Genomic DNA, 230,686 nt, shown 5'->3' on the forward strand with positions numbered 1-230,686 from the left:
TAAATATTGTAATCGGCAAATCTGCAGCAAGTCCCGTCGCAGTGAAGTCAAAAACGCCGCTCGCATTGGTTGTGACTGTCTGCTTGGCTCCACCATTTACGGAAAGGGAAATAGGAACCCCAGCTCCGAGATGTACACCTGATTGAATATTATTATCATAAGCAATACCAGAGATATGACTGCCAGCAGCTGCATAAGTTATACTTAGCTTTGGATCAAAGTCTGTGCCTGGTTCTTCTGACATATATATACTAACACCGCCACCGTGAGGCTCTCCGGGTATAGTCGATGGAGAGATGTCGGCAACATCGTAATTTGCGTTTCTTAGGCCCAGACGGACCATACCGTTCGCGTTTATTTCAGTCTGAACCCCAGAGAGACCTGCGGCGTTAAGAGCAAAATTGTTGTACGCAGTTGCAAAGCTAGCGTAAGCAATCGGATCGGAGTATGCAGTTGTTCCAAGAGTTGAATAGTCAGAAGCGACCAAGCCCGTATTGGAGGCTGGCGCAGAACTATACAAATTTATATCAGGATCGGCGGCATTGTAATTCGAATTGCTACCGTTTCCATAGGCAGAAAAGGTTGCACTCGTTACTGTGGCGCCCAAAATAGGTGAAGCGTCGAATGTGAAAATTGTCCTATCGGTGTTAAAATTAGCGTTATCATAGTTCATGATGAAATCAGCCCAAGCAGCAGTAGTGTAATCTTCGATGATTGTCGCATCAACAGCATCACGAGCAGCGGCCCAAGTACCTGCCCCACTAGCTGAAAGATAGCCGTCAACGGAGCTCGTTTCTGGATCCGGGTCCGGACGATATGTCACGTCGGTATCAATCTTGATATCAGATTGAGGGGCGGTCTCCTGCCAAGTAAAAGCTGAGGTTAAGTCACCGCTCATTTTTCGAGCATCAATCTTGACTTGTCTCTGACGGTCTTCTTTGCCGTCCACTATCTCGAAGGCCTCAGGTTTGTCCCGAAATACCAAATCAGACCCGCCGGAGCTTTTGATTCCTTCAACACGATCGATCTGCCATTTAAAATTTTGTGGTGCGTCGACGCCAGTGATTGTCTTCCAGAGACGAACACCATACTCACCAATCTCAAATTCAAATTTTAGATTGCCGTCGTCAAAAGACGCTTGCTCAGCCAGAACTTGTGGAGAAATCCACTTGGCGAGAGCGTTTCTAGTATCCTCCGCCTCTCTCTGTTCTGGGGTGTTAATGTCTGCCCAAGCGACTTTATTGTCACTGCCCCTAGACTTAGATAAAACTGGATTGCCATCAATATCTTTCAGAGAAATGGTATATTTGTCACCAGTTTTACGCGATTCAATTTCATAACCGATTTTGTCCTTGAAAACTTTAACGGTTGAAGGCATCTGATCAAATAGAACATATTCGGAGCTATCTACCAGATGATTTGAATTAATATCGAGCCAAGGAGAATCAGATTTAGAATAATCTTCCTTATAATGGATAACGCCCGGGTATGATTCTAAGGTCTCGGTGCCATCTTTGTTGTCGATAGTTTTGGATTTTTCCGTTCTTCTTCCGACAACCTCATTTTCATCCTGAGAGGGTTGAATACCGCTATTTGCTGTGACAACCAAATTTTTGTTTTCTCTGACGACATTTAAAGCGCAATCTTTGCTCCAGAGTGACCAAGCACCGACAGAATCTTGGTACCTGACACGAAAATAATAAGTTCCCTCGGCTAGATTTATAGGTAGCGTAAAGTTAAGCAGATTGCCATCAACCCTAGGGCCAGATTCAATTATGGGATTAGTGTAATCACCTGCTCTATTCGTAACTTCCCATTGAGAGGCCGCATGATTATCCCCATCCGGGTCAGAAAAAGCTCCGGCTTCTAAAATATGTCTAGAACCAAAGATCGATTTTCTGGTCACCACTGTCAACCCATCCGGAGTGGCTGGATACCGAGAATAATTGAGAGCGAACGATGATAATTCAGTTTCATTTTTTTCATCAGCATTAAACGTCAGACGAACATATAATGATTTGGAGTCAGATACATCTCCAATATTGGTGCTCCACAGAACATCATCGGTCGAAAATTCACTTTTGATCGATCCGGTCGCGATAGTTTCGCTAGAAAGCCAGTCCACTACCTCCGCCTCAAGCGGATTAAACGTAAGTGTCGCCGTGCCTTCAGACTTCTTGGAGTTCAGAATAAGCTTGTCGTCTTTGTCTTTCAGGCCCTTTGTCTTCCATTCTTTCCATGCCTCCCCTGTCGCCCAACTCCTTTGTGAAGCGGCCTTCGTTTCGGTCGGGTGTTGGAAAAATGTGTAACCAAAAACTGCGATACCGACTAGGTAAAGTCCGAGAGCCGACCAGTGGAGAGCATGAGCCCATGGGTTCAAATGCCACTTGTAGTACCACCTGAATTTCATCCGCAGATGGTTGTGCAGTGGACGAAAATGGCGCCACAAAGTACGGGTACTTCGCTGTATCCGGTGGATCTCCTTGTCGAGGCTAGCAATGTTCAATTCTTGCCTTAAATCCATTCCCCTCAATCTTATTTTGTAATGACCTAATTATACTTGGAATTTGATATCAATGGAAGAGTTTAGAAGAATCCTTTTAGGCTCAAAAAGACAAAATAAATAATTACGGTTGGGAGACATAAAAATATCGCCAAAAGGCAATATTTTTATGTTGAAATTTGCTGGCCTAGCCTTGGTGCAAAAAATCGATCGCCAATAGACAGGAGTCGTGGAAGCTACCACCAGTCGAATTCTCTGACAGCCCTTTCACAATTTTGCTCTGCTCTATTAGCGGAAGTCTGGCAAAGTCACCGACAAGCTTTTCTGGAGTTTTGTTCTCTGGATTATTCGCTCTAAGGCCTTCAGCAATTTTATAGGCGTCAATGCCTATCCTAATTAGATTCTTCTCACTGATTATACTAGACTTTAGCTGTGAGGAGATGACTTCGGGCAGGTAAGATTTTGCCGATTGTAAATCTATAACACTGTCAGTTGGAGTCTCCAAAAGATCTACGCTGACCTTGTGTTCTCCTTCGGGGAGAATATCTGTGTCTTCTCCAGTTAGGACTACTGGCAGATCGCTGCCATCGGTCGGACCCGGCCCGCCCATATCGCTCATCGTCATTTTGACTTCCTTTCCCTAAAACTAATAATTGTTTATAAGATAACACTCTGATCTGTCTTTCGCAAATTTTGAAGACCGCTCTAACAATAAAATAACCTGCCTCCAAAATTTGGAGACAGGTCGAGAATTACTCTATCGGTACGGTTTGGCCGCGGCCATATTTGCCGTGATCCCACCCCGCGCCGTTTATGTCCTTCGGCGAATGAATATGAATTTGAAGGAGCCACTTAGTAGGCGTCCCCTTAATTTCAGTCTTCAACGCCCACATTTTTTCGCCAGGCGGGACATCTGCGATAATTTCTGTAAACGAACAGTCGCTGAATTCTTGGTAACCAAGAATTTTTGAGTCGGTCTGTTCAGTATACAAAGAAAAATAATTTGGCTCGTGCATAAGCACACGGACCACGTTGTCGTACCGGAGTACGGTAGCCGGCCGAGCCGCTTCCACTTTTTCCCGCCAAGCGGAAAAGATAAAAGCGCCGAGAACTACAACCACAAGATAACCTATTAACGGTAGCCATTTCTTCATTGCACTACCCTCCATGCCGCATATTATAAACCAAAAAACTTATATAGTCAAGCATAAAAGAGGCCGGCGGCGTTGCCAGCCCCTGCAAGAGGCGGCCGATCAGAATATGTCAGACCTAGGGGTTTTTCTTCAGGAAATATATTGGGCAGATTTCGGCGTAGGCATAATCGTCGTTGTGAACAATTTTCTCTATCTCAAAGAATCTTTTGTACTCCTCATTTTGTTCCTCGACGCTGGGCATAGTCCAGATCTTCTCAAAGGGTGGGAAGGCTTTGAAATAGTTCTCTAATAGTTTTGCATATTGGGGGCCAGCGTCTTTGGTCAATTCGGCAATTTTTTGATTATCGATCGTCCTGGTCTCTTCGTTCCAAGTCAGGTTGAAGAGAAAATCGCACCACATGACCGTATAATTTGCCTCATCCTGGTCGTCATATTGATGAAGAATCTCTTCCAGCGTCATCTTCTTTTCTAGCGCTAGATAATTTCTCGAAATGAAATACCCACCAGGCTTTAGAACAGATTCGATGCCTTCCAGGAATCTATCACGGTTCCGATAATCTATATTATTGGTAACGCAATCACCGATCGCGAGATCAAAACTGTTCTTCTCCAGTTTTTGATCCAAGAGAAGCCAGTCTACCTCTACGAAAACCTCCGCTTTGTTGAGTGACTCCTTGAGCAACGTGTCCATAGCCATCTTCATCTCAGGCGTGATATCGACAAGAGTAACAGGGCAGTTATATTGCGAGAATAAATCACGAAACTCTGGCGTGACCCCAAGGATCATGACAGTTGGGCTTTTGCCGTTTTCATCGATAAATTTCTTGACCCAAACCTCGATGACTCTGATGTCTGACTCGGCTGGATGGGCTGGAGGGGTGTAGCTTCCCCAGGTTTTGGCGTACTCTTTCCAATTGAATTTAAACTTTTTCTTTTCGCCTTCTGACATGATGTATCCTTTCGGTTTCGTTATGACTTGTTATCAAAGGGATCTCTATTTTTGTTTCCAACTGTAACATTGTGCGTGCTCTCCGGATGATAAATCTCAATCAGTCTTATCAAGGTCTCTGGAGTAAGATTCTTTAGATCATGATAATCGGGACGATCCTGCGTCTTGTCTCTAACTCTTAGCCCACGGCCAATAAAATCGTGGTAACCTCCTGCCTGATCGGGCGTGACATATTCGTCTTTTGGCGAAGTAATCAGATTGACTTGGATATGCTCTGGCAAAGGATGGCTGTAAATCCGCTCGAGAACGGATTTCGCCAATTCAACATTGTGTCCAGCATCCCCCATATTCAAATACTGATTGCAATATTCATAATATTTTCTCAAGCCCTCGCTGTCAAAGCGACCCTCTCTGTCGAAAGTATCGGCTTCATGATCATATTCACCGATAAAACCAGATAAGGAGGTAAAACTCCTGATCTTGTCAGTGATCTCTCCTGGCAAATTAGTCATCGAATAAAGCTCTGCGGCCGCCCCGCTGGAGTGACCGACCAAGTAAATTTCATCAAAATCTGCCGATAACGCCTTGAGGGCAATCTCCGGCTCGCGATCGATGTCCTCTACCGTTGCAGGCTCATCTCCGCCGATATACTCCTGGCCTTGCACCTTGCCGGCTTCAATTCTTTCGGGACATTTAATTAGCTCTGGCGATCTTTCAGAATTAATTTGAGATCCAGAGTGTCTGGCGCAAAAGACAGCATAGCCTGCCTCAACTAATTTCGGCACGTGCTTGCCCTCCATCCAAGTATTGCTATCTCCCGGCATACCCGGCTCGAAAAAGACTAGTTTCTTGCTCCCGCCTGCTGGCTGGAACATCTTGCCCTCGACAACTCGGCCCTCAGCTTTTAGAGTGAGCCATTGCGCCTCGCCCGGTATCGGCTCGCCGTTCGCGTCCTTCTCGGCCATGAGAGGTATCGGTGAGTTCTTGCCTAATTCTTGCTCTTCAACAGCATTAGGATCTTTGATAGGAGAATAGAATTCATTCATTTTTGCCCATTGTTAATCTTGCAATCATAATAACCTAAAATTCCTAACCGTTCGAGCTATGGATTGCTTAACTACTTAATGTTTTTCGCGGAGATTTCTAAGTCGTGGATGTACCCCCCAATCATTTTCTTTGTTTCCAATCTTTCGGTCCAATCACTGCCACTTTTTGCTAGCTCGTCGGTCCATCGCATGATTTCTTGTAATCTTTCTAAATCATCAGAATCGAAACTAAAAGCTTTTAGATTCTCTACGTCTATCTTGATTAAGTGTCTTGCATCATAGTTTTTATAATCGGTATAAACTGCGTCAGCCATGTCTCTAATTTCCTGAAGAGTATCGATAATGTCTTGGTTGGGGCCCTCGGCGGTTTGTTCCGTAGTTTGACCAACAGGGTCTGGGACTACAACCGTTTCTTCCCCGACATTAGCTTTTATTTCTGAATTTGTTTTGTCTACCTCTTCTGAAATTTTTTTCTTTTGAATAGAGACAGAGATCCTATTTCCCTTTGTTCTTTCTAACAATACGATGTCTCTTATAGACTCATAGCATTTCTTTACTATCCACAGATTAAATTCATCTTCCATCGCATAGTTGCCATCGACATCGCCCTTGATTGCTTCATAAAGTATATCGACAGTATCTTCAATATTTGATTCTGAAATACCAACATTTATGTCTGGCCGTTCCGTAATGAGTTCTTGTATCTGCTTGGTTAGTCCGATTGCCTGATTCATCAATTCTTTTCTTGTTGTCTCGTCTTGGGTTTCCGAAAATTTAGAGACGATGCTCATCCCTTCATTGTAGAATCCTTCTAGCTTGCGAACTGTCTCCTGTGCTTTAATATTTTCAGCGCTCTCATCATGATTATCTTTATCAGTGATTACGTTAGAACCGTCTAACCCCAAACCCGTTGCTTTTTCTGGCATATTGATCCATTGTTAATCTTGCAATCATAATAACCGAAAATGCTGAACAGTTCGAGCCCACCGCTCTTACAAAAATGGGGTGCACGCCGCTACGATTGACTTTTAACTTAATTTCTGTTATTATCAAATAGAATAATTTTAGGGAAATAGTCGAGTCCCTCCGATAGATTCAATTCTAAAACAACATAAACAAGCATAAAAACTATGACAGGTACAATCAAAAAATTGACAGACAAGGGATTTGGCTTTATTACTTCTCCAGAGTTGGGAAAAGATTTATTTTTTCACAAAAACTCTTGCGTAGATAATTTTGACACTTTCGCCGAAGGAGACACCGTCTCTTTCGAGTCTGAAGATTCTCCAAAAGGTCTCAACGCAGTCAATGTTACATTAGTTAAATAACTTTTGTTCATTGCTCGCAAAAACTCCCAGCATAAAAACTGGGAGTTTTTTTGTACCGAAATATTGGCCAAAGAAAAAACACCATTTTCATGGTGCGTTTTCTTTGGCTCCCCGAACTGGACTCGAACCAGTAACTCCGCCGGTTGGCGGATTCGTTAACAGCGAAGCGCTCTGCCTCCGCCAGTTGGCGGAGAGCTACCGGGGTATAAAAAAATAAGTACTTATGGCTCCCCGAACTGGACTCGAACCAGTAACATCTTCGTTAACAGCGAAGCGCTCTGCCAATTGAGCTATCGGGGAGCATAAGTACTTATTGATACTTATCTTTTTATAAATTGTCTGATGAATTCCCTACCTCGGAAACTCTTTAACTGTTTTTCTCTTTTTAAAGCTTCACCTAGGGTCGCAATCTTTTCTGTGTAGATCAACAGCCATTCGCCGTTAAATCTAGACGTATAACTAGTTACAAATGTTTTACTCCGATGGGCCTCTAATCGTAATTCCAAATTATTAGTTTGGCCGATATAGATTTTATCGTGGTCATGATTGTAAATTGCATACACAATAAACATATGGCAACATAAGTTTAAGCGCTCTGCCTCCGCCAGCTGGCGGAGAGCTATCGGGGATCAAGTTGAACACAGAAATAATAGCAAAAAAGAGGCCTGGTGTAAAGAATTACCTGATAAGTATATAATTATTGTGAAATGAGAAATTGGATAAGGCAAACAGGGGTTTATCTAATCGGTGTCGTAATCATTGTTTTGTTGTTGGCTAACTTGCTAAATAATCGGCAGATCAAGGCCAACACTGCTAGCTCTGGTTCCAATTCGTCTCAAATCACCACTGACACGAATAAGGATGAAGCCTCTGAATCCGCAGAAGCAGACGATGGCACAGTCGCCTCGGCCCAAACTGGGGAGAGCGAAACTGACAAAGATCTTACTTTGTATGATGTTACGAGTATTATCGACGGCGACACGGTTAAAATAAATTTTGATGGGAAAACAGAGAGCGTCAGATTAATAGGAATCGATTCAGAGGAGCTAAGTAGCACCGACCAGAAACAAAAATGCTTTGCTAATCTGGCCAAATCCGAAGCGGATAAAATGCTAAAGGGGAAGAAGATTAAGCTCGAAAGCGATCCTGTTTCGGGCGAGAGAGACAAATATAACCGACTTCTTGGTTATATTTTTGTAGATGAGACTAATTTTAATCAGTATATGGTCGAAAACGGATTTGCCCACGAATACACTTACAGCAATCAAAATTATAAATATCGAGCTGAATTTAAATCGGCCGAATCTCGGGCAAAATCTACTAGCAAAGGCCTCTGGTCATCCAATATTTGCGTAGCGTCTGCCGTTGCTCCAGCCCAACAAACAGAGGCAGCGCCAAGCACGGTATCGCAGAATAATTCTGCCGCAACTCCGGCAGAACCGACAAAGCCAGAGAAGGTTGTAGAGCCGACTCCGCCGGCCGATCCTCCACCGGGCTGTCTGATCAAGGGAAATATTAGTTCAAGCGGCAAGATCTATCATGTCCCGGGCGGCTCTTTTTACGACAGAACTAAAATATCGGAGCCAGGCGAACACTGGTTTTGCAGCGAAGAAGAGGCCGTAGCGGCCGGCTGGCGCAAGAGTTCAAGATAAAAAATCTTAAGGCTTGAGGCCGTTAGCGCATGCCAGCGCCCATAATAAAGCTGGCAGCAGTACCAATAATAAACCAGACTACGATGATCGTGAGCAAGACTGACCACCAGGTAGCCTTGTGCGCTATTTTGTTTTCTCTCTCTACGTCCTGTCCCAGACCCCAGAACAAATCTAAGCTCTCCTGATCCTTGTAGATTCTCCTGATCCAAAGACCCAAAGCGATTGATAGGAAGCCAAAGATTATGACCAACAGTGGCCATTTGGCTGAATCGTGAAAGAAATCGCTAGCTAGCGTCAAGACAGAAATCAGAATCATAAACCCTCCGCTGAGCGGGAGAGATTTGATTTTGAGCCTAGCCGCGGCCAAGATAGCACCAATACCGAGGAAAAGAGAGATGAATAAATAGTAATGTCTCAAACTATCAGACGTTCCCAGAAAAACGATAGGTAAAACGACGAGCGGAACAGCCACTTCTTCGACAAGGCGTTTCAAATTATAGATTAATTCGTCTCCACCTAGCTTCTCGCTATAAGAATTGTAAATGTGCGCGACCATGAGATACAGAAGACCGACAGCGGCAACAAAGAAAAATGGGGATTCAAACGGCAGTGAGTCAGTATACTTATCGATTGTTTGATAAATCATGATGGGCAGGCCCACAAGGGATAAAACTGTGCCGGTAGCGAGATAAGTATCCTTTGATCGATCTTTGTTTTTCAGCAAAACGCCAACGACCAAAATTAGAAGAGAAAATCCAATAGTACACCAGCCCGATGCGAATTCGTTGTTTAGACTCCAGTTGAAAAGAATTGCCTCAAAAGTAACATAGAGCGACAGTATCGACAGGAGAGAAAGATAACTTCGCTTGGCATAGAATTCGAAAAACAGGAAATAGGCGGCCGCCAATCCGGTACAAATTGCGACGAAATGGGAATTTAGATCTTTGTAAACTCCAAATTCATAGAGCGTAGTCCCGACCGATACTGGTAGAAGCAAAGATGCAGTAACAAAAGTTAATCTCTCGTAAATTTTGGTCTCCTCGTTTCTGGCTAGGAAAAAAGACAGCACGTAAAATATGATCATCGGAACAGCAGTGTAGAGAACCTTGAGCCACGGCGTGGCGCCGGACCAATTTGCCGCAATTGCAGCGATTACTGCTGAGAGGATCAGAATAATCCCAAGCCAGACAAAAGCTTTGGCTGGATCGATTCGACGTTTCACATTGGAGCCGTTTGCGCCTTTGGCATCTTTCTCAACCGTTTGGGTCTGAAATGCTTTTTGGATTAGTTCGTTTATCGCCGCCTCGGGATAACCCTTGGCTTTCAACGCGTCAACTAAAGCAGGGACACTCTTGCCAGCGGCAAGGTCTGCTTTGAGACCGAGTAGTTCTTCTTCGTTTCCCACAATTCCTCCCTGATTATTTCTTTGATTATATCAAAAGAACAGACATTTTTAACCCTGCAAATATTCTTCGAGATCAGTGGATCTCTCAGCCTTCTTCAATTTCGAGAGAGCTTTGGCCTCGATCTGTCGGATACGTTCACGAGTGACGCCAAATTCCTGACCGACTTCTTCGAGAGTGTGAGTGCGACCATCTTCGAGTCCGAAACGCATTTTCAAGATTTTCTGCTCCCTTGGGGCCAAGAAACTCAAGAATTCTCCGATTTTGTCTTTGAGCAATTGTTGTGAGGTCTGCTCTTCCGGCGAAGCGTGCTTGGTATCTTCGATGAAGTCGCCGAGTCGTGAGTCTTCTTCTTCGCCAACTGGTGCCTCCAAAGAAACTGTTTCCTGGGAAATCTTGATAATGTGCTCAACTTTGTCGACATCCAATCCCAATTCCTGAGCGATCTCTTCTGGAGTAGGTTCGCGACCAAGATCTTGGACTAGCTGACGCTGAACACGAATAAGCTTGTTGATAGTTTCAATCATGTGGACAGGAATACGAATGGTGCGAGCTTGGTCAGCGATAGCACGCGTGATTGCCTGGCGGATCCACCAAGTAGCATATGTTGAGAATTTGAAACCTTTGCGATAATCGAATTTGTCCACTGCTCGCATCAGACCAGTGTTACCTTCTTGGATAAGGTCGAGCAATGATAGACCGCGACCAATATATTTCTTGGCGATTGAAACGACAAGTCTCAAATTGGATTCAGCCAATCTTTTCTTGGCCCAGATGTCGCCCTTCTCGCTTCGCTTGGCCAATTTGACCTCTTCTTCGTTGGTGAGAAGTGGAATCCGTCCAATTTCGCGAAGATACATACGAACTGAGTCATCGGCAATGTCGCCAAGGCCAAGCTCTTCAATCAGACTTTTTTCCTTTTTCGCTTGTAATATTGAGGCTAGGATGCCTTTTGGCTTTTCGACCTCTTCTTTGAACTCAATGCCTTTCCTGTACATATAGTCAAAAAGCAAATCCACTTCCTCGAGATTCTCTTCTGGTTCCGGCAAAACTTGAAGGAGCTCCTGCATGGAGATATAACCATGGGAGCGACCCTTCATCAAGAGTTCATTAACTTCGGGCGCGAATGCGAGGATTTCCTCTTTCTTGGGAACAAAAATCTTCTTTGCCATACTATTTGCAGCCGCAGGTTCCGCCTTATTGGTGATGCGGAATCCACAGTTGCCCCTGTTTAATTTGTATTATTAGAGCGAAAAATGTTGCTTGTCTTATAATAACAGTTTGAGCTCATTTTATCAAGGTCGAGAACTCTTGCAGTAACTTTTTCAATAGTTCCTTGTCCCCTTTTTGCTCAGCCTCACGAATTCGTCTGGCAAAGTCATCTTTGATCGTCTCTTTTTGATCGCTTCTCTGCCGCCCGAGCAAATATTTGATCTCTTCGGAGAGTGCGCCATCAGCCTCTGGATCAATATCCTTTAGGACCGTAATCGTGAGCTGGTCGAGCTCTGCTGCAAACTCTGGCCTTATCTTTTCCTTGTCTACTGATTTGGCCTTCACCATTGCCAAGAGGTCAACCAGATATTTCTCTGATGATTGAACATCCTCAAATTCGTTGCCGATTTCCTTGGCTAGGCTTGGATCGGCCCAAACAAGGCCTAGGATTCTCTCAACAAGCGAAAGCTTCTCGGCCTCTGGTAATTCTGACTTCACCTCTGGATGAGAAAACTCGCGGTCAGTTTTGGATTTATTCAGTGCCTCCGAAAGAGACTTCTCAGAAACTAACAATTTCTGAGACAGATAGCGAATATAATGTTCCTTTTCAATATCAGAAAAGATCGCTTTGACGACTGGTAAGATTTCCTTGGCGATCGTCTTCTTGGCCGTAACATCAAGTTTGCCCGCATTTTCGATCAATTGATCGATCCAATATTCAAGTGATGGCCTAGCCTCCGCAACAGCTTTTTTCCAAATGGAGGGATCCTTTTTGATCATATCGTCCGGATCTTTATACGGCTTTGTTATTGAAATTGTTTTGGTCGTCATATCGTTTTCGAGCGCGATTCGGACAGCTCGCTTCATCGCCGTCTGGCCAGCGTTGTCCGCGTCGAAACAGAAGACTATCTCGCCACCGTAACGGGTCAATATTTTCAATTGGTCAAGGGTCAAGGCCGTGCCAGAGCAAGCGACTGTGTTTCGAAATCCTGCCTGATGACAAGCAATTACATCCATATTGCCCTCGACGACAACTGCTTGGTTCGCTTCTTTGATCGGCAACTTAGCTTTGTCGAGACCATAGATAGTCTTGCCCTTAATATAGATCGGAGATTCAGATGAATTTACATATTTAGCGCTCTTGCCGTCATCCTCCAGAATTCTGGAAGTGAAGGCGACGGTATTGCCCAGGATATTGCTGATTGGGAAAATGATTCTGCCTCTGAATCGATCAAATATTTTGCCATTGTCGCTCTGGACGGCCACTCCAGCCTCGACCGCCTCTTTTTCTGTGTAGCCTTTGCTCCCAAGAAATTTGAGAAGGAAATCCCAAGCAGCTGGAGCATAGCCGATTTCAAAAGCTGAAATGGTCTCTACTGTTAGGCCTCTCCCTTTTAAATATTCTCTCGCTTTTTCGGCCTTCGGGTGATCAGTCAAGATTTTGTGATAAACCCTTTTCGTCCATTCGTTGATTTCGTAAATTCTGGTCTTGCGATCAGAAGTAAATTCCTTGTCACCAAATTTGACCTTCTCACTTTTGAGCTGGACCCCAGCTTTGTCAGCTAATAATTTGAGGGCGTTAAAGAAGTCTAGGCCTTCAATTTTTTCGATGAAGGTGATGACATCTCCGCCCTCAGAACAGCCAAAACATTTGAAGCTTTGTCTTTCTGGGCTGATCATCATCGAAGGAGTCTTTTCGTTATGAAAAGGACAATTGGCCTTGAAATTAGACCCCGCTTTTTTCAACGTCAAATAGGACGAGATTACCTCGACAATATCAACTCGATCTTTGACTTCCTGAACTTGATTATCCATAGCTTCCTGATTGTAAAGCGAAGCTCAATTTATTGCAACAAAAAAGACTGTGCTTGGTACAATCTCTCTCCGACTGGATTTATAGGTCTTGGAACTCCAGGCCGTTTGACCTAACAATATTATATTTTTTACCATCGTAATCAAGCTCGATCAGAGCACAATCGTCAAGTTTCTTCCTCTCGCGGCCAATTATCTCGCGCAAGAAACAGCTGATGACGCCGCCATGAGTTATGATACCAACCGGCTGAGCTTGGGAATCAGATAAATTGTCGAGAATCTTGATTATCCTATCCTTAAAAGACCCATAATCTTCGGCACCTGAAATAGTAGCCGTGGGATCTTTCAGGATTTCTATGAGTTCTGGGTGTTCTTCCTTTGCTTCTGACTTGATTTGACCAGTTAAAACGCCATAAGCATTTCGTTCCCGCAAGTCATCGATAGATTCTATTGGAATATTGGTAATGTTTTTGATTATAGAAGCTGTTTCCGCGACGCGGATACGAGGGCTATAGTAAATTTTTTCTATATTTAATCCAACTAATTCGCCTGCCAGCTTCTCGGCCTGTGATTTTCCCAATTCGGTCAAATGATCATCATAATCACCGCCAAAGCGGTCTTCGATATCCCCTGTCGTCTGACCATGTCGCATTAGATATATCTTCATACAATTATTACGCTAAACAGTCGTCTAATATTTTTCTAATTTGCTTTGCAGTCAGAGGGATCTCGCCAATTCCTTTTTCGACCAATCTCTCAACCATAATTGGAAAATGTTCGTCTGAGATATTCCACTCTTTCAAGCTCATTTTGACACCGAGAGAGGCAAAGAAGTTATGGGTAGCAGTAATTGATTCTTTGATAATTTCTTCGTCATTTCCCTCAAGATTCCAGATTCTTTTTCCGTATTGGACCAACTTTTGTGCTTTTTGATCTTTGACAACTTCCATCCATCTTGGAGTAATGATAGCTAGTCCGGCAGCGTGCGGTATATCATAGAAGGCACTGAGTTGATGCTCTATGCCGTGAGTCGCCCAATCTTCATCAACTCCCGATCTGAGTAAATCATTCAGCGCCATGCAAGCGCAGAAAGAAACATTCGCCCTGGCCTCATAATCAGTCGGGGCATCCAGAACTTTTTGTCCATTTTCTATAAGAGTCAGGAGAATGCCTTCGCCGATCCTATCCTGAAGCGGCACATTCTTAGTTGTATTCATATATTGTTCCATGACATGAGAAAATGCGTCGATAACACCATAGGCTGTCTGGTCTTTGGGTAAAGAAAAAGTATTTTGTGGATCAATTACTGAAAATTTTGGATAATTTTGCTTTTTTTTGAAGCCTTTCTTTTCGTGAGTGGTCCAATTTGTTATAACAGCCCCTTTGTTCATCTCGCTTCCGGTCGCCGAAAGGGTTAAGACCACACCGAATGGAATATATTTTGTCGGTTCGATATCTGATTTCGCCATGAAATCCCATGGGTCACCATCGTAATACATTGAAGCGGCCAAAAGTTTAGTACCATCAATAACACTGCCGCCACCGACAGCCAAGAGAAAGTCAGGATTAAAATCCTTAAATTTTTTGACAACCTCTCTAACAGTTTCTACTCTCGGATTTGGTTCGATGCCGCCGAATTCTTGAACATCAAAATCCTTAAGCTGGCTCATTACTTTCTGATGGACTCCATTATTTTTGATACTGCCACTGCCATAAGTGACGAGCACTTTTTTGCCAAAGGGCTGAATATTATCGCCAATCTTCTCCATGGCATCGGTACCAAAAATGATTTTAGTCGGATTGTGTAATTCAAAATTGTTCATAGAATTATTTCCTTCGTTGCTTATTCATTTTGGTAAAAGTGATTTCATCTGCTTCGCAATCAGTTTTGTGGCGGAGACAGGATTGAGCCGATAAAGAAAATCCATCATCTTTGAATCTCTTCCTGTAAATATTTGAGCTTTATTCTTCTCGATTCCATCAACGATGATTCTGGCCGCCTCTTTGGCTGACAACATTGGGAAGCTCTTTTGTTTTGAAGTATCTATCTCTGCCTTGGGCATCCCGGCCCCAGAATTTTCGGCGATATGCGTGTTGGTAGCACCGGGAAAAACTACTGAGACGTGTACATTTGTGTCCAAGAGTTCGGCGTACAATCCTTCGGTCATGAGCTTGACTGCCGCCTTTGACGCACCATAGACGCTCTGGCCAGGGACCGGCAAGAAGCCGCCCATACTGGAAACATTAACAATATGAGCTTCTGGTCTTTTGAGAAGTAATGGAAGAAAAGTTTTGGTTATATATAGTGTGCCAAAGAAGTTGACTTTCATAACCTTGTCGATCGCGTCATATTCAAGATCATTTATTCTGACAAACGGCTGGATGATCCCAGCATTGTTGACAATGGCGTCTATACTGCCCTGTTTGGCGATAATATCCTCGGGTAAATTTTCGACCGCTTTCCTGTCCGTGATATCTAGGACATGTGTCGTCAGACGTTCAGCCTTATCACCGGCCGATTCTTTTAATTTGTCTAATCCCTCATCGCGCAAATCAACAGCTGCAACTTTGGCTCCGCGCTCAAGCAAAGCAAGGCACAACTCGGTGCCGATTCCGCCGCCAGCGCCCGTAACTAGAAATATTTTATTTTTTACCTGCATATTATCCCCTCACAATTATATTTTTTATAATAAAATTTCTTCGACAGAAGCATCGGCAAATATTTTCATCGTATCGAATATCTTTAGGGTTGGATGTTTTGGTATCAACAGCTGGAGATCCGTGCAAGCTAACACAACACAATCAACATTTTTTGTTTTGAAATCGTCAATTATTTGAATCAACTCTTCTCGATCTTTGTTGTTCTGTTGACCGTTAACAAGATTTAGAACGATTCTTCCCATCTTGGCTTGCTGAAAATCATTCGGTGTTTGATAGTCTATGCCGTTCTCCCTAAAAGAATTTTCATACAGTTTATTTTCGATAGTTGCAGAGGTAGAAACTATCCCAACTCTATTAAATTTATTTTTCTTAAGAAATTTAACTGTTTCTTCCACAATGCTTAGAACAGGAATCGATACAGCGCTTCTGATCTCCTCGATAAATATGTGGAGGGAATTGCAGGGCATGACAATAAAGTCTACCCCCGACTTTTCTAGCCTTTTAGCTTCGTCCGTCAGGTATGGAATATATCGCTCCGAGCCCTGATTTTTTGTAATCAGATCCTCTTCTATATTGTAAGGCAAAGGAACACTAGCGATAACAACTGCCGGCCTGCTTGCAGGGTTTTTCTTCTGACAGGAAAAAATCAGATCAAGATAGAATTCTGATGTAGTCTCTGGGCCCAGACCACCGATGATTCCAATTGTTTTCATTTTTGTTCCTATTTTATGGCGGGACGTACGGGTCTAGAACCTTTCACGCATTAATTAATTGATTGATCTATCCAATCTAAGAATTCTTTATTTGCATCAAAATAAGAAAATATAATGCCTGGTGTTTCATCTTGGTGGTATTTTTTCGTTAATTCTATAATCGCATCTTTTTTATCTTGTACAGATAATGCTGTTAACGTATATCTTTTCTCTTTATCTATTTTTCCATTCCACCAATAGTTTGATTGAGTTTCAGAGATGTCACCGCCAGCAATCAATTGTTCTTTAAGAAGCCGATCACAAATTTGCTCAATTTCGGATTGAGTAGCACAACTGACAGTAATTTTAATATATTTTTTCATAAGTTTTTGGCGGAGAGGGAGGGAGTCGAACCCTCGATACCCTTGCGGGTATACCCGCTTTCCAAGCGAGCGCACTAGGCCACTATGCGACCTCTCCGTAATTCTTTACAATATCTAATTTTTCCTTATAACCTTTTGTGTGCTTTAAATGCCACTCTCTCTTACAGGCTTCCTGTCTGGAATCGAATTCCTCAGTATAAATCATTTTCCAAGGTTTGAACGGTCTAGTCGATCTGGTAGAACCAGAATTGTGTTCGTCCAACCTTCGCGCCGGATCAGTAGTTATGCCAATATAATGTCTTTTACTAGCATTTTCGAGCATGTAGACGAAATATTTCATAATAAATGAGATTACACTAGGCCAACCCAAAGGGTCCCCTTCGGGGCTATTCGACCTCTCCATGAATTGAACTTTAGCAGTTTTGAGCGTATTATTCAATTATAATTTCTAATTGGGGGTTATAATGAAAATAAATCATGAAGGTATTAGGACTTGGGTTGAAGTTAACACCGAAGCCCTGAGGACTAATTACAAAACTTTTCGCCAATTAATCGGGCCAGAGTGCAAACTGATGGCAGTGGCCAAGTCCAATGCCTACGGACACGGCTTGACCGATTATTCGACCGCAATGCAGGACTTGGGCGTTGACTGGATCGGCGTCGATTCGATCACCGAAGGGCTAAAACTTCGCAAAGAAGGAATATTTAAGCCAATTTTGATTTTGGGTTATACCCTGCCAGAAATGCTGATCGAGGCCGCCGCCAATAATATCTCAGTTTCCATCTCTAGCCCTGATCAGATAGCCTCGCTCCGAGCGTTGAAAACTGAAAACTCCAAGCTAAAGATTCATCTCAAAGTTGATACGGGCATGCACCGACAGGGATTTTTTGTCGAAGGAGTAGAAAAGGCTCTTGGCGAGATCAAGAAGATGAATAATGTCGAGCTTGAAGGCATTTTCACCCATTTTGCCGCCGCCAAAAACCCAGCTTTCCCAGCCGAAACTCGCGGACAAATCATGGAGTTCAAGGAAGCAGTTAAAATCGCGCATGAATTGGGTATGAAGCCGATCCGCCACGCCGCCGCAAGTTCAGGCACAATATTGTTTCCAGAATCTCATTTCGACATGGTCAGAATCGGTATCAGCCTGATGGGACTTTGGCCCTCAAAAGAGGTGGAGGCATTTGCTGGAGAAAAAATAAAATTGGTGCCAGCGCTTTCCTGGAAAACGATCGTGGCTGAGACCAAGAATCTCAAGCGGGGCGACCGAGTCAGCTATGACTTTACCGAGACCTTGCACCGTGAGAGCAAGATCGCCATACTACCGATCGGTTATTGGCACGGTTTTCGCCGCAATTTGTCCAGCATTGGCAGTGTAATTATTGACGGTCAATATGCCAAAGTCTTGGGACGAGTCACCATGGATATGGTTATGATCGACGTCACAGAAATCAAAAATGTGAAATCTGGCGACGTTGTCACCTTGATTGGCAAAGACGAAAGCGCCGAGATCACAGCCGAAGAGATGGCATATCTTTCTGATACTTCTTGGTACGAGACAGTGACTTGCATCAACCCATTAATTAAAAAATTTTATATTTAGGGATTTGAAATGGAAAAAATCAGAATCGGTGTACTATTCGGCGGGAGAAGCGCAGAACATGAGATCTCACTGATCTCCGGATACAACGTGATGAAGGCCCTCGATCATACAAAGTATGACATTTTTCCGATCGGAATTTCCAAAACCGGCGAGTTTTATCATTTTGCAAACGATGCAATTTTAAATATAGAAAGTCCGACGACTGTAACGCTAGCTACAGGCGGTGAAGAAATTTTCTTTAGCGTCGGAGGTTTCTACAATCCGAAAGCTCAAGCCAAGACAACGCTTGACGTCGTTTTCCCAGTACTCCATGGCACCTATGGCGAGGATGGCACGATACAGGGAATGCTTGAGATTATGGACCTCCCTTATGTCGGGACGGGCGTCCTGGGGTCGGCTGTTGGAATGGACAAAGACATCATGAAGAAGATTCTTCGAGATGCTGGCATTACGATTGGGAAATTCCTGACTGTAACCAGTGCATCAGAGATAACCTTCGAGAAGGCAACAGAAGCTCTTGGCCTACCGTTATTCGTCAAGCCAGCCAACGCTGGCTCCTCTGTCGGTATCAGTAAAGTCCACGATGAATCTGAGTATATGACAGCGCTGGAGGAAGCTTTCAAATTTGATAACAAAGTCTTGGTCGAAGAGACAATAGTGGGCCAAGAAATCGAAGTATCTGTGATGGGCAACGAAAAGCCAGAAGCCTCCCTTCCCGGCAAAGTCACTCCAACCCATGAATTTTATGATTATGATGCAAAATACCTGGACGAAAACGGCGCTACATTTGAGATTCCCGCCAAACTGTCAGACCAAGAGATTGCCAATGTTCAAGAAGTGGCGATTAAAGCTTACAAAGCCCTATCGGCCGAAGGTATGTCTCGAGTCGATGGATTCTTGACGCCCGAGGGGAAATTCATGATCATCGAGATCAACACGATTCCTGGCTTTACCAAGATCTCGATGTACCCAAAACTTTGGGAGGTGTCTGGTCTTCCCTACTCACAATTGCTGGACAAACTAGTGAAGTTGGCGATTGATAGAGCAGAAAAAAGAAATGAGATTCTAACTAATTATTCGCTCTGATGCCAAAAGCCAAGGGTCTTGATGGAACTGAGATTTGTTATGATATTGACCGCCAGAAAAGTGACTGCTTTCTATTCTTCGTTCACGGTGCCGGCGGTAGTCTAAATGTTTGGAAAAAAGAACGGGAGTATTTCAGGGACAAAGGCCTCTCGACCTTGGCGATAGATTTACGAGGCCACGGCCTCTCCGACCGTCCAACAAAAGCAAAGGACTATACTCTAAAAAAATTTGCTGAAGATATAAATACGGTCATCGGAATCGAAAGCATCACGGAGTTTATCCTTGTCGGACACTGCTTTGGTGGCATGATAAGCGTAGAATTCCATAAGCTTTTCCCGAATATGGCCAAGAGTTACGTCTTGGTCGGGACTGGCTCGAAGGCTCCACAAAAATTGAGAGTGGTTCGAACTTTTGGCTGGCCGATCCTTCTGGCCCTGAATATCTTATTGCGGCTCCGGAGCTGGTTGCCGTCAAGAGGCAAGGATCACAGAGAAAGTTTTGACAAATTCGTCGGGACAAGTGATTGGAATTTGATGCGAATTTATTCTGATATTTCCCACACTTCATTTCATTCTTGGCTCTACACGTACGAAAACCTGGCGAACTTCGACGGCACAAATATTTTGAAAGAGATTACCGTTCCAGTTTTGATAATTCAGGGGGAGAATGACCAGATTTTCACTCTAGATTGTGCAAGGAGAACAAATTCTCTGGTAAGCACCTCCGTCCTTGACGTTGTGCCTGGTGGCAACCATATCACGGTCATAAACGATCCAATCATCCTGGCGGAAAAGATTTACACATTTTGCAAAAAAATAATTTGAGATTTAGATGAAAATTAGTAAATATTATTGGTTTGTAATATCTGGCGCAACGCTATCTGGCCTAGTAGTTTTTGGCGGTCAAGTCCTGTCGAGCTTTGGCTTATCGCTCGCCGAGATATCCATCATCCCGTTTATCATTTCTCTCGTCGTCCTAATCCCAGTCATCGTGTCCAAACGAGGATGGAAAATTAACAAGCAGTTTCTGCCATTAATGATTTTTTATGGATTTGTAGAGGCGATAATCATATTATGCGAATTTGGTGCCTTGAAACTCGGGGCATCAGTGGCTACTACTGTATTTTTGCTCTATACTCAGCCACTTTGGACAATGATTTTTAGCTCTGTAATCCTGAAAGAGAAGATTTCTCGACAAGACATTTACGCTTGTCTGCTGGTGCTAGTAGGTATCTTGCTCCTGGCCAACCCGCTCAAGCTACAGGGAGCATTGCCTGGAATTATAGTAGCGCTGGTAGGTGGGCTCGGACTGTCGGGTTGGGTGGTACTCGGAAGCTACGCATCGAAGAAGAATATCCCGCCATTGAGCACATATTTTATAAGCCGTCTCTTCATGCTGATATTTCTCTCGGCTATATTTTTCATAATGCCAAGGTTTACGCAGGAACAGGAAATTATTGGCTGGGGACTCAACTTCAGCATTTACGTTTGGCTGGCAATAGCGCTATTTGGAATTGTGGCGGAACTATTCAATAATCTTTGTTATCTAAAAGGCGTCGAAAAAGTTCCAACCATGAAAGCTGGGATTATTATGCTCTTGGAGCCGATTGTCGGAGCTATTCTGGCCACGATCTTCTTGCATCAGCCAATGACGCTTGGAATAATAATTGGTGGCGCTCTGATACTATCTGCGAACTATCTAGTAATTAGGAAAGAAGACGCAAAATGAATTTGGAAGAATTACGAACCGAAATTGACAAGATCGACGGCGAAATAATTGGATTTCTGGCTAAACGTTTTGAAATTGTCGGAAAGATCGGCCAGATTAAAAATGAACAAGGCCTGCCAGCGTATCAGCCAGAGCGCGAAAAAATGGTCTTGGAAAGTTTGAAGGGGAAAGCTAGAAGATTAGAGATTGAAGATAAATTTATCGATGATTTATACGAAATAATTTTCGCAGAGTCTCGGAAAATTCAGTCGGGCAAAAATTAGAGCTAGATTGATCAAATACCATTTTTGGAGTAATTTTAGAGTAAATAGAAATTAACGGGAATATTATGGAAATACTAAACATAATTCTAGTGATCGGCGGACTCTGCCTTTTCGAGACGATCTCGAGCATCGATAACGCCATTATCAACGCTGAAGTTCTGACGACGATGGGCCAGCGGGCAAGAAAATGGTTTATGTCGTGGGGATTAATTTTCGCTGTATTTGGTGTACGCGGTCTCCTGCCCTGGATTATCGTCTGGGCAGTCAATCCATACCTTGGCCCAATCGGAGCGCTGACCGCTACCTTTAGCTCTGACCCACAAATTAAATTAGCGATCGAACTATCTTCTCCGATGCTGTTAGCGGGAGGCGGTATTTTCTTGGTCTTTCTATTCTTCCATTGGCTCTTTCTCGAGGAGAAAAACTTTGGCCTGCCAAGGGCAGAGCAGTTTTTCATGCAAAACGGCGTTTGGTTTTACGCTCTTATCTCCATAATCCTGACAGTCGTTGTGTCTATGACAGTCAAGGAAGATCCCATGCTAGCTCTTGGAGCGGTAGTTGGATCGACAGCCTTCTTCATCACTCACGGCTTCAAACAAAATGCTGAAAGAAGCGAAGCGAGTTTGATGTCCAGAAACAACGGCTTATCGGATATTTCCAAAATTCTATATCTTGAGATTATCGACGCCACTTTCTCGGTCGACGGAGTACTCGGCGCCTTCGCCTTCACGCTAGCTGTTCCTCTGATCTTACTTGGTAATGGTGTTGGCGCATTGGTGGTCCGACAGTTGACCTTGAACAATATCGACAAGATCAAGAAGTATATTTACCTCAAAAACGGAGCGATGTATTCTATCCTAATCCTCGGTGCAATCATGCTCTTTGACGGCCTTGGAGCTGAGATTCCACAATGGCTCTCTCCTGTCTCAACATTCGCAATTGTCGGGTACTTCTTCTATAGATCCAAAAAAGCAATTCCTGCCATGACGCCTCCTCCAGTCATGACTCAAGCCATATGAACTCTCCTATTTTGCTGGCTCTCCTGGCGCTAATATTACTCGGACTTTCGAGCGCTTTTGCCAAGAAACCGACCGACAAAATTGGAGCGACAAAAGTGATGATCTTCCGTGGTCTGTTTAACGTAGTTATATTGGGCGTAATTCTGATTTTCAATTTTCCGTCCTCATTTTCGTGGACAGATCTGCCAGTTGCGATACTAATTTCCGCCCTTGGGTATTTCCCCCTGCTCTTCTTCCTCAAGGCTCTCAAAGTCGGGAAAATGGGAATTGTCAGCCCAGTTTCCTCTTCGTACGGGCTGATTACGGCATTATTGGCGGTCGTCTTTTATCATGAAAAATTAAATGGGCTTCAGCTCTTTGGCATTCTGGCCGTTGTGATAGGAATCATTCTAGTTTCAATCAACTTCCGTGATTTCAAGAATTCGCATCTCTTTGACCGACAAAGCGGTATCGGCCTAGCGCTATTGGCCGCGCTACTTTGGGGAATATATTTCTTTCTGATCAAGATACCGACCCAACATTTCGGGACATATTTCACCTCGTTCTTGGTCGAGGCAGTAATATTGATTTCCGCCTTGGTCTCGCTAATATTTGCCAAAGAATTTGATCTCAAATTGCCTGATCGTATGACAGCTTCATACCTATTCCTAGTTTCGATCACCGTTTCAGTTGGGGTATTGTTCTTCTACCAAGCACTCAACACCGGCTCGGTCGCGATTGTATCGGCGATCGGCTCCTCGACTCCCTTGATCGTAACTCTATACGGTGCTATCTTCATGAAGGAACGACTCAAACTTCAACAATACTGTGGTATGGCAATAATATTAATTGGAATAATCGGATTGGCAGTTACAAAATGAAAAATAATATTGAGAAAATTTTTGACTTCCTCAGGACTTCTGAAAGATTGAAATATACCAAAAGATGGAAGAATACTCCGAGTATGGTGAACAAAGAAACAAGCGCGGATCATTCATGGCATTTGGCGCTGCTGCTTATCGTGTTGACCGAAGAAAATGATTTCAAATTGGACGTCCATAAGGCCCTGAAAATGGCTCTGACCCATGACCTCGTCGAAGCAATCGCCGACGATACAGACGCCTCCTTGATCCATTTCGGTATCACCACCAAAAAGAAAAAGTACGAGGCTGAATTAAAGGCTATAGAAGAAATAAAAAAGATGCTACCAAGCAAATCAGGCAAAGCCATGTACGATCTCTGGATGGAGTACGAAATTTCTGAGACGGAAGAATCAAAATTTGTGAAGGCTCTCGATAAGATCGAGGGCATCAACCATATGCTTTGCGAAACAGACAAATGCTTTGATACACCAGATTTAATAGCCCCTTATCCGAGAGAATCAGTCGAGAAATATCCTGCTCTAAAATATGTTTACCAAGAGCTTCTCAAGCGTCTTAAGCCTGAATACAAAAAGCATAAATGGGAGTGGAAAGATTCTTACAATATCGAATAGATGAAAAGAGAATTGAAGAAAATCTTAGATTTCTTGGTCGAGACGGAGAAGCTGAAACTCATCGAGCGGATTCCCGTCCTTTCCGACAAGATCCGTCGTGAGAATGATGCTGAACACTCTTGGCATCTGGCTTTGATGGTGATGGCCCTCAAGGATAAGTTGGGGCTCGATTTTGATCTCGAAAAAGCGCTCCAGATCGCCCTAGTCCACGATCTGCCAGAGATTTATACCGGTGATACCTGGCCGTCAGACGAAAAAGAGAAGAAGGAAAAATCAGAGAAAGAAAAATTATCAGCCAATAAAATCTTTGCTCTTTTGCCCGAAGAGGAGTGTGAAAAGTTCACACAACTTTGGCAAGAATACGAAGACGGAAAAACTATCGAAGCCAAAATCGTCAAAGCTCTCGACAAGATCTGCTATTCGATGCAATTTTCAATCTCCAACAATATTGTCTACTTCGACAAGGACTCAGGCCATACACGGCGCAAGGAATACGCCGAACCGCATCTGCAATTTAATGAAACTTTGACAGAAATTTTTGATTATTTCTCCGAGAAAATCAATCAAGAACCTCAGCCAGCAATTAAACCTGGCAAATATAGGCATTTCAAAGGGAATCATTATCGGGTCATCAGCACGGGCAAACACTCAGAAACTGGTGAAGAGATGGTAGTCTACACTCCTCTATATCAATCAGAGACCAAGATCTGGATTCGTCCCGCCTCTATGTTCTTTGAGGAAGTTGGATCGAACGGTCAAACCACCAAAAGATTTACTTTTTTGGGATAAATTTTCTCCAAATAAAAACGCCTCGATGCAATATCGAGACGTTCGGTTTTTAGGGTCCAGAGATCTGGAATTGGCCTTCGTGATACAGGCCCGATCTATCATTCCACCAAGCGACGATGACATTCGGAGCGTCACCAGGCCCCAGATAGACGACTTCCGGTTTATCCGGTCGATGGTCCGCCAAAGCAGGTCCGCTGAGCTGATCCACAAGATGCATGCTGGGCAACTCGCGAACCCTGTACGGTGGTTGTTGCGGTAACGCCATGGTAATTTCCTCCGTTAGTATTTTCATAACACAAAAACTGGCTCGAGTCAAAGCTCTGAGCCAGTTTTTTCGAGAGATTAGATTTTTCTAGCGATCTATGATGTTACCGAGTAATATTCTTTTTTCGACTGAAGCAATGACTTTGCGGGTCTGGAAGACGACATCAGGAGTGACAGAGACGGAGGTCGTACCAGCGCGTACCATCATCTCGGTAATTTCAGGATAGACGCTTGGCGCTTGACCGCAGATCGAGCAAGTAACAGAGTGCTTACGACAAGTCTTGATGATATATTCGAGCGAAAGCCTGACGGCTTCGTCGCGTTCATCGAAGATCTTGGCCAATGTCTGATTGTCACGATCAACCCCGAGAGTAAGCTGGGTCAAATCGTTGGATCCAATAGAGATGCCATCAATGCCGAGGGCAATGAATTTTTCGAGCAATATGACGTTGGAGGGGATTTCGCACATCATCCAGATTTTGAAATCTGGCCCCTGCTTCAACCCACCCTTTTCAATTAATTTCATGCACTCTGCCATCTCGGTAGTGGTGCGGACGAAAGGAATCATAATCCAGAGATTCTTCAGATCAAATTCCTCGCGAACCTTCTTGATTGCCTCAAGTTCAAGTGCGAACATTTCCGGCTCAGCGATATATCGAGAAGCTCCACGATAACCGATCATCGGATTGTCTTCGACAGGTTCGTATTTCTCGCCGCCCTTGAGCCCGCGATATTCATTGGTTTTGAAGTCGGTAGCACGATATACCACCGGACGTGGCGCAAAAGCGCCAGCGATCGTCTTCAAGCCGTCTACAAGGGCTTGGACATAATCTTTGCCTCTCCCATCGGCTACCATTGCTTTGGGATGCTCGCCAATGTTGGCAATCATAAATTCTGCGCGGAGCAATCCAACGCCGTCGACTGGTAAGGCAGCCACCTTTTCGGCCATTTCTGGCTCTCCCAAATTGACATAAACTTTGGTCCCAGTGATCGGGACTTCTTCGACGAGCGCTGAGCCCTTGGCGGATGCATCCGCTGGGCCAGGGACAGGGGCTGAAGCGACTTTGACGTTTCCCTTGTAAACCAATCCCTTGGCGCCATCAACTGTGATCATCTGACCAGTTTTCAAAGTAGAAGTAGCTGTGCCAGTGCCAACTACACAAGGAATGCCAAGTTCGCGTGAAACGATGGCGGCGTGACAAGTTCTGCCACCGGTATCGGTCACAATGCCCTTGGCTTTTTTCATAGCTGGGACAAAATCTGGGGTTGTCATTTCAGTCACCAGTATGTCGCCCTCCATCACTTTGTCTATTTCGGTTGGTTTGTGGATTATCTTGACTGGGCCAGAAGCTGATCCCATAGAGGCGGCCGCACCATGAAGAATGACCTCTAGTTTGTCGGCAGTTTGGGGTTGGGAGTCGGCAGTTTTTTCTCCTGACTCCTGACTTTTGACGCCTGACTTTCCTAGTGTCGTGATTGGACGAGATTGAACAAAATAGACCGTGTCATTCTCTATCGCCCATTCTGTATCCTGAGGCTTGCCGTAATGTTTCTCGATTGCCATGCCAATCTTGGCTAACTCTAGGATTTGGTCATCGGTAATCTTCTGTTTTGATTGAAAATCCTTGGCGACCGAAACATGTTTGTCCCCGCCATCCTTCTTGTGAACAATCTTCCAAGTCTGAGTATTGACCTCCTTGGCCGAAATCTTGAATTCCTTCTTGTCGACGATATAACGGTCAGGTGTGACCGAGCCAGAAACGATCGCCTCGCCAAGCCCATAACCCGCTTCGACGATCAAGTGGTCCATGTCTTCGTCAACTGGATCGACAGTGAAGAGAATACCTGATTTCTCTGACTGAATCATGTTTTGGACAACAGCACAAAGGCCGACCTTCATATGGTCGAATTTGTTAATCAGACGATAATAAATAGCACGAGCCTCGAAAAGAGAGGCGAAGCACTCGAGAACTGCTTTGGCGACTTGGTCTTTGCTCTGCATATTGAGAAAGGTAGCTTGCTGTCCAGCAAATGAAGCCTCTGGCAAATCTTCGGCCGTGGCGCTAGAGCGAACAGCGACCGCGAAGCCACCAAGTTTGGTGTATGAGTCTTTGATCTCTGTCTCAAGATCCTTGGGTAGTGGAGTCTTCAGCATCAACTTCTTGATCTCCTTGGACACAACATTTAGCTTCTTGTTGTCCTCGGGATTGAGACCCTTCAAATACCCGGTAATTTTATTTTTAATTCCTGTCTTTTCCAGGTAATAAAAATAGGCTTGGGCTGTGACGCAAAAGCCTTGTGGAACGGGAATCCCCGCTCGAGTCATCTCGCCAAGATTGGCGCCCTTGCCACCTACCTGTGGAATAAAGCTCTTGTCGATCTCTTTAAACCAAAGAATATTTGCCGATTTCTTGGCCATAACCCCTCCGTTTTCTATAATTTAAAATTTTGTTTTTTCTAATACACTTTTGATCGTGCCGTAGTCAAATCCTCGAGCCATCATAAAGCGGATTAATTTTTCTTTGGCGTTTTCTTTGGATCCGTTCTTCTTGATCCACCGTTCAACTAATTCGCCAGCTCTTTCGCTCTCGTCCTCCTCTGACACTTCAGCTAGACCTGCTTTGATCAAAGCATCATCTATCTTGAGGCACTGCAATCGAAATTTGATTCGAGTCGTTCCGCGCCCCATATTTTGCTGGCTTCTGATATAGCTGGAGACAAATCTCTCGTCATCAAGCAATTTCGTCTCTTTCAACTTTGCGATGACCGCTTCTGTCTCATCCGCAAAAAACCCCTTCAATTTCATCTTTTGTCTGACTTCACCCTCACTCCGGTCACGGATTTTTATCAAGTTCAGGGCGTAATTTAGCGGCGAATATTTCATATCCTCTAACTCCTCTCCTTTTCAAGGAGAGGTTGGGTGAGGTTAATGTTGAATTTTAATTTTGCTTGTCGGACTCGACTTTGTCGGCGGCTACTTTTTCTAGAATTTTGGCTTTGATTTCTTCAGTGATCTTGGGATTTTGTTTCAGAAATGCGCGACCGCCCTCTTTGCCCTGGCCTAGTTTCTCGCCATTGTATGAAAGCCATGATCCGGCTTTGTCGACAATGCCTTTGTTGACTCCCAAATCCAAAACTTCACCTTCATAATCAATTCCAGTGCCGAACATAATATCGAATTCGGCCATTTTGAAAGGCGGAGCAACTTTGTTTTTCACTACCTTGACTGTGACGTTGTTGCCGACGTTATCATCTCCCTGCTTCAAGGTCGCTTTGCGGCGGATGTCGAGACGGACTGAGGCATAAAACTTGAGCGCGTTACCACCGGTCGTCGTCTCAGGATTTCCGAACATGACACCGATCTTCATACGAATCTGGTTGATAAAGATAAGAATGGTTTTGGATTTGCTAACAGCGCCAGTCAACTTGCGAAGTGCTTGTGACATTAATCTGGCCTGGACACCCATCATAGAGTCGCCCATCTCACCTTCAATTTCAGCACGTGGGACAAGAGCTGCTACTGAGTCAACTACGATAACGTCAAGCGCGTTTGAGCGTACCAGAGTTTCGCAAATTTCCAAAGCCTGCTCGCCATTGTCTGGCTGGGAAATTAGAAGATCGTCGAGATTGACACCGATTCTCTTGGCATATTCAGGGTCAAAAGCGTGTTCAGCATCAATAAAAGCACAGTATCCGCCAGTTTTCTGAGACTGGGCGATGGTGTGGATCGCAAGTGTTGTCTTACCGGATGACTCTGGACCGTAGATTTCGACAACTCGTCCGCGTGGCAAACCGCCAACGCCAAGAGCCAGGTCAAGCGATAGGGAGCCAGTCGAAATGGCGTCAACCTTGTATGAACCAGTGTCAGACATGGTCATGATTGCACCCTTGCCGAACTGCTTCTCAATTGTCAGAAGTGCAGATTTGAGCGCTTCATTCTTTCCCAACTCCATATTTGATATTTGTTTTTCTTCTTTTGTTGCTTCCTTCTTGGCCATGGCAGTCCTTCCAGTCTTAATTTCTCTAAATATTATTGATTTGTGTTCAAATTGATAAGCGCCGTTTTGGGTTTGTATTCGATTGTCAAAACTTCGCTTGTTTGCTTCTTGGCCTTATTGACCGCCTCGACTTTGATCACATTGACACCTTTGTGGAGTTTAACATCGCTGATGAAGTGGCCGTCATTGGTAATCGGAATAACCTCCTGATTTATCCGAAGAACCGCGTCGATATCAGCGACGCCGGCGATTTCGATGCTGTCGTCTTCAAAAATCTGGTTGTTGCCAGGAGAAGTGATCTTCAAATCTGGTGTACCGGCAAAACCGCGAACCTGGTAGCTGATATAACCAAAAAATGCAGCAATCAAAACAACCGCAGCGACATAGCCTAGCAGTTTCGGGGTAATCAAAATCGGCACATCTTTGATTGTTCTTTTGTATGATAAATTATGAACTGACTCTTTTTTGTACAGTTTCTTCTCTCGGTCGAAAAGACCGAGTGCTTCGCTCACATTTAGACCAATAAATTTGGAGTAGGCCATCACAAAACCGCGGACATGGACAGACGAAGGAAGGTCACCCCAATCGTCCTTCTCCAGCGAAACGAGATATTTTGCCTTAACTTTTGAGCCGGTTTCGGCTTCCTCGATCGAGATATTCTTTGATTCGCGACCACACTTAAGCATCTCCCCCAGGGTCAAATCAGTCGCCACTTTTCTTTTTGAAAAACCTTTTACCATTGTGTTAAATCTTTTCGTCCTCTGGATAATCTTTGGAACTGTCATAAGTGCTACGGTATTCCGGTGTAAATCCGGTCGAAACCTGGCTCATCCCGCCTCCAGACATTTCGTCGACCAAAACATCACGAGGCTTGGCGCCGTCTGGCGGTCCGATCACTCCGTTCTCCTCTAGTATATCGAGTAATCGTGCTGCTCTGGCATAGCCTACCTTAAGCCGACGCTGGAGTAAAGATGCGCTTGCCTTGCCAGCCGCTACGACAGTGTCGACAGCATCATTGTATAGGTCATCCTCGCTTGCTCCATTGACTGAATTGCCGGATGATCCGTTGCGGCTAGCCCCAAAATTTGTGACTAGCTCATTGTACTGTGGCTCTGCTTGATCCTTTAGGAATTTTGTTACTTCCTCAATCTCTGGGTCAGAAACATAACAACCCTGGATACGTCGAGGCTTCTGGCCAGCGGCCATGTAGAGCATATCTCCGAATCCAAGTAATTTCTCAGAGCCAGAGACGTCCAAGATTGTGCGAGAGTCAACTTGGGAAGCGGTAGCAAAAGCAATTCTCGATGGGACATTGGCCTTGATCAAACCTGTCAAAACGTCAACTGAAGGGCGCTGGGTCGCGATAATCAAATGCATCCCAGTCGCTCGAGCCATTTGGGCCAAACGAACGATCGAGCCTTCAACTTCTTTGGCAGAGGTTGCCATCAGATCGGCCAACTCATCGATAATAATTACAATGTAAGGCAATTTGCCCTCTGGCCCCGGATCAGAGTTGTAGGCGATAATATTGCGTTTGCCCAATTCAGAAAACATCTTGTAGCGTCTTTCCATCTCCCAGACAGCCCATTTTAGCGCAGAAACCGTCTTGTCCACCTCAGTGACTACAGGAGTTAGAAGGTGCGGGATACTATTGTATCCAGTCAATTCAACACGCTTCGGGTCAACCAGAAGGATTTTTAGCTCCGCCGGAGAATTGTTGTAAAGCAGAGTCACGATGATAGTGTTGATACAAACTGATTTGCCCGAACCTGTCGCACCAGCGATCAGGATATGGGGCATTTTCTCGAGATCTATCGCTACCGGCTCCCCGGCTACGTCACGACCAAGAGCTAGAGCAAGTTTGCTCTTCACGGCCGAGAATTGAGGTGCGTTCAAGATTTCACGCAGTGTAACTTTGGCAGAAACCTTATTTGGGATTTCGATACCGACGGCGTTCTTGCCAGGGATTGGCGCTTCGATACGGATACTCTTGGCAGATAGCGCCAGAGCCAAATCATTCTGTCGAGCCACAATTTGATTTAATTTGACGCCCTCTTTTGGCTTGATCGTATATTGAGTCACAGTCGGGCCTACATTGGCATCGCCCAAAGTAATATCCATGCTGAAGGTCTTGAGACAATTTTGGATCGCCTCGGCGTTTTTGTAAATATTGCCCGGATTCGCAACCTCGTCTAATTCTTTCAAGATTTTAATATCTGGGTATTTCCAAGCTACGCCAGGTTTGGCTGGGGTCTTAGGCGTGCGGTCTTCGGCAATTTCGAGAACTTGAGCGCGATTGACTTCCTCAAATTTGGGTGGTTTGCGGAAACCAAATCTTCTTCTAACGGCCTCAAAGACAGAAACTTTGGCGCTTGGCTGAGCCGCCTGGGCGCCGCTGTTGTTGATGTTGAGCTTGGGCCCAGTCTTGGCCTCTTCGCCCTCCTCCGACCGCTTGACGCCAAAAAGCTCCAGGATGGAAAACCCGAAGATCATAATAAGCGAGATCGCAATGAAAGCGACTGTGAGTAAAAATGTCGGGAAAAGACCGATCGCTCCCCTGAGAGGTCCAGAAATCAAATTACCAATTTCTCCGCCATAACCGCCCCTGGCGGCTACTTCCTTGGAGATATCGACGGGGATGAATAGATGGAGGAAGGTCGGTAATGACAATAGAAGAAGGAAAATTCCGAAGAATTCAGCAACTCTGTAGCCGATTTTGCCCTTTTTGTCCTTCGGAGGGACCATCAAACGATATGCGACGAATATAAATGAGATATCGAAGACAACTCCGCCGAATTTTCCAAACAGCCTGTAAATCACATTGGACAAGCCTTCGCCGATCGAGCCGGCTCGGCCGAAGAATCCAAGGAGGATGGTGACGCCAAGAATTAGCATTAGGATCGAAAAGATAAGCCGCCAAATTTCTTTGGGCAAGCCGAGAGACCAATCGAAAACAAAATTGCCCCATTCGTCTTCCCTCTGATACCAGCGTCTGGTTGGTTTGTTTTTTGGATGAATTCTTTTTCTGCCCAATTTTCCCTCTTTGTGCACTCTATTATTTTTGAAAACTTTCCAGCATAACAACAAATTGGAATACCGAGTGCATTCTCCTTTAATTATAGATCAAAGCAAATCTCAGCGCAACAAAAAGGAACTGTATTCCTACAGTTCCTTTTTGTATTGTTACCAAGATTCTATTTAGACCTCGATAATGACTGGGATGATCATTGGCTTTCGCTCTGTCTCTTTGAAGAGATAATCGCCGAGTTCGTCACGAAGCTTTTGTTTGGCCACAGTATAGTCAGGTTTGCCCTTACCAGGCGCAGTATATTTGACGAAAATTCGCTTGACCTCTGCTCTGGCCTTGTGGACCAAGTCTTCGCTCTCACGCATGTAGATGAAGCCTCGAGAAATAATATCTGGTGAGGTCAGGATCTGACCTGTCTGGTGATTAACTGTGACGATGATGACGAAGATACCATCTTCTGCCATCGCTTTTCGATCACGAAGCACGATGTTTCCAACGTCGCCGACGCCCAAACCGTCAACCATGACGTAGGATGCAGGAACTCTCTTGTTGGTGACTTCGCCCTTGCCATTTGAGAATTCGATCACTTGACCGTCATCTCCGACTAGACAGTGAGCTTCGTCGACGATGCCCATCTCCCTAGCAATCTGGCAGTGAAGCATAAGTTTGTGACGCTCTCCGTGGAAAGGAATCAGATATTTTGGTTTGATCAAGGCGAGCATTAGTTTCAAATCCTCCTGATTGGCGTGGCCAGAGGTGTGAACATCCATCAATCTCTGATAAATGACCTGGGCACCAGTACGGAACAAACTGTCCATCAGGCTAGAAACTGCTCGCTCGTTGCCAGGAATTGGAGAAGAAGAAAGGATAACAAGGTCGCCCTTCTTCATTTTCACATTTCGATCTTCGCCATTGGCGATACGAGTCAGAGCGGCATTATCTTCACCCTGTGAGCCGGTGCAGACAACGACAACACGATCGTCGGCATATTTGCCAAGATCTTTGACATCAATCATGGTGTCTTTTGGCAAAAATAAAGCTTCAAGCGAAAGTGCGATCTCAACAGTTTTGACCATGCTTCGTCCGACAAAACAAACCTTGCGGTTCAATTTCTTCGAGACATTTAGGACTTGCTGGATACGACCGATCAGAGTTGAGAATGTTGAGACAATAATTCTATTATCACATCTCTCCATAATCGACATCAGAGAATCTTCGAGAACTTTCTCGGAGATGGAAACGCCTGGTTTCTCAATATTTGTTGATTCTGAAAGCATTACAAGTGGCTTTCGAGCGCCAATCATGGCGAGTCCCGAAAAATCAGCCGGTTTACCATCAGCTGGAGTATGATCAAATTTGAAGTCTCCAGTCACAACGATGACGCCCTCAGGACTGGTAATACAAAATCCCATTGCCTGAGGGATAGAGTGGTTGACCTTGAAAGTTTCAATTTTGAAACAGCCAAGCTGGAGAGTGTCTTCTCCGATTTTCATCGAGGACATTTTGACTTTGTTGTCTAGACCAAATTCCTCAAGTTTGCTCTTGATAATTCCGAGAGTCAAAGGAGCTGAATAAATGGTCGGTGAGCCAAGTTTCTCATAAACGTAAGGAATGGCGCCAATATGGTCCAGGTGGCCATGAGTGATCAGCAGTCCTCGGATCTTCGACTTGTTTTGCTCCAAATAAGAAACATCAGGGATGACATAGTCAACGCCTGGCATAGTCTCGTCTGGGAACATGAAACCCATGTCGATAATAATAATATCGTTTTTGTACTCGATCACGGTGGTATTTTTGCCACCGGTTTCTTCAACACCGCCGAGTGGGATGATCTTCAATTTTGGTTCGTAAAAAAACTTCGATTTGTAATTGTCATCGATCTGCTGAGCAGTGAAGCGGGGTTCGCCCTGAGCAGGCTCCTTGCGAGCAGTATCTTCCTTCTTCGGCTCAACCTTTTGAGCTGTGTATCTTGGCTCTGGGTTGTTGCCCTTTGGAGCCAAATTGATAGAGCGTCGAAATTCGTGTCTAGGCGAGTGCGCCTCCACGATATCGTGCTTTAGGGCCGCGTCCAACGGACTTGTTTTGATTGGTTTAGAGTTCATTGGATTCTGTGTTTTAATTTGTTCATTCATAATGTTAAATCTTTATTTCTTAATTCTTACTTCTTAATTTTTATTCAATTTTTAATTAATAATTAATAATTCATTAGAAACTAGTAATTAAAAATTAAATGAGGGTCTCTTGTTTCGATTGGTCCTTTTCTTCTTTTTTAAATTCTTCAATTTTGTTTAATATTGCGGGGATCTTTTGAAAATCTGAGATCAGAGTGCTGCGGAGTCCTCCGTTGTGCAGAGCGGCGGCAGGATGGTAGAGGGGCAGATAGACAATACCGTTGGGCCGCTTGAGCGCTTTGCCATGGATTTTGGAAATACCAGGCATTCCAGGCAAAAGCGTGGTAGCGGCGTGGCGGCCGAGCGCAACGATCAGTCTGGGCTTGATTAATTCAATCTGTTTTTCTAGATATGGGCGGCAAACTGATTTTTCATCATCTTCGGGGTCGCGGTTTTCAGGCGGACGGCATTTTACCGAGTTGGTGATAAATATTTTGTCGCGGTCGAGCTCAATGCTTGCAAGCATCTCGTCCAAGAATTTTCCGGCGGCGCCACAGAAAGGGATTCCCTCTTTGTCTTCATTGGCGCCAGGTGCCTCACCGATAAACATTACGCGTGAACTATAATCTCCCGAACCAGGAACCGCTTTGGTCCTCGTCTCAGAAAGTCGGCATTTAGTGCAAACCGAAACCTGGTCACAAATGGCGTCGAGTGCTTCTTTTCGTTCTGTTTCAATCATTAAGCAAAAAATATAGAAAAATATCAAATAAGTTCAAAAAACGAAATGGCTTGAGTGCGTTTGTTTATGTTGTTATAAGATTAACACAACTTTTTTATTTTGTCAACCGAGCCGCCCGTTTGTCATGCACGGCGCGAATGATTTCTGCACCGAGGAACGAAATAATGACAAGAGTTAAGAGGATAGTAATATCACGAGAGTTAAGAGCGACAATTCCGAAAACATGTCGGAGCGAAGGTAGGAATATCACAACTTGCAGAAGACCAACAACCAAAACTGAGAGCCATAAATATGGATTCCGGAAGAATGCGGCAGGGCTCTGCCAAATTCTTTTCTTCGATCGAATTGATACGACAAAAGCCAAATTCATAAAGACCAGATAGGTAAATAATACTGTGCGAGCGTGAATTGGAGAGAAATTTTCGATAGCGTAGAGATACAAGCCAAGGCCGATTGTGAAGGACAACACAGCCAATGAGAGGCCATAAGTCATAGAGATTTTGAGCGCGTTCTTCTTGGAGGAGCGCGGGGGCTGGCTCAGGACTTCTTTCTCTGGTTTTTCAAAACAAAGCGCCAGCGCTGGCAAAGAATCGGTAATCAGATTGATCCAAAGAATCTGGATCGTTGTAATGGGCAGCGGCAGATTGAAACCGAAACCGACGCCAACCAGAAAAAGCTCGACTAAATTGCCCGAGACGAGAAACACTACAATATTTTTGATATTGTCATAAATCGTCCGACCGTACTCTACCGCTGACAAAATTGTGGCATACTTGTCATCCAGAAGGACAATATCGGCCGAATCCTTGGCGATATCCGTCCCCTTTTGTCCCATGGCAATGCCAACGTCAGCTTTCTTGAGAGCTGGAGCGTCATTGATGCCATCCCCTGTCATCGCGACACAATATCCCTGACGCTGGAAAAGTTCTACAATTCTAATCTTGTCTGCCGGCGCGATCCGAGCAAATATTTTGACCTTTTTGATAATCTCTAGGAGTTCCCGATCGCTCTTTTTCTCCAGCATTTCGCCGATTATGATCTCATCGTCTTCAATCGAGATACCAACTTTTTCGGCGATAAACCGAGCTGTTTCTGGGTGATCTCCCGTCAAAATGACTGGACGTATTCCCGCCTTTATCGCAAGCGCGATTGCTTCCTTGACTCCCTCCGACGGTTCGTCGGCCAGAGCGAAGAAGCCCTTGAAGGTCATGCCAGCCAAAGCGCTACTTTTTAGAGAACTCAAATGCTTGTCGGCTAGCGCGATTACCTTGTACCCAAAGGCGGAAAGCTTGTGAGCCTCTTCTAATATCTTTTCTTTCTCACTTTGCTTGAGAACACAAAATTCAACAATTTTTTCGGTAGTGCCCTTGGCAATCAGCGACTTTTTACCCGCGGAGTTGACGATAACTCCCATGTATTTCTTTTCAGAATCAAATGGAATCTCGAAAATTCTTTCGTAATTTTTGGCAAAATATCGATCCAGGTGACTATGAGTTTTGGCCAGATTAGCTATCGCCACCTCGACAGAATCACCTAGAAAATCGGAATTCCCCTCCAAATTTAAGTTTGAACAAGCCAGCCCATGGACAATAAAATGACCGGCTTCGCTCTCTCTGATTCGATCAATGTTTTTCTTGGTGCTGATTTGTTCAAATTTTCCTCGATCATAAAGACAAATCTCGCCAACTTCGAGATCGTTGTTGGTTAGTGTACCAGTCTTGTCGGTCGCAATAATGCTTACACTTCCTAGTGTCTCTACGGCTGACATTTTCTTTACCAACGCCTTTTTCTTCGCCATTCTAGAAACACCAATCGCTAGAGCCAAAGTAATGGCGGTTGGCAAACTCTCCGGTACGACAGCCACCAGGAGGGCAATCGTAAAGGTGAGCAACTCTAGGACTTCGATCTGGCGAAATAATCCGAGCGCGAAGATGACCACACAAGCGGCTACTGCGAGCAGAGTCAGTTTCTTGGCCAGATAGATTATTTGCTTTTCCAGAGGAGTCTTTTCTTTCTCTTCGAGGGTCAGACTAGCGATTTTACCAAATTCTGTCTCCGCACCCGTAGCAACCACGATTCCCCGAGAGTGGCCAGAAACAATAATATCGCCGTTGAAAAGCATATTGATCTGGTCAGGCAGAGCCTTCTTTTTCGAAAGTGTCTTGGCGTTTTTGCTGACCGGCAGAGATTCGCCAGTCAGAGCCGACTCATTGACCTCTAGAGACTGCGCTTCAATAATTCGTAGGTCTGCAGGGACTTTCCCGCCTGCTTCGATCAGAACGATGTCACCACGTACAAGTAATGCGCTCTCGATCTCGATCACCTTTCCGCCGCGTAAAACTCTTGCCCGTGAGGTAAAATTACTCTTGAGATCCTGGAGCGTTCTCTCTGCCTTGTATTCCTGAAAAAAGCCAAAAATGACGTTAAGCAAAACTATCGCCAACAATATCAGTGATTGCGCCACTCCGTCGACAAAGTATGAAATCGTAGCCGCACCTAGGATAAGCAAGATGAATAAATTCTTAAATTGATTCAGAAGGATACGCCAAATCCCTCCCGTACTGGTCTCGACGAGAGAATTTGGGCCGTCTTGTTGGAGACGAAGACTGGCTTTGGCTTGTGAAAGGCCTGTTTCCGGATCCACCCCAAAATGCTCTAGGACTTTTGGGATATCCCATTCATAATAATTATTCTTTTGCGTAACCCCTCCTTATTTAGTCGGGAGCAGGGAGTTCGGAGTCGGGAGATAAAATTGTGGTCTCCTCCTAACTACTAACTCCTAACTATCAACTAGCTCTGTTTTGGGCAGCTCCCGCCCATATCCACTGCAGTTTCGTCACCGTCCTGGACTCCGTTTGAGCAATTTGCCGGGACAGCTGTGCCCGTGCCGACGAGCCAGCGCTCCTGCCAGGGTACGTAGACTGACTTGAAAGTCCTGGTTTGCAAATCAGTACCGTCGGCGGCTGTGACTTTATAATTAAAGCTGGCGGTCGCGCCCTGATGCGATTTCTCAATTCGTTTGGTCTCCCCTGCCGCCATGGTCGGAGTTTCGACATAGACCGGCGGATCTGGGTTGGTGTAGTCATAAACCGTCGGAGTCGAGACCTCGATTTTCCGACTGTCTTTCGTGCCATAGAAGTCGAAGATGATCTTGGTGCCCTCAATCCTTGATTGAATCAAAACCGAGTTAGCGTAATTGTTGACGAACTTGAAATCTGGAGCCGGGTCATAGATCGTGGCGTCCATCCCGACGGGAGGCTCATAATACGAAACTCGGTATTTGTGATTTTGGCGATCGGTAATCTTCATGCCCGAATTGAGAGCAGCTCGGAATAAAGTCGAGGACACTTGGCAAAGCCCGCCACCAAATTCTGGAGTTGTCGAATTATCCTTGATCACCAGCTCCTCAAGGTAGCCAGTCGAGGCGTCGATAGCGCCCAGGTGAGCCAGAGTCGAAAATTCCTCTCCTGGTTTGAGCAAAACTCCGTTCAGGGCGGCCGCGCCTACGGTCAAATTGTGCACACGGTTCACCGGAGAGCCTTTGAAATTGGTCATAGCAGTACCGATCTGCTCGTTGATACCGAGACTGGCGATATCAGTATCTGCTACGTCCGGCTTCTTCTCGGTGATGACAAGAGCGATGGTTTTGGTATCAGTAGCGGCCATATTGGTAGAGACACGGGCCAGAATTAGGCTCTTGATACTCTCTGTCACGCTATCTTGATTGAGCGAACGCCCATTTTTTGAAGGAGTGAAGACGGTCACTTTGCCATTTTCGACAATAAGTTTGGAGCTAACTGGTTCGTTGTCTATGCCTTTGGCCAGCGCTTCGCTAAATTTTCTAATACGAGTATCGTTGGTGCTAAGCTTCATATTGGCATCATCGCTGACGAACCCAAAGAATCCGGCCAGTGTATCTTTGTCTATTTTGATCTCCTGGTCTGATCCAGTTAAAGTGATTTCTCCGCCGTCAATTATCTGATTTGCCTTGGCCAGAGCGGCATTTGCGTTTTCGATCGTAATCGTCGGCTTGTAATTTTCTCTCTCGAAAGCGATATCCAGGCATCGGATCGCCTGGAAACAAGACTGGAAGGCCTCATTCATCTTTAGCTGGTTGAGCCTTTTGCCCTCCTGGCGTTTGTCGACAAGCGTGAATCTATCGCCGTTGTATTCCAGAGTGTAATCTTTGGCATTTTCGTCAATTTCCTTGGCGATGCTGGCAATCTTTTCGGCCAGTTGAGTCGCATTGTAGGTGTAGACGGCCGGATGGACAGAATCTTTGTAGACAGTCTCCAATTGCGCCCAAGCCGCCTTGGCGACCCTCTCGTCACGACCAACCTGCCAAAGGCTATTTACTGTTGCATCCAGATCATACTGGAGCCCAATATCGCTCGGATTGATAGAGTACTCCGCGCCAGTCTCCATGTAAATCAATTTGATCGGATTTTTGAGGACATCTCCAGCATTTGATGATAATTCTTCTGAGGCGCTCTTCTTCTTCATCCCGCCCAGGTCGAGTTCGCCGATATGTTGCCGTGGAAAGATTTTTTTCGAGTAAAAGAGTGAATATCCAGCGAATAGAATCAATGACAACGCCAAAAGGCCCGCTACCGCTAGCAGTCCGATCCGCAGAATTTTCTTCGTTTTTGGCTTAATGTGCATCGCCAATATTAATCATTTATCTGTATATTCACATCTTAACAACTGAGGGGAAATATTGGAAGGCCATACGAAAAATGGAGCAACTGATTTTCACCAGTCGCCCCATTTATATTTGAATCAACTTATTCTTTGATATCGAGTATCTCGTTCAAAATATCTTTGGCCTGTTTTTCCTTCTCGATTTGTTTGACTTCGTTGTCAGAAATCGTCAGCACCACTATCTTGCCTTCGACGATCTCTTTTGATAATAACTTCTTGGGCAGGATTAACTCTTCGTCATTTTCATCAAGAAGGACTGCCTTGTCGCCCTCGAATCTGTCTAGAGAATATTCGTGTTCAGTTGTGTTTTTTTCTTTTCTTATCATATTAAACACAAACATTATTTTTCAAAAACACCATTTTTAGTAATTTCCTTGCCAACGGCCTGATAAGTCATTGAGTATGGAATGTCATAGCGATCAATCAATCCGAGAGCAATATCAACCAATGTTTTCTCGGAATCACTTAACGCTGTATATCGATCGCTTAGTTTACATTTTTCAACAGCGCTGAGACCAGGGGCATCTTCTTTATGTGCTGATGAGCCGAACGAAGTAATAAATCGGAGTGAGTTTTCGGCTCTTAACTCGCCGAAGAGCCCTGCCGCGATAGAAGCAGCCACTTGCGCGTCTGTCCGATCCGAAGTTGGATTATCGCTATTTTCTCTAATCGTCTTGAAAAGAAGATTCTGGCCTCCATCATAATTTTCTGGGATCTCTTGCGAAGGCGCATCGGCGTCAGGCAGGACCACGGAACCACTGATTTTCGGGTCCTTCATGCCTGCATGAAGATCGTCTCCATCTCCAATGTCTACTCCAGGAACATCTGTTTCTGAGTCAACCATAGAGCCTCCGATTTTAGCTATTTAGCCTTTTTAGCGGTCATCCTTGGGGCGAAGATCATCCAGGCGGCAACGCCGAGGACGAGAGCACCGACAATGATGATTTTGACCATGTTGGTCAATTCATATTTGACCAGAGTGCCGGCGATAAGCATAGCGATAATATTTACGACTTTGATCACAGGGTTGATGGCCGGGCCAGCAGTATCCTTGTATGGATCGCCAACGGTATCGCCAGTGACAGCAGCAGCGTGTGCAATTGAACCTTTGCCACCAAAGTTTCCGTCTTCAATGTATTTCTTCGAGTTGTCCCAAGCGCCACCGCCAGAAGTCATCGAGATAGCGATGAAGAGTCCTGTGATGATGGTACCGATCAGGAATCCGCCAAGAGCGACAGGACCCAAAAGGAAACCAACCAAAATAGGTGCGGCTACCGTAATTACGGCTGGCAAAATCATCTCGCGAATAGCGGCTTTGGTCACAATATCGACTGCGCGACCGTAATCAGGTTTGGCTTTGCCCTCCATGATCCCCTTGATCTCGCGGAATTGTCTTCGAACTTCTTCGACGACAGCGCCAGCAGCCTTACCGACCGCCTGCATGGCGAGAGAGCCGAAGTAATATGGAAGTAATCCACCAATAATCAAGCCAACCAGAACATACGGATCTTTGAGGTCGAAGGCGATGACTTTGCCACCAGCAGACAATTTCTCAGTATAATCAGCGAATAGTACCATAGCGGCCAATCCGGCAGAAGCGATAGCATAACCTTTGGTCACGGCTTTGGTCGTGTTGCCGACAGAGTCAAGCTCGTCAGTGTGGACACGAACATCTGATGGCAATTCGGCCATTTCAGCAATTCCACCAGCGTTGTCTACGACTGGGCCAAAAGCGTCGATAGCAACGATAATACCGGCCATCGAGAGCATGGACATGGCAGCGATTGCGATACCGTAGATACCAGCAAGAGAGTAAGCGCCTAGAATTGCGGCAGCGATCACGAGGACTGGAGCGGCAGTAGAACGCATTGAGACAGCCAGACCGGTGATAATATTGGTACCATGACCGGTGACTGAGCTCTCAGCAATTGACTGGACTGGGTTGAAAGATTTGGAAGTGAAATACTCAGTGATCAAACACATTGCGGCAGTGACGCCGAGACCGATCAGAGAAGTGTAATAAATGCTCATGACCGAATATTGACCGTTGTCTTTCATCATCCAGGCGGTGATGAAGTAGAATGCAACTGCGGCCAAGAGGCCAGCGACAGCTAGACCGATATAGAGAGTGCCCATGACATTCTTGGATTTCTTTGGCAATCTGACAAACCAGCTACCGACGATCGAAGTTACGATCGAAGCGGCGCCAAGCATGAGCGGATATAGAATAGCGTTACCGAAACTAGCGAAGAAAAGGTGGCCAAGCAACATTGCGGCAACTGCAGTGACAGAATAGGTTTCAAATAAGTCAGCTGCCATACCAGCACAGTCGCCGACGTTATCACCAACATTGTCAGCGATCACAGCAGGATTGCGTGGATCATCTTCTGGAATTCCAGCTTCGACTTTGCCGACCAAATCAGCTCCCACGTCAGCAGCCTTGGTGAAGATACCGCCGCCGAGACGAGCGAAGATTGAGATCAATGATCCACCAAATCCGAGGCCGATCAGAGCTTCGAGATCATGGAAAATTGCGTAAAATCCAGCAACAGCCAAGAGACCAAGGCCGACGACGAGCAAACCAGTCACAGTGCCGGACTTGAAAGCAACGTCCATACCAGCGGCCAGGCCCTTGCGTGAAGCTTCAGCTGTGCGGACATTGCCGCGAACTGAAACATTCATGCCGATATAGCCAGCCAGTGCTGAGAAGACTGCGCCGACCATAAAGCCGAGAGCGATTTTCCAGCCGAGTGCGTAGAGCAAAATTACAAATAAGACAGCGGCGACCATGCCGACAGTTGAGTATTGGCGATTCAAGAAGGCCATAGCACCAGTCTCGATCGCCTTGGCGATGTCGACCATCTTCTTGTTGCCTGGGTCTTTCTTGTTGACCGATAAGGCCAAGAAAAGACCGTAAATAATTGAGATGCCTGCAGCGCAGAGCGCGATCGTGAACGCAATTGTCTCCATACTCATAAGACTCCCACAGTTAGTTTTATATAAGGTTATTCCTGTGTAATTTAACACAAGGGGGTCCAAAGTTCAATAACTGACGCCCCGAGAAGGAAATGGCGCCCTTAACGGCGTGAATAAAAGCGTTTCCTATCGCCTGAGCCCCATAAGACAGTCAGACCCCGATAATCGACCTCAAAGCTCTGATAAGGCTGAATTGAGCTCAATTTACTCTCCATACCATTGACAAAGTAGCAGTATATGTGCTATAATAACTAGTTACGCTGGTAAATCTTACATGCCGGCTGACTGCAAATTGACAACGAGGCAACGTGCCTCAATATATTCTGAAAAGGAGGACGCGAACATGCGTTCAATCGTTCTGGCCACTCTGGCCCTTTTTGCCGCTCTGCTAATGAGTGGCTGTAATGGAAATTCTTCCATATCGACCCCAATCAAAAATAACCTCAGCATCACTGTTGAGCGTTACGACGGTGCTGCGTGGCAGACCGTCGAAGTTGGAGAGAGTGTTTTTGAGAGCGACGAGCTCTCATTTGACGTATTAGCCCCCGCAATCAAACGCGGTGGGGTGGATATTGTCTGGTCAGTTAAGAAGGCTGGTTTCGAAATCACCGGAAACGGTGGAAAATCGTGGAAGTTGATGGCCGGTGATTACATCATCTCGGCTCAACTTGCCATCTCCGGTAGCCCTGTATTGCTTCGAGAGTTGACCGTTAAAGCTGGCTCCAGACCAATCCCGCCAGCGCCACTTGCTTGGAATCCAGTCTTACGAGGCTACACCCCGTATAGTTCCGCAAACAGCGTCTCAACACAGGCAAGTAGCTACACGCTACAACGTAGCGGTGACAAATTCTTGGCCAAAGTCGGCCAAAAATTGACAGTTGAGATTGATCGAACGGATCACCGCGGTGGACCTGGCGACGGTACAGTAGACCCCACCGCACCTCTATATAAAGAGGTAAAGGTGGTCGTCGTCAACAACATCGGCGCGGAAGTCCCCACAACCTATGAAGACTACTACTGGGGCTATAACGGCCTCCTCCCCGTCTTTACAGTAAAGGAGAGTGGCGACTTCACAGCAAAAGTTAGCATTGTCCTTAGCGACAATACGCAAAAGGATTTTAGTCTCCAATTACGTGTCGAAGACGTGGTTGTAGACCAGCCGATGACCGTCGCCATCAAATGGCATTACTATGACGGCACGCTTAAAACGCTTACCCTAACCAATAACACATTGTATGTGCTGCCTGGCAATCGCTACGATATTAAAGCGTCGAAACCAGGCTGGGAAGGTGCTCAGCAAGAAATCGTGATCTTTAATGAGATCACCCAGGTCTCCCCGCCGTTGATGGTAGGGAACGACTTTATTGAAGGACTTATGTCCGGAACAGGCGAAGGCACCGTTCGGGTGACCTTAAGCAAGGATGGACAATCAGTCCACACCGACTTCCACGTGGAAGTCATAGAGGGGCTAGGAATGGTCCGATAATATTTTTTAGAAACTCCCTCTGGGGAGCTTAGGACAGCCCATCTGGGCTTGTCCAATGTACTTTAAACCGTTGCGCCCCGATAATTTTATCGGGGCGCTTCTGCGTTTTAAGAGGACTTTATTTATTTTAGAGCACTTTTATAGACGTCGAGAGTTTTCTCTGCCGTGTCGGACCAATTGTATTTGGCCGCTTGTTTCAGGCCTTTGGTTGAGAGCTCTCCCCTGAGCTTCTCGCCGGTGGAGACTCGTGCCATCGCCTTGGCCATATCTTCGATATCGTATGGATCGAAATACAGTGGAGCATCGCCTAGAATTTCTGGCATACAGGAAACGTTGGATGAGAGTACTGGCGTGCCGCAAGCCATAGCTTGGAGCGGAGGGAGGCCGAAACCTTCATAGAGCGAAGGAATGATATAAGCCATCGCGCCAGCGAAACCAATCACCTGCTCCTCGGACTTCTCTGGCAAGAAACCAGTAGTAATAATGGAATTTGGAATTTGGAATTTGGAATTTAGGTATTCTCGGACTCTTTTAATTTCTTCCATTACCTCTGGCTCTGCAGGATCGGGTTTGCCCATTAGGACTAGTTGAACAAAATTACTAGATTCCCGGGTCATGGCTTCGCCTGCCCGAGAATGACAATCAACGACAAACTTCTCATAGGCCTGGATTAGGCGTACGAGATTTTTGTGTTTTTTCCACATTCCGGCATAGAGAAAATAATCGCCGGTGATGCCAAATTTCTCCTTAAAATCTTTGACCTTCGAGGTCTGACCTTTGACCGATTCGTTATATTTCAAATCGAAACCGAGATGAGTGACCGCTATCTTCTCTGGTTTGACGCTGAATCTTTTGACAATGTCCTGTTTGGTTGTTTCTGAGACAGAAATTATCTTGGCTGAGTCTCGAGCCGCTGATTGCATTACCTTCTTGAAGGCGAATTGCTTGATCGGATTAGCTTGGAAGAATTCGGTGAATTGGGTCAAGTCATGGATCGTGACGACATAATTGCCCCGATACATGACCGGGTGATTGAACTGGGTAAAGTGCACGAGATCATACTTTTTATGATTCAGAAAAGTTAGGAGTTTGGTCTGCTCCGCCATGGAATAATGGGGGACGTCCAGAATCTTGGTTTGAAAGTTAGATGATTTTCCGAATGTTGGGTAGGCCTTCAATTTCTCTAGGCCCTGCGGACGGATTAATAGTGTATACTCATTTTCCTTATCCAATTCCAAGACTCGGCTCAAAATCTCAAGGGTGTAGATAGTAAGTGAAGAGCCTATACCAATAAATCTGCCGTCAATTAGAATTTTTTTCATCTGTTTCCTTTTTTACATTGGCCAAAGCGACTCCGATCAGGATAAACAAAGAGTAGCTCAAAGCTGGATTATCTGCAAAAGTATGAAGAAATATGGCGGTGATCGACACGGCCAACAGTGAGAAGAAAAGTCCCAGCTCTTTGGCACGAATAAGGGCAGTAGAGACGAGGTAAGAGATATAGAGCCAAAGAGCCAAGCCGATGGCACCAATCTCAAGCAAAAGTTGGATATACCAAGATTCGGAAATTATACCTCCGTATTTGATGGCAATTGGCCCAGCTGTGCCAAGTCCATTGCCAAAGATCAAAATCGCCGGCTCTGCTAGCCTGTGCGTCACTTCATCAATTGAACTCTGGAGAGCGAAATTGTGGCCGGCCTGTGATTGGCCATGAGTCATGAATTGCGAGACCGTGGCGTTCGGCCAGAACCAGAGAGCCACAGCCAACGCCACGACAGCGAGACCGATAATTGAAATTATTTTCTTGACCCTCAAATTTGACTTGATGAAGATGAAGACAAAGAGTGAAACTATCAGCCCTATCAGCGCCGCTCGAGAAAAGGAGAGGAAGACGCCTAGGAATAATACGATCGCCAACGAGATCGATAATTTCTTGGCACTGCCCTTGAAAATATTGTTGATGCAGATGAAGAAAGCCGGCAAAAGGTATGAGCCGAGCTGGATCGCGCCAAGCAAGAAGGAGGCGCTCCGCTGCAAATCCATGTCGAAGCTGACTAGGAATGAGCCATATCCGTTCTCGACCCCGGGGATGATTATTCGCCAATAGTCAGCAGGGAGAAACCTCTCCAGTATCGCCCAAATCGCCACGGCCAGAGCGGTGCCAAGATAAACCTTGGTCATTTTTTTGATGTCAATAAGATCGCCCAGATTGGATAGTCCAAAGAGTAAAACGAGTGGCATGAGGGTAAATCGGAATCCCTCAATCCCCTGGCCCCAGCTTGGTGAGAAGAAAAAGATAGAGAAAGCGCCAAGGATAAGAATCGCCAGAATCGGCAATTGCCTATACAAATTAGCTTTTGCCTTGGGGAGGATCGAAAAGCGGACAAGCGCGATAAGAGCAATTATCAAAATGATTGGCTCATAGAAATGAAGTGCCCAGAAGGAGACCCCGGAATCAATATTAATTGAGTCAAAATAAAAAGAGAGTAACTGCTGGAAGGGCAAGAGGATGATTAGAAAAGCAAGAAAAATATTAAGAGCTTTTTTCATTGTTTTGGCTTCCCTTCCCAAGCAAAAATGCTGAGGCGAAAACGAGCCAGAAGATGACCGAGAGATCGTTCTTGAAATAGGTCGTGTCAAATAAGCCATGGATCAGGATCGCGGACATAGCGGCGGCCACAAAATATTTGGTATTGCCGACCGATGCCCTCCAGGTATTTACGAAGAAGCTGATGATGAGGCCGAAAAGTGCAATGATGCCAACTAATCCCAAATTGAGCCAGAAAGCGAGGAAGAGATTGTGCGGGTGAATTGCGTATGGGAGGCCAAACTGTGTGAAGCTGGGATTGTTGAGGGCCACGACCGCCACCTTGTCCTGGAAGTCCCCCATGCCAATGCCAAACAAATAATCTGAATTGATCAGTTGAAAACTGTAGCGATAAATTTCGGTACGCACAGTCTGAGTTGTCAGCAAACTGTCCGCAATTTGTGTCAGGAAGAAAATTGCTATTGCAGATATGACGCCAAGGGCCGTCCACTTCAGAAACTTTCCTCTAATGAAGCTAAACGAGACAACCACAAGGCCAGAGAACAAAGCAATCAGCCCTCCGCTGGATTTACTCAAGACAAGCGCAGTTATTGCGATGAGGATTGAAACTATTTGAACGAAAAGAAGAAAATTGAATTTTCTCCAATTGACAGAGACAGCGGCGAGAAGCAGGACAGGAACGATGAACATCGTCAGATAATTTGGCGATTCGAAAGGACCAAAGAATCTTTGCTCACTAATATATTGGGCGAAAGAAGAATCGGTGCTTTGATAAAGCATCGGCGCAATCAGCCCTAGTCTTTGCAAGATAGCCCAGAGAGAAATCAGGAAGAGTGGGACGAAGAGAAGACGCAATGATTTGATGAAGCCTTCACGGTCCTGGCCGAAGAGATTGATGATAGAGAGATAAAACATTATAGGGATTACAATCCAGCCCTTGGCGATTCCGAGAGAGACAGTGCTTGTTCCGTTGGCGATTAAGCTCAAGACAGCGGCAAAAACTACCAGATAAGCCCAGGGAGAGCCCCAGTTCCAGCTCTTCTTCTGTGATAATTTCAAAATCAAAACCAAGAAGAAGAAAATGAGAATCAAAAGTTCAAGCGGATTGGTCCTGATCGAGCCGATCAAGGTAAAGCGAAAAATATAGGCCGGCAAAAAAATTAGTACAAGAGAATAGGCAGCAAAGGAAAACGACCTCAAATTTAATTTATTTTTCATTTTGTTTGAATTGATATGAATTTAGCCAAGCCAAGAAGACCCAAAACGAAATTACATACAAAGTAGAGAAGAAATTATATTGGATCAGGACCGCCAGCATGCCGAGAGAGAGCGCAATCACCGTAGATTTTTGAGCGAGCGGAAGTGATCGGGTCGCCTTCCGAATTTCGATCGCCAAGAAGACCAAGAAAAGAAGGAAGAGAGTGAGTCCGACAGCACCGTTCTCAGCTAACAATTCCAAATATTCGTTGTTAACTATCAGATACTGGCCGTTTGCAAGCTGTGCAGCCGGAGTGTAAAGATAGCCGAAGCTGGCTGGACCGGCGCCAAAAATTGGCTTTTTCTTAAATGAATCTATGGCCGAGCCATAAAATCCAAGCCGTTCGAAAGTCGAGTAGTCCGACCTCTGGCTCGGGACAACGTTGGTCGTCTGCTGTAAAAAACTTGAAGTTAGCTGAACTTTTTGGCCGTCCTTTGGTGGGTTCTTGATGTCTCTAACCATTTGATTGAGCCAAATCAGACCAAAACAGATGCCGAGAGATAAGATGAATGCGACAATGCCGCCGCCGATCTTGGCAAAACGATTGGCGATAGTCTTATTACAGATTATATAAATCAGGAAGATCAGTAGAGCCACGCCCATGCCCAAGAAAGCGCCTCGTGACATTGTGAGCAGAAAGTTCACCAAGAATAGTACGATCAGCCAAAAAGTTGAATTGAAAAACTTAGCTCCAAAGATATATTTTCTCAGAGATATAAGGATCGGGATGATTAGAAAGTTTGCAAAATATAACGGCTCCAAAGCGACAGATTGAATTCGGGCAAAGCCAAAAACTTCCTTGGTATAGCGTTGTAGCAAGCCAGTAAATGTTGTCGGGGCGTCAAAAGTGTCTCCCAGGAATTGTACAAGACCGAAAATAGAAATGAAAATAGCAGCGGCAATTAGGAATTTTTCAATTTTCTCAAAGCTAATCTTGGCGATAACGCGAGAAAAGGAGAAATAAATCAAAAACATAAACAGCCAGAGCAAGGTGAAAATTAGTCCGCGTTTGGTCGGTGCAAGCATGAAAGAGATCAAGTCTGAGATGAATAATCCGACCAGGATAACCTCAGACCCTCTGAATTTGACAAATTTATCCTTGCGAAAGAGGAGGCCAAAAAGCCAGCAGGAAAGGAAAGCGATAGCCAAGAGATAGCTGATCTTGACCGTGAACCCTCCAACGTCGAAAGTCGGGATTCGTTCGAAAGGCAGGAAAAAAAAGATGGCTAGGACGAGGCCTGATAGGATGTTTGGTAGAGTAACTTTCTTCATAGATTTATTATACCTTATTATTTATATTTTTTTTGGTGGGGTAATTGCCTCATAAAAAGCAAATGCCCCCAGGCAAGGGCTTAAAAGTTGTATGAAGCTATGATAAAATTAGTTTGATGATATTGTCAAATTGGGACAGAAAATTTGTGTCTGCTATTCTCTGCGTATCCGTGTTTTCTCTGACGCTCGCGGCAATGCAAAAAGTTCATGCTGAAATCAACAGCACTGATTTTGTAAATAATAAATCCTACAACAATCTGATCTCCAACAGGGACTTTATCGATATCGGATCGATGACCCAGGACGAAATTCAAGCCTTCCTCAATACTAAGGCCTCTTATCTAAAAGAATTTTCTGAGGGTGGCAAGAGCGCTGCACAAATTATTTATGAGGCGGCTCGAGGCAAGAAAAATACTGCCGCCAGAGATGGCGAGGATTACAGCACTTATCTAGGTGAAACATATAAGAATGTCACGGTCAACGAAAGCACCGGCACCGTGAGCCCCAAAGTACTGCTTGTGATGCTGCAAAAGGAACAAAGCTTGATCACTCGAACTGAACGCAACGATGACGCCCTAACGATCGCCATGGGCTACGGCTGCCCCGATTCGAGCAGTTGCTCCAGTCATTATTTCGGCTTTACTTTCCAAGTCGAATGGGCGGCTTGGCAATTGCGTTACAATTATGGACGCTCACAAGGTAAAGGAACCGATTTTCAGGTCGGCCAGACGATGACCGGGGTAGACGGACAATACGATGTCACATTTATGAACGAAGCCACAGCTTCGCTCTATCGCTATACTCCGCATGTTTTCGATAGCGCCTATAATTTTATGAACTTGTATGATAGTTGGTTCACTACCCACGCCGATAGTGAAAGTGACGACACGGCCAACTTCACCCTCAAAACTTATACTAACGCCCAAAAAGTTTCTGGCGGGAAAAGAAGCGACACTATCGCTTATCTGAACAACAGCCCCCTAAGCGACGGTGGGCTCGGATCTAGAAGTTGGAATATTAATTTTACCGATCTGGCTTACGGGACCAATAATTACACCTTAGAATACAAGGACGCGGGCGGTACTCTGGTCGATACAAAATCGATAGTGATCGAGATTCACAAACCTGGCGATATCGACGGCAATAACGCCGTCGACGTCCAGGACCTTTCGATTTTCGCCGCCTACTGGTCGCAGATCAATCCAGAGGAGCCACTGGCCAATTTGACCGGTGAAGTCGGCCATGCCATTAACGTTCAGGATCTTTCAATCTTGGCGGGGTATTGGGGAAAGTAGTTACAATTTTTAATTACTAATTTTTAATTTCTAATCAAATCTTAATCATTAAAAATTTTAAATTGATTAAAACTTAGGAAATACGAATTAAGAATTAAAAGGATAATATGAAGAAAAATTTGTTAGTATGCGTATCGGCGTTCTTGTCAGTTTTATTTTTGCCCACGCTTGCCATGGCGGCTGGTATTTCTGTCTCGTCTGGCAGTCTGAAATACCCAGGAGATGAAGCTACTGGCACCGTTACGGCTAGCGGCACTACTTTTAATGCCTTTTCGGGGACGATCGGGTCCGGCGGCGTGATCAAAATAGTGAGCTGTTCTCCTGGAGATGCCCTCTGGGTAAACAAGCCAAACGGAGCTGGCAGTTTTGCCGGAGCTTTGACTGAGCCAGTTTCCTCATTTCGGATCGCTTCCTGCAAATTGAGAGCTAGTACGACAGGCAGTGGAACATTCTCTGTCTCTGGAGTATCTCTGGCCGACAAAGGACCTATCGTCGGGACTGATGGCGACAGCACATCCTTCAGCATCGTTCGCCGTCCGACGCCCCCAGGTGCTATCTCCATCTCTTCGGCGACTCACGCTGACCAAAATACGTCCTACGAAGCGAACACCGTCATCTTGTCCTGGGATCGGCCAAGCAATATTACCGGTTTCTCCTATCTTCTCGATCAGACCGCTGACACTATTCCTGGCGCGAAGGTGACCTCCAATGAGATGACCGTCACTTATGCGGATCAAGCAATCGGGACATATTATTTCCATATCCGAGGACAGAACAATGATGGCTTTGGCGACACTTCGCATTTCAAAATTATGATCAAGGAGCCAGATCCAAAGATTAAGGAAGAAATTGCCAAACCCTCCGATATTTCAATCTCAAAAACAAGCGACTTCAAAAATATTATAGCTGACGGCACCGCATCAGGTATCAAGATCTCAGGCCTGACACTGCCAGAGTATATGGCTAACATCAAATTGGAACCATCGCCAAAGATACCTGAGGGCAAATTGATGTCGGCCAAGGCTGACGCCAATGGCAGATTTGAATTCCTGATCGACTTTCCGATACCAGCAGGGTCGTATATTTTGACAGTTCAGGGTCAAAACAACAAAACTTTAACCCCAGTCTCCGATCCGATTCGCTTCGAGCTCTCTCAAAAAGAGGGTGGATCAATCCAAATTGTTACGGCAAGCGATGAAAATGTCCCCATTATTCCACCCAAGAAATGGCATGAAAAAGTAAATTGGTTGGCGGTTTCTATCGCAATAGCTTCGCTTTGGTTGATTTCCGCAGCCATAATTGTTACTTTGGCAGTAAGGAAAAAGATAAATTTGAAGAAATTCACTAAATTGATTGGTTAGATGAAAGAAAAACGAGCCATTTTTATCAGTACCGCTTCGCAAATAATTGTGCGATTTTTCACCTTGGCCTTTACTCTTATCGCGGTCAAACTGATCACAAACTATCTGGGAACCAAAGGAACCGGTGATTATAACACTATTAATACCTTCCTGGGCTTCTTCATTGTCATTGCTGACCTCGGTCTATTCTCTGTAGCCGTAAGGGAAATCGCCAAAAATCCAGAAAAAGAGAGAAAAATTCTTTCGAATGTCCTGGCGATTAGAATTATTACCGCGATCTTGGCTGTTATCTTTGCGGTGATAATAATGTTTTCTACAAAGTTCAGCCCAGAAGTAAAATTTGGCACTTTGGTCGGAAGCGGTTTTATTTTCTTCAATCTGCTCTCGAGCGTTTACGATGTCGTTTTGCAGTACAAATTGCAGATGCAGTTCTCTGCGCTAGCTGAGTTTATAACTCGAATTATTACTCTGATCGCCCTGTATATCGTAATCAAAAGTCATGGGAATTTTTACTTGATCATGGCGACACTTACCTTTTCGGCGATACTAATATATTTCTTCAAAAAGATTTTTTCTGATCGTCTGGCTAAATTCAGACCGGAATTCGACCAGAAAATATCAAAATGGATCTTCGATCTCGCTTGGCCTCTGGGAATCGTCTTCGTCATGAATAATCTGTTTTTCAAGATCGACACTCTGATGGTAGCCTGGATCAAAGGATCGGTTGCTGTCGGGATTTATTCAACAGCTTACAAAGTGATCGAGGTGATAGTTTTCATGGGCGGTTATTTTGCTAGTAGTTTGAAGCCTGTCATCTCCCGAGAGATAGATCGCGACAAAGAAGGCGTAGCCCGCATAATTCAAAAATCGGTAAATATTATGCTGATTCTTTCCCTGCCGGTCACTATCATCTCAGTCGCCTTTTCCAGAGAGATAATCCTCTTTATTAGTAGCCCAGATTTTGCAATTGGCGCGAAGGCCCTAATTGTCTTGTCCTTCACTCTACCATTTATTTATCTTGACACCTTGCTTGGTGAAGTGCTCCTGGCCAGCAACGCTCGGAAGTTACTTGTCAAAATAGCTGTTTTTATCTTGGCTTTCAACTTTTTGACGAATCTTTACTTCATTCCGAAATACTCATACATGGGCGCCGCCTTTACGACCCTAATGTCAGAAATAGTCTTGTTTGGCGTAAATTATTACTATACTAAGAAAATATTGCCCTATTCATTCGACAAAAAAATGATCGCAAAGATATTCGCGATTTCCTTGATCTCTTATTTTTTCGCCGTAGCGGTGAAACAGGCCACTTCTTGGCACTTCCTGATTATTATGGCTCTGACACTAGTTCTCTACATTCTTTTGCTTAATGCATGGAAGATACTCACTCTCGCAAGCTTGAAAGAACTGCGTAAAAGCGACCAATAGCGCTATTTAGCTTTGATTAAATCAAAGTCCTTTTTGGCTTGAGCAAAGGCCCAAAAAGGAGTTTTGAGCGCTTTTGCTTTTCCCTTGCCATAGAAGAACATGCAGGCTAGTATCGGCCTTAGTTTGCGCCAGAAGAAACACAGAAGATAGATATGTGAAAAGTTCTTCAGGAAGAAATAGTACTCGTTGTGGAAAAAGTCAAAGTACCAATCAATCCGTGATTTTTGGCGGCCACCACCACTTTTGTGGGCCAGATGGATAATTTCGGCCTCTGGATCAAAAATTATTTTGTAGCCAGCGGCCACGACTCTCAAGACAAAATCGCTCTCTTCTCTCATGGCGTTGCCAATATAATTCTCGTCATAATAGCCAGCTTTGGCGATTATCTCTCGGTAAATAGAGAAGTTCCCTCCGGCGACCGTGTTCACTTCTTCTCGATCACGGCTGGTCCAGTTGACGATAATATTGCCAGTCTTGGTGATATGGTTGGCCTTGCCGGAAGTGAAAACCCCCTTTTCATGAGGTAGGACGACTCGTCCAGTCACTGCAGAAATGCTCTTGTCCTCATAATTCTTGAGGTGCTTGGCTAGAAATCCTTCGACCGGGATGATGTCGTCATCGAGGAATAATACTAATTCCCCTGTCGCCTTCCGAGCAGCGAAATTCCTGGCGGCTGGCGCGTTTGGCACATCCAAATGAAAATATTTGATAATCGGAATTTTGGCCACAAAATCGAGGAAAGGTTTGTCGACATCTTCAGACTGATCGATAATCAAAATTTCCTCAATCAAAGATTTTTCTCGAAGCAAAAGATCGATTGTATCTTTGAGCACACCGTATCGATTGAGAGTTGGGATGATAATTGAAAATTTCATATTTAGTCTTAATTAATTCCTGAAACTTCGTCGAGCATCCAACTTGATTGTCGCCTTGAGGCCCAGCCAGAATAGCGACGTTTGCATTTGATAATGAGTGAAGCCAACGATGGGGACAGAGCCAGGATTGATCTCATCAATTCTCGGCTTCTGCTTGAGATGTATTTTTCTGATTCCTGATAGTTTGACTTGGCCTTCTCGTAATCCTTCGCTTCTAGGTAATAATTGCCGAGTCGAATCAGGTAAGTCCCGATTTGGCTCTGGACGAAAGTTTTATCAACAGGATCGAGCTCCCATGTACCATCTATTTTTTTGTAGCAATAGACCAGATCGATCAGCATTTTGTCTACTCTGTGAGAGAGGCTGGTACGATGGAATCTCCAACGAAAGAGCGGCTCCGAGATAAAGGTAAGTTGTCCCTCTCGAGCTAGACGAAGCCAAAGCTCATAATCATCAGCGAGCTTCATCTTTTCGTCGAAACCGCCGAGTTTCTTCAAAACTGACGCTCTAACCACCGCGCCAGTCGTCGTCAAGATAAAATTCTGCTTGATTAAAGCCTTCAAAATACTCTTTTGGCTTGGCACAGACTCAATCTCGGGCCATCGGGCGGCAAGATCAATCTTTTTGACATCATCGAAAATGAAACCATTGGCGAAATTGGCAACTGCGTCAGAGTTTTTCTCGAGAGAATCGACTTGTTTGGCCAGCTTGGTCGAAAGCCAAAGATCGTCATGGTCAGAGAAGGCAATATACTTGCCACGAGAATTTTTGATTCCGGTATTTTTGGTCCCAGCCGGCGCACCAGCGTTCTTATCGTGTTCTATGAGACGCAGTTTGTCGCCATAACTCTTGATTATCTCAACTGAATTGTCGGTCGAGCAATCGTCAACTAGAATCAATTCAAAATCTTTGAACGTTTGGCCAAGGACTGAGTCTATTGTTTGTCGCAGATTTTTGGCGCCGTTGTAAACCGGAATGATGATCGAAACCAGCGGACTTTTATCGCCCATAGTATTCCTGAAAATTTAATAGTTTGATATATTAAAATTACATGATAATCGGCGTTGATACAAGAGAATTGGGCGAGAGGAAGACTGGCAAGGGCTGGTATGTTTACCATGTCCTGAAAAGGATGCTGGAAAGAGATCACGAAAATACCTATCTTTTGTATTCTAACAAAGAAATCGATTTTCCTCACTTCAAAAATGCCAAACTGGTCAAAGTCGAGAGCGGAGGGATTGGTTGGCATTTCAAGGTAAACAGTCGATTGGGAAAGGATGGGGTCGATCTATATTGGGCTCCGACTAGCCCAATCGTACCAGCAATCGCCAAGATCCCGACCGTTCATACCATCCATGATCTTTCAAACTTGATCTTCCCCCAAACACACACCTGGAAAGGAATCTTGGTCGACAAAATTTTCACTTATTGGGCAGTCAAGAGGACGAAAAAAGTCATAACTATTTCAGAGGCGACCCAAAAAGATATCTTGAGTTTCTATCCTTTCGCAAAGGGAAAAATTGAGATTACGCCGCTCGGCTTCGACCAAGCTTTCAAACCCATGACTGATAGCGAAATCGCACCAATTCTGGCGGAAGACAAACTCAAACCTGGCTATATTCTCTTCGTCGGGACACTCGAGCCCAGGAAAAATATTGAGACGATACTAGGCGCATTTGCCAAGTTAGACCCCAAAACGCAAGAAGCTCATCCGCTCATAATTTGCGGCAAGAAGGGTTGGCTTTATGAGAATATATTTGCCAAAGTCGATCAGCTGAATCTCAAAGACAAGGTCAAATTCCTGGAGCACAAGGGGCTCAGAGAGCTACCAGCGCTTTATAATGGGGCTTCGGTCTTCGTCTTCCCGTCTCTATATGAAGGGTTTGGTTTGCCACCGCTCGAAGCAATGGCCTGCGGCAAGGCAGTCATCGTAAGCAATGTTAGCTCTCTGCCAGAGGTAGTCGGAGACGCTGGCATTTTGATAGAGCCAAAAGACGCCGATAATCTGGCACAAAATATTACAAAAATACTAAGCGACAACAACTATCGCCAAGATCTAGAGCAAAGAGGATTGAGAAGAGCGAAAGAGTTCTCCTGGGAAAAAACTGCCGATCAGACCAGAGACATACTGTCGAATATATTGAAATAAACTATTTGTTCTGCCAGTCGTTGTGGAAATAAAATGATGGAATCTTCTCACGAGATTCCTCTTTTTTTGGCTTGTTTTTTTCGAGCGATATCCAAATTAGAAAATTGAATAATCCGACGGGCAGAACGATCAGAATCGCAAAATAGAGATAGTTCACAATTAACTTCGTCGAGAGATAGATATCATCACTAGTCAGCCAAAGATAGGGCGCAGGAATCTTCTTGAAGAAGAGTAGGAGTGCCATCGTCGTAATGATCAGTAAATTAACGATGTAACGTAATTTGACCTGGGAAAGAAACAGCAGGACGCCAGACAATAGCGCTGCAAAACGAAAACGTCCGCCCCATTCTGGATGGTAGAAGGCTAACGTGAACATGATGATTATCAAAAGAGCAAATACCGATCTGATCGGAGACTCGCTACTTTCGTTTTTTTCTTGTGGGGGCTGCTGGGGGTGGGTCATTTTTCTTCAGAATTAATACTTTATCATTATAAACTATAGAGTAATTCTTGAAATCTGTGGGCGACGAGGTAGCCTCGGGCGGAAAGTAGATATAGTCATATTTGACTTCGTTGCCTTTCGCTAGATAGTCATCTAGGGCTGGCTTTTCAAAGAGCATATTATCATACACTAGATTGTAGCGATCACCTACCGCCTTGATCCATATGCCATAGCGCCAATAAGCCGCAATCGTTTTATCTTCGGGAATGTTGTCCCTTACCCAGGTGATGGCCTTTTGGTCCGATCCAGTCATAATTGCCTGGGCTCCCGGGTCATTCTTCTGCCAATTCAATAATACTGTGTTGGCGCTGTAGCTAGGAGCGATCGCAAGAAATGCGAGTATCGCGATTAATGTACAACGAGCAACCGCTGGCAAAATCACCGTTTTGGCTAGCGAATAGATCCCGACCGCCGCGAATACGGCCAGACCCATTTCGAAATACGGGTAGAAGCGAAATGAGAGGAAATATATCCCGAAAACATAGTTTAGCGACATGAAAAGCCCTGCGATTACAAGGGCAAATCCAACCTTCACTTCATGCTTGACCCAGTTTTTCAACGAAGCGATAAGTCCAATTATAGCCAAGAATGGGACAAGGATGCGTTGTGGTTGGTCAGAAGTAAGGATCAGCCAAAACGGGCGCTGACCGTATCCCTTCGGATCGCCCGAGACGAAAAGTAAAAACTTTTCAATCAAGTCATTTTTGAAGAAATAAGTAAGCAGTCCGGCCAAGGCATATATTGCCAATAAAATCAAAAGAAATTTCCTGCTCTCTTTGTTCTCTGACTCGACGAATGTAAGAACACAAATAGTTATGAAAAATAATACATATATGATAAACGAAAGCGGATGGGAAAAAATTAAAATTATTGAAAAAATAATTGTAAAGACGATATTCTTTTTTACAAAGAAATAGAGCAGGAGTGCAAACGCAAACCAGCCCCACGTCTCTCCGAGAAGGCCCATCCTGATACCGTCGTTGGTCCAGCGACTTGTCACGAAGATCAGGGCTGACAAGAAACCGACGATCCAACTCTTCGAGATTGATTTGGCGAGGAGCGCAACCCCGAGGCCGGCAAGAAAAAAGTAGAAGGAAATAGTTACAGTGAAGAGCCGAGGCAATTCTACCCCGTGGAACACAATGGAAAGCCATTTGAAAATTATCAGCGGGATCGGGTAGAACATCCCACATATATCGCTGAAGCTCATGGTCTTGATTCGAGTAATATGAGTCGCTGGATCATCGCCTATCGGAAAAGCAGTGACACGCGCGTATTGGAATGCAAAGTAATAGAGCAGATAAACAAAAAATGCCCCGACCAAACTTCTCCAAAGAAGGGGGTATTTTTTGAAAAAATTAGAGACTTTTACAATAGCCATTTCCTGATAATCATACCAGAAAATGGCCATCCAGCGGAAGTGGACGAGACGAAATCAAAGCCTAGTATCTGTAGTTGTCTGGCTTGAATGGACCAGATTTTTTGAGACCGAGATATTTGGCTTGTTCTGTGGTGAGAGTGGTAAGTTTGACATTGAGATGGTCTAGATGAAGACGGGCAACCTTCTCGTCGAGCTCTTTGGACAAAGTGTAAACTTTGCCTTTTTCGTATTTGTCAGTCTCGGTGAATAGTGCGATCTGGGCCAGACATTGATTGGTGAACGAAGCACTCATGACGAAACTTGGATGGCCATGGGCATTCCCCAGATTCACCAGTCGGCCACGAGATAGCAGGATGATGTCATTGCCATTCTTCAAGGTGAATTTATCAACTTGAGGTTGGATATTTTCTTCTTTGGCGTTTGTCTCGAGCCATCTGACATTGATCTCCGAATCAAAATGCCCGATGTTGCAGACAATCGTTCCCGATTTCATTTTGGCCAAATGCTCGCCTCGGATCACGTCGCAACAGCCGGTAGTGGTGACAAATATGTCTCCAATCTTAGCCGCTGTCTCCATCGTCACAACTTCGAATCCTTCCATCGCCGCCTGGAGAGCATTGATTGGATCGATTTCGGTGACCAATACACGAGCGCCAAAGCCACGCATGCTCTGAGTGCAACCCTTTCCAACATCGCCATAACCAGCAATGACGACAGTCTTGCCGGCGATCATAATATCAGTCGCTCTCTTGATACCATCAGCCAAACTTTCACGACAGCCATATTTGTTGTCGAATTTTGATTTTGTTACTGAGTCGTTGACATTAATAGCTCTGAATTTGAGAGTTCCCTTCTCGGCCATCTGATAAAGTCGGTGAACACCGGTCGTCGTCTCTTCTGAGACGCCCAAGATTTCGTCGACCAATTCTGGGTGCTTTTCAGCGACCAAGACAGTCAGGTCGCCGCCATCATCCAATATCATGTTTGGGCCTTTGCCACCTTTGAACTTGAGAGACTCTTCTACACACCACCAGTATTCTTCCTCGGTCTCACCTTTCCAGGCGAAAACTGGGATGCCAGCCTTGGCAATCGCGGCGGCGGCATGGTCCTGGGTCGAGAAAATATTGCAGGAGCTCCAACGAACCTCTGCGCCCAATTCTACCAGCGTCTCGATCAAAACGGCTGTCTGTATCGTCATATGGAGGCAACCAGCAATCCTGGCGCCCTTGAGCGGCTTGGCAGGGCCATATTCACGACGAGTCGACATGAGCCCTGGCATTTCCTGCTCGGCCAATTTTATTTCCTTGCGACCCCAGTCAGCAAGAGAAATATCGGCGACCTTAAAATTCTCTGATTTGTTTGAAGACGTCATAACGTTCCTTTATATCTTTATATTGAATATTCTTGGTGTAGTTGACACTGAAATCCTCAGCACAACATGAAGCCACGGCCGAACCGTAGACAACAGCTTTTTTGATATTATCAAAAGTTGTGTCGTTTGTCTTGGCCAGATAACCGATCATGCCCCCAGCGAATGAATCACCGCAACCGGTCGGATCTTTCAGTTCTTCGAGCGGATAGCCAGGGGCCGAGAAATAGCCTTTGAGAGAGAAGAGAAGCGCACCATGTTCCCCTTTCTTAATAACGGCGTATTCAGGCCCTAATTCCAACAATTTCTTCCCTGCTTTAATCAAATTTGGCTCATTGAATAATTGTCTCGCTTCGCCCTCATTTAGCACGATTAGATTGACCTTTTTGATTACTTCTAGAAGTTCTGCCTTCTTGCTGCCTATCCAGTAGTCCATAGTATCGGCTACGACGAAAGGTTTGCCCCGCATCTGTTTCAAGATGCTCAATTGAACTGTCGGATCAATATTGGCTAGGAACAAGAAGCTTGCATCTTTGTATGAATCTGGCAGTTCTGGGTCAAAAGAAGCGAGAGAATTGAGCTTCGTCTCTTTGGTCTGTGCCTCGTTCATATCGAACTCGTAGAAACCAGACCAAGCGAAAGTTTCGCCTTTTTTCTCTACTCCAGTCAGATCAATCTTCCGACTCTCCAAAAACTTAGAATATTGGTCGGGGAAATCTAGACCGGCAATGCTAACTAAGGCAGAATCTGTAAAATAAGAAGCCGCTGTGGCCGCAAAAGTTCCGCTCCCGCCAAGCGTACGCTCGACTTTACCAAAAGGAGCTTCAATGTTATCTAGCCCTATTGTCCCAGCAATTATTAAGTTAGCCATTATTTGATCTTCTTAGCTTTTTCCCATGGCAGATCTAGATCTGGACGGCCAAAATGGCCGTAGGCGGCGCATTGTCGATAGAGTGGTCGACGAAGTTTCAACTCTTTGATGATCATACCTGGACGAAGATCAAAGTTCTTGGCGATTTTTTCAGCGATTGCTTCATCAGAGATCTTACCCGTGCCCGAAGTGTTGACGTAAACAGACAATGGCTCTGGCTTGCCGATAGCGTAGGCGAGCTGGATTTCGCATTTGGAAGCAAGCCCAGAAGCTACAACGCTCTTGGCGACCCAACGAGCGGCATAAGCGCCAGATCGGTCAACCTTCGACGGATCTTTGCCCGAGAAAGCGCCTCCGCCATGACGAGCATATCCACCATAAGTATCAACAATAATTTTTCGGCCAGTCAGACCTGTGTCGCCCTCAGGGCCACCGATCACAAATTTACCTGTCGTATTAACATAAATCTTGGTCGCTTTGTCAATTTCAAAACCATATTCCCTGAGCACTGGAGCGATCACTTTCTCGGTGATTTCTTTTCTCAAAGTCTTCTGGTCTTTGTCTTCTGCGTGTTGAGCGGCGATTAAGACCGTGTGAATTCGGGCTGGTTTGTCATTTTCATATTCAACAGTGACCTGAGATTTGCCATCAGGATAGAGACCTTTGACAATATTCTTCTTGCGAACTTCAGCTAGACGCTGGCAAAGTCTGTGCGCTAGCGTGATCGGAAGTGGCATCAGCTCTGGTGTTTCGTCGCATGCAAAGCCAAACATTAAGCCCTGATCCCCTGCACCAAGATGCTCCAAGTCTTCCTTCACAATTTTGCCGCCAGCGGTTTGTTCGAAGCTATCAACACCCTGGGCGATGTCCGAAGACTGTTCTTTGATCGCGGTCATGACACCGGAGGATGAGTGGTGGAAGCCACAACCGTCATAGCCGATCTCTTTGATTACGTTTCGCGCAATCTTGGCCATATCAACGTATGCGTTGGTCGTAACTTCACCTGCTACCACGGCAACACCATTGGTCAACAACGTCTCTACCGCGACTCTGGATTTTTCGTCCTTCTCAAGCAACGCGTCTAGAACTGCGTCGGAAATCTGATCCGCCATTTTGTCAGGATGACCCTCCGTCACTGACTCGGAGGTAAATAAATAACTCATACTAAGCTCCAATCCGCCAAAGGGCGGAGAATTAAGAATATTGAATATAGAATCAAGGTTCGAACCCATAATTCCAAATTCGAGATTCCAAATTCAAAAAAGGCTTGCCACCGGCAAGACTTTACATTTTTATCTTGCCCGAAGGCTTGGATTTAGCACTTTACCTTGCGGCAAGCTGCTGGATGGTCGACGGGCCAATTCCCTACCATCACTCTTGATAATTATTTGATTGTAAATCCACAATACCAATGCTTTGGTCGGCTGTCAAATTCGTACATTGTAGATCGTGATTATATTTGTTATGTTAGTGATATATTTATTCAGGAAGAGAATGAAATGAAACTCGTTATCGTCATCCCCGCTTATAATGAAGAAGCGGCCATTGAACATGTTTTGAAATCATTGCCCAAGAAGATCGAGGGTATCGATGATATTATTTCCTTAGTGGTCGACGATGGCTCTACCGACAAGACAGCCGAGAAAGCATCCCAGCACGCGGGCAGACTCGTCCAGCATGCTATCAATTTGGGTGTAGGAGCAGCCACAATCACAGGGTTGGAAGCTGCCAAAAAACTTGGTGCAGATATTGTCGTCACTATGGACGCAGACGGCCAGCACAATCCAAAAGATATTCGTAGAGTCATCCTGCCGATTTTGGAAAAAAATGTGGACGTGGTGGTCGGGACCAGAATGTATAACGCGGAAGGCATGCCGAAGTTCAAAATCTTTGGTAATCATATGATGAATGTGATGACCTTGATAGTGTTTCGTAAATGGTCTTCTGACTCTCAATCAGGCATGAAAGCATTTAACAGGAAAGCACTTAGAAAGATTTGCCTGCATTCGATGGGATACGAAATTTGTTCTGAGATTGTCGGCGAGATTAAGCGCAACAGGTTGAAGCACCTTGAAGTGCCGATCGAAGTCCTCTATTCAAGCTACTCCAAACAAAAAGGCCAGAGTTGGATGAACGGAGTTAATATTTTAACAAAAATACTAACCATTAAAATCGCAGGGAGAAAATAATGGTCATCATCGCCAAAATACTTTCCATGGTGATAGGGATAGTAGTCATCACCAAAACATTCCATGATTTTCGGAAGAAAAAAGAGAACCTCATAATGTCCCTCTTCTGGATATTTACCTGGCTGGCAGTGATGGTTCTGGCTATCTTCCCGCCGATCATCGACGAGATAAACCGTGCGATTGGCGGAAACGACTCCGGACTCAACACTTTCTTCGGGGCTGCCTTCGTCTTCTTGTTCTTCGTAACATACAGAATATATATCAAGGCCCACCGTCTCGAGAGACAAATACACAGGATGGTGATGAAGATCGGTCTCAAAGATTTTGAGAAACAGGAAGAAGAATGATTTCGGTAATTATCGTCGGCTATAATAGCAAGAAACATCTTCGAGACTGCCTGGAAAGTCTGTTCGCCTCCAAATACAAGAAATTTGAGGTGATCTTCGTCGATAACAACTCGCAGGATGGATCGATAAATTATATCGAAAAAGAATATCCTCGTGTTAAGTTAATTCAGGGCAAGAAGAACTTAGGATTTGCAGGCGGAAATAATCTAGGCATTGATACGGCAGTCAAGAACAAGTCTGAATATGTTTTCCTGCTGAACCCCGACACGATAATCGATCCTGATTGCCTTGGACAACTTGTTGAAAAAGCCGATAGAAATACTATCCTTCAGCCTTTAATCCTCCTTCACGATGGCAAGCGTAAGACCGATTTGGTCAATTCGGCGGGAAATGTCCTGAACTTCCTTGGCTTTAGCTATTGTGGCGATTACAAAAAAAACAAATCGGAGATTGCCTCTGATAAAGATATTTCGGTCGCCAGCGGCGCCGCCATGCTTATCCCTGCTGAGATAATCAGAAAAATCGGCATGTTTGACGAGAGTTTCTTCATGTACCACGAAGACGTAGATCTGAGCTGGCGAGCTAGAATTGCTGGTTATAATATTCGATTGATCAAAGACGCCATCGTTTGGCACAAATACTCATTTAGCAAAAACAAAAATAAGTTCTTCTATGCCGAAAGAAATCGGCTGATATTTTTATTCAAGAATTCTCAAACGAAGACTCTGTTGTTGATCCTGCCTCTGCTGCTCTTGAACGAGATTTTTCTCTTATTGTATGCAACAATCGACGGATGGTTTATAGCCAAAATACAAAGCTCTGTTTCTTTTGTTCAAGGATTATCAAGTGTGCTGAGAGCCAGAAAAAAAATGAAGCGGGCCAAAACAGATAAGGACCTAAAGAAACATCTCAGCTCTAAGTTGAGTTTTTCCGAACTAGATTCCCCTGCTCTCCGTTGCTATAATATTTTGGTTGATAGCTACTGGAAAATAATTCTAAAATTCGTTTAAATATGGCAAGAAGAATAAAAAGTAAAACCTGGCTCCAGGCTAATGTTTGGAAGGGAGTCCCTCAATTCGGTCTCTTTTTTGTAGCCACCTATTGTTTGTCATGGCTGCTAAATTTTTCTTTTGGCATGACTTTGTTCGGTAGTGTATTATTATTTTACTTTCCTGGGAAACTTCTGATAGATCTAGCGCCTTGGATCAATTTTAGCTTTGGGAGATTCGGCAACATCTCGTTAAGTATCCTGTATTCATTTTTTATTTCCACGATTATTGGATTTTTAACTCAGTCATCATTCGAGTTCAATACGATATGGCAGATTTGGTTGATTATTATTATAAATACTTTCCTATCGATTCTTGTTTTGCTCTTTAACCGATGGAAATTATGGAAAAAAATTATTTCTGGTGAGCTAGAACATCAAAAAAAATATACTGTGGACTGGCGTGATTACGCGACAATCATCGCATTTGCAAGTGTAATTTTGATTACAGTGGTTGCAAACCCACTGGCGCAGGACGCTGACGGCTATTTGACACAGCTTACGCGATCAATCGCCCAGAATATCAACTTGGAGCCACGGAGGCAATTCTATATCTCGTTCCTAGGTGTTTGTGCAAAATTTTTGCGAATTGATGTACTTTTTCTGTATAGGAATGTATTCATTGCCTTATTCCTCGGCCTATCTCTCATTTTTTATGATTATTTGAGAAAAAATATACATCCTAGATTTACTGCCATTTTGTTATACATGTCTCTTCTGGCGCCTTCCGTGATACTCACAGAAATGAATATTATCAGACCACAAGTTGGGATGATGGTTCTGACGATTCCAGTCTTGATTCTCACCGCTGCTTCAGTCAAGACTAATAATGCCCTAGCGTCAATTGTGGCCTTCACGATTTCCGTTTTCTCAATGAAGTTTCATGAATTAGGTATCTGCCTTGTGATGATTTCCTCATTAGCGCTTGTGATAAATTTGTCACAACTAATTTTTGTCGATAAAAAAATTCCATTTAAATACGTCATTTTAGCAATTCTTATCATTCTGCCGTATATCGAGCTCTTCCATTTAGGGCAAATCTTCGCTGGTGCTACCTTTATGATTAAATATGCGCTACATTTTTTTGATTCCGTTCATTGGAGGTGGTGGTTTATAAATAACTACCAAACGATGGACGGAGCAGAGTTGGGTTGGACTGGCATTTATGCATTATTTTATTATTTGTATAATGGGATACTGTCGCTTTTGTTAGCCGTTTATCTCTCGGTTTTTCTGCTGAAAAAAAGAATCAAAGTCAGGCCTTACATTGTATTGCCACTTGTCTATATTCTTCTTTTTTTCTTGGTCGCAGAAGTTTTGCCGAGGTTGGGCCTGTTCTTTCTGCCCAATCGAGCTTGGGTCCATTTGTCGATCGGAGTTGTTATCATGACAGCCATGCTCATCGAACGTTGTCAACAACTAGGAGAAAAGAATAAGCTTTTGAACATTGCTCTTATGATATTTATTATTATGGGTTCAGCCGCAAGCTTATATGTTTCCATAAATAACGTCTCCATTGTTTATAAGGAAGAATTGGCAGTCGCAAGATATATCAAAAATCATACACCAGCGAATTCAATAATTTTTTCTACCCAGGGCAATGCCACCTTAATTGACCTTTACAGTAACAGATACTACCATCAGCTCATCTTTGACCATAGGGTCGATAGACTCGAATTTGATAACATATTGGATAAAAATTTACGTAATCTTGCTAGTAATACCCCTATCGTTATCCAGCCAGAGCTCAAACAACAGATAACTACCTTAGAAGATGATACCGTTGTAAGTACGAGAACGGTCTTATTAAAAAATCGAATAATTGAGAACCCTAAAATCCAGTACGATGACAAAACTGCGGTCTATTTCCTGTATTCATATAAGAAATTAAGTGGTTTAAATGCCAAAAGATCGTATCAACAAAATTCTGATGATATATTAAATCGCGAGATATATTCCGCCTTGGGATACCCTATCGTCTATGCAGATAACGGCGGGATACTGATTAAAATCAGATAGGAACCAACTAGTTGAGATGTTTTAGTAATTTGATCAACTTCTCAAATGATTTTGACCATGAATAGCTCCCCGCTGTCTCCAGGCCATTATCGATTAACTTTTTACAAAGTTTAGAATCAGCCAAAATTTTCTTAATAGCGGAGGTTGTTTCTTCCGGTCTATTTACCGCGGTGACAATGCAATTTTCCTTATTCTTCGCATATTCTCTGGCTCCGACAGTGTCAGTCAAAACCACAGGGGCACCTGACGCCATCGCCTCAAGTGCTGGTAAACCGAAGCTTTCTCCTAGGCTAGTATTCACGTAGATCAGTGCCCTACTATAGATCTCTGCAAGCTGTTCCCTATCTTTGTATTTTATAAATTCTATTCCGTTCACAATTCTGTCTTCAACTGTCGGGGATACTACCTTCGCTTTAATCTCGGGGGAATCTCTTTTGATAATTCTATAAGCTTCCTTAAAAATATGGAAGCCCTTCGGTCTTTGCGGTCGGCCAACGAAGAGAAGATAATTATCCCTTTTAAGGGAACTCTGATGGAATTCAGGATCAATGCCGTTCTTTACCACCACTGATTTGACCTTGGAAACGCTTCTCAGGGCTTTTTCTGAGCTATCCGAGACACATACTGCAAGAGCAATGTTTTCAGTGATTTTTTTGTTCCCAAGCATCCGTTTGATAAAAGGGCCGGCCCAAACCATCTCAAAGAAATCTTGAAAAAGAAAAACAATTTTTGCTTCGAGTTTTTTTTGCTTTTTGGCTTTGATGATTGCCGGTAGCAAAGGAGTATAGATCGGAATTAGAAAATCGCACTCTGAAATTAACCCAATTATTTGTTTGAAATAAATTTTCTGGAGAAGAAAGAAATCAACATACCTGATCGGAAAAGATTTATATTGTTTGAGCGTAATTCTCCTGTCGATATCAAAAAGAGTTTGGCGGTCAGCAGAGATAATTGTAACCTCGTGGCCACTCTCGGCCAGGAAGTTTGCATACCTGAGCATGACCAAATTACCACCATGCATCTCTAAATTGGGGGTCAGGAAGGTAATTTTCATTTCAGTTTGTCCGTCATCTTTTTTCTCATCGACATCAGCAGCTTTATCCACGGTCCGTTAAAGACAACAAACGCAAAGATTGAAGTGAACAAATAGGGCACAAAAGCAACAAGCCAATAGTTATTCTCTCGGTAATAACTCCAAAGAATTTTATTCATTTCCTCTCGAGACAAGCAATCCTTGATACCCGACTCATCCTCCACAAACTTACGCTGTTCCCTGCTGATCACATGGGTGGGTCCGGTTGAGAATAAGTCTCTTGTCCTCTTGCCATACTCAAGTTTGTCGATAACGGTAAATTTTCCGACATTAACATCACGCATTCCCTTATTTACTAAGACTGGTGATTTTCCAGTCAAGAAGAACGGAACCCCGAGATCCACAGCGTTAAGAAGATAGGTACCAACATCGTTGGAGGTGGCATACTTATGACTCGAAAGTATCCTATAAAAATTTCTGACAAAATCTTGGCTATTCGAAATCCTCGGCCCAGCCGATGTAACGCTAAAGCCTTCATTCCGATAAATATCAGCGCTCTTGTCAATAAAATCCAACCAGAAGAGGCAGATGGTGACCGGCTGGAATTCAGCCGGAAGAGTTTTAAGCTCCTTACAATATTCCTTGATATTAAAGTCGCTTTTTAGGAAATAAGTTGAATGACTCGGGAAAACAACTGTCCCCTTTGCGTCAGATTTTATGGTAATTTTGTGGGCATTTTTGTAATGGATGTATGGAGACCCCATTACATACGCCGGAATTTTGCTTTTCTTGCGCCAAGCCAAGACCATCCGTTTATTGAAAAGAAAAACACAGGGTTTATCAGTGCTAAGGTCGCTCACTGCCGGCTCCAAGAGAATGCTCCACCCGTGGTCGATATGACAGGGTAACGGCAGAAACCGTGGAAAGCGAGCGTAGTCTTTCAAAACTTGGTTAAAACCGTAATTTCTGCCCTCTGTATATTGCATAGGTGTCCTAGCGTTAAAAACAACTGTTTAGTAAAACCCATTCCGGCCTAAAGCCTAGACCGACGGTTTGAAGGTCGTAACAAAATATGGTTTAAGTTCCGGATTAAAGCTGAGCTTAAAGTCTCCTCTGTTTGGAGAATTTGCCCCGACAAAATCGACCTCGCTGAGCTTTTTATCCATTGCATCACGTACAGCATCAGCCAACAATAATGTGCCTGCGTTTAGATTGCGATAATCCGGATGATTTGCCCCGAATAAGTAGAAACCGGATCGGTCATCAAAGATAAATAGATTGGCGGCAACCGGCACGCCGTCGACTTTGACACAGGTGAGTCTGCCATAGTGATTATCGAGGGCGCTCTTTGTGATACTTCTCAAAAGAAGCGACTCTTTTTCATCACGCTCGATACCTTGGCGCTTAAAGGTTTTATCATGCAGGTCATCCAAAACCATTTCATCGTCAATTTCCTCGATCTTCAAATTCTCAAAAGCTTTCTTGATCTCCTGCCTTCTTACTTTTCGAATCGTGCCCAGATACTCATCAAAGCTTTCATGCTTCCGGAGATCCAAGACGGCTGAATATCTCAACACCAGATTGTATACTCCCTTCTCCGGCTCATGATAATTGAACCATTGAAACGGCCGCATATCAACAAGGCGCCAAGAATGACACAGACACAATTGCCCATAGTGTTCAGTGCACTCAGCGATTAAGAATTCAGTAACCTTAAATTCCAGCGACTGTCGGCGATGTGGCTCCAAAGCTGAATTATCAGCAAGCGACAAGCCCTGATACTCGGTGAAGGGAAATACGCCGGAGATAGGACCATCATCGCCAAATAGCACAACCAGACCGGCAACGATCTTATTGTCCTCGGCACAAGTAACAAGCTCGTATTTTGTATTTAAAGAATTTAAAAACTTTGTCGACACAAATACGCTTCTTTGTGGCGAACTATGGACAAATTCATCCCAAAGCTCGGCACTCTCTCCGAATTTTATCTCCATACTATACTCTCGCTAATTAGTTAACTGGCCTCTATTCTCCCAGACTTTTTTGAATGCGTTCGCCACATCATCCAGATCATCCCTCGTCATCGGCGGTCGCATTAATTCATGAGTTACCAGTAATTCGTAATGCATTTTTTCAGTGACCGGACAGATGCCTTTTTGATAAGAAACGTCATCATTATAAAAAGCACACTTCCATGGGCAGCCTTTGTCGCCATACGCTATTTTTTGCTGAAAAATCGGCTGGAGGTAGAGTGGCTTCACATAGCCTGTCCCTATTTTCACCCCCTCAGTTTCCCTCAGTTCTATGGGAGCCAGCTCTGCCTTGACGGCTTCAATAAATTTTTCTCTAGTGACTCCGGCTTTTGCCTCATCAAATTTAATCGCGTGCAGGTAAAAAACATGTTCGCTCTCCGGCCTGACCTTCGCAACCTCAAGACAGGGGATCTGATTTAGTTTATCATTGAGATAATTAACGTTGTCAATTCGATCTTTTATCAGCCCAGCTAACTTTCTAAGTTGTACTTGAGCAATCGCTGCCTCAATCTCAGTCATCCGGAGATTGAAGCCGACCATATTTACTAAATCGCCGACACCTTTATTCTCAACAACGGCTTCAGCGTGGTTCCTTATTAGCCTGATCTTTTCGGCAAGGTCGTCATCATCGGTCACGACGATACCGCCCTCACCAGTATGAATATGTTTATGGTAGTTCAGCGAGTAAACACCGATATCTCCGAGAGTACCGGCCCATCTCCCTTTATATTTAGCTCCTGGAGCCTGGGCACAATCCTCGATAACCAGCAGATGATGTTTCTTTGCGATTGCATTGATCTTATCAGCGTCATACGGTTGGCCGAATATGTCGACTACAATAATTGCCTTTGTTTGTTTAGTAATTTTTGCCTCAATCGATTCGGGAGACAGACAAAAGTAGTCCTCCTCAATATCGGCAAAGACTGGAATAGAATTAAAAATCAGAGGAGCAGTTGCAGAAGCTGACATCGTATAAGGCGAAACGATAACTTCGTCCCCTGGTCCGGCGCCAACGGCGCCAACGGCACAATAGAGTCCGGAGGTAGCAGAGTTAACTGAAATTGCATGTTTTACGTTAAAATATTTTGCCCATTTTTCCTCTAGCGCACGTACTTCTGGCCCGCCATAAAAATCCTCATGCCATGCTCCTAGAAATTTGGATAACACGCCGGACTCAATAACTTTTTTAGTTATCTCAGTCTCTTCTTGCCCCAGAACTCTATATGCAGGAAAACTTTTGGCTCTGGTCTTCTCGCCACCGTTAATCGCTAATTTTGGCATAAACTCTGCTCCATATAATCAATTACTCTTTTCACCGGATCTTTTATTAATTTGAATTCAGCCATCTTCTCTCTTCCGCCGTTTATAGCCGATTTGATCCGGAAATTCAGGGTTCCTTGGTCTAAAATACTTCTCATTAGCCCAATCCGGTCCAGAACGAAGGGATTGTCCCCTTTGAGCCCGATCTGGATGCTGATCGTCGGTTTACCTAAAATATAAGATTCCAACAGGAACATCGAAGACATCCCACACACAAGATCTGATATTTTTATTAAATCTTGGGAGCAAGAATCCCGATCCAAATATACTTTTATATTATCGCTCTTCAGCTTATTGATCAACCCATCATAATAGCTTTCGTCCTCTTTGGGGTGAAGTTTTATTATCAGAGAAATTTTAAAGTTTTTCTTAACGTCCTCTATATCAGACAACGCTTCGTGCAAGCTACAAAATGTCGTGATTTCGTCATAACCAAAGTGTTCCCTAGCATCGCCATATATTTTTCTGATCGGCTCTGAAGCGTAGGTCACAACATAATTGGAGTGAGAAAGACGATATTTCTTTCTGATCTTTTCCAAAGCATGAGTATCAAATTCTCTATTCTTTAAATACTCGAAGTACGGCTGTCCAGAGACTAAAATCCGATCTACGGGCAATCCGGCCAAAATCGCCTCACTTTTAGCCAGCTCATCCATCACCAATATCTTTGATGGCAGATACTCATGCTGAGGGTTCTTCTTATATTTATCGACATTAGAAACGCCCCATTTTGAAAAACGGATTCCGTAATTTACCCACTGATCCAGAATCGCAAATGAGGGAATGTCCATAATCATGGCCGATGACCAAAGATATTTTTCCGTCATATCATCGGCGCTCGTACCGGTAATGATAAAATCTGGTTTTTGGATGAGAAGAAACCCCTTGATCTCTTTTGGACTTATTTCTTTGATCTCTTCGGCGATCGGCAAAGCGTGGATTCCGTTTTGGTTAAAACGAGTCATCGCGACATCCTTGCCGAATACTACAACCTTATATCCCCTCTGTTTCAATGGTTCAAAAAGAGGAATAACCGTGTTAGCTCCGCCGGGATCTCTGGCAAACAGAAGAATTTTCTTCACCCTTACGATCCCTTCATATTAATAGCCGTTTCTAGATCAGCAATGGCCTCTTTGGCTGAGCACAGAAGCGTTTCTTTTTTTGTTAAATGTGAGAATATGTTATCGGCGGCAAAGTATATAGACCTATTTAGCGAAGTCTTGAGGTTGTTCTCCTTCACTAGGTATTTATAACCTTCGAACTCATCGCTCTTCTCTACCCGCCAAATCTCAACATCATTTCCTGAATTGCGTATCTGAATTCTACCGCTAGCAAAAAGGAGTTCCAGTTCGAAGATTGTATAGTTTTTCGAGCCTATCGCCAAGAATGCAACATTGCCTGAGTTTATCTTCAGAATACCACTCACCGATGGATCGTCAGTAGAAAAATCATTCTCTCTCGCAAAAGGTTCAAACGCACCGGCTTCCCCCAAAAACATCCGAAGAAGATCGACCATATGCGAGCCATTATGCATAACGCCCTTACCATAGTAAGCCGTACCACAGATAAAGTTACCATATTCGCCTGCCTTAACAGCCTCGGCCAAATTTATTAGTTCCGGGACAAACCGCCTAGAATAGTTGACCTGCAAGGCGATACTGCGCTCCTCACAGATTTTTACAATCTCCACGGCCTCTAGTAACGTTTTGGTAATTGGCTTCTCAGCAAAGATAGCCTTGATCGACTTGGTCATCAATGATTTTAGAATCTCCGCATGGAAATCGTCTGGCACGCAAACGCTGACAACATCAATGGATTCTGATGAAAATGCTTCGTCAATATCCTTAAAACTACGACATCCCCACGCCTTGGCTGCTTTCGTGCCCCTCTCAGTGTCATTATCGACAAAACCAACCAGCTTAAAACCAGGATGTTCGGTATAAGCGTGAGCGTGTGTGATGATGTTTTTGCTGTTGGGAGTATCAAAATACGCTCCAATTTTCCCAGCTCCAACAATTAAAGCTTTAAGTTTGTCCATTATTTTCCAAAATTTTGTACTTCATCTCGGCGATCTTCCAGTCCTCCAGGGTGTCGATATCCTGAACCTCTGATTCAGGTATCTCTACGGGGACAGCATCATCAAGAAATGATTTCTTCTGAGCCAAAAATTTTTCTGTATTATACCAGTAAAACTGGCCACTATCGTGGTAGGACGATTCCAGATCCTGCGAGTGTTTATGCATATTCTCTGGCCAAATCATTTTTAAGCGGTCCTTTTCAATTTGGAAAGCTCGCTGGATCGGAAAGCTATATTTTACGACTGCCACAACCTGATCAGCGTGATTTTCCCTTAATTTCTGAAAGCCTAATTTCAATCTTTCAGCATTTATAAACGGTGCGGTCGACAAAATCACGCAGAAATTGTCAAAAGATTTGCCCTCCTTCTCATATCTCTTGATCACTTCCTCAAAAACATCAATGAGGTTGGCCTTGCTGTCAGAGTTCTCCCGACTTCGTAAAAAAGGAACCTTGGCGCCTGATCTTCGTGAAATCTCTGCAATCTCTTCGTCATCTGTCGAGACCATTACCTCGTCAAAACAGCCACACTTTACGGCAGCATCGATAGAATATTTAAGAATTGGCTGACCAAGAAAATTTTTGACATTTTTTCTCGGAACTCTCTTGCTACCACCACGGGCGGGGATAATGGCTAATGTTTTGCTCTCCATCATATAAACCTCGGTCATGATTAATTCTAAATGTGCATCCAATTAAGTGGCGTACCCTTTTCTAGGTGTTTTTTGGCTCTTTTACCCAATATTGCATTGAGATGTTTCGGCGGTAACCCAAAGCCTGGCCTAACCGATCGTATGTTGTCAGTAGTAAATAATTCACCTCGTTCAATATTCTCTGCTACAAAAAGTGACCGACAGAAATCTCGGCTCTTGCTTGCCTTTTCGGTCAATTCATAATTCACCTTGCCAAGAGATTCTTCTACTTCTCGAATAGAACTAACCATTTTGCGAAAATCTTCTGGTTCCATAGAGAAAGATGCATCTGGCCCACCAATTTTTTTATCCAATATGAAATGCTTCTCAATTATCTTTGCGCCAAGAGCACAGCTAGCGATCGGAATCGCTGAACCAATGGTGTGGTCAGATAAGCCAGCAATCGCTTTCAGCCTCCGACCGATGTCTGGGATCGTTGCTAAATTTATCTCCCTCAGAGGTGCAGGATATGACGAAGTGCATTTAAGTACTGCAATTTGGTTATTACCCATTCTTCGACAAGCGGCAATAGCATCCTCTATATCTGATAACTCCGCGACACCTGTCGCTAGTATCATCGGCTTGCCTTTCGACGCGGTATATTCGATCAACGGAATATCTGTAATTTCAAAAGAAGCAATTTTGTAAGCAGGCACATCCATTTTTTCTAGAAAATCGACAGCCGTATTGTCAAAGGGAGTCGAGAAACACTCCATGCCAAGATCATTGGCGATTTTCTTGAGCTTCGGCTGCCACTCCCATGGCATAGAGGCCTCTTCGTACAATTTATGAAGATTTTTACCATCCCAGATTGTGCCCTGCTTGATCTTGAAGTAATCATTGTCGCAATTTAGTGTAATAGTATCCGCAGTGTAAGTTTGCAACTTTACGGCATCTGCACCTGAATCTCTCATCGCCCTAACAGTGTCCGCTGCTATCTCGAATTTGTTTCCATGGTTGGCCGATAATTCGGCGACAATGAATGCCGGAGCTCCATCACCAATCGTTTTATTCCCAATCTTCAATCTCATCGGGATCTCTTTCTTAAATCACATTTACAGCGTAAGAATTTCTCTCCGCTTATAACACTTTCTTTCTCGAAAACGAAACCGGCATATTCAGAGTTTCTGACAGCTGCTAGATTGTTTGGTTTTATGTCACCAGTAGCAAAGCTTATTTCGGGCCGATATTTTTTTAAGTAGTCCATGCCTCTGATAAGAAGAATTTTGCCAAGACCATATCCCCTAAACCTTTTGTGAAGACTAACACCGGTCAAGGCCTCGTCCCCTTTGAGATCAAATCTTACTTGACCAGCAAAAAGGCCCTTAGTTTCAGCGATCAGAAAAATATAATTCTTATCGCAAATTTTTCTGGCGAACCACGCCTTATGGTTCTTAAAATCTAATTTTTCTTGATTTACGGAATTTTTTCTTACCAAGGGATCATTAAAAAGATAGAAGATCTTTTTGCAATCTTTCTCGGTAGCCAACCGAAGTGTTACGTTGTCTCTAATTTCGTTTTTATCCATTGCCACCTTAAATAATATAAGAATACGGCGCAAACTCCGCATGGTCTTTGCTAATATATCCTATAATGCCTCTTAATTCAGCGTTTGTAAATTCAATCTCATCCTCAAGATGATCTAATTTGATTGGAAAAGCTTGGATTGTTGCTCCTCGGGGAAAGGATTTGTGCTTATTTGCCATACGCAAAACCCGAGGAAAATGCGGCGAGTGAGTCACAACGCCGATTATGTCTCCGATATTGAATTCAATGTTCGGAAATTTTAAATCGGTCACCTGATCAATGGTACAAGTGATAGTTCCGTCGGGTATACAGAGCTTCTCCTCCGGGAAATTTAGCTTGCCTATTCTGACAGCACTCCTTAAAGCTTCTATTTGTATTTTAACCCCGTTGTAGATTAGATAAGGCCCAAATTCTCTGATAATATTTTCGACCTGTTCTTCAGTCAAACTTTTTTGGTCTTCTTCTGAGAGTCCTGAGACAGCAAGACTAATTTCCCGAATAATTTTTATGGCGTGGTCAATTCTTTTTTTATCGGAATTGTGCGCCCAAGTTTTATCCTTATAGATAGCATCGCCTGTCAAATCAGTGATCGACTCCTGATAAGTCCCAGCCCCAGAGATCGCCCAAATCGCTTTGTATGTTTTTGGTTTTTCGTGGTCAAACTGTATCGGTTTTGAAGCTGCTTGATCCAAACTCTCAATTTCAAGAACAACTGTTTTTATGAGATGATCGAGCCGATCCTCGTGACCACGCCAATACTCTCCATGCTCTTCAGTCGCATAGTCGAGGAGGGCCGGACTATCAATCCCTTTAGTTAATTTTGATATAGTTTTTTTCTCATTCATATGATCGACTCCGCAATCTTTCCATACAAGAGGCATCGACGCTATAGCCAACCGCCGTTGATACCGATACATTCTCCGGTAATATAGCTGCTGTCGTCAGAAGCCAAAAAAATGGCTAGTTTCGCAATTTCTTGCGGTTTGGCTAATCTGCCAAGAGCAATTTTTGGCAAAACTTTTGTTTTCATTATTTCATCTGGGACTCCGGCCACCATATCAGTTTCTGTAAAACCGGGGCAAATGGCGTTGACTGTGATACCGTATCGTGCCGTTTCCTTGGCCAGAGACTTGGTCAGGCCGATCAAGCCGGCCTTGGCGGCGCTATAGTTTGTTTGGCCGAAGTTACCGATCTGAGCTATAATGGAGGAAATATTGATGATTCGCCCTCCGCCATTTTCAACCATTTTAGGTAAAAATTGTTTGATGATGAAAAAGGGGCCGTAAAGATCAGTTTTAATCACGGCGTCCCAATCCTCGAGAGACAACTTCAATAGCGTTCTATCTCTAGCAATACCAGCATTATTTACCACAACATCCACCTGGCCAAATTGATCCAGAATTTTCGCGCAAGCTTTTTCTACTTCTTCGTAGTTAGCTACATCAAAGTAGAATATGGAGCTCTTGGGAGAAATTTCTTTGACCTCAGCGACGGTCTGCTTGGAAGCGTCGTTTTCTTTGGTTCCCGTCATCGCTATTGTATAACCATTTTTCGCGAACTCCAGGGCCATACTTTTGCCAATTCCTCTGGTCGATCCAGTGATAACAGCAATCTTATTCATAGTTTTCTATCAGCATCGCAATGCCCTGACCACCACCAATACAAAGCGAGGCTACCCCATATTTTAATTTTCTTCTTTTGAGTTCATGGATGAGACTGACCAAGATACGAGCGCCACTTGCGCCAATTGGGTGGCCGAGGGCGATAGCTCCACCGTTTACATTAACAATTTTTTCATCTATACCAAGTAGTTTCAAGGCAGCAACACTTTGGCTGGCAAAAGCCTCGTTTAGTTCCCAAAGATCGATATCTTCAATCTTGAAATTTGCCTTCTTGAGGCAAGCAACTACTGCATAATAAACACCCATACCCATGATCTTGGGATCCAGACCAACAGAAGCATAACTCATAATCCTAGCCATGGGCTTGATTTTCTCATTTTGAACAAATTTTTCAGAGGCAACGAAGATAACCGCAGCTCTATCATTTAAGGATGAGGAGTTGCCTGCTGTCACGGTGCCGTCTTTGTCGAATATGGGCTTCAACTTAGCAAGCGCCTCAAACGTTGTGTCGGCACGGGGTTGCTCGTCAATTTTGAACTCCGCCATTTCTTTCTTCTGCTTCACCAGAACAGGAACAATCTCATCTGACAGACGGTTCTCCATCATGGCCGCAAGGGCTTTCTCATGACTTCTGAACGCAAATCGATCCTGGTCTTCCCTAGAAACTTTGTATTTCTTGGCAACATTTTCAGCTGTTACCCCCATATGTTCGCCGATCAAGGAACAAAATAATCCATCAGTAATCATACTATCTTTGATCGTCTGATCTCCAAGTTTTACTCCGAACCGATGATCATCAATTAAATATGGGCTACGGCTCATGTTTTCCATCCCACCAGCGACAATCAAGTCTGCTTCTCTGAGCTCGATCGCCTGGCTGGCCAAGGTAATGCTTTTTAACCCTGATCCACAAACCTTGTTTACTGTGTAGGCCGGAACTGATTCAGGAATTCCTGCCTTGACGCTAGCAATTCTGGCCGGATTCTGCCCCAATCCAGCAGACAAAACATTGCCAAGAATAACTTCTCCGACTTTCTTTTCAATCCCTGGATTCTCGGCAATCAAATTTTTGATAACAGCCGCAGCAAGCTCTGGTGCTGAGCTACCCTGAAGACTACCACCGAATTTTCCAACGGCTGTTCTTTTGGCTGAGACGATATACACATTTTCTTTCATAACATATTCCTCGGCTCCTAGTCAGCTGACCAGTATTTTTATTTTTTGGATAACAAAGTTTACTTCAACATCGGTCATTTTTGGATACAATGGTAAGCTCAAACACTGCTCGTAATACGCTTCTGCAACAGGATAATCCCCAACCTTATACCCGTATGTGTCTTGATAATAAGGCTGCAAGTGAGCAGGAATATAATGAACCTGCGAGCCAACATTGTTTTTCCTTAATTCTTCCATCACCTCTTTGCGCGTCTTACCAATTTTAGCAAAATCAATTTTTAATACGTAAAGATGAAATGCAGAGCCGACGCCTGGCTTTTCATAAGGGGTAACGACATTTGGAAGTTTAGCGAACGCTTTATTGTATTTATCAACGATTTCCCGACGGCGTGCAGCAAATTTGTCAAGTTTCCTAAGCTGACTCAAACCAAGCGCAGCTTGTATGTCAGTAATACGATAATTGAAGCCAAGATCTTGCATTTCATAGTACCAAGGACCGGGATTTTGGCTTAATATTGCTGGATCTTTGGTGATACCATGAGATCGAAGCAGGAGCAACTGTTTGTATATTTTTTCATCATTTGTAGTGATAGCCCCGCCCTCTCCAGTAGTAATCGTCTTAACCGGATGGAACGAGAAGGTCGTCAGATCGGAATATTTGTTTGACCCAACCTTACTGCCATCAGCAAACGAAGATCCGATAGAGTGAGCGGCGTCCTCAATTACATAAATGCCTTTACTCTTCGCAAAATCGTATATTTCCTCCAAGTCGGCGACCTGGCCAGCAAAATCGACGGCCACAATTACCTTGGTTTTGTCGGTCACTCTCTTCTTGATTTCCACTAGGTCAATATTGCAGGTGTCCTCCCTGATATCCGCGAAAGCAGGGGTTAGCCCGCAATAAGCAAGGCAGTTGGCTGAAGCAACAAATGTATTGGGTGTGGTGATCCCCTCACCGTTCCCTAAATTTAATGCTAAAACGGCCAAATGGAGGGCGGCCGTGCCGTTGGAGACGGCGACACAATGTTTTGCGCCAGTATATTTGCAAATTGCCTGCTCAAACTCCTCTATTTTTGGACCTTGTGTCAAGAAGTCGCTTTTGAGCGTTTGGACAACTTCAGCGATATCGTCGTCATCAAGCCACTGCTTGCCATATGCAATAAAACTATTCATTTTAATACACAATCTCTATTGATTTCAAAAATTCTGTAATGCCTTTTTGATCCAACCACTCATCGTTTAAATCTGAGGAATAGCGGAATCCCTCCATCACTTTCTTGCTCCCTGGTTTGCAATGAATTTTTGGGTTCCACCAATCAAAATCTGGATAGATAATGTAGTGATCGCCGTAGTCATGGGTTAATCTGGAGTCTTCCTCAGTGATCATGACTTCATGAAGTTTCTCCCCTTCCCTGATGCCAATTTCTTTAAGCTTGACCTCTTTGTGCATCGCTTTGGCCAAATCAGTAATTTTGACAGACGGGATCTTGGACACATAAATCTCGCCGCCTTTGGCTTCTTTGATCGCCTTAAATACAAGATCGACGCCTTGATTGAGAGTTATTAAAAATCGGGTCATACGGAAATCAGTGATCGGAATTATTCTTTGGCCAGAATCTAACAACTGTTTGAAGAAAGGTATGACTGAGCCGCGGCTACCGGCAACGTTGCCATATCGGACTACAGAAAAAACTGGGCCCTTGCCCCCAGAGTAAGCGTTGGCGGAAACAAACAATCTATCAGAGACTAACTTGGTGGCCCCATAAAGGTTGACTGGATTGACAGCTTTATCGGTAGAAAGAGCAACTACTTTCTCGACCCCGCAGTCCAAAGCCGCATCGATTACATTCTCTGCGCCGTGAATATTGGTTTTGATGGCCTCCATCGGGTTGTATTCGGCTATCGGCACATGCTTCATAGCGGCCGCATGGATCACAATATCTACTCCATTGAGGGCCCTCTTCAGACGATCTTTGTCACGGACATCTCCGATAAAGTAACGCAGCTGACTGTCATATTCGGCGAACTGTCGGCGCATCATGTATTGCTTATACTCGTCACGAGAATAAATGATGATCTTTTTTGGTTTATATTCAGACAAAATCCGCTTAGTAAATTGCTTACCAAATGAGCCGGTCCCACCCGTGATTAGAATTGTTTTATTATTTAGCATATCCGTACCTCTTAATAATCAAGTAGAAAAATTTGTAATTGTCTCGACTCACTCGCTCATTACTTTCTTTATATAGAAACGCTGAATCGCTATCGTGATACAATAGTTTGCTATCAGAGTCCCAATCACTAAAGACACGGAGAAGAAGCTAAACCTCACAGCCACTATATAGAGGCAAATCGCTAAGAAATTTACTCCATATGTAGTTAACAGACATTTCCTATAATATTGTTCCGAAAAATCAAGAATGATTGTAGCATATATCGATTGGAACAGAAAGACAACTGAGAGCACGGAGAAGCCAATAACATAAAATAAACTGACCGGGTATTGCCGCCCAAATATTGATAACATTATTAGAGTCAAGCAAGATGCAAGAACAAACAGCGGCAGGAACCCAATACAAAAGATTTTATCAATTTTTTTAATAAATGCTTTGTCTTTTACCCGAACTGTAGCAGGGAAAAATACGTTGTTAAACAATTGCCCAGCTTGTGCGATCAAGGTAAAAGAAGAAAAATAATAGGCACTGTATATGCCAAACGCTGTGAATCCAAGATATTTCGCAATTATTATTTTGTCAGCGGATAAGAAAATCGTGCCAAGCAGCGCGCTTATGAGAAACCATTTCCCCTCCCTCAAAACAGCCAATGAATCAGTAAAGTTACTTTTGCCAAAATATCTTTTAAGATAGGATAGATAATAAATCGATATTGCTATAGCCCCAGCGACTAGAACTGAAACGAATCCCGCAAATGTGTGATCTTTTAGGACAAAAAACACCGCGATAAATAGAACGGCAACGATAATCACCTCGAATATCTTAGCCTTAGCCTGAACTTTGAACTCCTCCAGCCCTCTAATGGACGAATCAAATAAAGTTTTAGCTGAGAAAACAATTGTGTAGCATATGAGCATCAGAAAAAAGGATTTTCCTCCAGACATTATCCGGCTCACAAAAGGATAAACTATTGGCGAGAGGACCACCAACCCGACTAGCACCAGAAAAACAATGTTGCTTATTGATGAGATAACCCGTTTTCTAGCTTTAACGGAAGGGTCTCTCGCGATGCTTCTGATAAGTACTGTATCCAGACCCAAAAAAATGAAAATAATTAAATACTGATTTGCAACCAGCATGAGATTGTATTTTCCATACTCGATCGGTCCCATGAAGCGCCCAGCCAGGGTGGTAATCAGCATGAGAATTGGTAAGGCTCCGATGCCAGACAAAAAGGACCACGATAGGCGAGTTAAGAATGACCGCATCTCATCCCCCATCTCATGACCGAAGACCTTGAGGTGGACTTTTTCGACAAATTGTACTAATCTTTTTTTCATAATTCTTGTCCGATCATATCAGGAATGATTGCTCTTATAAACCCTTGATGATAATATTTGAGTCAGATAAATAAAAGGAGTCCATATGAAAGGTATAATTTTAGCAGGTGGGAGTGGGACGAGACTTTATCCGTTGACCATGGCGATGAGCAAGCAGATGTTGCCGATCTATGACAAGCCGATGATCTTCTACCCACTATCAATCCTGATGTTGGCTGGGATCAAGGATGTTTTGATAATTTCAACACCGCACGATCTGCCAAATTTCAAGAAATTGTTGGGGGACGGATCGGATTACGGAATCAAATTGAGCTACGAAGAGCAGCCTTCTCCCGACGGCCTGGCTCAGGCTTTCATCATCGGTGAGAAGTTTATTGGTAGCGACGACGTCGCGATGGTCCTGGGAGACAATATTTTCTTTGGCAACGGGCTGACCGAGATGTTGAGAGACGCCGCCAGCAACAAAAGCGGAGCGACTGTCTTTGGCTATTATGTCAATGACCCGGAGCGATTCGGCGTTGTCGAGTTCGACGAGAACAATAGAGCGATCTCGCTGGTCGAGAAACCAACCGAGCCCAAGTCCAACTACGCCGTGACCGGCCTCTATTTCTATGACAACCGCGTCGTCGAATTCGCCAAGAATTTGAAACCGAGTGATCGAGGCGAGTTGGAAATCACCGATTTGAACAAGGTATATTTGGAAAAGGGTGATCTCAACGTCAAATTGCTCGGCCGAGGATTTGCCTGGCTCGACACTGGAACGGTGGATTCGATGTCGCAAGCCAGCGAATTTATCCGCATTGTTGAAGAGCGCCAGAATATCAAAGTTGCCGCACTCGAAGAAATTGCCTTCAACCAGGGTTGGATTTCGAAGGATCAATTGCTCGTATCAGCAAATAGGTATGGTAAGTCTCCATATGGCCAATATTTAAAGAAGGTGGCTGAGGGCAAAATTAAAATCCTGGAGTCGCTATGAACGTGACCGAAACAGATATTCCCGGAGTCCTAATCCTCGAGCCCAAGGCTTTTGGTGACGATCGTGGCTGGTTTATGGAGACTTACAGTAAATCTAAGTTTGAGGAGGCCGGGATCAAGGGTGAATTTGTTCAGGACAACCATAGTTTTAGTGCACAAAAAGGCACTCTTCGCGGAATTCATTTCCAGAAGAATCCGATGGCACAAGCCAAAATAGTCCGCTGTACCAGAGGAGCCGTCCTAGACGTTGCGGTTGATCTGAGGAAAGACTCGCCCACATTCAAGCAATGGGTTTCTGTCGAGCTCACGGCCGAAAACAAGAAAATGTTTTACATTCCCAGAGGCTTTGGCCATGGTTTCCTCACACTCGAAGAGAATACAGAATTTCAGTACAAGGTAGATAATTACTATTCGCCAGAAAATGATAGGAGCATCCGTTTCGACGACCCAGAAATCTCTATCGACTGGCAAGTGGCAGAGCCGATCGTGTCAGAAAAGGATCGACAAGCTCCTCTGCTCAAAGATAGCGACGTTGATTTTGCATATCAGGAAAATCAATAATGGCTGGCTGGAAAAAAGTTGATAGCAAAACCGCCTTTGAGTGTCCTTATTACTCGATTTCTGAGGATAATGTGATCCGTCCAGACGGCGCACCAGGCAAATACTTCCATGTCGTGACCAAAGGCTCGGTTTCTATCATCGCAGAAGACACGGACGAGAAGATTTATATGGTCAGCCAGCATCGCTACACGGCAGACAATGAATTGTCCACTGAAGTAGTAGCTGGCGGTATCGAGAAAAATGAAGATCCTTTGTCAGCAGCCAAGCGAGAGCTTGTGGAGGAAGCTGGAATCGCTGCTAAAGAGTGGATATATTTGGGGAACTTTCGGCCATTCAATGGTATTTCCTCCGAGATTGATTACGTCTACTTGGCCCGAGATTTGACCCAAGGGCTTAGTAATCCTGATTCGACTGAAGATATTACGCTATCGAAAAAAAGTCTGGCCGAGGTAAAAGAATTGATATTGAAAAATGAGATCACTGATGGCCAAGCCATCGCCGCATTGATGAAATATATTATATATAAGGAGAATGTATGAAAATTTTGGTAACTGGGGGCGCTGGATTTATTGGTTCAAACTTTATTCTCTACATGATGAGCAAGTATCCCGACTACGAAATAGTTAACTTGGATAATCTGACCTACGCAGGAAATCTAGAAACTCTTGCCAGTGTCGAGAACAATCCAAATTATACTTTTGTCCATGGTGACATTTGCGATCGCGAAACGGTCGTCAAGGCGATGGCTGGCTGTGATATTGTCGTCCATTTCGCCGCAGAATCCCATGTCGATCGTTCGATCACTGGGCCAGCGATTTTCGTCAAGACAAATGTTGTCGGGACTCAAGTCTTGCTCGATGTTGCCAAGGACAACAATATCAAGCGATTCCATCACGTCTCGACCGATGAAGTCTTCGGTGCCCTCGACTTGGACAAGCCAGAAGAGAGATTTTCCGAATCAACTCCATATTGTCCGCACTCCCCATATTCTGCTTCCAAGGCCGGTAGCGACCACCTAGTTCGTGCTTATCATGATACTTATGGACTTGATGTGACTATCTCCAACTGCACCAACAATTATGGCCCGTATCAATTTCCAGAGAAGGTTATTCCCCTCTTCATCACCAACGCCCTTCAAGACAAGGCCCTCCCGATCTATGGCAAAGGCCTGGCTATCAGAGATTATATCTATGTCACCGACCACTGCGCTGGCATCGATCTGATCGTTCACAATGGAAAAGCCGGCGAGACCTACTGCCTCGGCGGTCATGCTGAGAAAAATGGCCTGGAAGTAGCTGACACAATATTGAGAACAGTCGGCAAGCCAGAGACACTCAAGACTCACGTCGAGGATCGCAAGGGTCATGATATGAGATATGCCATTGACGACACCAAAATCCGCAACGAGCTTGGCTACAAGCCTTCCGTAACTTTTGACGAGGGCATCCAGAAAACTATTGATTGGTATAAGGAAAACAAAACTTGGTGGGAACGGATCATCTCCAAGGAATATCTCGACACCAATAGAGAGCAATTAAACAATTCAAAGGTTGGGGAATAATGAAAATATTAGTCACTGGCGCCAAAGGACAACTTGGCAAGAAAATCATCGATTTACTAAGCGATAAATACGAATTGGTATTGACCGACTCGGCAGAAATGGATATCACAGACAAGGCGAAAGTCCTCGAAGTTGTTGGCGCGGAAAAGCCAGATTTCATCTTGCACGCCGCCGCTTACACTCAGGTAGACAAGGCCGAGGAAACGGAAGAGATTTGCCGCAAAGTGAATTCACTGGGCTCGGAAAATATTGCAAAAGCAGGTAAAGAATTTGGCTCGACCGTGATTTACATCTCGACTGATTATGTCTTTGACGGCAAGAAAGATTCGCCTTATACCGAAGAAGACGCAACCAATCCTCTCTCAGTATATGGGAAGACGAAACTCGAGGGCGAAGAAGCCGTTAAAAATAATTGTGATAAATACTATATTATCCGCTCCGCTTGGATCTTTGGCGAATTGCCAGAGGGCCATCCAGGAACCAATTTCGTCGAGACGATGCTCAGACTTGCCAAAGATCGAGATGAATTAAGCATCGTCAGCGATCAGATCGGCTCGCCTACTTACACTGGCGATTTGGTCGAGGCAATTGAGAAAATAATCGAAATCAAACCCGCCTACGGCGTTTATCTCTTTTCTGGCGCTGGTGCCGCTTCATGGTACGACTTCGCAGTTGAGATTTTCAAGCAAACCAATACCAAAATTGAGGTCAAGCCGATCACAAGCGACCAATATCCCCAAAAAGCGACGAGACCAGCCTATTCATACATGGATAAAACTAAAGTCGAGACAGCACTCTCTTCCAAAGTTCGGCCATGGCAAGAAATGTTGGCTGACTATCTCAAAAGAAGATAATTGTTTACACTAAAAAAGAGGCCCATCGTGAGCCTCTTTTTTTATAGATATTCCTATCTCTTGTATGTCCAGAGCTTGTTGATGAAGAAATTCCAGATGATCGCTGAGCCAGAGGCGAAGACAAGTGGCATGATATCGTGTTTACCCATCAGGACAGGATTGTAGGAGCCAAGAGTCGCTCTGAATACTAGCCAATTGATGCCCCAGCCGATCAGGCTGACAACAAAGAATTTGACCAGGATCATGCTTTTGGCGTTAGCTTCGCCCGATTGAGCAATTTTTTGATATTCCTTCTTGAAGGTCCAAATCGTGTTGAAAAGGTATGAATTGGCGACCGCGACCAGGAATGAAATCGCCTTGGCGATGCTCTTGTCCCCCTCTAGCACCGAAGCCGTCAAAAGATAGTAGACAACCCAGTCGACACCGGTGTTGACGACGCCAACTACACCAAACTTTATAAATTGAACGAGATTCTCATTTTTCGATTTATTCATTTTTCGATTCTCATTAATTTTCTGCTCTTTCCAATTATACTCGAATTACGGAATTGTGAAAATAAATATTAAAATGCTAGAATGGAATAAATAGAAAGATTGTAAAATAATTCACTGGAGGTGCCATGCTTGAAGTAGACATTGAGAAAATTATTCCGATTACCGATGCGCGAGACAGATTCAATCAGATTATTGAAGAAGTCGAAGCCAGCGATGATATGTACGTGGTGACCAAGAACGGCAAACCGTCAGCAATCATCGTCGGTGTCCACCACCTTGAAAAATTGACAGGTAACAAGCTGCCGACAGAGTCATTTTCTGAAGAAAAAACAGATGAACCGGTTGCTAGCGCAACTCCGTCTGCTGATAATATTGACGCAGTTGCACCAATTGATGAACCGATGGAAGAAAAGCCCGTTGACGTAGATTCTTCGGCCTCGGCAGCGACGCCAGTGACCGCCCCAACATCCGATTCTGCAGATATTGATTCGTACAATCCCAAGACAACAGAGGCCCAGGATAATCAAACTGATGACCTTTTCGAAACACCAAAAGACGAAATACTCGCCGCCCCAACCACTTCTACTCCTCCAGTTACCCCAACTGCGCCAGTCGTGCCAGCTCCGGCCGAACCTGTCGCAGCGGCTATAGCCCCAACCGCAGAACCTGCCCCCGTGGCGAAAGAGACCCCAATGACAGCCCCAGCAGAATCAGCTACTTCACCAATTGATGAGCCTCTTCCCGAGGAAAATCCTGCTTCGACATCAATGCCTTCGACTCCTTTCCCAAATTCTTTCCCCTCGACCATGCCAGCGCCAACACCTCCTGCCACACCAGTCACTCCTCCGACACCGCCAACCCCACCTGTAACTTCAATTTAATATTCAACTAAAAAATCCTTCGGCTCTCGAAGGATTTTTTGTATAGATACATTTGACTTTCGACTTTAGACTTTCGACTTTCGACTTAATTTGAGATGTCTCCAGACGTAGAGAACGATCAGAAGTATTACTATCACGAGCATCGCCATATCGAAATTGTGCAATTTGGTCCTGATCGCTTCCCAATTCGCACCCATTTTGACACCGAGCCAGGCGAAAAGCGCCGTCCAGGGCAAAGCGCCCAGGAAGGTATAGATTGAGAAACGCTTAAAGTTCATCTTGGCGATTCCGGCAGGAAATGAGATATAAGTGCGAATCACTGGTAGGAGTCGGCCAAAGAAAACCGTGGCGTCGCCATATTTCGTGAACCACTTGTCGGCTAAATTGAGATCGTGTTTGGAGATCAGGATATATTTGCCGTACTTCTCTATCAGCGGTCTTCCGCCACGATGGCCTATCCAGTAGGCCAGCCAAGAACCGACCAAATTGCCGAAGGCGCCGAGAAAGGTAATAGCCCAAAAATTCATCTTCCCTTCGGCGACCAGGAATCCGGAGAAAGGCATGATCACTTCTGATGGCATCGGGATACCGCAAGATTCGACCGTCATGAGCAGGAAGACACCAGAATATCCCATGACATCAATAATATTGATAACTGCTTGGGCCAACGCATCGATAATGTTTGTAATCATAAGTAGTGTTTCGTATTACGTATTAAGTATTAGGGGGAAATGAAAATTCACTCTTCTAATTCTACTCGATTTGGTTCATTTTTTGAAGATGATAACTTACTTACCGTTTAGGTTAGTTCCCAGTTTGAATCCACATCAATCTCATCCCAATTCGAAATTTTGCCCTGTTTGATATGATGATAAGCCGCCAACCCGATCATAGCCGCATTATCCCCAGTCATGTCTCGAGGCGGAGTCAAAAATTGAATAGTTTTATCTTTCGACTTTATACTTTCAACTTTCAACTGGATTTGGCTTGCCAGATACTGATTGGCCGAAACTCCTCCAGCGAAAACAACGGTCTTGGGCTGGAACTCCTTGACCGCTCTAGCGGTTTTCGTCGCCAGTACCTCGGCCACTGCCTCCTCGAAGGCGTACGCAATTTCCTGCTTGATTTCATCTGGAATTTCGGTTGGAGAATTCAAATTCAGTTCTAGGACGATATCTTTTGTCTTCTGCAAAACCGAGGTCTTGAGTCCAGAAAAAGAGAAATTATAAGTTCCATCATTCATTACCGGACGCGGGAACACAATAGAGTTTGGCGTTTGGAGTTTAAAGTTTGGAGTTTCTTCTCCTGACTCCCGGCTCCCGGCTCCCAACCTTCTAAACTCGCAGGCGAGTTTAGAAATCGCTGGTCCCCCCGGGTAGCCCAGCCCCAGAAGCTTGGCGACCTTGTCATAAGCTTCGCCAACGGCGTCATCGAGTGTCTGACCAAGCGTCTCGTAAATCCCATGATCTTTCATTAATGTAAGGGACGTATGCCCACCAGAAACAGTCAGGGCAAGAATCGGGAATTGATCATCTGCACTTGATAATTCTCGGCTGAAGGCCGAGTAAATGTGTCCTTCGATATGATTGATTGGAATTATTGGCAACCCTCTGGCGTAGGCCATAGTTTTCGCTGCATTGAAGCCTACGAGCAGAGAACCGATCAAGCCTGGCCCAGCGGTGACAGCAATATGAGTAATCCCAGAAAGCTCTTCTATCGCTTCCTGATAATCGGCAGGGCCAACTTCTCGGCCCAATAATAGCGCTTGCGAGATGACTGGTATAATTGCTTCCATATGAGCGCGACTAGCCACCTCTGGGACGACCCCTCCGGTTTGGGCATGAAGATCAATTTGGGAGGAAATAATATTCGACAAAATGACAGGTCTAAGGCCTGTCATCCCGGACTTGATCCGGGATCCATCTAATTGCTCTTCAATTACTGCCGCCGCCGTCTCATCACAACTAGTTTCAATAGCCAGTATGCGAATTTTAGTATTTTTATTATTCATATTTTTTCGCGCCTCGTCTCGTCCTCCGTAGCTTTAGCGAAGGATGGATCACAGCCCCAAAGGGGCCCCTTCGGGGCTAGTTTCAATGGCTAATATTCTGATTTTGCTCTTTTCCATTCCATTGTTTTACCATTTTTGAGCCTCTGATTCAATCAGAGATGTTTCCACCTACCCGCTCTACCTGTTATAATTGTGACATGAACAATATCTTCCAATCCAAAGAGTGGGAGCAGTTTAAACTTGCTACCGGTTACCAGAAGAGCTACTGGGTTGGTGATATTTTGGTCCTGCAGAAAAATCTGCCCCTAGGCTATTCAATGCTGTACGCGCCGATGGCGAATAGCGAATCTGGAATCTGGAATCTAGAATCTGGAATAAAAGAATTTTCGAAACAGATAAGAGAAATAGCGAGGCAAAATAATAGCATTTTCTTTCGCTTGGAGTTTAATGTCCCTGTGGCTGGACCAAATTCAAAATTCAAAATTCTAGATTCCCGCTTTGGTTTTGCCAAAGCGTTCGAGGAAATGCAGCCAGAGCACACTCTCTTGCTTGATCTCTCCAAAACAGAAGAGGAATTGCTCTCCGAGATGAAGCAAAAGGGACGCTATAATATCAAAGTGGCAAGCAAAAACGAGGTTAAAATTCATTTTGGGACTAGCCCTAATGACATCGATAGCTTTTACAATCTTTACGAACAAACAGCCAAACGACACGGCATCACCCATCGAGCCAAAAAATATTTCATCCAGCTAGTTGAAATCCTCTCGCAAAAAGGTTACTGTCGTGTTTATACGGCCAAGAAAACGATTGGGGGCAAGGAAACGGATCTGGCCGCTATGATTATGGTTTATTCTGGAGAGACCGCGATCTACATGTTTGGCGCCTCAAACGATGACTTCAAGAACACGATGGCGCCGTACCTGATGCAATGGACCGCAATCAGGGATGCGAAAGAAGAGAAATACAAGAAATATGATTTCTTCGGCATCGCACCAGATGATAATCCAAAGCATCCATGGGCCGGCGTGACCAGGTTCAAACAACAGTTCGGCGGACAAGCAGCCCAAATTGCCGGTAGCTATGACTTGATCATACAGCCTACGGCCTATCAATTATTTAAAATTGCAGAGAAAATCAGACGATGATTAATAGAATGATCAAGGGTCAAGTATCAATGATCAAGTAAGTTATAAAATAATTTAAGAAAAATGCGAAAAATTATATCAAAACTTTTGGGTCAGAACGCCAAGAACCATCTTCACAAGCTGGAGGCGTCTTGGTCTGTGATTAAGAATGGCAATCCAGCCAAGAAAATTAAGGTGATCGGTGTGACCGGAACCAAAGGCAAAACGACGATTGTCAGCATGATTTCTTCGATATTGGACGCCGCAGGGATCAAAAACGCCATGGAGACGACCATCAGCACCAAGATTGGCGACAAAAGAATTGCCCATCAGAGCAAAGTCCGCTGGGTGACCACTCCTCCCGCCTCCGTCATCCAATCGTTCCTGAAGAAGGCTGTCGACGCTGGTTGTGAATATGCAATATTGGAAGTGACTTCACAGGCAATCGATCAAAACCGTATCCACGGCATCAAATTCGACACTGTCGTCTACAGCAATCTGTCCCAGGATCACCTCGATTACCACAAGACTCGGGAGAATTATCTCAACGCAAAGTTAAAATTGTTCAAGGACAATCCAGAGGCCAAATCGGTCGTCAATATGGATGACCAATACTCCGAGAAATTCAATTCCCTGCCCGCAACCGAAAAATTCCTATATTCGGTCAAAAAACCGATTGAGCATGGCGCGGTCGCCCGAAAAATATTGACCAATCCAAGCGGCGTCACTTTCACAGCCGCCCACAACGAGGGACAAAATATTGTGAATTTGAAGTTGCCCGGGATTTTCAATGTTTCAAACGCCATGGCCGCCTTTTGCGTCGGATTGGCTCTGAAAATTGACCCGGCCAAGATTGTAAAGGGGCTAGAAGATATCGAGCTAGTTCCTGGTCGGATGGAACCGATCAAAGTTTCTCCCGACCAAGATTTCACTGTCATTGTTGACTACGCTCACAATCCAGACTCGCTCAAGAATGTTTATGAAACTGTCCGTGACGGCATGAGCAATACTGGCGGACGGCTTATTTCGGTGCTCGGTGCTACTGGCCGACGCGACAAGACGAAGAGGCCAATCATGGGCGCGCTGGCTGGACGCTATGCCGACCTTGTAATATTTACCGACGAAGATCCTTATGATGAAGACCCTGCTACTATTATGAATGAGGTGGCCGATGGAATCTTCCGAGGTGGCAAGAAGAATCAGTGGCGGATCAATAGAAATTATTGGAAAGTACTCGACCGATCTCAGGCGATTCACAAGGCAATCAAAGAAGCTAGGAAGAATGATGTCGTTCTGATTACCGGCAAGGGAGCCGAGGAAGTGATGGCTGTCGGTCCAATTGGTGAAGATAAATTCATCCCCTTTTCTGATCGTGAAATTAGCCGATCTGAATTGGAAGCAAGATTCAAAGTACGTAAATAGAAAGATATATATGCCAGATGAAGAAGAGATAAAAGTTGAAGTGAAACAAATTGTCGATAATAAAACAGGAGTTTCGATCAATTCTGGCCCCCACCTGATCAAAGAGATTCAAAAAGAAATTGCTGTCATCGAGGAGTCTACAACTCCAGCCAAACAAGCTTTGGCCGAAAACGAAGAGTTCTGGGAAGAAAAATAGGAACTATTTTTTGCCATGAAACTTCTGGTGCACTTCTCGCAGGTGCTGGTCGGTCACATGAGTATAAATTTGGGTCGTGGTGATTGATGAGTGGCCAAGCATAGATTGGACACTTCGAATATCGGCACCATTGATTAATAGATCGGTTGCAAAAGAATGACGCAGAGTATGAGGCGTGCATTTTTTGGTTATGCCGGCCAATCCAGCGTACTTCTTTACAATTCGCTCTATCGAACGAACGGTCAATCTCTCTCCCTTGGGCGATAATAGTAAAGGGTCGAGTGTCGGAGTGTCGGAGTGTCGGAGTGTCGGAGCTTCTGGCCTCTCTGCCTCTCCGCCTCTGTGCCCTTTGTTTTTATCATACTGATCTATCCAATACACCGCTGAGTCAGAGAGGAAGACAACTCTGATTTTTTTACCCTTGCCCAGGACCGATATTTCACCCCGATCGAAATTGATGTCAGAAGTATCGAGCGCCGCCAGCTCAGAGACGCGCATACCAGTCGAGAATAGAACTTCTAATATTGCTCTGTCACGAAGACCAGTCACTTTGGTCGTATCAGGCTTCTCTAATATTCCAGAGACTTCTTCGCCTCCCAGGAAGCTGATTTCGCGATCCCCAGTCTTGGCGACGGGCACTTTCTCTGGCGCTAATGTCTCGATCCCGCGCCAGGAAAGATAGCGCAAGAACGCCCGCAGGGCCAAAATGTGATAATTTTGAGTAATCAATTTTAGTTCTAATCCCTCTTGGTCGGTCAGACGATTGACATGCAGGCGATATTTGCGCACGATTTCCTGAGTAATATTTGCTGGAGTCAGCTCCGCCCCAGAATTATTTTCCGCAAGATAGTCCAAGAATCGGGAAATATATCGATCATAATTTTCAATTGTCAGAACAGCCCGACCCTTTTCGAGCTCACAATGTTCTAGAAATTGTCTTTTGAGTTCTTGCAGCGAAGCCATGATTGATAACTTTATACTTTTAACTTTATAGCTAGTTTCTAATCCACGTCCCATTTGTGTTCGTTGTTGTGAACAAGCCAGTAAGCCACGATGCCGGAGGAGATGCCAAGGAAGGCACCGGCCAGGACGTCAGATGGATAGTGTAGCCCTGCCCCCACACGTCCGGCCCCAACCAGAATTGCCAGGAGAAACAATACCATCCCAAGTCTTTTGTGCCCATAGAGAAATATGCTGGTGGCGATGGCAAAAGCAACATAAGTGTGAACTGAGGGAAATGAGACGCTATAGACCCGAAGCCCCTCAATAATTGGCGTCATTACTTCGCTGCTATGGCTGATGAATGGTCTCGGCCGGCGCCAAAAAAGCGCTATTGCAAGATCGACAAATCCGGCGATTGCCATAGCGGCAAATGTACAGTAAAACGCATTTACTTTGCCCCGCAGGATCAGATAGATATAGGAGAGAAAGAAAAATATGATGCCATATTTGGCACAGAAAAGATAAATCTCGTTTAGCCATGGCCGTCCGTGGATAGCACCATGGAAGAAGAGATAGGTCTGGTAGTCATAGAATCTGGCTGTATCAAATAAATGTTCCATGACATTATTATACAGGACTGGCTTTCGTCTACCAACTTTTGATAAAATCACTCTATGAACGCAGATGAAATTAAGAAAATCCGTACCGAAAGAAATCCCGAGGAAGAGACACTCTGGCGCAAGATTGCTAAATGGGTCCTGATCGTGGCGATTATTTTGGTCTTCATCGAATTAATTACCAAGCCGCTTCGCCATCACTGGGCAGATGATTACTTGGAGCGGGGCGACCAATATCTAATACAGAAGAAATATCTTTCAGCCGAGCTTGAATATCAGAAGTCGGCCATATTTTACAAAACAAGTTTGGCAGAAGATCGTCAAGAATTGGCAAATCAAGCCCAGACGGATGTGCTCAAACTCAAGCCATTTCTTCAATCCAAAAATATTAGCAAAGCAATCGAGGATTTTGAGACAGCAACTGCCAAATACACTCATTACGACGCCCTGAGGGTGAGCAAAGAGCTTTATGAGAAGGGCGAGCTCCAACTGGCCCTTGTCGCTCTCGATAATGACCCAGACAAAGCCAACGACGAACACATAAGCTTCGACAAGATTATAAACAAAGCGATTTTGGCCAGACTCGAACTTTCCAGCAACGCAAAGCAAAAGTACAGGGAGTAAATAGGCACTTTATCGGTTGCAAAATAAACGGTATAATAATTGTAACTAATAGCGGAGGGGTTTTGGCGAGAGGGTTTAAGCGAACGCTAACATATATTTTGATGATTGCCGTACTGGCAAAGGTTTTTGGTATTGATGTTGTGGAAGTTAAGGCAGTCACACCGCCACCACCCACTGGCACCAGTTGGGCGTATGTCAATCAAACGGGGGCTTCAAGCGGTAATGAAATCGCGAATCTTCGTCTCAATTACAGCTCTACTCACTGGGATTTCCATAATAGATATGCAGGAAAGACCCTTAATGTTTACGATAATCCTTGGGGCCCAGCTGATAGCTGGGATCTTTGGCAGGCGGATGGCATGATGAATAACCCATCTATTCCGAATATGTATATTCTTTCCAACAATTCTGTGACTCCGAATTCTCTTGAAAATGTTTGTTGGGATCAAAAGGACCCAAACCTTGGCCAAGTAGCTGGCGCTAAGGACTTCTTTACTGGCGTGTTTGGCGACTGGAATGCAATATCAATACCAAGTGTCGGAGTGAAGCTTTGGTGCTACAAGGCTTACGAAGTCGGCTCAATCAACCAAACCCCTGGTGCCCTTTTCTCCACCCGCTCTACATTTACAAACACACAGCCAACGGTTGCAGCATGGCAGACGGCTGCTGTCGACTACAATATTGTTTTGCAGAAAGCCAGAGAAAGCATTTCCAAGCCCATAATGCCAACTATTTTACCGGTGCAAAGGATAGGGCCCATCTCGGCAAACGATCAAGCCTGCAAATCGTGGTATACAACCAGAAGGATTGCCTCGGACGCGGATGCCCAAAAGTGGATTGACGCTCAGCTCAAGGAGATTAAAACCGTTGTACCAGATGGACAAAACGACGCAGCAGCTCAATATCTCAAGGATTATCTTTCAAACTCAGCCTCAGCCTCGGCACTGAAAAGCTTCTTGATCAACACAGATGCTGCTTCCTTCCAAAGATATTATGGCACCGCGTCAAAGCAGTATCCCACCGTTGCCCTATCGACAAGAGAAGCTAATTCTCTCGTATCCGACTGGGATAAATTAAACGCTGGCATCCCATATGTAATTAACGGTCAGAGTGGTGCAGTCACAGCTTCGAATTGGTTTCTCGGCGTCGGAGCCGTCGCTCTTATAGCTGCAGGTGTAGTAACCGCTATGGGAGTTGGCGGTACGGTATTATTTGGCTCGGCCGGCGTCACTGCTCCCGCAGTAGCTGTTACTCAAGCGGCAAGCGGAGCAGCCGTGACTGCCTCAGGCATTGAAATATCCGGAGCATATGGTACTGCCTTGCTTCATGCAGCTACTGCCGCCGGGACTGGGACAGTCGTGGATGGCGGTATATTATTGACTACTGGAGCAGTAATACCTGCGACTGCTACTGAAATAGCGGCTGGGAGCGTAGTCGCAACAACGGCCGCGAAGATAGCCATTGGGGCTGTAGTTACCCTTACGGCTGTATGGCTCCATGAATATATACTGAGAGCTGCCGCCCTAGCAGTCGGAGTCATAATAGGTGTTTACAATACATTCAAAACTTGGATGGACGCGGCGGCGAAAGCTGGAACATGGAACCCAATAGTTGCGTGGCTCAATAATTCTGAATACAAGGCTGCGAGAGAGGCTTATCTTTACAATATTTCGAAATTCTCCTTGGACATGTACTACGCCAACCAGAATAACCAATACAACAACTGCTTGAAAGGCAAGGGGGATCCCGCTGCCGTCTTTAATAGCACTGTCGATTCCCAATACCAAAAACTTTTGCCCCAGGGGTATGCGCTCGCTGGAACTTTCAATAATGCTCCAGGAGCCAGTGATTCTCCTTCGCTCTGCGCCGGATTTGATATGTGGAAGGAACCAATTTCATGGGCTTTTTGTGGTATTATCAGCATTTTCTATGATTTTGCGACTTGGCTGCAAGGACTTGGGGACAAATGGATGGCAGCCACTATTGGCGTGACCTACGACTCATGCTCAGCGGGCCCATGATATTATGATGAATATTCTCGAAAAATTGAACTTATCAAAACAGAGCAGAATAATAGCCTTCTGCATTTTTGGATTTTTCCTTGTCGTTCTAGCTTTCTTGGTCCACCCTACCTTAACACTGGCCGGTACTGGGACTACCAGTAATCCAGCCACTTCATTTAATCCTCCGACAAGTTTAGCCAAAATCTATGAAGTTCTGGGCACCAACAACGGCGGTGTAGGTCACGAGATCCGATCTCTTTGGATCACCATGATGGGTATCGTGAATTCGCTGATAGTCTTAGTTCTCCTTTTTGTCGCTTTTGCGGAAATACTACGCTTGAATGTCAGTACTTACGGAATCAAGAAGATATTGCCTACCCTAGTCCTGGCCGTACTAGCCGCCAACTTTAGCTACATTCTCTGTCGTTTCATAGTCGATGTTGCCAACGTAATGCTGACTCTCTTTTTGAGTGATACCAATACCAAATGTATTACAGAAGGCATCAAAGTCTCAAAGTTCTTTCATGCCGACATCGAATCAATCATCAAAGATTTGAATGCGAACAAGGCAGGAGGTACTTCCGGTGGCCTTTTGACGGCATTGGCCTTGGTAATTTTTTCGATTGTCGCGGCGGTAATCACCTTAGTCCTGGCTTTTCTCTTTACTATCAGGAATTACATTATATATCTACTTGTGATTGTAGCTCCGATTGGCTTCATGGCCATGGCTCTGCCCCAAACCAAAACTTACTTCGGCCAATGGTGGAGCATGATGGTGAAATGGACTTTCATGCCTACTGTATCGATTGCCATCATCTGGATGGGTGGGCAATTGCTCAAACTATCAGGCATAGGAGACTCCCCGCTCATGGGTATGGTTCTCTCTGTTGCCTTCTTGGTCCTTGCGATCCAGGTCCCCTTCAAGCTCGGCGGCCCAATCATGCAAAAATGGGGTGACATGGGCAAGAAAGCCTGGGGATCAACAGGTGGAGCTGCCGCCAATAAATGGGGTAGCGGCATCAAGGACTACTGGACTAATCAGGGGAAAAGCGTGGCCATGCGCGGCTGGAACAACTGGCGCATGACTGGATTAAATATGGTCCGCAAAGGCAACGGTTTCCAACGTGCCTTGGGAAACAGCTTCCTCTTCGGCTCGGGCGGAGACAAGGCTAAAGCCAATGTCAAATTTGAAGAAGATTTTGCAAAGGGTCTGACTGAGGGTATCCAGGCTCGTCACTACTACAAAGAAGACAGCACAGGCAAAGCAAGCAAAGCAGGCAAAAACCTCCAAATGCGCCGAGAATATCGGGCGAACCGTGCAGGCGAGGAGAAAGAGTATGAGGCCTATGCCAAAGAAGATATTATGAAGGTAGGGGCGACCGATCCAGAAGACGAGATGTACACCACCCTCAAGGCATGGCGCGCTTCTTCTGGACATGCCAGACAGAGAATGGCTATAGCCGAACAGCATATGAACGATTTAGTTGGGCAAGGTACCTTCGCCTCGATCCAGGGATATTTGATGAAAAAAGAAGACCAGAGTGAGGAAGAGATCAGAGTAGACGCGATTAAGAACAATCCCACTATTACAGACGCTGAGCTTAACAAGATTGTTGAGGAGACCGTAAAGGCAAGAAAAGAAAGAGACCAGGCAGAATACAAGAAGGTACTGGGAATGAACCAAGATCAATTCAAGGAATGGAGCGAATTCCAGATATTTGTAAATACCGAGAAAGAAAGTACTAATCGATTGAAAGAAAAAGCCGAGAAAGACCAGCTCGTCAAGCCGACAATGGATCAGCTTGCTATCCATGAACAAGCCGAGCTTTCTCAAGAAACCAAGCTTACAACACAGAAATTCAAAGAACTCTCTGACGAATTGAAAAAATTCGCCAACGGTATACAGACGAGTGGCAGAAAATTAAGTGAAATGACCCAAGAGGAAAGAAACCACTTGCAGTCCAGCGCTTTCAGCGATGACGAAAGAAAGAAGTTTTCTGCCTATCTTAACAACCAGGGTCGCGCCACCGTCCGCCTTCGAGAGATGGGCGTATTGAATGAGAACGAGGAGTTCCGAGGCAGCGGTGACGCTCACGACTCCGCAATTGCTAAGGCCGTTGAGACGAGAGAAGCAGAGTTTATCGAGAAATTTATCAAGGGCGAGATGAAAAACGGTAAGAGAGCCGGAAAGGTAAGAATCGACGAGACTACGGGCAGGATTTCTCATATTCCAGCTCACTTGAGAAACCTGGTCGAACAAGATGCAGACGGGAACATCAAGCTAAGGCGTATGGATAGGACCACCTATACCAGAGGATTGGCTGTTGCTAACGATAAAACCAAGGGAAGAGTTGCGGACTATTCCGCTATGACTGTCGACACCCTAATAAATCTGCTTACTGCAGGGGACAAAAAAGACAGCATCACCGCCGAAGACATCCAGGCCTTTAGAGCTGGACATGCCACCTCAGATACCAATAAGCGTAGCCGTATGATGGCCATGATAGCTTCACTTGCCGCAAAACTCGACAAGGCAAACGAAGCCAATCCAGCCGCTGAATTCATTATCAGTGGGCTTAGCCGTGATGAGACTACTGGGACCGACGAGACTCAGGAATTATTATCGGAACTTGAAAAATCTGCGGCGACTGGAGCCGCTTGGTCGACAGGCAAAGGTATGGAGGAGGCGTTAAAAGCAGCGCGGGATGCGTCTGCCGGTGACATAACGGAGTTTCGTAGAACTTTGACTACTGTTTACGCGACAATCCCCCAAAATCAAAGAGGTACCGTCAACTCTATTATTAGAAAATTTGTCAGAACTGGATCGTATTAAATTTATTTATGGACAAAGATTACACTAATTTGATTAGGCTACTAATTCAGGCAGATGACAGATCACTTGGTGACGAGTCAGTCACTTCTATTTTGTCGCGAGCTCAATCCGTCGACGCTTCTGTCAAGAGGACAGTGGCTGAAAATTATGATGATATCAAAATATTTGTCGCTTCAAGGAAAGCCGACATTTATCCTCGTCATCTCCTGTTGGAAAGGCTTCAGCTGAAATTACTCGACGCCGTGCTTCTCGATGTCAATGCGTCTCAAGTTTCATCCTGGAAACCCGAACAGATTATCGAAAAGATAAATCATGACATTGTTGAGGGCAAGGGAGACTTTAAGTTAAATAAAATAGACAATATCCTGGACATTATTCACAAGATCCAGACCGTGGAGAAAGTAAACCGCTCCATCGACCTGATCTATTATTATGATCTTGCCCAGAAGGCATATTTTCACATGCCATATTTTCGGAACCTAGAACAAAATGTTATTGAGAATATAATTCGCGATTTGGAAAACAATTTCCCTAGAGTTAGATACACCTTGTCCGATGAGACAGCCTCCAAGAAAATAGCCACTGCCTGCTTGCTGTCCAAGGGATTCACTCAAAGCCAGCTATCTCCGCTGACTGCACCATCACTTTTCGAGATCATGAAGGACATTTTCTTTTGCTGTGTGGCGACCCTAATATTGAGAAGCACAAACAAAAGTAATTCATATACCTCCGCTGAGGCAGTCGACACCCTCGACCTTCTCATGGTTGATGATCAAATCATGAGCAATTGGGATTAGTACTTCGCCGAGCTGACCTTATAAATTTTGGCACGGCTGATCTGTTGCTGTACTTTGGTATCAATGTTATAATTTCCCTAGAGATTAATTTGGAGGGGATATTGAGATTTAAGGTTCCGCAAAATATCGACATGCAGGATCGCATTTTGGGGCCACTGACCATGGTTCAATTTATCTATGCCGTGGTCGGATTTGGCATTTGCTACGCTATATTCTCGGCCATACCTGCGCCGCTCTCCTATCTGCTGGTCATACCAATCGGCCTTTTTGTCGTATGTCTCGATTTCGTCAAGGTCAACGAGAGGCCTTTCCTAAACTTTTTCATGTCAGCGATCCAATTCGCCGGTTCGCCCAAACAAAGGTTTTGGAGCCAGGGCAGCGATTCAGATATGGAAGTGGAGATTTATCAAGCCCAAGTCCAACAAACAACCCATCCACACAAAGATATTAGCCACGCCGAGATCGAAGCCCTGGCTGGGAAAATAGACACTATTTCAGGCAAACAGATGATTGAAAGATAGTTTTTATGGCATTTTCAACTCAACAACAAATTGAGATTGCGGGTATCAAGGACGGTATTATCATCATGAAAGATGGAACGTACCGTGTCATTTTGGAGGTGACTGCTACCAACTTTGCGCTCAAAAGCGAGATGGAGCAAAACTCTCTAATCATGCAATATCAGAGCTTCCTAAATTCCCTACATTTTACGATCGAGATCACCATACGCTCGAAAAGATTGGATTTAGCTCCTTATCTGACCAAGATGAAGGCACTGGGCGACAAACAGCCGAGTGAACTGATCCGAGAGCTATCCGCTGATTACGTCGACTTTATCGGCAAGCTCGTCACCATCGCCAACATTATGAAGAAAAGCTTCTTTGTCACCATCGCTTACTCTCCTATTTCGGTCAAACAGGTCGGGCTTTTCAACATGCTATTCGGGCAAAAAACACAAAAATTTGATCATTTGAAAATCTCCGATGTTGATTTCAAGAACGCAACTGAGAAATTGCTTGAAAACGCCGGTATAGTCGCTTCTGGCCTAGGCTCGATGGGGCTCCACTGCTTTCAGCTTTCAACCGAACAGATCATTGAGCTCTTTTATCAAATTTACAATCCAGCTGAATCAACCAAGGAGCGATTGACCGACGCTGAGATGCTAGCTTCTCAGGTCGTCTCCACCAAGAAAGCTCCGGCGGATGGCAAGGTGCCGGAGATCGATGGTATCACGCCGATGCTGATTGACAACACTCATATTGTGACGGCCCAGATGCAGCAGGAGGCGGAGCAGAGACGACAGGCCACTGAGATGGAAAATATGAATGCTCCTGCTGGAACGCAAGTACCACAGACCGCAGCCACAGAACAGGCTGGGGCCAGCAAAGCACCAGAGCTCAATGAACTAGACGTTGCCACGGTAAACACCTCGGCATCAACCCCAACTACCAATTCTCCATTAGATAATTTGAGTAAAGACGATGACGGACCAGAACCCAAACCCACAACCTAATCCTGTCCAGCCGGACGCTCAAGCCCCAGCCCCAGTTCCACAGGCTCCTCCGGCCGATGCTAGAGCGATTGCAAACCAGAACCTGAAGTCCAGAGAGAAAAGCTCGATGACTCCAGACGAATTTTGGAACAAAAAGGCAGAAGCGTCCAAAATCAAGAGTGGGGCGACCTCAGTTCGAGATATTGTCGCACCTGCCTCTTTCGCTGTTTCGTCCAATTTTATCCAAATCGACAATTATTTCGTCAAAACTCTCTTTGTCTTCACCTACCCCCGGTATATCGAGACGAATTGGCTCTCGCCAATTATCAACTACGATATTTCGATGGATATCGCCATGTATATCCACCCGATGGAGACCAGAGACGTCATGACCGAGCTCAAGACTCAAGTTGGTAAGCTCGAGTCCACCCTTTCAATCGAGCGGGAAAAGGGCCAGCCCAGAGACCCAGAAGTCGAGACCGCGCTCGGTGACGTTGAGGCGCTTCGAGATGTTCTCCAGCGTGGCGAGGTCAGATTATTTCAATTTGGGCTTTACTTCACTATCTACGCCGGCTCAGCCGAAGAACTTCGCACCGTCATGGATCAGCTCGAATCAACCTTGGGCGGACTCCTGATTTATACCAAAGAGACACTTTTCCAAATGGAGCAGGGCTTCACTGCCACTTTGCCTCTGATGCAGGACAAGATCAACGTCCTTCGCAATTTGGACACCGCCTCTCTCTCCTCTACTTTCCCCTTCGTCTCGAGCGAATTGACCCAAGACGATGGAATTCTGTACGGAATCAATCGCCACAACAATTCCCTAATTATTTTCGATCGATTTTCTCTTGAAAACGCCAACTCTCTAGTCCTGGCCAAATCCGGCTCGGGTAAATCGTACTTGGTCAAATTGGAGGCCTTGCGCTACTTGATGCTTGGCACCGACGTAATCGTGATCGACCCAGAAAACGAGTACAAAACTCTTTGCGATTCCGTCGGCGGTAGTTACTTGGATATTTCGTTAAACTCCGACAAACGAATTAATCCGTTCGACCTCCCAATCAACCCCTACGAAACAGGCGAAGACGTCCTCCGCTCTAATATCGCTTCCCTCCATGGCCTGATCAATATCATGGTCGGTGGCCTCACCCCAGAAGAAGACTCCACCGTAGACAAGGCTCTTTATGAGACTTACGCCATCAAGGATATTACGACCGATCCAGAAAGCCAGACCAATCAGCCTCCTCTGCTTCAGGACTTCTTCAATATCCTCTCCAACATGCAGGGCACTGAATCGCTTCGGGCCAGACTGGTCAAATACACCGAGGGCACCTACGCCAATCTTTACAACCAGCCGACCAATTTTGAGCTCAAAGAAGGTTTCGTTTGCTTCTCTGTCCGCGACTTGGAAGATCAGCTCCGCCCAATCGCTATCTATACTGTCCTTGATTATATCTGGACCAAAGTCAGAATGAACCGAAAACAGCGCATCATGATCGTGGATGAAGCCTGGTGGATGATGCAATATGAGGATTCTGCCAAGTTCCTTCACGGCCTGGCCAAGAGAGCAAGAAAATATAACCTTGGGCTTACAATCATCAGTCAGGACGTCGAGGATTTCTTGGGTAGCCGTTATGGCAAAGCCGTCTTGGCCAACTCCTCAATGCAAGTCCTGATGAAACAATCGACCGCTTCGATCAATTTGATCGCTGATGTTTTCAATTTGACTGAGGGCGAGAAATATTTGCTTCTCGAGTCTGATGTCGGAGAAGGTCTCTTCTTCGCGGGCTTGAATCACGTAGCTTTCAAAGCGATTGCTTCCTACACCGAAAATGAAATTATTACTGTCGAGCCAGAAGAGCTGGCAAAACAGGGGCCAGAAGATGCTGTAGCGGCAGCAGACCCTAACACACCAACCCAATGAAATGCCTGACCTCGATGTCTCAAAAGTTGCAGGCGGGTTCAAGATCCAAAAATATCTGATTCCGATCGGCGGATTTTTTGTCGTCATGCTTTTCTCTGTGATCGGTTTTTCTTTTTTTGGGATAATGAGGGACAATCGAATTCCCGAAGTGACACCCATGACCTCAATTTCTGGCGCATCTGTCACCTGTCAGGACTGGGGCGCAGGCACAAAGGGTGCCGTCAATTTCCAGGAAGATATTACATATGCTGCCAACAATTCCAAGATCCAGCCAGCTCTGCTAGGCGCGATTTTTTCGGCTGAGCATGGAGGCTGGCCAGTTTCAAATTGGGCTACTGACGACTATACGACACCAAACCAAACAAGCGGTGCGATGGGCCCGTTTCAATTCATGCCTGGTACATGGGCTGAACAGTGCAAAAAATACAATAACGATCAGGTTAAAAAATTAGGCTTAGCCCCAATCGCAGATTGCGGTCCGGATACCGCCAAGGATTTCAAATCTGCGTCCAAAGTCTCAGCCTATTATCTGAAATATCTGGCCGGCCGGATTACGAAGAATAGTAAAACTGCTGAAAAAGCTGATATTCAAGGTATAGCCGTTTCTTATAACGGTGGCCCAGGAACTTACGATGATTGGAAAGACTCTGGATTTGCGACCCTAAATAGCGAATCCAGCGGATACAAAACGAAGGTTTGGGATCGCTTTCAGGTTCTATACAAAGGGTGCTCCTCCAATGACGCTACCAATCTACCGACAACTATCTCCTCCTTTGACACTTCATTTATGAACGCAGAGCCGCTGAAGAGTTGGCTGAAGAATCGACCCAAGATTAACACACAGAGTCAGACCGCCACAGGCATTACTCTCCACTGGACGGGAAGCTGGGACAAGAATGTGACAGCAGAGCAGGCAGTCAGTAAGTTGATAACCGGTTGGTACAATCGTGATACGGAGACAGACGGCACGAAGTCTTCGGTATTTAACCATCTGGTGATTGATCCGGCTGGCAAGGTTTGGCAGCTTATCCCGCTAGATGTAAGACAAGCTGGTTCGGGCAAGGGAACAGTAAATAATATTAGCGCCAATGACTTCACTATCGGCATTGAGATAGCAGGCACGGGGCCGGCAGATGTGGGGCCCGACACTGCCGCCTACAACGCAGCCCTTACTACTGTCGAAAAACTGTTATCCGAGATTCCAACCATCAAGAACGACAGAGGCAATGACCTTAATTTCAAGGCTAAGTCTGGAATATTCGGTCACTTCCAAACCGCAACTGCGACAAGCACGAGCACAGTTGGCTGTTCAAGCGCCAAGGATGACCCTGGGCTGGCCTTCATGAAGGAACTTTGGGATGACCTCAAGATTTGGCAGGGGCTCCGGACAAATGGCAACGGTTGTTATTTCGAAAATGGAAAAAAGAAATATTACCCACCAAGATAAGTTCATATTTCGATGATTTTAGGGTAAAATTATAGTAGAGAATTCTTAGTTAGTAGTTATTAATTTTTATTCAATTTTTAATTTATAATGTCAAACCCCGACATCTTAAATCTGGAAGAAAGAACCGCAAAATTTGGTGAGGCGATAATACATTTATGCCAAGAATCAAAGGTAACAATTATTACCGAGCCAATTATACGACAGATAATACGTTCAGCCACGAGTATCGGTGCAAATTACATGGAGGCGAATGGGGCCTGCTCAAAGAGTGATTTTAGAAATAAAATCTTTATCTGCAAGAAAGAGACAATGGAGACAAAACACTGGCTGAGAATGCTATCGTCAGCTTTACCAGACAAATCCGATGAATTGCGAGAGTTATGGAAAGAAGCGCAGGAGTTAACTTTGATATTTTCTAAAATTGCCGGGTCCTTAAAATCTAAAAATTAATAATTGATTAAAAAATAGAAATTAATAAATAAGAATTAATTTGAATCTAGAACTGAAAAAAATTGCCTTGTCCCTCTATGTCACGATATTTATTGTTGTTTTGGCCATTTTGGGTGCGATCTGGTATTTTACTCGCTCTTTCGCCACGATCAAGGTCTTCCCTGTGGTGGCGACCGTGCGGATAGACGGCAAAATCTACAAAACTCAAAACGGCACAATCAAGACAATCCTTGAGCCTGGCGTTCATGAAGTTGTAGTTGAGGCGCCCGACAGTATCGGCACCAGCCAAAAGGTAGATCTGGGCCGAGGATCGAACAAAGAAGTCAGCGTTGCACTGGCCGAGATGCCCAAACCGATCAAAATCGCCTCTGACGCCAAGATGACTTCTCGCGGTAATGACTTCAATAGCTTCTACTATCTTGGTGAGAATAGCCGAACACTTTTCCGAGTCAAACTCGGAATCGATGACAAGACAGGAGAGATCAAGACGCTAGAACATCGCTCTATCACCGATCCGAAACTATCGAGCAACAAGGAGATTGCCTGGTCACCCTCGGGGCAGCTGGCTCTCTTTCGCAAGAACAACAATGACATCAACCTCTTTGACTTTGCCAAATATGACTTTGTGAATCAGACCGAGAGGCTCTGGGGCAAGAATATCGGCAGCATGGCCTGGGCACCAGATGATTCCGAAATCGCTTACTACTACAATCCTGGCACAGGAGAAGAGTCGCTCATCCTTTCAAACCTCGGCAACACCGACATGACTCGGGTAGCCGATTTTGGAGCTTATAATATTAACAACCCGATATTACACTGGTCGCCAGATTCCGAGTGGCTCTTGGTCATTCCTCGCAACAGCGATTACGCTACCAACAAGATTTATCTCTTCAATGCCTACGCTCGATCGATCAAGGAGTTCACGGCCGAGGGAGATCAATTGGACGCCTCTTTCTCGCCAGACTCGAACAAAGTCCTTTTCTCGACCTACCAGAAGGATCCCAGCAGCTCCATCCCGGGCACCCTCTCGATCATGGACAAAGACGGGCAGAATCTCAAGAATTTGAATTTGAGAGCAGACTTGTCCAAAATTGTTTGGGCTAATGACTCCAAACATATCGTTGTCTCTACTTACAATCCTGATCTCAAACACGATGAAATCTTCCGATTCAACACCGATACGGGCGAGAAAGCTGGTTTTATTCTCCGCAACCTTGGGGATATCACGATCAACAACCTTGTTTTGTCCGATGATGAGAAGATGGTAATATATGAGACAAAGGACGGGGTATACGCCGTCAAAGTGAATTAGCGGAGGGGTATTGGCAGATACGGGACGCAAAAAATTTTTTGATGTTGTATTTAAGAGAAAAGTCAGTCAGCCTAAGCCGGCTGGCAGTTTTGCTGATGAAGTCGCACCTTACGGCAAATCTCTAACCGACGAGGAAATCGAGAAAGACGAGAAGAATATGGCCCCGCAGGGGGGATCCTTTGGGGCGAGTCCCGTTGGGGCGGGCACGATCGGCACGCCAAGACCAGGCAGGGCTAATAATCCAAGCGGCGGGGAAGCTTTTGGCAGAGATTTAAACGCCCGGTCTTCTTCAGAAAATCCAAATGCGAATGGAGAGAAAGAGGAAAATGAGGATGAAGATGAAGACCCAGAAGACGAGGGTGGAAATGATAGCGATCAGCCAAAGAAGAAAAATCCTGAGTCCGAAAATTTAGAAAATGAAGCCTTAGAGAAAGCCCAGCAAGAAGAAACTGATCGGGTTGCCAAGAAGGAGGGCCGTTCGGATCTCCAACAGCCAGATCCAATCCAATCGGGCCATATGAATGCGGAGCCCCAGAAACCAGGGGCTGAGGGACAGAAAAATGGAGACACTGGCGACGATGAATCGAGCCAAAAAGCCAAACAAGCTGGGCAAGAAGGCACACCGAAGCCGGCAGCCGCTCAGGGGAACACTGCCGCCCAAAAGGTAGGCCAAGGAGCGAAGACGGCTGGTAAAGCCGTTAGTAAAGTGGCCGCTGGCGCAGGTCGAGCTATTATGGCCTTCTTCGCCACGCCTCCAGGCCAGATCGTCTTAATCGTTATCATCTCAATAATTCTAATTGCCATCTTGGTTGGCGTATCTATGAACGGAAGCAAGAAGCAAAACGCACTGAACGGTACAGGCGGGGCTCCGATTGAAACTAGACCGATCTCAGACGACGACGCACTGACCAAGCTTCTGATGCTCTCGGGGGATGCCAAAGTCCAGACCGAAATCTCTGACGCACAGATCAACAAACTAATCGCTGCTCTCGACGTCGCCATAGCCGATGAAAAAATTGGCGATTACACCGTCCCTGACGGTAATAATAAAATTCCGCTCAAGGATGCCCTGACTGCGGTCAGAGCGAAATTTACAGCTGCTTCCAAGCTCACCGACGCAAATCAAAAGAAGACTGATCTCCAAGCCGCAATCAAATCCCTACAAGCGCTAGCGGCCAAGCTTAACACTTCCTGCTTACAGCTTCGGTCTTCCACTTTCTCAAATGTTGCGAAAGCCAACGACAAGCTCGGTCTTCTGACTGGGTGGTTCGTCAGAAAAGATGGCGCAAAGATTCCAGCGGACAGCTCAATGTGTCAATTCTTTCTCTTCGTAGAAGAAAGCAAAGCCGACAGTCTGCTCAAGGAGAACGGCGTAAGTATCCTACAACTTTCCTCAATCGTTGGGGCGCACGATATTTATGTGACCAGCAGTATGAACAGCAAAAATGCGGCCATAAACGCTAGTCAAGACAACATCTGCGTGAAATGTGAGACCAGCTACACCCCAGCTTGCGACAAGAAGTATAATATTACATACAAAACCCAGGGCGGCCAATCGGCCACAGGTTCATGGGCTTGTATCATGTCTCAGCATGCGACCGGGCATGGCGTTGATATAAATAATCTGAATACAGAAACCGCTGAGGCGAAACAAAAATCAGAAGCCTTTGGCCGATGGGTGATACAACATTTGCCCGAGTTAAATACAAAGAAAATACTGATTCACCAGTTGATTATCGGCGACAGAGAGTGGGTGCGCGACAACGTAGACAAGACAGATGAACAAAAGACAGGCCCAATGACAAAAGTCGCGGGGCATACCAACCATACCCACATCGGTTTTGGCAAATACGTAACAAAATAAAAGTTGAGGGATGTGAAGAAATTTTTGCAAAAATTTGTGTTCACGCTGGTTGCGCTGATTTTGGTGTTGAACCCATATATCGAGCTCATCCCGACAGATTACTTCTCCAGCAAGGCCAAAGCGGCGATCAACGATATCCCTGATCCAGAGATCGCGTCAACCGATGAGAGCGATCATGATTATGAGGAGGAAGTAGATAGCGATTACACCCCAGAATACTCTCCGAATTTCATCCCCGACCCAGTCAAAGATGCCTTCTCCCTCGTGGTGACTGATACCACTGAGACCTTTACTGATCTTACCAGCACGAGCAGTCTGCTTGAAGATATTGGTGATGCCAAAATCATCCTGACCCAGAGTGATTTTGACGCGATCAAGGCCCTTCGTTGCATGAAGAATCTACTCCCGCCATTCGCCGAGAACATGTCAAAACTCTATGAGTTTACGATTCCCGAGGGTATCATTAATTCTAACGAACAATACAAAAACTTCCCAGCCAAAGAGGAAATTGACGATGCAGTCTCTAGTGAGGGATCTCAAGCGACGCCAAGATTCGGCACACCCGAAGAATACCTCTCCTATCTCAAATACGGAGACTCTGGCGACCCGCTCCTCACCACAAACCAGAACAAGGAAAAATTTGTTAACTATGTTGATTCAGCCAAAGCATATTACGGCGACGATCGCTTAAGGGCAGACTGGCTTGCGCAAATCGACAACCTTGCAGAGAACAAAACTCTCGATACCGATATAAATACTCTAGCTTGCGTCACTCGGATTACTGACGCAGAACAGCTGATGGCTCTGATTCGAGAAAGCAAAACTGATGAGACCAAGCGACAGTACTTGCTCGACAGAATCAATGAGAGTCTAGACGGACTCAAGATTGACATCCGCGCAGTCAAGGCCCTGATTTATTTGGTTACGCCTAAGAACAAGGGAGGCGCTGGACACTGGAGAATCCGCGTCAAGAAATTCCTCCAAACTGGCCGCAAATCAGGTGAGTCTGATGCGTTGCTGACTGGAGCCGCCAAAACAGTGAACTGTGATCCGGCCAAATCCGCCGCTGAATGCGGCATGGCTCAGTACCAACCGGGCGAGGCGACGATAGAAGAGAAAGATGGTAGCGCCTACACTGCCTATCTAGAGTCTATGAACGACGGTGAGCAAAATGATTCAATGCACCAGCAGGGTCAGGCTATTGATATTTCTGAGATTGACGACATAAGATGCACGATACGGAAAGAGGTTAAGCAGTGGGGAAATGTTAAGGGCCAGAACACTCCTCAACCAACAAGACCAATTAAGTTGGCCTGGCAGACTACAGAAGGGTTCAACAAATCAGAGGGTGCCAATGACTTTGATATGATGTCTCTTATCAAATCGATGGCGACCTCCGAGGTGGTCGACTTCCTGGGCTCGATCAACGAGACTGATATGTCTGACTATGAGGGCGACCTGACCAGAGCCAGTTTTGGAGATCTAGTCAACGTAGTGGGCAAGTCCCTAATGACTGAAATTCTCGCTTCGCCTGATCATAATTTGAAGGGCTATAGCACCGACAGCACTCTTAGAAACCTGGGTGGTATCTATATCGCTGACTATCTCGGGATTAATCGAAAATTATTTACAGACAAACATATCAACACTCCGGGAGATCTCTTCTATGAAATCGGCCGCGGCGCGATCGAGACTCGGATGAAATTGCCTCTCAACTCACTCGACACGACCAATCCTGCCGTGCCCCTCTTCTCGACCTTGGCCCAGACAGGAACTAGGAAATTGGAGTATGAATTGGGGCTAGCCAACGGAGATCTGGCGCGCCTAGACCCAAACTCGGTTGCCAGCATCTATATTGGCGCCCGTGTGATCGAAGGAACGCTTAATTTCAAGAAATTCGTTTGGCCAAGCCAGGACAAGCCATTTGCTGAGTTTGCCAGCACAGCAGAGGGTCTGAATTGGTTTGATCTGCTTCGGCTCAGCCCAGACACAATCGACATGATGCTTCACCTGAAGTCTGGTGTGACTGAAGCCTTGGTCAAGGGCAAGACCTTGACTCCGGCTCAGTATGACAAAATGATGAAGTTGCCCGAGGGCACGACGACAGAGTCAGTCAAGATGAACTCGGACCGATACGCTAGTATCGTTGGGCAAGTTAGATTGGATGAGACAACTTTTGGCTTTCAATACTTCGCCGCCAACGATGCCGCCTTCTCCTTGCCAACTGGGCTCTGGGCTGAGGTAATCAAATTTAGCCCAGATACTTTGCAACAGAGCCTCGCTGAAGTCGGAATTTATACGCTCTCTCGACTATTCGGCGAAGATGATGCTTCTCCTTTGCCAAAGCTAGAAGTGGGAGAGCAGGTTGTCAGTATCCAGACCCATGAGTACGGCAAGGATGTAACTTTCCAGGCAAATGATGGTAACTTTGGTCGCTGGGTATTCCGAAGTTGGCTTCGAGACAACCTAACCAAATCAACCGAAGAGGCTTGTCAGGCGCCGGCCCGTCCGATTGAGGTTGATGTTTCCTTTGATCAAGCTGGCGCTCAGCAGCCAAATCCAAACAGTCTGCTAGATGTTCAAGCAACTTTTGGAACCAATGTATTCAAACCGGTCAGTCTAGCTCTAGACTACCAAGTCACCTATAATCCAGCCGCCAATGGCATACCACAGCCTTCGAAAACGCTGACCAAAGACGTCTCTGAGATTAGACCAATTTCCGAAGAAAAGGCAACGAAATATGGCTTTGTAAATCGAGACTTACAAAGAATCTTTGGCTGTGCATCAGCCAATGGGCGTGATGTCTACCAGCGGATAGGCTCTGAGCTCCTCTACACCGCCCTGATCAACCAGGCGCTGAGCGAGACTGACCGCGCCAAGATTGACATTATGGACACCGATCCTACAATTCATGTTGCCAACGAAGAGATCAACTTCTACATCCAACGCATCTTCTATATTAAGAAATTGCTTGGACAGATCGACACCCAATACGGCTCAATCGTATCTGAGGGCAAAGACGACATTAAATCTTTTGTAGATCTTTCGAAACTATCTTATGACCAGCTCAAACAGGTATATGGAGACCTGACCAATCTCCAACTGTTCTCCATCAGCAAAATAGCCGCTACCGCCTCACAGACTATGACCGATATCGACACGCTAAAACAGGTGGCCTCCGATTGGAAAGAGTACATGCGGACACGAAGGGCAGACTTGGTCGGAGATATAGCTGCCGTCAATCAGATTGTTTATCTCGTCAACGAGCTTTGGACCACTATTGCCGAGCTCGATCGTGGCAAGGCTATTAATGGTGTTGATCGTATTAAATTTCAGCAGATTGATTCTACTCCGCTACAGGAAGTCGTAAACCAGGACAGAAGACAGCAAGCACAAGAGAGATCAGACTCGGCCAAGAAAAAGGGCCTCTCTGCTTGGCAGGTTGCACAGATGATGTTCGACTGGATTGCCGGTACGATCACTTCCTCCGAGCTCTTTTATCGCCTGGGCGCCAACTCGATCGAAGCTAACATCGGCCTTCCGCCCAATAGCCTAGTCTACCTAGTCCGCAATTATGACCAAAATGGCATATCTGGCCTCGACGCCTTTTATCAATCGGTTGGCCAGGCCAGGATTGAGGAAAATTTTGGCATGCCCGCCTTCTATTTCCAGGGCAACTTTGATGCCCAGGCCAAGCCCAACTTCCAATCTGACCTGAAGGCAGTCTACAACATGATTACGACGGATTCTGTGCTTAAGCACGATTATCCCGATCTGGCCGCACTATCCGAAGCAGACTTCCTGAAGTATATGGATAGCCTGCTCACGGCGCCGATGCTCGATTATGCCGCCGATCCCTGGATACAGCTTATCAGGACCCCCGGTAGTCCATATTCGATCAGTAGTGAGCCCAAGACCCCAGGTGATGATCTCAATGCCTACAAGGCCTTCTACAAGAAAATCGCCGATAGTCAAAAAGCTTATACCAAGAGCACGGCTCATTGGCAGGCAATTGTTGACAATGTCGACAAACGTTGGAAAGCCAAGCGCGCCAGTGATGTCAAGGGATTGGGCAGTAGCAAGTACAGCGAATCAACAGTCCAAGACATCGTAGCAAATATCAAACAGCGCTGCTTCACTGGTGTAAACAAAGCTCAAGCGGATGGTACAGTGAAATGTCTCAATATGACTCGGTCCCCCGAGGATGATCTCCTTTTCCGTATGGGTCTCCCGCGTGGAAACTTTAACGCTATGACCGCAGAGAATTCAGTCAACAACACGTCCCTCTGGACTCGACTAGCAGGCACTACTCAGTCAATCGAGCAGGGATTCACAATCGATCAAAACGCGATCAAAGCCCTCTTTACCGGAGAAGATACTCGCTATATTAATCTTTCCCGAAAAGAGAAGCAGGTGGTCGAGGGTTCTGCTCTCAAAATCAATACCAACGTACTAAGTTTCTACGCTCAGATGCTTAATGGTGAGGTTCTGCCCAACGACACAGATCAGTATAATTTGGACACTTGGACTCAGTACTACGTCAGCAACCCGTATGCACCGAAACAGCAAGCCAGTGAGACTTGCCCAGTTCTTTATTTGCCAAAAGGTGACGCAAGCGGCACCTTTATGGTCAATGAGACTACCCTTGAAAACAATTCATACTGCTATTATGACGCCAAGGGAAGACACTGCTTCAAGAGTTGGGATGAAGCCCAGCGCTATGCCATTGCCCACGAAGCCGACTCGATAAGACATCTGAAAGTCGTGATAGACGGCAAAGAGCAGGAAATTAGCAACAATATTCTGGGATATCTTGCCAATCAACTTGTTCTGGCCAACAATGCCGCTTTACCTGACCAAGCGACCACAGATGCCGCCGCAAATGCAAATGTCACCATCCATGGAACTATCGAATTAAATCTGAGTGATGTCTACGCAGGACTGGTCAGATTTGTGAATGACAACTCGATGGTCGATATCTTTGGGGATAAGAACAAGAGTATAGCCATGATTTCGGCCATCGCTGGCTCGACGACTGTGCCGGCTAGTATACTAGAAAAGCTTTTTACTCGTGAACCGAGCGTAAATTCCGTCGCCACTTTCAAGAAGAAGGTTGGTGTCAAGGAAGCACAAAAAGTTGTCACTTACCAAATTTTTGGAGCTTTGCAACTTGGCCTCGCCGTTGGGCCGGACTACTTCGACGCAGGCGACCTCTATGATGTCTTGAACGGCGACTACACTGCGCTGACCAACATCGCGACCAATTATATTGATCTGAAGGCTGAGCTGAAGCCTGGCACAACACGTCTTCTCTACGAAGCTCGCAATCCAGAATCAATTACTTGCGCCCTCGCCCAAGCTGGTGGCTCAATGCTCGGTCGGATCTTTGGCCTCAACAATATTCCGCTCAATGGGATCCAAAACGTCTCATCATTTAAAGAAGCGGTCGGTCAAGCCAAGGTCGAGGAGACCCTCTCCCTGCCTCGAGGTACCTTCAGGGGCAACAATCTGTATGAACTGCTCGACAATGTCGGACCGATCAACTTCATGATCGCCTTTAAGATACCGGTTGACCCATCAGTTGCGAATGGGATTTCTGACGATATCGACAAGATACTCAACTCCAACACTAGCTACTCTCAGGGAGCCAATTTGGCCTATCGCTTGACTCGGGTAAGAGATGTTCTCTCGACTCGCAATATTCTTCAAAGTGATATTGGCACAGCCATCGCCAATATCAACAGCGCTCTCAAAAATTATTTCATCAATGATCTGCTCAAACAATTTGAAAATGATCCGACCAAGATCCAAGTTGCCCTGTCGGCCCGTAATCAAAACAATAGAGATTGGTATTATGCGGTCCAGGATTTCTATCAGCAGACCAGTTCACTGGACAAAACTTTTGCGGTCAGCAACGGTAGCACTTATCAGCTTCTAACCAACTCGATCAAGCCAAAAACCTATATCAATCGAATTGGCGAGAATCTCATGGTCACTGCCGCCATTTCCAACGCCGCCACTCTGCTTGGGATTTCCGACGCGAAAGTTCAGGCAGCAGCCGGCGTCCTGGGTGCAATCAAGAACAATTTTGTCTGCGAGAAAAGCAAGATCATCACCAGAGATAATTATCCATCAAACGGCGTTTCTGACGGACATTTTCTCTACGATGTGCAAGTAAACAATATCAAAAATGACTACTGGGAACAGTATCTCAGAACCGGCAAACATACTTATGACGATGTTGGCTTTCCCGTCTTGGTTTATGATGAGGTTGGCGCTGCAATCGGCTACTGTAGCGATGACACTTATGGCCAATTCGGCGAACTGTATACCAATCTTAATACCCTCTTCGGCTTCAATCTTGATGACAGGATGAATTTGCCGGAAGGCACGATCAGCAAAGTTCTATCTGACCCCGACCACATCGTCGATAATATATTGAATATCGGACTCAGCAAACTTGACCAACAACTTGGACTTGACTATACCGTGGACGGTTCTTTCTCATTCAATGGCTTCTGGAAAGCGACCTTTTACAAGGACGGCCAGAAGAAGGACGCAGAGAGAGAAAAAATCGACAGAAAGTGCTACAGCCAAAGTTATCCAGGGGGGACAGACGTCGCCATCAAAACTCAGTATGACGCTGCCAACAACGATATTAAGCGATTGCTCGGAGAGTGGCCGGCCCGAGGAGCTTCACGGATCGAGGGCGAAAATTACCAGCAGTACTCGCAGAGAGTAACTTCTCAAGCCACTTTGGACGCCACTCACACTACTGAGATGCGGGACGCTTGGGTTAGCGATTGGGAAAAATACAATCAGCAGGCTAACACTGCTAGCGGCAATATTACTATCCAAAACAATGCCTTTAATCAATGTAAGCTCGACAACAGGAAGCCAGTAAGTAACGCGGCGTTACGAGCAGATATTCTTGACTACGCCACCGGCCAACTTGTCACTTTGACTGGCAAACTACTGCGAGACGTTGTCGTTACGATTCCTGATTGCCAAAACAATCGCGCCGCTTATCTTGACGGGGCAGGCAGCTATGACCCCGTTCTCTCCAACCAGCTTGATTATTTCGGCCAGCCTATTGGCTATGAAGAGTGCAAAGCCAAGGTCGGTGTTGTTGTTCCGAGAGAAGATTTGAAAGCACTTATCCAGGGCGACCTTCGCTATCTTTCCCCGATTGCCATGACAATCGCTTCAAACATCGCCATGATACCGGTAGACATGTGGGGCACGGATAACTGCAATCCAGACGCCGATGGCCGATGTGAGAGTGCCGTTCCACCTCAATTCAAGCTCAGTTACAACGACTACAAATATGCCATTTTTGGCAACGCTCAGTCCGACCAAGCGGCTCGGGACGTCGCCGCTTATAGTCACTTCAACTTAATTGAAAAAAACCCTGACGGCGTACGCATCAACTCAGGGCCGGAGTATCCTGTCTCTACTGATCCCTTCGACACGGGTCTTGGCATACTTTCAGATACCAGGGTGGCAAAAGTAGCGAATCAACCTGGCAGAGAGATTATCAACAACAAGACTGATATCTACACACAATACGGCTATACCCCAAGTAGTGCCGAGGCTGTCGATGCAATCAGCCAACGAGCCGATTTGCAAAACAGCGTGGCCGACTTTGAAAACGCTTGCGGCATCAAGTATGGGCTTATCAGCAACAGCGCGGCGACTTGCCACAATGGGTCACCAGAGTTTGCGGCCTATATTTCAGATAGAACTCAATTAACCGCACTAAGAGATAGGGAGACTGCGATTCTAGGCGAATCAAAGAACCTCTACCGAAACAACTTGATGTACAAGGCGATAGACATAGCCGCCTGGAAACTTGATGGCAACGCCTATCCTGGATTTGCTCGCGCAATCGCAATCGGCACTCCCAAAATGAAGGCAGAGGCCCTTGTCACTTATCTCAAGATTGGTGCTCAGAGAGGCCATCTCTTCGGCATGGATTTCAGAGCAGTCAAAGATATCGAGCAGTGGGCCGGGGCCGCTCAATTTCTCTACGAGGCTGGGCAAAATATTCTTCGCGATACGGATACGTTTGACCCCCTAAGCACTCTTGCCAAGAATCCTAGCGCTCGATATTTCATCCAAGATTTTATCGTCTCTCGCTCAAAGGCCTGGTTTGGCTTCGAGATCCAACCAGACATGGCTGAGGGTATTATAGTCGGCATTGGTACTATGGGCTCAGCCGACCATCCTTGGGGCAATTGGGGGATCAAGGATGTCGGCATCGACAAAGTTTTTGAGGACCCGAACAACACGGGCGTCACTATTAATGTTGGAGGAGACAAGACAGTCCAGATGAAGACTCTGGGCGGAGCAACACAAGAGTATCTGGTCGACCGTCTTTTCTCCTGGGCCGACACCAAACTTGGTCTCGAGGCAGGCACTTCCTTCAAGCTCGCCAAGGGCATATATGACGCTTTCACTGCTTACGGCAAAGTATCTGCCGCCATCAAGGCCGCCAAGCTGGCTGGTTGGGTTGTGCCAAACTTGCCTCATACTGCCGCTGGCCTGGAAGCGATAGCCGACACTCTTTTCGATAAAGCAGACGCGTTAGCTTTGGATATAACAGACGCAGAACTTTCGGCAAGCCTAACAGGGGCTGACGCTAACCAAATCGTTTATGAGAATACCGGATTTGATGGCGTAGACGCAGGAGAAAAAGCTGCCGAGGATGCCAAAGCTGCCTCTAAGACTATAAATACCGAGGGAACCAAATTCCAAGCTGCCAAAGACCTTGTTGCGGCCATAATCATTGAAATCTTAATTGGTAAAGCGCTTGGCAAAATCGTGGCCGGTTGGGAACAGGATCTTGGTATGATCCCTGGCACTCTGATGCCACTGGTTTCTGGTATTGTCACTTTCGTGTTTATCTTCGTCTGGAATACGGTGATGGCCACGATTGGAGCGGAGGTATTAATGCTATCCCAGGTGCCAGGACTTCAGTGGCTTGCTATAGCAATAGCCGTCATCGGTTTCATTGGTGGGATGCTCTTTAGCACTAAATATTTCTACTGGTGTACTGCCGATGGATACTACCCAAGAGTTGGGTCTTTTGATTACAACAAGGACGTGGGTGGATTTGGAGAAATAGGCGGACGAATCGATCGCGGCGCAGCCTTCTTGGGACCGCTCATGGCAACTTATGGCGTGAAAGTGGCACAATACAAAGCTCGCCAATTGGTTGGCGACATGCTGGCTCTGCAAAACTCTCCTCGATTCAAAGATTCATATGGCGACGATATCGTACCAATCCAAATCATGACTGGTCGCAAAGTTGATGTTGATTTCTGGAAAGAGAGCATTGATACCAATATGTGCAAGAAGATGCTTGATGAAGATTACATCGCCTGTGACGGCATGTGCGGCAAAGCGACTAGCGATGGCGGCTGTGTCAGTACTTCCCGTATGGGCGTCTGGGCCAATCCACAAACGATAGGCTGGACGCATATTGGATTTTAGCGGTTCTTCCCCTTTTGAAGGGGAAGTTAGATGGGGTTTATAATAAGCCTCACCTACCCTCTGCTTGCCGGCCGTAGCCTTGGCGAAGGCTGGCCACTCTGCCACTCGTTCTGTTACAATCTATTCATGGATAACCTGAAGAATATATTGAACCGTTCTCTTGCCAAAAGAGGCCTCAAGAAGACGCTAGAAGGCCCCTTGGTTTGCTTTTATTGCGCCGAATGGCCAGGACAGCCCTTCACTCCAGTTTCCTACGCCAACGGCGTTCTGAAGGTCTCAGTCGCTTCTTCCCCCGCCGCCGCTGAATTACAGATGGTCGAGTCAGAACTCAAAGAATTTTTGAACAAAAAAACCGCCAAGCAGACGGTCAGGCAGATTAGAATCGTAGTTTCGAATAGGTCTGATTAGCCCTGAACTGTGGTCAGAGCTCGACCACTTTGCACTCTTTGATATCAACTAGATATGAACTATCAGTCGTCGTCAGCACGGTCTGATAATTTTCAATTAGTTTCGAGAGGTGGCTTCTGCGATCAAGATCAAATTCGGAGAAAAGATCGTCCAAAAGTAGCATCGGTTTGTCGTTCTCGTCAGTCAAGAACTCCAGCTCAGCGATTTTGAGAGCCAATATAGCCGAACGACACTCTCCACGCGAAGCAAAGCTAGCCATCGGCTTATCGTTCAAATTGAACACGAGATCATCGCGATGCGGGCCGAAGAGCGAGCGCTTTGATCTAATCTCCCGCCAGATATTTTGCTTGATCGCTTCTTCTAACCCCTCGGGGGCAGAATTTTCGTATTCGATTTGTAATTTGTCCTTTGGATTGCCGGAGACAGAGCGGTAGAGGGAGCTTAGCCTTTTGTTTAGCTTTTTGATAGCGAGAAGACGCGCCTCGACAATAGACTGGCCGAGAGAGATAAATTCTTTGTTCCAAAAATCTAGTTCGTCCGTCTGGGCGCGATGCTCGAAGATCTTCTGGAGGAGAGAATTTCTCTCAGCTCGGACTTTTTCGAAGGCCATCACTTCTTTGAGATAATGCCTTTCAGATTGGCTGATCATAATGTCCAGGAAGCGGCGGCGCAACCGTGGAGAGCCGTTGATTAGCAGTATCATTTCTGGTGAGAAAATAACGCTTTTTTTGGTCCCGATGAAGTCGGATTGCTTGCGAAAAGCGCCGTTTTCCTTGGCTCGAAGCAAAAAGGTTGGTGCGTTCTGGATGAAGATTTCGAGCTCATCTGCTTTGATCCTGGCAAAATCATTGCCGATCATGACTAGGTTTCTCCTGTCATCTTCGCGAAAAGAACGGCAAGCAGAAACGAGATAAATCGCCTCCAATATGTTGCTCTTCCCAACTCCGTTTTTGCCGATTATGGCAGTGACTGGGGAGAGCTCAAGCCGAAAATCTTTGTGATTACGGAAATTTTCGAGTTCGATTGTTGTTAGCATTATCGTTAGACTATGGCTTTCGGCCTTAGGATTCTAGCTTGAGCGGCATGATGATGTAGGTGTAATCCTCATCCTTTTTACCCTTGAAGACTCCAGCCGACGCATTGTCGTTGAATCCCAAGACGATTTGGTCATCCCCGGCTACAGCGAGGAAATCTAGAATATAGCGTGCGTTAAATGAGATCTCGAGAACGCCGCCGCTGACTTCAGCCTCAATCTCCGACCTGGCAGAGCCAGCCTGTGAGGCTGCCGACAGAATAGAAATTCCCTTCTCGCCGACTACAACCTTGATATTATTGTTGGCCGTATCCTTGGCAAAAAGAGAGGACATTTTCACGGCCGAAGCCAATTCGGCTAATTTGACAGTGGCCTTGATCTTGGAACTATTGGGGATGATAGCCTGATAATTTGGATACGTACCCTCGATCAAACGTGAGGTGATGTGGGTATCACCGATTAGGAACGAGACTTGGCTGTCAGAAGATAATATCTTAACCTCTTCGGCGTGCTCGGTCGAAGCCAAAATTCTGAGAACTTCAGTCATGGTCCGGCCAGGGATAATCATGTGGTGCTGTGCAAACTTGGCGGCTAGTTTGATCTTCTTCTCGGCCAGTCGATAAGAATCAGTGGCGGCTAATATTAATTCATCTTCCTTGACGGAGAAATAAATACCGGCCAGGACTGGGCGCGTCTCGTCGGTAGCTGGGGCAACTGCTACTTTCTTCAGCGATTCGATAAAAAGGTTTTTGTTAATAACTACTGGTTCGGTCTTAGGAGCCTCAGGAATAGTTGGGAACTCTTCGGCGGCAATACCTTGGATCTTGGCCTCAAAATGGCTAGACTTGAGCTCTGCGGCCGTCCCGGTGGTGATAATCTCAATGGATTCATCCTTATTATTCAAGACAAAGTCAGAGAGAAGCCTTGCGGGAAGAGTAATCTCCCCTTCCTCTTCAACCTTCCCAATAGTCTGGGTGGTGACGCCAACTTCCAAATCGGTCGCCGAGAATTTTATTTTTCCCTTTTCGGCTTTGATGTGGATATTGGACAAGACTGGCAATGTCGTCCTGGCGCCAACTATCCGGCTGGTCGCTCCCAATACTTTAGCGATGTTTGATTGCAAAAGTATCACTTTCATTTGTTCTCCTATTCTTACTTATCCCCATTTTGGGGTAAACCTGTGTCTAACTTAGTTATTTATATTGTTAAATTATCTTCTTCCAGACTATCTTATTTCGCTGAATCTTTTTGGTTGTGGAAAAGTGCAATTTATCACCAATTCGTTGTGAACAATCCCTCAAGTTATCAGCACTTTCTTTTGACTTTCAACTTTCAACTTTCAACTTTTGAGGTTCTCCCCATCTTTTCCCTAAGTTATACCCCCGCTCTTTCCACAGCTTAGATAGGTAATAAGCTTCTCTAGCAATGGCTTATTTGACTTATCCCCTCTGTCCACACCCCTTATTACTACTACTATTTATAAAGCATATTGTATATCTAACCCAAAAGGTTTGGATCCCAGTTCAAGCCTGGGATGACACCAAGGGGTGTCAACTGTAGGAAGTAAATATTCTATCTTTAATCACTGTCAGATCTTCTTTTAATCTTGGATCAGTAGCAATAGACTTTCCAATCTTCTGTTCTCCATGCATGATAGTGGAGTGATCTTTGCCACCCATCTTCCTGCCTATTTCTGGATAGGAGAGGCCACACTCGCTTCGAAGCAGATACATGGTGATCTGTCTGGGGAATACTAATTCTTTTGTTCTTTTCTTGCCGAGCAAATCCTCGATCGGAATCCGGAAATACTTATGAACCTCACGGATAACTAACTCTGCGGTGACGTGTTGCTGTTTTTCTTCGATAATCGAATCTAATATCTTAGCTGTCTGCTCCATATTCAATTCACAGTGCATAAGTTCGCAGGTGGCCAGCACTTTATTGAGAGCACCTTCGAGCTCGCGGACGGATGATTTAACTCTCTCTGCGATGAAAGTAATAATCTTGTCGTCAACTTTGAGATTCATCCGCTCAGCTTTTTGTCTCAGAATCGCTTCTCTTGTTTCTAGATCTGGGTGGCCAATATCGCAAACCATACCGCCTTCAAAACGAGTCTTGAGTCTGATTTCTAGGCCCTTAATATCCTTTGGGACTCTATCCGAAGTCAAAACAACTTGTTTCTTGTTTTGGTGCAAATGATTGAAGGTGTGGAAGAATTCGTCCTGGGTTTGCTCTTTGGTGGAGAGAAACTGAATATCATCAATTAAAAGTAGGTCGACGGTGCGGTATCTGTTTTTGAAATCCTTGGCTTTACCAAAACCTGATCCAACAGCTTGGATGAAGTCATTGGTGAAGGTCTCGGTCGAGACATAGAGGACTTTCTTGTCGGGGAAGCGTTTCAGATAGGCGTGGCCGATTGCTTGCATCAGGTGGGTCTTGCCCAGGCCAGAGTCGCCGTAGATAAAGAGTGGATTGTATTGCGTTCCTGGTTTTTCTGAGACGGCGTTGGCGGCGGCGAAAGCCAGTTGATTGGAAGGGCCAACTACAAAATTATTGAAGATATAATTATCATTCAGGGAAGAATTCTGCGGCAAAGGGACGGGGATTTCTCTATCCACAGTTAGGGTAGGTTTATCCACAGGCTTGTGGATAATTACCCCAGATTCGAGGTCTACCACCTGGTCGGGGTCTGGGTTGGCGATCTTGAATTTGATCCCCAAAATGGCCTCATCAACCTGATTTTGAAGAGCTTTCTGGATTTCTTTGAGATGCTTCTTTTTTAGCCAATCTTCGACGAAGAAAGTAGGCACTCCGATCGTAAAAACACCTTTTTTGTAATCAAAAATGAAGGTTCTCTTGAACCAAGTTTCAAAGTTTGGCTTCGACAGAGTGACCTGAAGTTCGCCCAAAGTGTTTCGCCAGATTTCTGTTAGATCCATGATTATCCAATCGGTTATTTCCTAGTCGTAGAAAATATAACAAGTTATCCACAAGGAGCGCAATGGTAGGGGCTTCGAGGCATTTATAATCAGCTTCCAGCCGATTGAATTGTTAATTTCTAATTACCCCCAAAGGGGAGCCTTCGGCTTAATTTCCAATCAATTTATATTTATTAATTAATAATTGAATAAAAATTAAGAACTAAAAAATAAGAATCACTGATTGGGTTGATTTTCTCTCATCTTTCTGTTATTATCCCTCTGTTATGGCAACATTTGGAACATATCAACCGAAGAAGAGACGCCGACAACGCGTCCATGGATTTTTGAAGAGGATGGCTACATTAAATGGCCGTCTCGTTTTGAGTCGCCGAAGAGCCAAAGGCCGCAAAGAACTCGCAGTATAAGAAAATGAGCAGAAATAGCTCATTTTTTTGTTGGGAAAAATCCAAATATTGAACTCGCAGTAATAAGTTAATTTACTTGGCAACGAGCGTAATTCGTGCTATGTTCTCTTTATGTTACCGAAGAAAAACAGAATAGTGGCCAAGGATTTCAAGAAGCTCAAGCTTTTCAAGAAGGGCACAGTTTCTGGTAAGCTTTCGTTCAAATTAAAGGAAAGCGGCCAGGTTAATCCTTCGAAATTTGGCTTTGTCGTCTCCAACAAGATTAGCAAAAGGGCGACGGACAGAAATGCTCTAAAGCGCAAACTCCGAGCGATGGCTTGGGATGTTCTGCCACAAATTGGCAACGGCAAAGAGATAATCGTCTTTGTAAAAAGTGCTTTCGCCAAGCCTTATAACTTTGCTGAAATCAAAAGTGAATTTGATCGCGGCTTGGCTAATATTGGTTTGATTTATGTTCAAAAAAATAATCGTTAGAACAATTGAGTTGTATCAGCGGACACTGAGTCCTGATCACGGTTGGCGTAAAGGCCTTTATCCTGTAGGATATTGCAGGTATACTCCTTCTTGCTCTCAGTATTTCAAGGAGGCAGTGATCAAAAAGGGAGCGCTTCGTGGCTCCGTCCTCGGAATCTGGCGAATCATACGTTGCAATCCCTGGAGTAAGGGAGGACATGACCCCGTCTAAAGACGAAAGTAGTAAGTTTTTAGTTTCTAGTTCTTAATTTTTATTCAATTATTAATTAATAATTATAAATTGATTAGAAATTAGAAACTAATAAATAGAAATTATTTTATGAAACAATTCTTTTTCGTTCTTCTCTATCAACCGCTCTACAATTTACTTATCTTCTTGGCTTGGTTGGTGCCGGGACACTCTATCGGTTGGTCAATTATCGTCTTGACCATCCTGATCCGGCTTGCCCTTCTCCCCTCCTCGCTCAAAGCGGCTCATTTTCAGGCCAAAAACAACAAGCTTCAGCCTCATGTCAACAAAATTCGCAAGGAGATTACCGACAAACAGGAGCAGACCAAAGCGATCATGGAGCTTTACAAAACTGAGGGTCATTCCCCTCTCGGCTCCTGCCTACAATCGCTGATCCAACTGCCGGTCTTGATCGTGCTCTACAATGTATTTCGTAGCGGGTTGAACGAAACAGGATTCAAAGACCTATACTCTTTCACCCCTCATCCTGACACGGTTAACACTATGTTCTTCGGTATGAATATAGTTCACCCAGATCTTTGGGCGCTACCAATTATCGCTGCTGTGCTCCAATTTGGTTTGTCATACCTCATGATGCCAAAGAAAATCGAAGGCGCACCAGATGATCCAGCCGCCGCTATGAGCAAACAGATGCTTTTCTTGGGCCCGATTATCACCCTATTCTTCGGCCGAAGCATGCCAGCCGCCTTGGTAATTTACTGGATTGTAACGACTCTATTTAGTTTGGTTCTCCAATATTTCGTCAACAAGCAGATACATGCAACTCCGCTAGTTCGAGATGGCGGCAAGGCTTTGCCAGCTCCAAAAGTGGAAAAAGCAGAGAAGATAGAGCCCGTCAGAATCGAAAAGCCAAGCAAGAAAGAAATGCTTTATAATATCATGAACAAACGCCTCGACAAAAAAGAGAAGAAGTCGGGTGTCAATGTGACTGTGCGCACCAAGAAGAAATGGTAAGGATAGTCCAAAGTCTATAAAGTTTGTAAAGTCCATAAAGTCCATAAAGTCGAAAGCAAAGAATGGAAGGTTGGCAGAGTGGTTTATCGCGCTGGTCTCGAACACCAGTTGGGCAGCAATGTCCTCAGAGGTTCAAATCCTCTACCTTCCGCCAAACTTAATTAGAGATATATATGAAACATAGATCTCGTATATTACAGAAAGAACAAAAAACCCTCGAGGGTTTTTTTGGTAAGAAATTTGTCGATATTCCTGATTTGCCGTCCTGGGTGACGGACGAATTGATCGAGCACTGGGAGGAGAATCTATTCTTCGTCCACTATTTGCCGGATATCTCGCTCGAGCATCATCTCGAGTTGCCCGCTTGGAAAGACAGGCCAGCCAAAATCTTTTACCAAAAGATCAAAGAGGGCAAACTACATCCGAAGGCCAAGAGTTTGCCTGGCAAGTGGATATTGCTCGATGGCCGCGACAAGCCCGAGCAGAAAGTTTTTTGGATCTCGGCGTTGGACGCCAAAGTAATTAAAAAGTTTGTGGCTGATCCCAGGGACCATATCCGCAAATGGAGCAGCCAGAAGCACGGAAAAGAGTATTTGAAGGATGAGCTGGGGAAGCGGGGCTTTGGCTCTCGTTATTGTCTGACACCCTCTGACATTCATGAACTCAAGCCGTTTATTCTAAAGTTTCTTAAAATTGATCCGAAGCAAAAAATTCGCTTGCCATATTTCATCGAGTTCAATTACCTTGGCAACGCGGCATATCCGCAGTGGCGGAAGACCAAAACATGGGAGTGGTTTGAGGACAAAATGACCGATAATTGTCATCTGGCCAGCGGGAGCAAGAGCGTCGGTATTATCGGCTGGGATCCGACTGATCACTGGAGCACAATCCTAGGCTTCAGGGTGGTGATCGAGCTATGAACGAGAAAACTACCAAATCTCTTCCGGTCTGGTTTTTCACCAATGAGAAACTTGGCCAATTTTTTGCAAAAAATGAACACAATCAACCGATCGAAAGAGTTTACGCAATTGGTGGAGCTGGCGATTTCGCCTTCTCGCTTCTGGCACAAGACGTACGAAACAAGATTAAAGAAATTGATCTTTGTGATATTAGACCGATGGCAAATGTGACAATTGATCTCAAAATCGCGCTATTTAAGAATTATGATTTATCACAAATTAAAAGTTTGTTTTGGGGTCGAAGCGAAGATACGCTCGGCTCTATTTACGCTAAATTGAAGTCAACGCTTCCGCCTGCGGTGCTAAGTGCGGTCAAAAAAAGCGGGGCGGGGAAGTTTTCCGAAAGTTTGAAAAAATCAGGTTTGTGGTACAGGGAAAGTTGGCGAAAAGCCAAGGATGTTGAGGGCTATCTCCCCTATCTCTCCTCGGAATCGAACTATCGCCTGATGCAGAAAAATCTAGATAAAATTGTGATTCACGAGGGTGATTTTAATGATAATCTTAAGTCTGCCGGCGATGGATATTACGACCTGATTTATTGCTCAAATATCTTGGATAGTGAGACGTACTGCAAATTTCCCGACCAGTATCTGCAAAATATCCAGGCAAAGCTAAAGGACGGCGGCATTTTATTTGTCCTTACTCAAAATAATCCGAAAAAGATGATCAAACTGATTGAAAAGCAGGGCATTCATTCACTAAGATCGGAACTGCACAAATTCTCCCCTCTATCTCTCTTGTCCAATCATTATTCGTACTCAATTCTACTTTTTCAAAAAGCGGAAAGGTGAGGTTGGAGATAAACCCCTTCTAGCTTCCCCTTGAAAAGGGGAAGAACTACTCTGTCCCTTGGACACTTCGTTGTTGTATAATGAATTTATGGTTGATATCAACAACACAATTAGCTTTCTGACGCGGGAGCAGGAGGAGAGGCACACCAAAGAAACCGCTGCTAAGCTCAAGCTTCCCTATATGAATCTGGTCAATTACCCGATCGTCAAGGAGGTTTTGGAAGTCATCCCAGAGGAGGATGCGATTGCTTACCAAGTCGCGCCATTTCTGAAGGTGGGGCATCAGATTAGGATAGGGATGGTTGACCCAACAAATGAGAAATCTAAGGCATATTTGAGCAAAATCGCTGAGGAAAAGAATGTTTCTTTTGCCGTCAGTTTGGTCTCCAAGACCAGCTTCATCTTTGGTGTCTATGCTTACGAACAGATCAAAACCAAAGCGATCGAAACAAAAGCAGAAGAAGAAAAACGAAAAGAAGATAATTCTTTCTACAATATCAAAGACATCAAGGGCGCGGCCGAGGCGGCCAAGACGGCTACGATCACTCGGCTCCTTGAGACGATCCTCTTTGGTGCGATCAATCTGGGCGCTTCTGATGTTCACTTGGAGCCGGCTGAAAACAAGTTTTTAGTCAGACTCCGAATAGATGGTGTGCTTCAGGATCTAGTAGACTTACCCTTACAAAAATATAAGCAGCTGCTCCAACGTATTAAGTATGTGGCCAAGCTCCGAATGGATATTACGGACAAACCGCAGGATGGACACTTCTCACTGGCTAGCCCGGACAACAAAAGTCTTGATTTTCGTGTTTCTACTATGCCATCAGCTTCAGGCGAAGCAGTCGTGCTCCGTCTCCTTAACATGGAGGGAGATTTCTTGAAGCTCGAAAATATGGGCTTTCGCCCGGATGCGCTGGTGGCGATTCGAGAGGCAATAGGCCGCCCACATGGCATGGTCATCACTTCTGGCCCGACAGGATCGGGCAAGACCACAACTCTCTACGCACTTCTTTTGGAGATCAAAAAGCCAGGGGTCAAAATAATTACATTGGAAGACCCAGTAGAGTTCAAGATGGAAGGGATCGAACAGAGCCAGATCAAGCCTGGACAGGGCTACGAATTTGCCGATGGCCTCAGGGGCTCGATGAGACAGGATCCAAACGTCTTGATGGTAGGAGAGATTCGAGACTTGGAAACGGCGGAAATCGCCATCCAGGCCGCTCTGACGGGGCATTTGATGCTCTCTACCATCCATGCCAACTCTGCGCCAGCCGTCTATGCCCGCTTCCTCGAGATGGGGGTCAAGCCTTTTCTTCTGACTGGCTCACTCAACATTATTATGGCTCAGCGCTTGGTTCGTCGAATTTGCAAAGATTGCGCCACTCAATATGAAGCTTCCGACAAAGACTGGAAAGCGATCGTGGATATCTTGTCTCCTATCGTCGAACGACTGGATCCCGCAATTGCGGTCAAACTTGAAAACGGCCAGAGGACACTTTTCCAGGCCAAAGGTTGCTCAGTTTGTAGTAGTACTGGCTATGTTGGGCGAGTGGCAGTAGTCGAATATATTGTGCCAAATGATACAATCGAAGGCCTTGTAACATCAGGAGCTTCTATATCAATGTTCGACAAAGAAGCCCGCAAGGAGGGTATGATTACGATGGAGCAGGACGGCCTGATCAAAGCTCTTGCTGGTATTACAACGCTAGATGAAGTCTGGCGCGTCACGCGCAGTTAACTCTAAACAATTATCATCAATCGAAAAAACCGTCTCAGTTATAAGACGGTTTTTGTATACACGCATCCCAGAAACCTGTGTCGAACTCAATGAGGTATTAACTTATCAGATTAACGACTGCAATTATCATAACATAAGATAATGCAATGATGATCAAGCCAATAACAGCGTTCAGTATACCCTGCATGCCTTTCTTGGCTGACTCTGCATTTCCGCCAGCGGTCAAGTAAAGAAAGCCGCCGATGATCAGAAAGACGAATGCGATAATAGCACCTATTCCTGCTGACCAATTAAGAATATTCACTGCTATCGATTGGAACCCAGTATCACCCGCAACCGGTTGAACGAATTTTAGAACAGGAAAAGTGTTCGCTGGTGCTGTTGGATCCGCTGCTAAAACTTTCTCGATTAGATTCATAAATCCTCCGTTAATTATTTTGTTTATTATATTTTAAAACTTTTGGGACAACCTAGTCAATAGCCTATTTGCTCAGCAACCACAGAAGGGTAGTAAGAGTTATCCATGAAAGCGAAATCACAACCAGGCCAACTACAGAGTTGATGATGCCCTTCACTGCCTTCTTGGCTGATTCTGCGTTTCCGGCGGCGGTCATGTATTGAAAGCCAGAGACAATGAATACCACGAATGCGATAAAAGCTGCTACTTCGCAGGTTATAGTGAAGACCGTGTTTATTTGGGTCGTAATGATGCTCAAATAGCTACCCCCCACTTCCGCGTCAGACCTGACAGGGTTGTCCAGCTTTAGCGGGTTAAGATCGATAGCCAATACCTTTTCGATAATCGTATTCATAGCTAAAACACTTTCTGCGCCAAGATTCGGATCAGACTAGCCAAGCCAACTATCGCCAACCCTCCTATCGACCAGAGCAGGGTTTTCTTGGCCGTTTCGGCCTTGGCATCTTCTCCAAAGGACGTGACATATAGGAAACAGCCCCAAAGGAACATGGCGAACGCGACGATACCAGCAAAGGATATTGCCATCACTACGAACGAATTGGCTGCGCTATTGATAGTGTTGAGGTCTTTGTTTGTGTCAATCCCATTGAAATCACAAAGGAAATCACTGAGGGTGGAAACACCATCTCCCTTTATTTCTGCACATTTTGTAGCGTCTATGATGGGGCTGGCCATTATTTAAATCTCTTTATTATATTTACTACAAACAATATTATCGTATACGACAGGGTTCCTGCAACAAGGCCAACAATTAGGTAGATCGCAGATTTCTTGGCTTGCTCTACCTTCTTGTCGTCCCCAGCGGCGGTCAAGAAGAGGAAGCCGGTAAAGAGGATACCGATCAGGGCGCCGGCGCCAATCAGTATCATCAGTATTCCTGGGTGGGTAGCGTCTTTGCCAAAGAGGCTGTTGTAAAGGTCGCCGATTTTGTGAATAGTGCCACCGACGAGTTTGCTGGAGTTGAGCACGATTTTCTTGCTGGTCCCGCCAGTAGTACCTCCAGTAGTACCTCCAGTTTCCTGCTTAACTGGCTGCTTGATCAAAGATTTTCCTGGTAGGCAATCATCTGGGCTTAAGTATACCCAACCGACAGAGCGATCTGCGCTCCATGTTTCGCCGATTGTGGAACTGTTTGCTGTAACGGTTACTACCCCGTAGTGGGCTCCGTTGTTGGGATCAGCCTCGGCCTGGCTTATTCCTGTCTTTCGCTTGAGGAGTTTGACAGTAGCTTCGTGGTAATAAGGCTCAGAAGTGTTGGAAAAAGTGTGAGTGAACTCGGGATTGAAGGTGTAGGAGTTGTAATTATCAAGTGTTTGGAAATCGCAGATCCAGTTTTGGCCTTCCCCTGAGCATGCCGCTCCTGAGTCGTCGAGATGGCTCCTCAAAGTGGGATTGTCTCCAGGAGTGATGGAGTAGCCCTTGTAGCTGATGTACATCTTGACAATATATTCTGAAGGATCCTTCGGTTTTTCTGGTAGAGTGACGTTGACGTTGACGGTAAGATCCCTGTTGGTGGCACGAATCATACAGGCGTTGTAGACTTCTCTTCCGTTGAACCTGACGTCCAGTCTCGGCTGGCTTATGTTCGGAGCGTACTCTTCCCCCGCGTTTGTGAGAGTGTAATAGGCTGGCGGAGAGTCCCATCTAGTACCATTGCCATCTAGGAAATAACCCTTAATGGCGTATGCCCCCGTTGCCAATCCGCTGAGATCTGACCAGCTAGCGGTGCATGATCCCCTGATGGTGTCGCTGGTTGTGTCATCAACATTACGATTGGTATAGAGCCAGGAAAATTCTGAGTCATCGGCGTTGCCATCTGTTCCTGGCTCGTCTGATCTCATAATTACGCAATCTGTCAGAACGGGAACGATTGAAGTCGATGTGAGGGACAAGGGCATGTCGATATTTACTGATGATGTTGTTGCTATGTCGATTGTCTGGTTCGACGGTAGATAGGCAGAACCGAGCGCATCTTGCGAAATCGGATCTTCTGGTGGAAAATCTGGGGTGTCGGCGACACAATAGTAGGTGTCATCGGGATAATTATCGCAATAATTAGCGTCATAGGGGTTTATTACTGTTACCCAGTTCGAATCTCGTGATACTGGTACAGGATTACCCTCCTGGTATAACTCGGCTGTAAACTGGTATTGGTTGTCGGGGGTAAATTCGTCTGTGGTCCATGATCCAGAGCAATATTGGTTGCTGTCTGTGACATCCACGTATATCGACCACTCATCGGTGACGTCTAGACCAAACTGTGTCCCGTTTTCAACATAGATGTAGCACTCGTAATTTGGATCAGATAGCTCACCATCGGGTAAATTAAAATCCGTCCAAAAATCCACAGTTTCTCCAGCGTATATCTCCTGCGGGTCGCCGTAGACTAATATCGTCGGTTGATCCTCTGCTCTCGCTGGAGTCACGAAATAAGCTGATCCTAGGAATAGGAGACAGGTGATGAAAACAATTCTAATAATTTTTCGAGAAATTTTCATCAAGATTTGGCTGGACAAGCTATTATTTTTTACGAAATATTGAATGTGGGCATGCCTAGGAAATCGAGGATCATGCCAAGGGTCAAAAGCAGGACGTATCCAAGGAGCGTGCCCATGAAGACGTCTTTGGCGGTGTTGATCTTGGTATTATCTCCCTGGGAGGTCATATATACGAAGCCGGCGTAGATAATCATGAGGACCGTGAGAGTGCCACCGAGCTTGAGGGCAAATTGATAAATAGCATGGACGTATTCGCCATAGTCAAAATTATCCTTCCCATCTATCTTGAGACCGACTTGCACTCCGGCTTGGGCAGCATTCACCAAATGAAAACCAATTTTTTCTATCACATTTACCATGTTTCTTTCCTGAGTAAGACAGTGATATTGTCAGCGGCTTGGTTGAGAGCGGCCTGGGCTGTTAGTGTTCCCTTGTTCACCGCCCTGATGGCGTTGCGCATATTGGCGTCGAAATCCCCAGGGTAGCGACCCTTTTGAAATGCTTTGGCTGTCGCGAGCTCTAATTTCTCAGGATTATTCCCAGTTCTGTTCTCTATGCCTATTTCGTATGAATCGTACTTGTAGGAGCCATAAAGTCTTGAGGCGGATGTAATATTACTAGAATATGTCGTAGCTAGGCCATGTACTACATTCCAAGCTATGGCTGAGTTGGGGGTGATAGCGCTGACACCAAATGCGTTGAATCTAGCATAGTCAATAATCTTATCTGGTTCAGTGTTAACCTGTGGCACATAGGTAGTAGCATAATCTTTAAAGGTAGGATATTTCTGGGCGAACACATTGAGTAGTCGATCATAACCGAAGAGGATGGCAACTTTGCCGTTAACGAAGGCTTCGACATCATTGCCCATCGATTCATTCCAGGTATAGTTGGCACCCTTGGGATTGGCAAATGAAGTGTAGAATTCGAGTGCCCTCTTGCCAGGGACTTCTTCGGTGCCGACTGGAGTACTGCTCGGTAGGCTGAACATGGCCAATTTGAGATCGTCAGAGAGGATCTTGGTCTCGTTTTGGAGCATGAGAAGATAGAGAATATCCTGTGGATAGGAAACATTGTCAGAGCCAATGGCCGCTCCCGCTATGCTAATATTGTCGCCATCTCGCTTGGTCAAGTATGGCATTGCTTCGGCAAAATTTGTCCAGGTATTGGGGACGGGGTCGAACATCTTCGAGATTCTCTCATATGTGACACCACTGACAGTGCTTTTCTCAAGATCAGACAGTGCTTGTCGGATCAGGCTGGGATTGTAGTACACAATCATCGGCTCTGCTGAAGCAGATAGGGCGTAAATATTATTATCAATCTGGACACTTTGTTTGATCGATTGAACATAGCCCTCATCCATATTGACCTTGCTGGTGATAGCGGTAGGAGCAGGGACCAGTTTATCCTTGTGGCGGTAGACCCAATCATTCGGCATAGACCAGACATCGGGGCCGGTACCGGAAAGCTGAGAGTTTAGGACCTTGTTCTCATAGGCGGCGTCGAGGGTCTGTTGGACGTACTCCATAGTGTAGCCCTTGTTGGTCGACTCGAAGTCCTTGACGATTGGTTTCCAGACGTCGGGATCCTCAAAGCTCCAGACTATGACCTTGGTGGCTCGTGCGTCTGTGGTGCTGGTTTTCTTGGTACAGCCCGACAGCGCCACAGTAAAAAAGGCCATCATCACTGCATAGCTGGCGAATTTAAGAAATCGTTTCATATATACCCTCCACTTCGTCGGAGACGAAGCAATTATCAATTATCAAATATCAATAATCAAATATTAATTGTTCACTTGTAAACCTGAAAAATTAAATGCCCTGAAAGGGTCCCTTTGGGAATCATTGACCATTGATACTTGATATTTTTTACAGTTTTCCGGCGATCTCTTTGATAAACTGCGAAAAATCACCGTTTATGTCCGGCCTCTTCAGCGCCATCTCAACATTTGTTTTCAGATATTGAGTGACATTACCACAATCATAATATTTTCCACCCTTTATTTCAACAGAGTAGGCATCGTTCCCCCGCTCTCTCAACTTGTTGACGCCGTCGATGTAGACCAATTCCCCACCCGGTTTGACTTCACGGCCCGCTTCTTCGAGAGCGTCAAAAATTTCTGGTGGGAAGACATAGCCGCCAAGGCTGGCATAGTCGGATGGTTTGTTGTCGTCGCCTGGTTTCTCAATCAACTCTTCGATCTTCATAATCCCGTCTTCTACCGTATGACCCTTGGTGAAGCCGTATTTCTTACCATCTCCTGGGCTGTTCATGATGAGTGAGGCAATAATGGTGCTTTGGTATTTGTTGTAAGCCTCGACAAGCTGCTTGGTCTTGAGTGGGTCAGAGACGAGGAGCTCGTCACCCCAACAGACGACAAAAGGTTCGTCGCCAACAACATTCTTGGCGGTCAAAATGGCGTCGCCATTCCCCTTTTGCTCCTTTTGTCTGACAAAGACAAACTCTGCCATCTTGGAAAGATTTTTGATCTGCTCAAGTTGCTCCATCTTGCCCGATTCGGCAAGCTTGTTCTCAAGCTCTAGGTGGCGATCGAAATGGTCCTCTATCGCCCGTTTGTGCCAGCCGGTGACTAAGATAATTTGTTCAATTCCAGAAGCGACCAATTCCTCAACCACATATTGGATCACTGGCTTGTCTACAATCGGTAACATCTCTTTGGGCATCGCCTTGGTCCATGGCAAAAATCTTGTGCCATAGCCAGCGGCAGGAATAACAGCTTTTCTGACAGGTTTCATAACGCTCCTTAAAATTACTAATCCCCCGCTCTCATATTAACACTGATTATATCAAACAAAAAAGCACTTAGAAAGTGCTCAACTGCAAACCGTGTCGATATCGGTAAACCCTATTTGCTCTCTTTTCCATCATTAATCTTGATGAATTTGGTCTTGGCTTTTTCGTCCTTGGAGATTTCAATGCGAAGAAGGCCGTCTTTCAAAGTAGCCTTGGCACTCTCAGAATTGATGGCGATTGGCATGACGTAGGAGCGTGAAAAAGGCCCCCAATAGCACTCTTGGGTGAAATGTTTGTCGCTTGGCAAATCATGTCCGGCCTGGCGGGTACCCTTGATGGTGATAACTTCGTCAGTGATGGAGATATCCACATCAGAAGCTTTCACCCCGGCGATTGGGGCCAAGATGTAAACATTGTGGTCATCATGAAAAACATCGACAGCAAGCTGGCCTTCTGTTTCTTCGGCTAACCAATCATTGTTATGATTTTCGACCACGACCCTCCTTTAGGTTCTGGACTAGTTCAAATCAAGCGATATACTAGATATAAATATTATATACTTATAGAGACCCATGTCAACAACTTTTGAAAAATCAAAATATGGCAAAATGCTCTCTTTTCCAAAGCTAATCCTGGCATCACTATTTGACATTCTTTATCCCAATAGATGTATCAATTGCGGGCATTATGGACAACTCTTATGTCTTGAGTGTGCCAGCGATCTCGAGATTCTCAAAAGCTATACCTGCTATGGATGTGGGAAACTGAGCCAATTTGGAAAATTGTGCAACAATTGCAAGAAACAGCTTGGTGGTAACATCGATAGCATCATTTATGCAGTTGATTATAGTAGTAAGATAGCCAAAACGTTGATATCGGCCTTCAAATACTCTGGAATTACGGAGTTATCCACAACTTTGTCCGCCCTGTTGATAACTCGAATCCCGAGCTTGGAGCCTGGAATTATAATGCCTGTACCACTACATCCATCAAAGAAATTGCGGCGAGGATTTAACCAATCAGAATTACTGGCCAAGGAGATATCGAAAAAGCTAGGATTTCCCCTGAATAACTATTTAGTTCGGGTCAAGAATACCCAGTCGCAGGTCGGCTTGTCGCGAGCGAAAAGACTTCAAAATTTGGAACAAGCATTTGTCTGCCGAAATAGCTGGCGGATCAAGGGGAAAGTGGTCTATTTGGTTGATGATGTAGTGACGACGGGGAGTACTTTTGCTGCCTGTGCGAGCGTTTTGAAAGAGGCAGGGGCCAAAAAGGTAGTCTGCCTGGCAATCGCCCGCAATCTCCACATGAAATAACGACCAAGCAATTAATTTTTCGTAATTCAGCTTGAATATTTGCCCAAAAAATGTTATTGTTTGAGCTGCCTGGAGAGGTCGCATAGTGGTCGAGTGCAACTGTCTTGAAAACAGTCAGGCCGCAAGGTCTCGTGGGTTCGAATCCCACCCTCTCCGCCAATGAAAATGTCGCTAGTAATAGCGGCTTTTTTGTTGCATTATCATGGTACAATTAAAGTAATTAAATAGAGGAGTATCATGACAAAGAACCTGGAGATTTATCACTGTCCTGTCTGCGGTAATACTGTCGAGATTGTCGGTGAAGGCGCGGGAAAATTGGTTTGCTGCGGCCAGCCAATGGAGAAAATGACGGAGAATACAAGTGATGGGGCAAAGGAAAAACATGTCCCGGTAATTGAAAAAGATACGGAAAACAAGAAGCTAATCGTTAGGATAGGGGAGGCGCCTCACCCAATGACTGATGAGCATTATATACAATGGGTCGAGGTAACAACAGATGGATCTACGCGAAGGAAGTTTCTGAACGCCGGGGACGACCCAAAGGTCGAATTCTGCTTACCAAAGGGCGATATAACGGTACGAATCTACTGTAATCTGCATGGACTCTGGAGCAAATAGAGCGACAGTTTATAACAAATAAACACCTCAGATATCTGAGGTGTTTATTTTATGGTAGCAGTTTGAAGATTACTCGATGCAACAGTCGATTGCTTTTTTGACCAAGGTACCTAGTTTGCCGAAGACGCCCTTCTTGGTCTCATCTTTCTTGTCTAGCGCTCCGTCATCAATCTTTTTTACTTCATCCAATTTGATCGCTTTTAAGTTGATGCCCCAGAAGAGGGAATAAAGATTATAGGCCTTTTCGAACATGTCCTTGGCTTCGTCGTCTTTGCCACGGCCTAGTGCCTTGGTCCCCACTTCCATCAGTCTCATAGATGCTGACAAGAGGTGTTTGGAGATACACCAGACTTCGCCTTCGTAATCAGGCACAATCTTCTTGAGTAGCTCTTTGCGCATCTCTCTGGTCTCTTTGAGCAAATCGAAATACTTATCATCACCCGTTTTCTTGGCGGTAAAGAAAAAGTGCTCTTCGATTGAAATCAAGTTCATAATTGCAATCGAAAGATCCTCATCGGCGGAAAGGTCAAACTTGTTGTCCTTTTTCGAGTCGTTTATCTTCTGAATGAACTTATCTACATTATCTATTGGCATTACGATCCTCCACTATTTAAAACATGGCTGAATGGTCGGCGCGGACATAATCAGGGTAAATTTCCTCTTCGGAAAACCAGTGCGCGATTTCATTCTCGGCTTCTTCGGCGGTCTCTGAGGCGTGAACGAGGTTCTTGACAGCTCGCTGATTGAGGTTGGCGGCGGCAGGGGAGTCTACAGAATAATCTCCTCTGATCGTACCGATTTCAGCCTTGTTCGGCAGGGTAGAGCCGGTAATTTTGCGAATCATGTCTCTTGCGTGGATGCCTTCGATGACCATAGCGACGACTGGAGCCTCAGTCATAAAATCGATCAACCATTGGCGGACCTGTTTGCCAGCTTCTAGATTGTTGTCGGTCCCCATAACTTCTTTAGGATCAAGACCATACTCCTTGAAAACGTTGAATCCCTTGTCCCCGAGACGGGCGATCCAAGTTTCGTCTTTGGGGTAGTGATCGTTGATATGCTCGAGGGTTGGCTTGACCATCTTGAGGGCGATAACCTTGAGCCCACGTTTTTCGAAACGGCTGACTATTTCTCCAATCAATCCTCTCTCTACACCGTCAGGTTTGACCATAACGAATGTTCTCTCAATCGCTGTACGATTTTCCATTTTATTCCTTAAAACCTTAATATTTCTTCTGCTTTTTCTTTGCTAAAATTCTGGCCGACAAAACCCAAGGCAAGATTCGACTCAATCAGATATTTCCTGCCAATGTTGATTATATCATCTCGGGTAATTTTTTCTAATATAATAGAAATTTCCTTTACGCTCAATATTTCCTTGCCCATGACTGATTGCAGGGCGAAGTGTGTGGCGACTTCACTGGTGTCTTCTTCGCTGATGAGCATTCGCCCGTAAACGATCTCCTTAGCCCGTCTGACTTCTGCCTCGGTAAGATCTTCAAAGACGCGGTGATATTCACGCAGAATCGCTTCTATCGCCTCGGAGACACGTTCATGTGGTACGCCGGCGTATGTTTCGATGACACCGATGTCTTGGTAGCTAGAGGAGGAGGTTCTGACCGCATAGGCCAAGCCCTTTTTCTCGCGAATTTCAGTAAACATTCTGGAGCTCATGGAGCCGCCAAGAATCATCGCCAGAAGCTTCAAGGCATATTTATCTTTATTATTGTACCCAGCGCCTCGAAACCCGATGATGACGTTGGATTGCTCAGTTTGCTTCTCTACAAGTTTGATTGCTTTGCTAGTGTTTAGATTTGTATCGGGGCAAAGGGTTTCCTCACCCTCGGGAAGGGTAAAATATCTTTGAACCAAGGCTTTGGCCTCATCGAGAGTAATATCGCCAATGTTTCCAGCCAAGACGACAATGCCGTTGGCAGCAGTATAATTATCGTGATGGTAATTGACCAAGTCCTCACGTGTGAGAGAGACGATGCTTTTCTCGTATCCGATCACGTCTCGGCCTAGATTGTTACTGCCAAGCAGAGCTTCTTCAAATTTACTCGAAGCGACCTCCATAGGGAGATCTTCGTACATTTTTAATTCCTGCAAAATAACCTGCTTTTCCTGCTCAAACTCTTCCTCGGGGAAGAGCGGATTGAGGACAAGGTCAGAAACAAAATCGATCGATCTTTCCAAATATTTAGAGGCAACTTTGGCGTAATAACCAGTGTATTCTTTGCTGGTGAAAGCGTTGTGCTCTCCGCCGATATCCTCGATAAACTCTGAGATCAAAGTCGAGGTTGGTCTTTGTGTCGTCCCCTTGTAGAGCATGTGCTCAAGAACATGGGAAATGCCAGCAATCCGGTCCTCTTCATAACGACTGCCAACACCAAATACTGCCATCGTTGTTACGACTTCACGTGAGCTGTCTGGAATTATGACCAGCCGCAATCCGTTGTCCAAAGTGAATTTTGTGTATTTTTCTATGTTTTTCATGACTTTCAATATAGCTTTTTTGTGTTGCCAAAGCAACGCCAACGAAAAAAGCGGCCTAAGCCGCAATTTATCAAATGAAAATGGTACCCGCGAAGGGAATCGGACCCCCGACCTCTCGGACCGCAACCGAGCGCTCTATCCACTGAGCTACGCGGGCACAAATAACTAAAATTTAATCCAGCGGTTAATTCTATCGGTCAAACCCTCGCCATGACTTTCCTCGGGCAGATGATTGGCCAGGAATTCTCTGATCTTCTCAACGTCGGCGTTTTTGGCTGGCATCATGATCTGATTGGCAACTTTACCTGACAGGGTGAAGTAAAACTTTGGCACCAGTCCGTCAATCAGCCAGAAGTCCTTCATCTCTTGAAAATCGACAACCCGATTGTCTACAACGATGCCTTTTTCGTACACGGCACACTCAAGTATCCGTGGCTTTAATCCTGTCAAAAAAAGATAAAGATAAGCGACCAGAACCAAAACCATACCAGTCCACATGGTCTGAAAATAAAGCAGGGCGCCAAGGGCTATAGCAATAATTGTCGTAACCAGATACCAGAGCGGACTTCGCTCCTGACTTGCAAAATCGGCTGATTTCCAGTTGAAAACGGGCTTATCAACTTTGGTGTCCAGGCTCGGTTTGGCTGGAGCCGGCGCTTTTTTCTCGGCCTTTTCTTTCTTGCTATCTTCTTTTGCCATATTCCCCTCTTTCTTAACAAATTTGGCGGAACGCTAAGCGTTCCATTTGCCACGCTAAGCGTGGCGGAAGGTGAGGGATTCGAACCCTCGTGGCGGCTTTTAGACCACCGGCGGTTTAGCAAACCGCTCCCTTAAGCCACTTGGGTAACCTTCCTTATGCAAATGGTACCTTCCGGACTTCGTTTAGATTACCATAATTCTCTAGGGAAATCCACCCACCCCAGTTGAAATAAGTCTGATAACAAGAGATAATGCTTTTAGTTTATAGCCTTTAGTTCTTAGAATTTTGTTATTATGCACAAAAAGCAGTCAGCTTTTATTTTCAGCTCGTTTGCGATGGTTTCTGCCGGTATCTTGCTGGTTCCGGCCAAGGCTTTTGCTATCTGCCAGGTAGTTTGTCCGATTGTGGTGGCTAGCACGTTGACTCTTCTAGAGAAATATGGCATCGATAACACAATTTCCGGTCTCTGGATTGGGGGAGCGCTACTGCTCTCGTCTATTATCACGATTGACTGGATCAAGAAGTGGAAAAGTCATTGGTCAATCAACTTGGCTGTGTTTACTTTATTTTACGCGGGGACATTTCTACCTCTCTATTTCAAGCATATCATCGGTGACCCGACCAAGGTGCTCTGGGGCATGGACAAAACTCTTCTCGGCGTCGTGGTTGGAAGCATATTTTTCTACCTTGGTGATTGGGCATACCGAATTATCAAGGCGAAAAATGGTGGCAAGGCCTGGTTTCCTTTTCAGAAGGCGGTCATGCCCCTGATCCCGATCGCAATTTTTAGCTGGATATTTTATCTCATCACCAAGTAAACCATAAAGCATTTATGCAATATTTAATTGGTTTCTCAATAGCCCTTGTCCTCTCACTCTTTTTGACTGGAATCGCTCGCAAAATCGGCATCAAATACAACATAATGTCCAAGCCGAGGAAGCGGGACGTCCATTTGCGCCCGATGCCTAGAATCGGTGGCCCGGCTATTTTTGTTGCTTTTGCTGTCGCTCTTTTCCTCGTCTTTCTACGTTTTAATATAGATCCGAGCGCCGATAACACCACGCATATATTTAATCTACGTATCTGGGGGATTGTGCTGGGCGGTCTGGCAGTAGTTGGTCTTAATTTATTTGATGATCTTAAAGGTCTTTCTCCTCTCAAAAAGCTAATGATTCAGGTTTTTGCCGCTCTGGTCGTGATTGCTTCTGGCGTTGGGATAGACCATCTGACTAATCCATTCGGCCCAGAGATTAATCTAAACTCTGTCTATGTCCCGATATTCTCGCTGGACGGGGTAGTCTACCACTTCTCTCTTTGGTCCGATCTGCTGACTCTGATCTGGCTCGTCGGGATGATGAATATCATGAACTTCGTCGACGGTGTTGATGGCTTGGCGGGTGGGCTTGCCACTATCGCCGCATTTATCCTCTTCCTGCTCTCGATTTCAACGGTTGTCAATCAACCTTCTACTGCCATGATCGCAATAGTCTTCGCTGGGGCGGTCTCGGGCTTTCTTTATTGGAATTTCCCGCCAGCCAAGATCTTCATGGGTGATTCCGGTAGTATGTTCTTGGGCTTTATGCTTGGTGTCCTTCCGCTCATTTCTGGAGGCAAATTGGCAACTGCCTTCCTGGTCCTGGGCTTTCCAATTATCGATGGCTTTGTTGTAGCAATCGGGAGAATTGTGAGAGGGAAGAATCCGATCAATACTCCCGACAAAACGCACATTCATCACCGTTTCTTGGGCGCAGGATTTTCAACACGCCAGTCAATATTGGCAATGTATTTTATTGCCGCCGCCTTTGGTTGGGTCGCCCTTCGCTCCACAACAGCAGAAAAATTCACCGCCGCCGGTGTTTTGTTCCTGTTAGTATTACTTACGATATATTTGCTCACTCGTTTTCGTCGAAAACGCTCTTAGATTGCTTCGGCCGAAATGCTCTCTGCCGCTTGTTCTATGGCTAGAATAGGGCTTTTCCCTTTGACGATGATCTTGCGGCCGTCAAAATCGATCACATCTTTCGAGGGGATGACGGTCTCTTTGAGAAGACTTTGAATATAAAACTTTGAGAGGGCGAGAGTTTTGCTATCGATCAAATAATCATAAACTTTGCCGATATAAGCGCCTGATTCAAAAAAAGCTTTTTGATTTAGGCCATAATATCTTTTCTTAAATAAATCCTTGGCCGTCTGTGCCTCTTCGAGCTGGATGACGGCATCTTCGTCTTTGACGATGACTGCCTCCTTTAATACTTCAATCACGTCAACTGCTAGCACGACACGAGGCGCCCCAAACGAAAAAATAGAATTCAGAAGTATGAATCCTATTATTTTTTGGCCGCTTGGATCTACAAGAATATCGGCGACTTTACCAAGTCTGCTCTGATCGCGGAGGTCAAATATCGGCAATCCAATAAGTTTGGTATAACGCAAAATCATAGCTAGATCATAGTTCAAAAATGCAAATTGTTCAAACTATTTTCGCCTAATTGGCGCGTTCGACGTAAGATCCGTCGCGAGTGTCGACCACGATTTTGTCACCTTCTTTGATAAAGATTGGGGTGTCGATAATGGCATCAGTCTCGATGGTGACTCTCTTGGTCACGGCTGAAGCGGTGTTGCCTTTGACGGCTGGAGGAGCGGAAGTAACCTTGAAAATCATTTTGATTGGCAACTCAATGTCCAAGGCCTCATTGTTGAAATAAAGAATATCGACGTTTGAATTTTCAATCAGATATTGTTTCTGGCTTCCGATCTTGGAGGCAGGGATAGTGAATTGGTCGAAGGACTGATTGTCCATGAAGTAAGCCTCATCTTCATCGGAATAGAGGTAGAGGGCAGTTTTCTTGGAGAGATCGGCTTCATCAACTTTGTCAGCTCCCTGAAAGGTCTTGTCGACGGTGGCGCCAGTGCGAAGATTCTTGATCTTAGTCTTGACGACTGCGCCGCCTCGTCCCTGCTTGGAATGGTAATAGGAAATAACGACGAAAGGATCACCTTCCATCGTAAATTTGGTTCCTGTTTTGAGATCGGTAATTGAAAGCATCACAAAAAATTTCTAATTAATAATTATTAATTTCTAATCAAATTCTAATTCTCAATTATTAAAAATTAGAAAATGAAAATTAATAATTTATCTGACTGTGTAAGGCAAAAGAGCAAGGAATCTAGCTTTCTTGACTGCGTTTTCGACAGCGCGCTGGTGGCCGGCACAGTTGTTGGTGCGGCTAGCAGGCTGGATCTTGTTCCAGCGATCAAGATAGCGTGAAAGAGCGGCTACGTCTTTGTAGTCAATCTCCATATTCTTTGTTTTGCAAACTAAACATCTTCGTTTTGGCATGGTATTTCCTATTAAAATGGTATTTCTTCTATGTCGATTTCTTCATCGTTCTTTGGTGCGCTAACAGGAGCAACTTTCTCTGCTGGAGCGTGTTCGGCTGAACTCTTTGGCTCGTAGCTTCCGCCGCCTGTGCGGCTACCGAGAACGATAATATTGTCAGCGATAATTTCTGTTTTGTATCTTTTGACGCTGTCCTGGCCTTCCCAGTTGCGTGTCTCGATTCGTCCTTCGATGAAGACTGGCCCGCCCTTTTTCAGCATTGGCACTACTGCCTCAGCTTGTTTGCCCCAGACCACAATGTCGTGGTATTGGGTATCTTCTCCGTCAGCGGCGCCATCTCGGCCTTTCCATTTGCGGTTGGTGGCAACTGCGAAGTTGGCAACAGCTTGGCCGTTTGGGGTGAATCTCATCTCGGGGTCACGGGTCAAATTTCCTATCAGTTGAGCACGGTTTAGATTAAGCATACGTTCCTTTCAACTATGTTAAATATCAAATTCCTATTTGGATTATAACTCGTCTTTGAGGATGTCGTCGAGCTCTTCGTTGAGCTTAGATAGACGCTCAGCTTCGTCAGCTGGCTCTTTCTTCTTCGCAACTTTGCGAACTGGCTTAACTTCTTCTTTTACTTCTACAACTGGTTTCTCTTTGACAACTTTTTCTTTTTTGACTGGTTTGATTTCAGCCTCAACCTTTTCAACCTTAACTTCAGGCTCCTCTGTCTCTTCTTCAGGACTTTCAACTTTCGACTTTGGACTTTCAACTTCCGTGGCTTCTTCTTTTTCTTCTCTTACGGCCATGAGATCACGACTCTGCTCTGTCTCACCTTCGATTGCCTCAAATGATTTGTGGCCAATCAGGGCTTCGATCTCTTCGGTTCCTGCAATTTCGTCCTGTGTCAATGTGATTGTCTGGTCTCCGTAATCTTTGACCATCATCAATTGGCGAATGACAGTAGTTTCAAGTCTAATCTCTCTCTCGAGCTCGCGAGCCTTGTCGGCTGGAAGTGAAAAATAGATAGTAACGTAAGTTGCAAAGTCCTGCTTTTTGATCGTATAGCAGAGTTTGCGCCGTCCCCAAATGTCCTCTTTGCTGATTTTGCCGCCGAGACCATTAATAAGACCTGCAATTTTGCCGGTCACTTTGTTCAAATCTGTCTCGCGTACTTCATCAGAAATCATGTACGTAAGTTCGTACTGTCTCATGTAATCCTTTCGGCGCTAGCTGGCCCTTTCGGGAGTCCAATTGAGATCGGACGCTAGCTTCCTTGTCATCAAAGCCAAGGAAAAGTTAATTAATTTAAGCCAATAATAGCACGAAAATCGCTGGTCGTCAATCGTTTGGCACTCTCAATTGAGAGGGTCTAGATTCATCGGCCTGCGAGTGTCGTAGAAGGACTGATTGACCCACTCTGGCACGGGCTCATTTTGGTAGAGATCGAAGAATTCCGAGAGAAAAGTAGTGGCGTAGGAACCCTTGTCGAGATCAAAATAGAAAACATAGCCCATTGGCGCTTTGTAGGCGTTGTAAATCTTGGGCATGATTCTGGTCTTGATCATGATCGGAGTGTTGCCGAAAAGTTCACCGAAGAACGGCTGATCAAACTGAAGGGTAGAGAGCTCTGATTCTGGAATTATTGGGCGATAAAGAGCTAGTACTTCGGCCGAACCATTCAATACTGGTAATTCGTCCGGGAGCTGGAGATTGTTCTTGATGTAATGTGAAACTAGGCGGTTAAACCAGAAGCTTCGGTAAGCGTGAACGAATAGTTTGGTTGATTTGAATATCTGCTTCAGCGCCAAGACTGGCTTGCCCGTGCTTTGCAATTCGCGAAGGAGCTCTAGGTCATAACGGAAGAAATAGGGGAATTGAGCGAACGATTCAGTCATCTTGGCCCAATCTCCATAAAAGGCCGCGGCCTTGGCTCGAATGTCAGCCAAAACTTTGATCTCTTGGGTTGAAGGCTCTGCCAATATCAATCTGATCGCTTCGTCATAATTGCCCTTAAATATGGCTTGGCCGACGAAGTGATTATTGAGTCTGACTGAGCCGAAGCGTTGGAGGGAATAGAAGTTCAAGAATCCCGCCTTATTTACCTCTGTGACCCGCTCTCGCAGGATTTCTTCGTTCAATTGAGGATTTGTCCGGACCAGGATGGTGAAGCGGTTGCCGGTGAGGTCTCCGACTCCGACAACTCCTTTGCGCAAGCGGATATTCTTGAGAGTTAGGTTTGGCAAATCGACGCTTCGAAGCTGTTCCTTGGATACTCCGTTGAAGGTCATCTTCTGAGAAGTAATGGCGTTTTCGTCTTTGAGTCCCGCATAGCCGATTTCTGAGAGAGAAATACGAAGGGCGTTGGCTAATCGGTCGGCCGCTTCGAGCGTGCCAATTCCGTTTTTGACCACCTCTGCTTCGGTGATCGGTCGGTTGCTCAATTCAACTTCGTCTGGAAGCACGTCCTTTTCTTTGTTGATCGTGCTCACCTGCCCGTCCAGACCGATCTCTTCGACGATAAAGTCGGAGGGCAAAAATTTGATCATGCCAAGGCCTGCGATTTTGCGATCATAATCGATGCCGATATAGCGGAGGAAGGGAGTGGTAAATTGAGGCGAATGAGGCGCGACAACAGAGGCGGGGTCCAGGCGTTTGATCTCACTAAGCTTGGCCTCGTCAATCTCCTTGAGGGCTAATTCTTCTTTTTCTTGCATGGGATTATTATACTATTTGTTTATAATTTAGGCCAATTTGGCAAAATTGGGCATAGAAATGGCTCGTACCGAATGATATTTCGTGGTACGAGCCTGATTTCCTCCTTTTATTTGTGCGGGATCCCCACAACGTTTACAAAGGCTTGGCCGCCCCTGCAGACAAAAGCCACATCGGTCTCTTTTACGTATAGGGAGTGGCCTTCGCTCGGGACGTAGAGAAGAATGTTCGCCGAATCGGCGGATTGGCCGCTGGACAGATCTGGCGGGTTGCGCCAAACATTCGGGAAATTTAACCGTACGCCGGTTGGGCTACCTTCTGGCCCAGCCAGCCTCCGCAAGATTGCGGCGAACTGGGCGCCACTCAGAGCGCCAGAGCCTTCGGCCGATGGGCCTTGGCGAATTTCGAGGCGTGTGTCTTTTGCCATCCCTGAGGAGTCAACTGTGCAGACCCACCGGGCGTGCCAGAGGATCTGCGGACGGGTCAAGAAGTCCGCCAAGAGAGCACCATCGAAGGTCCCCTTGGTTTGGAGTTGAATTCCCAAATCGATGGTCCCTCGATCATTGGTTGAGATCGTTTCGGGGTCGATTCCGAGAGCGGTGGCAAGAGTCTCCCACTTGGTCGACTGACCGGTCTGATCCCTCTCAACCGGTTTTATTTGGTCGAGAAAGGGACAGAGTCGCTCAATACCCCGGAGGGTAATGAGACTTATAAACACGAACGGGTCTAAGCCCGCGGCAATCTTCTGTTGCCAGTATTCTTGTACGTTCATGGCGTACCTCCAGTTCAGAATTTTGGTATTTCAGTAATGGAATATAATACCAAAAAAGAGCCAATTTGTCAACAGGCTTTTGTGTTTGGGGAGAGTTTAGACGTTGAAACGGAAGAGTACGACGTCGCCGTCACGCATGATATAGCTCTTGCCTTCAGTGCGAATGAGGCCCTTCGATTTGGCATTTGCCCACGAATTAGAGTTCAAAAGATCTTTGTAATTGACGATTTCAGCGGCGATGAAGCCTCTTTCAAAGTCGCCATGTATGACGCCAGCCGCTTGAGGAGCAGTGTCTCCCTGATGAATAGTCCAAGCCCGAGTTTCGTCCTCGCCGGTAGTCAGATATGTCTGTAGACCGAGTATCCGATAAGCTTCCTTGATTAGTCGGTCTAGTCCGGAATCCTCGAGTCCTAACTCGGCCAAATATTCTGCTTTTTCCCCTTCGTCGAGCTCATTTAGCTCCGATTCAAGCTTTGCGGAAATAGGGATAAAATCATTTGTCATCCCAGACTTGATCTGGGATCCAGAAATATTAGCCTGGATTCCAGTCTTCACTGGAATGACACGATCAAAATTGGCAATTTTATCTTCGGCGACGTTGGCGATATAAATGACTGGTTTCTGAGTCATCAAGCCCAAGTTCTTGATCTGTAGTTTTTCGTCGTCATTTAAGTCTGTTTCACGAGCATTTTTGCCGGCATTTAGTACAGTTTGAACCTTTTTCAATCCTGATTGTAAACTCTTGGCTTCCTTGTTCCCACTTTTGAGCTCTTTTTCGACGGAAGAAAGGCGTTTTTCGACAGTATTTAAGTCAGCCAATTGGAGCTCTGTTTCGATCGTATTGATGTCGTCTGCAGGGTCAATTTTGCCTTCGACGTGGACGACATTTTCGTCTTCGAAGAAGCGGACGACCATGCCGATAGCGTCGCATTCGCGGATAGCGGCCAGGAATTTGTTGCCTAGTCCTTCACCTTTGGAAGCGCCGCGAACAAGGCCGGCAATATCGACGAATTCGACTACAGCAGGCACGATTTTCTTGGATTTTGACATTTCGGCTAGCGGTGCGAGCCTTTCGTCGGGAACTTCAACAATACCCACATTGGGCTCGATGGTGCAGAAGGGATAATTGGCCGCTTCCGCATGAGAGCCTTTGACAAGGGTGTTGAACAAAGTTGATTTGCCGACATTTGGCAGGCCGACGATGCCGATTTTTAAACTCATAATGGGCTGATTCTAGCAGAAAAGGGCTCAAATTGAAACATGAATTAAAAAAGCAGGCAAATGATGCCTGCTAACCGATAAGTTTGAAGGGGAAGCTGTCACGCTCCTCACTATGAATGTTCTGTCCGATGATGACTTTGGCGCGAAGCCAGAAGAGTATTCGTTTCAGATAAGTACTGCCCATAATCTGATCATTTGTCGAGTCAAGGGCTTCTACCAAGTTTGATCTGTTTGGGATCAGATAGGGCACCGCATCTTCGGTGAATCGATTGGTAAAAGGTTCCTTGATCTGATCCAACATATGACGCAGAACTTTTTCAGCAAATGAGATTTCGTCCTCGATTGGCTGTTTTATCTCTGGTCCGACGAATTGCCTATACTCGCGAATGAGTGAATCATGACGCAGATCATTGTCGTACCAGGCCGAGAGGCCATTTCTGTTCATGTCCGTCCACCCTTCCGGTGGTTCAATCGGATTGACTACTGGCCATCGCTCTTTGTATTGAGCAAGAGCATAGAGGGAATAGGTCAGAACCTTTTTCCCGCTGTCACAGTCTAAGGTGAAGACAACTGAGACACAGAAGGCAGTCTTGGGTATGCAAGCGAGCATGACACTTGTCTGTATGCTCGTCGTCTCAGGCATAGGCGGGTTGAATAGCTCTTTGTAATAAAGCTTCAGCCCGAAGGATTCAAAGATTCCGCCAAATTGGCGTGCAATATTCTGAATATCCATTGTAAATACCTCTTGCCTGTCTTATAACACTTTTCATCTTTTTTGGCAAATAAAAATCTCCATTATCATGGTAATGGAGACTGGCTTTGCTTTTTCATCTTAGAACGTGGGATGCCCTCAGCGCCGAGGACGATGGCGTTTGTTATGTATTCTTTAATTAAGCTTTTCGGCTGAAAAGGTTCATGTTGAGCCATCACATATGGTCTTGTTACATAACTTGATGCAAAGATCGTGATTTTCTCTGGCACATCTGTCCAGAATTCTTCATTTATGATTACTCGATAAGCGTAGAAGACGACGTCCTCATCGTTCATTTCTCGGAGTGTTACAGGATACTTTCCTTCTGGCAAATACGCCATCATAGCGTAGACTCTCCCAAGCAACTCCCTGAGTGCTGAGCCACAAGTCGTGAGCGCTTGCTTACCTGTGAAATATCTAGCGATAAAGTAAGCCAGAACGCCGATGCCAGCGATTGCTAAATCGATCAATACTCCGAACCAACCCTTTGTTGCGTAATCGTTCATTAACGAACGAACTGAATCTATAACTATGTACACTAACACTATGCCCGCGACAACAAAGAAAATAATCCTTGTCGTGTTCATTCTTTTGTTCATTTCTAGTCCCCCCTGAAATGCATTCACAAACAAGTTGTGTGGATTTTTTATAACACGCTTTATTCTTTTTGGCAAATAGAAAAGCCCCGATAGTTCGGGGCTTGGGTAATTAGTTATGCTTTTTGGCATTGGATGCCATGTAAGCATGTCGGCGCCATCTCTGTACGGAGTGGGCGCATGTCGGCGCGACGTGGTAATGCACCATCAACATCCTTATGGCGATGCGGCGAAACGGTCGTGGCGACTTGAGCGTTTGGATCATCGGTTCGACGACCCACAGTCCCCATTCTTTCCTCGAAAGGATGCGAACGATTGGGGAAAAAAATAATGTCGGGATCAACATGATGGCCCAGAAGGCCAAGGAAGCGTTAAGCTTCGCTCGTCTCAAGGCCCACATCACGTGTGGACTGATCCTCATTGTTACGGGATCTGAGAGATCCCAAGTTCTGGAGCTTGAACCGACCATTGGTCGATTCATAGTGTTTTCTGCTGTAACCATTGCTACTACATCCTTTGGGGAAGTTGGCCGAAAAATAAAACACTCCTTCGATGAAGGGGTGTAAATATTACTTTTAGACCTAAAGTCATATTAACATGTTATCTCTATGTAGTCAAGGGTTTTCGACCTTTATTTTTCACTCAGGCCCCGAAGGGGAGCCTTCGGCTTTGGCGAGTGAGTAGGTTCTTTAATTCTAAATCAAGATACGTTATCATCAGTGCATGGAAAAGAAAACACTAGTATTGATAGATTCGAACGCGATAATTCATCGCGCTTATCATGCTTTGCCCAAGACGATGTCGACGCGCAAAGGCGAGCTGACCAATGTTGTCTACGGTTATACCACGACTTTAATCAAAGTTTTGGAGGATTTGAAGCCTGACTACATTGCTGCTTCGTTTGATGTCTCAAAAAACACCTTTCGACTGGCAGAATATGCCGAGTACAAAGCCCATCGGGTCAAAGCCGATCAGGAGCTATATGATCAAATCCCTCGAGTCAAGCAATTATTGAACGTCTTGAGCGTTCCGATATATGAGTTGGAAGGATTTGAGGCTGATGACGTCATCGGCACGATTGCACATATTTGTCAGGAGTCAGGAGTCGGGGGTCAGGAGAATGGCTCCAAACTCCAAACTCCAAACTCCCTGCATATTTACATCGTGACGGGGGACAAGGACGCATTTCAATTAGTCGACGGTAACATTGAAGTTTATGATTTGAAACACGGTCTATCTGACGCACAGATTGTCAATTCGACGGTGATCAAGACGCTCTGGAATTTGGATCCTTACGACTTCATCGATCTCAAGGCTCTGGCCGGCGATCCCTCTGACAACATCCCGGGCGTGCCAGGGATTGGGCCCAAGACTGCAACTCTTCTTTTGCAAAAATATGACACGTTAGTAGATATATACAAGAGAATCGACGAGGGCCTGGAGCTCGACGTTAAACCCAGAATTCTTGGCTTGCTCAAGGAGTACAAAGAGCAAGCATTTCTCTCCCAGCGACTCGCCACCATCCGCAAGGACGTACCGCTTGATTTCAAACTGGAAGATTGCCAATGGGGGGACTATGATAAGGATAGCGTCAGGGACTTTTTCGAAGAAATGCAGTTTAACTCACTGCTTCGACGATTCGGAGCGATCAAAGGCGACATGCCCAAGACCGAGCAATCAAAAGAACAAAAGAAGCAAGATGATCAATTAAAATTGTTATAGTAAACAATGGAGTAAAATAATGGATTCGGCAGAACACAATACGATTAAATACTCGATTTCTTACCAAGACACCCAAATGGATTTTCGAAATATCAAAAGATTGCAGAAAATCATCAGGCTCATCGATCCTTGCGATGATTTTCTTGATATAGGTTGCTGGGACGGCTACTTGATGAAGCAGTTTGTGAAAAGTGGCAAAGTCAAGAAAGCTGTCGGTGTTGATAATTCAAAGTCAGCTATTGAAATGGCGAAAAAGGATGGTCTTGAGGTTGTATTGGTTGAATCAGTTGATAAAAAGATTCCTTTTGGCGATGAAAGTTTTGATTGTGTATTCGCTGGAGAAATTATTGAGCATATTTATGATGTGAACAATTTTACTCTCGAAATAGAAAGAGTTTTAAAGAAAAATGGTCAACTCATAATTACAACGCCAAATCTGGCTTCATTTGGATCGCGGATGAGATTGTTGTTTGGCAAGACGCCTTGGATGATTGAAAATATTCTGGAGAAAGATTCGGCTGGCCATATCCGATATTTTACCTTTGACTCCTTGGAAAAAGTGCTGGAGGACCGTGGGTTTACAGTCGAACAATGCGCAACAAATGTTATTCAGCTCAACAAATATAATTTGACTGGTTCCCTCGCCGATTTATTTTATAAGTTAGGCTCAAATATTATTATCAAGTGTAGAAAGAATTGATCAGATGAATGATTCAGCTATGAAAGTATTACTCACAACCAAAGACCAAGACATTTATCCCGACGAAACTTTTGACCCAGACAACGATTGGAAAAAAAGAGAAGCTGCTAGGGCCATTGTTTTCGACGATCAGGGCTTAATTGCGCTGATGGATGTGTCGAAACATGGTTATCACAAACTCCCTGGCGGAGGACTGGACGAGGGCGAGAAAGTTTTTGACGCCCTCGCTCGAGAGCTGAGAGAAGAGACAGGTTGCAGGGCTGAGGTGACTCGTGAAGTCGGTCAGATACGAGAATATCGAAAGAAATATAATCAAGTGCAAGAAAGCTATTGCTATATCGCCAAGCTGGTCGGCGAAAAAGGCGAGCCAAGTCTTGAGCCTGGCGAGATAGCAGATGGCTTCAAAATAATGTGGGTAAGTATAGACGAGGCGATCGATTTGCTTTCATCGGACGAAACGGACGGTTACCATGGGAAATTTGTTTTGAAGCGAGATTTAGTATTTCTCAAAGAGGCAAAAAAACTTTTATGAACGAATTATTAGCAAAAGCTGAGAAATTAGGGGTCACAATTCCGCAGATTACTGCGGAGGAGATTAATGAACAGGTCAAGCCGGTGCTCAAGAAGATGGAGCAAGTCGGTATTGAGATTGATTGCAAAGTCTTGAACGACCTGGCCGAGAAGTTGGCTCATCGGATCACGAGATTAAAATCCAAGATTTATGAGCTGGTTGGCCACGAATTCAATATCGATTCGCCGATCCAAATGGCCGAAGTCTTGTTTGGCGAGTTAAAATTGCCAACTGCGGGGCTGAAGAGAACGAAGTCTGGCGTTTCAACGGCGGCCGCAGAGCTCAAGAAGATTGAAAATGAAAGCCCGATCATCGCACTGATCCTGGAACATCGGGAATTGGCCAAATTGATCTCTACATATTTGAAACCGCTACCACTTTTGGTAGATATTAATTCCAGGTTACATACGACCTATGGGCTCGAGACTTCGACAGGTCGACTGACCAGCTCCGAGCCAAATTTACAAAATATTCCGATTCGTGGGACCTACGGTGCCGAGATTCGTGCCTCTTTTGTCGCTTCATATGGGATGAAATTGATTGCGGCAGATTATTCACAGATAGAACTTCGAGTTGTCGCCTGTCTGGCAAAAGATGCCGCTATGATCGAGGCATTTCACGGTGGAGTCGATATTCATACCCGCACAGCGGCAGAAATATTTAATGTGAAGCCAAGCGAAGTGACTCCGGACCAAAGACGCAAGGCCAAGGCGGTAAATTTTGGCATTGTCTACGGTCAGACGCCCTATGGTTTGTCTCAGTCCTTGAGCATTCCGGTCGAGGAAGCGAGCAATTATATCAAGCGATATTTTGAGGTTCACACGGGAATCAAGAACTATATCAACGAAATGATCGACAGGGCTCACAATGATGGCTTTGTCGAAACGATATTTGGCACCAAGCGATATTTGCCAGAAATAAATTCTCGAGTTCATTATATTGCTGAGGCGGAGGAGCGGATGGCGATCAACATGCCAGTCCAGGGCACGGCGGCCGAACTATTGAAACTAGCAATGATCGAATTGGATCGAAAGCTTAGCAAAGGAAGTCGTATGCTTCTGACGGTCCATGACGAGTTGGTCGTTGAGGCACCGAGGGAAGACGCGGAAAGCGTGGCGAAAATCGTGAAGGAAACAATGGAAAACGTAGTCAAGCTTTGCGTACCAGTGACTGTAGAGGTCGGAATCGGTGATAATTGGTCAAGCGCGAAATGATCTATTTTATTTACGGAATTGACGCGTATTCGGTGAAGAAAGCGGCTGACAAATTGGCAGCTGATTTTGTCGCTAGTGAAGGGTCTGACTTTAATTTGATTAAGCTTGACGGCCAAACGATGAAGGCGGGCCAATTCTTTGACTCAGTTTCGACATTGCCATTTCTGGGTGCCAAGAGGCTGGTCACAGTTAATGGTCTTCTCGCTCTCGGGGACAAAGAATCCAAGCGAGTTGTGGCCGAAAAGATTAAGAATATTCCTGATTATTCTGATGTCCTGTTTGTAGACGAAGGAGAGCCAGACAAGCGTGAGTCAATATTCAAAGTTTTATCGGAGAAAGCAAAAGTCGAGCGATTTGACGCTCCGACCCCATATTTGGTGACTGACTTTGTTAAGAAGAAGATTACGGAGGCCGGACTAAAAGTTACCAGCCAAGTGGCAAATCAGATTTCTCTAGCAGTTGGAACAGATTTGTCTCGGGCAGAGAGCGAAACCGAAAAAATTATTTCATACACTTTTTACCTTGACCGCGATGAGGTCTCGGCCGATGTTGTCTCGAATTTGATTGAGCCGGTTAGCAATGTGAAAATATTTGATCTGACCGATGCTATCGCGGATCGACGACTTGGTCAGGCCTTTTCGATTCTTAGCAAGATGAGGAAATCGGGGCAAGATGAAGCGATGATTTTCAATATGATCATTTTCCAACTTCGTAATATGTTAATAATCGAGAGTTTGGGCAGTAATGCGAGCCAATCTGGCTTACATCCGTTTGTTGTGAAAAAGACTTTGAGCTCGATTCGGAAATTCAAACCAGGGGAGATAAAAAAGTTTTATTCAGATTTGGCAGAGCTGGACTGGAAAATTAAGAGCGGTATTTTGGAATTTTCAACTGCAGTCGACTTGTTGGTCGCAAATTTTTGTAAGTCATAGGTTTTTGGTATAATAAGAATCAAGTAACCTGGAGGGACAATTTGCAGGCTTCTTTGAAAAGCAGGACTAGATCATCTGTGATCAATTTTTATTGGCGTAAGCTGTTCTTTTTTGCTGGTCTGTTTTTGCTGGCCGGTTTTTGGCTGAGCAATATCGCCGCATACCGAGCTGATATTCAAAGTTATCAACCGCCCAAAGATAGTGGCAACCTGACGCTCCAAGTCGGTATAGATCAAAAAGGCGTGATCTCGGTGGATGGCAAGAAATTGCCGAACCGAGTGACTGTCCTTGCTGACCAGAAAGAAGAAGCTCGTTTCCCAATATTGGAAAATCCTGGCCGATATTTTAGCCAGGTCACGATCAACGTCACTTTGCCCCAAGCAGTAGCTCGAAATGTTGAATATCAGCTTGTGGCTAGTCATGGAGTGGGCAAAACTGATGCATATTTGGCAAACTCTACAACAGTTGTTTTCATCGCATATGATGTTGAGCCGACAGCCCTGATCACGCCAGTCCTCACGATGCCGAAGGGTACGATTGGCTTCCCGCTCATCTCCGAAATCAACAACTACATTCATTCTGTTGAGGCTGATGCGTGGGTTGTGACTGGTCTGGCTCTGCCATCGCTTACCCTAATCTTTATGTTTTTGTTTGTTTCTTACCAATCTCGCCGCCAGAAGATCGACGAGCCCGACGAAGAAACCCCGGCTCCGCCGATGGCGATTCCGCCAGCAGTTGTCGGCGCGATTATGCACCAGAAGGTTGGACCTCGTGAGATCGCGGCCACGCTGATTGATCTGGCAGTTCGCAAAGACATCTACATTATCGACCGTGACAGAGATTTCGCCTTCATCAAGAACAAATTTGATCGCCGACTTCTAGCCTTTGAGAAGATATTGCTTTCCAAGATCTTCAGGACCAAACTGATTTCATCCAAAAAAGAGGTCGAACATCGGATCAACAATCACCTATATAGCCGCAAAATGTCTCTCGTCACTTCCGGCATTTACACATTGGCGACCAGACTTGGCTACTTCAGAGTCAATCCGAGATTCGTCCATATTAAATACCAGATGATTGGGCTTTTCCTTTTCTTTAGCGGCCTGGCTGGATTCTTTGTAACTCTCAAGTACTACAGCGGCCCAGCTTTTGTCGCCTTCTTCTGGGTTGGCATGATGATCTCGGCTCTCGTGATCTCACTGACCGCAAAGAATATTCCTATTCGAACAATTCTAGGCCAAGAGGCAGTCAGTAACTGGCTAGCGTTTAAAAAGTATCTAACTAGCAAAAAGAAGATTGAATTTTCATATGATAATTTAGAACTATTTCAGAAATATCTGCCATACGCAGTGGTGCTGGAGTGTGAAACCGCTTGGGCCAAGCGCTTTTCAGAGCAGAACTTCATGGTGCCAGAGTGGTTCATGACCGACAAGACGGGACTCGGTATGTCGGACTTTTGTCTTTCGCTCTTCCCAATTGTTTCTTATGTCGGCCGAAGCCTGGCCAATATTCAGGAACCAAGCTACAGGTAAAGCCTTACGGCAAGTATCAACTGTCAATTATCAATGATTCCCAAAGGGACCCTTTCAGGGCATCTAAGTATCAAGTCTTCAAGTATTTATTGATTTCAAAACTCACTTGATAATTGAACATTGACTCTTGATCATTAATTTTTTTTGTTTATGTTTCGAGAAATTTTGTGGAGAATAATTTATGGAGGCGGCATACTTTTCGATTTGACGAAATGGTTGATTTTAGTCGTGGTCGTATTCTTGTTGGTAAATACGTTTTTCATTTCTATCTTTGTTGTCGATGGTTGGTCGATGGATCCGAATCTAGTCGACAAGGAAGTGATACTTTGGAACAAAAATGCATATACCAAAGCTAATCCCGAGAGAGGCGACGTCGTGGTCGTAAATTATCCTGGCAATATCAAGAAGCAATACGTGAAACGCGTTGTCGGCCTGCCTGGCGAAACCATTGAAGTTGCCGAGGGGTCTGTCTATATCGATGGGCAGAAGTTTAATGAGTCATATTTAACTTCGGAGGTAATTACAGATCCGAACTTTGCTATAGCGCTCAAGAATGACCAATACTTTGTAATGGGAGACAATAGGACAAATTCAAGCGATTCGCGGGCCTTCGGGCCAGTTGCCAAGAGGTTTGTCTTGGGCAAGTCGCTCAAGGTAATTTATCCTAGTTTCAAGGCTATTCCAAGATAAAAAAATACTCTCGAGTGCGAGAGTATTTTTTGTAAGAACGAGTGCAAATTATTTTTCTAGAGATTTGGCAAGGCGAGACTTCAAACGGTTGGCCTTGTTTTTGTGAATAACATTTTTCTTGGCGGCAAGATCAAGCTCACGGAAAGCTTTGGAGAGAAGTGTATTGACGTCTTTGGCTTTGGCCTTGACTGCTACCTTCAACCCTTTGACTGCGCCTTTAACTTTGGCCCTGGTCAGGTCGTTGAATTCTTTGTTTTGGATGTTGGTTCGGAGAGCCTTCTTGGCTGATTTGATGATTGGCATGTGAGTAAATTTCTAATTATTTTAGGTCTCAATTTCTTTACAAAAATTACTTTAACACAATATTGAGCGGAAGTAAATATTTATCAATCTCTAGTTGATCCGATGTTAAAGGTACAGCCCTTTTCCTTCTGCCTTGAGCTTCTCGATCAGATCTTTGACCTCGTGCGACTTGTCGCCTTTGCAGATCAACATTGCGTCCGGGGTGTCGACAACGATAATGTCCTCTAGGCCCACAGTCGCGATCAGTTTGTCGTTTGCCATGACAAGACACTTGTCGTTGTCCACGCCCATGAAATGGCCCTTAGAAACGACTTTAGAGCCATATTCTTCGACAAGCACCTCGAGCAAAGTGCCCCATGATCCGACGTCGCTCCAACCGAAGTCTCCTGGCACGACCATGATGTCATCGGTTTTCTCCGAAATGGCGTAATCAATCGATGTTTTGTCAATCTTGGGATACTCTGTCTCGGCCACCTTGCTGTATTCTGGTGTGCCAAATTTTTCACCAACTTTTTCCAACGCATCAAAGGATTCCTTGGCGTATTTGGCATAAAGGTCTCTGATGTGTTTGATCTTCCACGCGAACATACCACCATTCCAAAGATAGTCCCATTGGGTCACATATTTCTTGGCAGTTTCCAGGTCTGGTTTTTCAACAAAACGTTTGACTGAAAATAATTTTAAGTCATCTTTAACTTCAACTTGTGAATCCATCTGGATGTAGCCCATGCCAGTATCTGGCTTGGTCGGATTGATACCGATCAAAATCATGTGATCTGAGTACTCTCCGCCAATTAAATCTTCAACAAAATCAACAATTTTAATAAACTCGTTGGGTTGAGTGATGATGTGGTCTGACGGCACGAAGATGGCCGAAGCCTCAGGGTCACGTCGGTGTATCGCCTCGATTGCAATACCACAAGAGCCGAGAGTGCCAGTAGCATATGGCTCGACGATGAAATTTTCTTTTGGAAGATCAGGCAATTGTTTCTCTGCTTCCGCAAGGCAGCCCTTGGTCACGGTCACCAAGATTTCCTCTGGTTTGAATTTCTTTGTGAGACGGTTGTAAGTCTCTTGGATCATTGTGTTCTTGCCAAGCAGAGAGTGGAATTGTTTGGGTGTTTCTACTCTAGAGAGAGGCCACAACCTGGTGCCTTGGCCCGAAGCCATGATAACTGCGTACATAAAATCCTTATCTTAATTTATGGTCAGATAATAACACAAAACAGCGTGCAGGTTAACAGGCTAGTTTCGGATAATAGAAAGGAGCTCGTCGCGTTTTGTTTCCATCAGCTCTTCTGATTTGGCTTCGACGTTTAGGCGCAGAAGGGGCTCGGTGTTGGACGAACGTAGGCTGAACCACCAGTCTGAGTATTCAACACTGAGTCCGTCGAGAGTGAATTGTTTCCCGTCGGCGTATTTTGCCTTTATCTCTTCGATCTTTGCTTTGGGGTCAGCAACCTCTGTATTTATTTCTCCAGAGTCAGAGTAAATGCTAAATTCGGCGGCTAACTCGGAAATTGGCTGATTGAGCACACTTACCATTTCCAACACGATGAGAGCGGTCAACATGCCAGAATCAGCGTAGTATAAGTTTTTGTAAAAATAATGGCCTGAATGTTCGCCAGCGAAGAATCCATCTTCTTTGCGCATCTGAGTTTTGATCAGAGAGTGCCCGACCAGTGTGATCGAGGGAACGCCGCCGTATTTGACAATAGTTTCGCGAACGCACCAGCTCGTCACAACATTATAGAGAATTCGAGCGCCAGGATTTTTCTCAAGTAAACTCTTGGTGACCATAGCCAAGATCACGCTAGCGGTGATCGTCTGACCTTTTTCGTCAATGAAGTAGACGCGGTCGCCATCACCGTCGAAGGCGAGACCGAGGTCGGCCTTTTCTTCCAAAACTTTCTTTTTCAGATCAACAACATTCTTGTCCTCTATTGGGCTGGGTTGGTGATTTGGAAAAGTTCCGTCGATCTCGAAGTAAAGGGGGATAATCTCGATCGGCAAATCACCAAAAATTTTATCGATGACATAGCCAGCGACACCATTGCCTGCGTCGACGACAACTCGAAGTGGCTTGAGGGCAGATTTGTCAATCAATGAGATCAATTTGTCGCCATATACTTTGTAAATATCGCGTTTTTCGATCTTGCCTTTGGCGTCACTCGTCTCCAATTGATCGTTGACAATCATATCCCGAATCTCGAAGAGTCCGTCATTACCGGAGAGGGCGACCGCGCCTTTCTTGACCGCTTTCAAGCCATTGTATTGGCTTGGATTGTGCGAAGCGGTAATCATGATCGCGCCGTCCAGATCATCATAATAGGCAGAGGCAACGTAGGTCATATCCGTAGTAGAGATGCCAAGGTCGACGACATCAGCGCCAGCTTCAATTAACCCGCCAAAGAGAGCATCTTTGAGGGCAGGCGTAGAAACTCGACCATCGTATCCGACTGCGACCTTCTTGGCTGAATATTTGTTGGCGAAGGCGATACCAAAATTGTGCATAATTTCTTCATTGATCGTCTCGGGGTAGACGCCCCGCACGTCATAAGACTTAAAGATGTTGGGATCGATTTTCATAAATCTCCAATTTAAATTAGTAAATATTAGCGATTATCTTCGATCGCTTGTGAAAATTCAAGTGCTTTGTTAGGCGCTTATTCTTGTTTGCGATTACCATTGGCCCGAAGCAGGATAATGCCGAGGATAATTAGGATGATCGGCCAGCCGATTGCCCAGATGTTGATTTGAAAAGTTATTTGAATCAGACAGACAATGCCAAAAAGAATGATTATAACTCCGAGGATCGCCTTGGTATCGCGTCGGTTCCCACCGTTCCACTCGCCAGCAAATCCTTTCTTGAATTCGTCTCCAAACTCCTGCGCTTTCTGTCTGATCTCGGATGCGACATCGCTACGGCTTTTGCAGGTCGGATCATTGGGGATGAAAACCCAGGCCAAAAAGTAGAAAACGATAGAGATCCCAGAGAAGCCCAATATCACAAATACCAATCTAACCAGAAGCGGATCGAGATCAAAATACTTTGCCAGGCCACCACAAATGCCGGCAATATATCGGTCAGAACATGATCTGTAAACTCTTTTTTCTTTCATTTGTCTCCTTTATTTTTACTCTACCTAAATTATATCATATTGACTTCTTTCGCACATTTGCTATAGTGATCAGTTCATTAAAACAGGACAAAAGAGCGTGGAACTGACACCAAAACAACAAGTTGTGGAAATCTTGAAAAGCAAACAGAAGATTCTCCTTTTGACTCACAAGAACCCGGATGGCGATGCCCTGGGAAGTATTTTGGCTTTGTACCAAGTCCTGAAGGGCATGGGCAAGGATGTCACAGCCGTTTCAACCGATCAAATTCCGCCAGTTTTTGGCTTCCTTTCCGAGATTTCTTCTCTCTCTGATAACTTTGCTGGTACTCGTGATTTTGTCATCTCACTCGACGTTTCGAAGATTAAGGCCGACAAGGTGATGTACAAATTGATTGAAGACAAACTCCACATTATTGTCACACCGCTCAACGGTCAATTTGAGGCCAAAGATGTTGTCTCGGACGAAGGTGGCTTCCATTATGAGGCCATTGTCATCCTGGATTCGCCAGATCTTGAGCGTATCGGCACTCCTTTTGAGAATAATCCAGAGTTGTTTTATGATGTTCCAGTCGTAAATATCGACCATCACCCAGGCAATGATCAGTTCGGCAAGATTAATTTAGTTGATTTGACTGCAACTTCTACCGCCGAAATTCTTGTTTCTGTGCTCGAAGCTCTGACTGGGGACTCGAAATTCTTGAATGAAGAAATCGCCACTTGTTTGCTCACTGGCATTATTACCGATACCAATTCGTTCCAAAATTCCAACACAACTCCAAAATCTCTAACAGTGGCGGCTCAGCTTGTTGCTTCAGGCGCCAGACAGCAGGAGATTATCAAGAGCATCTATAAGACTAAGCCTTTATCAACCCTGAGACTTTGGGGCCGGGCCTTGACCAAGCTTAGAGATGAGAGGGACTATCGCTTTGTCTGGACTGAATTATACAAGAGCGATTATCTCGAAGTTGGTGCGGCAGAGCCGGAGTCAAGCGGAGTGATCGACGAACTTTTGAAAACTGCCCAGGGTGTTGATTTTGCCCTTTTGCTTTCAGAGAAGAACGGCGATGTTCACGGTTCGCTGCGGGCTACCAACAAGACGATCGACGTCTCAATTATCGCTAGACTTTTTGGTGGTGGTGGTCATGCTGCGGCAGCTGCTTTTCAAATTAGTAGCTCAGATCTCGAAAAATCTTCTGGCATGATAATTCAGAAGATCAAGGATTATCAGAAGTCCCTCACTAACGCGCAAAATTAATAATTGTGGCGTTGCAATTTCGTCTAATTTAGGTTATAGTTTCAATAATCAATTAATAAGGGGAGAAACTGGTGCGTGGCCCTTGCTACGCTTGCCAGCTGAAAGGATTTAATGGTTCAGGAAAAGGCCCAAAAGGTACAGAAAGAGGATCTGGTCAAAAAGTATCAGACCCACGACAACGACACTGGTTCGACAGAGGTGCAGGTAGCAATCCTCACCAAGAAGATTTCAGACTTGACCAAGCACTTGAAGGAGCACAAGAAGGATTTTGATTCTCGACGTGGACTCTTGATGATGGTTGGCAAACGCCGAAGACTTCTAAACTACCTCAAGAAAAAGAATGAGGCAGATTACATCAAAGTTATTACCGATCTCAATTTGAAGAGATAATGGTCTAAGATATAGCCCCTTCGCGGGCTATTCTTAGTTCATTAAATAAATCGCAGAAGAAAAGTTCAGGGGTTATTCAGATATTAGTAATTTGTATGATACCTATTACTAATAGTCAATAACACTTGAACTCTCTGCAAGAAAGGCAATTCCATGATTAAGAAACTGGAATTCACGACTCGTAATTACGAAGTCGATTTTGGTACGAAAAAAGTTAAACTCGAGACTGGCAAACTGGCTGGATTGGCCAATGGTTCGATCACGGCTCGCTATGAAGACACGGTAGTCTTGGCGAACGTCTGTGTGGCGGCTGAAGCAAAAGAGGGAGCAGACTTCTTCCCTCTCATGGTTGAGTATGAAGAGCGTTTCTACGCTGCTGGTAAGATTTCTGGTAGCCGATTCATCAAACGTGAAGGTAGACCAAGCGACTCTGCTATTCTAAACGGTCGCAAGATTGATCGTCCGATCAGACCTCTTTTCCCAAAATCATATCGAAATGATGTTCAAATTATTGTAACAACTCTTTCATATGACGGCTCTATCGATCTCTCAGTTCTCGGCACCTTGGCCGCCTCAGCTGCTCTGATGCAGACCAACGCTCCATACAAGGGACCTATCGCATCTGTAAACGTTGGCATGATCGATGACAAATTCATCCTAAACCCAACTGAAGAAGAGCAGGAAAAATCAATTTTGAATCTTACATTCGCTGCGACCAAAGAGCGAATCATGATGATCGAAACTGAGGCGAATGAAGTTTCCGAAGAGAAGGTTTTCGAAGCTATGCAGTTTGGCCACAAGGCGATGCAATCTGTAATCGATATTCAACACAAAATTGCCGAAGATCACGCTCGAGAAGTCGCACAAATTGTCGACGAAAAGACAGAGGGTCTTCACCTCGAGGTTTCAAATCTCGTAGCCGAGAAGATCAAAGATGCTTTGGCTGAGCTGGACAAAGAAGCTCGACAAGCCAAGCTCAAGGCTTACGAAGATGAAGCGCTTGCTTCACTCGAAGGAACATACAAACAGGTTGAGATCAAAGGTGCTTTCTCCAAGCTCGTAGAGAAGGAAATTCGCCACTTGATCCTAGATGAAGGTATCCGCCCAGATGGCCGTGAGATCGAAGAAATCCGACCAATCAACGTTGAACTTGGCATATTGCCTCGTCCACATGGCTCTGCTCTCTTCACACGTGGCCAGACACAGGCTTTGACCGTCGTTACCCTCGCTTCTCCAGGTTTCGAACAAATGATCGACACAATGGAAGGTGAGAGCACCAAGAGATATATGCATCACTATAATTTCCCACCTTACTCTACTGGTGAAGTCCGCCCGGTTCGAGGAGTGGGACGTCGTGAAATTGGTCATGGCTACCTGGCTGAGAAGGCGCTCAAGCCTATGCTTCCTGATCAAGATTCTTTCCCTTACACAATTCGCCTCGTTTCTGAGATTTTGAGCTCAAATGGCTCAAGCTCGATGGCAGCGACTTGCGGTTCAACTCTTGCTCTTATGGACGCTGGCGTCCCAATCAAGAAACCAGTTTCTGGTATTGCCATGGGCCTAGTTACCAACGCAGACGCTTCTGAATACAAAATCCTTTCTGACCTTCAGGGACTTGAGGACTTTGCTGGGGACATGGACTTCAAAGTTGCTGGTACAGCTGATGGTATTACTGCCATCCAGATGGACACCAAGATCGCCGGGCTTACCTACGATATCGTCAGAGACACTCTAGCTCAGGCCAAAAAGGGCAGAGCTGAAATTCTCGAGGTTATTCTAGCCGCAATCCCTGCTCCTCGTGCAGAACTCTCGAAATATGCCCCACGCATCGAGGCTATACACATTAATCCAGACAAAATCGGTGAGCTTATCGGACCTGGTGGCAAGAATGTCAAGAAAATCGTTGAAGAGTGCGGTGGCAAAGAGATTATCTCTGTTGACATCGAAGATGACGGTACAGTCATGGTTTCCTCAATTGACTCTGAGATGGGTGCCAAGGCAATCGCGATGATCAAATCTATGATGCGCGAAATCTTGCCTGGCGAGGTCCTAACTGGTCCAATCATCGAGATCAAGAAGGATCGTATGACCGGCAAAGAGATCGGCGCTATCTTCCAGATCACACCAAAGATGGACGGCATGATTCATATCTCTCAGATTGCTGAGCAGAGAATCGAAAGAGTCTCAGACGTGCTCAAAGTCGGTCAAATCGTAACAGTCAAAGTGACTGAAGTCGATGCGGCCAAAGGCCGAATCGGATTGACTATGAAGGGCGTTGACCAAACCGCAAAGTAATAAACTATCGTTGGCGCTGGAATATCGGTTACGATGCAACATTCTCTGCAAAGAATAGTTAAAAAAATCGTTTTGCCGAGATATTATGGAGCATTTAGCAGTGTTAAGTTTTAGCAAGGAGCTGAACAATGGAAAAAAACAAAACGAGGCAGAGCTGGGTAATTCCCGTAACGGCTATACTGGTAGCAATTATTATTGGCAGTAGCATTTTTGCGTCTCAATACTACAAGCAAAGGTCCGAAGAGAGACAGCACCAGGCAGATACAAAATTGCAACAAGATAGGTTGAGAGTTGAAGCGTGCATAGAGAGAAATAAAATAAAAGCCGAACAAGCACAAAGTGGCGATAGTTTCATTGGTAAGTTCTATGTATCCGAGAAATGCGAATAAATAGCCTTGAACTTCCGATAATTATAATTGCATGAACTAAAATAATTGAAAAGAATGGAGAGTAAATGGCTGATCCACTTTCGCAACTAAATTGCATGGAATGCAAAGCACAACTTCCGAATGAACTAAAAAACGATGAAGGTAAGTTGCAGATAACTTGCCCGAAATGTGGCACGACTAATAACCTCATTGAGTCTGGTTCAAAAGACGATTTGGTGAGATTAAGGCCTATCAGTATTGAGAAATAGGTAAAAAAGAGTAACTTCCGGAGACGCTCGTCGGCTGAGAGCGTTCCTCAAAACTAGACGTTTGCTAAATGCTCGGTTTTGCTATTTTGTATGTTGAGGTGGTAAGCTATCTATAATAAGATTGTTTGTTTAGCGGAGTTGCATAATAAAGGGAGGGAATATTATGAAAGTGTTATATTCTAAAATTCAGAACTTTTTTATGGGAAATCGGCTCTCGAAAGAGGCTTTTATCGCATATTTTAATAGAATGCCTGATAATATTTCAGTTAATTGGTTAAGGGACGGAGATTTTATCATTGGAAAAGTTAAATCTGAGGATATCGAGTTCATGACTCAGGCAAAAGACGCAAATGAATTTGTCGAAATGGTTAACGATGCCTTAATTACAGTTTACAATATTCCGCGAGGATATTTAGAGGTGGTCAAGCAGGCCAGAGCATATAGCCCCACACAAGCGGAATGGAACGATCTGAATAATGTTGCAATTAAGAAATGTTCTCTTGGGTTTAAAAAGGACAAGAAAATACTGACGCTCGCGTAATTTTCAGAGGGACTTACTTTGTCGGAATATGCAGATATTAAATATAATAAATTTCAAAACTTTCTGAAGAAACTGAAAAATGTTTCTGGCGTGGAGGTATCGCCAGGTGGCCGTCACAATACGAAAGTTACTTGTATATATACGGGGCAGTCATACCCGATCCCTTCTAGCCACAATGTAGTAAACAAACACATCGTAAAACACTTTATGGAATGGCTGGTCGAATCAAAAGTTTGTTCTAAAAAAGAGTTTGATGAAATGATTAAGTAGCGTGTGGTAAGATCACGGGATAAATCCTCTTACAATCTGAGTTTACTGAAATTGATACTGAATATGCGGTGTTATGGCCTAGAGCGGACTCGGGGACGCTCCCCAAATCATAGCCAAATCGACTTCACGATGAAGGGTGTCGAACAACCAGTCAAATAAGATCGTAAATAGTTACTAAAAAAATGCCCCGTCACACGACGAGGGCATTTTTTATTCGTAATTTATAATTAAAATGATTTGACCCGAAGGGTCCCCTTTGGGGTAATCCATTATTTGGCTGCTGCTTTGACGAAGGCCATAAAGAGAGGTTGAGGCTTTAATACATGAGAGCTGAACTCGGGATGGAATTGGACGCCGACCATGAAGGGATGATCCTTGACTTCGACGATCTCAACTAAATTTCTCTCTGGGTTGATACCTCCAATTCGGAGGCCCGCTTTCTCGAGTTGTTCGCGATAATCGTTATTAAACTCATAACGGTGGCGATGTCGTTCCAAAATAGTTGGCCAGTGAGTCAGTGAGTCAGTGAGTAAGTATTTTTTATAAGCATCATAGGAGAGAGAACCTTCTTGAAGTTCGCAAGCGTATTCGCCCAGTCTCATCGATCCGCCGTAATCTTTCTTGCGTAATTTGGCCTTTTGATCGGGCATGATGTGAATCACAGGGGTGGCAGTCTTCGGATTGATCTCTTCCGTGTCAGCATCCTTCAATTTCAGGACATTGCGTGCAAACTCGATCGTCTCGATTTGCATACCATAACAAAGGCCGAAATATGGGATTTTGTTCTCTCGACAGTATTTGGCAACAGCAATCTTGCCCTCAATTCCTCGTGAACCAAATCCGCCTGGGACGATGATTCCGTCTAACTTTTTGAGATCAGCCAGCTTCTTGGGATCCTCTTCGTAGGTGGTAGAGGAGAGCCATTCAAATTCTGGTCGGAGCCCCTGATGCCAGGCGGCAATTTTGACTGATTCTATGACTGAAATATAGGAATCTGACATCAAATATTCACCAGTCTCGAAGTATTTGCCCACAATTCCAATTTTGACTGCTTTAGTAGCCTCTCTCGCCTTATCCACGAAGGCTCGCCACTCGACCAAGTCTTTTTGTCTCGGTTTGAGATGGAGGTGGTGCAGGATCTTCTCGCCTAATTTTTCGTTCTCAAAGTTGACTGGAATATCATAAATTGACTCAACGTCTGGCGCCGAAATCGCGTTTTCTGCCTCAATCGAGCAGAAGGTGGCCAGTTTCTCTCGTCGTTTGTCATCGATTGGGTAGTCGCTTCGACATAGGATGAAGTCGGGCTGAATACCACAGCCATTGAGCTCACGAGCGGCGTGTTGGGTGGGCTTGGTCTTCATCTCGCCGACTTTTGAGGGGATTGGGAGATAGGAGACGAGCATGAAGATGACATCATTTGGATTTTGCAGTTTCATCTCGCGAGCTGCTTCGAGGAAGAGAAGATTTTCATATTCGCCAACAGTTCCGCCGATCTCAACAATCGTAATGTCAGACTTGGCCTTGCGGCTAGCGGCCCAAATTCGGCGGATAATCTCCTCTGGAACGTGAGGCACGACCTGGACACATTTGCCACCGTATTCCAGATTGCGTTCACGATTGATGACAGACTGATAAACTCGGCCAGTTGTCATGTAGTTCAATCGAGTCAGATCCGTGCCGATAAATCTCTCGTAATTGCCCATGTCCTGATCGCATTCATCCCCATCTTTGAGCACGAATACTTCGCCATGCTCGGTCGGATTCATCGTGCCAGCATCGACATTAACGTACGGGTCGCACTTGATAGCAGTGACATTGAAACCCTTGGATTTGAGAATAGTTCCGACAGATGCGGCAGTGATGCCTTTGCCCACAGATGACATGACTCCACCAACGACGAAAATGAATTTGTTTCTGGCCATTTCCTCTCCCGTTATATTGAAATATTTGATTAATACAATCGAAAAAACTCCTAGGCATTTTGATCTAATTGGAGTTTTTTTTAGAGATACTATCTTTTGTTTAAATTTATCTTATCATTTGCAATAAATTTTGCAAATTTAGAGATTGAGGATAACTAATAAATCTTGACGCACGAGGGATTTTGTAGTAAAAATTCTCTATACCCAAGGTGTTAGAGTCACACCCATACGATTGGAGGCAACATTTGAAGAAATCGCACGAGTCCCTTACGGGTAAACGAGAGCCCAAGCTCTCGGACGGAGCGGCCCAGCCCGCTCCATTGTCGGTCACATTGACCGGGAAATTTGCTGACAGAGGCGGCAAGGTACAACGTCTCCTTCTGGGCCATTTAGCCGAGATCGGTCGCTCAGGCCATCACAAGGTAATATTGATGGCAACAACCCCGTCCAAGAAACAAGGACAAGAACCTGTAACTTTGTGGGAGAGCCCCTCTCTTCCCACTGGCGCCATATTTGGCTTGGCTGTGTGCCATGATGGCCGATCTGTTATCAAGGTCGCGATTATCCCCGCGAACAGCTAAATTTTTCGCCCCTCGCTTTCCCCAAGGCGAGGGGATTTTATTTGCCCTTACGGTTGACTTTCGAGAGTGATTTGGATAAAATGCAATCTGCGGCGACTGATGCATCCCCCTTGGCATCTTCGCCGCTTTTTTGGTCCTTCCCCTTTTAAAGGGGAAGATAGAAGGGGCTTATAATTAACCTCACCCCAACCTCTCCTTGAAAAGGAGAGGGGACATTATGTAAAGTCGACTTGACATTTTGTAATTTTCGTATTAGTTTTGAACATGCAAGACAATAAATAAAGGAGCTACTATGCTAAAACCACTAGCTGACAGAGTATTGATCCTGCCTCTCGTTGCTGAGGCCAAGACCAAGAGCGGAATTTTCATCCCAGATAATGCCAAAGAAGCGCCTGCTCAGGGCAAAGTGATCGCCTTGGGGAACGGCAAGATCAAAGAGGGCAAGACGCACGAATTCTCAGTCAAAGTCAACGACAAAGTTCTCTATTCGAAATACTCAGGTGATGAGATCAAAATCGAGGGTGTTGATTATAAAATCATGCACGAAGAAGATATTTTGGGAATACTTTAAAAATTGACCATTTCCCATTGTTCATTTCTCATTAATTTATCATTTTCCAATTGGTAAATTTATAAATGGACAATTAATGATCAATGTAAAATGAAAAATAATAACTAACAAGGATCTAAAATGGCGAAAATGATTAATTTTTCCGAAGAAGCGAGAGGGAAACTCCGAGACGGCGTCAACAAATTAGCAGATACCGTCAAAATCACTCTTGGACCCAAGGGCAGAAATGTTGTTTTGGAGAAGAGCTTTGGCGCGCCAACCATCACGAATGATGGCGTGACGATTGCCAAGGAAATCGAACTTGAAGATAAATTTGAAAATATGGGTGCTCAGCTGATCAAGGAGGTCGCGAGCAAGACCAACGATGTTGCAGGAGACGGCACGACCACAGCTACGATCTTGGCCCAAGCCATGATCAACGAGGGGCTGAAATATGTTGCCGCTGGGGCCAATCCGATTCAGGTTCGCTCTGGCATTGAGAAGGCGACTGAGGCTATTGTCAAAAATATGAAGACAAAGCAAATTTCAGGCAAAGCAGAAATTGCTCAGGTCGCTTCTGTCTCATCTGGTGACGAGAAGATTGGTATGATGATTGCCGAAGTTATGTCGAAAGTCGGCACAGATGGTGTTGTCACTGTCGAAGAATCCAACACGATGGGGATGGAGACTGATGTCGTGGAGGGTATGCAATTTGATAATGGCTATATTTCTCAATACATGATTACCGAGACGGCCTCCATGAAGGCGGTGCTGGAAAACCCTTATGTGGTGATCGCAGACAAGAAAATTTCCTCAATCGCCGAGATATTGCCTCTGCTTGAGAAAATGGCCCAGAGCGGCAAAAAGGATGTAGTGATCATAGCTGAAGATGTCGACGGTGAAGCCTTGGCGACTCTCGTGGTCAACAAGCTTCGCGGTGTTCTAAACGTCTTGGCGATCAAGGCTCCTGGCTTTGGTGATCAACGGAAAGAAATGATGCAGGATATTGCTACTTTGACTGGCGGCACAGTTATCTCTACTGACCTCGGCCACAAGCTCGAGGAAACAGAGCTTTCTATGCTTGGCCAGGCTCGCAAGATCGAATCAGACAAGGAAAAAACAGTTATTATCGAAGGCAAGGGCACGGCCAAAGCGATCAAAGAGCGCATTGCCCAGATCAAGAAGCAAATTGATCCAAAGAAACCTGAGCATGATTATTCAAATGAAAAATTGGTAAAACGGCTGGCGAAACTCTCTGGCGGTGTTGGTGTGATCAAAGTTGGTGCCGCGACTGAGACGGAGATGAAGGAGATCAAATTCAAGGTTGAGGACGCAGTCAACGCGACCAAAGCGGCCATTTCTGAGGGTATTGTAGCTGGCGGAGGAGTCGCTCTGCTCAATGCGGCTGCAGCGCTCAAGCCAACAGTAGCAAAGGATGACGAGAATCTTGGAATCGAGATCGTCAAGAAGGCGGTCGAGTGTCCAGTTCGGCAAATTGCCGAAAACGCTGGCGTAGAAGGCGCGGTCGTCCTCAATAACGTTAAAAAAATGAAAATTGGTGAAGGATATAACGCCGCTACCGGCGAATATGGCGATATGATCAAGATGGGAATCATCGATCCAGCCAAGGTGACTCGATCAGCACTTCAAAACGCCGCCTCCATCGCGGCGCTAGTCCTCACAACAGAGGCTGTGGTGGCCGAAAAGCCAGAGAAGAAAGAACCGATGGCCGGAATGCCAGGAGGCATGGGCGACTTCGGAATGTAAGCGAAAAAAGTACGTTAGAAAAGCCTCGGTTTTCACCGGGGCTTTTTTGTACAAAATAGATATTTATTTTTTTCTTGGTATAATCTATTTATGCAAGAAGAAGAGAAAAAGGAAAGCGAGTTCACCTTTCAGGGACAGAGGCCAGAAGAAAAGGTAGTAGATGTGATTAATTCCCACCCCTACGTCATTTACCCAACCGGCTTTCGAGTCGTCCTGATTTTGGCAGTGGTGGCGGCCGTCTTCATTCTCTTCCCCCAAGTCGTTCTCTGGGCCTATATCAGCGCTGGCGTCATTGGAGCCCTCTCAATCGTTTACTTTTGGAGCGCATATTACGGATTCAAAGAGTCCGTATTGATTATCACTGATGAGAGAATCTTCTATGTTTCGCAAAAAGGCTTTTTCCGACGCAAAATCTTTGAAGCGGATCTTGCTAACATTTTGGACGTCTCGAGCGAAACGAAAGGATTTTTCAAAACAGTTCTCAAGTACGGTGATCTAATCGTGCGCACGGCCGGAGCCAAGGAAGAGGGCGATATTATCGTCCAAGATATTCCTGATCCATACTACGCTCAACAAAAGATCGCTTCAGTCAGACCGAAGACGGTTGCTAGGCCAGCCTCAGTATAATTTCAGCTTTTTTTGGGAAAATTTAACTAATGAACTTCTTAATCAAATCGAATCGACTAACGGCCTGGATTTTGCTTGTCTGCATGATCCTTCTTTTGATTAGCGGCTATGGCATGACCAAGGGGATTATTAGCGCAGGCACTGCTTCCAAACTCCATCTTGGGCTTTTGAATATCATTACCCTGTTCGTTTTTGTCGTCCATTCCTCGGTCTCGATTTATTTTGCCCTCAAGCGCTGGGGCATGTGGAATGTATTTACCAAGATAACTCTCGTCTTGTTCTTCTCCGCTTTCTTTGGCTATTTTGTATACGTCGATCGATTCTACAAAATCCCGGCCAAAAGCGTTTCCTCTGCCCCAACGACGAGCACAAGCACAGTTGCGCCAAGTTCAAGTACGAACACGACCGCTCCTGCAGACACAAGTACATCGACTGCAGAGAAGACATTCACCGCCTCGACTCTCGCTCAATTTGATGGCCAAAACGGCCAGCCAGCTTATGTGGCTGTGGATGGCGTTGTCTATGATATGAGCTCAGTATTTCGCAACGGCACACACTACGGTTTTGACGCAGGGCAAGACCAGTCGTCGGTCTTTCACTCCAAGCATTACGACAGCATCCTCTCGGGCTACACAGTTGTCGGTAAATTAGTGCAATAAAAATCCCCGCAGGCGATTGCCAGCGGGGCAGAAATAAGGTCATTTTCGTTCTTTCGGTGTTAGCAAATCAATCAGTTGATTCGGTGGTTTGGCTATCACTTCAGAGCTTGCGATGCTGGTAAGCCAGCACTGGCCAGCACTTGCCAATCTCCACAAATCGTCTGCCGCTCGTTGTCCAGCGGCAGAGAATTTGCTCTTTGCGTCAAATATCGACAATTCATCTTTAAGATCAGGAAAAGCAATGTCATGGCGGCGGGATGGGGCGAAGGGAAACTTGATTGCCGCTTCACCCTGTTTCAGATTTTGCAGCATAAGGTAAAAACTATTTCTGGCTATTAGATATCTGATGTTCAACTCGCAACTAAATGAATCGCTTATGCGATAGCTTCGCCTGAAGAACAATGATCCGACAGAGATATGATCGCCGTCACGCAGATTGCCATCCTTGTATTTGAGATCCAGTCGGACGAAGATACGGATAGAGTCAGTGACATCGTCAGAGTAACCCAGTTCGGTAAATTCCAGAAGTTTGTAAAACTCGGGGAATTTCTTATCACCTGTTGGTCCCATAACGGCAATTTTGCTATTGATCTGTAACCGTCTGCTGTTTCTTCTGGGCATCTTGATTTGGAGTCGCCCTGAACCAGAGGTGCTTGCGATAGTAATTCTGCTGTCGTCAGGGCTTGTCGCCACAGATTCAGCTGAGTAAGGTAGCTCGATCTCGTTGAAGTTACTGTCAATCGGTTGGCAAGAGAATGAGCCAAGGCCGTCTCCGTCAAAGGTAGTGACCAGATCACCACTCTCAGACTTTAACGCCAGCTCTCTTAGCAACACAGGCCAACCGTTACGACTATCTCTCTCATCTCCGATCCAAAATGCTTCAGACATTTTGTACACAGCCATACCTTCGGGAAAACCCTCGCAGACTGGTCCGATCATAAGAAATTGATCTTTGACAGGCCGATTGCCGGTCTTGGTCCAGGGCTCGAAACCAACTGGTCCAAGACGATCCAAGAGGATCTTGGCATGACGGGCTTTACGGCAGGTCTCTTCGGACCAACCGCAACTTTGTAAAAATTCGCTGAACGCTGTCGCGCTCGGTGCATACTTGAGGTACTCAAGTATGACTGGATTACCCAGGATGTCCTTGCAAGACGCATTTAGAAATTGCGTGCTGTGGAAACCATCGCTGTCGTCTACTTTGGTCATTTTGTTTTCCTCCTGCCGGTCTACGGCGCGGTAGAATGCGAAGCGTTTCGGTCAACGAAGCCGCTTCCCAAATGCTATACCACAAAAGAGCGTCCAAGTAAACTAAAAATGAACTAAAACATGTTAGAACTGGACGACGTTGTCTTTGCCGATCAGTTTTTTGACTTTATTTAAGAGGACAGGATCTATAGTGATCTTGTTTTTTATTTTGACTTCCTTGGTCGTGCCGTTGACTAGGACCAAGAGAACGGAGGATTCGCCAGGATGAGCGCCGAATATCTCTTTGAGCTCGAGCAGATGCTCCTTGCTCCACTCAGCGGGGATAGTTAATTTGAGGCTCTTGGGGCCGAAGTCATATACTGGAGCCGTCGCGGGGTTGGAAGGGCTCTGCGGGGCGCCAGAAGCCCCATTTCCCCCACTTTTGTAGCCTCCCTGTCCATTTCCCCCTCCGCCTTTCCCGCCCCAGCTACGACGCTTCTCGCGGACGACGAAGGCTGGAATGGCTGATTCCATGCTTAGTTCATACACACCCTCGGATACTATTTTGAGCGCGCCGTCTTTGTAACTGACAAATCCGTCAATTACCACAAGCTTGTCATTGGCTAGCCAAGTGCATGATTCAAGCATCTTGGGAAAGACTAGCACCTCAGCGTTGCCGCTCATATCCTCTACCTTGGCGAATATCATATTCTGATTGCTTCGAGTCAGGATCTTTTGCATAGAAGTAACAACTCCGGCGATACGCACGAATTTGTTCTCGTCTGAGCTTGAAATATCTGAAATTTTGACCGTGCGGTTCTTCTCAAGTAAGGGCCCAACATCGGCCAGAGGGTGTTCCGAGATATACATTCCGAGCAGTTCGCGCTCCCAAGTTAGGATGCTTTTCTTGTCAGCTGGAGCGGTAGGTTCGATCTCGATGCTCATCTGCTCGACAGGGTTTTCATCCGTGAAGAGGGAATTTTGATTGTTTGTGATTATTTTGTGGACATTGGTGGCAAAGGCAAGAATTTTTTCCATGTTGAAAAGGAGCTGGTTCCTCTCGCCGAAGGGGGAGAGGGCACCGGCCATGGCGAGAGATTCGAGAGCCTTCTTGTTCACGACTTTGCCTGAGAGACGGACCAGGAAGTCCTTCAGATCCGTGTATTCCCCATTCTTGCGCTCTTCTACGATCTCCTCGGCCACCATTTGGCCCACGTTTTTGATCGCTGAAAGGCCAAAGCGGATATTTCCGCTCTCTTTGACTACGCCAAAGTCGACGAATGACTCATTGACATCAGGTGCCATTACTTCGATCTCCATCCGTTTGCATTCGTCGATCTCAATCGCAAGCTTGTCGAGATCGTCCTTGTTGGAGGTCATGAGGGCGGACATGTATTCGGGCGGGTAATTCGATTTCAGATAAGCAGTTTGGTAGGCGACCAAGCCATAGCTAGCGGCGTGTGATTTGTTGAAACCGTAGCCAGCGAAAGTCTCGATCTGTATCCAAAGGTCGTTGGCCACCTTCTCCTTCATGCCACGCTCGATGATCTGTTTGAAGAATTTTTCTTTCTGAACACCCATCTCTTTGACAATTTTCTTGCCGATAGCTTTGCGGAATTTGTCGACTTCCTCCCAGTTGTAGCCGGCCAGCTCAATCGCGATCATCAAGACATCATCCTGATATACAATCAGGCCGAGTGATTTCTCCAAAATTCTTTCCATCCGTGGGTCTGGGTAAGTAACCCGTTCGGGATTGTGTTTTCTGGCAATGTATTCGGGGATAAAGGCCATTGGCCCAGGGCGATAGAGCGCCACCATGGCCATAATATCGTCGATAGTGGTCGGACGTAGATCCTTAATGTGTTTGCGCATGCCCTCACTTTCCAGTTGGAATACGCCAATCGTCTGGCCACGCGAAAGGAGTTGAAAGGCCTTTTTGTCGTCGAGCGGGATTTCATCAAGGATTATTGCCTCGCCCCTAGTTTTCTTGATAATTCGAAGAGCGTTTTGAATGATTGAGAGGTTGGCAAGGCCCAAGAAGTCCATTTTGATCAAACCAACCCCATCCTCACCGACGGCGTGCATTTCATATTGAGTGACTAGACGCCCGCCCTTGTTGTCTCTCATGATCGGGGTGAAATTAGTAATGTCCTCTGGTGCGATGACGACGCCAGCGGCGTGGACGGAGGCGTGACGGACGACCCCCTCGAGTTTTCGGGCGATATCAATGCACTGTTTGACCTTGGCGTCAGAGTCATAAAGCGCTTTTAATTCTGAGATAGTCTCAAGGGCTTGCTTCAACGTAGTCTTGATCGGAGGTATCAATTTGGCGATAGTGTCGACTTCGGTGTAGGACATGCCGAGAACTCGACCAACGTCCCGCACGGCCATGCGGGCGGCCATAGTTCCGAAGGTGCAGATTTGGGCAACCCGATCCTTACCGTATTTCTGCGAGACATACTGGATAATCTCGTCACGGCCAGAGTCGGCTATGTCGGCGTCAATATCTGGAGCGGATGGGCGAAAAGGATTCAGGAAGCGTTCGAAAGGCAAATTATATTCGAGTGGGTTCAATTGTTTGGCCGTAATGCCGAGAGCGTAGGAGGTAAAACAGCCAGCGGCTGATCCTCTCACATTGGTCGGAATGTTGCGCTCCTTTGCTGCTTGAAAGAAGTCTTGGACGATCAAAAAATATCCGAGATATCCCTTGTCTTTGATCACCTTGAATTCATAATCAAGACGCGCTTGCATCTCTGGTGTGATTTCTGCAACTCGTTTTGGTAGGCGTTCGGCGATCAATTTTTTGATATATGTCTCATAGGTTTCGTTCTCGGGTAGCGGAAATTCGGGGAAGCGGAATTTACCGAGTTCAATATTGACGTTGCACTTCTCAGCGATTTCGAGCGTGTTGGTCATGACTTCGGGATGATCTGGAAAATTATTGAACATCTGCTCACGAGTCAGAAGGGAGTAGTCGTCGCCCGTCATCGTCATTCTATTTGTATCTGAAATCAAGCGACCGGTTTGGAGACAGAGAAGAGCGTCCTGAGCAATGGCATCGTCGGTGTTCACATAATGGGGATCGTTGGTAGCAATGGTTTTGAGACTAAATTCTGCGGCCAATTTGAACATATTCTCATTGACGGTAACCTGATCTGGAACGGTGTTGGGGTGTGCTTGAACTTCGAGATAGAAATCTTCCTTTGGGAAAATCTCGAGGTATTCTTGAAGAACTTTTCTTCCCTCGTCTAGCGATTCGAGGGATTTACGAGGGATTTCTCCCTGGACACAGGCCGAGCAGGCGATCAGTCCTTCGGCGTGTGCCTTGAGTGTCTCTTTGTCAATGCGCGGTTTGTAATAATAGCCGTCTAGATGAGCGATCGTGACCAATTTGAGCAGATTTCTGTATCCGATTTCGTTCTTGGCCAGCAAGATCAGATGGTAGGCCTTGGCGTCAACTGAAGGCTGTTTGTCGGTCAATTTTCTCGGTGCGACATAGGCCTCAACGCCGAGGATTGGCTTGATTCCCTCCTTGAGGCAAGTTTCATAGAACTCGATAATGCCATACATCACGCCGTGATCGGTCAAGGCGAGGGCTGTCTGGCCGTCAGATTTGGCTTTTTTGATCAGATCAGGAACTTTGCCCATGCCGTCAAGCATAGAATAGTGCGAATGCACGTGGAGATGGACAAAGTTAGGAAACTGCGTTTCCATAAATTTCTAATTCCTAAATACTAATTTCTAATCAATGTCTAATTAATAATTTATAATTAAAAATTGATTAACAATTAAGAAATAAAAATTGGTAATTTGCGTATTTTCTAGCTAAATGTCGTCAAATGTGTTAAAGTAAGCAAACAATGCAACACAACAACCAAAAATACGCCTTTGTGCTTGGTCGTGAGCGCGATTTGTGCTTGACGGAACTCTATGCAGTTCTAGTTCGTTTTGGTTTTTGTTTTACAGTTCCCAGTGTATATGACAATGTCGCAATCATCAATATTGAAAATGCGAACGAAAGTGATGTGGCGAGCTTGATTGAGAGTCTGGGCGGCACGATGAAGATTTTCCGCATGATCGTCCCAGTCGATAAGCAAGTCAAGGACAGAATAATTTCTTATATTACGAGCTCAGAGAGAAGCCAGAAGAAATTCAACTATACTATTTCTTCTTACTCACGACTTTTCAATTACAAATCGATCTTTGATCTCGGTCTTTCGATCAAAAAGGAGCTGAAAAAGGAGCTATCCTTGCGATTCGTTGAAATTAGAGAGGGCAAGGACGCTTCAAGTATTTTGTCCTTGAAAAATCATTTTGTGGATCAAGGTTTTGAGTTTGGCTTGTTCGAAGCAGATCTAGGCATTTTAATCGCTCTCACGGATGCGGAAGAGTGGGGCGAGCGTGATTATGATAAGCCATCTGGCGACAAGAGAAGCGGAATGCTTCCGCCAAAATTAGCCAGGATGATGATCAATCTTGCGCTAGGATCGAAGAAACAAGAGGGAAAATCTCTCGTGATTGATCCTTTCTGTGGATCGGGCAATATTCTGATCGAAGCATTGCTTCTTGGCGCTGACGCGATGGGCTCGGACGTGAGCGAAAAAGCGGTTAATGATTCGATGAACAATATCAAATGGCTTGTTGAAAACCCGAAATATAGAGACAAAATTACTGCCAAAAATCCGAAGCCGAAGGTGCATATAGACCAAGCCGATGCTTCCAATGTAGATTTTGCAAAACTACTTTCGACTTTCGACTTTCGACTTTCAGACTACAACAGCGTAGCTGTGGTGGCCGAGCCGTTTCTGGGCGAGCCCAAGAAATTTAAACCTAGCTTGAACGCAGTCAAGGGCGAATATGCAAAGATTCAGGAATTATACATTGATTTCCTCAAGAATATTCGACAATCAGGGCTTCCAATTAATTCGTTGGTTTTGATTTTTCCACTGGTAGAAACGCTCGAAGGCAAGCTCTACAGTCTCTTCGACGCAAGTGTTGACGAAATTGAAAAAATTGGCTATAGTGTACTCACTAAACCACTTGTTTATGGTAGAGAATACCAGGTTGTGAAGCGAGAGATCGTTTTACTACAGTTTTAATTTGTAAATTATCCCAAAGGGGTACGTCATGGCTCATAAAAAAGCCGCAGGTAGTACAAGATTAGGTCGCGATTCCGTCTCCAAACGACTTGGAGTCAAGGTTTTTGGTGATCAATTTGTTACCGCTGGCGGAATCATCATCAGACAGCACGGTACCAAATTTTATCCAGGACTCAACGTCGGAATGGGCGATGATTATACGATCTACGCTTCTATCGATGGCTTGGTTAGATTCCAGGAAAAACAGGTTACAGCTTTCAATGGCAACAAAGACAAGCGAACTTTTGTACATGTAGACGAAATTGTGGAAGGTAAATAATGCTTAAAATTCTCGAAAAATATACCAAGAAAAACATTCCTGAAATTCGATCAGGCGACACAGTCAAGGTTCATATCCTGGTCAAAGAAGGCGCCAAAGAGCGCGTTCAGATCTTCGAAGGTCTAGTCATCGCTGTTCAGCATGGCCAGTCACTCGACGGTACTTTCACTGTTCGCAAAGAGTCCTTCGGTATCGGTGTTGAGAGAACATTTCCTCTTCACAGCCCAAGAGTTGTCAAAGTTGAGAGAATCAAACAATCCAAAGTCCGCCGAGCCAAACTTTACTTCATGAGAGAATTGACTGGCAAACACGCACGTCTCAAGGATCTCAACCGTGATCACAAGGTTTGGGAAGAGAAGGGCGCCGAAGAAGAGCTAGAGAAGATTGCAGCTGAAACTGCTGCTATCGCTGAAGCCGCTGCTGCTGAAAAAGCTGCAGAGGAAGCCGAAATCGCAGCCAAAGTTGAGGCAGTCGCAGGCGACCGTATCGTAGAGGATAAAAAAGAAGACTAACTACCAAGTTATATACAGTGCTCCAAAAAATACCCAATCGAAAGATAATGGGTATTTTTTTAATTAAATGCTATCATTGAAAAAACAACTTGGAGGAAATATGAACTCAGAAGAAATTGTCAAAGCAGTAGAAGCGGCTGTTGATACATACAAACAAGATCTTGATCAGGTGGGCAAGAAGCAAAAGCAAGTTCTAAGCGATTTTATTGGTCGTTTGGAGCAAGAAAAGATGGATAAGATACGGAAGGAAATAGTACTATGAAAGGCGCCGAAAAGGTTGGGGAAAATACAGGAGAAGAAATAAAGGGGCAAGAGGCAACGCCTGCCGCGGAGCCTAGTAATAGTGAAGTATTGAACAATCGTGCCGAGCAGGTCGTCGGTCTGAAGGGTCTTTCAGAAAATATTAGTAGCAGAAACAGCCAGACAGCCGAACAAGTCGGTGGAAATTTGGACGCAGACGCGACTGAAATCGCTGGAGTCAAGGCAGAGATAGATAGAATTGGTGTACAGGAAGGTGGCGTTGCTCAAGCTAGATTGGCAGAATCACTTGAGAAAATCAGGCAAGAAGCAGGCTCTGACGGCGAGAATCCTGAGGAGATTGCCGCATTGGATAACTTGATCAAACGGGTGAAGCCTAGCGCGGAGGAGAATAGTGAAGTTCAGCCTGACGTAGATTGGGACGAAAATTCGGCCAATTTTGATGAAGGCGACAAGCATATCGCGTCTGAAGGTGAGGAAACTCAGGACGCAGGGCCAGAGCAGAGAGACGACGATGAGAAAACAAAGATCTACGAAGAGCCGAATTTAGATCCTGCCGTCCAGAAGATATATGAAGAGATTACAGCTCGTGCGGCCAAATGGACGCAAGAGGCACAGAGCGGCAAGTCTGGCGCGATTGCACAGACCGAATCGCGGAAAGACCCTGCTCGATACTCGGGCCAGATGAACTTCTTGAGCTCCAGAGGAGTTTGGGAAAGATTTGCCAAAGATTATCCCGAAAAAGCGTTGGCTTACGCTGATAAGAATGAGGACATTGCCGAGGGCTTGGCGGCTTCTGCCCCGCGTGCAGAAAAATCCGATGGAGCGCCGAAAATTATTCCCGGCGAAGCAGGGCCCGAAATGCCTGCAGAAGAAGATGAAACGCCAGGCGAGGAATCAGAATCGGAGACAGACAAAATGATTCAGGAGCTTGGTCTCGAAGATGCTTCGCCTGAGAATCCAGTCAAAATGCAGTGGGCCAACGAGGATGGCGATGTCGAGGTATCAGTCACTGGGGTCAATGAAGAGCCAGGTGCTGATGGCAGGACGTATGCTAGGGCTTTTGACGAGGAAACTGGCGCAGAGTTTGAGGTGCCGCTAGACGAATTGCAGTCGATCGATCTAGCTGTCGGGGAGGAGGACGATGGATCCCCAGACGAAGAGGGCGAAGCTCAGAAGAAGGAAGCGCCAACCGAGAAAGAGGGCGAGGATGAGCCGACTCAGGCCGAAGCAGACGAGAAGAATAATGCTTATCGTGAGAAGATCTCTCAAGAGAGACAGCTGCGGATACGTGACCGCCTAGAGAGACGGGGCAAAGAGCAGGCAGAGAGAGACGAAGTGGCAGTACAATCAATTACGATGAGCCTAGAGAAGGCTAGTACTGCTCTTGCGGAGACGAAAGCCGATACGGGAGAAGAGAGCATATCGAAAATCGGTCCGGCTCTGAAGCTGTTAAATGAAAGTGGTGCTACCAAGAGAGAGCTTGCTATCCAACTTCTGCCTTCTGTCAGAGCTTTTGCTCGAAACATGGATAAATCATCTTCTGACCCAACTGCAGCGGAAACCATTACAGCACAGAAAATACTCGGTAATCGAGAAGCTGGCGACCAGAGGTTGCAAGAAGCATTTGTCAAAATTAATTCATTGAATCAGGAGACAGACAAAGTCTCTGGCGGCGAATCCATGGCGTATTTGATGAAATATATCGTGAAAAACTCCGAGGGTAAACTTGGCAACCCTGCCCAGAAAGATGACATTGAAGCTCCCCAGGCACAAAATGATACGGTTGAAGAGGCTGAACCTTTGACTGCGGAGCGACCAATTGCTAATCAGGCAGAAGGAGCTGATTTAGGCGGTGATGAAGTTGGGGACGAAGGAAATGAACCAGGGTCCAGGAACGCCGACACAGTTGAAGAACCAAGCACGGCCCAAGATGGAGATCAAGAAGCGGCAAATCCATATAGCGATCCGGAGGCTCAGCCAGATGTAAATTGGGATGACAATTCGGCCGAATTCGATGAGGCTGATAGGGAAATTGCCCAGTCAGATCAGACCGAGAAAACAGAAGCAAAAGCAGACAGCGGGGAATAAGTGCTAGGATTATGATATGAAATTGTTTAAAAACAATATAAAAAGAGTTGGCTCATTCAAGCTAAAAGATTTTGAGTTGGTCAAAAACCATTACCTTGCTAGAGCATCAGAACTTAATCGACTCATAAATGGATCTAACAAAACCGAATCTCTGGCCGAGAATTCAAAGCGAGCTTATTATCTGCATTGTTTTATCGACGATATGAGGGATTTGGGCTATCCGGAGATCGCGGATGGTCTTGAGGAGGCCTTAGCCAAAAGATATCACGATCCGAAAATATTGTTGAATATCGCTGAAGCAGGACTGTCCAGGATTCTTTCCAGTTTCGAAGGCAAAATCAGATTGGGGGAGAACGAATACCATATTCGTAATGGCAAAGCATATTACCAAAGTGTTTTTGACAAATGGTACGAGCTAAAAGGTGTTCAAGTCTTTCTCCTTACTCCTGATCTGGGCGAAGAAGTCGTCCCAATTGATGCCGAGGGCGAAAAGGGCATCAATGAATATCAAACTTTTCTTCGAGCATGGCGAGAATCCGGTGGCAGAGACAATTTTGATTTTAGCTCGACAGACGGTGATACGACTCCAGAGAACTACTTCGAATCTTCTGTAAATGAAATTAGTAAAATTATTGAGACTCCAATAAGTTCAGAGGCGATCTTGGCAAAAATCGGTAGCGAGCAAAAATTTGAAAGAATCTTCAAAGTCGCTGCTAGGTTGATCAAATTTGTCAAAGAAATTCGAGATAGCGGCGTCTCGCCAGTCTACCTTTTGCGAGACGGCCTAATGTTCGCCGAGGCACAGAAAGCGCTTGATTTCGCTTCAGGGCAGGACACGCTGAGCGGACAATTGATGATCAACCGCAAGTTGCTGAGTAAGGAACCGGATGACCATTATTATTGGGCATTGGCGTCCGATGCGCTTTACGTCGCTCTGCCGAAGAACGGCCGTGATTTTGATCTTTTTTACAAGAATTATTGCCAGGAGATGGCTAGACTCAAGATAAAAGAGCCCGGGTTTAAAGAACTGCTTAGTCGACTTGGTTTATACGTTTCCTCCCAGTTATCACATCTCAAGGGGTCGAAGAAAATATTGGTTGTAGACACTGGTCTCCAGGGGTCTATTAACATGCTCACCAAATACGTTATTGATTTCCACACTGATCTGGATGTGCCAGTAGACGTGGAAATGTTCGTGGTTGGAGATTGGCTGAAGCGAATCTATCAGAAAAGATACGCCAGCGATTATTACCCGATCCTGAAAGACATTGAGATATTCAATCGAAGTGACCATTTGTACAATTACAGATCTGGAAGTTTCGAATCGGGGAAAGTAGAAGTAACCATGGGTAGCGAAGCTGAACAATTGATGGCTCATGTCGAATTGATAATCATCACGATGTTGTGCAAATTGATGGATGAGCAGAAATCGGCGCCCAAAGTATCTCCAGCTGAGGCGGCTTCAGGCGGTATGGCAAACCAGTATTCTCTCGATGGATTTAAGCTGGCAAAAACTTTGGCTGACCCCTCAAAACCCCTAACGTCTCACACTGTAGAATTGTGGGAAAACCATCAGGGCGAACGTCTCGTGGTTAAGACCGTTTCGGATGGCCTTGAGCACAGTTTATCAGCAGATATTATCGGTCAACGTTGCTTCACTCTGCTGGGTTTGCCGTCGCCCCGGACGTCCCTGATAGAGCACGACGACAAATATCGTTTGGTGATGGAGTTTCTCGACGGGTACAAGACACCAGATGATCCCCTAGCTCTGCCCCTGGGCCAAGAAAATAATCGAGTGATCCAATCTGGCATTCTAGCTGATATCTGGCTCCATCATTATGATCGGCAGCCTTACAATTTCATGTTCAAGGGCGATGAGCCTGTATTTATTGATTTCGGAGGGTGTTTGACCTCTTCGCCAAGCGGCAAAATTACTGGTTTTCCGGCCGAAATTACAGATCAGGAAATATTGAATTGCATCAAAGCTTTTCAGGGCGATTATCCGGTCAATCAAGCGTATGGAGAAGTCATTTCTTTTAACCCAAGCTCGAAAAAGATTGTTGTCAAAGATGCTGAACTTCTGGCTCGACTGGCTGATCAACTCTCCAAGGTTTCCGATGAACAAATCGAGGCGATTGTCAGTCAGAACATTTTGTTTTTCCAAAAACATAATCCAGACAGAATCCAACATATCCTGGACAATTTGGAGGAAAACTTGAAGATACCAATTGAGAAACTTCACTATGCTCATTACCATAATAATTTCCTCGAGGCACGCGATACTTTTGCCCGCGTTAGAGATGAATTTGATTCTGATGAATCAAACTATATTCAGTTTGCGCTGAAGCAACGACGTGATATGTTGGTGAAAAGATTTAAATAACAGAGGCATTTATGACCACCGAAATTAATAGAGGCAAAGAGATGGAAAAGGTTCAAAATACCCGAGATCTATTTTTCTATCCAGAAGGCGAAGGAGCAAATAATCCGATCAGAATAATTATGGTTGGATCTTCCGAAAGCTCAAAAGATGAGCAAAAAAAAGAAATGGGCCAGATCGTAGCCGAAGAGAGCGCTAAGGGGATGGCCAAAATTGTAGAGAAGGGCAAGAAGGTCCTCTGGAGCATGGCTACGGGCTCGACTTTTAATTGGCCAGAAAATTTGCCGGTGTCTCTCGAGCAGACTGGCGTCGACCCCAAAGATATTATCCCGATTGTCAAAGAAGACGCTTGGGATCAAGATCGTAACCATTTCCCATCAGGCAATGGCTATGATTTTCGTGGAAAAAGAATTAATTCTTTTCATAAACTTTTTGGTTTGGAGCCGAAGAATGTTTCTGTATCTGATGGGCAAATCGAGGGGAATATCGTCGCGCCTGATTATGACATGTCACCCGAACAAGCCGTAGACTATATGAATGAAACGTGGTCGGCGCTTACTAAGACTGGTCAGGTTGAAGGCTTTACCACAACTGGAGTAGGCGAAGATATGCATGTAGGCGAATTTCAAATAAACAAGATGGGTTTGGAAAATCAGATCAAGCAAATGGATTTCTTCCTTCAGCCTGTGAACGATTATAGCGACGAGAGAGGTCTGTTTCGATGGCTCAAGAATCCTGAAGAGTTTGCAAAGGAAAGCAACGTATTTGTCGAACGGGGCAAAGAGGGATGGCAAGCGACTGGTCGCACAGCCAAACTTGGCGAAGATATTGTTGGCGGGACAGTCATGGGGATGGGTTGGAGAGCCATGCTGGAGACTCCAGGAGGCGCTGTGTTTGCATTTGATAGCGGGAGCAAAGCATTGGCGGCCCGGTCTGCAATCCAGGGCTCTCTGTCAGGTGTGATCAAGGATTCTGATGGCATAGAAGTGCTCAAAGTTGAGGCAGAAAGAGGCGAAGGCATCGGGATTTGGGATGATCTAGCGAAGATTGTCGGCCAATATGAAGAGGATGGCATACTCGAGCACGGTTATTTTGACAAAATAATGGCATCGTCTGAGACCGAAAATTCGAAAATTGGATTGATCAACAACATTCTTGAAGACATATACAGCGCATATATCGAAAAAAATATTTCACCTCAGAAACCAGAGCAGAATGAGAAATATTTCCAGCCTCTATGGCGCCTTGTGAACCGTTATCTCGGGTATCGATCCCCGGTCTCTCTGTGGGTTAGCCAGTTGCAGAGGAGAGGCACACCGGTTACGCTCGTGATTACGCGTCAAGCGGCAGCAGAATTGCCCTCTGAAATGCTGGTTTGACATAAAATAAGGTTAGATAAAAAATGCTTGCACAACATTCAGCAGGCATTTTTTGATGGACAAAGATATCAAATTATGGTAAAGATATTCCAAACGCTATATGCGGGAGGGTGAGAAAATGGCAGATGAGAAAATTCCAGTTTATCGATGGGAATTGACAGAAGAGGAACTTGGAATCAGAGTGACAGTGCGACGATTGCTGATCTACGATATCAGCACGACAAGAGCTGAGGGTACGATTCTTTGTCGGGATAACATCGAAGGCAGAAACTTTGAAGATCATTGGGCTGCGGATTCTCGAGACGGACAATGGGTGGTTAAGTGCGTCAGAGATAAATCCGGCCCCTTCGATGAAAAGCTCGGTGAGCCGTTGTTTACCGGAGCGATAAATATCAACGGCTGGATCAAAGTGTTCATTGCGAAGCGGATTGTGCATCATCTCCAGACTGGGGAAACACAGAATGTGATTCCGCTTTATACTGGGAAGGTCGGGGTTTGCCCGGGAGACTGTCAGTGCCGTGAGGTTGGTGCCTTTGGTAGCACTTCGCCGCCGAGACTCTGGAGGGATTTAATGGATGGCTATGAGCATCCCGCCAATTGCTTTTCTTGCAGCTGCGGAAGACACTGGTTCTTCAGCGCAGAGGATGAGCGTTTCTACTTTGTGGCAGACGATGAAGCCTGGGAAGAGCTGACTACCCACGACGGACAGTCGCGTTACTGGTTGGGCTTTCAATATGATGCCCTGTATTTGTCGCAGACTTTGCGAAAGAGAGGCTTAATCCCTCTCGGTTAATTATCAGACGGTTGCTATATGCTGCCGTCTATTTTATTTGCATCATAATATTTGCGGTATAATTGGACTATGTTTGATAAGACCAAAAACAAAAGTACTGGGAACGCGGGAGAGGACGCGGCGACAGAATTTCTAAGGCGAAAAGGCTACAAGATTATCGACCGGAATTTAAGATTGTTTTGCGGTGAAATAGATATCTTGGCTGAATATAAGAAAGTGATTGTTATTGTTGAGGTGAAAACAGTTCGTGGCGCGGGATTTGGGTTAGCCCAAGATCTAGTTCGCTTCGCCAAGCAGAACAAATTGAGATTGTTAGCGAGGGCGATTGCGCAGAAATATCCGGGCAGAATGCTCAGAATTGATGTCATTGGCGTTGATTATTCGTCGGGCGAGCCCAAAATAGAACACTTAGAAAACGCAGTCGAGGGATAGAAGCAATATTCACTATTGCGAGATATTATGTTAGATTTGGATTATGAATAACAAACCAATTATTACTCGTTTCGCCCCCAGCCCTACAGGGGAACTCCATATCGGCAGTGCTAGAACTGCTCTTTTCGCATATTTGGCGGCCAAAAGCACCGGAGGCAAATTTTATTTGCGTATTGAGGACACTGATCGTACTCGTTATGTCGAAGATTCAGACAAGAGATTGATCGAAGCGCTAGATTGGCTCAAATTGATCCCAGACAACAGAGACAAAATCGTTTTCCAATCCAAAAGGCTCGAAATTTATCGCAAATACGCGCTGGAATTAGTTGAAAAAGGCAAAGCTTACATTTGCACCTGTTCGAAGGAAAAGATCGATGCTGATCGTGCAACACAGGAAAAATCTGGCAAATTGCCAGGTTATCTTGGACATTGTCGTGAGGCCAAGATCAAGTTGGAAGATGTCAAAGAGGGTGAATATGTCATTCGGATGAGAATGCCCAAGACTGGTAAGGTTGTGGTTCATGACTTGGTTCGAGGAGATGTTGAATTTGATTTATCACTATTCGACGATCAGATATTGCTCAAATCAGATGGTTTCCCGACTTACCACTTGGCCTCTGTGGTCGACGATCACGAGATGGGGATTAATTCGGTTCTCCGAGCCGAAGAGTGGCTCTCCTCTACGCCAAAACATATTTTGATTTATGAAGCATTTGGCTGGGATCTGCCGGATTTTGGTCATTTCTCGATGATTTTGGCGCCAGACAAGAGCAAATTGTCGAAGAGACATGGCGCTGTCTCGGTCGAGCAGTTTATGAACGAAGGGTATCTCAGAGAGGCAATTATCAATTTTGTCGCGTTACTTGGCTGGAATCCCAAAACCGATCAGGAAATATTCTCGCTCGAAGAGCTCGAGAAAGAATTCAAAATTGAAAATTTGAACAAGGCGCCGGCCGTCTTCGACATTGTGAAATTGAATAGCATAAATTCACAATATTTAGTTAAGCTTCCTTTTGATCGGATCAAGCAAGAATTAGAACGCTTCGGCTTGGAAAAACCGACTCCCGAAATGATTGAAATTGCTCAGCGAGGCGGATTCGCGACAACAAAGAGTGCAGCCGAATACGTCCTTTCGTTGTTTGAAGAGAAGAAGTTCCCTCCTGAAATGTTAATTTTCAAACGATCCGACAAGAAAAATACTTTGTTGGCGCTTAAGCAAGTAAGCGATAAGCTCGTAAGCTTGGAAGAGTGGAGTTCAGATAAATTCCAGCAAGCTCTCCAATACACAGTGATTGAAAACGGACTAGGTAACGGAGACGTCTTCTGGCCGATCCGTGTCGCACTTTCTGGCGAAGAAAAGTCCCCATCTCCAGTCGAGCTAGCTTTGGCCCTCGGAAAAGACGAGAGCATCAAGAGAATCCAAACGGCAATCAGGAAATTGAGTTAGTTTATTTTCAACTTCGTTAGTTCAAATAGTTTCAAATAGATCTTTTTGTTAGTGGCTAGGAAGGCCTCGCAATATTCTCCTGCGCCAAACATTTTGGCGCGATATGTATTCAATCCCAATATTGCTTCTAGGTACGGGCGGTCTTTGAGCTGGGAAGTATGGGCCAGAACGGCCTCTTTTTTTATTTCTATCACCGAGTCGATATTGATGAGGCGATTGGCGTATATCGGTTGCCAGACACAATATTGCCAAATTTCACCCTTAAAATTGTTTCTCGAGAGGACTTTACCAAGCATGGCAGAGACATCGTAGTGCTCGGGATGCGGATCAGTCAGCCCCGGAGAGCAGATAATATCGGGGTCAAAGCGCGATACTAGCTCGTCGAGAAGGTCTGGGACTCTTCCATCTATTTCATCGTTGCCCATGCCCCAGAAGCGTGTTTCGGCTCCAAGCAGAGCGGCAGCTTTCTCCGCTTCCTTACGCCTGACATCATTTTTGCGCTCTCTCATATAGACGATTACGGTCTTCCCGCCGTTTTTCTGATTTAGCGCGATCACCCCGCCACAGCCTAGGACATCGTCGTCGGGATGGGGCGCCAGTATGAGCAGGCGCTTGCCAGAGAACTGGTCAATAATCTCCTGTTTCAAGCTGAAACCGAGCGCTTGGCCGATCAATTGAAAACCGAAAATCTTGCGAAGATTGTTTAGACTCAACAAATAATCCATCATTTTGTTCATAGTCTGATTATAGTACAAAAGGGAACTTGTTCCAAATTTGGAATAAGTGATACAATTATGGTAATGCAAAAAGGTCGCGCAAAGGTTGTAATTGTGACAGCTGATTCTAAGGTTGGCGGAGGGTCAAGCCATATTTTGGGTTTGATCAGAAATCTAGACCGCGACAAATTTGAACTCCATTTAGTCTGCCCCTCGGGGTACCTTTCCAAATTGGCCAAGCAGATAAACTCTGTCGATGTCTACAACATCCCGATGAGCTCAAAGTTTGATTTGGAGTCAATATTTGCGCTCCGGACACGTCTTCGACAGATTCAGTCTGCTGGCAATCCTTTCACTCCGTTCCTAATCCACACTCATGGCCCCCGTGCCGGATTTTTTGCTAGTCTAGTTGCTCCGAGAATGGCAAGGAAAGTTTATACCGAGCATATTTACGATCAGAATTATCGACTTCCGAGCACGATCAATGGTTGGATTCAGAAGATGATGTTACGCAAGGTTTGCCTTGAGCAAGATTTGGTTTTGGCAGTTTCGACATCAGTTAAGAAGTTCTTGGTTAGTAACAAGTTTGCGGACGCGAATCAGGTTAAGGTCGTGCCAAACGGTCTCGATGTAGAGGCTTGGTCAGCGCAAAAACGCAAGATTGAGCTTTCGGCAAACGCACCGATTATCGGTACACTAGGCACTTTGAACGCCCAGAAGGGGCAAAAGTTTTTGATCTCGGCTTTTAAGGAAGTTCTCAAAAAATTTGAGCATGCAACGCTAGAAATCATTGGCGATGGCCCATTATTTGAAGCCCTAAAGTCGCAAACTAGAAGCTTAAAGATTGAGGGAAGAGTCAAATTCTTGGGAGCAAAGGAAAATCCGATTGAGTATATGCGCGATTGGAGTCTTTTCGCCTTGCCATCGATATCAGAAACCTTTGGCATCGCCGCCCTCGAAGCGATGGCGCTCGGCATTCCGGTCGTTGCCTCCAAAGTTGGCGGCTTGCCAGACATTATAGACAATCAGAAAAACGGGATTTTGGTGCCAGCCAAGGATGCGGAAATTCTGGCCAAGGCAATGCTAGGCGTGCTAGAACATCCAGCAGTTGCGGCCAAGCTTCGTCGCGAAGGCGAGAAGAGGGCAGCAGATTTCGATATCAAAAAAGTTGTCAGAGAAATTGAGGAAGTATATTTAAAATTAGTGGGATAACGGATGGAACGAATTCTTGTAAACATTGATTCTGGCGGAGTCTCTGTGGTGGGCGTACTGGGCGACGAAGAGAAGCTGATATTGGAGAGACAAATCGATTTTGTCGGCAATTTTCATCCATCTCGCGGGCTTCATTTCAATGACGAGGAAGCCCTGATCAGATTGCTCGAGCGGATCAGCGCAAATTATTTTGACAAAAGAATTGAGGCAAAAGCCTCGGGGATATTTGAGAAATTGGACAGAAGATTCTTCGAAGAGCTCAAACGTGAAGCTTTCAAAAGATCAAAAATAGAGTTACAATTAGCGTAAGAATTAATGGGGAGGGGTTATGGCCGATCAAGATGTGAAGAAAAGTCTAGACGATATCAAAGATGATCTATTTTCTGCGTTAAATATTGCCGGAGTGTCTGACTCTGACAAGAAAGTTTTGGCTGCCAAGATGTACAGGGCGGTTGAGGACAGAGCGATTGCACGTTTCATGACTGAGGCGACAGAAGAACAAAAAGCCAAGATTGATGAGATTGCGAAGCAAAACGATCCAAAATTGTTTGACCAATATATCGAGGACAATTACGCTAGCATCGAGCAGATCTTCCAAGAGGAAGCGCTCAAACTAAGAAGTGATCTAATCGCCAAATTCGGCAAATAGGAGGGATATTATGGGAGAGAGCAAAGGCGGATCTGAAAAATCATTTTGGGGCAATTTATTTGGTGGGAAAAAAGAGACTTCAGCCTTAGAGGATTCGAAAAGGTTAGCAGAGGAATTTAAAAATATTGGAACTGGGTCACCGAAAAATGAGGTTAAGCCGGTTGGTAGTTTTCTAGACATTAAATCAGATGCCACAGCTATGCCAATCGATGTTAAGCAAGAACGGAAAGAAGTTCTTGATGAGGCACTTTTGACTACTGGAGTCCCTTCAGATGTTGATGCTGAGCTGAATCAATCTGAGCGTTTCCTTTCGTCGGACGAGTTTCAGCGTTGGATTGATTCTGCCGCTTCCAGTGTCAATGGTGAGTCTGTTGGTGTCGGAGAAGAACAGATCCAGGATCAAAAAGTGAAAGAGATTACCAGCGACCCTCTCCTCGAGGTCCAGAAAAGTCCGACCGAGGCTCTGATTAAGTTCAAGGAAGCTCTTCGGAAAAATGCCAAGAATATTGCCCGAGTGGTGTTGGCCTGTGTAATTGTGGGTCTTGGGTCTACTGTGGTGAACAAAAATACCGAGAATCGTCCGCCGACATCGCAGATACTGCCTCCTACATCATCCGTGATACAGCAGTCGCCTGATGATTCTGCTGGGCCTGGATTTGTGCCTGATGATACGATTCCAAATTTCAATCAGCCTGCCGTCATGCCGGGGCTAGATGGAAAATCGCCAGCAGACGATTTCCTCTCGCAAACCAATCCACGAGATATATTCGAGCCTCAGGGTGATATGAAGGGCGCCGCCAATCCGCTTATCGGTGGTGGCGTTGATCTGGCTAAGCCTGCCGTCGGACCGGATTTAACTCAAAGAGCTCCTGGTCTAGCTGATGGTGCTAACAACGCAGATAAAACTTTAGGAGATACCGATATTGGCGCTACAACGATTACCCCACCTCCACCGGACAAAATTGAAAGAGGCGACCTGGCTCCCAAGACGTTGCTTAGTGACCCACACAATACAAATTTCAAAAATGAACATTTTCAAGATCTTGAGGCTGGCAAAGCCCATGATATCGCGAAGGAAATTCTAGATGGCTATCTCAACAATCCTGCCAAAAACACCAAGGGCGTGACTCTCACTCCTGAGCAAAATGAGCAGGTTATTGATGCAGTGAACAAAGAGATCATTAAGCAGGGTTACGCAAACCTTGATGGTTCTATCGACAAAGACAAAGAGGCCAATGTCCGCATGTTCGACCCCATGAAAGTCGTACCAGAAGCCATAGATACAGTTTTGGCAGGGCAGACCACGGTGTCACAATCGCCGGATATGATGAAAATACCTACCCTCAATGATATCCCGACTCCCATCGATAATATAACTCGTAATGGATCGTTGACACCAATAGCGACGGGTGAGGTTTTCGGGCCAAAAGTCGAGCTGACAAGCGTCGATAATATCAAACCTATCGCTGATGCGGCAAATGCAGACTCGGAAATCGACAAAGGGAAAACCGAAGAAAGCACAAATCCGCTCAAAGATGTTCTGGCTAATCCCAATATTACAATCGACAAGATTGAACCCGCTCCGCCCTCTACGGCTCAGGTTATAGCCAAAATATCGGGCGAAAAGCCAGATTTGACCTCAAATGAACTTTCAAAATTGAGACCTGGGATGGACAATGCATTGCCTGCGCTAGAGGATGACTCTGCTGGCGCGGTAAGCGTAGCGCCAGCCCCTGTGACAAAATTGGAAGTGGGCGCTCCATTAATCGTCCCTGATAATTCAGAGCCTCTGGTTGACCCAAATATAGGTCGCAAGGCATTTACCGGATTATTTGGTCGTGGAGTAATGTCAGCAGAAGAAGCGGACAAGGCTGGCGCCGTCAAGTGGGTCCCAGGCCAGAAGGTCGCTCCGAAACCTCAGGGTTCGGGGATCAAATGGCCGAGTCGAAGCAGTAGCGAAGTTGTGAAATCAGAAAATGTGGTCACTGCTGACTCTGGTGATTTTCCGGGAGATTACAAAACTTCGAAAGAATCATCCGATTTCTCTGAGCAGGCGACGAAGGAAGCCGCGCTCAAAAGTCCAGCCGAAAGAGAGAAGGCGGCCCGGACATTCTTGAGACAGTCTGAGAAACTCGTGGCCAAAAACCCTGATGCGAAAATAGCCGAAGCTCAGCTTGATGAAACAAAAATGAAGCTTCTAACTCTTACCAGCGGTACAAGCGCGGAAAATGCTCAGAAGTTTAACGCTATTTGGAATAGGATATTCGTTGTCTTGCAGGAGAAAGGTGCTGGTGCTGTTGCTGACCTTGCCAAGGATATCAAGGATCACCCAGATAGAGTGTCGCAACATTTCCCAGGACTTGTCCCAGATAGCGCAGACAAACCTGCGGTCGCGCCGACTGAAGTTGGTGCGAGTAGCCCAGACGGAGAGTGGGTGGGAGTCGAGATGACTAGAGGAAAGTTCAAATGGGCCCCAGTCATTCTGGAATTTCTAAAGAACTGGGATTTTCGAGGCAAGTTATATATTGGGTTAAAGACGATTATTAACGCAACTGATAACTCTGCAGAAAACCTTCAAGGCAAGTAAAAACGCTAATTGATTATATGGGAAAACGGCCTCCAAGGGGTCGTTTTTTCTATTTGGAGCTTGAGAAAAAGGGCAAAACATGATAGTCTAACTTAGAATTATTCCGATAATAATCCGAGATCGTCTAGTGGCAGGACAGCAGATTCTGGATCTGCTTACCTAGGTTCGAATCCTAGTCTCGGAACCAAGATAAGAACGCCAAGAAATTGGTGTTTTTATTATGGCCTTGATATATTGTTTGCAAATGACTGATCTAATTAAAACTCTTTCGGGGAGGAAAAATGGCAGGTGATGAGATAAAAGGCGGCGATCCCAAGGTCCAGATAGAGGCAGCTAAGTTTGCGATTCAGCAGTTTGTGAAAGATGTCGCCGAAAAAACCGGTGTTGACCCTGACAAACTAATCAGCGAAGTGAATGAATCGGGAGATTTCCAATTTCGTCAAATCGATCAAGAATTGTACGAAAAGCTGACTGATTTACAGAAAATCCTTGTCTCACTCTCGTATGGTCTCGAGGAATCGATCAGGGGCGAGGAATATCTAGCCAAGTATCCCGATCCTAGAGTACCTGAGTTTTGGCGCAGTTCAAGATTTGTCGAACATGTAGAGCCAAAGGAACCACCTAAGTATTGGGAAAAGAGCTATCCTGACGTTGAGTTCGGTAGCTATATATCGAAAGGCACTTCGGGCATAGATTCTAGTATGGTAGCTAAATCGGGGCTGAAAATTAAGCTGGACGATAAATTAGTACTAACCAAAGAAGAACTTCAATTCGTCAAGGGTCTGGTCGGATTTGACCCCGAAATTAACGATAGAGAAAATCACGCTGTTGGCGGCAAGTCCAGAATGTATGCCAGCATGTGCCCCTACCATAAGACAAAGATCCCTAATTTATTTGTCGAGCAAGAAAGGCTAGGGGGTACAGCATATAATAATGCCGAAGCGATCAATTTTATTGTCCATCAATACGACATTGGCGGTTATGAAGATGGAAGTCCGATGAGCGGCACCCAAGGAGGTCCACTAAAAAAGACCGCTGACCCAAGGAGTCTATATGAAAAACCCGATTCCGATACGCCAGCGAGCTAGAATATCTTTATTTTAAGAACCAATATCCTGGCGCATATAGCCGTACCTAGTTAATAGTATTCTCAAGACGTCAAGCGAGGGTGATTTTTTCGTTGACAGATATGTCATTTTGTGTTAGTATTGTGTACATGTTTGGGCTCGCGGATACTTGATCTCTCGACAGTTGTCTATAGAAAATTACAGACAATTGTTCGGGAGGAGTAGTATGAATCGAAAAAACGACAGCGTAATTTGCTTGTCCGCCATCGCTTTAATTGGGATTGCGGCCACGGCAATTCTGACGGTTGAGAACAGGAGATTGGCTTCGCTTCTTGAGGAAGCGGCGACCGATCATCTGACCGGTATACCCACCAGAAGACACCTGATGAGAAGTCTCAAAAGGTTGGAAATGGGCGGCGTTCGTTCTCTGCCGCTGGCAGTTCTGGTCATCGATGCCAACGGTCTCAAGGAGACCAACGATTTGCATGGTCACAAAGCGGGAGATAGACTCCTGCAGGTGATAGCAGAGATAATTATTGAAAATGTCCGCCCCAATGACATTTTCGGCCGATTGGGCGGCGATGAATTTATCATCGTTCTGCCAAATACTGATTTGGATGGTGCTGAGCTTGTAGCCAAGAGGTTGCAAACAGCTTGCGCGTCTTCCTATTTCAAGTATCCCGTATCGGTTTCGATTGGGATTGCGGTTAGGGAAGATTTATCCAAACCGATTGATAAAATCATTCATGAGGCCGACCAAGAAATGTACAAGGCGAAAGCCGCGTACAAGAAGGCTCATGTTTGAACTAAATTTACTGGTGGCACCTCGATATATATCGGAGTGCCACATTTTATTTGTAGAAACATTTTTTTCTTATTATACTTGACTCATGTGTCTCACAATTCCAGGAAAAATTGAATCGATAGATGACGTGGGTATCGCCACCGTATTATCATCCCGCGAAAAGGCTCAGATTGACCTCTCGCTTGTTTCTGACGTTTACCCCGGTGATTGGATACTTTATGCATCAAACAGGGCTGTCAAGGCAATCTCGGAGGAAGATGCCAAGGAGATCATAGCCTTGCTCGAAGACAATTATAGCCAGGTCGACGTTAGCCGTTTGCCCCTGCAGTTCAAGAAAATTATATACAAAGTTCGCTCGGGCAATTCTGATTTGACCAAGGACGAGATAGTTTATCTTTTGAACCTCAAAGGCAAGAATAACCTCGAAACTTTGTATGCCGAAGCCAATACTCTACGCAAAGACAGGATCAAGGATTTCGTTTGCATCCATGGCATTATTGAGTTCTCAAATTATTGCAAAAATCTCTGCCTCTATTGTGGCATCCGAAAAGGTAATAAGGTCGAGCGATATCGGATGAAACGAGAAGAGATTGTTAAAGCTGCGAGGCAGGCAGTTGACGAGGAGGGCTACAAGCTCCTGGTCCTGCAAAGTGGGGAAGACGATGAGTATTCTGATGACGATTTGATCAAAATTGTAGCGGAAATCAAGAAAGAACTGCGAGTCTTTGTCTTTCTTTCTGTCGGCGAGAGAAGTATTAATTTTTACAAAAAAGCTTATGAAGCTGGGGCGTCTGGGGCTCTGATTCGATTCGAAACCTCGGACCCCGAATTTTATTCAGAATTACGCCCGGGCCACAAATTGGACGACCGATTAAAATTAATCAAACAGATGACGGAGCTCGGCTACTACATGGCGACAGGCAATATCGTCGGCTTGCCAGGGCAAAGTCTTGAAAGTCTGGCAGACGATTTGCTTTTGATCAAAAAGTTAAATGCGCCAATGATCAGCTCTGGCCCGTGGCTCCCAGCCAAAGGAACGCCGCTGGTGCAAGTCGAAAGTCGAAAGTCGAAAGTCGAAAGTTTGGAAATTATGCTGAAGTATATTGCAGTTGCTAGGTTCTTGATGCCGGAGGCGAAGATTCCGGTCACGACAGCGCTTGAGACGCTTGACCCAGAGAACGGACGACACAAGGGACTTTTGGCGGGTGCCAGCGCTCTAATGTTTAGCCTGACCCCAGAGAAATATGCGGGCGATTATTCTATCTATGACAACAAATATCGCGAGCGTGAGAAGGTCTGGCAGAAATATGGCTTGTTTAAGGGTGAAGAGAGCTACGAAATGTTGGCTGATAGGCTTAAGGTTTGATTTTATTATTGCCAGATGGGACTTTTTGTGCTAATATTTCTCTGTTTGGCGTCATCGTATAACGGTTAGTACGCCGCCCTCTCACGGCGGTAATTGGGGTTCGATTCCCCATGACGCTACCAAAAAACCATCAGCACAGCTGGTGTTTTTTTGTTTTTGCAATCGAATATATGCAGAGCCACGATTATTTTGTCGTCCCACTTCTTCTGAAACAGTCTAGGGCTGATGCATATTTTTGGCTCGATTTACGACATTCGGCCAGTTCCAGATAGAATCAATATAAAGCATGTTCACAATTTCGGATTTAAGGTAATGTTTTTCTTCCAAAACGCCAATGCACTTGATCCATTTGTCTAGCTGAATATTATACAAATTTTCAATATCCTGCATAAGTGTTTGATCGTCTGGGCTGCTCAAAGTGCGGCCTTCTACATTGTCATCATTTATTCTAGAAACAGTATCACTGAAAGAATAAATAACGTCCCTGATTCCTTTTTTATCACTTTGAATGTCCATATAATCGTATAACTTTGAGTGCATTGTCTCTTTGATTTCAACCGAATTAGACATACCTTTAACGTAAGCTAATAGTTCATCCTTAATTCTGTTATCGATTCCGGACGAAATTAAATATTGATTCAAGATCGATTTTTCTACCAGAAAAATCTGACTGTCCGCATCGAGATTTTCTATGACTTTATCGTTTTGATATAGCTTGTCTGTATTATAGACAGTAAACAGTTGATGAAATTTATGTTGTTCCTCATGATCTTCTGTCGGCTTGTAGTCATATCTTGACACCGTCACCACACCTCTAAGTCCGTATGACTCTTTATACGAGAACCCTCCAGACATTGAGGCGTCTTCTTCGTCGCCATATAATTTATTAAAATCATTACTGTTGCTACAAATAATGTTGAAATTTGCAGGAAGAGTTTTGACCTTGATTTCTCCTTCTGGCATATGGCCAGATAATGCCTCAAACAATTCTTGATCGGTATATTTTTGTCTCTGCTCCTGAACCAATCGATGTTTATCGAGATAGTTTCTGATACCTTGTTCAAAACTACTTTTTTGATAGTAATTTAGCCCAATCGCTTTACCTTGAGTATCAACAATTTGAGATAGTTCCTGAACCGATATATCAGGATTACTCTTTATGGTATCGAAAAGTGTGTTAACAATTTTGTTGATACCTTCCCTTTGAGCTCTGAGTTTGGCCTTATAATCTAAAAATTTATCAAAAAAAGCGACTTTAGCTTTTTCGTCAGAATAATCTACCGCATCTTTTTCTTCCTTCAACTTGAAGAGCTCCTTTCCAGGATCAAACTGGCCGTCAAAAACAATAGCGTCAGCTGCCTGATTTAGGCCATTTTCAAGATCCTCTTTTGACTCTTCGCTAGCGGCTCGCCAATCTTCGGCGTTTTCCATGCCCCAGGCGTTAAATTCATCTTGTTGCATACCTCTCTCGTTCATATAGACCTCAAATATTTAGTTTCTATACTAAAAATACAGCGGTTGGAGCCGAAACTCAAGCGTCGCTTCAGCTTCTCTCTGTCGATGACGCCTCGAATTTTACAACCGAATATGTTTAGAGTTATAATTAATTTAAGTTAACGGAGGGCGAGTGAAAAAACAGGGCTCCGCGATTTTAATTGCAGTTTTATTGGTTACGGCGATCGGTTCGCTGGCTTTTTCGTTTGGCAGAATATTGCTTGCTGATATTACCGGTGCCAACATTTATGAAAATGGGGCCGGTGCGTATTATTCGGCCGAGTCCGGCGTAGAGGAGGGAATGTTGCGTTATCGTTTTGCTCCCACGGCCACTGTGCCGGCAAGCAACTGGAATCTTGGCGCCTCGGATTGGGTATATCGCTCAGATTTGGCTGCAAAGACGGCCGAGACTGGCCTAGATGTTGGGATCGATAGAAATACAGCGATCACGGCAAACGCCAATCAAACTTATGATCTAAGACTTGGCTACATAGGCAGTGGCGCTACTCAGCCGTTTTGGGGCGAAGATTTAGATGCGAATGGGCTTGATATTAGTGACTTAGCCAGCGACAAATATGGAGCGACCATTCCATCACTGAGAGTGCCGAAGGACGAGGTGCTGAAGATATCGCTTCCAGCGAAGTTCAATCTTTCTGGCCCAAACGGAGCTTTGAATTTGCTTGTGGTGTTTGAAAATCCGACAGATCCAGCAGGAACAGTTGATAAGGATAAAGCTGTAATTGAAGTCAAGGCTATCGCAAAACGGCCGACTAATCTAAACAGAACTTATGAATACAAAAAAATGGTTGCTTTCTCCAGTCCTGATGCTATCTCAAATATTGGAGGGAGCGATGATGATTACATTCCTCGGAATACTCCCTGGGACAGTGTAAACGGAAAAAAGGGCTTGGCAATAAATAATCTTTTGGGGGGTCTTGGGGTTGCTTATGACCCGCCAGTATCTGGAACCGGCGGCACCGAGATCGAGTTATCATTCCGTCCACTTTTTAATAATATTAGAATCGGCCTCTCCACCCAGGGTTGCCAAAACTATATTGGGACTCCGCTTGCTGCTTGCGACGGTACAACCGCGACTGTCATGCCCGGACCGGTCGCTCGGATTATCTCTTCTGGCCATTATGCGGACGTGATCAAGACGCTCGAGGTCAACGTTGACCGCCAGTCCGGCACGTTATATGATCTCTATGATAACGTAGTTTACTCGGCGAACAATGGGACTACTTATAGTTTAACTTTTCAAAATAGCGGTGATTGTGTCGCCAAGATTACGATTGGTGCAAAGGATTACCTGATTCCTGCAAGCACCGGGTCAGGACCAGGCAGCGTGGCAGTCAGTTATGGCAAAAACTCTAATTTGAATATATCGTTGACAGGAGTCAACACGCCTACAAGTGTATGTCTCGCCGATTCGACAATCCATCCGATGCAAGATATTACAGATGGCTGGTCGAGCCCTACTCTGGTCGGCGGCACCTACTTGCTTGATAGAAATAGAACCATTAGCGCAAGTACTTACATTCCAAAATAAATTCAATGATCGCATAAAATTTTAATAATAAAGAGAGGAAAATATGGCAGAGTTAACAAAAGTTTTATTGGCCGATGATGACGCAATCTTGCACGAAATGTACGCTGAGAGGCTTCGGGCTGAGGGTTTCAACATTATTTCCGCCTACGACGGCGAGGAAGCGCTCGAGAAATTCAATGCCGAGAAGCCGGCTCTTCTCGTTCTCGATATTATGATGCCAAAAATGAATGGCATTGATGTCATGAAGAAAATCAGGGAGGGAGACATCAATCCAAACACCCCAATCATCCTTCTGACCGCGCTGGTCCAAGAGATCAACAAAATCAAAAAGATGATGAAAGAGGGCGATCAATATCTCATCAAAAGCGAGATCGTCCCAGCTAATCTGATCGAAGCAATCAAATCTACTCTCAAGAAAAGTTCAGCTAGCGCCGCCTAAGAGTCTTGTATAGTTCTTCCAGAGTTGTCTGGCCTCGAAGTACCTTGTCGAGGCCATCTTCTCGTATTGTCGAGAGCTCATTGTATCTGAGTACCTCGTCATAATCGTCTGGCTCACCAGAGAGAGTTTGTTTGACGATATTGTGATTGATTTTAACCACTTCATGTAGGGGGATCTGACCTTTAAATCCGGATTCTGCACAAGCGCTGCAACCGATAGGTAGCCAGATTTTCTGAGCAGTTTTACCTAGGGTTAATTCTTTTTCAATATAATTTTTGAGCTTGTCTTCTAATGGACGATCCATCTCTTTTTTGCATTTATCACAAATACGGCGGGAGAGTTTCTCAAAAATAACGAGTTTTAGCAATTCGGAAATCTTGGTCTCGCTGATGCCCCAATCGTAGAGTCTCTTGATCGTCTCTGCGACGGAGGAGCCGGCCATCGAGATGATCAGGAAATGGCCGCTGGCTGCCAACTCAAAGGCTTTCTGGACCGTTTCGCGGCTATCAGCCCCGGTGATACCGATAACATCAGGATCGAGTTTCTCGACCTGGCTCATGGCAGTTTCTCTGTCGGCTGGATTCGAAATGCTGGTTTGATTGATTCCCGGAAGGCGGAATTTGACCGGATTCTCAAGTGTCACAATGTTGATTCCTTCCGAATAGACCTGATCGATCAGGGCGTAGAAAAGTGTGCTCTTGCCAGACTCGCTAGGTCCAGTGATCATAATAATACCGCTTCTATCGATGCATGCCTCTGTGACCAGTTTGAAATTTTTGTCTGAAAATTCTAATTCCCCCAGGTTCTTGAGGGCGGTCAATTTGTTGGTCAGTTTCATTGTAATCTTGAGGCCATCGAGGACAGGAAAAGTAGCGAGACTATATTCGTAGGTCTCGTTTTCGATGTTTATCTTGAGTTTGCCAGTTTGTGGCTTGGTCTGGTCATCGTCGAGGGAGGAAATCAGAGAAAAAGCACGAACCAGGAGATTGCCCATCGCTTTGGGCAGGGAGGTCCGCTTCTGCAGAAGGCCGTCGATCCTGAATCGCATTGTAATCTCCTCTTTTGACGGATCAAAATGAATGTCGGTGGCATTGTCTCTGACCGATTTTTTGATCAGATTCAGTACTGTCCTGACGACTGGGGCAACCTTGCCTTCGTTGCTAAGAGAGCTAATAAATTCAGGAGTTGGCTCGACGGCAACGATCAGGTTGCCCTCTCTCAGCCTGGCATATTGAGCCAAGACATGTGCCATACCGGTTTCGTCGGCCAATTTGATCTCGACTGTGCGCCCAGTAACCTTCTCAAGCAAATGGATCACTTCGTCGTCACCAGCGTCCAACATCGCCACGACCAAGACATTGTCTTCGTCTTCAATAGCTACGACGCGGTGGTTTTTGGCAAATGACTCAGGGATGATAGCCAGGATGGAGGAAGGAATTGTGAAGTGGCTGAGGTCGACGAAAGGAATTTTGTTTTTCTTGTCCTTGTGGGAAATGGGTGCGACAAAATCAGCGTCATCTTTCTCCACTGGCTCAATTGTTTTGATCTTGATAACTTCGGCTTTCTCTCTTGGCGCTTCCTCGACTTTGACCTCTACTTCGGGCGCTTCAACCTTCTCGCCAATTATCTTGATCGGGATATCGACTTCTTCATCTTCGTTGGTCTTGATCTTTTCTGGGGGGATATCGATCTCTTCTCCCTTGGATTCAGATTTGTCGCCATGCATTTTCTTGAACGAGCCGTATGAAGTGCAATTTTCGAGATTCAAGCCTCTATTGACCGCTTCTTTGATGTTATCCGCTGGCATCCATTTGACCACGTCGGTAGGAAGCATAATCATCTTTTTGGCTGCGCCAAGCTTGGGGTGGAGGATAGTTTTGGAGGGGTAATGGACAGTGTAGAAACTTCCGAAATTGGAATAGATGACCTTCTCGCCTTTTTCCAATGTCTCAGAAACGGTGTCAGCAAAAGCAATCGCTAATTTCAGCGCCTTCTTGATGTTGAGGTTTGTTTTTTTGGCGATCTCTCTCGCCAAATCTTCCCGTGTCATGTCTGCCCATCCTTTGAAAACATTATATCTTTTTCTGCCAGAAAAAGGCAAATAGATAGGGAAAAAAGGGGGAATTTGAGCGAGCGTCAAGCTTGATTACATTGCCTCAGATTGACGTTGGCTCGCAAAAGCTGTACTTATTATTGCAGGGGGTTCCAGCTATGCTCGAACAGATCTTAAGGTTTTCGACCATCACTACGATGGTGGCAGCTGGGATTGTCCAGCTTTGCTTTCTCTACTTTTATCATCGAGATAGCGTCCAAAGCGCTATAACTCTCAGGATAAATTTACGTGGTGCTCTTTGCGCCTCTCTCCTTCTGGTTACTGGATGGATTGTCTGGCCAGAAAATGTGCTTATAGATAAATCTGTGCTATGGCTTGGCTGTTTGACGATTATCGCCGGCATGAGTCTACGCCTTTGGGCGCAATTTACACTCAAGTCAATGTGGTCAGTAGGGACGAGAATACTGTCTGGCCATGTATTGACCGACCAAGGGCCATATCGATTTCTCCGTCATCCGATGTATGTCGGATACGGACTAGTAGGGATTGGGACGATCTTGCTCACGCAGAATATTTTGATACTCTGTGGTTGGTCTTTCTTCTTCATTTTGCTCTTCCAGAGAGCGCTTGAGGAAAGTACAGCCCTTTACCAGAAATTCGGCGAAAGTTTTCTGGGTTGGACTGGAGGGCGAATGATGCTCGGACCGCCAATCTGGCTGACTCTGTGGAAAATTAATCAGTAGCTTACTTAAAATTTATCAGGACGGCGCTCAAAAAGAGCCCGTCTATTTTATTTCTTAAAACAAAAAGTGTTTACAACTCTGTGGACTGCTTGGGGACAATTAAGTTGAAAGTTGAAAGTTAGAAGTTGAAAGACAAGGGTGGGAGGGAATAATTATGCAATAGTTCACGATGCAGTGGCATAAGGCTTATAATAAGACAGCTGACAAACTAGAAGTTCATTTTTTAATTTTTATTTCTTAATTGTTAATCAATTTTTAATTATAAATTATTAATTAGACATTGATTAGAAATTAGTATTTAGAAATTCCCCGAAGGGGTCTATGGCTTTTTACCAAAAATATCGGGCAAAGAAATTCGGCGAGATGGTCGGCCAAGAACATGTTGTTGGCACTATTTTGGCGAGCATTGCGGGCGATCGCATGGTTCACGCCTATCTTTTGGCGGGGCCAAGAGGGATCGGTAAGACTTCAGTTGCCCGTCTTTTGGCCAAGGCAGTTAACTGTGAGAAAGTGGCCAAAGATCGCAAAGAGGGCAAGACTGATGGCGAGCCATGTGGCAAATGTAGTGCTTGTATTGAGATCGGAAACGGCCAAGCGATTGATGTGATAGAGATCGACGCCGCCTCGCATACCGGTGTTGACGAAATACGCGATGTGATCGAGAAAGCTCGTCTTTCACCCGTCAGATTGGCCAAAAAGGTTTATATAATCGATGAAGTCCATATGCTCTCCAAGAGCGCCTTTAACGCACTTTTGAAAACTCTGGAAGAGCCACCAAGCCATGCCATATTTATCTTGGCTACTACTGAAATTCACAAAATACCGGCAACTATAATTTCTCGAGTTCAGAGATATGATTTTCGTCGTGCGACCAAGGAAGATTTGGTAAAAAATTTGAAGCGCGTTGCAGCTGCTGAAAAAATGGACGTTTCTGATGAAGCGATTGAGCTTATAGCTATCCTGTCTGCAGGCGGGCATCGTGATGCACTCGGCCTTCTCGAACAGCTTTCTTCGGCCAAAGGCAAGATCATTTTGGAGTCGGCAAGAGAAATCTTGGGAGTATCAAGTCAAAAGGAAATTTTTGATTTTCTGGGGGCGATTTTTAATAACAACCCGGAGGAGGGATTAAAAATCGCCCATACTGTTTATGATCAGGGGCTTGATCTGCTTGAGTTCAATCGTGGTGTGATCGACCGTCTGCGCAAGATTATGGTTTTGTCCGTCTCTGATTCAAGCCTCTCTGATGAGACTCAGGATAGTGCCGAACAGCTCAAAGAAATTGCGAAGGGTCAGAAGATTGAAAGACTTCTGTCGCTGATTAACATTTTTGTCGAGGCAGGGATGATGCTCAAAGATGTCTCGTATCCTCTCTTGCCAATCGAAATGGCGGTTGTCAAATCAGTTGAAAGTATAAAGTTGAAAGTTGAAAGTGCGAATAAAGAAGAAAAATTGATCATTAGTATTCCCGAACCAAAGAAACCTGAACCAAAAATACCAGACCAAGAGCAGACCAAACCAGAATTGTCTGTTCCCCCTGACTCCGTGCCTGTGCCCGTGCTAGAAATGACCAAGGATCTCTGGATTCGGATTATAGATGAGACCAAGAAGGAGAATTCTACACTGGCCGCTCTGCTTCGAGATGCTCATCCAACAGAAGTTACCGCCGAGAAATTGATCTTGGGGGTCAAGTTCAAATTTCACAAGGACAAGATTTCTGAGACCAAAAACATGGCGGCTCTCGAGAAGATCGTCTGCGCCGTGACTGGCTCTCCATATAATGTTTCGTGTAGACTGGTAAGCGACAAGCCCAAGGCCACATCTACCGATCCGAACGAGATCGAAAAAGCAGTAGGCGAGATCTTCGATCTCAGTTCATAATTTCTAATTCTTAATTTTTATTCAAATATTAATTAATAATTAAAAATTGATTAAAAATTAGAAACTACCAATTAACAATTACTCGAATATGGCTCGCGAGCAAAACAATTCACAATCTAAAGACAAGACGTCTGGCAAGTCCGCATATTCTGGCATACGTGTGCCGCCCCAAAATATTGAGGCAGAGCGTAGCATTCTGGGGGCCGTCCTTTTGGACAAAGATGCGATTATCAAGGTGGCTGATTCTGTCTGGCCAGAAGACTTTTATGATTCTCGCAACGGTATAATTTTTGAAGCGATGCTTAGGCTTTTCGAAAGTCGTATGCCGATTGATATCGTGACCCTCTCTGAAATGCTTGAAAAAGCGAGCCAGATCGAGACTGTCGGCGGATCGAGCTATCTAGCTGATATTGTCAACTCTACTCCGTCAGCCGCCAATGTGGTCCATTACAGCAAGATTGTGAAGGAAAAGGCGATATTGCGCCGCCTGGTCTCTGCTGGTACCGATATCACCGAGCTTGGTTTTGATGAAGAGGGAAACATTTCTGAGACACTTGATAAAGCCGAACAGAAACTCTTCTCTGTCTCTCAAAATTCTCTCAAAAACAAATTTATGCCGATCAAGGATGTCCTGACCGAGGCCTTCGACAGAATCGACAAAATTCACAAGGACAAGGATAAGGGAGCGCTTCGTGGAGTTTCTTCGGGTTTTCGTGATCTAGATGGTGTTACTGCTGGATTCAACAAATCTGATTTGATCATCCTAGCCGCTCGACCTGCTATGGGTAAAACTTCCTTTGCTCTGAATTTGGCCGAGAATGCGGCGATTGATGACAAGATACCGGTTGCAATATTTTCGCTCGAGATGAGCAAAGATCAGCTCGTGGATCGTCTCCTCTCCTCTCAGGCTGGCGTAGACTCCTGGAAGCTCCGAACTGGTAATCTTTCCGACGACGATTTTCCAAAGATTGGCTATGCCATGGGCGTGCTTTCTGAGGCGCCGATATTCATAGACGATACTCCTAGCGCCAACGTGATGGAGATACGAGCCAAGGCTAGACGCCTTCAGATGGAGCACGGCTTGGGACTGATCATCATCGACTATTTGCAGTTGATGCAGGGCCACTCCAGGAATTCTGATGGCAATCGTGTCCAGGAAATTTCAGAAATTTCCAGAGGTTTGAAGGGCTTGGCCCGTGAACTCGATATTCCAATCATCGCTCTCTCTCAGCTTTCTCGTGCGGTCGAACATCGTGATGACAAGAGACCACAGCTTTCTGACCTTCGTGAATCTGGCTCGATCGAGCAAGATGCTGATATCGTGATGTTTCTTTATCGTGAAGAGTATTATAATCAGGATACTGAGAAGAAAGGTATCACCGAAATACTTATTCGCAAACATAGAAATGGTCCGACTGGTAATATCGAGCTTTTCTTCAACCCTTCACAAATGCGCTTCAATGATTTGGAGAGAAAACGAGTCTCGCAGGCGGAAGAATGACAAATTGCTACCGAATAAATCAAAAGGAGCCTTGTGGAAAATGAATTTCAATCCGACCCGATTACCAATTCTGATATCTCTGCAGACGAACCGGTCAAGTCGGCTGTAAATTTTGGTTATAATATCGATAGTGTTATAAAGGCAAATCTTTATTATCTAACGCCTGGGACAGCTGCGGCAGACGAGAAAATCTCTGGTTTGAGGGAGGCATATTCGAAAAACCCTACAGAAGCTCGGAGGATTTTGAGTCAGGAATATGTGAACTGTCTGAATCGTGGCGCTTTAGGAACCGCGGTTCTAATTAGAGATGATATACTCGACGGCGTTCTCGAGGTAGAGCCACAGATTCTATCTGAAGCGGCGTTCAATTGCCTCAGGGATCTGCTCAATGACAGACATTTGGACGCTGAAGGCGTCAGAACAATTTTGACTGAGTTCTTAAATGGTGAAGAAAAAATCATTGCCGAAGGAATGATCAAGGAAGCAATAATTAAAAAAATAAAAAATTGTAATTGGCTTCACGCGAAAAGTTACATTGAAAATTTTTTTCCTGAGTTTAAGTCTGATCCGAACTGCATACTGGCTGCCCAAGAAAATTTTGAGGCATTCTTAAAGTCATCCTACAGGCAAGAGGCAGAAAAATTTATAGATTATTTTAAGTTGCCGATTGAAACTTCAGTTATTGATGATGAGTTAAAACGAGCAGTAATTACAGATCTTGATAAAGTGAAGGACTTTAAGATTAACCCTAACTATACCAATACCCATCCAGCTGTAGGAATCGTTCGGAAGATGGATCAAGGTCTACCCCATAGTCTGGAGGGCTACGTTCTGACAGACGGGTTGAATTCAATCGTCGACAAACATCAGCTGTCGACCTTAGATGAATTAGCGGCAAAGATTGCTGAGATCAATAAGCCAGAGTAATTAGAATCTAGAATATGGAAGTCAGAATGCAGAATGATCTATACAAATACTTAGAGAATTTAACACCGCTTCGACAAAAGCAATTGCGGCACGCTGTTTTTGTCAATTTAATTGACAACGCTGAGGGCTTAACTACATTTTCCAAAATCGAGCGAGAGAAAATCAAAGAAGAATTCGTTTTCACTCCTTTTGAAGTTCTAGAGGAACAAACTTCTCGCGATGGCTCGACCAAGTGGGCGTTCAAACTAGCGGACGGTAAAGTGATCGAAACAGTGCTGATGGAATTTCATGACGGTCGCAACACCGTCTGCGTCTCTTCTCAGGTTGGCTGTCCGTCTGGTTGTCTCTTCTGCGCTACTGGTCAGCTTGGGTTTATCCGAAATTTGTCTAGTTGGGAAATACTGAGTCAAGCTCTATACGCCGGTAGGAAATTGAAAGCTCAGGACAAGAAGATTACCAATATCGTATTTATGGGTATGGGCGAGCCACTTCTGAATTGGGACAACGTCTTGCCTGCGATCAAAGAATTGAATGACCCAGATTATTTCAATCTTGGCAGACGTCACATGACTCTCTCGACCTGCGGACCCATCGCGGGGTTGGAGAAATTTATCGAAGCCGAGACCGGCGTGACTTTGGCTATCAGTTTGCATGCACCAAACCAAATTTTGAGGGAAAAGCTGATGCCGATCGCCAGAAGCAATAAGCTTCCAGATCTCGTAAATATACTTGACAAGTATGTCCGCTCGACACACAAGCGAGTGAGCTATGAATATCTCTTGCTGGACGGCGTGAATGACACTGATCAGTCTGCGATTGAATTGGCAAATTTGCTCAAAGGCAAGCTAGCTTTTGTAAATCTGATAGTCTTCAACCCGATTGAAAAGTCCGCCTTTTCTCCCAGCAAACGCGACCGGGTGGATCGATTTCGAGAGATACTGGAGCGGAATCATATCGAAGTGACAGTGCGAGTCAGCCTAGGCGATGAAATATCAGCTGCCTGCGGCCAACTGGCCGGCGAGAAAAGTTAAAAGTTTGTAAAGTCTCGGGAACTCTTTTATAATGTTGTCAACTAAGGGAAGGTATATATGCTAGAAGAGAATAAGAAAATTCTTGATAAATTGATGGGTCAGTACAGTGACAATGTTTCTGAACTAAAGGATCGCAAAGAAGCAGACAAACAGGAGCAGGAGACTTTCGCCAAAACTTTCAACGATTTGAAACACAATGTTATCTGGCCGGTGGTGATCGATATTGGCAATCAGCTCAATCAATATGGCCAGGATTATAGCATCTCGGAGGACACCGATTTTCTCGACGCGACGGCCAAGTATCATCCTTCCAATATTACAATTTTCATCTATCCGAAAGTTGCAGAGAAGGCGATGTATACACCAGAGACGACCCCTTATGTTGCCTTTGTAGCCGACAAATACGCACGAAAAGTTGGAATTTTGGTCTCGACCATGATGCCTGACGGTTCGGGTGTGACTGGCAGCTATGGCACTTTTGAGCTGAATGTTATCACCAAGGAATTTGTCGAAAAAGAAGTTGTAAATGTGCTCAAAGACACGCTGATTTTTCATCAAGAATAGAAGTATTGCAAAATTGTCCCGCTGTTTGGAAAATAAAATAACGAGATAATTTTACAATTTTGATTTGGAGGAATTATGGAGCTAGACACAATTCGCAAGAGGATAGAGCAATTGGCCAAACTAAAAGAAGAGATCAAGATACAGAAAGAGTTGCTCAAGGGCGAACTCGAAAATGAAGAGGAATATTTGAAGGTAGCCGAAGAAGCGAAGGCGGCCAATCAGAAGAAGAAGATAATCAGAGATGAGATCCTAGGCCGTGGGCCAAATCAGGAAACTTTAGCCAAGATCAAAGATGACAACGAGGAAATCTCAACTCTCAAGGAGATTCTTTCGGCCGAGCTAGTTCAAATTTTCCATGAGAATAATACTGATGAGATCGCTGGTCAGAAGATCAAGGTCATCGGCACCCTTGTGCCAAACGCAAAGCAGTATGACAAGAAAAATTTCTCGGGATCATACGGTGAGTAAAGTCTCGGATTAAGCTCGGATAATATTTGAAAATAATGCAGTCTGGGACTAAATAATATCATACTATACCATATTATTTAGTCCCATATGCTTGACAAGTTGTGATCTGGTTGATATAATTGCTTAATTTAGTACATTAAAAACTTGAGTTAGAGGGAACGAGATGGGGAGCGGAATTATATTTACCCCGATATAATTTCAAAGAGAAATAATTTTTAAAATATATGGTTATTTCCCCCAGCTCGTTCCAACTAAAACAAAAATAACAAGCTATAAGGAATAGCAAGAAAACAAAAAGCCCATCCTTCGCATAAAGCTACGGAGGGCAAGAAGGAACAAAAACAAAATGCATTTAGACCAGGCTTAAATTAAATAATCATAACGCCTGACAAGATCTAATACGCAACCAATCAAAAAATTCTCCTATACATTGATAAAATATCAAGGAGGGGAGAAATCAGCATTAGAGACCTAGACCCACTCTCTTAAGGGATGCAAATCTCTTGGGGGAATCCAAAGTCGAAGCCTCTAAAAACGGGCATAAATGATGAAGCCGCAACATTATTAAAATATTGATTTGCGATCAGTCTTCAAATCATTTCTGCCCAAACTAATAAGCCCAGTCGAAAGATTGGGTTTTTTAGTTGCCAAAAATATGGATTAAGCTTGCATAAATCATATTTTTGTGTCATATTGCGGGCAGAAGTTAGGCCACAATAGTGTGAGTCTAATTTAGTTTTCGCGCACCATAAAGGAGGACGCGATGTCATTGTATAAGTTTGATTTCCCCAAAGGGGGAAAAGTCATCGAGGGTAAGACGAAGGCTCTTTACGAAGTGCTGGATTATCCCGGATTATTGATCGCTGAGTATAAGTCAGACATTACTGCGTTTGACGATCCACGTTTTACAACGGTGTTTGGCACCAAAGCTCGCGATTCCAATGCAGTGACCTGCAGGATCTTCGAACTTTTGCAACAAGCCGGCTTGCCGGTTGCCTATCTTGGAAAGTTGTCAGAGACAGAATTTGTTGCTCCGCGTGTCCAGATGGCGCCGGTGGAACTCATCACCCGTCGCTTTGTTCACCCCAAGGGCAGCATTCGGAAACGTCGACCCGAGTTGCCACCGCATTATCGCTTTGGCGAGCTGACATTCGAAGTTTGTCTGAAGACGCATAATGGTGGCAAGTATACCAACATTTTTGGCGCAGAGGTCGATCTGGCCCTGCCGCGTGTCGATGACAAACCTACTGATGATCCGATGGTGTTAAACCCACTTGCTGACGAGTGGAAACTGATTGGCAAGAGCCCGCTCTATGATCCAGAGGTCATAGCTACTGTCAAACGCGACGAAGTTTTGCACGGCGTCGACGAGATTACAGAATACCGCCGTTTACTCCATGCTGCCTTCCTGATCATCGAAGCATTCTTCAAATTGATCGGATGGACGACTTATGACCTTAAGGTCGAGTGCGGAAGACTGAAAGAAGACTTTCAGCCGGAGGTCGGTCCGCTCCTAAAAGCGGGGACGATCGTCATCGCTGATGTAATCGACCATGACTCCTGGAGAGTATTGGACGAATCTGGCCGTGAAATGTCTAAGCAAGTTTTTCGTGACATGATCTTGGCTGGCAAACTGGATCAGGATGAGATCGCCCAGATCTACTCTTCCGTCGTCAGAGCCGTCGAGAACTTTCGGGTTCAAGAACAGGCGCTCGTGCTCTGGCGCGGCTCGGAGGATGATAATTTTCCGGATCTTCAACTCAATGGATCGATGGGCCGGCTCGATCTGAACAATTTGCCTGGTATCAAGGTAGAACGCATCACCGGCTCCGGTCACAAGCAGACTATAGCTTGTCTGGATCGTCTAAACGCGTTACAGGCACGCTACAAGTATGGTGCGATTATTGTCGAGGTCGGTCGTAGCAACGGTCTCGGCCCGACACTGGCTGCTCACACAATCTGGCCTGTCATTTCCCGGCCCGCTTCACTTGAGAAGTGCCCCGGAGATATCTGGAGCAACCTGCGTTGTCCAAGCAACGATCCGATGGCGACAATCATCGACAAGGGGAATGCGGTTCTTTTCGCCCTCCGGCAGCTGGCACCGTTGAATCCCTACGTCGCCGCCTGGCTCCAATACGGCGTAGAGCAACTCGAAGCGACGCCAGTATAAGACATAATCAACCAAGATCCGAGAGCGGATCGCAATGAGTAATTATTACTCAAGCGGTTCGCTCTTTTTAGTTGCCAAAAATAATAGTTGTGGTACGATATCTGGCAATAGCAGATCTCATGCTAAATCTTGCAAAGGAGGTAAGTCCGTGCTTATCTCAATAACCGATCGCATCGGCTCCGCTGTAGTTCGGGGCATGATCTCCGATCATAATCCTCCGCCAAAGCCAGAGGCTACCTCTGGCGCAAAGTTTCAGGTCGGGAACGACCCCATTACCGCAGAAGTTCTGCGCAGTATGAAGCAGAATCAAAACCGAGTCCGTCACGTTGAGGACCCAGATGATGGAAGACATTCCTCGTTACTGATGTGCAAGTAGTGCTAAGCCCACCGGTGTTGTCTGATACGATAGCGCCGGTTTTTATTTGCATTTTTTGTGCGTAATCGTTATAACGGTCTCATTGCAGGCGCTCGCAAGCAAAATACCAGAGCGCAAAATTTTCTGTACAAAAGGGGAACATATTATGCAAGAACGGTATGCAGACACCAGAATCGAGCGAATCTGGAGTAACGAAGAGCTACTGCTTGGTTGGCAGACTGTCGAAAAAGCGTTAATCCAAGCTCGTTTCAATCTAAAACTGATGCCCGAGGTTGATTTTCGGGCGATCATGGAAGCTTTAGACTCAACACCGCCTAATGTTGATTGTTGGAAAGATTGGGACAATAGACTGCATCATGACTTAAATGCTGCTCTCAAGGAGCGGATGCGTTTCATTCCTGGCGATCTTCAGCGTTGGTACCATAGTGGTATCACAAGTTATGATACTGAAGAGGCGGCGATGTTGCGCAAGATCATTATGGCGATCGAAATTTATGAAGCAGAGGTTGTTGAACTTTTAGGAGTAATCAAATCTCAAGCTTTAAAATATCGATACACACCCATGATGGGTGTGACGCATGGACAGTGGGCTGACCCTCAATCATTCGGAAAGAGATTAGCTTGTTGGCATCAAGAGCTACAGATGGGGCTTACTTTACTTCGAGAGTTGAAGTTAAAACTCATCTATTCGAAAATGTCTGGTTTTGTCGGAAACTACACCGAAATAACACCTGAGATTGAAAAAGAGGCTCTGAGAATCCTCGGATTCAAACCCTATTATGGTGCAACTCAGATCGTACCTCGAACATTGTATGTTCCGGTGGCTTCAACGATTGGCATGATGTCGAAAACAATCGCTAATATTGCGATGACCATCAGACTCGGAGCGAGAAGCGCTTCCGTTCTATATCATGAGCCGTTTGGCAAGCAACAAACCGGTTCGACAGCTGGTCCGCACAAGCGGAATACGATCAACGATGAAAAAGCTGGTGGCATGGATATCATGATCACCAAATACATCGAGATGATCATAGCGTGTTGTGGGACCTGGGAGGAGCGGGATATCGCTCACTCGTCTGTCGAAAGAAACGCGTGGCCGGACTTATTTCACGCCAGCATCCATCAGGCGAAAGTCATGACCAAAATGATTGGAGGCTTGGTTGTCTATCCCAAGAACATGATGCTCGAAATTGTGAAGACCAACGGTTGTTACGCGGCGAACGTCGCCAAAGAGCAATTAAAGGAGTGGGGCGAATCGTATGGCTTGAGCGCTGCTGATTGCTACAAAATCTTTCAACTGGCAGCTTTTAATCTCAGCTGTCCGATACAAGATGAAGATATCGGCAACGATCCTGGTTTGATGGATGCGACATTGCGAAGCATCGAGCAGGAAGACTGTTCGGGCCATGCCCGGCGTAATATCCAATATCATATCTCTCTGGGCGAGCTTGAGCCAAGCGGCGTGCTTGATATTACGGATGAGACAATCAAAGTTTGGAATACCAAGCTTCGGGCGATCTTTGACAGCGTCGAGGTCAACGAGCGTTGGGACGAGGTCTTCTCGCTCAAATATCTACTACGCAATGAAGCCAAGATCTTCGAGGAGGTATTTCCGGAACCTGAAGCCCATGAGGAATATGTACCTGGAGCGTAATTCTAAACAAGATCCGAGGGCGGATCGCAGAGAGTATACATACTCAAGCGGTTCGCTCTTTTTAGTTCAAATGTAGAATATTTTCGATATATTTCTTCATTTTTATTTGGTCTTCGATGCTGTTGCCGACTTCGATTGCGGCATACGGAGCGAAATATTTCGGATAATATCGTTTGAGATAATCCATTTGTTTCAAATCATCCATATAGTGACGGTCGTTGGTCCAAAAATCGTATTCAGGAATGAACATCTTAGCATCGGCTATAGCGCTCATATGGATGGCGCCAATTTTGTATTTCTCGGCAATACCGATATTTATCTCATAACCAGGTAGATTTTGTAATCTGACACTCTCTAAGTGAGAAAGATCGAGACAGACGCCGGCAAAACCCTCGAGATCTTCGGCGGTCAAACCCTGTACGAAGGCACGGCCAGCATTTTCGATGTAAATCATATTTTTGTATTTGTCCAAGTCGTGGATTATCGGCCAGTCGATGGTCGGATGCAGATTGACGGCCTTGGTACCAAAATTTCTGATCATAAAATCTAATTCGTTGGGATGCATATCAGAGCGGATATGAGCAAATGGGATCGAAACTGGGCCGAGTTCCTTCACTATTGTTTTGAATAATTCTTCTCGTTCTTCTTGGCTATTGATACAGTTTGGGAAAAGAGCGAATTCCTTGATCTCAAATTTTTTCAGATCGCCAACATTTTTTCGCCAGTCAGGATTATTTAACGTTGTGAGTGAGACTAATATTTTCGTTTTCATAATAAGTATTAAAGCAAAAAGACGAGCCATCAGCAACCTTCCAAAATCGTTTTTTAGCTGTTAGAATTCCTAAGATGACTAACTTATTGGAAAACCTAAACAAACCGCAGCAAGAGGCTGTTTTGGCGACGGAGGGGCCTGTCTTGGTCTTGGCTGGAGCGGGATCTGGCAAGACGAAGGCGCTGACTCACCGGATCGCATATTTGATTCGCGAGAAGCATGTCTCGCCCTATTCTGTCTTGGCTGTCACCTTCACGAATAAGGCAGCAGCCGAGATGCAATCTCGTGTTTCGAGTTTGCTCTCTGGGAATAAGGAATTAGGAATTATGAATAAGGGAAGTGAAAACCCTAATTCCTACTCCGATATTCCTAATTCGGCGGATGCATTCCGTCTACCTTGGATGGGGACTTTTCACTCCATTTGTGTTCGGATTTTGCGGCGCGAAGCTGATTTTGTCGGGTATTCTAGAAGCTTCACCATTTACGATTCACAGGATTCGCTTTCGGTGATCAAGAAGATTATGAAGGAGCAAAATGTCGATCCGAAACATTTCAATCCCAATTCCGTCCAGTATTTCATTTCCGGTGCCAAGAACGAGCTGATCGATTCGGCCGGTTACAAAAAGTATATCAACTCTCCGTTCGAGGCGGTCACCAGCAAAGTTTACGAGCGCTACGAGAAGTACTTGCGCGAAGCAAATGCGATGGATTTTGACGATCTGATCATGCAATGTGTCTTCTTGTTTCAAAAAAATCCGGCTATTTTGGAAAAATATCAAAATTTATTTCGCTATATTCTAGTTGACGAGTACCAGGACACCAACCAAGCACAGTATTTGTGGGCAAAGTTGTTGGCCGAGAAGCACAAGAATATTATGGTGGTGGGTGACGATTATCAATCTATTTACAGTTGGCGCGGTGCGAATTTCAAGAATATTTTGAATTTTGAGCGTGATTACAAAAACGCGGTCGTGGTCAAATTGGAGCAAAATTATCGCTCGACCAAGACGATCCTGGATGCGGCCAACGAGGTGATCAAATACAACGAGAACAAGACCGACAAGAAACTCTGGACCGAGAAGGAAGAAGGCGCCGCAATCACGGTTTACGAGGCACTAAACGAAAAAGATGAGGCAGAATTCTTGGCCATGGAGATTAGATCGATGCGTAATCGCGGTATGGATTACAACGACTTTGCAGTTCTGTACCGGACGAATGCTCAATCTCGTGCGGTCGAGGAAGTTTTCTTGCGTTTCAAAATGCCATATCGAGTTGTCGGCGGTCTTCGCTTTTACGAACGCAAAGAGATCAAGGATATGATTTCATATTTGAGATTGATGTCCAATCCTGCTGACCACGAAGCCTTGAGCAGAATCGTCTCGTCTCCGCCGAGAGGAATTGGCGACAAAACACTCGAGCAAATTCGCGGATTTCGCTATGACGATCCGGAAGAGAAATTGATGAGCTTGCCCAAGAAAGTCCAGGATTTCTATAAAGTGTTGAAGGATTTGTCGCTTGCTTCGTTGACTGCTTCGCTCGATCAATTAATTATCAAAATTGCAGAGAGAACTGGTTTCAAAGAATATTTGCTCGACGGCACCCCGGAGGGAGAAGCGAGATGGGAAAACGTCGAAGAGCTCTCCACCGTAGCGGAGCAAGCCGAGGCCAATCATGAAATTAAAAAAGATCTTCAAGACGAAAACGACGACGTTGATCGTACAGTTCTGGAAGAGTTTCTAGAACAAGTTGCGTTGGTCCAAGATACCGATCAAATGAACGAGGGCGACGGTGTCGTCACTCTAATGACTTTGCACTCTGCCAAAGGACTAGAATTCAGCGTCGTATTTATCGTCGGCGCCGAAGAAGGAATATTTCCACATTCTCGCTCCCTCATGGACGCGTCCGAGATGGAGGAAGAGCGTCGCTTGGCTTATGTTGGCATCACTCGCGCCAAGGAGCGGCTCTATATGATCCATGCAGGAGAGCGCAACATTTATGGCCGTTTCCAATCAAATCCAAGATCTCGTTTCATCGATAATATTCCGGAACATTTACTGGATCAGATTTAAGCATTCATTTACATGCAAATTATTTAGTTCTATAATTATACCAATAGCATCTGGGGAGGGTTGCCTTTCCTTACGATGGTGTACTTAAAGTAATCCAGACGATTGAAACGGCTGAAACGATCTCCAATCTTCACTCACATCCATTAATGGAGGGGGGAGACTGATCAGACAGATATTCTCACCGCTTTAGCGAAACGAAGCAATTTCGAACCTATTTGGTTCTGCCTATGCTTTCGTATTATTTTAATGAACTGTCAGAAGGTAAGCTTCTAGTTTTAAAGAAGCTTGAAAAAGGAAGGTTTCCTATTTTGTGTTTTGCGACTATTCTATAATCATTTTTTGTACTTAATTTTGTATTAAATTATCAGTCTCTATATTTGCCATAGCATTATGTTGTTGGTAAAATATTGGCATAGATTTCGGGGAGGGTTGTCGAACGTTTTCGGCTGTATATAGCTAAATGCGCTCCACATTCCTATTTTGCATTTGTTAATAATTGTTGTTCCTCTTTCTCCCGCCCCACCCGTCCTCCCCTCGGGCAGGGGAGGAGCCGTTTGACTAGTTTTGGCATTGTAGTAGAATGGTAAGTAATATATGAAAACCATTAAGCTTTTGCTAGCAGGGTTGGTGTTGCCGGCAGGTTTTGTTTCGGCCCTCACATTTGGTTCGCTCAGTCAATCTAACGCTACACCCTCAAGGGTGGAGAGGCCTTTCGTTGTGGAAATCTACTCGGCCGATGGAAATGTTGAAAAAACGATAAGTGGTGTGAGTTATGAAACAGACTCGTATCTTATTGCCGAAAAGTTGGGGGCTTCACCTGTCAGGGCCGATAAGTTCACTGCTTTTCCTGAGATCAGGATGAATATCGGTAGCAAGATCACATTGTATAGGTCGCCCATGATATTATTGATCGACGGGAAGAACAAAACTGAGATTCGAAGCTGGTCCAAAACTGTTGGGGAATTACTTCTCGAGCAAAACATTGATTTAGCGAGCGAGGATAAGATAGCGCCTCCACTGGATACTGAAATTGCTGACGGCTCACAAATCAAGATTACGAGAGTAGCGATTGCTCATATCGACAAATTAACTGATATCGAGTTCAAGACTATCAACAAGAATGATAACACTCTCGACAAGGGCAAGACTCGCGTCGAGCAAAAGGGCTTGAAGGGCCAGAAGAAGCTGACTTATGAGATTCGTCGCGAAGATGGTGTCGAAGTCGCAAGAAGATTGATCAACACAGAAATTGTGACCAAGGCGATAGACCAGATTACGATTATTGGCACGAAGCCGGTGATTACTGGCTGGTGTAAATATAATGATCTGGTTCTAGACGCTTCGATCAAAAATGGTATCGATCCTGATAGAGTTTGCGCTCTGATGCGCAAGGAGAGCAACGGAAACGCTGATTCTGTTTCTGGCGGAGGCCATCTTGGCCTTTTCCAATACACTGAAGGATTTTGGGCTGACGCATCTGCCAAGGCTGGATACAGCGGAGCGTCATGGGACAACGCAAAGGCTCAGATCTATACCACGGCCTGGGCCTTGACTCATGGCTACGCTGGTCGGTGGGCGGGAACATTTAAATAGCTGAAAGCAGATGAATGTCGATTGATTTAACTGATAAAGAACAACTTACAAAATATTTGAAGTCTAAGGGGTTATTGGCCAAGCAAAGTTTGGGCCAGAATTTTCTAGTTGATCGAGAGGTACTGGAAAAAATCGTAGAAGCGGCTGAGATAAAAACTAGCGACACTGTAATCGAAGTCGGCCCAGGTCTTGGCACGTTGACGGAGGAATTAATTTTGCGGGCAGGCAAAGTCATCGCAATTGAGAAAGACGATAAGTTGGCAAAATTGTTGAGTTCACAATTTTGTCATCCTGAACTTGATTCAGGATCCAGTATTGTTAACCTAGATTCCGGATCTCAAGCCGCAGTCCGGAATGACAATCTGGTTGTGCTAAACTCCGATATTCTAGCGGTCAATGTTCCGGAGCTGACGGGCGGAAAACCTTACAAAGTGGTGGCAAATATCCCTTATTACATTACGGCCAAAATCATCAAGTTGTTTCTGACCTCAGAGAATAAGCCTGAGTCAATCGTTTTGTTAGTGCAAAAAGAGGTGGCTGAGCGTATTTGCGCTAAGCCAGGACAATTATCAATTCTCGCGCTATCTGTCCAAGCATTTGGCGAACCGGAAATTGTAAGCGTCGTGAAGCGGGATTCTTTTTTCCCAGCTCCTGCAGTTGATTCGGCGATACTTCGTATCAGAATTCAGAATTCAGAATTCAGAATTCAACCGGAAGACGAGAGAGAACTTTTCCGTCTGATCCATATTGGCTTTGCCAGCAAGCGCAAAACTCTCATAAACAATTTATCGGCAGGACTTCGAATTGATAAAAAAGCAATAGCGGATATAATTAAATCAATCGGACTTGGCGAAAACGCCAGAGCACAAGAGCTGAGTCTGGAAGAGTGGAAGAAGCTATCATTAATATTGAAACTGAAATGATGAAGTTAATCGGCGAGCCGACTCCTGATCAAAATCAATCAGTCTCGAACGAAGGAGTTGAAGGTGATGATGGTCATTTTTCAGCCATTAATTATAATTCGGACGATCTGGTCGAGCCGACGTTCCCAGAATTTGACCTGCGCGACACTCGAGAATTCCAAGAGGTTTACGAGGAGACTCTGGACTTAGCCGAGAAGGTATCTGGTCATATTGCTACTATGCTCAAGTTCCAGGACAGTTCTCTGGAGGTTGAACTGATTGAGAAATCTATTCTGAGGGAAATTGCTGAGCGATTCCAGAATTTTAACGAGGGCAAGGTTGACCTGGCGGTTCGCGGCTTGGCATTAATTAACGCTGAATTGCAAGGCTTGCTTTCCTATCCTGCCACACCTCAGGGCTTTATGGATGCACAGTTCATTATCGATGATTTTCTAAAGGAGCAGCCGAAGTCAGATAAAGAAAAACTTGAAGGAGGCCTTTTCTCTCAAGAGATAATTGCTCGACGCTTACAACGTTTGTATGATAAATCTGACTTTAACCTGCGCGATTACGAAGGTTTGACAACGAACACAACGGTGAGTCTCGAGCATCTCTTGAAGGAATTAATGCTTCACACTTTAACCACAGGGGCAAAGAATCCCGAAGAGCTTACAATTCTGGATCTGGGAGCCGGAGAAGGAAGACTCGCTATTCCTCTAGCCACTCTAGGTTATCATGTGAATGGCATCGATATCTCAAAGGGAATGGTCGAGAAAGTAGACGATCGGACAGAGCTGTTTTGGGATGGTTTTACAGGCAAGACCTCAGATAAACTTGCAGAATCGGCAAACACTGTCTTTGACGCTCTAAAAGTTTCTCCAAAGGTAGAAAACTTAGACGATCTGAAAAAAAACATCCAAATCCAGCAGGGCAATTTCTTCGATATTGACAGCGAAGATTATGATAGGAGATTTGGCCCCGATAAGGCCGACGCTGCTATCGTTATGTGGCACACCTTTGGATTTGCGGGTGATCATGAAGGCCAAATGAAGGTATTAAAAAATATTTATGATAATGTGCGACCTGGCGGCATAGTCGCTATCGAGATGCCTGATCGTGAGTTTGGCGGTTATGGAAGGGCGGTTCGAGAATATCAGCGGTTGCATGGCCAGGATAACGATGCACAGAAGCCGATTCCGTTTGGGGCTCTAGTCGACGCACCCTCAAAGAGCGCCGGAAATCCGACAGAACAGAACGAAGAGCTTGAAACGCCAAGATATTTCCCAAGCAAAAATGAGATGATTGGTATATTAGAAGACGCTGATTTCAATCTCGCTGAGTGCTACGACTATTTTGTCCCGATTGATGGTCCTGACGGAAAACAACTGGCAGTCCTGGAACATCTGTTTGTCGCTGTAAGGCCTAGAGGCAAGAGTCAGAAGAATCTACGTGCCAAAACCGAAATAGCGCAAGAAGATTCATCACGTCTAGAGGAAGTAAGGAAGAGAATAGCTGCCTAATCTTGCTTCTCGGCGCCTTTCCACGCTAGTTCAAATAGACCTCTCATACTCTCAGCGATGCTTTTGTTGTCGATAATTACGGCCAGCGGAACATCGCCTTTGTTATAGTTAGCGAAGGAAACTTTGTTTCCATATACCTGAATCTCTAGTTTACAGGGGAATAGGCTCTTTTTGACTATCCTTGTTTCCCGCAGCTCCTCAGCGTCGTGTGAAATATACTCTGCAGTATTCTTGTCCTCTGCGGCCGATACTATAACGCGAGCAGTAATTTCGGCTTTTACACGTTGCTTTACGTAAACGTCGCGAAGCCATTTCCATATCTCCATATTTGATTCATTGGCTTCAAGAAATGAATAGATCGGCTTGTTCTCTTGGATTGTGTCCTCGTAGAGCTTCTTGATTCCTTCTATCCCTTCCATGACCTGTACTCCTGGCTTGTGGTAGGTCAGATTGAATGCGGAGATGAGAGAGGGGAGAACGGCGTTGATCTCGCGCTCGGCCAGCGAAGCGGCGTGAATCTGGGCGTCGGTGTATTCCCTGATCTTCTCAGGGTGAGCCAGGCGAAAATGCTTCTTCTTCTGCTTGCTGAACTCCTCGATGAAGCCAAGCCCCTTGAGAGCGTAGATCTTGTTGTAGCAATCTCCCTTCTTGAGGCCGGTCCTCTTGATAATTTCGTGCGCAGGGAGCTCACCACCCTCGAGGAGGGCGCTGTAGATGTTGATTTCCTGGTCGGTCAAGCCGACCTTTTTGAGTATGTCTAGCTGCATAATAGTATTATATACTGCTCCAAAGTAGTAGTCAAGACTTCGTGACAGGTATAGTCAAAATCTCGATTCTAATAACAAAAAAGTGAGTCACGGAGCCAACAATCGGTAAATAAGACAGTCACGATATAGTGACAAATTGGTCATAAACCCTTGACAATCCCAAATAGGCATGCTATAATATACCCATCACGATGAGAAAGGCGAACAACCCACAGGAGGATTAGGCCGCTGCCCAGACTGATAGAACATTTACAACCAAATAGGTACATAGGTAGAAAAAGATCAAGCCCTATCAATAGATAAGGCGATCCCGATCACAAATGGCACAATCCGGCTCGTATCTCAGGAGATAAGAGCGCAAATTCACGCCACTTGAGATCATCCCCAGCACACTCAATTGAGTCGCAAGGGGAATTACCCGAATCCCGATCAAATTCCCGCCCCTTAGGCGGAAATATGGAAGATATTATCAATATCCGGTTTGGCCGCACAGGTTCAAGCATTTACAAGATAATACATCATATATATAGGATCAGATTCAACCGACTTATGAGTAGTACATTTATCCATGACACAGGAGTTTAGCGATAAGTATAAAACTCACCCCCCATCCTTCGCAAGAAGGGTGATGGGGGGCTTCCTCAGGAGGGGCAATATTCGTAAGTGTCAACGGCGCGAATAACGGCGTTTGAGCTCATATCGAGCATATACGCCAGAATTAACGCCAGACCGGAATTACTAATTAATAGTTACTAATTACCTAATTAAATCTCAAGATCCGAGTGTCCAATTGGACATTAAATAATTGGGACTTATTTAGAAATTAGAGCAATTAGATCAATTAGAAATTCTATATATCTTTCTACCATCATTTCTGATCACTCGGCCGAAACGCCCTGAGAGAAATAGTTTGCTGTGTCCAAAATTTATGTGGCACACACTATCCTACTCTTTTCGCTTTGACGGTGATCGGAGCAGTTCTTCTGGCCTATTCGGCTGTGCTTGCCATCTATTATATAGGTGACCAGCCAGCTGAATTAGGCATCCCGGTAGAAGCACTGAAACCCGTAAGGGGGAGGTTAAGCTTCGGGAGGAGAATTATAATGATACTGAACAATAAGCCAGAGGCCGTGGAGCTTCTGATGTCTCTCGGCTATCGCGAAGCCGACGGAAAATTTTCGAAAGACAATAATGAGGGCCACACAGTCGTGGTCGAATTCGTTGAAACTACAACCAATGACGGTACAACCGTGCCAATTATGGTGGTAGCGGACCCATATTTCACCCCGGGTGGGGTGTTCCGTACCTCGAGTGAGGTATTCCATTATCCTATCGATGCGGGATCCCTGCACGAGGGGATCGGATATTTCCTCCATCAGGAGGATATAGAAGTCTGGGTGGACGAAGAGGGGGAGGAGCAATCCTCCAGCAGCAACAAAAACTACTGCTGGATATAAGCAGTAGCCATTAAACTATTGGTTTTGCTTGTTGAGCCATTGTATCAACAAGCCGGGTGCCAGACTGAATTCTGGCAGTTCAAAGGAGGTTTTTATGACTTTGAACGTTTAGGTTTGCTGGTTGTCCGTTAACAATCAGATATGGTCGTAACACACTTGCACGACCAATCTCACCCTGAGGAGAGCAAGGGGTAAGTCAGCCCATTTCTGCCTAAAAAGCAAGCAGAAATAAAGAGACAAGGCCGATTCTCGATCGGCGTTGAGGTGATAACTTCAGGAGTTTCACCAATCGAGAAACAGGCTTCTATTGCCTGGGACGAAAGTCCGAAAATAGCAATTTCATCTCTCGCCACGAAGGTGAGAGAAAATATCCCGAAGCGCACCGCAAAGTGAATTATTCACTTGGTGCGCTTCAAACCTTTTGATTCTGAATGTATTAAATAAACTATTTATTTAGCCATGCCGAATTAAAACGACAAAATCCTTTAAGTATTTCCTACTCGGCTGCGCCCTGCACCTTTTCGAAGATGAATGGCCAGCTGAATAGGCATCCCGATAAAAGCACTGAAACCCGAAAGGGGGAGGTTAAGCTTCGGGAGGAGAAAAAGATGATCACAAAAGGCACAATCCGCAAAGCGCGGGTTGAAAATATTGCGAACGGAAAGATCTCCGTTCGCACCGGAAATTATGCCGGAACTTCGGCACATGATGTTGCCGAGTTCGAAATCTCCGGCAATTTGCCGGAGATTGGGAGATTCATCTCCCTCAGCGTCCAGCATGAGCGCTGGACTGAAACGTGCCAGGATGGCGATGATCAGCTGCAATCATATTGCAGCCGGCATAGTGTCAGTAAATGGCACTATGTCGAGTAGAATGGTCAGCTGTTTAGAGATATCAGTGCAAAAAATAATCTTATCGAATCATCTGCGGAAAGATGGATAAAGTTGCAGGACTGTATGTCTGCCGTCACTTGTCGAGGACGAATCAGAGACAACGAATTCATCTCTCACCACGAAGGTGAGAGAAAATTACCGGAGAGACATTGCCATAACGGCGGTGTCTCTCAACCTTTTTCTTTTGAGAAATAGACAAATCAACCATTTGATTTATTTTTCCTCGAAAGAGGATTGATTTTTTTGACCTGCGGGTGCAAATGTGGCGGCTTGAGCCGCCTTAAGAGCACAAGTTCTTGAGAGCTAACGCTTTCAGGGCAAGCATTTGAGAGCGGCAACCTATTAACCATAATTTATGGAGAGGAGGAACAAGTTGCCAACTCCTGCATTTCGCTCGCAGATCCAAATTATTTATTAAGAAAACCGTCAATAGAAATATCGGCGGTTTTTTGTTATTCATTTTCTTTCGTCAATACTTTATACTAAATACAAACCACTAATTTGTGAGGGGAATATGTCGGAAGAAAAATACGTTGCAGAAGTAGCGGCTCAGTCGGACGGACACAAACATTTCACGATCTCGGAATTTCGCCATGAACTAGGCATTCCGCTCATTTTGGCTCGCAAGCTTATTGTTTGGGGTATCGTCGAAGTTGAGAGAACGGCCGATGGCACATTCCGTATCACCGAAGCAGAGCTCAATGAAGCGCGGGAAATTCTAAAGCATCCCTTCACCAAGGCGAAGCTTTTCTTTCGTGCTCTCGGGCCTGGAATCATTACAGGCGCGGCGGATGACGACCCTTCTGGTATAGGCACTTACTCTTCGGTCGGCGCACAGTATGGCTTTGGCTTGATATGGTTGGCGCCATGGCTCTTGCCACTTATGACAGCGGTGCAGGAAGCCTGCGCTCGTATCGGCATTGTCACCAACAGAGGGCTGGCTGGAGTGCTGATGAAACATTATCGCAAGTGGTTTGTTGCGATTATTATTTTGCTTTTGATCGTAGCCAACGTCGCCAACATCGGAGCGGATATTTCCGCCATGTCTGCGACTGTCAATATGCTTGTCCCAGTAAACTATTATGTAGTGGCGGTCGCCCTGACCGTATTGATCATATTGATTGAGATAATGATACCGTATCGGGTCTACTCCAAAATATTAAAGTGGCTCACTTTGTCGCTCTTCGCCTATCTAATCACGGGATTCATCATCCATCCTGATTGGCTCATGATCTTCAAAGAGGCACTCACGCCCAATGTTATTTTCGACAAGGCATATATATTCGCAATAGTGGCAGTCTTTGGAACTACGATCAGCCCCTACCTATTCTTCTGGCAAACTTCTGAGGAAGTGGAGGAGAAAAAGGTTGAGAGGCGTGAAGGGACATTACAGAAGCTGACCGGCCGAATTGCCCATATGAGAACAGATGTGAGGACAGGGATGGTTTTTGCCAATCTAACATTCTTCTTCATCGTTCTAACAACTGCCAAGGTGCTCAATGCAAACGGAATTTTTAGCATTGATTCGCCTCAGCAGGCAGCTGAAGCGCTTCGACCCTTTGCTGGTGACCAAGCATTTCTGCTATTCGCTCTAGGAATTCTGGGCACTGGTCTCTTGGCCATACCTGTCCTGGCCGGCTCGGGCGCTTACGCTCTTGCGGAGCTGATGAACTGGCGTGAGGGACTGGACGAGAAGTTCTCAAGGGCCAAGGCCTTTTATCTAGTTATTTCCTTCTCCGTGATCGTCGGCCTGCTCCTCAATTTCATCGGCATTAATCCGATGAAAGCACTCTACTACTCTGCATATCTCAACGGTATTATTTCGATTCCTCTTCTCTTCGTGATCATGATCGTGGGGAACGACAAGAGAATTATGGGCCGCGAGACTCATCCGGCTTGGGTCAAAATATTTGGCTGGGCCGCCTTTGCCTTCGCCTCGGCTGGACTAGTCCTGACCATTATATTGAGCTTGGTCAAATAAAATCCCCGCTATGCCTTAGGCAGCGGGGTGATTGCGTAGTTCTCCCTGAAAACGTACCCACTTATGTGGAGATGGAAATTTTCTCCATCCTTTGTTAGTACAAGTACTTTACCGACCATGATGTCGTTTAGTGTTATCAGACGGTATCCAGACAGCTCCTCTGGAAGATTTTCAACCTCAAAAGTTTGGGTTGTCGGGTGAAAGTAGGCAGGCACCATGATGGGGCCTTGTTTAAGCTCTGGGCTTACACATATCATGTAAACCGGCGGTTTTGTTTCTCCTGACATTACACATTCAACCTCCTACTAGATTTTGTTATAATATAGCACATATAAAGAAAATATGGTATAGTGAGGCGTAAAATTATCTAGGAATATCATGGATAACGAGAAAAAAGGAACTTTATATATTGTCGCAACGCCGATCGGTAACCTCTCCGACATGACTTTGCGTGGGCTCGAAATATTGAAAAGTGTTGATCTGATCGCTTGCGAAGACACCAGGAATACTGGGGTACTACTCAAACATTTTGAGATCAGCAAACCTTTGGTTTCTTATTTTCAACATTCAAAAATTGGCAAAATAGAGCAATTAATCCAGGAATTGAAAAGCGGCAAAGACATTGCTTTGGTTTCTGACGCCGGAACTCCAGGCATTTCAGACCCTGGCGAATATTTAATTTCTCAAATACGAGATCAATTCCCTGAGATCAATGTTATTCCTATTCCGGGCGTGAGCGCAGTGGTTGCGGCCGCGAGTGTTTCCGGGCTAATTGATAAAGAATATTATTTTGCTGGGTTTTTGCCGAAGAAAAAGGGCCGACAGACCAAATTCAAATCTTTCTCAACTTTGGATTGCCCTATTGTTATCTACGAAAATGCATTGAGACTAGAGCGAACGCTCAAGGACGTGCAGACATATCTAGGCGAGGATACAGAAGTGTTCATCGCTCGTGAAATCACCAAAATGTTTGAAGAATATTGGGGCGGTAGTGTCTCAATTGTGCTTGAAAATCTCAAAAAGCATACTCTAAAAGGGGAAATCGTACTAATTGTGAAGAGGCTGGTCAAATAAGGGTTGCCGATTGATCTCAAAACGGCTATACTAGCGGTGGAAAACGGCGTTGAGAGGAGGGGTACTATGTATTGGACTATTCCGATTTTCCTGTTAGCAGTTTTTGTTTGCTTACGAAAAAAGCGAAAGCTGCAAGCGCAACTCAAGGAACTATATGACGTTCTGTGTGCAACCTACTATACAGAACAGGAACGACAGATAGCAGTGGGGCGAGCATGCGAAATTGCCGTCTTACTGTTTGGCCGGCTTGTTGAGAATTCTCTCGCAAAGCCTATCGTCTTCAAAGGTGAGAAGGTTCTCGCCGTCAAACTGGCAGTGCCCAAGGATTCTCCTTGTACCGTTTTTTTGACGCGCAAAGGCGAGTTTGCTATCAGCCCGACGGACGATAAGTTCGGCACCAAACAGCGCTGTCTCGCGCTGTTGAGCCATGAATACAAAATGGAGGCGCTCAAAATCGCCTTCAAGGAGATGTTCGAAGAACACCTCAAAATCACGGCCTAACGCCCCGATACTGAATCGGGGCATTTTTATTTGGCCATTGAGAGAAGTGATCGCTTTTGTTATCATCTATTTATGAGCAAATATTATATTACGACCCCGATCTATTATATCAACGACGTTCCACATATTGGCCACGCGTACACTACGATCGCGGTGGACGTATTGGCGCGTTATCATCGCGCCAAAGGCGACGATGTTTTTTTCCTGACTGGTACTGACGAACATGGCGCCAAGATAGCTGAGGCGGCTGAAAAATTGGGCAAGACGCCTCGAGAATTTGCGGATGAACTGGTTCCGAAATTTGCTGACGTCTGGAAGAAGTTGAACATTTCATATGACCAATTTTTTCGCACGACCAACCCAAAGCATGAGGAGTATGTTCAGGATTTTGTCGAGGATTTGCAAGAAAATGGCTATATCGAAAAGCGTGAATACGAAGGGCTATACTGTGTCGGATGCGAGAAATTCTTGAAAGAATCAGACCTAGTGGAGGGCTGTTGTCCAGATCACAAGAAGCCACCGGTCAAGCAAAAAGAGGAGAATTATTTCTTCAAGCTGTCAGAACTCCAGGACAAATTGCTTGAGCGGATAGAAAATGGGGAGCTGAAAATTGCCCCCGAATCACGAAAGAACGAGATTGTTGGCAAGATCAAGCAAGGTTTGGAGGATGTCTCGATTTCTCGTGCGGCGGTAGAGTGGGGCGTCTCATACCCAGGCGATTCCAAGCAGACAATTTATGTTTGGATTGATGCCTTGCTCAATTATTACACTGCTTGCGAGATATACGAGAAGGAGAAATTCTGGCCTGCCAGTCTGCATCTGATGGCGAAGGATATCGTCTGGTTTCATGCCGTGATCTGGCCAGCGATGCTGATCGCTCTTGATCTGCCATTGCCCCGCAAGGTCTTTGCCCACGGTTTCTTTACCGTGAATGGCCAGAAAATGAGCAAGACGATTGGCAATGTGATTGATCCAAATGTAATTATCGAGAAATATGGTGCCGATGCAGTCAGATTCTATCTACTCTCCGCCTTCCCTTTTGGCGAAGACGGCGATGTCTCGCTCGAAAAGCTGGCCCTCTCTTACAACAAGCTGGCCAATGATATTGGTAACTTGCTGCAGAGAACAATCTCGATGATGGTCAAGTATAACGTATCAGGTATAACGTATAAGGGAGAAGAAGATTCTGTAATACGTGATACGAAATACGAAATACGAATCGACAAAGAATTAGACAGTCTTGATTTCGCTGGGGCGTTGAAGAAAATCACCGATGTAGCACAGGCAGAGAATAAATATATTGCTGACAGAGAGCCCTGGACTTTGGCAAAAGAGGGCAAGACGGAGGAGCTGACACAAACTTTACAGCATTCATACGATTGCTTGACCTCATTGGCTCAAGTGTTGCAGCCTTTCATGCCAGAAACGGCAGAGAAAATGGCTAGTCAATTAAAATCTCTAGAACCGATGCCACTTTTCCCTCGAATTGAATCATAATTTTTGGAGGAAGATCATGCTTTTTGCATTCCTGGCGTCTCTTTTGAGCGCCGGTGAAGATATTATCAACAAAATAATTTTGGGAAAGATGAAGCTGGCTGTGCAGGAGTATTTGCCGATCGCTTTTGCTTTCATCACCGTGATTTCGCTTTTCCTGGCTCCAATAGATTTTCGTTTTGATTCGACCGTCTTGAGCTTGCCACATTTGCTGATTTTTGTACTGCTGCTCGCTTCTTCTACAATTTGGAATATTCTTCTCGCCAAAAGTATGAAAACAGAGCCGCTTCACGAGTACGAAGCTATTATCCTGACTGTGCCGCTGGCCACCGTGATCATGGCGATGATATTTCTCCCCGGCGAGAGGAACACGAGTGCGATTATCGCTGGTATTGTTTCGACTTTGGCACTGCTAATTTTCAAATTCAAGAAACATCACCTTAATTTTTCCAAAACAGCCTCCCGAACCGCTTTGGCGGTCGTGTTTATCGCCGTTGAAGCCATTTGTATCAAGACTCTGCTCGTTGACCTCTCTCCGGCTCTTCTTTATTTTTTCAGAGTATTCTTCCTCACGATTATCTTCCACATCATCTTCAAACCGAATTATGACATTCTCAAAATTAAGCCAGTCAGGATGGGCTTGCTTGCGGCATCCCTGATCGGCGCTACGCTCATGGTGTTAAAATACTCAGCCTTTGCAGAAATCGGCGTTGTTCACTCCACGATTATCCTCCTCCTGGCGCCACTTCTGACATATCTGGGCTCATATTTCTACTTCAAGGAGCGCCGGAATTTTGTGCCAGACTTAGCTTGCGCTGGAGTTACAATCGCGTGCATAATATATGCAACACTAGCAAGGTAATTATTAATTAGAAATTGGAACACAACGTGTTCATCGATACTCACTGCCATTTGGATTTTCCAGAGTTCAAGACCGAAGTGCCGGGTGTGCTTGGTCGTGCCAAGGAAGCGCACGTCGAGAGACTTGTCAACGTCGGCGTCGATTGCGACACTTCGAAGCATTCAGTTGACCTGGCTCGGAAATATCCCGAAGTATATGCTTCTGTCGGCATCCATCCGCATAGCGCCAAAGAGCTGGACATCGAGTCCAGAGGTTGGTTGATGGCTCTCTCAAATCACGAGAAAGTGGTAGCGATCGGTGAGATAGGGCTCGACTATTATTATCTCAAGCGTTCGAGCAAATATGCACATTATCCTACCCGCGAAGAGCAAATGTTCTGTTTTGAGCAAATGCTTGATCTGGCCATGGAGACAAATCTGCCAGCCATAATTCATGCTCGTGAGGCTGATGCCGATCTTCTCGGGATTTTGAAGTCTTACCACGGCCAACTTCGAGCGGTGATGCACTGCTTCTCGAGCAATTGGGAAGTGGCGGAAAAGTTGATCGATATGGGTTTTGCTCTCTCGTTCACTGGCAATATTACGTATAAAAATCCAGATATTGCGGAGGTGATACGGAAGACTCCGCTAGCCAATATTATGATTGAAACAGATTCTCCTTATTTGGCGCCTGAGCTATACCGTGGCAAGAGAAACGAGCCCGCTTTTGTCGTTGAAGTAGCCAAGAAGATCGCCTTGATCAAGGGGATTTCTTTGGCTGAAGTTGAGATGGAAACGACCAAAAAAGCGATGAAGTTTTTCGGAATTAGATAATCAATAACGGATTACCCCGAGACAAAGTCTTCCCTTCGGGAAAGGGGACCCTTAGGGTCGAATTGTTCAAATTACAAATGTCCAACAGAACAAGTCGCTCGAAAGAGCGGTTTCTGTGTTTAAACACATTGACAAATTGAGCTCAAAGTGATATAATGTATTGGTGATTAGTCAATCACCAACGGCTCTGCCGTAGGCTGATCAACGCAGCTATACAACAAATTCGAGCTGCCCATTTGCATGTTGGGTCGGCTCTCAAGGGAGGAAATCATGCACAAATTTCTGTTATTGGCTGTACAGGTGACCCTCCGGATTATTCTAGGGATCATCCTGGGGATCTGGATAGTACTGTCCTCCATTGTCATGGGCGTGTACTACGCTCTGGAATACGCCTGGCGAAAGCTCAGCGAAGTTCAAGGGCAATGGAACAAGGCGGTTTCGCTCGGCGCCTACCTGGCTCCGATTTTGATCGTCTTGGCACTCGTTCTGTGGTGGCCTCAAAAAAAGGTCCACCGCGTCACCCCGTCTCCACGCTCTGCCCCGACTGCCAAAGCGCCGATCCAGGCGCCAACTCCTGATCAGGTAATCATCCCTGACGTTCCGCAGCCCAATATGCCGATCAAGTCAACGGGAAGCGGAAGCCTTTCAAACGTTCTGGTTATCCTTGACCCGGGTCACGGTGGCAACACCCCCTGGGATGGGGTAGACCCGGGCTGCTACTGGCAGTTCAACGGCCAGGAGTATTATGAGGCGGCGTACACATATCGCATGGCCAAGGAGCTTGGCGATATGGTCCGTGCCGAAGGCGGCGATGTTGCTTACACGGCTTGGTCTCCGACCATGGAGGTGTCGACCTCGCCGCGCGTGGCGATGCCTTTGCCTGTTACTCCGCTTCTCCCGAACGGTGTGAAACTGACCAACAACGGGACAGGCCTCACGGCTCGTGCTGACGCGGCGAACGCTCTGTACCAGGCTCACAAGGCCAAGTACAGGGGCGTCTTCTTCCTCTCGCTGCATATCGACAGTATGGGCGAAGGTTGGGACGGGTTGCATGTCTGCTACGATCGACATGCGTCCGAGATGCCGCGCTTGGCTGAGCTGATCTCGCAAGGGATCAACGAGGGCCGGTATGGCCGACGCTATAAGGGTGTCGCCAAAGAGATAGTCGAAGCTCGTGGCCTCGCAGTGCTGAATCGGAATCATAATCCGTTGAAGCACCGAGTGTTGATCGAGCTTGGGATCCCCGGTGATCCCAATGATTCGTGGCGCCTCAGAAATGAGGGCAACCGCCGGAAAATGCTGGAAAAAGTGGCTCTGCGGCCGCTACTCCAGCTTGCCGAGGAGGTGAAAAAAAGAAAGTGAGGGGGAACTGGCTAGTACCAATTGGTGCTAGCCTTTTCTCGTTTATGGGGGGATGTTGACATAAATTTGGCATCTGATAAGATTTACTGACACCGAAGGGGGGTGCAAAAATGCAAGCAATCAGCGCACACTGGCTGATCTGGCTGATCGGTTTTATCGTTTTTTCGGTACTTTGGCTTTTATGCTATTGCATGAAACTAGTACCGCTGTCGACCAAAGAGCAGATGATGTATGGAATTAGTTCGGCCGGGGACTACTGTTTGATCGTAATCCTTCGGACCGTATCTCTACTCCTTGGCATCACCTGCCTCGTACTTCTGATTCTGGCTTTGATACATGGAGCCAATTGGCTCGGAGCTGGATGTCTCGCACTTCATATCCTGGCCTTAGTATATGGCGCCAAGAGGTTCCTATACTAAAAGAACAGGTGCTTGCCCAGATCGGGCGGGCACTCTGCGGGCAAAAAATGATCGCCCCCACTTGTTGAGGGCTTTTTTGTTGCCAAATTTCAGGCATTATTGACAGGTATTTCGAGAAATGTTACATTACTTGTTACAGTAAACTAGCGAGACAATATTATGAAAACTATTTCTACAAATGAACTTCAGGATCAGATTTCCAAGGTGATTAAGGAAGTCGAAGGCGGGGAAGTCTATCAAATCAGCCGATACTCCAAGTCGGTCGCTTATTTGGTGTCCAAACCAGAGTTTGAAAAATTAATTACTGGTAGCGAATGCAAAGAGTGTATGAAGGACATGCGGAAGATAGCAAAGAAAATTTCTAATTCTTAATTAATAATTTCTAATCAATTACTAATTTTAAATTTCTAATTAATAATTGAATAAAAATTAAGAACTAAAAACTAATAATTATGGAAAATATTTACTTAGACAATGCGGCGACCACCAAACCTGATCAGAAGGTGATTGAGGCGATGAGTCGAGTCTCGGAGGAGGCATGGGGCAATCCATCTTCGATTCACTCTGTCGGCCAGGAGGCGGCCCTTGAGGTTGATAACGGTCGAGAGACCGTAGCTAAGTTTTTGGGTTGCGACGCTACCGAGGTGATATTTACCTCTGGCGGATCGGAAAGCGATAACCTCGCTTTGCGAGGGTTAGTCGGAAGTCTGAGGGCAGAAGCTGGAAGCATTTCCTCAAACCTCAAACCTCAAGCCACTAACACATTACCTCATATCATCACTGGTGCAGGTGAGCATCACGCCGTCCTCCACACTGTACAAGAGCTCGAGAAGGAGGGTTTGATCGAGGCGACCTACCTCAATCCTGATGCGAATGGTTTAATTACTCCAGAACACGTCATCGAGGCGATCAGAGACAATACGATTTTGGTCAGTTTGATGTACGTAAACAATGAGACAGGCGTCGTCACGCCGATTGCCGAGATCGGCAAAAGACTTTTAACTTTCAACTTTGAACTTTCAACTCGAAATAAATCCGCGAAGCGAATTTATTTCCACACTGACGCAGTTCAAGCGGCCGAATGGCTAGATATGAATGTCCAAGATTTGGGCGTTGATTTACTCACTTTTACATCTCACAAGATCCATGGTCCAAAGGGCATTGGAGTATTGTACGCGAAAAAGGGTACGCCGATTAAACATCAAATTAGCGGTGGAGACCAAGAGTTTCGGCTGAGAGCTGGAACGGAAAATGTCGCTTCAATCGCTGGGATCGCACAGGCGATCACAAATATCGAGCGAGGAGCGGCCGATAGAGTTCAAACGTTGCGCGATAGACTAATCGACGGAGTTGTGAAGAATATTTCTGATGCGATCGTGAACGGTGGCAAGGCACCACGATCTCCTCATATCGCCAATATCTCTTTCTTGAACGCCGAAGGCGAAGCAATTATATTGAATCTCGATTTCTTGGGTATCCAAGTCTCTTCAGGCAGTGCTTGCACATCGAGATCGCTCAACCCAAGTCACGTGTTGTCCTCGATGGGAGTCCCGCCCGAGAAGGCACATGGCTCGATTCGCTTCTCCTTAAGTCGTGAGACTACCGCAGAAGAGATTGATAAGGTGATTGAAGTATTACCAGGAATTATTCTTAAACTGCGACAAATGTCGCCATTTAAGTAATTTTACGATTGATCATTACCCATTTTCCATTAATTTCCCATTGATCAATTCGAAAATG

Annotated in this window: 213 protein-coding genes, 9 tRNA genes, 1 pseudogene and 1 riboswitch; of the genes and pseudogenes, 120 read left to right on the plus strand and 103 right to left on the minus strand. The window is 45.2% G+C overall.

Annotation, left to right across the window (positions count from 1 at the left end; all coding sequences use genetic code 11):
• The 6 genes from WC227_00005 to WC227_00030 form a co-directional block, all read right to left on the minus strand.
• Positions 1-2,524 (minus strand): hypothetical protein (locus WC227_00005; protein ID MFA6963090.1); only part of this gene is annotated, 2,524 nt, incomplete at its 3' end.
• 166 nt (positions 2,525-2,690) lie between these two features.
• On the minus strand, positions 2,691-3,128 hold the full coding sequence (locus WC227_00010; GenBank protein ID MFA6963091.1) for a hypothetical protein: 438 nt from the start codon (positions 3,126-3,128) through the stop codon (positions 2,691-2,693).
• A 127-nt stretch (positions 3,129-3,255) separates the two neighbouring features.
• The gene (locus WC227_00015; GenBank protein MFA6963092.1) at positions 3,256-3,657 is read right to left on the minus strand and encodes a hypothetical protein; all 402 of its coding nucleotides are present in this window, start codon (positions 3,655-3,657) and stop codon (positions 3,256-3,258) included.
• Between the two features lie 115 nt (positions 3,658-3,772).
• Positions 3,773-4,606 (minus strand): methyltransferase domain-containing protein, encoded by an 834-nt coding sequence (locus WC227_00020; protein MFA6963093.1) that lies wholly within the window; start codon positions 4,604-4,606, stop codon positions 3,773-3,775.
• Between the two features lie 20 nt (positions 4,607-4,626).
• Entirely contained in the window at positions 4,627-5,652 is a 1,026-nt protein-coding gene (locus WC227_00025; protein ID MFA6963094.1) for an alpha/beta fold hydrolase, read from the minus strand.
• Positions 5,653-5,723: 71 nt separating this feature from the next.
• Positions 5,724-6,578 (minus strand): hypothetical protein, encoded by an 855-nt coding sequence (locus WC227_00030; protein ID MFA6963095.1) that lies wholly within the window; start codon positions 6,576-6,578, stop codon positions 5,724-5,726.
• Positions 6,579-6,782: 204 nt separating this feature from the next.
• Here WC227_00030 and WC227_00035 point away from each other — a divergent pair, with 204 nt between their 5' ends.
• Complete coding sequence (locus WC227_00035) at positions 6,783-6,980, plus strand: cold shock domain-containing protein (protein ID MFA6963096.1); 198 nt, start codon at positions 6,783-6,785, stop codon at positions 6,978-6,980.
• 104 nt (positions 6,981-7,084) lie between these two features.
• Here WC227_00035 and WC227_00040 read toward each other — a convergent pair.
• The 3 genes from WC227_00040 to WC227_00050 all read right to left on the minus strand — a co-directional run bounded on the left by WC227_00040 (position 7,085) and on the right by WC227_00050 (position 7,552).
• Positions 7,085-7,185 (minus strand) — tRNA-Asn (locus tag WC227_00040).
• A gap of 19 nt (positions 7,186-7,204) precedes the next feature.
• Positions 7,205-7,280, minus strand: a tRNA-Asn gene (locus tag WC227_00045).
• Positions 7,281-7,300: 20 nt separating this feature from the next.
• A complete protein-coding gene (locus WC227_00050) occupies positions 7,301-7,552 on the minus strand; it encodes a GIY-YIG nuclease family protein (protein MFA6963097.1) in 252 nt (83 codons plus the stop codon).
• Positions 7,553-7,687: 135 nt separating this feature from the next.
• Here WC227_00050 and WC227_00055 point away from each other — a divergent pair, with 135 nt between their 5' ends.
• Entirely contained in the window at positions 7,688-8,632 is a 945-nt protein-coding gene (locus tag WC227_00055; protein MFA6963098.1) for a thermonuclease family protein, read from the plus strand.
• Positions 8,633-8,654: 22 nt separating this feature from the next.
• Here the strand turns inward: WC227_00055 and WC227_00060 are convergent, their stop codons facing one another.
• The 10 genes from WC227_00060 to WC227_00105 all read right to left on the minus strand — a co-directional run bounded on the left by WC227_00060 (position 8,655) and on the right by WC227_00105 (position 17,198).
• The gene (locus WC227_00060) at positions 8,655-10,037 is read right to left on the minus strand and encodes a DUF2157 domain-containing protein (GenBank protein ID MFA6963099.1); all 1,383 of its coding nucleotides are present in this window, start codon (positions 10,035-10,037) and stop codon (positions 8,655-8,657) included.
• 48 nt (positions 10,038-10,085) lie between these two features.
• On the minus strand, positions 10,086-11,207 hold the full coding sequence (gene rpoD, locus WC227_00065) for an RNA polymerase sigma factor RpoD (protein MFA6963100.1): 1,122 nt from the start codon (positions 11,205-11,207) through the stop codon (positions 10,086-10,088).
• 115 nt (positions 11,208-11,322) lie between these two features.
• Positions 11,323-13,062, minus strand: a complete 1,740-nt coding sequence (gene dnaG / locus WC227_00070; GenBank protein ID MFA6963101.1) for a DNA primase — start codon at positions 13,060-13,062, stop codon at positions 11,323-11,325.
• Positions 13,063-13,141: 79 nt separating this feature from the next.
• Complete coding sequence (locus WC227_00075; protein MFA6963102.1) at positions 13,142-13,726, minus strand: histidine phosphatase family protein; 585 nt, start codon at positions 13,724-13,726, stop codon at positions 13,142-13,144.
• Positions 13,727-13,733: 7 nt separating this feature from the next.
• Positions 13,734-14,882, minus strand: a complete 1,149-nt coding sequence (locus WC227_00080; GenBank protein ID MFA6963103.1) for an iron-containing alcohol dehydrogenase — start codon at positions 14,880-14,882, stop codon at positions 13,734-13,736.
• A gap of 24 nt (positions 14,883-14,906) precedes the next feature.
• On the minus strand, positions 14,907-15,719 hold the full coding sequence (locus tag WC227_00085) for an SDR family oxidoreductase (protein MFA6963104.1): 813 nt from the start codon (positions 15,717-15,719) through the stop codon (positions 14,907-14,909).
• Between the two features lie 24 nt (positions 15,720-15,743).
• Positions 15,744-16,433, minus strand: coding sequence for an amino acid racemase (locus WC227_00090; GenBank protein MFA6963105.1), 690 nt, complete (start codon positions 16,431-16,433; stop codon positions 15,744-15,746).
• Between the two features lie 50 nt (positions 16,434-16,483).
• A complete protein-coding gene (gene cutA / locus WC227_00095) occupies positions 16,484-16,795 on the minus strand; it encodes a divalent cation tolerance protein CutA (GenBank protein MFA6963106.1) in 312 nt (103 codons plus the stop codon).
• Positions 16,796-16,802: 7 nt separating this feature from the next.
• Positions 16,803-16,892: transfer RNA gene (locus WC227_00100), tRNA-Ser, on the minus strand.
• The gene (locus WC227_00105) at positions 16,878-17,198 is read right to left on the minus strand and encodes a GIY-YIG nuclease family protein (protein ID MFA6963107.1); all 321 of its coding nucleotides are present in this window, start codon (positions 17,196-17,198) and stop codon (positions 16,878-16,880) included. The genes WC227_00100 and WC227_00105 overlap by 15 nt, the downstream gene beginning before the upstream one ends.
• Positions 17,199-17,259: 61 nt before the next feature.
• Here WC227_00105 and alr point away from each other — a divergent pair, with 61 nt between their 5' ends.
• The 9 genes from alr (at position 17,260) to WC227_00150 (ending at position 24,755) form a co-directional block, all read left to right on the plus strand.
• Complete coding sequence (gene alr / locus WC227_00110; GenBank protein MFA6963108.1) at positions 17,260-18,396, plus strand: alanine racemase; 1,137 nt, start codon at positions 17,260-17,262, stop codon at positions 18,394-18,396.
• A gap of 9 nt (positions 18,397-18,405) precedes the next feature.
• Entirely contained in the window at positions 18,406-19,482 is a 1,077-nt protein-coding gene (locus tag WC227_00115) for a D-alanine--D-alanine ligase family protein (GenBank protein ID MFA6963109.1), read from the plus strand.
• On the plus strand, positions 19,482-20,306 hold the full coding sequence (locus tag WC227_00120) for an alpha/beta hydrolase (protein ID MFA6963110.1): 825 nt from the start codon (positions 19,482-19,484) through the stop codon (positions 20,304-20,306). Before WC227_00115 ends, WC227_00120 begins: the two co-directional genes overlap by 1 nt.
• A 7-nt stretch (positions 20,307-20,313) precedes the next feature.
• On the plus strand, positions 20,314-21,210 hold the full coding sequence (locus WC227_00125; protein MFA6963111.1) for a DMT family transporter: 897 nt from the start codon (positions 20,314-20,316) through the stop codon (positions 21,208-21,210).
• The gene (locus WC227_00130) at positions 21,207-21,473 is read left to right on the plus strand and encodes a chorismate mutase (GenBank protein MFA6963112.1); all 267 of its coding nucleotides are present in this window, start codon (positions 21,207-21,209) and stop codon (positions 21,471-21,473) included. Before WC227_00125 ends, WC227_00130 begins: the two co-directional genes overlap by 4 nt.
• Before the next feature lie 65 nt (positions 21,474-21,538).
• Entirely contained in the window at positions 21,539-22,492 is a 954-nt protein-coding gene (locus WC227_00135; GenBank protein MFA6963113.1) for a DUF475 domain-containing protein, read from the plus strand.
• Complete coding sequence (locus WC227_00140; GenBank protein MFA6963114.1) at positions 22,489-23,352, plus strand: EamA family transporter; 864 nt, start codon at positions 22,489-22,491, stop codon at positions 23,350-23,352. Before WC227_00135 ends, WC227_00140 begins: the two co-directional genes overlap by 4 nt.
• On the plus strand, positions 23,349-23,966 hold the full coding sequence (locus WC227_00145) for an HD domain-containing protein (protein MFA6963115.1): 618 nt from the start codon (positions 23,349-23,351) through the stop codon (positions 23,964-23,966). The genes WC227_00140 and WC227_00145 overlap by 4 nt, the downstream gene beginning before the upstream one ends.
• A complete protein-coding gene (locus WC227_00150; GenBank protein MFA6963116.1) occupies positions 23,967-24,755 on the plus strand; it encodes a DUF1653 domain-containing protein in 789 nt (262 codons plus the stop codon).
• 49 nt (positions 24,756-24,804) lie between these two features.
• Here WC227_00150 and WC227_00155 read toward each other — a convergent pair whose 3' ends face one another.
• The 13 genes from WC227_00155 to WC227_00215 all read right to left on the minus strand — a co-directional run bounded on the left by WC227_00155 (position 24,805) and on the right by WC227_00215 (position 42,566).
• Complete coding sequence (locus WC227_00155; GenBank protein ID MFA6963117.1) at positions 24,805-24,963, minus strand: hypothetical protein; 159 nt, start codon at positions 24,961-24,963, stop codon at positions 24,805-24,807.
• Positions 24,964-25,107: 144 nt separating this feature from the next.
• Positions 25,108-27,438 (minus strand): phosphoenolpyruvate synthase, encoded by a 2,331-nt coding sequence (ppsA, locus tag WC227_00160; protein MFA6963118.1) that lies wholly within the window; start codon positions 27,436-27,438, stop codon positions 25,108-25,110.
• Between the two features lie 21 nt (positions 27,439-27,459).
• Entirely contained in the window at positions 27,460-27,903 is a 444-nt protein-coding gene (locus WC227_00165; GenBank protein MFA6963119.1) for a regulatory protein RecX, read from the minus strand.
• Between the two features lie 55 nt (positions 27,904-27,958).
• Complete coding sequence (recA, locus tag WC227_00170) at positions 27,959-28,972, minus strand: recombinase RecA (protein ID MFA6963120.1); 1,014 nt, start codon at positions 28,970-28,972, stop codon at positions 27,959-27,961.
• A gap of 77 nt (positions 28,973-29,049) precedes the next feature.
• Positions 29,050-29,757, minus strand: coding sequence for a helix-turn-helix domain-containing protein (locus WC227_00175; protein MFA6963121.1), 708 nt, complete (start codon positions 29,755-29,757; stop codon positions 29,050-29,052).
• 4 nt (positions 29,758-29,761) lie between these two features.
• Positions 29,762-32,050, minus strand: coding sequence for a DNA translocase FtsK 4TM domain-containing protein (locus tag WC227_00180; GenBank protein ID MFA6963122.1), 2,289 nt, complete (start codon positions 32,048-32,050; stop codon positions 29,762-29,764).
• Between the two features lie 165 nt (positions 32,051-32,215).
• Positions 32,216-34,177, minus strand: a complete 1,962-nt coding sequence (locus WC227_00185; GenBank protein ID MFA6963123.1) for a ribonuclease J — start codon at positions 34,175-34,177, stop codon at positions 32,216-32,218.
• 94 nt (positions 34,178-34,271) lie between these two features.
• Entirely contained in the window at positions 34,272-34,895 is a 624-nt protein-coding gene (locus WC227_00190; GenBank protein ID MFA6963124.1) for a uracil-DNA glycosylase, read from the minus strand.
• Between the two features lie 94 nt (positions 34,896-34,989).
• Complete coding sequence (locus tag WC227_00195) at positions 34,990-37,566, minus strand: cation-transporting P-type ATPase (protein ID MFA6963125.1); 2,577 nt, start codon at positions 37,564-37,566, stop codon at positions 34,990-34,992.
• 119 nt (positions 37,567-37,685) lie between these two features.
• Positions 37,686-39,557: a VanW family protein gene (locus WC227_00200; protein ID MFA6963126.1), complete on the minus strand. Its 1,872-nt coding sequence runs from the start codon at positions 39,555-39,557 to the stop codon at positions 37,686-37,688.
• A 122-nt stretch (positions 39,558-39,679) separates the two neighbouring features.
• Positions 39,680-39,922, minus strand: coding sequence for a DUF3006 domain-containing protein (locus tag WC227_00205; protein MFA6963127.1), 243 nt, complete (start codon positions 39,920-39,922; stop codon positions 39,680-39,682).
• Between the two features lie 14 nt (positions 39,923-39,936).
• The gene (locus WC227_00210) at positions 39,937-40,440 is read right to left on the minus strand and encodes a hypothetical protein (protein MFA6963128.1); all 504 of its coding nucleotides are present in this window, start codon (positions 40,438-40,440) and stop codon (positions 39,937-39,939) included.
• 17 nt (positions 40,441-40,457) lie between these two features.
• A complete protein-coding gene (locus WC227_00215) occupies positions 40,458-42,566 on the minus strand; it encodes a sodium-translocating pyrophosphatase (protein ID MFA6963129.1) in 2,109 nt (702 codons plus the stop codon).
• Between the two features lie 349 nt (positions 42,567-42,915).
• On the opposite strand from WC227_00215, the gene WC227_00220 reads away from it, so the two are divergent.
• Positions 42,916-44,058 carry a hypothetical protein gene (locus WC227_00220; protein MFA6963130.1) on the plus strand — a complete coding sequence of 381 codons (1,143 nt, stop codon included), beginning with the start codon at positions 42,916-42,918 and terminating at the stop codon, positions 44,056-44,058.
• A gap of 122 nt (positions 44,059-44,180) precedes the next feature.
• Here WC227_00220 and WC227_00225 read toward each other — a convergent pair whose 3' ends face one another.
• From WC227_00225 to WC227_00240, 4 genes are read right to left on the minus strand one after another with little or no spacing between them, the layout of a single operon-like run.
• Positions 44,181-45,380 carry a glycosyltransferase family 1 protein gene (locus WC227_00225; GenBank protein MFA6963131.1) on the minus strand — a complete coding sequence of 400 codons (1,200 nt, stop codon included), beginning with the start codon at positions 45,378-45,380 and terminating at the stop codon, positions 44,181-44,183.
• Entirely contained in the window at positions 45,361-46,608 is a 1,248-nt protein-coding gene (locus tag WC227_00230) for a hypothetical protein (protein MFA6963132.1), read from the minus strand. Before WC227_00230 ends, WC227_00225 begins: the two co-directional genes overlap by 20 nt.
• Positions 46,592-47,824 carry an O-antigen ligase family protein gene (locus WC227_00235; protein MFA6963133.1) on the minus strand — a complete coding sequence of 411 codons (1,233 nt, stop codon included), beginning with the start codon at positions 47,822-47,824 and terminating at the stop codon, positions 46,592-46,594. Before WC227_00235 ends, WC227_00230 begins: the two co-directional genes overlap by 17 nt.
• Entirely contained in the window at positions 47,814-49,136 is a 1,323-nt protein-coding gene (locus WC227_00240) for an O-antigen ligase family protein (GenBank protein MFA6963134.1), read from the minus strand. Before WC227_00240 ends, WC227_00235 begins: the two co-directional genes overlap by 11 nt.
• A 194-nt stretch (positions 49,137-49,330) precedes the next feature.
• Between WC227_00240 and WC227_00245 the strand changes: the two genes are divergently transcribed.
• The 3 genes from WC227_00245 to WC227_00255 all read left to right on the plus strand — a co-directional run bounded on the left by WC227_00245 (position 49,331) and on the right by WC227_00255 (position 53,220).
• The gene (locus WC227_00245) at positions 49,331-50,431 is read left to right on the plus strand and encodes a hypothetical protein (protein ID MFA6963135.1); all 1,101 of its coding nucleotides are present in this window, start codon (positions 49,331-49,333) and stop codon (positions 50,429-50,431) included.
• Positions 50,432-50,538: 107 nt separating this feature from the next.
• On the plus strand, positions 50,539-51,792 hold the full coding sequence (locus tag WC227_00250; protein ID MFA6963136.1) for a fibronectin type III domain-containing protein: 1,254 nt from the start codon (positions 50,539-50,541) through the stop codon (positions 51,790-51,792).
• Positions 51,793-53,220 carry a flippase gene (locus WC227_00255; GenBank protein MFA6963137.1) on the plus strand — a complete coding sequence of 476 codons (1,428 nt, stop codon included), beginning with the start codon at positions 51,793-51,795 and terminating at the stop codon, positions 53,218-53,220.
• Positions 53,221-53,222: 2 nt separating this feature from the next.
• Here WC227_00255 and WC227_00260 read toward each other — a convergent pair whose 3' ends face one another.
• A complete protein-coding gene (locus tag WC227_00260) occupies positions 53,223-54,095 on the minus strand; it encodes a glycosyltransferase (GenBank protein MFA6963138.1) in 873 nt (290 codons plus the stop codon).
• A gap of 8 nt (positions 54,096-54,103) precedes the next feature.
• The gene (locus WC227_00265) at positions 54,104-55,105 is read right to left on the minus strand and encodes a glycosyltransferase (GenBank protein ID MFA6963139.1); all 1,002 of its coding nucleotides are present in this window, start codon (positions 55,103-55,105) and stop codon (positions 54,104-54,106) included.
• Positions 55,106-55,146: 41 nt separating this feature from the next.
• Between WC227_00265 and WC227_00270 the strand changes: the two genes are divergently transcribed.
• Positions 55,147-56,244: a glycosyltransferase family 1 protein gene (locus WC227_00270; GenBank protein ID MFA6963140.1), complete on the plus strand. Its 1,098-nt coding sequence runs from the start codon at positions 55,147-55,149 to the stop codon at positions 56,242-56,244.
• A gap of 1 nt (position 56,245) precedes the next feature.
• On the opposite strand, the gene WC227_00275 is transcribed toward WC227_00270, so the two are convergent.
• The 5 genes from WC227_00275 to metK form a co-directional block, all read right to left on the minus strand.
• Complete coding sequence (locus tag WC227_00275) at positions 56,246-56,620, minus strand: hypothetical protein (protein MFA6963141.1); 375 nt, start codon at positions 56,618-56,620, stop codon at positions 56,246-56,248.
• 43 nt (positions 56,621-56,663) lie between these two features.
• Complete coding sequence (locus WC227_00280; GenBank protein ID MFA6963142.1) at positions 56,664-58,127, minus strand: hypothetical protein; 1,464 nt, start codon at positions 58,125-58,127, stop codon at positions 56,664-56,666.
• Between the two features lie 61 nt (positions 58,128-58,188).
• Positions 58,189-59,499, minus strand: a complete 1,311-nt coding sequence (ahcY, locus tag WC227_00285; GenBank protein MFA6963143.1) for an adenosylhomocysteinase — start codon at positions 59,497-59,499, stop codon at positions 58,189-58,191.
• Positions 59,468-60,367 carry a PfkB family carbohydrate kinase gene (locus WC227_00290; GenBank protein MFA6963144.1) on the minus strand — a complete coding sequence of 300 codons (900 nt, stop codon included), beginning with the start codon at positions 60,365-60,367 and terminating at the stop codon, positions 59,468-59,470. The genes ahcY and WC227_00290 overlap by 32 nt, the downstream gene beginning before the upstream one ends.
• The gene (gene metK / locus WC227_00295) at positions 60,367-61,530 is read right to left on the minus strand and encodes a methionine adenosyltransferase (GenBank protein ID MFA6963145.1); all 1,164 of its coding nucleotides are present in this window, start codon (positions 61,528-61,530) and stop codon (positions 60,367-60,369) included. Before metK ends, WC227_00290 begins: the two co-directional genes overlap by 1 nt.
• Before the next feature lie 126 nt (positions 61,531-61,656).
• Positions 61,657-61,754, minus strand: a riboswitch (SAM riboswitch).
• Positions 61,755-61,866: 112 nt separating this feature from the next.
• Here metK and WC227_00300 point away from each other — a divergent pair.
• The 4 genes from WC227_00300 to WC227_00315 all read left to right on the plus strand — a co-directional run bounded on the left by WC227_00300 (position 61,867) and on the right by WC227_00315 (position 65,970).
• Positions 61,867-62,556, plus strand: coding sequence for a glycosyltransferase family 2 protein (locus tag WC227_00300; GenBank protein ID MFA6963146.1), 690 nt, complete (start codon positions 61,867-61,869; stop codon positions 62,554-62,556).
• On the plus strand, positions 62,556-62,903 hold the full coding sequence (locus WC227_00305) for a DUF2304 domain-containing protein (protein MFA6963147.1): 348 nt from the start codon (positions 62,556-62,558) through the stop codon (positions 62,901-62,903). Before WC227_00300 ends, WC227_00305 begins: the two co-directional genes overlap by 1 nt.
• Positions 62,900-63,913 (plus strand): glycosyltransferase family 2 protein, encoded by a 1,014-nt coding sequence (locus tag WC227_00310; GenBank protein MFA6963148.1) that lies wholly within the window; start codon positions 62,900-62,902, stop codon positions 63,911-63,913. Before WC227_00305 ends, WC227_00310 begins: the two co-directional genes overlap by 4 nt.
• A 320-nt stretch (positions 63,914-64,233) precedes the next feature.
• Positions 64,234-65,970 carry a hypothetical protein gene (locus WC227_00315; GenBank protein ID MFA6963149.1) on the plus strand — a complete coding sequence of 579 codons (1,737 nt, stop codon included), beginning with the start codon at positions 64,234-64,236 and terminating at the stop codon, positions 65,968-65,970.
• Between the two features lie 7 nt (positions 65,971-65,977).
• On the opposite strand, the gene WC227_00320 is transcribed toward WC227_00315, so the two are convergent.
• The 15 genes from WC227_00320 to WC227_00390 are packed head-to-tail and all read right to left on the minus strand — an operon-like array spanning position 65,978 to position 80,963.
• Positions 65,978-67,075, minus strand: coding sequence for a glycosyltransferase family 4 protein (locus WC227_00320; GenBank protein MFA6963150.1), 1,098 nt, complete (start codon positions 67,073-67,075; stop codon positions 65,978-65,980).
• Complete coding sequence (locus tag WC227_00325) at positions 67,021-67,989, minus strand: hypothetical protein (GenBank protein ID MFA6963151.1); 969 nt, start codon at positions 67,987-67,989, stop codon at positions 67,021-67,023. Before WC227_00325 ends, WC227_00320 begins: the two co-directional genes overlap by 55 nt.
• 54 nt (positions 67,990-68,043) lie before the next feature.
• Entirely contained in the window at positions 68,044-68,997 is a 954-nt protein-coding gene (locus tag WC227_00330; GenBank protein MFA6963152.1) for a GNAT family N-acetyltransferase, read from the minus strand.
• Positions 68,998-69,009: 12 nt separating this feature from the next.
• Positions 69,010-70,317, minus strand: a complete 1,308-nt coding sequence (locus WC227_00335) for a DegT/DnrJ/EryC1/StrS family aminotransferase (GenBank protein MFA6963153.1) — start codon at positions 70,315-70,317, stop codon at positions 69,010-69,012.
• Positions 70,305-71,438 carry a hypothetical protein gene (locus tag WC227_00340; GenBank protein ID MFA6963154.1) on the minus strand — a complete coding sequence of 378 codons (1,134 nt, stop codon included), beginning with the start codon at positions 71,436-71,438 and terminating at the stop codon, positions 70,305-70,307. The genes WC227_00335 and WC227_00340 overlap by 13 nt, the downstream gene beginning before the upstream one ends.
• 2 nt (positions 71,439-71,440) lie before the next feature.
• Entirely contained in the window at positions 71,441-72,394 is a 954-nt protein-coding gene (locus WC227_00345) for a Gfo/Idh/MocA family oxidoreductase (GenBank protein MFA6963155.1), read from the minus strand.
• Positions 72,381-73,103, minus strand: a complete 723-nt coding sequence (gene pseF, locus WC227_00350) for a pseudaminic acid cytidylyltransferase (protein ID MFA6963156.1) — start codon at positions 73,101-73,103, stop codon at positions 72,381-72,383. Before pseF ends, WC227_00345 begins: the two co-directional genes overlap by 14 nt.
• Positions 73,104-73,111: 8 nt before the next feature.
• Entirely contained in the window at positions 73,112-74,155 is a 1,044-nt protein-coding gene (gene pseI, locus WC227_00355) for a pseudaminic acid synthase (protein MFA6963157.1), read from the minus strand.
• Positions 74,152-74,652 (minus strand): GNAT family N-acetyltransferase, encoded by a 501-nt coding sequence (locus WC227_00360; protein ID MFA6963158.1) that lies wholly within the window; start codon positions 74,650-74,652, stop codon positions 74,152-74,154. The genes pseI and WC227_00360 overlap by 4 nt, the downstream gene beginning before the upstream one ends.
• Before the next feature lie 7 nt (positions 74,653-74,659).
• Positions 74,660-75,496 carry a hypothetical protein gene (locus WC227_00365; GenBank protein ID MFA6963159.1) on the minus strand — a complete coding sequence of 279 codons (837 nt, stop codon included), beginning with the start codon at positions 75,494-75,496 and terminating at the stop codon, positions 74,660-74,662.
• A 41-nt stretch (positions 75,497-75,537) separates the two neighbouring features.
• Complete coding sequence (locus tag WC227_00370) at positions 75,538-76,272, minus strand: beta-ketoacyl-ACP reductase (GenBank protein MFA6963160.1); 735 nt, start codon at positions 76,270-76,272, stop codon at positions 75,538-75,540.
• A complete protein-coding gene (locus tag WC227_00375) occupies positions 76,265-77,449 on the minus strand; it encodes an acetyl-CoA C-acetyltransferase (protein MFA6963161.1) in 1,185 nt (394 codons plus the stop codon). Before WC227_00375 ends, WC227_00370 begins: the two co-directional genes overlap by 8 nt.
• A 21-nt stretch (positions 77,450-77,470) precedes the next feature.
• Positions 77,471-78,622, minus strand: a complete 1,152-nt coding sequence (gene pseC / locus WC227_00380) for a UDP-4-amino-4,6-dideoxy-N-acetyl-beta-L-altrosamine transaminase (GenBank protein ID MFA6963162.1) — start codon at positions 78,620-78,622, stop codon at positions 77,471-77,473.
• Between the two features lies 1 nt (position 78,623).
• The gene (gene pseB / locus WC227_00385) at positions 78,624-79,622 is read right to left on the minus strand and encodes a UDP-N-acetylglucosamine 4,6-dehydratase (inverting) (GenBank protein MFA6963163.1); all 999 of its coding nucleotides are present in this window, start codon (positions 79,620-79,622) and stop codon (positions 78,624-78,626) included.
• A 48-nt stretch (positions 79,623-79,670) separates the two neighbouring features.
• Complete coding sequence (locus WC227_00390) at positions 79,671-80,963, minus strand: lipopolysaccharide biosynthesis protein (protein ID MFA6963164.1); 1,293 nt, start codon at positions 80,961-80,963, stop codon at positions 79,671-79,673.
• A gap of 85 nt (positions 80,964-81,048) precedes the next feature.
• Between WC227_00390 and rfbA the strand changes: the two genes are divergently transcribed.
• The 5 genes from rfbA to rfbD are packed head-to-tail and all read left to right on the plus strand — an operon-like array spanning position 81,049 to position 84,914.
• Positions 81,049-81,939 carry a glucose-1-phosphate thymidylyltransferase RfbA gene (gene rfbA, locus WC227_00395; GenBank protein MFA6963165.1) on the plus strand — a complete coding sequence of 297 codons (891 nt, stop codon included), beginning with the start codon at positions 81,049-81,051 and terminating at the stop codon, positions 81,937-81,939.
• The gene (gene rfbC / locus WC227_00400; GenBank protein ID MFA6963166.1) at positions 81,936-82,499 is read left to right on the plus strand and encodes a dTDP-4-dehydrorhamnose 3,5-epimerase; all 564 of its coding nucleotides are present in this window, start codon (positions 81,936-81,938) and stop codon (positions 82,497-82,499) included. Before rfbA ends, rfbC begins: the two co-directional genes overlap by 4 nt.
• Positions 82,499-83,038 (plus strand): NUDIX hydrolase, encoded by a 540-nt coding sequence (locus WC227_00405; protein ID MFA6963167.1) that lies wholly within the window; start codon positions 82,499-82,501, stop codon positions 83,036-83,038. Before rfbC ends, WC227_00405 begins: the two co-directional genes overlap by 1 nt.
• Positions 83,035-84,060: a dTDP-glucose 4,6-dehydratase gene (gene rfbB / locus WC227_00410; protein MFA6963168.1), complete on the plus strand. Its 1,026-nt coding sequence runs from the start codon at positions 83,035-83,037 to the stop codon at positions 84,058-84,060. Before WC227_00405 ends, rfbB begins: the two co-directional genes overlap by 4 nt.
• Positions 84,060-84,914, plus strand: coding sequence for a dTDP-4-dehydrorhamnose reductase (gene rfbD / locus WC227_00415; GenBank protein MFA6963169.1), 855 nt, complete (start codon positions 84,060-84,062; stop codon positions 84,912-84,914). The genes rfbB and rfbD overlap by 1 nt, the downstream gene beginning before the upstream one ends.
• Positions 84,915-84,967: 53 nt before the next feature.
• Here rfbD and WC227_00420 read toward each other — a convergent pair whose 3' ends face one another.
• Positions 84,968-85,408: a GtrA family protein gene (locus WC227_00420; GenBank protein MFA6963170.1), complete on the minus strand. Its 441-nt coding sequence runs from the start codon at positions 85,406-85,408 to the stop codon at positions 84,968-84,970.
• A gap of 125 nt (positions 85,409-85,533) precedes the next feature.
• Between WC227_00420 and WC227_00425 the strand changes: the two genes are divergently transcribed.
• Positions 85,534-86,289, plus strand: coding sequence for a type II toxin-antitoxin system Phd/YefM family antitoxin (locus WC227_00425; protein MFA6963171.1), 756 nt, complete (start codon positions 85,534-85,536; stop codon positions 86,287-86,289).
• Positions 86,290-86,354: 65 nt separating this feature from the next.
• Here WC227_00425 and WC227_00430 read toward each other — a convergent pair whose 3' ends face one another.
• Positions 86,355-86,981, minus strand: a complete 627-nt coding sequence (locus WC227_00430) for a DedA family protein (protein ID MFA6963172.1) — start codon at positions 86,979-86,981, stop codon at positions 86,355-86,357.
• Positions 86,982-87,088: 107 nt separating this feature from the next.
• The gene (gene tsaD / locus WC227_00435) at positions 87,089-88,300 is read right to left on the minus strand and encodes a tRNA (adenosine(37)-N6)-threonylcarbamoyltransferase complex transferase subunit TsaD (protein MFA6963173.1); all 1,212 of its coding nucleotides are present in this window, start codon (positions 88,298-88,300) and stop codon (positions 87,089-87,091) included.
• 197 nt (positions 88,301-88,497) lie between these two features.
• Here tsaD and WC227_00440 point away from each other — a divergent pair, with 197 nt between their 5' ends.
• The 3 genes from WC227_00440 to WC227_00450 all read left to right on the plus strand — a co-directional run bounded on the left by WC227_00440 (position 88,498) and on the right by WC227_00450 (position 91,042).
• A complete protein-coding gene (locus WC227_00440; GenBank protein ID MFA6963174.1) occupies positions 88,498-89,445 on the plus strand; it encodes a peptidoglycan bridge formation glycyltransferase FemA/FemB family protein in 948 nt (315 codons plus the stop codon).
• Positions 89,446-89,508: 63 nt separating this feature from the next.
• Positions 89,509-90,846: a UDP-N-acetylmuramoyl-L-alanyl-D-glutamate--2,6-diaminopimelate ligase gene (locus tag WC227_00445; protein MFA6963175.1), complete on the plus strand. Its 1,338-nt coding sequence runs from the start codon at positions 89,509-89,511 to the stop codon at positions 90,844-90,846.
• Positions 90,847-90,856: 10 nt separating this feature from the next.
• Positions 90,857-91,042 carry a hypothetical protein gene (locus tag WC227_00450; GenBank protein MFA6963176.1) on the plus strand — a complete coding sequence of 62 codons (186 nt, stop codon included), beginning with the start codon at positions 90,857-90,859 and terminating at the stop codon, positions 91,040-91,042.
• A 3-nt stretch (positions 91,043-91,045) separates the two neighbouring features.
• Here the strand turns inward: WC227_00450 and WC227_00455 are convergent, their stop codons facing one another.
• Positions 91,046-92,005 carry a tyrosine-type recombinase/integrase gene (locus WC227_00455; GenBank protein ID MFA6963177.1) on the minus strand — a complete coding sequence of 320 codons (960 nt, stop codon included), beginning with the start codon at positions 92,003-92,005 and terminating at the stop codon, positions 91,046-91,048.
• Between the two features lie 38 nt (positions 92,006-92,043).
• Positions 92,044-92,604, minus strand: coding sequence for a phosphatase PAP2 family protein (locus WC227_00460; GenBank protein MFA6963178.1), 561 nt, complete (start codon positions 92,602-92,604; stop codon positions 92,044-92,046).
• 54 nt (positions 92,605-92,658) lie between these two features.
• On the opposite strand from WC227_00460, the gene WC227_00465 reads away from it, so the two are divergent.
• The 13 genes from WC227_00465 (at position 92,659) to WC227_00525 (ending at position 117,250) form a co-directional block, all read left to right on the plus strand.
• Positions 92,659-93,225, plus strand: a complete 567-nt coding sequence (locus WC227_00465; GenBank protein ID MFA6963179.1) for a hypothetical protein — start codon at positions 92,659-92,661, stop codon at positions 93,223-93,225.
• A 62-nt stretch (positions 93,226-93,287) separates the two neighbouring features.
• The gene (locus WC227_00470) at positions 93,288-95,246 is read left to right on the plus strand and encodes a hypothetical protein (protein MFA6963180.1); all 1,959 of its coding nucleotides are present in this window, start codon (positions 93,288-93,290) and stop codon (positions 95,244-95,246) included.
• A gap of 4 nt (positions 95,247-95,250) precedes the next feature.
• Positions 95,251-98,061, plus strand: a complete 2,811-nt coding sequence (locus WC227_00475; protein MFA6963181.1) for a hypothetical protein — start codon at positions 95,251-95,253, stop codon at positions 98,059-98,061.
• An 8-nt stretch (positions 98,062-98,069) separates the two neighbouring features.
• A complete protein-coding gene (locus WC227_00480; protein ID MFA6963182.1) occupies positions 98,070-98,858 on the plus strand; it encodes a hypothetical protein in 789 nt (262 codons plus the stop codon).
• Entirely contained in the window at positions 98,849-99,379 is a 531-nt protein-coding gene (locus WC227_00485) for a PrgI family protein (protein MFA6963183.1), read from the plus strand. Before WC227_00480 ends, WC227_00485 begins: the two co-directional genes overlap by 10 nt.
• A gap of 5 nt (positions 99,380-99,384) precedes the next feature.
• The gene (locus WC227_00490; protein ID MFA6963184.1) at positions 99,385-100,371 is read left to right on the plus strand and encodes a hypothetical protein; all 987 of its coding nucleotides are present in this window, start codon (positions 99,385-99,387) and stop codon (positions 100,369-100,371) included.
• On the plus strand, positions 100,340-102,274 hold the full coding sequence (locus WC227_00495; GenBank protein MFA6963185.1) for a DUF87 domain-containing protein: 1,935 nt from the start codon (positions 100,340-100,342) through the stop codon (positions 102,272-102,274). Before WC227_00490 ends, WC227_00495 begins: the two co-directional genes overlap by 32 nt.
• Before the next feature lies 1 nt (position 102,275).
• Complete coding sequence (locus WC227_00500; GenBank protein MFA6963186.1) at positions 102,276-103,721, plus strand: N-acetylmuramoyl-L-alanine amidase; 1,446 nt, start codon at positions 102,276-102,278, stop codon at positions 103,719-103,721.
• Positions 103,722-103,808: 87 nt separating this feature from the next.
• Positions 103,809-104,171, plus strand: coding sequence for a four helix bundle protein (locus WC227_00505; protein MFA6963187.1), 363 nt, complete (start codon positions 103,809-103,811; stop codon positions 104,169-104,171).
• 40 nt (positions 104,172-104,211) lie between these two features.
• On the plus strand, positions 104,212-105,483 hold the full coding sequence (locus tag WC227_00510) for a hypothetical protein (protein ID MFA6963188.1): 1,272 nt from the start codon (positions 104,212-104,214) through the stop codon (positions 105,481-105,483).
• Positions 105,484-105,493: 10 nt separating this feature from the next.
• Positions 105,494-107,347: a hypothetical protein gene (locus WC227_00515; protein ID MFA6963189.1), complete on the plus strand. Its 1,854-nt coding sequence runs from the start codon at positions 105,494-105,496 to the stop codon at positions 107,345-107,347.
• Between the two features lie 12 nt (positions 107,348-107,359).
• Entirely contained in the window at positions 107,360-116,842 is a 9,483-nt protein-coding gene (locus WC227_00520; protein ID MFA6963190.1) for a hypothetical protein, read from the plus strand.
• A gap of 30 nt (positions 116,843-116,872) precedes the next feature.
• Complete coding sequence (locus tag WC227_00525; GenBank protein MFA6963191.1) at positions 116,873-117,250, plus strand: DciA family protein; 378 nt, start codon at positions 116,873-116,875, stop codon at positions 117,248-117,250.
• Between the two features lie 13 nt (positions 117,251-117,263).
• On the opposite strand, the gene recF is transcribed toward WC227_00525, so the two are convergent.
• The 3 genes from recF to dnaA form a co-directional block, all read right to left on the minus strand.
• Positions 117,264-118,286 (minus strand): DNA replication and repair protein RecF, encoded by a 1,023-nt coding sequence (recF, locus tag WC227_00530; protein ID MFA6963192.1) that lies wholly within the window; start codon positions 118,284-118,286, stop codon positions 117,264-117,266.
• 25 nt (positions 118,287-118,311) lie between these two features.
• Complete coding sequence (gene dnaN / locus WC227_00535; GenBank protein ID MFA6963193.1) at positions 118,312-119,421, minus strand: DNA polymerase III subunit beta; 1,110 nt, start codon at positions 119,419-119,421, stop codon at positions 118,312-118,314.
• Positions 119,422-119,833: 412 nt separating this feature from the next.
• Positions 119,834-121,222 carry a chromosomal replication initiator protein DnaA gene (gene dnaA / locus WC227_00540; GenBank protein MFA6963194.1) on the minus strand — a complete coding sequence of 463 codons (1,389 nt, stop codon included), beginning with the start codon at positions 121,220-121,222 and terminating at the stop codon, positions 119,834-119,836.
• 266 nt (positions 121,223-121,488) lie between these two features.
• Between dnaA and rpmH the strand changes: the two genes are divergently transcribed.
• The 8 genes from rpmH to WC227_00580 all read left to right on the plus strand — a co-directional run bounded on the left by rpmH (position 121,489) and on the right by WC227_00580 (position 126,795).
• Positions 121,489-121,629: a 50S ribosomal protein L34 gene (rpmH, locus tag WC227_00545; GenBank protein ID MFA6963195.1), complete on the plus strand. Its 141-nt coding sequence runs from the start codon at positions 121,489-121,491 to the stop codon at positions 121,627-121,629.
• A gap of 111 nt (positions 121,630-121,740) precedes the next feature.
• Positions 121,741-122,103, plus strand: a complete 363-nt coding sequence (locus tag WC227_00550) for a ribonuclease P protein component (protein MFA6963196.1) — start codon at positions 121,741-121,743, stop codon at positions 122,101-122,103.
• Positions 122,081-122,314 (plus strand): membrane protein insertion efficiency factor YidD, encoded by a 234-nt coding sequence (gene yidD, locus WC227_00555; GenBank protein ID MFA6963197.1) that lies wholly within the window; start codon positions 122,081-122,083, stop codon positions 122,312-122,314. The genes WC227_00550 and yidD overlap by 23 nt, the downstream gene beginning before the upstream one ends.
• Before the next feature lie 108 nt (positions 122,315-122,422).
• Positions 122,423-123,307 (plus strand): YidC/Oxa1 family membrane protein insertase, encoded by an 885-nt coding sequence (locus tag WC227_00560; GenBank protein MFA6963198.1) that lies wholly within the window; start codon positions 122,423-122,425, stop codon positions 123,305-123,307.
• Positions 123,308-123,371: 64 nt separating this feature from the next.
• A tRNA-Ser gene (locus WC227_00565) sits at positions 123,372-123,461 on the plus strand.
• A 19-nt stretch (positions 123,462-123,480) separates the two neighbouring features.
• Positions 123,481-124,227: a hypothetical protein gene (locus WC227_00570; GenBank protein ID MFA6963199.1), complete on the plus strand. Its 747-nt coding sequence runs from the start codon at positions 123,481-123,483 to the stop codon at positions 124,225-124,227.
• Positions 124,224-125,057, plus strand: coding sequence for a methyltransferase domain-containing protein (locus WC227_00575; protein ID MFA6963200.1), 834 nt, complete (start codon positions 124,224-124,226; stop codon positions 125,055-125,057). Before WC227_00570 ends, WC227_00575 begins: the two co-directional genes overlap by 4 nt.
• A gap of 88 nt (positions 125,058-125,145) precedes the next feature.
• On the plus strand, positions 125,146-126,795 hold the full coding sequence (locus WC227_00580; GenBank protein ID MFA6963201.1) for a GspE/PulE family protein: 1,650 nt from the start codon (positions 125,146-125,148) through the stop codon (positions 126,793-126,795).
• A 97-nt stretch (positions 126,796-126,892) separates the two neighbouring features.
• Here the strand turns inward: WC227_00580 and WC227_00585 are convergent, their stop codons facing one another.
• The 8 genes from WC227_00585 to WC227_00620 form a co-directional block, all read right to left on the minus strand.
• Positions 126,893-127,213 (minus strand): hypothetical protein, encoded by a 321-nt coding sequence (locus tag WC227_00585; protein MFA6963202.1) that lies wholly within the window; start codon positions 127,211-127,213, stop codon positions 126,893-126,895.
• A gap of 64 nt (positions 127,214-127,277) precedes the next feature.
• Complete coding sequence (locus WC227_00590; GenBank protein MFA6963203.1) at positions 127,278-127,607, minus strand: hypothetical protein; 330 nt, start codon at positions 127,605-127,607, stop codon at positions 127,278-127,280.
• Between the two features lie 2 nt (positions 127,608-127,609).
• Positions 127,610-127,948, minus strand: a complete 339-nt coding sequence (locus tag WC227_00595) for a hypothetical protein (GenBank protein MFA6963204.1) — start codon at positions 127,946-127,948, stop codon at positions 127,610-127,612.
• Positions 127,948-129,771: a pilin gene (locus WC227_00600; protein MFA6963205.1), complete on the minus strand. Its 1,824-nt coding sequence runs from the start codon at positions 129,769-129,771 to the stop codon at positions 127,948-127,950. The genes WC227_00595 and WC227_00600 overlap by 1 nt, the downstream gene beginning before the upstream one ends.
• A 29-nt stretch (positions 129,772-129,800) precedes the next feature.
• Positions 129,801-130,130 (minus strand): hypothetical protein, encoded by a 330-nt coding sequence (locus WC227_00605; GenBank protein ID MFA6963206.1) that lies wholly within the window; start codon positions 130,128-130,130, stop codon positions 129,801-129,803.
• Positions 130,124-131,494, minus strand: a complete 1,371-nt coding sequence (locus WC227_00610; protein MFA6963207.1) for an extracellular solute-binding protein — start codon at positions 131,492-131,494, stop codon at positions 130,124-130,126. Before WC227_00610 ends, WC227_00605 begins: the two co-directional genes overlap by 7 nt.
• A gap of 148 nt (positions 131,495-131,642) precedes the next feature.
• Entirely contained in the window at positions 131,643-132,530 is an 888-nt protein-coding gene (locus WC227_00615; GenBank protein MFA6963208.1) for a UTP--glucose-1-phosphate uridylyltransferase, read from the minus strand.
• Between the two features lie 110 nt (positions 132,531-132,640).
• Positions 132,641-133,024, minus strand: a complete 384-nt coding sequence (locus tag WC227_00620) for an Hsp20/alpha crystallin family protein (GenBank protein MFA6963209.1) — start codon at positions 133,022-133,024, stop codon at positions 132,641-132,643.
• A gap of 112 nt (positions 133,025-133,136) precedes the next feature.
• On the opposite strand from WC227_00620, the gene WC227_00625 reads away from it, so the two are divergent.
• The 3 genes from WC227_00625 to WC227_00635 all read left to right on the plus strand — a co-directional run bounded on the left by WC227_00625 (position 133,137) and on the right by WC227_00635 (position 134,462).
• Complete coding sequence (locus tag WC227_00625; protein ID MFA6963210.1) at positions 133,137-133,844, plus strand: ComF family protein; 708 nt, start codon at positions 133,137-133,139, stop codon at positions 133,842-133,844.
• A gap of 71 nt (positions 133,845-133,915) precedes the next feature.
• A tRNA-Ser gene (locus WC227_00630) sits at positions 133,916-134,003 on the plus strand.
• A 78-nt stretch (positions 134,004-134,081) separates the two neighbouring features.
• Positions 134,082-134,462 carry a desulfoferrodoxin gene (locus WC227_00635; GenBank protein ID MFA6963211.1) on the plus strand — a complete coding sequence of 127 codons (381 nt, stop codon included), beginning with the start codon at positions 134,082-134,084 and terminating at the stop codon, positions 134,460-134,462.
• A 69-nt stretch (positions 134,463-134,531) separates the two neighbouring features.
• Here the strand turns inward: WC227_00635 and WC227_00640 are convergent, their stop codons facing one another.
• The 6 genes from WC227_00640 to WC227_00665 all read right to left on the minus strand — a co-directional run bounded on the left by WC227_00640 (position 134,532) and on the right by WC227_00665 (position 137,811).
• Positions 134,532-135,056, minus strand: coding sequence for a hypothetical protein (locus tag WC227_00640; GenBank protein ID MFA6963212.1), 525 nt, complete (start codon positions 135,054-135,056; stop codon positions 134,532-134,534).
• Positions 135,057-135,072: 16 nt separating this feature from the next.
• A complete protein-coding gene (locus WC227_00645) occupies positions 135,073-135,669 on the minus strand; it encodes a nucleoside-diphosphate kinase (GenBank protein MFA6963213.1) in 597 nt (198 codons plus the stop codon).
• A gap of 8 nt (positions 135,670-135,677) precedes the next feature.
• Entirely contained in the window at positions 135,678-136,958 is a 1,281-nt protein-coding gene (locus WC227_00650; GenBank protein ID MFA6963214.1) for a pitrilysin family protein, read from the minus strand.
• 81 nt (positions 136,959-137,039) lie between these two features.
• Positions 137,040-137,115, minus strand: a tRNA-Arg gene (locus WC227_00655).
• 8 nt (positions 137,116-137,123) lie between these two features.
• The gene (locus WC227_00660) at positions 137,124-137,657 is read right to left on the minus strand and encodes a hypothetical protein (GenBank protein MFA6963215.1); all 534 of its coding nucleotides are present in this window, start codon (positions 137,655-137,657) and stop codon (positions 137,124-137,126) included.
• 61 nt (positions 137,658-137,718) lie between these two features.
• Positions 137,719-137,811: transfer RNA gene (locus WC227_00665), tRNA-Ser, on the minus strand.
• Positions 137,812-137,951: 140 nt separating this feature from the next.
• Here WC227_00665 and WC227_00670 point away from each other — a divergent pair.
• Together WC227_00670 and WC227_00675 are read left to right on the plus strand one after the other, a co-directional pair.
• Positions 137,952-138,476, plus strand: a complete 525-nt coding sequence (locus WC227_00670) for a hypothetical protein (protein ID MFA6963216.1) — start codon at positions 137,952-137,954, stop codon at positions 138,474-138,476.
• A gap of 14 nt (positions 138,477-138,490) precedes the next feature.
• The gene (locus tag WC227_00675; GenBank protein MFA6963217.1) at positions 138,491-139,579 is read left to right on the plus strand and encodes an MraY family glycosyltransferase; all 1,089 of its coding nucleotides are present in this window, start codon (positions 138,491-138,493) and stop codon (positions 139,577-139,579) included.
• Here the strand turns inward: WC227_00675 and WC227_00680 are convergent.
• From WC227_00680 to WC227_00725, 10 genes are all read right to left on the minus strand, one after another.
• Positions 139,576-140,097, minus strand: coding sequence for a PRC-barrel domain-containing protein (locus WC227_00680; protein ID MFA6963218.1), 522 nt, complete (start codon positions 140,095-140,097; stop codon positions 139,576-139,578). The genes WC227_00675 and WC227_00680 overlap by 4 nt on opposite strands.
• Before the next feature lie 46 nt (positions 140,098-140,143).
• Positions 140,144-140,704: an elongation factor P gene (gene efp / locus WC227_00685; protein ID MFA6963219.1), complete on the minus strand. Its 561-nt coding sequence runs from the start codon at positions 140,702-140,704 to the stop codon at positions 140,144-140,146.
• An 87-nt stretch (positions 140,705-140,791) separates the two neighbouring features.
• On the minus strand, positions 140,792-140,998 hold the full coding sequence (gene rpsR, locus WC227_00690; GenBank protein ID MFA6963220.1) for a 30S ribosomal protein S18: 207 nt from the start codon (positions 140,996-140,998) through the stop codon (positions 140,792-140,794).
• Positions 140,999-141,009: 11 nt separating this feature from the next.
• Positions 141,010-141,462 carry a single-stranded DNA-binding protein gene (gene ssb, locus WC227_00695; protein MFA6963221.1) on the minus strand — a complete coding sequence of 151 codons (453 nt, stop codon included), beginning with the start codon at positions 141,460-141,462 and terminating at the stop codon, positions 141,010-141,012.
• A gap of 42 nt (positions 141,463-141,504) precedes the next feature.
• Positions 141,505-142,200: a 30S ribosomal protein S6 gene (gene rpsF / locus WC227_00700; GenBank protein MFA6963222.1), complete on the minus strand. Its 696-nt coding sequence runs from the start codon at positions 142,198-142,200 to the stop codon at positions 141,505-141,507.
• Positions 142,201-142,344: 144 nt separating this feature from the next.
• Entirely contained in the window at positions 142,345-143,703 is a 1,359-nt protein-coding gene (gene truD, locus WC227_00705) for a tRNA pseudouridine(13) synthase TruD (GenBank protein MFA6963223.1), read from the minus strand.
• Positions 143,704-143,810: 107 nt separating this feature from the next.
• The gene (locus tag WC227_00710) at positions 143,811-144,473 is read right to left on the minus strand and encodes a hypothetical protein (protein ID MFA6963224.1); all 663 of its coding nucleotides are present in this window, start codon (positions 144,471-144,473) and stop codon (positions 143,811-143,813) included.
• A 96-nt stretch (positions 144,474-144,569) separates the two neighbouring features.
• The gene (ychF, locus tag WC227_00715; GenBank protein MFA6963225.1) at positions 144,570-145,694 is read right to left on the minus strand and encodes a redox-regulated ATPase YchF; all 1,125 of its coding nucleotides are present in this window, start codon (positions 145,692-145,694) and stop codon (positions 144,570-144,572) included.
• A 70-nt stretch (positions 145,695-145,764) separates the two neighbouring features.
• Positions 145,765-146,427 (minus strand): hypothetical protein, encoded by a 663-nt coding sequence (locus tag WC227_00720; protein ID MFA6963226.1) that lies wholly within the window; start codon positions 146,425-146,427, stop codon positions 145,765-145,767.
• 65 nt (positions 146,428-146,492) lie between these two features.
• The gene (locus WC227_00725; GenBank protein ID MFA6963227.1) at positions 146,493-147,044 is read right to left on the minus strand and encodes a hypothetical protein; all 552 of its coding nucleotides are present in this window, start codon (positions 147,042-147,044) and stop codon (positions 146,493-146,495) included.
• A 215-nt stretch (positions 147,045-147,259) separates the two neighbouring features.
• Here WC227_00725 and WC227_00730 point away from each other — a divergent pair, with 215 nt between their 5' ends.
• The 8 genes from WC227_00730 (at position 147,260) to lepB (ending at position 154,402) form a co-directional block, all read left to right on the plus strand.
• The gene (locus tag WC227_00730; protein MFA6963228.1) at positions 147,260-147,607 is read left to right on the plus strand and encodes a hypothetical protein; all 348 of its coding nucleotides are present in this window, start codon (positions 147,260-147,262) and stop codon (positions 147,605-147,607) included.
• 157 nt (positions 147,608-147,764) lie between these two features.
• Complete coding sequence (locus WC227_00735; GenBank protein ID MFA6963229.1) at positions 147,765-148,763, plus strand: 5'-3' exonuclease H3TH domain-containing protein; 999 nt, start codon at positions 147,765-147,767, stop codon at positions 148,761-148,763.
• 19 nt (positions 148,764-148,782) lie between these two features.
• Positions 148,783-149,463, plus strand: coding sequence for a methyltransferase domain-containing protein (locus WC227_00740; protein MFA6963230.1), 681 nt, complete (start codon positions 148,783-148,785; stop codon positions 149,461-149,463).
• Positions 149,464-149,482: 19 nt separating this feature from the next.
• The gene (locus WC227_00745) at positions 149,483-149,995 is read left to right on the plus strand and encodes an NUDIX domain-containing protein (GenBank protein MFA6963231.1); all 513 of its coding nucleotides are present in this window, start codon (positions 149,483-149,485) and stop codon (positions 149,993-149,995) included.
• Positions 149,992-151,248 carry a DNA polymerase gene (locus tag WC227_00750; GenBank protein MFA6963232.1) on the plus strand — a complete coding sequence of 419 codons (1,257 nt, stop codon included), beginning with the start codon at positions 149,992-149,994 and terminating at the stop codon, positions 151,246-151,248. Before WC227_00745 ends, WC227_00750 begins: the two co-directional genes overlap by 4 nt.
• On the plus strand, positions 151,245-152,180 hold the full coding sequence (holA, locus tag WC227_00755; protein MFA6963233.1) for a DNA polymerase III subunit delta: 936 nt from the start codon (positions 151,245-151,247) through the stop codon (positions 152,178-152,180). The genes WC227_00750 and holA overlap by 4 nt, the downstream gene beginning before the upstream one ends.
• Positions 152,181-152,257: 77 nt before the next feature.
• On the plus strand, positions 152,258-153,712 hold the full coding sequence (locus WC227_00760) for a hypothetical protein (protein ID MFA6963234.1): 1,455 nt from the start codon (positions 152,258-152,260) through the stop codon (positions 153,710-153,712).
• A gap of 165 nt (positions 153,713-153,877) precedes the next feature.
• A complete protein-coding gene (gene lepB / locus WC227_00765) occupies positions 153,878-154,402 on the plus strand; it encodes a signal peptidase I (GenBank protein ID MFA6963235.1) in 525 nt (174 codons plus the stop codon).
• 48 nt (positions 154,403-154,450) lie between these two features.
• Here the strand turns inward: lepB and rpsT are convergent, their stop codons facing one another.
• The 4 genes from rpsT to WC227_00785 all read right to left on the minus strand — a co-directional run bounded on the left by rpsT (position 154,451) and on the right by WC227_00785 (position 157,827).
• The gene (gene rpsT / locus WC227_00770) at positions 154,451-154,705 is read right to left on the minus strand and encodes a 30S ribosomal protein S20 (protein ID MFA6963236.1); all 255 of its coding nucleotides are present in this window, start codon (positions 154,703-154,705) and stop codon (positions 154,451-154,453) included.
• Positions 154,706-154,810: 105 nt separating this feature from the next.
• Complete coding sequence (locus tag WC227_00775) at positions 154,811-155,890, minus strand: sugar phosphate nucleotidyltransferase (GenBank protein MFA6963237.1); 1,080 nt, start codon at positions 155,888-155,890, stop codon at positions 154,811-154,813.
• Positions 155,891-155,950: 60 nt separating this feature from the next.
• A complete protein-coding gene (locus WC227_00780) occupies positions 155,951-157,294 on the minus strand; it encodes a phosphomannomutase/phosphoglucomutase (protein MFA6963238.1) in 1,344 nt (447 codons plus the stop codon).
• 77 nt (positions 157,295-157,371) lie between these two features.
• Positions 157,372-157,827: a PspC domain-containing protein gene (locus WC227_00785; protein MFA6963239.1), complete on the minus strand. Its 456-nt coding sequence runs from the start codon at positions 157,825-157,827 to the stop codon at positions 157,372-157,374.
• 97 nt (positions 157,828-157,924) lie between these two features.
• Between WC227_00785 and WC227_00790 the strand changes: the two genes are divergently transcribed.
• The 5 genes from WC227_00790 to WC227_00810 all read left to right on the plus strand — a co-directional run bounded on the left by WC227_00790 (position 157,925) and on the right by WC227_00810 (position 162,945).
• Complete coding sequence (locus tag WC227_00790; GenBank protein MFA6963240.1) at positions 157,925-159,082, plus strand: DHH family phosphoesterase; 1,158 nt, start codon at positions 157,925-157,927, stop codon at positions 159,080-159,082.
• 111 nt (positions 159,083-159,193) lie between these two features.
• On the plus strand, positions 159,194-159,472 hold the full coding sequence (gene rpsO / locus WC227_00795; GenBank protein MFA6963241.1) for a 30S ribosomal protein S15: 279 nt from the start codon (positions 159,194-159,196) through the stop codon (positions 159,470-159,472).
• 153 nt (positions 159,473-159,625) lie between these two features.
• Positions 159,626-161,767: a polyribonucleotide nucleotidyltransferase gene (locus WC227_00800; protein MFA6963242.1), complete on the plus strand. Its 2,142-nt coding sequence runs from the start codon at positions 159,626-159,628 to the stop codon at positions 161,765-161,767.
• A gap of 128 nt (positions 161,768-161,895) precedes the next feature.
• On the plus strand, positions 161,896-162,156 hold the full coding sequence (locus WC227_00805) for a hypothetical protein (GenBank protein ID MFA6963243.1): 261 nt from the start codon (positions 161,896-161,898) through the stop codon (positions 162,154-162,156).
• Between the two features lie 411 nt (positions 162,157-162,567).
• Positions 162,568-162,945 carry a hypothetical protein gene (locus WC227_00810; protein MFA6963244.1) on the plus strand — a complete coding sequence of 126 codons (378 nt, stop codon included), beginning with the start codon at positions 162,568-162,570 and terminating at the stop codon, positions 162,943-162,945.
• Between the two features lie 539 nt (positions 162,946-163,484).
• Here WC227_00810 and WC227_00815 read toward each other — a convergent pair.
• Positions 163,485-165,137, minus strand: coding sequence for a CTP synthase (locus WC227_00815; GenBank protein ID MFA6963245.1), 1,653 nt, complete (start codon positions 165,135-165,137; stop codon positions 163,485-163,487).
• Between the two features lie 245 nt (positions 165,138-165,382).
• On the opposite strand from WC227_00815, the gene WC227_00820 reads away from it, so the two are divergent.
• From WC227_00820 to WC227_00840, 5 genes are all read left to right on the plus strand, one after another.
• Positions 165,383-165,718: a hypothetical protein gene (locus WC227_00820; protein MFA6963246.1), complete on the plus strand. Its 336-nt coding sequence runs from the start codon at positions 165,383-165,385 to the stop codon at positions 165,716-165,718.
• A 292-nt stretch (positions 165,719-166,010) separates the two neighbouring features.
• Complete coding sequence (locus WC227_00825) at positions 166,011-166,289, plus strand: co-chaperone GroES (GenBank protein ID MFA6963247.1); 279 nt, start codon at positions 166,011-166,013, stop codon at positions 166,287-166,289.
• Between the two features lie 120 nt (positions 166,290-166,409).
• Entirely contained in the window at positions 166,410-168,035 is a 1,626-nt protein-coding gene (groL, locus tag WC227_00830; GenBank protein ID MFA6963248.1) for a chaperonin GroEL, read from the plus strand.
• 90 nt (positions 168,036-168,125) lie between these two features.
• On the plus strand, positions 168,126-168,662 hold the full coding sequence (locus tag WC227_00835) for a PH domain-containing protein (GenBank protein ID MFA6963249.1): 537 nt from the start codon (positions 168,126-168,128) through the stop codon (positions 168,660-168,662).
• A gap of 29 nt (positions 168,663-168,691) precedes the next feature.
• Entirely contained in the window at positions 168,692-169,321 is a 630-nt protein-coding gene (locus WC227_00840) for a hypothetical protein (GenBank protein MFA6963250.1), read from the plus strand.
• A 39-nt stretch (positions 169,322-169,360) separates the two neighbouring features.
• On the opposite strand, the gene WC227_00845 is transcribed toward WC227_00840, so the two are convergent.
• Both WC227_00845 and WC227_00850 read right to left on the minus strand, forming a co-directional pair.
• Complete coding sequence (locus WC227_00845) at positions 169,361-170,530, minus strand: hypothetical protein (protein MFA6963251.1); 1,170 nt, start codon at positions 170,528-170,530, stop codon at positions 169,361-169,363.
• A 123-nt stretch (positions 170,531-170,653) separates the two neighbouring features.
• Entirely contained in the window at positions 170,654-174,223 is a 3,570-nt protein-coding gene (locus tag WC227_00850; protein ID MFA6963252.1) for a DNA polymerase III subunit alpha, read from the minus strand.
• A 146-nt stretch (positions 174,224-174,369) separates the two neighbouring features.
• On the opposite strand from WC227_00850, the gene WC227_00855 reads away from it, so the two are divergent.
• The 10 genes and pseudogenes from WC227_00855 (at position 174,370) to gltX (ending at position 185,219) form a co-directional block, all read left to right on the plus strand.
• Complete coding sequence (locus tag WC227_00855) at positions 174,370-175,608, plus strand: DNA methyltransferase (GenBank protein MFA6963253.1); 1,239 nt, start codon at positions 174,370-174,372, stop codon at positions 175,606-175,608.
• 28 nt (positions 175,609-175,636) lie between these two features.
• A complete protein-coding gene (rpmA, locus tag WC227_00860; protein ID MFA6963254.1) occupies positions 175,637-175,927 on the plus strand; it encodes a 50S ribosomal protein L27 in 291 nt (96 codons plus the stop codon).
• A pseudogene (rplS, locus tag WC227_00865) lies at positions 175,927-176,262 on the plus strand (50S ribosomal protein L19). The gene rpmA and the pseudogene rplS overlap by 1 nt, the downstream one beginning before the upstream one ends.
• Before the next feature lie 277 nt (positions 176,263-176,539).
• Positions 176,540-176,701, plus strand: a complete 162-nt coding sequence (locus WC227_00870) for a hypothetical protein (GenBank protein ID MFA6963255.1) — start codon at positions 176,540-176,542, stop codon at positions 176,699-176,701.
• Positions 176,698-178,788, plus strand: a complete 2,091-nt coding sequence (locus tag WC227_00875; protein ID MFA6963256.1) for a hypothetical protein — start codon at positions 176,698-176,700, stop codon at positions 178,786-178,788. Before WC227_00870 ends, WC227_00875 begins: the two co-directional genes overlap by 4 nt.
• Before the next feature lie 16 nt (positions 178,789-178,804).
• Positions 178,805-181,171, plus strand: a complete 2,367-nt coding sequence (locus WC227_00880; GenBank protein MFA6963257.1) for a hypothetical protein — start codon at positions 178,805-178,807, stop codon at positions 181,169-181,171.
• A gap of 11 nt (positions 181,172-181,182) precedes the next feature.
• The gene (locus WC227_00885) at positions 181,183-182,547 is read left to right on the plus strand and encodes a hypothetical protein (GenBank protein MFA6963258.1); all 1,365 of its coding nucleotides are present in this window, start codon (positions 181,183-181,185) and stop codon (positions 182,545-182,547) included.
• A 118-nt stretch (positions 182,548-182,665) separates the two neighbouring features.
• On the plus strand, positions 182,666-183,340 hold the full coding sequence (locus WC227_00890; GenBank protein ID MFA6963259.1) for a hypothetical protein: 675 nt from the start codon (positions 182,666-182,668) through the stop codon (positions 183,338-183,340).
• A 69-nt stretch (positions 183,341-183,409) separates the two neighbouring features.
• Positions 183,410-183,772, plus strand: a complete 363-nt coding sequence (locus tag WC227_00895) for a YraN family protein (GenBank protein MFA6963260.1) — start codon at positions 183,410-183,412, stop codon at positions 183,770-183,772.
• 43 nt (positions 183,773-183,815) lie between these two features.
• Complete coding sequence (gltX, locus tag WC227_00900; protein MFA6963261.1) at positions 183,816-185,219, plus strand: glutamate--tRNA ligase; 1,404 nt, start codon at positions 183,816-183,818, stop codon at positions 185,217-185,219.
• Here the strand turns inward: gltX and WC227_00905 are convergent.
• The gene (locus WC227_00905) at positions 185,216-185,956 is read right to left on the minus strand and encodes a PIG-L family deacetylase (GenBank protein MFA6963262.1); all 741 of its coding nucleotides are present in this window, start codon (positions 185,954-185,956) and stop codon (positions 185,216-185,218) included. The two genes, gltX and WC227_00905, sit on opposite strands and share 4 nt — an antisense overlap.
• Before the next feature lie 57 nt (positions 185,957-186,013).
• Here WC227_00905 and WC227_00910 point away from each other — a divergent pair, with 57 nt between their 5' ends.
• The 9 genes from WC227_00910 to WC227_00950 all read left to right on the plus strand — a co-directional run bounded on the left by WC227_00910 (position 186,014) and on the right by WC227_00950 (position 193,743).
• Entirely contained in the window at positions 186,014-187,147 is a 1,134-nt protein-coding gene (locus tag WC227_00910; protein MFA6963263.1) for a glycosyltransferase family 4 protein, read from the plus strand.
• Between the two features lie 3 nt (positions 187,148-187,150).
• Positions 187,151-187,456 carry a hypothetical protein gene (locus WC227_00915; GenBank protein MFA6963264.1) on the plus strand — a complete coding sequence of 102 codons (306 nt, stop codon included), beginning with the start codon at positions 187,151-187,153 and terminating at the stop codon, positions 187,454-187,456.
• Between the two features lie 19 nt (positions 187,457-187,475).
• Positions 187,476-187,796, plus strand: coding sequence for a hypothetical protein (locus WC227_00920; GenBank protein ID MFA6963265.1), 321 nt, complete (start codon positions 187,476-187,478; stop codon positions 187,794-187,796).
• Positions 187,797-187,806: 10 nt separating this feature from the next.
• Positions 187,807-190,383: a hypothetical protein gene (locus WC227_00925; GenBank protein ID MFA6963266.1), complete on the plus strand. Its 2,577-nt coding sequence runs from the start codon at positions 187,807-187,809 to the stop codon at positions 190,381-190,383.
• 113 nt (positions 190,384-190,496) lie between these two features.
• Positions 190,497-190,570 (plus strand) — tRNA-Gln (locus WC227_00930).
• Positions 190,571-190,664: 94 nt separating this feature from the next.
• Positions 190,665-191,471, plus strand: a complete 807-nt coding sequence (locus WC227_00935; GenBank protein MFA6963267.1) for a hypothetical protein — start codon at positions 190,665-190,667, stop codon at positions 191,469-191,471.
• Positions 191,472-191,676: 205 nt separating this feature from the next.
• The gene (locus WC227_00940) at positions 191,677-192,255 is read left to right on the plus strand and encodes a GGDEF domain-containing protein (GenBank protein MFA6963268.1); all 579 of its coding nucleotides are present in this window, start codon (positions 191,677-191,679) and stop codon (positions 192,253-192,255) included.
• An 85-nt stretch (positions 192,256-192,340) separates the two neighbouring features.
• On the plus strand, positions 192,341-193,621 hold the full coding sequence (gene hydE, locus WC227_00945; protein ID MFA6963269.1) for a [FeFe] hydrogenase H-cluster radical SAM maturase HydE: 1,281 nt from the start codon (positions 192,341-192,343) through the stop codon (positions 193,619-193,621).
• Positions 193,622-193,668: 47 nt separating this feature from the next.
• A tRNA-Glu gene (locus WC227_00950) sits at positions 193,669-193,743 on the plus strand.
• A 94-nt stretch (positions 193,744-193,837) separates the two neighbouring features.
• On the opposite strand, the gene WC227_00955 is transcribed toward WC227_00950, so the two are convergent.
• Positions 193,838-195,052, minus strand: coding sequence for a hypothetical protein (locus WC227_00955; protein MFA6963270.1), 1,215 nt, complete (start codon positions 195,050-195,052; stop codon positions 193,838-193,840).
• A gap of 196 nt (positions 195,053-195,248) precedes the next feature.
• Between WC227_00955 and WC227_00960 the strand changes: the two genes are divergently transcribed.
• Together WC227_00960 and WC227_00965 are read left to right on the plus strand one after the other, a co-directional pair.
• The gene (locus WC227_00960; protein ID MFA6963271.1) at positions 195,249-196,664 is read left to right on the plus strand and encodes a hypothetical protein; all 1,416 of its coding nucleotides are present in this window, start codon (positions 195,249-195,251) and stop codon (positions 196,662-196,664) included.
• Between the two features lie 43 nt (positions 196,665-196,707).
• A complete protein-coding gene (locus WC227_00965) occupies positions 196,708-197,103 on the plus strand; it encodes a response regulator (GenBank protein ID MFA6963272.1) in 396 nt (131 codons plus the stop codon).
• Here WC227_00965 and WC227_00970 read toward each other — a convergent pair.
• Positions 197,090-199,153: an ATPase, T2SS/T4P/T4SS family gene (locus WC227_00970; GenBank protein ID MFA6963273.1), complete on the minus strand. Its 2,064-nt coding sequence runs from the start codon at positions 199,151-199,153 to the stop codon at positions 197,090-197,092. The two genes, WC227_00965 and WC227_00970, sit on opposite strands and share 14 nt — an antisense overlap.
• A gap of 161 nt (positions 199,154-199,314) precedes the next feature.
• On the opposite strand from WC227_00970, the gene WC227_00975 reads away from it, so the two are divergent.
• From WC227_00975 to WC227_01020, 10 genes are all read left to right on the plus strand, one after another.
• Positions 199,315-199,899 carry an isoprenylcysteine carboxylmethyltransferase family protein gene (locus WC227_00975; protein MFA6963274.1) on the plus strand — a complete coding sequence of 195 codons (585 nt, stop codon included), beginning with the start codon at positions 199,315-199,317 and terminating at the stop codon, positions 199,897-199,899.
• A gap of 321 nt (positions 199,900-200,220) precedes the next feature.
• Positions 200,221-201,777, plus strand: a complete 1,557-nt coding sequence (gene dnaX / locus WC227_00980) for a DNA polymerase III subunit gamma/tau (GenBank protein MFA6963275.1) — start codon at positions 200,221-200,223, stop codon at positions 201,775-201,777.
• Positions 201,778-201,865: 88 nt separating this feature from the next.
• On the plus strand, positions 201,866-203,278 hold the full coding sequence (gene dnaB / locus WC227_00985; protein MFA6963276.1) for a replicative DNA helicase: 1,413 nt from the start codon (positions 201,866-201,868) through the stop codon (positions 203,276-203,278).
• A 33-nt stretch (positions 203,279-203,311) separates the two neighbouring features.
• The gene (locus WC227_00990) at positions 203,312-204,205 is read left to right on the plus strand and encodes a hypothetical protein (GenBank protein MFA6963277.1); all 894 of its coding nucleotides are present in this window, start codon (positions 203,312-203,314) and stop codon (positions 204,203-204,205) included.
• Between the two features lie 26 nt (positions 204,206-204,231).
• Entirely contained in the window at positions 204,232-205,236 is a 1,005-nt protein-coding gene (gene rlmN, locus WC227_00995) for a 23S rRNA (adenine(2503)-C(2))-methyltransferase RlmN (GenBank protein ID MFA6963278.1), read from the plus strand.
• A 57-nt stretch (positions 205,237-205,293) separates the two neighbouring features.
• Complete coding sequence (locus WC227_01000; GenBank protein ID MFA6963279.1) at positions 205,294-205,800, plus strand: hypothetical protein; 507 nt, start codon at positions 205,294-205,296, stop codon at positions 205,798-205,800.
• A 75-nt stretch (positions 205,801-205,875) separates the two neighbouring features.
• Positions 205,876-206,268 carry a hypothetical protein gene (locus WC227_01005; GenBank protein ID MFA6963280.1) on the plus strand — a complete coding sequence of 131 codons (393 nt, stop codon included), beginning with the start codon at positions 205,876-205,878 and terminating at the stop codon, positions 206,266-206,268.
• Between the two features lie 763 nt (positions 206,269-207,031).
• Entirely contained in the window at positions 207,032-208,438 is a 1,407-nt protein-coding gene (locus WC227_01010; protein ID MFA6963281.1) for a phosphoribosylaminoimidazolesuccinocarboxamide synthase, read from the plus strand.
• Positions 208,439-208,586: 148 nt separating this feature from the next.
• Positions 208,587-208,814, plus strand: coding sequence for a hypothetical protein (locus WC227_01015; GenBank protein MFA6963282.1), 228 nt, complete (start codon positions 208,587-208,589; stop codon positions 208,812-208,814).
• A gap of 145 nt (positions 208,815-208,959) precedes the next feature.
• Positions 208,960-210,468 (plus strand): lyase family protein, encoded by a 1,509-nt coding sequence (locus WC227_01020; protein MFA6963283.1) that lies wholly within the window; start codon positions 208,960-208,962, stop codon positions 210,466-210,468.
• A 61-nt stretch (positions 210,469-210,529) separates the two neighbouring features.
• Here WC227_01020 and WC227_01025 read toward each other — a convergent pair whose 3' ends face one another.
• Positions 210,530-211,240: a hypothetical protein gene (locus tag WC227_01025; protein MFA6963284.1), complete on the minus strand. Its 711-nt coding sequence runs from the start codon at positions 211,238-211,240 to the stop codon at positions 210,530-210,532.
• Positions 211,241-211,314: 74 nt separating this feature from the next.
• Here WC227_01025 and WC227_01030 point away from each other — a divergent pair, with 74 nt between their 5' ends.
• The 4 genes from WC227_01030 (at position 211,315) to WC227_01045 (ending at position 217,324) form a co-directional block, all read left to right on the plus strand.
• Positions 211,315-213,309, plus strand: coding sequence for a UvrD-helicase domain-containing protein (locus WC227_01030; protein MFA6963285.1), 1,995 nt, complete (start codon positions 211,315-211,317; stop codon positions 213,307-213,309).
• A gap of 594 nt (positions 213,310-213,903) precedes the next feature.
• Positions 213,904-214,902 (plus strand): G5 domain-containing protein, encoded by a 999-nt coding sequence (locus WC227_01035; protein MFA6963286.1) that lies wholly within the window; start codon positions 213,904-213,906, stop codon positions 214,900-214,902.
• A 14-nt stretch (positions 214,903-214,916) separates the two neighbouring features.
• Positions 214,917-215,825 carry a 16S rRNA (adenine(1518)-N(6)/adenine(1519)-N(6))-dimethyltransferase RsmA gene (gene rsmA / locus WC227_01040; protein ID MFA6963287.1) on the plus strand — a complete coding sequence of 303 codons (909 nt, stop codon included), beginning with the start codon at positions 214,917-214,919 and terminating at the stop codon, positions 215,823-215,825.
• Complete coding sequence (locus WC227_01045; GenBank protein MFA6963288.1) at positions 215,822-217,324, plus strand: class I SAM-dependent methyltransferase; 1,503 nt, start codon at positions 215,822-215,824, stop codon at positions 217,322-217,324. The genes rsmA and WC227_01045 overlap by 4 nt, the downstream gene beginning before the upstream one ends.
• Here WC227_01045 and WC227_01050 read toward each other — a convergent pair.
• Positions 217,321-218,091, minus strand: coding sequence for a helix-turn-helix domain-containing protein (locus WC227_01050; GenBank protein ID MFA6963289.1), 771 nt, complete (start codon positions 218,089-218,091; stop codon positions 217,321-217,323). The genes WC227_01045 and WC227_01050 overlap by 4 nt on opposite strands.
• Before the next feature lie 1,103 nt (positions 218,092-219,194).
• Between WC227_01050 and WC227_01055 the strand changes: the two genes are divergently transcribed.
• The 3 genes from WC227_01055 (at position 219,195) to WC227_01065 (ending at position 222,422) form a co-directional block, all read left to right on the plus strand.
• Positions 219,195-219,548, plus strand: a complete 354-nt coding sequence (locus tag WC227_01055) for a hypothetical protein (protein MFA6963290.1) — start codon at positions 219,195-219,197, stop codon at positions 219,546-219,548.
• Positions 219,549-220,156: 608 nt separating this feature from the next.
• Positions 220,157-220,420 (plus strand): hypothetical protein, encoded by a 264-nt coding sequence (locus tag WC227_01060; protein ID MFA6963291.1) that lies wholly within the window; start codon positions 220,157-220,159, stop codon positions 220,418-220,420.
• A 535-nt stretch (positions 220,421-220,955) separates the two neighbouring features.
• Entirely contained in the window at positions 220,956-222,422 is a 1,467-nt protein-coding gene (locus WC227_01065; protein ID MFA6963292.1) for a divalent metal cation transporter, read from the plus strand.
• A gap of 8 nt (positions 222,423-222,430) precedes the next feature.
• On the opposite strand, the gene WC227_01070 is transcribed toward WC227_01065, so the two are convergent.
• The gene (locus tag WC227_01070; protein ID MFA6963293.1) at positions 222,431-222,709 is read right to left on the minus strand and encodes a hypothetical protein; all 279 of its coding nucleotides are present in this window, start codon (positions 222,707-222,709) and stop codon (positions 222,431-222,433) included.
• Between the two features lie 91 nt (positions 222,710-222,800).
• On the opposite strand from WC227_01070, the gene rsmI reads away from it, so the two are divergent.
• From rsmI to WC227_01115, 9 genes are all read left to right on the plus strand, one after another.
• A complete protein-coding gene (gene rsmI, locus WC227_01075) occupies positions 222,801-223,496 on the plus strand; it encodes a 16S rRNA (cytidine(1402)-2'-O)-methyltransferase (protein ID MFA6963294.1) in 696 nt (231 codons plus the stop codon).
• Between the two features lie 66 nt (positions 223,497-223,562).
• Positions 223,563-223,997 carry a hypothetical protein gene (locus tag WC227_01080; protein ID MFA6963295.1) on the plus strand — a complete coding sequence of 145 codons (435 nt, stop codon included), beginning with the start codon at positions 223,563-223,565 and terminating at the stop codon, positions 223,995-223,997.
• A gap of 72 nt (positions 223,998-224,069) precedes the next feature.
• A complete protein-coding gene (gene metG / locus WC227_01085; protein ID MFA6963296.1) occupies positions 224,070-225,494 on the plus strand; it encodes a methionine--tRNA ligase in 1,425 nt (474 codons plus the stop codon).
• A gap of 16 nt (positions 225,495-225,510) precedes the next feature.
• Positions 225,511-226,353 carry a hypothetical protein gene (locus WC227_01090; protein ID MFA6963297.1) on the plus strand — a complete coding sequence of 281 codons (843 nt, stop codon included), beginning with the start codon at positions 225,511-225,513 and terminating at the stop codon, positions 226,351-226,353.
• Between the two features lie 14 nt (positions 226,354-226,367).
• Positions 226,368-227,165, plus strand: coding sequence for a TatD family hydrolase (locus tag WC227_01095; GenBank protein MFA6963298.1), 798 nt, complete (start codon positions 226,368-226,370; stop codon positions 227,163-227,165).
• A 270-nt stretch (positions 227,166-227,435) separates the two neighbouring features.
• Complete coding sequence (locus WC227_01100) at positions 227,436-228,527, plus strand: N-acetylmuramoyl-L-alanine amidase (protein ID MFA6963299.1); 1,092 nt, start codon at positions 227,436-227,438, stop codon at positions 228,525-228,527.
• Between the two features lie 110 nt (positions 228,528-228,637).
• Entirely contained in the window at positions 228,638-228,946 is a 309-nt protein-coding gene (locus WC227_01105) for a hypothetical protein (GenBank protein ID MFA6963300.1), read from the plus strand.
• Between the two features lie 159 nt (positions 228,947-229,105).
• Complete coding sequence (locus tag WC227_01110; GenBank protein MFA6963301.1) at positions 229,106-229,318, plus strand: type II toxin-antitoxin system Phd/YefM family antitoxin; 213 nt, start codon at positions 229,106-229,108, stop codon at positions 229,316-229,318.
• Positions 229,319-229,398: 80 nt separating this feature from the next.
• A complete protein-coding gene (locus tag WC227_01115) occupies positions 229,399-230,628 on the plus strand; it encodes a cysteine desulfurase family protein (GenBank protein MFA6963302.1) in 1,230 nt (409 codons plus the stop codon).
• Positions 230,629-230,686: the final 58 nt, after the last annotated feature.

The sequence above is a fragment of the Patescibacteria group bacterium genome, assembly GCA_041671645.1.
GTDB lineage: Bacteria > Patescibacteriota > UBA1384 > XYA2-FULL-43-10 > 1-14-0-10-43-13 > JBAZBD01.

What these genes read in the sequence shown, in the direction of transcription:
- WC227_01055 (MFA6963290.1), top strand. Translation starts at nt 219,195, where the DNA reads ATGATACTGAACAATAAGCCAGAGGCCGTGGAGCTTCTGATGTCTCTC.
- WC227_00710 (MFA6963224.1), bottom strand. Translation starts at nt 144,473, where the DNA reads ATGAACGTACAAGAATACTGGCAACAGAAGATTGCCGCGGGCTTAGAC.
- WC227_00885 (MFA6963258.1), top strand. Translation starts at nt 181,183, where the DNA reads ATGACCACCGAAATTAATAGAGGCAAAGAGATGGAAAAGGTTCAAAAT.
- WC227_01025 (MFA6963284.1), bottom strand. Translation starts at nt 211,240, where the DNA reads ATGAAAACGAAAATATTAGTCTCACTCACAACGTTAAATAATCCTGAC.
- WC227_00610 (MFA6963207.1), bottom strand. Translation starts at nt 131,494, where the DNA reads ATGAAACGATTTCTTAAATTCGCCAGCTATGCAGTGATGATGGCCTTT.
- ahcY (MFA6963143.1), bottom strand. Translation starts at nt 59,499, where the DNA reads ATGACGTCTTCAAACAAATCAGAGAATTTTAAGGTCGCCGATATTTCT.
- WC227_00500 (MFA6963186.1), top strand. Translation starts at nt 102,276, where the DNA reads ATGCCTGACCTCGATGTCTCAAAAGTTGCAGGCGGGTTCAAGATCCAA.
- WC227_00245 (MFA6963135.1), top strand. Translation starts at nt 49,331, where the DNA reads ATGCAAAAAGTTCATGCTGAAATCAACAGCACTGATTTTGTAAATAAT.
- hydE (MFA6963269.1), top strand. Translation starts at nt 192,341, where the DNA reads ATGTGTCTCACAATTCCAGGAAAAATTGAATCGATAGATGACGTGGGT.
- WC227_01090 (MFA6963297.1), top strand. Translation starts at nt 225,511, where the DNA reads ATGCTTTTTGCATTCCTGGCGTCTCTTTTGAGCGCCGGTGAAGATATT.
- WC227_00785 (MFA6963239.1), bottom strand. Translation starts at nt 157,827, where the DNA reads ATGAAAGAAAAAAGAGTTTACAGATCATGTTCTGACCGATATATTGCC.
- WC227_00870 (MFA6963255.1), top strand. Translation starts at nt 176,540, where the DNA reads ATGAACTCAGAAGAAATTGTCAAAGCAGTAGAAGCGGCTGTTGATACA.
- WC227_00780 (MFA6963238.1), bottom strand. Translation starts at nt 157,294, where the DNA reads ATGAAAATCGATCCCAACATCTTTAAGTCTTATGACGTGCGGGGCGTC.
- WC227_01020 (MFA6963283.1), top strand. Translation starts at nt 208,960, where the DNA reads ATGCAAGAACGGTATGCAGACACCAGAATCGAGCGAATCTGGAGTAAC.
- WC227_00645 (MFA6963213.1), bottom strand. Translation starts at nt 135,669, where the DNA reads ATGGAAAATCGTACAGCGATTGAGAGAACATTCGTTATGGTCAAACCT.
- WC227_00855 (MFA6963253.1), top strand. Translation starts at nt 174,370, where the DNA reads ATGCAACACAACAACCAAAAATACGCCTTTGTGCTTGGTCGTGAGCGC.
- WC227_01080 (MFA6963295.1), top strand. Translation starts at nt 223,563, where the DNA reads ATGTATTGGACTATTCCGATTTTCCTGTTAGCAGTTTTTGTTTGCTTA.
- rsmI (MFA6963294.1), top strand. Translation starts at nt 222,801, where the DNA reads ATGGATAACGAGAAAAAAGGAACTTTATATATTGTCGCAACGCCGATC.
- WC227_00875 (MFA6963256.1), top strand. Translation starts at nt 176,698, where the DNA reads ATGAAAGGCGCCGAAAAGGTTGGGGAAAATACAGGAGAAGAAATAAAG.
- WC227_00140 (MFA6963114.1), top strand. Translation starts at nt 22,489, where the DNA reads ATGAACTCTCCTATTTTGCTGGCTCTCCTGGCGCTAATATTACTCGGA.
- WC227_01060 (MFA6963291.1), top strand. Translation starts at nt 220,157, where the DNA reads ATGATCACAAAAGGCACAATCCGCAAAGCGCGGGTTGAAAATATTGCG.
- WC227_00835 (MFA6963249.1), top strand. Translation starts at nt 168,126, where the DNA reads ATGCAAGAAGAAGAGAAAAAGGAAAGCGAGTTCACCTTTCAGGGACAG.
- WC227_00210 (MFA6963128.1), bottom strand. Translation starts at nt 40,440, where the DNA reads ATGGTTGACTCAGAAACAGATGTTCCTGGAGTAGACATTGGAGATGGA.
- WC227_00890 (MFA6963259.1), top strand. Translation starts at nt 182,666, where the DNA reads ATGGCAGATGAGAAAATTCCAGTTTATCGATGGGAATTGACAGAAGAG.
- WC227_00815 (MFA6963245.1), bottom strand. Translation starts at nt 165,137, where the DNA reads ATGGCCAGAAACAAATTCATTTTCGTCGTTGGTGGAGTCATGTCATCT.
- rpsT (MFA6963236.1), bottom strand. Translation starts at nt 154,705, where the DNA reads ATGCCAATCATCAAATCAGCCAAGAAGGCTCTCCGAACCAACATCCAA.
- pseC (MFA6963162.1), bottom strand. Translation starts at nt 78,622, where the DNA reads ATGAATAGTTTTATTGCATATGGCAAGCAGTGGCTTGATGACGACGAT.
- WC227_01035 (MFA6963286.1), top strand. Translation starts at nt 213,904, where the DNA reads ATGAAAACCATTAAGCTTTTGCTAGCAGGGTTGGTGTTGCCGGCAGGT.
- WC227_00220 (MFA6963130.1), top strand. Translation starts at nt 42,916, where the DNA reads ATGCGTTCAATCGTTCTGGCCACTCTGGCCCTTTTTGCCGCTCTGCTA.
- WC227_00905 (MFA6963262.1), bottom strand. Translation starts at nt 185,956, where the DNA reads ATGAACAAAATGATGGATTATTTGTTGAGTCTAAACAATCTTCGCAAG.
- WC227_00390 (MFA6963164.1), bottom strand. Translation starts at nt 80,963, where the DNA reads ATGAAAAAAAGATTAGTACAATTTGTCGAAAAAGTCCACCTCAAGGTC.
- WC227_01110 (MFA6963301.1), top strand. Translation starts at nt 229,106, where the DNA reads ATGAAAACTATTTCTACAAATGAACTTCAGGATCAGATTTCCAAGGTG.
- WC227_00425 (MFA6963171.1), top strand. Translation starts at nt 85,534, where the DNA reads ATGCTTGAAGTAGACATTGAGAAAATTATTCCGATTACCGATGCGCGA.
- rfbC (MFA6963166.1), top strand. Translation starts at nt 81,936, where the DNA reads ATGAACGTGACCGAAACAGATATTCCCGGAGTCCTAATCCTCGAGCCC.
- metG (MFA6963296.1), top strand. Translation starts at nt 224,070, where the DNA reads ATGAGCAAATATTATATTACGACCCCGATCTATTATATCAACGACGTT.
- WC227_00055 (MFA6963098.1), top strand. Translation starts at nt 7,688, where the DNA reads ATGAGAAATTGGATAAGGCAAACAGGGGTTTATCTAATCGGTGTCGTA.
- WC227_00085 (MFA6963104.1), bottom strand. Translation starts at nt 15,719, where the DNA reads ATGCAGGTAAAAAATAAAATATTTCTAGTTACGGGCGCTGGCGGCGGA.
- WC227_00440 (MFA6963174.1), top strand. Translation starts at nt 88,498, where the DNA reads ATGAACAATATCTTCCAATCCAAAGAGTGGGAGCAGTTTAAACTTGCT.
- WC227_00735 (MFA6963229.1), top strand. Translation starts at nt 147,765, where the DNA reads ATGGAAAAGAAAACACTAGTATTGATAGATTCGAACGCGATAATTCAT.
- WC227_00200 (MFA6963126.1), bottom strand. Translation starts at nt 39,557, where the DNA reads ATGCACATTAAGCCAAAAACGAAGAAAATTCTGCGGATCGGACTGCTA.
- WC227_01030 (MFA6963285.1), top strand. Translation starts at nt 211,315, where the DNA reads ATGACTAACTTATTGGAAAACCTAAACAAACCGCAGCAAGAGGCTGTT.
- WC227_00640 (MFA6963212.1), bottom strand. Translation starts at nt 135,056, where the DNA reads ATGCCAATAGATAATGTAGATAAGTTCATTCAGAAGATAAACGACTCG.
- pseB (MFA6963163.1), bottom strand. Translation starts at nt 79,622, where the DNA reads ATGCTAAATAATAAAACAATTCTAATCACGGGTGGGACCGGCTCATTT.
- WC227_00650 (MFA6963214.1), bottom strand. Translation starts at nt 136,958, where the DNA reads ATGAAAAACATAGAAAAATACACAAAATTCACTTTGGACAACGGATTG.
- WC227_01005 (MFA6963280.1), top strand. Translation starts at nt 205,876, where the DNA reads ATGGAGCTAGACACAATTCGCAAGAGGATAGAGCAATTGGCCAAACTA.
- WC227_00575 (MFA6963200.1), top strand. Translation starts at nt 124,224, where the DNA reads ATGAACGAGAAAACTACCAAATCTCTTCCGGTCTGGTTTTTCACCAAT.
- WC227_01065 (MFA6963292.1), top strand. Translation starts at nt 220,956, where the DNA reads ATGTCGGAAGAAAAATACGTTGCAGAAGTAGCGGCTCAGTCGGACGGA.
- WC227_00240 (MFA6963134.1), bottom strand. Translation starts at nt 49,136, where the DNA reads ATGAAGAAAGTTACTCTACCAAACATCCTATCAGGCCTCGTCCTAGCC.
- WC227_00010 (MFA6963091.1), bottom strand. Translation starts at nt 3,128, where the DNA reads ATGACGATGAGCGATATGGGCGGGCCGGGTCCGACCGATGGCAGCGAT.
- rpmH (MFA6963195.1), top strand. Translation starts at nt 121,489, where the DNA reads ATGGCAACATTTGGAACATATCAACCGAAGAAGAGACGCCGACAACGC.
- WC227_01070 (MFA6963293.1), bottom strand. Translation starts at nt 222,709, where the DNA reads ATGTCAGGAGAAACAAAACCGCCGGTTTACATGATATGTGTAAGCCCA.
- WC227_00920 (MFA6963265.1), top strand. Translation starts at nt 187,476, where the DNA reads ATGGCCGATCAAGATGTGAAGAAAAGTCTAGACGATATCAAAGATGAT.
- WC227_00775 (MFA6963237.1), bottom strand. Translation starts at nt 155,890, where the DNA reads ATGTACGCAGTTATCATGGCTTCGGGCCAAGGCACCAGGTTGTGGCCT.
- WC227_00310 (MFA6963148.1), top strand. Translation starts at nt 62,900, where the DNA reads ATGATTTCGGTAATTATCGTCGGCTATAATAGCAAGAAACATCTTCGA.
- dnaB (MFA6963276.1), top strand. Translation starts at nt 201,866, where the DNA reads ATGGCTCGCGAGCAAAACAATTCACAATCTAAAGACAAGACGTCTGGC.
- dnaA (MFA6963194.1), bottom strand. Translation starts at nt 121,222, where the DNA reads ATGGATCTAACAGAAATCTGGCGAAACACTTTGGGCGAACTTCAGGTC.
- WC227_00185 (MFA6963123.1), bottom strand. Translation starts at nt 34,177, where the DNA reads ATGAATGAACAAATTAAAACACAGAATCCAATGAACTCTAAACCAATC.
- yidD (MFA6963197.1), top strand. Translation starts at nt 122,081, where the DNA reads ATGTTCAAAAAAATAATCGTTAGAACAATTGAGTTGTATCAGCGGACA.
- WC227_00595 (MFA6963204.1), bottom strand. Translation starts at nt 127,948, where the DNA reads ATGGCCAGCCCCATCATAGACGCTACAAAATGTGCAGAAATAAAGGGA.
- WC227_00260 (MFA6963138.1), bottom strand. Translation starts at nt 54,095, where the DNA reads ATGAAATTTTCAATTATCATCCCAACTCTCAATCGATACGGTGTGCTC.
- WC227_00720 (MFA6963226.1), bottom strand. Translation starts at nt 146,427, where the DNA reads ATGGATATTCAGAATATTGCACGCCAATTTGGCGGAATCTTTGAATCC.
- WC227_00290 (MFA6963144.1), bottom strand. Translation starts at nt 60,367, where the DNA reads ATGGCTAACTTAATAATTGCTGGGACAATAGGGCTAGATAACATTGAA.
- WC227_00050 (MFA6963097.1), bottom strand. Translation starts at nt 7,552, where the DNA reads ATGTTTATTGTGTATGCAATTTACAATCATGACCACGATAAAATCTAT.
- WC227_00615 (MFA6963208.1), bottom strand. Translation starts at nt 132,530, where the DNA reads ATGAAACCTGTCAGAAAAGCTGTTATTCCTGCCGCTGGCTATGGCACA.
- WC227_00840 (MFA6963250.1), top strand. Translation starts at nt 168,692, where the DNA reads ATGAACTTCTTAATCAAATCGAATCGACTAACGGCCTGGATTTTGCTT.
- WC227_00525 (MFA6963191.1), top strand. Translation starts at nt 116,873, where the DNA reads ATGGGGTTTATAATAAGCCTCACCTACCCTCTGCTTGCCGGCCGTAGC.
- ssb (MFA6963221.1), bottom strand. Translation starts at nt 141,462, where the DNA reads ATGCTTAATCTAAACCGTGCTCAACTGATAGGAAATTTGACCCGTGAC.
- ppsA (MFA6963118.1), bottom strand. Translation starts at nt 27,438, where the DNA reads ATGGCCAAGAAATCGGCAAATATTCTTTGGTTTAAAGAGATCGACAAG.
- WC227_00965 (MFA6963272.1), top strand. Translation starts at nt 196,708, where the DNA reads ATGGCAGAGTTAACAAAAGTTTTATTGGCCGATGATGACGCAATCTTG.
- WC227_00740 (MFA6963230.1), top strand. Translation starts at nt 148,783, where the DNA reads ATGGATTCGGCAGAACACAATACGATTAAATACTCGATTTCTTACCAA.
- ychF (MFA6963225.1), bottom strand. Translation starts at nt 145,694, where the DNA reads ATGAGTTTAAAAATCGGCATCGTCGGCCTGCCAAATGTCGGCAAATCA.
- WC227_01000 (MFA6963279.1), top strand. Translation starts at nt 205,294, where the DNA reads ATGCTAGAAGAGAATAAGAAAATTCTTGATAAATTGATGGGTCAGTAC.
- WC227_00150 (MFA6963116.1), top strand. Translation starts at nt 23,967, where the DNA reads ATGAAAAGAGAATTGAAGAAAATCTTAGATTTCTTGGTCGAGACGGAG.
- WC227_00215 (MFA6963129.1), bottom strand. Translation starts at nt 42,566, where the DNA reads ATGGAGACAATTGCGTTCACGATCGCGCTCTGCGCTGCAGGCATCTCA.
- WC227_00225 (MFA6963131.1), bottom strand. Translation starts at nt 45,380, where the DNA reads ATGAAAAAAATTCTAATTGACGGCAGATTTATTGGTATAGGCTCTTCA.
- WC227_00910 (MFA6963263.1), top strand. Translation starts at nt 186,014, where the DNA reads ATGGTAATGCAAAAAGGTCGCGCAAAGGTTGTAATTGTGACAGCTGAT.
- WC227_00370 (MFA6963160.1), bottom strand. Translation starts at nt 76,272, where the DNA reads ATGAATAAGATTGCTGTTATCACTGGATCGACCAGAGGAATTGGCAAA.
- WC227_01100 (MFA6963299.1), top strand. Translation starts at nt 227,436, where the DNA reads ATGCACAAATTTCTGTTATTGGCTGTACAGGTGACCCTCCGGATTATT.
- WC227_00725 (MFA6963227.1), bottom strand. Translation starts at nt 147,044, where the DNA reads ATGAACAAAAGAATGAACACGACAAGGATTATTTTCTTTGTTGTCGCG.
- gltX (MFA6963261.1), top strand. Translation starts at nt 183,816, where the DNA reads ATGAATAACAAACCAATTATTACTCGTTTCGCCCCCAGCCCTACAGGG.
- WC227_00130 (MFA6963112.1), top strand. Translation starts at nt 21,207, where the DNA reads ATGAATTTGGAAGAATTACGAACCGAAATTGACAAGATCGACGGCGAA.
- truD (MFA6963223.1), bottom strand. Translation starts at nt 143,703, where the DNA reads ATGCAAGAAAAAGAAGAATTAGCCCTCAAGGAGATTGACGAGGCCAAG.
- WC227_00035 (MFA6963096.1), top strand. Translation starts at nt 6,783, where the DNA reads ATGACAGGTACAATCAAAAAATTGACAGACAAGGGATTTGGCTTTATT.
- rpmA (MFA6963254.1), top strand. Translation starts at nt 175,637, where the DNA reads ATGGCTCATAAAAAAGCCGCAGGTAGTACAAGATTAGGTCGCGATTCC.
- WC227_00580 (MFA6963201.1), top strand. Translation starts at nt 125,146, where the DNA reads ATGGTTGATATCAACAACACAATTAGCTTTCTGACGCGGGAGCAGGAG.
- WC227_00145 (MFA6963115.1), top strand. Translation starts at nt 23,349, where the DNA reads ATGAAAAATAATATTGAGAAAATTTTTGACTTCCTCAGGACTTCTGAA.
- WC227_00075 (MFA6963102.1), bottom strand. Translation starts at nt 13,726, where the DNA reads ATGAAGATATATCTAATGCGACATGGTCAGACGACAGGGGATATCGAA.
- WC227_00080 (MFA6963103.1), bottom strand. Translation starts at nt 14,882, where the DNA reads ATGAACAATTTTGAATTACACAATCCGACTAAAATCATTTTTGGTACC.
- pseI (MFA6963157.1), bottom strand. Translation starts at nt 74,155, where the DNA reads ATGAGATTGAAGATTGGGAATAAAACGATTGGTGATGGAGCTCCGGCA.
- WC227_00125 (MFA6963111.1), top strand. Translation starts at nt 20,314, where the DNA reads ATGAAAATTAGTAAATATTATTGGTTTGTAATATCTGGCGCAACGCTA.
- WC227_00750 (MFA6963232.1), top strand. Translation starts at nt 149,992, where the DNA reads ATGAACGAATTATTAGCAAAAGCTGAGAAATTAGGGGTCACAATTCCG.
- WC227_00675 (MFA6963217.1), top strand. Translation starts at nt 138,491, where the DNA reads ATGCAATATTTAATTGGTTTCTCAATAGCCCTTGTCCTCTCACTCTTT.
- WC227_00635 (MFA6963211.1), top strand. Translation starts at nt 134,082, where the DNA reads ATGACAAAGAACCTGGAGATTTATCACTGTCCTGTCTGCGGTAATACT.
- dnaX (MFA6963275.1), top strand. Translation starts at nt 200,221, where the DNA reads ATGGCTTTTTACCAAAAATATCGGGCAAAGAAATTCGGCGAGATGGTC.
- WC227_00810 (MFA6963244.1), top strand. Translation starts at nt 162,568, where the DNA reads ATGAAAGTGTTATATTCTAAAATTCAGAACTTTTTTATGGGAAATCGG.
- WC227_00175 (MFA6963121.1), bottom strand. Translation starts at nt 29,757, where the DNA reads ATGGTAAAAGGTTTTTCAAAAAGAAAAGTGGCGACTGATTTGACCCTG.
- rlmN (MFA6963278.1), top strand. Translation starts at nt 204,232, where the DNA reads ATGCAGAATGATCTATACAAATACTTAGAGAATTTAACACCGCTTCGA.
- WC227_00405 (MFA6963167.1), top strand. Translation starts at nt 82,499, where the DNA reads ATGGCTGGCTGGAAAAAAGTTGATAGCAAAACCGCCTTTGAGTGTCCT.
- WC227_00680 (MFA6963218.1), bottom strand. Translation starts at nt 140,097, where the DNA reads ATGATTTTGCGTTATACCAAACTTATTGGATTGCCGATATTTGACCTC.
- WC227_00430 (MFA6963172.1), bottom strand. Translation starts at nt 86,981, where the DNA reads ATGATTACAAACATTATCGATGCGTTGGCCCAAGCAGTTATCAATATT.
- WC227_00030 (MFA6963095.1), bottom strand. Translation starts at nt 6,578, where the DNA reads ATGCCAGAAAAAGCAACGGGTTTGGGGTTAGACGGTTCTAACGTAATC.
- dnaN (MFA6963193.1), bottom strand. Translation starts at nt 119,421, where the DNA reads ATGAAAGTGATACTTTTGCAATCAAACATCGCTAAAGTATTGGGAGCG.
- WC227_00360 (MFA6963158.1), bottom strand. Translation starts at nt 74,652, where the DNA reads ATGGATAAAAACGAAATTAGAGACAACGTAACACTTCGGTTGGCTACC.
- WC227_00325 (MFA6963151.1), bottom strand. Translation starts at nt 67,989, where the DNA reads ATGCAATATACAGAGGGCAGAAATTACGGTTTTAACCAAGTTTTGAAA.
- metK (MFA6963145.1), bottom strand. Translation starts at nt 61,530, where the DNA reads ATGAGTTATTTATTTACCTCCGAGTCAGTGACGGAGGGTCATCCTGAC.
- WC227_00300 (MFA6963146.1), top strand. Translation starts at nt 61,867, where the DNA reads ATGAAACTCGTTATCGTCATCCCCGCTTATAATGAAGAAGCGGCCATT.
- rpsR (MFA6963220.1), bottom strand. Translation starts at nt 140,998, where the DNA reads ATGCCAAAACGAAGATGTTTAGTTTGCAAAACAAAGAATATGGAGATT.
- alr (MFA6963108.1), top strand. Translation starts at nt 17,260, where the DNA reads ATGAAAATAAATCATGAAGGTATTAGGACTTGGGTTGAAGTTAACACC.
- WC227_00970 (MFA6963273.1), bottom strand. Translation starts at nt 199,153, where the DNA reads ATGACACGGGAAGATTTGGCGAGAGAGATCGCCAAAAAAACAAACCTC.
- WC227_01115 (MFA6963302.1), top strand. Translation starts at nt 229,399, where the DNA reads ATGGAAAATATTTACTTAGACAATGCGGCGACCACCAAACCTGATCAG.
- rpoD (MFA6963100.1), bottom strand. Translation starts at nt 11,207, where the DNA reads ATGGCAAAGAAGATTTTTGTTCCCAAGAAAGAGGAAATCCTCGCATTC.
- recA (MFA6963120.1), bottom strand. Translation starts at nt 28,972, where the DNA reads ATGGAGTTGGGAAAGAATGAAGCGCTCAAATCTGCACTTCTGACAATT.
- WC227_00940 (MFA6963268.1), top strand. Translation starts at nt 191,677, where the DNA reads ATGAATCGAAAAAACGACAGCGTAATTTGCTTGTCCGCCATCGCTTTA.
- pseF (MFA6963156.1), bottom strand. Translation starts at nt 73,103, where the DNA reads ATGACCGAGGTTTATATGATGGAGAGCAAAACATTAGCCATTATCCCC.
- WC227_00335 (MFA6963153.1), bottom strand. Translation starts at nt 70,317, where the DNA reads ATGCCAAAATTAGCGATTAACGGTGGCGAGAAGACCAGAGCCAAAAGT.
- WC227_00280 (MFA6963142.1), bottom strand. Translation starts at nt 58,127, where the DNA reads ATGGCTATTGTAAAAGTCTCTAATTTTTTCAAAAAATACCCCCTTCTT.
- WC227_00120 (MFA6963110.1), top strand. Translation starts at nt 19,482, where the DNA reads ATGCCAAAAGCCAAGGGTCTTGATGGAACTGAGATTTGTTATGATATT.
- WC227_00135 (MFA6963113.1), top strand. Translation starts at nt 21,539, where the DNA reads ATGGAAATACTAAACATAATTCTAGTGATCGGCGGACTCTGCCTTTTC.
- tsaD (MFA6963173.1), bottom strand. Translation starts at nt 88,300, where the DNA reads ATGAATAATAAAAATACTAAAATTCGCATACTGGCTATTGAAACTAGT.
- WC227_01010 (MFA6963281.1), top strand. Translation starts at nt 207,032, where the DNA reads ATGTCATTGTATAAGTTTGATTTCCCCAAAGGGGGAAAAGTCATCGAG.
- WC227_00600 (MFA6963205.1), bottom strand. Translation starts at nt 129,771, where the DNA reads ATGAAAATTTCTCGAAAAATTATTAGAATTGTTTTCATCACCTGTCTC.
- WC227_00205 (MFA6963127.1), bottom strand. Translation starts at nt 39,922, where the DNA reads ATGATAAGAAAAGAAAAAAACACAACTGAACACGAATATTCTCTAGAC.
- WC227_00925 (MFA6963266.1), top strand. Translation starts at nt 187,807, where the DNA reads ATGGGAGAGAGCAAAGGCGGATCTGAAAAATCATTTTGGGGCAATTTA.
- WC227_00825 (MFA6963247.1), top strand. Translation starts at nt 166,011, where the DNA reads ATGCTAAAACCACTAGCTGACAGAGTATTGATCCTGCCTCTCGTTGCT.
- WC227_00975 (MFA6963274.1), top strand. Translation starts at nt 199,315, where the DNA reads ATGCTCGAACAGATCTTAAGGTTTTCGACCATCACTACGATGGTGGCA.
- WC227_00235 (MFA6963133.1), bottom strand. Translation starts at nt 47,824, where the DNA reads ATGAAAAATAAATTAAATTTGAGGTCGTTTTCCTTTGCTGCCTATTCT.
- WC227_01050 (MFA6963289.1), bottom strand. Translation starts at nt 218,091, where the DNA reads ATGCAGCTAGACATACTCAAAAAGGTCGGCTTGACCGACCAGGAAATC.
- rpsF (MFA6963222.1), bottom strand. Translation starts at nt 142,200, where the DNA reads ATGAGACAGTACGAACTTACGTACATGATTTCTGATGAAGTACGCGAG.
- WC227_00505 (MFA6963187.1), top strand. Translation starts at nt 103,809, where the DNA reads ATGTCAAACCCCGACATCTTAAATCTGGAAGAAAGAACCGCAAAATTT.
- WC227_00625 (MFA6963210.1), top strand. Translation starts at nt 133,137, where the DNA reads ATGCTCTCTTTTCCAAAGCTAATCCTGGCATCACTATTTGACATTCTT.
- WC227_01045 (MFA6963288.1), top strand. Translation starts at nt 215,822, where the DNA reads ATGATGAAGTTAATCGGCGAGCCGACTCCTGATCAAAATCAATCAGTC.
- WC227_00935 (MFA6963267.1), top strand. Translation starts at nt 190,665, where the DNA reads ATGGCAGGTGATGAGATAAAAGGCGGCGATCCCAAGGTCCAGATAGAG.
- WC227_00850 (MFA6963252.1), bottom strand. Translation starts at nt 174,223, where the DNA reads ATGGAAACGCAGTTTCCTAACTTTGTCCATCTCCACGTGCATTCGCAC.
- WC227_00305 (MFA6963147.1), top strand. Translation starts at nt 62,556, where the DNA reads ATGGTCATCATCGCCAAAATACTTTCCATGGTGATAGGGATAGTAGTC.
- efp (MFA6963219.1), bottom strand. Translation starts at nt 140,704, where the DNA reads ATGCTTTCAATTACCGATCTCAAAACAGGAACCAAATTTACGATGGAA.
- cutA (MFA6963106.1), bottom strand. Translation starts at nt 16,795, where the DNA reads ATGAAAAAATATATTAAAATTACTGTCAGTTGTGCTACTCAATCCGAA.
- WC227_00585 (MFA6963202.1), bottom strand. Translation starts at nt 127,213, where the DNA reads ATGAATCTAATCGAGAAAGTTTTAGCAGCGGATCCAACAGCACCAGCG.
- WC227_00015 (MFA6963092.1), bottom strand. Translation starts at nt 3,657, where the DNA reads ATGAAGAAATGGCTACCGTTAATAGGTTATCTTGTGGTTGTAGTTCTC.
- WC227_00330 (MFA6963152.1), bottom strand. Translation starts at nt 68,997, where the DNA reads ATGGAGATAAAATTCGGAGAGAGTGCCGAGCTTTGGGATGAATTTGTC.
- WC227_00020 (MFA6963093.1), bottom strand. Translation starts at nt 4,606, where the DNA reads ATGTCAGAAGGCGAAAAGAAAAAGTTTAAATTCAATTGGAAAGAGTAC.
- WC227_00560 (MFA6963198.1), top strand. Translation starts at nt 122,423, where the DNA reads ATGAAACAATTCTTTTTCGTTCTTCTCTATCAACCGCTCTACAATTTA.
- rpsO (MFA6963241.1), top strand. Translation starts at nt 159,194, where the DNA reads ATGGTTCAGGAAAAGGCCCAAAAGGTACAGAAAGAGGATCTGGTCAAA.
- WC227_00270 (MFA6963140.1), top strand. Translation starts at nt 55,147, where the DNA reads ATGATAATCGGCGTTGATACAAGAGAATTGGGCGAGAGGAAGACTGGC.
- holA (MFA6963233.1), top strand. Translation starts at nt 151,245, where the DNA reads ATGATCTATTTTATTTACGGAATTGACGCGTATTCGGTGAAGAAAGCG.
- rfbB (MFA6963168.1), top strand. Translation starts at nt 83,035, where the DNA reads ATGAAAATTTTGGTAACTGGGGGCGCTGGATTTATTGGTTCAAACTTT.
- groL (MFA6963248.1), top strand. Translation starts at nt 166,410, where the DNA reads ATGGCGAAAATGATTAATTTTTCCGAAGAAGCGAGAGGGAAACTCCGA.
- WC227_00805 (MFA6963243.1), top strand. Translation starts at nt 161,896, where the DNA reads ATGGAAAAAAACAAAACGAGGCAGAGCTGGGTAATTCCCGTAACGGCT.
- rsmA (MFA6963287.1), top strand. Translation starts at nt 214,917, where the DNA reads ATGTCGATTGATTTAACTGATAAAGAACAACTTACAAAATATTTGAAG.
- WC227_00800 (MFA6963242.1), top strand. Translation starts at nt 159,626, where the DNA reads ATGATTAAGAAACTGGAATTCACGACTCGTAATTACGAAGTCGATTTT.
- WC227_00490 (MFA6963184.1), top strand. Translation starts at nt 99,385, where the DNA reads ATGGCATTTTCAACTCAACAACAAATTGAGATTGCGGGTATCAAGGAC.
- WC227_00460 (MFA6963178.1), bottom strand. Translation starts at nt 92,604, where the DNA reads ATGGAACATTTATTTGATACAGCCAGATTCTATGACTACCAGACCTAT.
- WC227_00915 (MFA6963264.1), top strand. Translation starts at nt 187,151, where the DNA reads ATGGAACGAATTCTTGTAAACATTGATTCTGGCGGAGTCTCTGTGGTG.
- WC227_01105 (MFA6963300.1), top strand. Translation starts at nt 228,638, where the DNA reads ATGCAAGCAATCAGCGCACACTGGCTGATCTGGCTGATCGGTTTTATC.
- WC227_00745 (MFA6963231.1), top strand. Translation starts at nt 149,483, where the DNA reads ATGAAAGTATTACTCACAACCAAAGACCAAGACATTTATCCCGACGAA.
- WC227_00845 (MFA6963251.1), bottom strand. Translation starts at nt 170,530, where the DNA reads ATGACCAAAGTAGACGACAGCGATGGTTTCCACAGCACGCAATTTCTA.
- WC227_00955 (MFA6963270.1), bottom strand. Translation starts at nt 195,052, where the DNA reads ATGGAAAACGCCGAAGATTGGCGAGCCGCTAGCGAAGAGTCAAAAGAG.
- WC227_00090 (MFA6963105.1), bottom strand. Translation starts at nt 16,433, where the DNA reads ATGAAAACAATTGGAATCATCGGTGGTCTGGGCCCAGAGACTACATCA.
- WC227_00365 (MFA6963159.1), bottom strand. Translation starts at nt 75,496, where the DNA reads ATGAATGAGAAAAAAACTATATCAAAATTAACTAAAGGGATTGATAGT.
- WC227_00880 (MFA6963257.1), top strand. Translation starts at nt 178,805, where the DNA reads ATGAAATTGTTTAAAAACAATATAAAAAGAGTTGGCTCATTCAAGCTA.
- WC227_00190 (MFA6963124.1), bottom strand. Translation starts at nt 34,895, where the DNA reads ATGATTGAAACAGAACGAAAAGAAGCACTCGACGCCATTTGTGACCAG.
- WC227_00265 (MFA6963139.1), bottom strand. Translation starts at nt 55,105, where the DNA reads ATGGGCGATAAAAGTCCGCTGGTTTCGATCATCATTCCGGTTTACAAC.
- WC227_00660 (MFA6963215.1), bottom strand. Translation starts at nt 137,657, where the DNA reads ATGGCAAAAGAAGATAGCAAGAAAGAAAAGGCCGAGAAAAAAGCGCCG.
- WC227_00605 (MFA6963206.1), bottom strand. Translation starts at nt 130,130, where the DNA reads ATGGTAAATGTGATAGAAAAAATTGGTTTTCATTTGGTGAATGCTGCC.
- WC227_00495 (MFA6963185.1), top strand. Translation starts at nt 100,340, where the DNA reads ATGACGGACCAGAACCCAAACCCACAACCTAATCCTGTCCAGCCGGAC.
- WC227_00255 (MFA6963137.1), top strand. Translation starts at nt 51,793, where the DNA reads ATGAAAGAAAAACGAGCCATTTTTATCAGTACCGCTTCGCAAATAATT.
- WC227_00480 (MFA6963182.1), top strand. Translation starts at nt 98,070, where the DNA reads ATGGACAAAGATTACACTAATTTGATTAGGCTACTAATTCAGGCAGAT.
- WC227_00590 (MFA6963203.1), bottom strand. Translation starts at nt 127,607, where the DNA reads ATGAATACGATTATCGAAAAGGTATTGGCTATCGATCTTAACCCGCTA.
- WC227_00475 (MFA6963181.1), top strand. Translation starts at nt 95,251, where the DNA reads ATGATGAATATTCTCGAAAAATTGAACTTATCAAAACAGAGCAGAATA.
- dnaG (MFA6963101.1), bottom strand. Translation starts at nt 13,062, where the DNA reads ATGGATAATCAAGTTCAGGAAGTCAAAGATCGAGTTGATATTGTCGAG.
- rfbD (MFA6963169.1), top strand. Translation starts at nt 84,060, where the DNA reads ATGAAAATATTAGTCACTGGCGCCAAAGGACAACTTGGCAAGAAAATC.
- WC227_00730 (MFA6963228.1), top strand. Translation starts at nt 147,260, where the DNA reads ATGGCGATGCGGCGAAACGGTCGTGGCGACTTGAGCGTTTGGATCATC.
- WC227_00550 (MFA6963196.1), top strand. Translation starts at nt 121,741, where the DNA reads ATGTTACCGAAGAAAAACAGAATAGTGGCCAAGGATTTCAAGAAGCTC.
- WC227_00230 (MFA6963132.1), bottom strand. Translation starts at nt 46,608, where the DNA reads ATGAAAAAAGCTCTTAATATTTTTCTTGCTTTTCTAATCATCCTCTTG.
- WC227_00420 (MFA6963170.1), bottom strand. Translation starts at nt 85,408, where the DNA reads ATGAATAAATCGAAAAATGAGAATCTCGTTCAATTTATAAAGTTTGGT.
- WC227_00455 (MFA6963177.1), bottom strand. Translation starts at nt 92,005, where the DNA reads ATGGCTTCGCTGCAAGAACTCAAAAGACAATTTCTAGAACATTGTGAG.
- rfbA (MFA6963165.1), top strand. Translation starts at nt 81,049, where the DNA reads ATGAAAGGTATAATTTTAGCAGGTGGGAGTGGGACGAGACTTTATCCG.
- WC227_00250 (MFA6963136.1), top strand. Translation starts at nt 50,539, where the DNA reads ATGAAGAAAAATTTGTTAGTATGCGTATCGGCGTTCTTGTCAGTTTTA.
- WC227_00345 (MFA6963155.1), bottom strand. Translation starts at nt 72,394, where the DNA reads ATGGACAAACTTAAAGCTTTAATTGTTGGAGCTGGGAAAATTGGAGCG.
- WC227_00895 (MFA6963260.1), top strand. Translation starts at nt 183,410, where the DNA reads ATGTTTGATAAGACCAAAAACAAAAGTACTGGGAACGCGGGAGAGGAC.
- WC227_00570 (MFA6963199.1), top strand. Translation starts at nt 123,481, where the DNA reads ATGAAACATAGATCTCGTATATTACAGAAAGAACAAAAAACCCTCGAG.
- WC227_00105 (MFA6963107.1), bottom strand. Translation starts at nt 17,198, where the DNA reads ATGGAGAGGTCGAATAGCCCCGAAGGGGACCCTTTGGGTTGGCCTAGT.
- WC227_00165 (MFA6963119.1), bottom strand. Translation starts at nt 27,903, where the DNA reads ATGAAATATTCGCCGCTAAATTACGCCCTGAACTTGATAAAAATCCGT.
- WC227_00450 (MFA6963176.1), top strand. Translation starts at nt 90,857, where the DNA reads ATGCCAGATGAAGAAGAGATAAAAGTTGAAGTGAAACAAATTGTCGAT.
- WC227_00375 (MFA6963161.1), bottom strand. Translation starts at nt 77,449, where the DNA reads ATGAAAGAAAATGTGTATATCGTCTCAGCCAAAAGAACAGCCGTTGGA.
- WC227_00670 (MFA6963216.1), top strand. Translation starts at nt 137,952, where the DNA reads ATGCACAAAAAGCAGTCAGCTTTTATTTTCAGCTCGTTTGCGATGGTT.
- WC227_00445 (MFA6963175.1), top strand. Translation starts at nt 89,509, where the DNA reads ATGCGAAAAATTATATCAAAACTTTTGGGTCAGAACGCCAAGAACCAT.
- WC227_00275 (MFA6963141.1), bottom strand. Translation starts at nt 56,620, where the DNA reads ATGTTCACGTTAGCCTTCTACCATCCAGAATGGGGCGGACGTTTTCGT.
- WC227_00465 (MFA6963179.1), top strand. Translation starts at nt 92,659, where the DNA reads ATGAACGCAGATGAAATTAAGAAAATCCGTACCGAAAGAAATCCCGAG.
- recF (MFA6963192.1), bottom strand. Translation starts at nt 118,286, where the DNA reads ATGCTAACAACAATCGAACTCGAAAATTTCCGTAATCACAAAGATTTT.
- WC227_00115 (MFA6963109.1), top strand. Translation starts at nt 18,406, where the DNA reads ATGGAAAAAATCAGAATCGGTGTACTATTCGGCGGGAGAAGCGCAGAA.
- WC227_00025 (MFA6963094.1), bottom strand. Translation starts at nt 5,652, where the DNA reads ATGAATGAATTCTATTCTCCTATCAAAGATCCTAATGCTGTTGAAGAG.